Source organism: Rhodoferax sp. XS2R6 (genome assembly GCF_056521365.1).
On record NZ_JBWMAY010000001.1, the window covers coordinates 846,627 to 1,070,092 of the forward strand.

General features: G+C 62.9%; 215 protein-coding genes, 10 tRNA genes and 1 riboswitch (2 of these 226 cut by a window edge). Of the genes, 113 read left to right on the top strand and 112 right to left on the bottom strand.

The window, feature by feature from the left end:
• A protein-coding gene (locus AC097A_RS04010) for a TolC family outer membrane protein (RefSeq protein ID WP_479619846.1) crosses the window boundary here: on the top strand, positions 1 to 385 show its 3' portion. The gene continues 950 nt to the left of window position 1, outside the view; 385 of the gene's 1,335 nt are visible here — the last part of the coding sequence; the start codon falls outside the window, past its left edge; the stop codon is at positions 383 to 385.
• A gap of 40 nt (positions 386 to 425) precedes the next feature.
• On the opposite strand, the gene AC097A_RS04015 is transcribed toward AC097A_RS04010, so the two are convergent.
• The 3 genes from AC097A_RS04015 to AC097A_RS04025 are packed head-to-tail and all read right to left on the bottom strand — an operon-like array spanning position 426 to position 4,188.
• The gene (locus AC097A_RS04015; protein ID WP_479619847.1) at positions 426 to 1,742 is read right to left on the bottom strand and encodes a 3-deoxy-D-manno-octulosonic acid transferase; all 1,317 of its coding nucleotides are present in this window, start codon (positions 1,740 to 1,742) and stop codon (positions 426 to 428) included.
• Complete coding sequence (waaC, locus tag AC097A_RS04020) at positions 1,742 to 2,815, bottom strand: lipopolysaccharide heptosyltransferase I (protein WP_479619848.1); 1,074 nt, start codon at positions 2,813 to 2,815, stop codon at positions 1,742 to 1,744. The genes AC097A_RS04015 and waaC overlap by 1 nt, the downstream gene beginning before the upstream one ends.
• Positions 2,812 to 4,188 carry a phosphomannomutase/phosphoglucomutase gene (locus AC097A_RS04025; RefSeq protein WP_479619849.1) on the bottom strand — a complete coding sequence of 459 codons (1,377 nt, stop codon included), beginning with the start codon at positions 4,186 to 4,188 and terminating at the stop codon, positions 2,812 to 2,814. Before AC097A_RS04025 ends, waaC begins: the two co-directional genes overlap by 4 nt.
• A gap of 141 nt (positions 4,189 to 4,329) precedes the next feature.
• Here AC097A_RS04025 and AC097A_RS04030 point away from each other — a divergent pair, with 141 nt between their 5' ends.
• The 3 genes from AC097A_RS04030 to AC097A_RS04040 are packed head-to-tail and all read left to right on the top strand — an operon-like array spanning position 4,330 to position 7,311.
• A complete protein-coding gene (locus AC097A_RS04030) occupies positions 4,330 to 5,844 on the top strand; it encodes an Ada metal-binding domain-containing protein (RefSeq protein ID WP_479619850.1) in 1,515 nt (504 codons plus the stop codon).
• Between the two features lie 43 nt (positions 5,845 to 5,887).
• The gene (locus AC097A_RS04035) at positions 5,888 to 6,382 is read left to right on the top strand and encodes a methylated-DNA--[protein]-cysteine S-methyltransferase (RefSeq protein WP_479619851.1); all 495 of its coding nucleotides are present in this window, start codon (positions 5,888 to 5,890) and stop codon (positions 6,380 to 6,382) included.
• Positions 6,379 to 7,311 (top strand): DMT family transporter, encoded by a 933-nt coding sequence (locus AC097A_RS04040; RefSeq protein ID WP_479619852.1) that lies wholly within the window; start codon positions 6,379 to 6,381, stop codon positions 7,309 to 7,311. Before AC097A_RS04035 ends, AC097A_RS04040 begins: the two co-directional genes overlap by 4 nt.
• Here the strand turns inward: AC097A_RS04040 and AC097A_RS04045 are convergent.
• The 12 genes from AC097A_RS04045 to folC form a co-directional block, all read right to left on the bottom strand.
• Positions 7,283 to 7,942 (bottom strand): DUF1345 domain-containing protein, encoded by a 660-nt coding sequence (locus AC097A_RS04045; RefSeq protein WP_479619853.1) that lies wholly within the window; start codon positions 7,940 to 7,942, stop codon positions 7,283 to 7,285. The two genes, AC097A_RS04040 and AC097A_RS04045, sit on opposite strands and share 29 nt — an antisense overlap.
• 75 nt (positions 7,943 to 8,017) lie before the next feature.
• Positions 8,018 to 8,094 (bottom strand) — tRNA-Asp (locus tag AC097A_RS04050).
• A 103-nt stretch (positions 8,095 to 8,197) separates the two neighbouring features.
• Positions 8,198 to 8,273 (bottom strand) — tRNA-Glu (locus AC097A_RS04055).
• Between the two features lie 62 nt (positions 8,274 to 8,335).
• Positions 8,336 to 8,412: transfer RNA gene (locus tag AC097A_RS04060), tRNA-Asp, on the bottom strand.
• A gap of 103 nt (positions 8,413 to 8,515) precedes the next feature.
• A tRNA-Glu gene (locus AC097A_RS04065) sits at positions 8,516 to 8,591 on the bottom strand.
• Between the two features lie 32 nt (positions 8,592 to 8,623).
• Positions 8,624 to 8,699: transfer RNA gene (locus AC097A_RS04070), tRNA-Ala, on the bottom strand.
• Between the two features lie 75 nt (positions 8,700 to 8,774).
• Entirely contained in the window at positions 8,775 to 10,175 is a 1,401-nt protein-coding gene (gltX, locus tag AC097A_RS04075) for a glutamate--tRNA ligase (RefSeq protein WP_479619854.1), read from the bottom strand.
• Positions 10,176 to 10,177: 2 nt separating this feature from the next.
• Positions 10,178 to 11,389 (bottom strand): O-succinylhomoserine sulfhydrylase, encoded by a 1,212-nt coding sequence (locus tag AC097A_RS04080; RefSeq protein ID WP_479619855.1) that lies wholly within the window; start codon positions 11,387 to 11,389, stop codon positions 10,178 to 10,180.
• A 3-nt stretch (positions 11,390 to 11,392) separates the two neighbouring features.
• Positions 11,393 to 12,895 carry an amidophosphoribosyltransferase gene (gene purF, locus AC097A_RS04085; RefSeq protein WP_479619856.1) on the bottom strand — a complete coding sequence of 501 codons (1,503 nt, stop codon included), beginning with the start codon at positions 12,893 to 12,895 and terminating at the stop codon, positions 11,393 to 11,395.
• A gap of 12 nt (positions 12,896 to 12,907) precedes the next feature.
• Positions 12,908 to 13,393 carry a CvpA family protein gene (locus AC097A_RS04090; protein WP_479619857.1) on the bottom strand — a complete coding sequence of 162 codons (486 nt, stop codon included), beginning with the start codon at positions 13,391 to 13,393 and terminating at the stop codon, positions 12,908 to 12,910.
• Positions 13,394 to 13,406: 13 nt separating this feature from the next.
• Positions 13,407 to 14,222 carry an SPOR domain-containing protein gene (locus tag AC097A_RS04095; RefSeq protein ID WP_479619858.1) on the bottom strand — a complete coding sequence of 272 codons (816 nt, stop codon included), beginning with the start codon at positions 14,220 to 14,222 and terminating at the stop codon, positions 13,407 to 13,409.
• Positions 14,223 to 14,237: 15 nt separating this feature from the next.
• Entirely contained in the window at positions 14,238 to 15,578 is a 1,341-nt protein-coding gene (gene folC / locus AC097A_RS04100; protein WP_479619859.1) for a bifunctional tetrahydrofolate synthase/dihydrofolate synthase, read from the bottom strand.
• A 248-nt stretch (positions 15,579 to 15,826) separates the two neighbouring features.
• Between folC and AC097A_RS04105 the strand changes: the two genes are divergently transcribed.
• From AC097A_RS04105 to argG, 3 genes are all read left to right on the top strand, one after another.
• Entirely contained in the window at positions 15,827 to 16,186 is a 360-nt protein-coding gene (locus AC097A_RS04105; protein WP_479619860.1) for an ArsC family reductase, read from the top strand.
• A gap of 63 nt (positions 16,187 to 16,249) precedes the next feature.
• On the top strand, positions 16,250 to 16,576 hold the full coding sequence (gene ppnP / locus AC097A_RS04110) for a pyrimidine/purine nucleoside phosphorylase (protein WP_479619861.1): 327 nt from the start codon (positions 16,250 to 16,252) through the stop codon (positions 16,574 to 16,576).
• 81 nt (positions 16,577 to 16,657) lie between these two features.
• Positions 16,658 to 17,989 (top strand): argininosuccinate synthase, encoded by a 1,332-nt coding sequence (gene argG, locus AC097A_RS04115; RefSeq protein ID WP_479619862.1) that lies wholly within the window; start codon positions 16,658 to 16,660, stop codon positions 17,987 to 17,989.
• Between the two features lie 80 nt (positions 17,990 to 18,069).
• Here the strand turns inward: argG and AC097A_RS04120 are convergent, their stop codons facing one another.
• The 7 genes from AC097A_RS04120 to murB form a co-directional block, all read right to left on the bottom strand.
• Complete coding sequence (locus AC097A_RS04120) at positions 18,070 to 19,371, bottom strand: 5-methylcytosine restriction system specificity protein McrC (protein WP_479619863.1); 1,302 nt, start codon at positions 19,369 to 19,371, stop codon at positions 18,070 to 18,072.
• Between the two features lie 3 nt (positions 19,372 to 19,374).
• Positions 19,375 to 20,958, bottom strand: a complete 1,584-nt coding sequence (locus AC097A_RS04125; RefSeq protein ID WP_479619864.1) for an AAA family ATPase — start codon at positions 20,956 to 20,958, stop codon at positions 19,375 to 19,377.
• Entirely contained in the window at positions 20,945 to 23,185 is a 2,241-nt protein-coding gene (locus AC097A_RS04130) for an Eco57I restriction-modification methylase domain-containing protein (RefSeq protein ID WP_479619865.1), read from the bottom strand. Before AC097A_RS04130 ends, AC097A_RS04125 begins: the two co-directional genes overlap by 14 nt.
• Positions 23,182 to 24,276, bottom strand: coding sequence for a DNA adenine methylase (locus AC097A_RS04135; RefSeq protein ID WP_479619866.1), 1,095 nt, complete (start codon positions 24,274 to 24,276; stop codon positions 23,182 to 23,184). Before AC097A_RS04135 ends, AC097A_RS04130 begins: the two co-directional genes overlap by 4 nt.
• 125 nt (positions 24,277 to 24,401) lie before the next feature.
• Positions 24,402 to 25,358: a nuclease-related domain-containing protein gene (locus AC097A_RS04140; RefSeq protein WP_479619867.1), complete on the bottom strand. Its 957-nt coding sequence runs from the start codon at positions 25,356 to 25,358 to the stop codon at positions 24,402 to 24,404.
• Between the two features lie 85 nt (positions 25,359 to 25,443).
• On the bottom strand, positions 25,444 to 26,286 hold the full coding sequence (gene dinD / locus AC097A_RS04145; RefSeq protein ID WP_479619868.1) for a DNA damage-inducible protein D: 843 nt from the start codon (positions 26,284 to 26,286) through the stop codon (positions 25,444 to 25,446).
• Positions 26,287 to 26,553: 267 nt separating this feature from the next.
• Positions 26,554 to 27,624, bottom strand: a complete 1,071-nt coding sequence (gene murB, locus AC097A_RS04150) for a UDP-N-acetylmuramate dehydrogenase (protein ID WP_479619869.1) — start codon at positions 27,622 to 27,624, stop codon at positions 26,554 to 26,556.
• Positions 27,625 to 27,739: 115 nt separating this feature from the next.
• Here murB and AC097A_RS04155 point away from each other — a divergent pair, with 115 nt between their 5' ends.
• The 3 genes from AC097A_RS04155 to AC097A_RS04165 are packed head-to-tail and all read left to right on the top strand — an operon-like array spanning position 27,740 to position 29,842.
• Complete coding sequence (locus AC097A_RS04155; protein WP_105262615.1) at positions 27,740 to 28,225, top strand: YajQ family cyclic di-GMP-binding protein; 486 nt, start codon at positions 27,740 to 27,742, stop codon at positions 28,223 to 28,225.
• A gap of 4 nt (positions 28,226 to 28,229) precedes the next feature.
• A complete protein-coding gene (locus AC097A_RS04160; protein ID WP_105262616.1) occupies positions 28,230 to 28,871 on the top strand; it encodes a retropepsin-like aspartic protease family protein in 642 nt (213 codons plus the stop codon).
• Positions 28,871 to 29,842, top strand: coding sequence for an HD-GYP domain-containing protein (locus tag AC097A_RS04165; protein WP_479619870.1), 972 nt, complete (start codon positions 28,871 to 28,873; stop codon positions 29,840 to 29,842). Before AC097A_RS04160 ends, AC097A_RS04165 begins: the two co-directional genes overlap by 1 nt.
• 19 nt (positions 29,843 to 29,861) lie before the next feature.
• On the opposite strand, the gene plsY is transcribed toward AC097A_RS04165, so the two are convergent.
• Positions 29,862 to 30,494 (bottom strand): glycerol-3-phosphate 1-O-acyltransferase PlsY, encoded by a 633-nt coding sequence (gene plsY / locus AC097A_RS04170; RefSeq protein ID WP_479619871.1) that lies wholly within the window; start codon positions 30,492 to 30,494, stop codon positions 29,862 to 29,864.
• Between the two features lie 40 nt (positions 30,495 to 30,534).
• On the bottom strand, positions 30,535 to 31,026 hold the full coding sequence (locus tag AC097A_RS04175) for an aminoacyl-tRNA deacylase (RefSeq protein ID WP_105262617.1): 492 nt from the start codon (positions 31,024 to 31,026) through the stop codon (positions 30,535 to 30,537).
• 77 nt (positions 31,027 to 31,103) lie between these two features.
• On the opposite strand from AC097A_RS04175, the gene AC097A_RS04180 reads away from it, so the two are divergent.
• Positions 31,104 to 31,334, top strand: a complete 231-nt coding sequence (locus AC097A_RS04180; RefSeq protein WP_105262618.1) for a hypothetical protein — start codon at positions 31,104 to 31,106, stop codon at positions 31,332 to 31,334.
• Here the strand turns inward: AC097A_RS04180 and AC097A_RS04185 are convergent.
• The 3 genes from AC097A_RS04185 to AC097A_RS04195 form a co-directional block, all read right to left on the bottom strand.
• On the bottom strand, positions 31,331 to 32,398 hold the full coding sequence (locus AC097A_RS04185; RefSeq protein WP_479619872.1) for an aldo/keto reductase: 1,068 nt from the start codon (positions 32,396 to 32,398) through the stop codon (positions 31,331 to 31,333). The two genes, AC097A_RS04180 and AC097A_RS04185, sit on opposite strands and share 4 nt — an antisense overlap.
• A gap of 68 nt (positions 32,399 to 32,466) precedes the next feature.
• Complete coding sequence (locus tag AC097A_RS04190; RefSeq protein WP_479619873.1) at positions 32,467 to 33,297, bottom strand: glycine-rich domain-containing protein; 831 nt, start codon at positions 33,295 to 33,297, stop codon at positions 32,467 to 32,469.
• Positions 33,278 to 35,065: an acetate--CoA ligase gene (locus AC097A_RS04195; RefSeq protein ID WP_479619874.1), complete on the bottom strand. Its 1,788-nt coding sequence runs from the start codon at positions 35,063 to 35,065 to the stop codon at positions 33,278 to 33,280. The genes AC097A_RS04190 and AC097A_RS04195 overlap by 20 nt, the downstream gene beginning before the upstream one ends.
• A gap of 35 nt (positions 35,066 to 35,100) precedes the next feature.
• On the opposite strand from AC097A_RS04195, the gene AC097A_RS04200 reads away from it, so the two are divergent.
• The 8 genes from AC097A_RS04200 to AC097A_RS04235 all read left to right on the top strand — a co-directional run bounded on the left by AC097A_RS04200 (position 35,101) and on the right by AC097A_RS04235 (position 43,979).
• A complete protein-coding gene (locus tag AC097A_RS04200; RefSeq protein WP_479619875.1) occupies positions 35,101 to 36,003 on the top strand; it encodes an alpha/beta fold hydrolase in 903 nt (300 codons plus the stop codon).
• Between the two features lie 70 nt (positions 36,004 to 36,073).
• Entirely contained in the window at positions 36,074 to 37,366 is a 1,293-nt protein-coding gene (locus AC097A_RS04205) for a hypothetical protein (RefSeq protein WP_479619876.1), read from the top strand.
• Positions 37,367 to 37,440: 74 nt separating this feature from the next.
• Positions 37,441 to 38,545 (top strand): peptide chain release factor 2 gene (gene prfB, locus AC097A_RS04210; RefSeq protein ID WP_479620197.1). Its coding sequence is split into 2 segments (ribosomal slippage): positions 37,441 to 37,521 and positions 37,523 to 38,545, totalling 1,104 coding nucleotides; the frame shifts between segments, so codons are not numbered across the junction.
• Positions 38,546 to 38,548: 3 nt separating this feature from the next.
• Positions 38,549 to 39,223, top strand: a complete 675-nt coding sequence (locus tag AC097A_RS04215) for an HAD family hydrolase (RefSeq protein WP_479619877.1) — start codon at positions 38,549 to 38,551, stop codon at positions 39,221 to 39,223.
• A complete protein-coding gene (gene pepN / locus AC097A_RS04220) occupies positions 39,207 to 41,936 on the top strand; it encodes an aminopeptidase N (RefSeq protein WP_479619878.1) in 2,730 nt (909 codons plus the stop codon). The genes AC097A_RS04215 and pepN overlap by 17 nt, the downstream gene beginning before the upstream one ends.
• Before the next feature lie 10 nt (positions 41,937 to 41,946).
• Positions 41,947 to 42,792 (top strand): tetratricopeptide repeat protein, encoded by an 846-nt coding sequence (locus AC097A_RS04225; protein WP_479619879.1) that lies wholly within the window; start codon positions 41,947 to 41,949, stop codon positions 42,790 to 42,792.
• A 42-nt stretch (positions 42,793 to 42,834) separates the two neighbouring features.
• Positions 42,835 to 43,866: a class 1 fructose-bisphosphatase gene (locus AC097A_RS04230; RefSeq protein WP_479619880.1), complete on the top strand. Its 1,032-nt coding sequence runs from the start codon at positions 42,835 to 42,837 to the stop codon at positions 43,864 to 43,866.
• Positions 43,867 to 43,903: 37 nt separating this feature from the next.
• Positions 43,904 to 43,979, top strand: a tRNA-Thr gene (locus AC097A_RS04235).
• Positions 43,980 to 44,196: 217 nt separating this feature from the next.
• On the opposite strand, the gene AC097A_RS04240 is transcribed toward AC097A_RS04235, so the two are convergent.
• Together AC097A_RS04240 and AC097A_RS04245 are read right to left on the bottom strand one after the other, a co-directional pair.
• Complete coding sequence (locus tag AC097A_RS04240) at positions 44,197 to 46,686, bottom strand: DEAD/DEAH box helicase (RefSeq protein ID WP_479619881.1); 2,490 nt, start codon at positions 46,684 to 46,686, stop codon at positions 44,197 to 44,199.
• On the bottom strand, positions 46,683 to 48,305 hold the full coding sequence (locus tag AC097A_RS04245) for a site-specific DNA-methyltransferase (protein ID WP_479619882.1): 1,623 nt from the start codon (positions 48,303 to 48,305) through the stop codon (positions 46,683 to 46,685). Before AC097A_RS04245 ends, AC097A_RS04240 begins: the two co-directional genes overlap by 4 nt.
• Before the next feature lie 254 nt (positions 48,306 to 48,559).
• Between AC097A_RS04245 and AC097A_RS04250 the strand changes: the two genes are divergently transcribed.
• The 3 genes from AC097A_RS04250 to AC097A_RS04260 all read left to right on the top strand — a co-directional run bounded on the left by AC097A_RS04250 (position 48,560) and on the right by AC097A_RS04260 (position 50,204).
• Positions 48,560 to 48,931, top strand: a complete 372-nt coding sequence (locus AC097A_RS04250; protein WP_479619883.1) for a helix-turn-helix domain-containing protein — start codon at positions 48,560 to 48,562, stop codon at positions 48,929 to 48,931.
• Between the two features lie 271 nt (positions 48,932 to 49,202).
• Positions 49,203 to 49,421 carry a hypothetical protein gene (locus AC097A_RS04255; RefSeq protein WP_479619884.1) on the top strand — a complete coding sequence of 73 codons (219 nt, stop codon included), beginning with the start codon at positions 49,203 to 49,205 and terminating at the stop codon, positions 49,419 to 49,421.
• Between the two features lie 12 nt (positions 49,422 to 49,433).
• A complete protein-coding gene (locus tag AC097A_RS04260; protein WP_479619885.1) occupies positions 49,434 to 50,204 on the top strand; it encodes a YdcF family protein in 771 nt (256 codons plus the stop codon).
• A gap of 13 nt (positions 50,205 to 50,217) precedes the next feature.
• Here the strand turns inward: AC097A_RS04260 and AC097A_RS04265 are convergent, their stop codons facing one another.
• On the bottom strand, positions 50,218 to 51,519 hold the full coding sequence (locus AC097A_RS04265; RefSeq protein WP_105262630.1) for a hemolysin family protein: 1,302 nt from the start codon (positions 51,517 to 51,519) through the stop codon (positions 50,218 to 50,220).
• Positions 51,520 to 51,543: 24 nt separating this feature from the next.
• Between AC097A_RS04265 and AC097A_RS04270 the strand changes: the two genes are divergently transcribed.
• A complete protein-coding gene (locus AC097A_RS04270; protein ID WP_479619886.1) occupies positions 51,544 to 52,401 on the top strand; it encodes a symmetrical bis(5'-nucleosyl)-tetraphosphatase in 858 nt (285 codons plus the stop codon).
• A 57-nt stretch (positions 52,402 to 52,458) separates the two neighbouring features.
• On the opposite strand, the gene AC097A_RS04275 is transcribed toward AC097A_RS04270, so the two are convergent.
• The 14 genes from AC097A_RS04275 to AC097A_RS04340 form a co-directional block, all read right to left on the bottom strand.
• Positions 52,459 to 53,940: a DEAD/DEAH box helicase gene (locus AC097A_RS04275; RefSeq protein WP_479620198.1), complete on the bottom strand. Its 1,482-nt coding sequence runs from the start codon at positions 53,938 to 53,940 to the stop codon at positions 52,459 to 52,461.
• Positions 53,941 to 54,124: 184 nt separating this feature from the next.
• Positions 54,125 to 55,033, bottom strand: a complete 909-nt coding sequence (gene ypfJ, locus AC097A_RS04280; RefSeq protein ID WP_479619887.1) for a KPN_02809 family neutral zinc metallopeptidase — start codon at positions 55,031 to 55,033, stop codon at positions 54,125 to 54,127.
• A complete protein-coding gene (locus AC097A_RS04285) occupies positions 55,030 to 55,566 on the bottom strand; it encodes a dCMP deaminase family protein (protein ID WP_315480735.1) in 537 nt (178 codons plus the stop codon). The genes ypfJ and AC097A_RS04285 overlap by 4 nt, the downstream gene beginning before the upstream one ends.
• Before the next feature lie 13 nt (positions 55,567 to 55,579).
• A complete protein-coding gene (locus tag AC097A_RS04290; protein WP_315849223.1) occupies positions 55,580 to 56,809 on the bottom strand; it encodes an MFS transporter in 1,230 nt (409 codons plus the stop codon).
• A gap of 109 nt (positions 56,810 to 56,918) precedes the next feature.
• A complete protein-coding gene (guaD, locus tag AC097A_RS04295) occupies positions 56,919 to 58,229 on the bottom strand; it encodes a guanine deaminase (protein WP_479619888.1) in 1,311 nt (436 codons plus the stop codon).
• Positions 58,230 to 58,303: 74 nt separating this feature from the next.
• Complete coding sequence (locus tag AC097A_RS04300) at positions 58,304 to 58,708, bottom strand: 6-carboxytetrahydropterin synthase (protein WP_479619889.1); 405 nt, start codon at positions 58,706 to 58,708, stop codon at positions 58,304 to 58,306.
• A complete protein-coding gene (queE, locus tag AC097A_RS04305; RefSeq protein ID WP_479619890.1) occupies positions 58,705 to 59,340 on the bottom strand; it encodes a 7-carboxy-7-deazaguanine synthase in 636 nt (211 codons plus the stop codon). The genes AC097A_RS04300 and queE overlap by 4 nt, the downstream gene beginning before the upstream one ends.
• Positions 59,341 to 59,620: 280 nt before the next feature.
• Complete coding sequence (locus tag AC097A_RS04310) at positions 59,621 to 60,673, bottom strand: adenosine deaminase (protein WP_479619891.1); 1,053 nt, start codon at positions 60,671 to 60,673, stop codon at positions 59,621 to 59,623.
• Entirely contained in the window at positions 60,673 to 61,668 is a 996-nt protein-coding gene (locus AC097A_RS04315) for an aromatic ring-hydroxylating dioxygenase subunit alpha (RefSeq protein ID WP_479619892.1), read from the bottom strand. The genes AC097A_RS04310 and AC097A_RS04315 overlap by 1 nt, the downstream gene beginning before the upstream one ends.
• Before the next feature lie 75 nt (positions 61,669 to 61,743).
• Entirely contained in the window at positions 61,744 to 62,901 is a 1,158-nt protein-coding gene (locus AC097A_RS04320; RefSeq protein ID WP_315480744.1) for a BMP family ABC transporter substrate-binding protein, read from the bottom strand.
• Between the two features lie 47 nt (positions 62,902 to 62,948).
• Positions 62,949 to 63,869, bottom strand: coding sequence for an ABC transporter permease (locus tag AC097A_RS04325; protein ID WP_105262639.1), 921 nt, complete (start codon positions 63,867 to 63,869; stop codon positions 62,949 to 62,951).
• Positions 63,869 to 64,960, bottom strand: a complete 1,092-nt coding sequence (locus tag AC097A_RS04330; protein ID WP_479619893.1) for an ABC transporter permease — start codon at positions 64,958 to 64,960, stop codon at positions 63,869 to 63,871. The genes AC097A_RS04325 and AC097A_RS04330 overlap by 1 nt, the downstream gene beginning before the upstream one ends.
• Positions 64,953 to 66,530, bottom strand: a complete 1,578-nt coding sequence (locus AC097A_RS04335) for an ABC transporter ATP-binding protein (protein WP_479619894.1) — start codon at positions 66,528 to 66,530, stop codon at positions 64,953 to 64,955. Before AC097A_RS04335 ends, AC097A_RS04330 begins: the two co-directional genes overlap by 8 nt.
• A gap of 13 nt (positions 66,531 to 66,543) precedes the next feature.
• Entirely contained in the window at positions 66,544 to 67,476 is a 933-nt protein-coding gene (locus AC097A_RS04340; protein ID WP_315480747.1) for a LysR family transcriptional regulator, read from the bottom strand.
• Between the two features lie 86 nt (positions 67,477 to 67,562).
• Between AC097A_RS04340 and xdhA the strand changes: the two genes are divergently transcribed.
• The 3 genes from xdhA to AC097A_RS04355 are packed head-to-tail and all read left to right on the top strand — an operon-like array spanning position 67,563 to position 71,727.
• Positions 67,563 to 69,041, top strand: coding sequence for a xanthine dehydrogenase small subunit (gene xdhA, locus AC097A_RS04345; RefSeq protein WP_479619895.1), 1,479 nt, complete (start codon positions 67,563 to 67,565; stop codon positions 69,039 to 69,041).
• On the top strand, positions 69,038 to 71,416 hold the full coding sequence (gene xdhB, locus AC097A_RS04350; protein ID WP_479619896.1) for a xanthine dehydrogenase molybdopterin binding subunit: 2,379 nt from the start codon (positions 69,038 to 69,040) through the stop codon (positions 71,414 to 71,416). The genes xdhA and xdhB overlap by 4 nt, the downstream gene beginning before the upstream one ends.
• The gene (locus AC097A_RS04355; protein WP_479619897.1) at positions 71,413 to 71,727 is read left to right on the top strand and encodes a helix-turn-helix domain-containing protein; all 315 of its coding nucleotides are present in this window, start codon (positions 71,413 to 71,415) and stop codon (positions 71,725 to 71,727) included. Before xdhB ends, AC097A_RS04355 begins: the two co-directional genes overlap by 4 nt.
• A gap of 5 nt (positions 71,728 to 71,732) precedes the next feature.
• Here the strand turns inward: AC097A_RS04355 and AC097A_RS04360 are convergent, their stop codons facing one another.
• The 5 genes from AC097A_RS04360 to AC097A_RS04380 form a co-directional block, all read right to left on the bottom strand.
• Positions 71,733 to 72,422, bottom strand: coding sequence for an ankyrin repeat domain-containing protein (locus AC097A_RS04360; protein ID WP_479619898.1), 690 nt, complete (start codon positions 72,420 to 72,422; stop codon positions 71,733 to 71,735).
• A gap of 9 nt (positions 72,423 to 72,431) precedes the next feature.
• Positions 72,432 to 72,929 carry a GlcG/HbpS family heme-binding protein gene (locus AC097A_RS04365; RefSeq protein WP_479619899.1) on the bottom strand — a complete coding sequence of 166 codons (498 nt, stop codon included), beginning with the start codon at positions 72,927 to 72,929 and terminating at the stop codon, positions 72,432 to 72,434.
• Between the two features lie 184 nt (positions 72,930 to 73,113).
• Positions 73,114 to 73,695: a hypothetical protein gene (locus tag AC097A_RS04370; protein ID WP_479619900.1), complete on the bottom strand. Its 582-nt coding sequence runs from the start codon at positions 73,693 to 73,695 to the stop codon at positions 73,114 to 73,116.
• A gap of 423 nt (positions 73,696 to 74,118) precedes the next feature.
• Entirely contained in the window at positions 74,119 to 74,751 is a 633-nt protein-coding gene (locus AC097A_RS04375) for a response regulator transcription factor (protein ID WP_479619901.1), read from the bottom strand.
• The gene (locus AC097A_RS04380; protein ID WP_479619902.1) at positions 74,748 to 76,253 is read right to left on the bottom strand and encodes a sensor histidine kinase; all 1,506 of its coding nucleotides are present in this window, start codon (positions 76,251 to 76,253) and stop codon (positions 74,748 to 74,750) included. The genes AC097A_RS04375 and AC097A_RS04380 overlap by 4 nt, the downstream gene beginning before the upstream one ends.
• Before the next feature lie 71 nt (positions 76,254 to 76,324).
• Here AC097A_RS04380 and AC097A_RS04385 point away from each other — a divergent pair, with 71 nt between their 5' ends.
• Positions 76,325 to 77,539: a patatin-like phospholipase family protein gene (locus AC097A_RS04385; protein WP_479619903.1), complete on the top strand. Its 1,215-nt coding sequence runs from the start codon at positions 76,325 to 76,327 to the stop codon at positions 77,537 to 77,539.
• 13 nt (positions 77,540 to 77,552) lie between these two features.
• On the opposite strand, the gene AC097A_RS04390 is transcribed toward AC097A_RS04385, so the two are convergent.
• The 6 genes from AC097A_RS04390 to AC097A_RS04415 all read right to left on the bottom strand — a co-directional run bounded on the left by AC097A_RS04390 (position 77,553) and on the right by AC097A_RS04415 (position 85,720).
• Positions 77,553 to 79,100 (bottom strand): diguanylate cyclase domain-containing protein, encoded by a 1,548-nt coding sequence (locus AC097A_RS04390; protein ID WP_479619904.1) that lies wholly within the window; start codon positions 79,098 to 79,100, stop codon positions 77,553 to 77,555.
• Between the two features lie 219 nt (positions 79,101 to 79,319).
• Positions 79,320 to 79,595, bottom strand: coding sequence for a hypothetical protein (locus AC097A_RS04395; protein WP_479619905.1), 276 nt, complete (start codon positions 79,593 to 79,595; stop codon positions 79,320 to 79,322).
• 33 nt (positions 79,596 to 79,628) lie between these two features.
• The gene (locus AC097A_RS04400; RefSeq protein WP_479619906.1) at positions 79,629 to 80,558 is read right to left on the bottom strand and encodes a glycosyl hydrolase; all 930 of its coding nucleotides are present in this window, start codon (positions 80,556 to 80,558) and stop codon (positions 79,629 to 79,631) included.
• Positions 80,555 to 83,413, bottom strand: coding sequence for a di-heme oxidoredictase family protein (locus tag AC097A_RS04405; protein ID WP_479619907.1), 2,859 nt, complete (start codon positions 83,411 to 83,413; stop codon positions 80,555 to 80,557). The genes AC097A_RS04400 and AC097A_RS04405 overlap by 4 nt, the downstream gene beginning before the upstream one ends.
• Before the next feature lie 210 nt (positions 83,414 to 83,623).
• Complete coding sequence (locus AC097A_RS04410) at positions 83,624 to 84,277, bottom strand: Crp/Fnr family transcriptional regulator (protein WP_479619908.1); 654 nt, start codon at positions 84,275 to 84,277, stop codon at positions 83,624 to 83,626.
• Positions 84,278 to 84,349: 72 nt separating this feature from the next.
• Entirely contained in the window at positions 84,350 to 85,720 is a 1,371-nt protein-coding gene (locus tag AC097A_RS04415; protein ID WP_479619909.1) for a glycerate kinase type-2 family protein, read from the bottom strand.
• A gap of 176 nt (positions 85,721 to 85,896) precedes the next feature.
• Between AC097A_RS04415 and AC097A_RS04420 the strand changes: the two genes are divergently transcribed.
• Positions 85,897 to 87,333 (top strand): 8-oxoguanine deaminase, encoded by a 1,437-nt coding sequence (locus AC097A_RS04420; protein WP_479619910.1) that lies wholly within the window; start codon positions 85,897 to 85,899, stop codon positions 87,331 to 87,333.
• A gap of 114 nt (positions 87,334 to 87,447) precedes the next feature.
• Here AC097A_RS04420 and gudD read toward each other — a convergent pair whose 3' ends face one another.
• Both gudD and AC097A_RS04430 read right to left on the bottom strand, forming a co-directional pair.
• Positions 87,448 to 88,800 carry a glucarate dehydratase gene (gene gudD / locus AC097A_RS04425; protein WP_479619911.1) on the bottom strand — a complete coding sequence of 451 codons (1,353 nt, stop codon included), beginning with the start codon at positions 88,798 to 88,800 and terminating at the stop codon, positions 87,448 to 87,450.
• A 61-nt stretch (positions 88,801 to 88,861) separates the two neighbouring features.
• Positions 88,862 to 89,641 carry a FadR/GntR family transcriptional regulator gene (locus AC097A_RS04430; protein WP_105262657.1) on the bottom strand — a complete coding sequence of 260 codons (780 nt, stop codon included), beginning with the start codon at positions 89,639 to 89,641 and terminating at the stop codon, positions 88,862 to 88,864.
• 85 nt (positions 89,642 to 89,726) lie between these two features.
• Between AC097A_RS04430 and AC097A_RS04435 the strand changes: the two genes are divergently transcribed.
• The 12 genes from AC097A_RS04435 to AC097A_RS04490 all read left to right on the top strand — a co-directional run bounded on the left by AC097A_RS04435 (position 89,727) and on the right by AC097A_RS04490 (position 101,575).
• Positions 89,727 to 90,551, top strand: a complete 825-nt coding sequence (locus AC097A_RS04435) for an NAD-dependent epimerase/dehydratase family protein (protein ID WP_105262658.1) — start codon at positions 89,727 to 89,729, stop codon at positions 90,549 to 90,551.
• A gap of 7 nt (positions 90,552 to 90,558) precedes the next feature.
• Complete coding sequence (locus tag AC097A_RS04440) at positions 90,559 to 91,461, top strand: SMP-30/gluconolactonase/LRE family protein (protein WP_479619912.1); 903 nt, start codon at positions 90,559 to 90,561, stop codon at positions 91,459 to 91,461.
• Positions 91,462 to 91,503: 42 nt separating this feature from the next.
• Positions 91,504 to 92,472, top strand: a complete 969-nt coding sequence (locus AC097A_RS04445) for a TRAP transporter substrate-binding protein (RefSeq protein WP_105262660.1) — start codon at positions 91,504 to 91,506, stop codon at positions 92,470 to 92,472.
• A 62-nt stretch (positions 92,473 to 92,534) separates the two neighbouring features.
• Entirely contained in the window at positions 92,535 to 93,023 is a 489-nt protein-coding gene (locus AC097A_RS04450) for a TRAP transporter small permease subunit (RefSeq protein WP_315480764.1), read from the top strand.
• Positions 93,014 to 94,306 (top strand): TRAP transporter large permease subunit, encoded by a 1,293-nt coding sequence (locus AC097A_RS04455; protein ID WP_315480765.1) that lies wholly within the window; start codon positions 93,014 to 93,016, stop codon positions 94,304 to 94,306. The genes AC097A_RS04450 and AC097A_RS04455 overlap by 10 nt, the downstream gene beginning before the upstream one ends.
• Before the next feature lie 45 nt (positions 94,307 to 94,351).
• On the top strand, positions 94,352 to 95,311 hold the full coding sequence (locus AC097A_RS04460; RefSeq protein WP_315849195.1) for a tripartite tricarboxylate transporter substrate-binding protein: 960 nt from the start codon (positions 94,352 to 94,354) through the stop codon (positions 95,309 to 95,311).
• Between the two features lie 21 nt (positions 95,312 to 95,332).
• Positions 95,333 to 96,877 (top strand): galactarate dehydratase, encoded by a 1,545-nt coding sequence (gene garD / locus AC097A_RS04465; RefSeq protein ID WP_479619913.1) that lies wholly within the window; start codon positions 95,333 to 95,335, stop codon positions 96,875 to 96,877.
• Positions 96,878 to 96,922: 45 nt separating this feature from the next.
• On the top strand, positions 96,923 to 97,705 hold the full coding sequence (garL, locus tag AC097A_RS04470; protein WP_105262665.1) for a 2-dehydro-3-deoxyglucarate aldolase: 783 nt from the start codon (positions 96,923 to 96,925) through the stop codon (positions 97,703 to 97,705).
• A 44-nt stretch (positions 97,706 to 97,749) separates the two neighbouring features.
• The gene (locus AC097A_RS04475; RefSeq protein ID WP_105262666.1) at positions 97,750 to 98,637 is read left to right on the top strand and encodes a 2-hydroxy-3-oxopropionate reductase; all 888 of its coding nucleotides are present in this window, start codon (positions 97,750 to 97,752) and stop codon (positions 98,635 to 98,637) included.
• Between the two features lie 52 nt (positions 98,638 to 98,689).
• Complete coding sequence (locus AC097A_RS04480; RefSeq protein ID WP_105262760.1) at positions 98,690 to 99,619, top strand: TRAP transporter substrate-binding protein; 930 nt, start codon at positions 98,690 to 98,692, stop codon at positions 99,617 to 99,619.
• Positions 99,620 to 99,686: 67 nt separating this feature from the next.
• Positions 99,687 to 100,313, top strand: a complete 627-nt coding sequence (locus tag AC097A_RS04485; protein WP_479619914.1) for a LysE family translocator — start codon at positions 99,687 to 99,689, stop codon at positions 100,311 to 100,313.
• A 158-nt stretch (positions 100,314 to 100,471) separates the two neighbouring features.
• Entirely contained in the window at positions 100,472 to 101,575 is a 1,104-nt protein-coding gene (locus AC097A_RS04490) for a TolB-like translocation protein (protein ID WP_479619915.1), read from the top strand.
• A gap of 53 nt (positions 101,576 to 101,628) precedes the next feature.
• On the opposite strand, the gene AC097A_RS04495 is transcribed toward AC097A_RS04490, so the two are convergent.
• Positions 101,629 to 102,861 carry a urate hydroxylase PuuD gene (locus AC097A_RS04495; RefSeq protein WP_479619916.1) on the bottom strand — a complete coding sequence of 411 codons (1,233 nt, stop codon included), beginning with the start codon at positions 102,859 to 102,861 and terminating at the stop codon, positions 101,629 to 101,631.
• 24 nt (positions 102,862 to 102,885) lie between these two features.
• Entirely contained in the window at positions 102,886 to 103,710 is an 825-nt protein-coding gene (gene xdhC / locus AC097A_RS04500; protein ID WP_479619917.1) for a xanthine dehydrogenase accessory protein XdhC, read from the bottom strand.
• 89 nt (positions 103,711 to 103,799) lie between these two features.
• Between xdhC and AC097A_RS04505 the strand changes: the two genes are divergently transcribed.
• The gene (locus AC097A_RS04505; protein ID WP_105261142.1) at positions 103,800 to 104,330 is read left to right on the top strand and encodes a hypothetical protein; all 531 of its coding nucleotides are present in this window, start codon (positions 103,800 to 103,802) and stop codon (positions 104,328 to 104,330) included.
• Positions 104,331 to 104,337: 7 nt separating this feature from the next.
• On the opposite strand, the gene uraH is transcribed toward AC097A_RS04505, so the two are convergent.
• Positions 104,338 to 104,703 carry a hydroxyisourate hydrolase gene (gene uraH, locus AC097A_RS04510; RefSeq protein WP_315493638.1) on the bottom strand — a complete coding sequence of 122 codons (366 nt, stop codon included), beginning with the start codon at positions 104,701 to 104,703 and terminating at the stop codon, positions 104,338 to 104,340.
• Between the two features lie 67 nt (positions 104,704 to 104,770).
• Here uraH and AC097A_RS04515 point away from each other — a divergent pair, with 67 nt between their 5' ends.
• The 10 genes from AC097A_RS04515 to AC097A_RS04560 all read left to right on the top strand — a co-directional run bounded on the left by AC097A_RS04515 (position 104,771) and on the right by AC097A_RS04560 (position 115,192).
• Positions 104,771 to 105,406 (top strand): GntR family transcriptional regulator, encoded by a 636-nt coding sequence (locus tag AC097A_RS04515; RefSeq protein ID WP_479619918.1) that lies wholly within the window; start codon positions 104,771 to 104,773, stop codon positions 105,404 to 105,406.
• Entirely contained in the window at positions 105,403 to 106,341 is a 939-nt protein-coding gene (puuE, locus tag AC097A_RS04520; RefSeq protein ID WP_479619919.1) for an allantoinase PuuE, read from the top strand. The genes AC097A_RS04515 and puuE overlap by 4 nt, the downstream gene beginning before the upstream one ends.
• 5 nt (positions 106,342 to 106,346) lie before the next feature.
• Positions 106,347 to 108,167, top strand: coding sequence for a 2-oxo-4-hydroxy-4-carboxy-5-ureidoimidazoline decarboxylase (gene uraD / locus AC097A_RS04525; protein ID WP_479619920.1), 1,821 nt, complete (start codon positions 106,347 to 106,349; stop codon positions 108,165 to 108,167).
• Complete coding sequence (locus AC097A_RS04530) at positions 108,164 to 109,396, top strand: M20 family metallopeptidase (protein WP_479619921.1); 1,233 nt, start codon at positions 108,164 to 108,166, stop codon at positions 109,394 to 109,396. Before uraD ends, AC097A_RS04530 begins: the two co-directional genes overlap by 4 nt.
• 76 nt (positions 109,397 to 109,472) lie before the next feature.
• The gene (locus AC097A_RS04535; protein ID WP_479619922.1) at positions 109,473 to 110,501 is read left to right on the top strand and encodes an ABC transporter substrate-binding protein; all 1,029 of its coding nucleotides are present in this window, start codon (positions 109,473 to 109,475) and stop codon (positions 110,499 to 110,501) included.
• Between the two features lie 3 nt (positions 110,502 to 110,504).
• Positions 110,505 to 111,332, top strand: a complete 828-nt coding sequence (locus tag AC097A_RS04540; protein WP_105261149.1) for an ABC transporter ATP-binding protein — start codon at positions 110,505 to 110,507, stop codon at positions 111,330 to 111,332.
• Positions 111,333 to 111,341: 9 nt separating this feature from the next.
• The gene (locus AC097A_RS04545) at positions 111,342 to 112,109 is read left to right on the top strand and encodes an ABC transporter permease (RefSeq protein WP_105261150.1); all 768 of its coding nucleotides are present in this window, start codon (positions 111,342 to 111,344) and stop codon (positions 112,107 to 112,109) included.
• Entirely contained in the window at positions 112,109 to 112,582 is a 474-nt protein-coding gene (locus AC097A_RS04550) for a nucleoside deaminase (RefSeq protein ID WP_479619923.1), read from the top strand. The genes AC097A_RS04545 and AC097A_RS04550 overlap by 1 nt, the downstream gene beginning before the upstream one ends.
• A gap of 28 nt (positions 112,583 to 112,610) precedes the next feature.
• Positions 112,611 to 113,441, top strand: coding sequence for an urease accessory protein UreD (locus tag AC097A_RS04555; RefSeq protein ID WP_479619924.1), 831 nt, complete (start codon positions 112,611 to 112,613; stop codon positions 113,439 to 113,441).
• Positions 113,442 to 113,527: 86 nt separating this feature from the next.
• On the top strand, positions 113,528 to 115,192 hold the full coding sequence (locus AC097A_RS04560) for a tetratricopeptide repeat protein (protein ID WP_315478742.1): 1,665 nt from the start codon (positions 113,528 to 113,530) through the stop codon (positions 115,190 to 115,192).
• Here the strand turns inward: AC097A_RS04560 and urtE are convergent.
• The 6 genes from urtE to AC097A_RS04590 form a co-directional block, all read right to left on the bottom strand.
• On the bottom strand, positions 115,189 to 115,881 hold the full coding sequence (gene urtE / locus AC097A_RS04565) for an urea ABC transporter ATP-binding subunit UrtE (RefSeq protein WP_315493645.1): 693 nt from the start codon (positions 115,879 to 115,881) through the stop codon (positions 115,189 to 115,191). The genes AC097A_RS04560 and urtE overlap by 4 nt on opposite strands.
• A gap of 12 nt (positions 115,882 to 115,893) precedes the next feature.
• On the bottom strand, positions 115,894 to 116,775 hold the full coding sequence (gene urtD / locus AC097A_RS04570) for an urea ABC transporter ATP-binding protein UrtD (protein WP_315493646.1): 882 nt from the start codon (positions 116,773 to 116,775) through the stop codon (positions 115,894 to 115,896).
• Positions 116,772 to 117,887 carry an urea ABC transporter permease subunit UrtC gene (urtC, locus tag AC097A_RS04575; protein WP_479619925.1) on the bottom strand — a complete coding sequence of 372 codons (1,116 nt, stop codon included), beginning with the start codon at positions 117,885 to 117,887 and terminating at the stop codon, positions 116,772 to 116,774. Before urtC ends, urtD begins: the two co-directional genes overlap by 4 nt.
• Entirely contained in the window at positions 117,884 to 119,464 is a 1,581-nt protein-coding gene (urtB, locus tag AC097A_RS04580) for an urea ABC transporter permease subunit UrtB (protein WP_479619926.1), read from the bottom strand. The genes urtC and urtB overlap by 4 nt, the downstream gene beginning before the upstream one ends.
• 91 nt (positions 119,465 to 119,555) lie before the next feature.
• The gene (gene urtA, locus AC097A_RS04585; protein ID WP_105261158.1) at positions 119,556 to 120,818 is read right to left on the bottom strand and encodes an urea ABC transporter substrate-binding protein; all 1,263 of its coding nucleotides are present in this window, start codon (positions 120,816 to 120,818) and stop codon (positions 119,556 to 119,558) included.
• A 206-nt stretch (positions 120,819 to 121,024) separates the two neighbouring features.
• Positions 121,025 to 121,933 (bottom strand): LysR family transcriptional regulator, encoded by a 909-nt coding sequence (locus AC097A_RS04590; RefSeq protein WP_479619927.1) that lies wholly within the window; start codon positions 121,931 to 121,933, stop codon positions 121,025 to 121,027.
• Between the two features lie 101 nt (positions 121,934 to 122,034).
• Between AC097A_RS04590 and AC097A_RS04595 the strand changes: the two genes are divergently transcribed.
• Both AC097A_RS04595 and AC097A_RS04600 read left to right on the top strand, forming a co-directional pair.
• The gene (locus tag AC097A_RS04595) at positions 122,035 to 122,808 is read left to right on the top strand and encodes an SDR family NAD(P)-dependent oxidoreductase (protein ID WP_479619928.1); all 774 of its coding nucleotides are present in this window, start codon (positions 122,035 to 122,037) and stop codon (positions 122,806 to 122,808) included.
• A gap of 645 nt (positions 122,809 to 123,453) precedes the next feature.
• Positions 123,454 to 124,455 carry an aryl-sulfate sulfotransferase gene (locus AC097A_RS04600; protein ID WP_479619929.1) on the top strand — a complete coding sequence of 334 codons (1,002 nt, stop codon included), beginning with the start codon at positions 123,454 to 123,456 and terminating at the stop codon, positions 124,453 to 124,455.
• A 478-nt stretch (positions 124,456 to 124,933) separates the two neighbouring features.
• Here the strand turns inward: AC097A_RS04600 and AC097A_RS04605 are convergent, their stop codons facing one another.
• From AC097A_RS04605 to AC097A_RS04655, 11 genes are all read right to left on the bottom strand, one after another.
• Positions 124,934 to 125,347 (bottom strand): hypothetical protein, encoded by a 414-nt coding sequence (locus AC097A_RS04605; protein ID WP_479619930.1) that lies wholly within the window; start codon positions 125,345 to 125,347, stop codon positions 124,934 to 124,936.
• 149 nt (positions 125,348 to 125,496) lie between these two features.
• Positions 125,497 to 126,300: a DODA-type extradiol aromatic ring-opening family dioxygenase gene (locus AC097A_RS04610; RefSeq protein ID WP_479619931.1), complete on the bottom strand. Its 804-nt coding sequence runs from the start codon at positions 126,298 to 126,300 to the stop codon at positions 125,497 to 125,499.
• Positions 126,301 to 126,320: 20 nt separating this feature from the next.
• Entirely contained in the window at positions 126,321 to 126,977 is a 657-nt protein-coding gene (locus AC097A_RS04615; RefSeq protein ID WP_479619932.1) for an ABC transporter ATP-binding protein, read from the bottom strand.
• A 156-nt stretch (positions 126,978 to 127,133) separates the two neighbouring features.
• Positions 127,134 to 127,706 carry a YceI family protein gene (locus AC097A_RS04620; RefSeq protein ID WP_479619933.1) on the bottom strand — a complete coding sequence of 191 codons (573 nt, stop codon included), beginning with the start codon at positions 127,704 to 127,706 and terminating at the stop codon, positions 127,134 to 127,136.
• Positions 127,707 to 127,760: 54 nt separating this feature from the next.
• Positions 127,761 to 128,333 (bottom strand): YceI family protein, encoded by a 573-nt coding sequence (locus AC097A_RS04625; RefSeq protein WP_479619934.1) that lies wholly within the window; start codon positions 128,331 to 128,333, stop codon positions 127,761 to 127,763.
• Between the two features lie 44 nt (positions 128,334 to 128,377).
• Positions 128,378 to 128,956: a cytochrome b gene (locus tag AC097A_RS04630; protein ID WP_479619935.1), complete on the bottom strand. Its 579-nt coding sequence runs from the start codon at positions 128,954 to 128,956 to the stop codon at positions 128,378 to 128,380.
• A gap of 129 nt (positions 128,957 to 129,085) precedes the next feature.
• Positions 129,086 to 129,349, bottom strand: a complete 264-nt coding sequence (locus AC097A_RS04635) for a VF530 family protein (protein WP_105261166.1) — start codon at positions 129,347 to 129,349, stop codon at positions 129,086 to 129,088.
• A 28-nt stretch (positions 129,350 to 129,377) separates the two neighbouring features.
• Positions 129,378 to 129,893 carry a DUF1697 domain-containing protein gene (locus tag AC097A_RS04640; protein ID WP_479619936.1) on the bottom strand — a complete coding sequence of 172 codons (516 nt, stop codon included), beginning with the start codon at positions 129,891 to 129,893 and terminating at the stop codon, positions 129,378 to 129,380.
• A 16-nt stretch (positions 129,894 to 129,909) separates the two neighbouring features.
• Positions 129,910 to 130,386 carry a GNAT family N-acetyltransferase gene (locus AC097A_RS04645; protein WP_479619937.1) on the bottom strand — a complete coding sequence of 159 codons (477 nt, stop codon included), beginning with the start codon at positions 130,384 to 130,386 and terminating at the stop codon, positions 129,910 to 129,912.
• A gap of 70 nt (positions 130,387 to 130,456) precedes the next feature.
• Entirely contained in the window at positions 130,457 to 131,440 is a 984-nt protein-coding gene (locus AC097A_RS04650; RefSeq protein WP_479619938.1) for a response regulator, read from the bottom strand.
• Positions 131,421 to 134,915: an ATP-binding protein gene (locus tag AC097A_RS04655; RefSeq protein ID WP_479619939.1), complete on the bottom strand. Its 3,495-nt coding sequence runs from the start codon at positions 134,913 to 134,915 to the stop codon at positions 131,421 to 131,423. The genes AC097A_RS04650 and AC097A_RS04655 overlap by 20 nt, the downstream gene beginning before the upstream one ends.
• Before the next feature lie 119 nt (positions 134,916 to 135,034).
• On the opposite strand from AC097A_RS04655, the gene ureA reads away from it, so the two are divergent.
• The 5 genes from ureA to AC097A_RS04680 are packed head-to-tail and all read left to right on the top strand — an operon-like array spanning position 135,035 to position 138,452.
• Entirely contained in the window at positions 135,035 to 135,337 is a 303-nt protein-coding gene (gene ureA / locus AC097A_RS04660; protein ID WP_105261169.1) for an urease subunit gamma, read from the top strand.
• A 22-nt stretch (positions 135,338 to 135,359) separates the two neighbouring features.
• Entirely contained in the window at positions 135,360 to 135,953 is a 594-nt protein-coding gene (locus AC097A_RS04665; RefSeq protein WP_479619940.1) for a HupE/UreJ family protein, read from the top strand.
• Between the two features lie 10 nt (positions 135,954 to 135,963).
• A complete protein-coding gene (locus tag AC097A_RS04670) occupies positions 135,964 to 136,269 on the top strand; it encodes an urease subunit beta (protein WP_479619941.1) in 306 nt (101 codons plus the stop codon).
• On the top strand, positions 136,269 to 137,987 hold the full coding sequence (gene ureC, locus AC097A_RS04675) for an urease subunit alpha (protein WP_479619942.1): 1,719 nt from the start codon (positions 136,269 to 136,271) through the stop codon (positions 137,985 to 137,987). The genes AC097A_RS04670 and ureC overlap by 1 nt, the downstream gene beginning before the upstream one ends.
• Before the next feature lie 6 nt (positions 137,988 to 137,993).
• Entirely contained in the window at positions 137,994 to 138,452 is a 459-nt protein-coding gene (locus tag AC097A_RS04680; RefSeq protein WP_105261173.1) for a GNAT family N-acetyltransferase, read from the top strand.
• A gap of 3 nt (positions 138,453 to 138,455) precedes the next feature.
• Here AC097A_RS04680 and AC097A_RS04685 read toward each other — a convergent pair whose 3' ends face one another.
• Both AC097A_RS04685 and AC097A_RS04690 read right to left on the bottom strand, forming a co-directional pair.
• Complete coding sequence (locus tag AC097A_RS04685) at positions 138,456 to 138,842, bottom strand: type II toxin-antitoxin system death-on-curing family toxin (protein WP_479619943.1); 387 nt, start codon at positions 138,840 to 138,842, stop codon at positions 138,456 to 138,458.
• Positions 138,839 to 139,063: an AbrB/MazE/SpoVT family DNA-binding domain-containing protein gene (locus AC097A_RS04690; RefSeq protein WP_105261175.1), complete on the bottom strand. Its 225-nt coding sequence runs from the start codon at positions 139,061 to 139,063 to the stop codon at positions 138,839 to 138,841. Before AC097A_RS04690 ends, AC097A_RS04685 begins: the two co-directional genes overlap by 4 nt.
• A gap of 64 nt (positions 139,064 to 139,127) precedes the next feature.
• Between AC097A_RS04690 and ureE the strand changes: the two genes are divergently transcribed.
• The 8 genes from ureE to AC097A_RS04730 all read left to right on the top strand — a co-directional run bounded on the left by ureE (position 139,128) and on the right by AC097A_RS04730 (position 146,081).
• Positions 139,128 to 139,766 carry an urease accessory protein UreE gene (gene ureE, locus AC097A_RS04695; RefSeq protein ID WP_479619944.1) on the top strand — a complete coding sequence of 213 codons (639 nt, stop codon included), beginning with the start codon at positions 139,128 to 139,130 and terminating at the stop codon, positions 139,764 to 139,766.
• Positions 139,767 to 139,774: 8 nt separating this feature from the next.
• Entirely contained in the window at positions 139,775 to 140,452 is a 678-nt protein-coding gene (locus AC097A_RS04700) for an urease accessory protein UreF (protein WP_479619945.1), read from the top strand.
• 57 nt (positions 140,453 to 140,509) lie between these two features.
• Complete coding sequence (gene ureG, locus AC097A_RS04705) at positions 140,510 to 141,169, top strand: urease accessory protein UreG (protein ID WP_105261178.1); 660 nt, start codon at positions 140,510 to 140,512, stop codon at positions 141,167 to 141,169.
• Positions 141,170 to 141,223: 54 nt separating this feature from the next.
• Positions 141,224 to 141,313 (top strand) — tRNA-Ser (locus AC097A_RS04710).
• A 160-nt stretch (positions 141,314 to 141,473) separates the two neighbouring features.
• Complete coding sequence (locus AC097A_RS04715; RefSeq protein ID WP_479619946.1) at positions 141,474 to 142,829, top strand: surface lipoprotein assembly modifier; 1,356 nt, start codon at positions 141,474 to 141,476, stop codon at positions 142,827 to 142,829.
• Between the two features lie 9 nt (positions 142,830 to 142,838).
• Entirely contained in the window at positions 142,839 to 143,951 is a 1,113-nt protein-coding gene (locus AC097A_RS04720) for a FecR family protein (RefSeq protein ID WP_479619947.1), read from the top strand.
• A gap of 16 nt (positions 143,952 to 143,967) precedes the next feature.
• Positions 143,968 to 144,858, top strand: a complete 891-nt coding sequence (locus tag AC097A_RS04725) for a FecR domain-containing protein (RefSeq protein ID WP_479619948.1) — start codon at positions 143,968 to 143,970, stop codon at positions 144,856 to 144,858.
• On the top strand, positions 144,852 to 146,081 hold the full coding sequence (locus tag AC097A_RS04730; RefSeq protein ID WP_479619949.1) for an MFS transporter: 1,230 nt from the start codon (positions 144,852 to 144,854) through the stop codon (positions 146,079 to 146,081). The genes AC097A_RS04725 and AC097A_RS04730 overlap by 7 nt, the downstream gene beginning before the upstream one ends.
• Positions 146,082 to 146,098: 17 nt before the next feature.
• Here the strand turns inward: AC097A_RS04730 and AC097A_RS04735 are convergent, their stop codons facing one another.
• The 6 genes from AC097A_RS04735 to AC097A_RS04760 all read right to left on the bottom strand — a co-directional run bounded on the left by AC097A_RS04735 (position 146,099) and on the right by AC097A_RS04760 (position 151,410).
• Complete coding sequence (locus AC097A_RS04735) at positions 146,099 to 146,785, bottom strand: CBS domain-containing protein (protein ID WP_479619950.1); 687 nt, start codon at positions 146,783 to 146,785, stop codon at positions 146,099 to 146,101.
• Between the two features lie 41 nt (positions 146,786 to 146,826).
• Positions 146,827 to 148,065 carry a radical SAM family heme chaperone HemW gene (gene hemW, locus AC097A_RS04740; protein WP_479619951.1) on the bottom strand — a complete coding sequence of 413 codons (1,239 nt, stop codon included), beginning with the start codon at positions 148,063 to 148,065 and terminating at the stop codon, positions 146,827 to 146,829.
• Between the two features lie 6 nt (positions 148,066 to 148,071).
• Complete coding sequence (locus AC097A_RS04745) at positions 148,072 to 148,677, bottom strand: non-canonical purine NTP pyrophosphatase (protein WP_105261185.1); 606 nt, start codon at positions 148,675 to 148,677, stop codon at positions 148,072 to 148,074.
• A 42-nt stretch (positions 148,678 to 148,719) separates the two neighbouring features.
• Positions 148,720 to 149,397, bottom strand: coding sequence for a ribonuclease PH (gene rph / locus AC097A_RS04750; protein WP_479620199.1), 678 nt, complete (start codon positions 149,395 to 149,397; stop codon positions 148,720 to 148,722).
• Between the two features lie 91 nt (positions 149,398 to 149,488).
• A complete protein-coding gene (locus AC097A_RS04755; RefSeq protein WP_105261187.1) occupies positions 149,489 to 150,406 on the bottom strand; it encodes a PP2C family protein-serine/threonine phosphatase in 918 nt (305 codons plus the stop codon).
• Positions 150,403 to 151,410: a serine/threonine protein kinase gene (locus AC097A_RS04760; RefSeq protein ID WP_105261188.1), complete on the bottom strand. Its 1,008-nt coding sequence runs from the start codon at positions 151,408 to 151,410 to the stop codon at positions 150,403 to 150,405. Before AC097A_RS04760 ends, AC097A_RS04755 begins: the two co-directional genes overlap by 4 nt.
• Before the next feature lie 79 nt (positions 151,411 to 151,489).
• Here AC097A_RS04760 and AC097A_RS04765 point away from each other — a divergent pair, with 79 nt between their 5' ends.
• The 4 genes from AC097A_RS04765 (at position 151,490) to AC097A_RS04780 (ending at position 155,607) form a co-directional block, all read left to right on the top strand.
• Positions 151,490 to 152,407 (top strand): YicC/YloC family endoribonuclease, encoded by a 918-nt coding sequence (locus AC097A_RS04765; protein WP_315849152.1) that lies wholly within the window; start codon positions 151,490 to 151,492, stop codon positions 152,405 to 152,407.
• A 38-nt stretch (positions 152,408 to 152,445) separates the two neighbouring features.
• Entirely contained in the window at positions 152,446 to 153,066 is a 621-nt protein-coding gene (gmk, locus tag AC097A_RS04770; RefSeq protein ID WP_479619952.1) for a guanylate kinase, read from the top strand.
• A 16-nt stretch (positions 153,067 to 153,082) separates the two neighbouring features.
• On the top strand, positions 153,083 to 153,286 hold the full coding sequence (rpoZ, locus tag AC097A_RS04775; RefSeq protein WP_105261191.1) for a DNA-directed RNA polymerase subunit omega: 204 nt from the start codon (positions 153,083 to 153,085) through the stop codon (positions 153,284 to 153,286).
• An 86-nt stretch (positions 153,287 to 153,372) separates the two neighbouring features.
• Entirely contained in the window at positions 153,373 to 155,607 is a 2,235-nt protein-coding gene (locus AC097A_RS04780; protein WP_479619953.1) for a RelA/SpoT family protein, read from the top strand.
• Here the strand turns inward: AC097A_RS04780 and greB are convergent.
• The 8 genes from greB to AC097A_RS04820 all read right to left on the bottom strand — a co-directional run bounded on the left by greB (position 155,604) and on the right by AC097A_RS04820 (position 164,000).
• A complete protein-coding gene (gene greB / locus AC097A_RS04785) occupies positions 155,604 to 156,167 on the bottom strand; it encodes a transcription elongation factor GreB (protein WP_315849149.1) in 564 nt (187 codons plus the stop codon). The two genes, AC097A_RS04780 and greB, sit on opposite strands and share 4 nt — an antisense overlap.
• Before the next feature lie 86 nt (positions 156,168 to 156,253).
• Complete coding sequence (locus tag AC097A_RS04790; protein WP_479619954.1) at positions 156,254 to 157,078, bottom strand: diguanylate cyclase domain-containing protein; 825 nt, start codon at positions 157,076 to 157,078, stop codon at positions 156,254 to 156,256.
• A gap of 128 nt (positions 157,079 to 157,206) precedes the next feature.
• A tRNA-Arg gene (locus AC097A_RS04795) sits at positions 157,207 to 157,283 on the bottom strand.
• Between the two features lie 95 nt (positions 157,284 to 157,378).
• Positions 157,379 to 158,257, bottom strand: a complete 879-nt coding sequence (locus tag AC097A_RS04800) for a beta-keto acid cleavage family enzyme (RefSeq protein ID WP_479619955.1) — start codon at positions 158,255 to 158,257, stop codon at positions 157,379 to 157,381.
• A complete protein-coding gene (locus AC097A_RS04805; RefSeq protein WP_479619956.1) occupies positions 158,254 to 160,215 on the bottom strand; it encodes an acetyl/propionyl/methylcrotonyl-CoA carboxylase subunit alpha in 1,962 nt (653 codons plus the stop codon). Before AC097A_RS04805 ends, AC097A_RS04800 begins: the two co-directional genes overlap by 4 nt.
• Before the next feature lie 135 nt (positions 160,216 to 160,350).
• Complete coding sequence (locus tag AC097A_RS04810) at positions 160,351 to 161,190, bottom strand: enoyl-CoA hydratase/isomerase family protein (RefSeq protein WP_479619957.1); 840 nt, start codon at positions 161,188 to 161,190, stop codon at positions 160,351 to 160,353.
• A gap of 15 nt (positions 161,191 to 161,205) precedes the next feature.
• Complete coding sequence (locus tag AC097A_RS04815) at positions 161,206 to 162,357, bottom strand: acyl-CoA dehydrogenase family protein (protein ID WP_479619958.1); 1,152 nt, start codon at positions 162,355 to 162,357, stop codon at positions 161,206 to 161,208.
• 32 nt (positions 162,358 to 162,389) lie between these two features.
• A complete protein-coding gene (locus AC097A_RS04820; RefSeq protein WP_479619959.1) occupies positions 162,390 to 164,000 on the bottom strand; it encodes an acyl-CoA carboxylase subunit beta in 1,611 nt (536 codons plus the stop codon).
• Between the two features lie 154 nt (positions 164,001 to 164,154).
• On the opposite strand from AC097A_RS04820, the gene AC097A_RS04825 reads away from it, so the two are divergent.
• Together AC097A_RS04825 and AC097A_RS04830 are read left to right on the top strand one after the other, a co-directional pair.
• Positions 164,155 to 164,451: an SCP2 sterol-binding domain-containing protein gene (locus AC097A_RS04825; RefSeq protein WP_315478793.1), complete on the top strand. Its 297-nt coding sequence runs from the start codon at positions 164,155 to 164,157 to the stop codon at positions 164,449 to 164,451.
• A complete protein-coding gene (locus AC097A_RS04830) occupies positions 164,441 to 164,923 on the top strand; it encodes a MerR family transcriptional regulator (protein ID WP_479619960.1) in 483 nt (160 codons plus the stop codon). Before AC097A_RS04825 ends, AC097A_RS04830 begins: the two co-directional genes overlap by 11 nt.
• Positions 164,924 to 164,995: 72 nt before the next feature.
• Here AC097A_RS04830 and AC097A_RS04835 read toward each other — a convergent pair whose 3' ends face one another.
• The gene (locus AC097A_RS04835; protein ID WP_479619961.1) at positions 164,996 to 167,065 is read right to left on the bottom strand and encodes an AsmA family protein; all 2,070 of its coding nucleotides are present in this window, start codon (positions 167,063 to 167,065) and stop codon (positions 164,996 to 164,998) included.
• Positions 167,066 to 167,298: 233 nt separating this feature from the next.
• On the opposite strand from AC097A_RS04835, the gene AC097A_RS04840 reads away from it, so the two are divergent.
• Entirely contained in the window at positions 167,299 to 167,619 is a 321-nt protein-coding gene (locus AC097A_RS04840; RefSeq protein WP_315848842.1) for a hypothetical protein, read from the top strand.
• 79 nt (positions 167,620 to 167,698) lie between these two features.
• Here AC097A_RS04840 and AC097A_RS04845 read toward each other — a convergent pair.
• A tRNA-Ile gene (locus AC097A_RS04845) sits at positions 167,699 to 167,775 on the bottom strand.
• A gap of 35 nt (positions 167,776 to 167,810) precedes the next feature.
• Positions 167,811 to 168,815 carry a heat-inducible transcriptional repressor HrcA gene (gene hrcA, locus AC097A_RS04850; RefSeq protein WP_479619962.1) on the bottom strand — a complete coding sequence of 335 codons (1,005 nt, stop codon included), beginning with the start codon at positions 168,813 to 168,815 and terminating at the stop codon, positions 167,811 to 167,813.
• Positions 168,816 to 168,854: 39 nt separating this feature from the next.
• Here hrcA and AC097A_RS04855 point away from each other — a divergent pair, with 39 nt between their 5' ends.
• Genes AC097A_RS04855 through rapZ form a run of 3 tightly spaced genes read left to right on the top strand, consistent with a single transcriptional unit; the run spans position 168,855 to position 172,310 of the window.
• Complete coding sequence (locus AC097A_RS04855; RefSeq protein WP_479619963.1) at positions 168,855 to 169,751, top strand: NAD kinase; 897 nt, start codon at positions 168,855 to 168,857, stop codon at positions 169,749 to 169,751.
• A 3-nt stretch (positions 169,752 to 169,754) separates the two neighbouring features.
• Positions 169,755 to 171,404, top strand: a complete 1,650-nt coding sequence (gene recN / locus AC097A_RS04860) for a DNA repair protein RecN (protein ID WP_479619964.1) — start codon at positions 169,755 to 169,757, stop codon at positions 171,402 to 171,404.
• Between the two features lie 21 nt (positions 171,405 to 171,425).
• Complete coding sequence (gene rapZ / locus AC097A_RS04865) at positions 171,426 to 172,310, top strand: RNase adapter RapZ (RefSeq protein WP_479620200.1); 885 nt, start codon at positions 171,426 to 171,428, stop codon at positions 172,308 to 172,310.
• Here rapZ and mutY read toward each other — a convergent pair.
• The 3 genes from mutY to mutM are packed head-to-tail and all read right to left on the bottom strand — an operon-like array spanning position 172,302 to position 176,193.
• Complete coding sequence (mutY, locus tag AC097A_RS04870; protein ID WP_479620201.1) at positions 172,302 to 173,351, bottom strand: A/G-specific adenine glycosylase; 1,050 nt, start codon at positions 173,349 to 173,351, stop codon at positions 172,302 to 172,304. The genes rapZ and mutY overlap by 9 nt on opposite strands.
• Positions 173,348 to 175,327, bottom strand: coding sequence for a dynamin family protein (locus AC097A_RS04875; protein WP_479619965.1), 1,980 nt, complete (start codon positions 175,325 to 175,327; stop codon positions 173,348 to 173,350). The genes mutY and AC097A_RS04875 overlap by 4 nt, the downstream gene beginning before the upstream one ends.
• Before the next feature lie 50 nt (positions 175,328 to 175,377).
• Entirely contained in the window at positions 175,378 to 176,193 is an 816-nt protein-coding gene (gene mutM, locus AC097A_RS04880; RefSeq protein WP_479619966.1) for a bifunctional DNA-formamidopyrimidine glycosylase/DNA-(apurinic or apyrimidinic site) lyase, read from the bottom strand.
• Between the two features lie 183 nt (positions 176,194 to 176,376).
• On the opposite strand from mutM, the gene AC097A_RS04885 reads away from it, so the two are divergent.
• The 8 genes from AC097A_RS04885 (at position 176,377) to AC097A_RS04920 (ending at position 182,403) form a co-directional block, all read left to right on the top strand.
• Positions 176,377 to 177,969: a tetratricopeptide repeat protein gene (locus tag AC097A_RS04885; protein WP_479619967.1), complete on the top strand. Its 1,593-nt coding sequence runs from the start codon at positions 176,377 to 176,379 to the stop codon at positions 177,967 to 177,969.
• Positions 177,969 to 178,472 (top strand): lipoprotein insertase outer membrane protein LolB, encoded by a 504-nt coding sequence (locus AC097A_RS04890; RefSeq protein ID WP_479619968.1) that lies wholly within the window; start codon positions 177,969 to 177,971, stop codon positions 178,470 to 178,472. Before AC097A_RS04885 ends, AC097A_RS04890 begins: the two co-directional genes overlap by 1 nt.
• Positions 178,473 to 178,503: 31 nt before the next feature.
• A complete protein-coding gene (gene ispE / locus AC097A_RS04895) occupies positions 178,504 to 179,394 on the top strand; it encodes a 4-(cytidine 5'-diphospho)-2-C-methyl-D-erythritol kinase (RefSeq protein WP_479619969.1) in 891 nt (296 codons plus the stop codon).
• 31 nt (positions 179,395 to 179,425) lie between these two features.
• Positions 179,426 to 179,502: transfer RNA gene (locus AC097A_RS04900), tRNA-Gln, on the top strand.
• Positions 179,503 to 179,579: 77 nt separating this feature from the next.
• On the top strand, positions 179,580 to 180,551 hold the full coding sequence (locus AC097A_RS04905; protein ID WP_105261220.1) for a ribose-phosphate pyrophosphokinase: 972 nt from the start codon (positions 179,580 to 179,582) through the stop codon (positions 180,549 to 180,551).
• A 104-nt stretch (positions 180,552 to 180,655) separates the two neighbouring features.
• Positions 180,656 to 181,282, top strand: a complete 627-nt coding sequence (locus AC097A_RS04910) for a 50S ribosomal protein L25/general stress protein Ctc (RefSeq protein WP_479619970.1) — start codon at positions 180,656 to 180,658, stop codon at positions 181,280 to 181,282.
• 91 nt (positions 181,283 to 181,373) lie between these two features.
• A complete protein-coding gene (gene pth, locus AC097A_RS04915; RefSeq protein ID WP_479619971.1) occupies positions 181,374 to 182,018 on the top strand; it encodes an aminoacyl-tRNA hydrolase in 645 nt (214 codons plus the stop codon).
• Positions 182,019 to 182,022: 4 nt separating this feature from the next.
• Positions 182,023 to 182,403, top strand: coding sequence for a hypothetical protein (locus AC097A_RS04920; protein ID WP_479619972.1), 381 nt, complete (start codon positions 182,023 to 182,025; stop codon positions 182,401 to 182,403).
• Positions 182,404 to 182,448: 45 nt separating this feature from the next.
• On the opposite strand, the gene AC097A_RS04925 is transcribed toward AC097A_RS04920, so the two are convergent.
• From AC097A_RS04925 to rsmD, 4 genes are read right to left on the bottom strand one after another with little or no spacing between them, the layout of a single operon-like run.
• The gene (locus AC097A_RS04925; protein ID WP_105261224.1) at positions 182,449 to 182,730 is read right to left on the bottom strand and encodes a YfhL family 4Fe-4S dicluster ferredoxin; all 282 of its coding nucleotides are present in this window, start codon (positions 182,728 to 182,730) and stop codon (positions 182,449 to 182,451) included.
• Between the two features lie 41 nt (positions 182,731 to 182,771).
• The gene (locus tag AC097A_RS04930) at positions 182,772 to 183,215 is read right to left on the bottom strand and encodes a universal stress protein (RefSeq protein ID WP_479619973.1); all 444 of its coding nucleotides are present in this window, start codon (positions 183,213 to 183,215) and stop codon (positions 182,772 to 182,774) included.
• A gap of 18 nt (positions 183,216 to 183,233) precedes the next feature.
• Positions 183,234 to 183,722 carry a pantetheine-phosphate adenylyltransferase gene (gene coaD, locus AC097A_RS04935; RefSeq protein ID WP_479619974.1) on the bottom strand — a complete coding sequence of 163 codons (489 nt, stop codon included), beginning with the start codon at positions 183,720 to 183,722 and terminating at the stop codon, positions 183,234 to 183,236.
• Between the two features lie 26 nt (positions 183,723 to 183,748).
• Positions 183,749 to 184,366, bottom strand: a complete 618-nt coding sequence (rsmD, locus tag AC097A_RS04940) for a 16S rRNA (guanine(966)-N(2))-methyltransferase RsmD (RefSeq protein WP_479619975.1) — start codon at positions 184,364 to 184,366, stop codon at positions 183,749 to 183,751.
• 101 nt (positions 184,367 to 184,467) lie between these two features.
• Here rsmD and AC097A_RS04945 point away from each other — a divergent pair, with 101 nt between their 5' ends.
• A complete protein-coding gene (locus AC097A_RS04945) occupies positions 184,468 to 185,166 on the top strand; it encodes a diguanylate cyclase (protein WP_315493694.1) in 699 nt (232 codons plus the stop codon).
• Positions 185,167 to 185,189: 23 nt separating this feature from the next.
• Here the strand turns inward: AC097A_RS04945 and AC097A_RS04950 are convergent, their stop codons facing one another.
• Together AC097A_RS04950 and AC097A_RS04955 are read right to left on the bottom strand one after the other, a co-directional pair.
• Positions 185,190 to 186,530 (bottom strand): M16 family metallopeptidase, encoded by a 1,341-nt coding sequence (locus AC097A_RS04950; protein ID WP_479619976.1) that lies wholly within the window; start codon positions 186,528 to 186,530, stop codon positions 185,190 to 185,192.
• A gap of 16 nt (positions 186,531 to 186,546) precedes the next feature.
• Positions 186,547 to 187,983, bottom strand: coding sequence for a M16 family metallopeptidase (locus AC097A_RS04955; RefSeq protein ID WP_479619977.1), 1,437 nt, complete (start codon positions 187,981 to 187,983; stop codon positions 186,547 to 186,549).
• A gap of 29 nt (positions 187,984 to 188,012) precedes the next feature.
• Between AC097A_RS04955 and ftsY the strand changes: the two genes are divergently transcribed.
• The 6 genes from ftsY (at position 188,013) to AC097A_RS04985 (ending at position 195,032) form a co-directional block, all read left to right on the top strand.
• Positions 188,013 to 189,125 carry a signal recognition particle-docking protein FtsY gene (gene ftsY, locus AC097A_RS04960; protein ID WP_479619978.1) on the top strand — a complete coding sequence of 371 codons (1,113 nt, stop codon included), beginning with the start codon at positions 188,013 to 188,015 and terminating at the stop codon, positions 189,123 to 189,125.
• Positions 189,126 to 189,185: 60 nt separating this feature from the next.
• A complete protein-coding gene (locus AC097A_RS04965; RefSeq protein WP_479619979.1) occupies positions 189,186 to 190,385 on the top strand; it encodes an ABC transporter substrate-binding protein in 1,200 nt (399 codons plus the stop codon).
• A 15-nt stretch (positions 190,386 to 190,400) separates the two neighbouring features.
• Positions 190,401 to 191,858 carry a cache domain-containing protein gene (locus AC097A_RS04970; RefSeq protein WP_479619980.1) on the top strand — a complete coding sequence of 486 codons (1,458 nt, stop codon included), beginning with the start codon at positions 190,401 to 190,403 and terminating at the stop codon, positions 191,856 to 191,858.
• Between the two features lie 71 nt (positions 191,859 to 191,929).
• The gene (locus AC097A_RS04975) at positions 191,930 to 193,042 is read left to right on the top strand and encodes an SMP-30/gluconolactonase/LRE family protein (protein WP_479619981.1); all 1,113 of its coding nucleotides are present in this window, start codon (positions 191,930 to 191,932) and stop codon (positions 193,040 to 193,042) included.
• Between the two features lie 56 nt (positions 193,043 to 193,098).
• Positions 193,099 to 193,770: an alpha/beta hydrolase gene (locus AC097A_RS04980; protein WP_479619982.1), complete on the top strand. Its 672-nt coding sequence runs from the start codon at positions 193,099 to 193,101 to the stop codon at positions 193,768 to 193,770.
• Complete coding sequence (locus tag AC097A_RS04985) at positions 193,767 to 195,032, top strand: Hsp70 family protein (RefSeq protein ID WP_479619983.1); 1,266 nt, start codon at positions 193,767 to 193,769, stop codon at positions 195,030 to 195,032. Before AC097A_RS04980 ends, AC097A_RS04985 begins: the two co-directional genes overlap by 4 nt.
• Positions 195,033 to 195,138: 106 nt before the next feature.
• Here AC097A_RS04985 and AC097A_RS04990 read toward each other — a convergent pair whose 3' ends face one another.
• Entirely contained in the window at positions 195,139 to 195,357 is a 219-nt protein-coding gene (locus tag AC097A_RS04990) for a DUF2835 family protein (RefSeq protein WP_479619984.1), read from the bottom strand.
• A 316-nt stretch (positions 195,358 to 195,673) separates the two neighbouring features.
• On the opposite strand from AC097A_RS04990, the gene AC097A_RS04995 reads away from it, so the two are divergent.
• The 5 genes from AC097A_RS04995 to AC097A_RS05015 all read left to right on the top strand — a co-directional run bounded on the left by AC097A_RS04995 (position 195,674) and on the right by AC097A_RS05015 (position 199,207).
• Entirely contained in the window at positions 195,674 to 196,690 is a 1,017-nt protein-coding gene (locus AC097A_RS04995) for an IS110 family RNA-guided transposase (RefSeq protein WP_479619985.1), read from the top strand.
• A gap of 642 nt (positions 196,691 to 197,332) precedes the next feature.
• On the top strand, positions 197,333 to 197,791 hold the full coding sequence (locus tag AC097A_RS05000) for a hypothetical protein (RefSeq protein WP_479619986.1): 459 nt from the start codon (positions 197,333 to 197,335) through the stop codon (positions 197,789 to 197,791).
• 78 nt (positions 197,792 to 197,869) lie between these two features.
• Positions 197,870 to 198,160: a hypothetical protein gene (locus AC097A_RS05005; RefSeq protein WP_479619987.1), complete on the top strand. Its 291-nt coding sequence runs from the start codon at positions 197,870 to 197,872 to the stop codon at positions 198,158 to 198,160.
• Positions 198,161 to 198,177: 17 nt separating this feature from the next.
• Positions 198,178 to 198,774, top strand: coding sequence for a hypothetical protein (locus tag AC097A_RS05010; RefSeq protein WP_479619988.1), 597 nt, complete (start codon positions 198,178 to 198,180; stop codon positions 198,772 to 198,774).
• A 121-nt stretch (positions 198,775 to 198,895) separates the two neighbouring features.
• Positions 198,896 to 199,207, top strand: a complete 312-nt coding sequence (locus AC097A_RS05015) for a DUF5076 domain-containing protein (protein ID WP_479619989.1) — start codon at positions 198,896 to 198,898, stop codon at positions 199,205 to 199,207.
• A gap of 303 nt (positions 199,208 to 199,510) precedes the next feature.
• Here the strand turns inward: AC097A_RS05015 and AC097A_RS05020 are convergent, their stop codons facing one another.
• Positions 199,511 to 200,095 (bottom strand): outer membrane protein, encoded by a 585-nt coding sequence (locus AC097A_RS05020; protein WP_315478821.1) that lies wholly within the window; start codon positions 200,093 to 200,095, stop codon positions 199,511 to 199,513.
• 201 nt (positions 200,096 to 200,296) lie between these two features.
• Here AC097A_RS05020 and AC097A_RS05025 point away from each other — a divergent pair, with 201 nt between their 5' ends.
• From AC097A_RS05025 to AC097A_RS05035, 3 genes are read left to right on the top strand one after another with little or no spacing between them, the layout of a single operon-like run.
• Complete coding sequence (locus AC097A_RS05025) at positions 200,297 to 201,238, top strand: class I SAM-dependent methyltransferase (protein WP_479619990.1); 942 nt, start codon at positions 200,297 to 200,299, stop codon at positions 201,236 to 201,238.
• A gap of 21 nt (positions 201,239 to 201,259) precedes the next feature.
• Positions 201,260 to 201,505 carry a hypothetical protein gene (locus AC097A_RS05030; RefSeq protein WP_105261241.1) on the top strand — a complete coding sequence of 82 codons (246 nt, stop codon included), beginning with the start codon at positions 201,260 to 201,262 and terminating at the stop codon, positions 201,503 to 201,505.
• A 9-nt stretch (positions 201,506 to 201,514) separates the two neighbouring features.
• On the top strand, positions 201,515 to 202,147 hold the full coding sequence (locus tag AC097A_RS05035) for a LysE family translocator (RefSeq protein WP_479619991.1): 633 nt from the start codon (positions 201,515 to 201,517) through the stop codon (positions 202,145 to 202,147).
• A 126-nt stretch (positions 202,148 to 202,273) separates the two neighbouring features.
• On the opposite strand, the gene AC097A_RS05040 is transcribed toward AC097A_RS05035, so the two are convergent.
• The gene (locus tag AC097A_RS05040; protein ID WP_479619992.1) at positions 202,274 to 203,233 is read right to left on the bottom strand and encodes a phytanoyl-CoA dioxygenase family protein; all 960 of its coding nucleotides are present in this window, start codon (positions 203,231 to 203,233) and stop codon (positions 202,274 to 202,276) included.
• Positions 203,234 to 203,349: 116 nt separating this feature from the next.
• Here AC097A_RS05040 and AC097A_RS05045 point away from each other — a divergent pair, with 116 nt between their 5' ends.
• Entirely contained in the window at positions 203,350 to 204,213 is an 864-nt protein-coding gene (locus tag AC097A_RS05045) for a cupin domain-containing protein (protein ID WP_479619993.1), read from the top strand.
• A 30-nt stretch (positions 204,214 to 204,243) separates the two neighbouring features.
• On the opposite strand, the gene AC097A_RS05050 is transcribed toward AC097A_RS05045, so the two are convergent.
• The gene (locus AC097A_RS05050) at positions 204,244 to 204,996 is read right to left on the bottom strand and encodes an SDR family NAD(P)-dependent oxidoreductase (protein ID WP_479619994.1); all 753 of its coding nucleotides are present in this window, start codon (positions 204,994 to 204,996) and stop codon (positions 204,244 to 204,246) included.
• A gap of 189 nt (positions 204,997 to 205,185) precedes the next feature.
• Here AC097A_RS05050 and AC097A_RS05055 point away from each other — a divergent pair, with 189 nt between their 5' ends.
• A complete protein-coding gene (locus AC097A_RS05055) occupies positions 205,186 to 206,835 on the top strand; it encodes an ABC transporter permease (protein ID WP_479619995.1) in 1,650 nt (549 codons plus the stop codon).
• Between the two features lie 30 nt (positions 206,836 to 206,865).
• On the opposite strand, the gene AC097A_RS05060 is transcribed toward AC097A_RS05055, so the two are convergent.
• Positions 206,866 to 207,786: a ZIP family metal transporter gene (locus tag AC097A_RS05060; protein ID WP_479619996.1), complete on the bottom strand. Its 921-nt coding sequence runs from the start codon at positions 207,784 to 207,786 to the stop codon at positions 206,866 to 206,868.
• A gap of 170 nt (positions 207,787 to 207,956) precedes the next feature.
• Between AC097A_RS05060 and AC097A_RS05065 the strand changes: the two genes are divergently transcribed.
• From AC097A_RS05065 to AC097A_RS05105, 9 genes are all read left to right on the top strand, one after another.
• The gene (locus tag AC097A_RS05065; RefSeq protein WP_479619997.1) at positions 207,957 to 208,367 is read left to right on the top strand and encodes a Rieske (2Fe-2S) protein; all 411 of its coding nucleotides are present in this window, start codon (positions 207,957 to 207,959) and stop codon (positions 208,365 to 208,367) included.
• Positions 208,364 to 209,002 carry an ATP-binding cassette domain-containing protein gene (locus tag AC097A_RS05070; RefSeq protein WP_479619998.1) on the top strand — a complete coding sequence of 213 codons (639 nt, stop codon included), beginning with the start codon at positions 208,364 to 208,366 and terminating at the stop codon, positions 209,000 to 209,002. Before AC097A_RS05065 ends, AC097A_RS05070 begins: the two co-directional genes overlap by 4 nt.
• Before the next feature lie 62 nt (positions 209,003 to 209,064).
• On the top strand, positions 209,065 to 209,604 hold the full coding sequence (locus AC097A_RS05075; RefSeq protein ID WP_479619999.1) for a TlpA family protein disulfide reductase: 540 nt from the start codon (positions 209,065 to 209,067) through the stop codon (positions 209,602 to 209,604).
• Positions 209,605 to 209,632: 28 nt separating this feature from the next.
• Complete coding sequence (locus AC097A_RS05080) at positions 209,633 to 210,238, top strand: CDP-alcohol phosphatidyltransferase family protein (protein WP_479620000.1); 606 nt, start codon at positions 209,633 to 209,635, stop codon at positions 210,236 to 210,238.
• Positions 210,235 to 212,418 (top strand): FAD-dependent oxidoreductase, encoded by a 2,184-nt coding sequence (locus tag AC097A_RS05085; RefSeq protein WP_479620001.1) that lies wholly within the window; start codon positions 210,235 to 210,237, stop codon positions 212,416 to 212,418. Before AC097A_RS05080 ends, AC097A_RS05085 begins: the two co-directional genes overlap by 4 nt.
• Before the next feature lie 115 nt (positions 212,419 to 212,533).
• Entirely contained in the window at positions 212,534 to 214,834 is a 2,301-nt protein-coding gene (gene selD, locus AC097A_RS05090) for a selenide, water dikinase SelD (protein WP_479620002.1), read from the top strand.
• A 93-nt stretch (positions 214,835 to 214,927) separates the two neighbouring features.
• A complete protein-coding gene (locus AC097A_RS05095) occupies positions 214,928 to 216,055 on the top strand; it encodes an FAD-dependent oxidoreductase (protein WP_479620003.1) in 1,128 nt (375 codons plus the stop codon).
• An 84-nt stretch (positions 216,056 to 216,139) separates the two neighbouring features.
• Positions 216,140 to 217,768, top strand: coding sequence for a mechanosensitive ion channel family protein (locus tag AC097A_RS05100; protein WP_479620004.1), 1,629 nt, complete (start codon positions 216,140 to 216,142; stop codon positions 217,766 to 217,768).
• Complete coding sequence (locus AC097A_RS05105; protein WP_479620005.1) at positions 217,765 to 219,696, top strand: YhgE/Pip domain-containing protein; 1,932 nt, start codon at positions 217,765 to 217,767, stop codon at positions 219,694 to 219,696. Before AC097A_RS05100 ends, AC097A_RS05105 begins: the two co-directional genes overlap by 4 nt.
• 4 nt (positions 219,697 to 219,700) lie before the next feature.
• Here AC097A_RS05105 and AC097A_RS05110 read toward each other — a convergent pair whose 3' ends face one another.
• Together AC097A_RS05110 and AC097A_RS05115 are read right to left on the bottom strand one after the other, a co-directional pair.
• On the bottom strand, positions 219,701 to 220,138 hold the full coding sequence (locus tag AC097A_RS05110) for a hypothetical protein (protein ID WP_479620006.1): 438 nt from the start codon (positions 220,136 to 220,138) through the stop codon (positions 219,701 to 219,703).
• A 57-nt stretch (positions 220,139 to 220,195) separates the two neighbouring features.
• Positions 220,196 to 220,287, bottom strand: a riboswitch (cyclic di-GMP riboswitch).
• Between the two features lie 38 nt (positions 220,288 to 220,325).
• Positions 220,326 to 221,300 carry a tripartite tricarboxylate transporter substrate-binding protein gene (locus AC097A_RS05115; protein ID WP_315848881.1) on the bottom strand — a complete coding sequence of 325 codons (975 nt, stop codon included), beginning with the start codon at positions 221,298 to 221,300 and terminating at the stop codon, positions 220,326 to 220,328.
• A gap of 188 nt (positions 221,301 to 221,488) precedes the next feature.
• On the opposite strand from AC097A_RS05115, the gene AC097A_RS05120 reads away from it, so the two are divergent.
• The 3 genes from AC097A_RS05120 to groL form a co-directional block, all read left to right on the top strand.
• On the top strand, positions 221,489 to 221,770 hold the full coding sequence (locus AC097A_RS05120) for a hypothetical protein (RefSeq protein ID WP_105261258.1): 282 nt from the start codon (positions 221,489 to 221,491) through the stop codon (positions 221,768 to 221,770).
• A 251-nt stretch (positions 221,771 to 222,021) separates the two neighbouring features.
• The gene (groES, locus tag AC097A_RS05125) at positions 222,022 to 222,312 is read left to right on the top strand and encodes a co-chaperone GroES (RefSeq protein WP_105261259.1); all 291 of its coding nucleotides are present in this window, start codon (positions 222,022 to 222,024) and stop codon (positions 222,310 to 222,312) included.
• Between the two features lie 166 nt (positions 222,313 to 222,478).
• A protein-coding gene (gene groL / locus AC097A_RS05130; protein WP_479620007.1) for a chaperonin GroEL crosses the window boundary here: on the top strand, positions 222,479 to 223,466 show its 5' portion. It continues 659 nt past the right edge of the window; only the first 988 of its 1,647 coding nucleotides appear in the window; it begins with the start codon at positions 222,479 to 222,481; the stop codon falls past the right edge of the window.

Genomic DNA, 223,466 nt, shown 5'->3' on the forward strand with positions numbered 1-223,466 from the left:
CGGCTTCGCCACGCAGAACCGCATCAAGGAAACGCTGGCCCTGGAAGACAAGGCCCGCACCGACCTGGAAGCCACCAAACGTACCGTGGCGCAGGGCACCCGCACCGCCTTCTTTGGTGTGTTGTCCGGCCAGGGCCAGGTCAAGGCGCTGGAAGCGGCTGAGGCGTCGAGCCAAAGCGCGCTGGACGCCAACAAGCTGGGTTACCAGGTGGGCGTGCGCATCAACATCGATGTGCTCAACAGCCAGAGCCAGTTGTTTGACACCAAGGCCAAGCTGGCCAAGGCGCGTTATGACGTGTTGCTGGGTGGCTTGAAGCTCAAGCAGGCCAATGGTTCGCTGGTGGCCGACGACCTGAACCCCATCAACGGCCAATTGGCGAACTGATCCCTCCCCCAGGATCGCCCAGGCCCTGAACCGCAAGAGGTCAGGGCCTTTTTTCTGCCAGCACCGCGGCTAGCGCCTGGGCGGTGCGCTGCGCGGCACCACGGTGGGCGGCGCCCAGGTTCAATGCCGCCTGCTGCGCCTGGGCCAGGGCGGCGGGGTGTTGCAGCATTGCCATCGCACGCTGCACTGCGTCGGCCAGATCGGCACACTCGAATGCCGCCCCGGCTTGCGCGGCCAGCTGCGCAGCCTCGGCAAAGTTGTAGGTGTGCGGCCCCATAAACACGGGCACGCCACAGGCGGCGGCCTCGATCAGGTTTTGCCCGCCCAAAGGCGCAAAACTCCCCCCCAGCAGGGCGGCGTGGGCCAGGCCAAAGTACAGCGCCATCTCGCCCAGCGAATCACCCAGCCACACATCAGCCGCCACCGGGCCGCCAGCGCCCCACTGGCTGCGGCGCGCCACCGTGTAGCCAGCCGTTGTGAACAGCGCCGCGACCTCATCAAAACGCTGGGGGTGGCGTGGTACCACCAGCCACTGCACCGCATTTGCTATGGTTTCAGGAGCTGCTTGCGCACTATCTACGGGGTCTAGAGGCCTATTTTGCTTCAAAACCTCGACCAGCATAGCTTCTTCGCCTTCGCGCGCACTGGCAAACAGCAGCACCGAGCGGGCGCTTGCACCACGCCAGGCGTGGCCCTGGGCCAGTTGGGTAGCGTTGGGTGCCATGTCGAATTTGAAATTGCCCATCACGCCGCGCACCGGGGCGCCCAATTGGCGCAGACGCAAGGCATCGGCCTCGCTTTGCGCCCACGCCGCATGCAGGCCACGGTAGGTGGGGCGTGCCAGCCAGGCCAGGCGCTTGGCCTGGCGCAGGCTTTTCTCGCTCAAGCGCGCATTCACCAGGCACAGCGGCACGCCCGCACGCGCACTCTCGGCCACCAGATTGGGCCAGAGTTCGGTTTCCATCAACAGTCCGATCTGCGGGCGAAAGTGGGCCAGGAAGCGGCGCACCGCGTCCAGCGTGTCCCAGGGTTGCCAGACCTGCACATCCCCGGGCTGCAGCAGGCGCGCACCGGCCGCGCGGCCGGTGGCCGTGCCATGCGTGAGCAGCAGGCGCATGCCGGGCCACTGCGCGCGCAGGGCCGTCACCAAGGTGGCCGCGGCCAGTGTTTCGCCCAGCGAGACCGCATGCAGCCAAACCAAAGGGCCCTCACCTGCGGCAGGTGCAGGCTGCATGTAGTGGCCAAAACGCTCGCCCAGGTGTTCGCCATACAGGGGTTCTGCCACCGCGCGGCGGCGCAGCTTGCGGCGCACCAGCGGCTGGGCCAGCCAGACGGCCAGCGAATACAAGGCGCTCATCATCGGCACAACACCGGAGTGGCCAGGCTTTCCCACGCGGACCACACGGCGTCCACCGTGGGCTGGGGTTGGCCAAACACGCTGCACTGGCGCAGCGGCAGGCGCGGTGCGGTGGCCGCGTCGGTGCCGGCCAACACCTCAGGACCGGTGCGCCAGGCGGTGTCAAAGTTGTAGAGCTGCACATGCGGCAGGTCCAGCGCCACGGCAATGTGGCTCACACCGCTGTCCACGCCCACCACACCGGCGCACTGGGCCAGCGTGTCGGTCATGGCGTCCAGCGCCATGGCGGGCCAGACCCAGGCGTCCTGCAGCTGTTTGGCAATCGCCTCGCTGGTGGTTTTCTCGGCCGCATTGCCATGCGCCAGTGCGACGGAGAAACCAGCATGGTTGAGGCGCTGGCCCAGTGCCACCCAGGCGGCCTGCGGCCATTCCTTGTCGGCCCGCGACGTGCCATGCACCAGTGCCACCACGGGCTTTTTGGGCGCGAACGGGTTGCCACCGGCTGCGTTTTGCACGGGCGCGGCGGCGGCCAGTGCACCAGCGCGCAGACCCGCAAGGGCCGGGCCCTGCAGGTCGTAACCCAGGGCGGCGGCACACAAAATACGTGAGCGCTGCACGGCATGCACATGGGGTTCAATCTCGATGGCCACATCGGCCACCCAGCGTGCCGGTGCTTCAAAACCCGAGCCCTCGGTCTGGTTGGCCAGGCCATAACGTTTGCCCGTGGGCGTAGTGCGCGCCAACCAAGACACGAGGGCAGATTTGCTCAGGCCCTGCAGGTCGATGACCGCATCGTAGGCCTGGGCCTGCAACTGCGTTTTGAAGGCTTTCCATTCGCGGCGCGTGGTGGCGGCCAGCGGCGCTTTGCGCCAGCGCCGCAGGTCGCAGGCGATCACCTGGCCCACGCCTTCGCAGCGCGCCACCAGCGGCGCAAACGCGCCCTCCACCACCCAGTCCATCTGCGCTTGCGGGTAGGCGCGGCGCAGGTCCTGCACCGCGGGCATGGCGTGCACCACGTCACCCAGCGACGAAAGCTTGACGATGAGGATGCGTTGGATAGTCGCGGCTTTCAATGGGTGGCCTTGCGCAGTTGAGCATCTGGCACCACGGTGCGCAGTAGGGCCAGCATGTCAGTCTGGATACGTTGCAGTGCGGCCTCGGTATGCCCTTCAAAACGCAGCACCAGCACCGGGTTGGTGTTGGAGGCGCGCACCAGACCAAAACCATCGGGCCAGTCCACACGCAGGCCGTCTACCGTATGCACTTCCGCCGGCGCGTCGAACTGCGCGTCGGTCACCAGCTGCGCCACCACCGCATGCGCCTCTTCACACGCCACATGCAGTTCGGGCGTGGCAAAGCTGGTGGGCAGGGCGTGCAGCTGCGCGCTCGCATCGGGCGAACGGCTCAAGATTTCGAGCAGGCGGGCGGCGGCGTAGGTGCCGTCGTCAAAACCGTACCAACGCTCCTGGAAGAAGATATGGCCGGTCATCTCGCCACCCAACAGCGCGTTCACTTCCCGCATCTTGGCCTTGATCAGCGAGTGGCCGGTCTTCCACATAAGCGGCGTGCCACCCGCGGCAGCGATCACCGGGGCGAGTTGCTGCGAACACTTCACATCAAACACCACGGTGCCGCCGGGCGTGCGCGACAGCGCATCACGTGCGAACAGCATCATCTGGCGGTCGGCGTAAATGGTGGCTCCATCGCGCGTGACCACGCCCAGCCGGTCACCGTCGCCATCAAAGGCCAGGCCCAGCTCGGCATCACCCGCCTGCAGGGCAGCAATGAGGTCACGCAAGTTCTCGGGTTGGCTGGGGTCGGGGTGGTGGTTAGGGAAATTGCCATCCACGGTGCTGAACAGCTCCTGCACCTCGCAGCCAATGGCGCGCAGCACACCCGGCGCCGAGGCTCCGGCCACACCGTTGCCACTGTCCACCACCACCTTGATTGGGCGCGCCAATCGGATATCCCCCGCGATGCGCGCGGTGTAGTCGGCCAGCAGGTCCACGCGGCGGTACGAACCACCTGGCTGCAGCACCCAGGTCTCTTGTTCCATGCAGGCACGCAAAGCCTGTATGGCATCGCCATACATCGCCTGCCCGGACAGCACCATCTTGAAACCGTTGTCGTCGCGCGGGTTGTGGCTGCCAGTCACCTCGATGCCGCTGGTGCACAGCGTGTGCGCCGCGAAATACAGCATGGGCGTGGTGACCATGCCCACGTCGATCACCGCCACGCCAGCGTCCTGCAGCCCTTGCATGAGGGCAGCCATGAGCATGGGGCCGCTCAGACGCCCATCACGCCCGACCGCCACCGTGGTTTCGCCCTGGGCCATGGCCACCGTGCCAAAGGCCCGGCCCAGACCGCGCGCAATGTCTTCGGTCAGGGTTTGGGGCACCACGCCGCGGATGTCATAGGCTTTGAAAATACGGGGTGCCAACTGCACTAAAAAAATCCTTATTGCAGCCCTGCGCAAATGCCCGGGCCTGTGGCGGCACATTGTAGGCGGCGCACCCCGCTTATTGGGCCGCAGCCACATGTCCGAAAACGGCGCATGGCGCGGGCCTGGCTCCGTATCATCAGCGCCATGCACACGCCTTCGCTCACCGCCCCCACCGTTGCCGATGCGGGCCAGTACCTGGCCCTCAAGGCCCGCGATGCGCGCTTTGACGGGCGCTTCTTCACCGGCGTGACCAGCACCGGCATTTACTGCCGCCCGGTCTGCAAGGTGCGCACGCCCAAACAAGAGAACTGCCGTTTCTTTGCGCTGGCCTCGCAGGCCGAGGCGGCCGGCTTCCGACCCTGCATGCGCTGCCGCCCCGAGCTGGCGCCCTCGGGCTTGCAGGCACTGGGTGCGCAGGCCTGGTCCACCCAGGATGCCTCCGCCATCCTGGCGCGCCAAGCGGCACAGCTGCTCGACGCCCCGCAGCTGTGGAGCGATGGCGCACCCAGCATGGGCCAGGTGGCCGAGCGCCTGGGGGTGAGCGAGCGCCACCTGCGCCGCATTTTTGAAGCACTGTGGGGCGTCTCGCCCCTGCAGTACCTGCAGACGCGGCGCCTGCTGACCGCCAAACAGCTGCTGACCGATACCCAGCTGCCCATCGCCCAGGTCGCGGCCCTGAGCGGCTTTGCCAGCGTGCGGCGCTTCAACACCGTGTTTGTGGCGCAGTACCGCCTGCAGCCGCGCGCGCTGCGCAGTGCCGCAGGCAAGAGTACTGGACATAGCACCGGCTTGCAGCTGAAAGCCGCCTACCGCCCGCCGCTGGACGAGGCTGCCCTGCTGCAGTTTTTTGCCCAACGCAGCTTGGCCGGGGTGGAGGTGGTAGACATGGCCCAACTGCGCCTGGCCCGTACGCTGACAGTGGACTGGGCCGGCCAGCCTCTGCAGGGTTGGGTGCAACTGCAGCTGCAGCCCGCACGCAGCGAGGTGCAGATCACCGTGAGCGAATCGCTGGCCACCGCGCTGCCACTGGTGATGGCGCGCGTGCGCAGCCTGCTGGACCTGGATGCCGATCCACACGCCATCCACGCCGTGCTGCAAGGCGCGTTTCCCGACGGTGCGGGCCTGCGCGTGCCGGGCACCGTGGATGGTTTTGAGCTGGCGGTGCGCGCCGTGCTGGGCCAGCAGATCACCGTGCAGGCCGCGCGTACCCTCGGCGCACGGCTGGTGCAGCGTTTTGGCACACCGCTGGCCACGCCCATTGCCGGCCTTACCCATCTGTTCCCCAGCGCGACCCAGCTGCGCCATGCCAGCGACGACGACCTGGGCCAGCTCGGCATCGTGCGCCAGCGCCAGCAGGCCATCCGCGCGCTGGCTGCCGCCGTGGCCGACGGGCAACTGGCGCTCAACGCCAGCGCCGATGTGCCGGCCACGCTGGTAGCGCTGCAGGCCCTGCCCGGCATTGGCGCGTGGACGGCGCACTACATAGCCATGCGCGCGCTGCGCTGGCCCGATGCATTTCCGGCTGGCGATGTAGCGCTGCACAAGGCCTTGGGTGTGCGCGAACACGCGCGCCCGGCCGTGGCCGCCGAACAGGCCTCGCAGGCCTGGCGTCCGTGGCGCAGCTACGCCACCGTACGCGCCTGGTCACTCTTAAATTGATAGCTGCTTGCGCATATTCCATAAGGGCTGGAGGCCTATTTTTATGAAATTCTCACCCCATACTGTCCGCACATCCCTCACCACGCCGCTGGGCCCCATGACGCTGGCCGCCACCGACACGGCCCTGGTCGGTGCCTGGTTTGACGGGCAACAGCACCAACCGGCTTTTGACGCCTGGCCCGTGCAGGCAAAACATCCGCTGCTGCGCGCCGCTGGCCAGCAACTGATGGAATACTTTGCTGGCCAGCGCCACCACTTCGACCTGTCACTGGACCTGTCGGGCGGCACCGCATTCCAACAAGCGGTGTGGGCCCAGTTGCAAACTATCGCCCCAGGCAGCACGGTAAGCTACGGCCATATCAGCCAGCAAATCCAGAATCCCGCAGCCGTGCGCGCCGTCGGCGCCGCCGTCGGGCGCAACCCCATCAGTGTCATCGTGCCCTGCCACCGCGTGCTGGGCGCCAACGGAGCGCTCACGGGATATGCCGGAGGTCTGGACCGCAAAATCGCCCTGCTCCAACTAGAAAGCCCTGTGTGACCTCTTCGTCTTCTGCCACGCCTGCCTCTACCGCCGCACACGCAAGCCCCTGGGTGCTGGACTTTGTCCTGCTCGCCGCCATCTGGGGCTCGTCCTTTTTGTTCATGCGCATGGGCGCCAAGGAGTTTGGTGCGCTGCCCACCGCCGGCATGCGTGTAGGCATTGCAGCCGCCTTCTTGTTGCCCATCCTTTGGTACCGGGGACAAGTAGCCGGGCTGCGCCAACACTGGAAACTGGTGTTCACGGTAGGCATCCTCAATTCGGCCATTCCCTTTGCCTGTCTGTCGTTTGCGCTGCTGACCATCTCCACCGGGCTGTCGTCCATCCTCAACGCCACGGTGCCGCTGTTTGGCGCCGTCGTAGCATGGGTCTGGCTCAAAGACAGGCCCCACGGACTGCGTGTGCTGGGCTTGTTGGTCGGTTTTTTCGGGGTGGCCTTGCTGGCCTGGAGCAAGTCCAGCTTCACGCCCGGCGCCGGCGGTGGCTCCACCGGCTGGGCCGTGCTGGCCTGTCTGGTGGCGTGTTTTTTCTATGGCCTATCCGCCAGCTTCACACGTCGCTTTCTCCCCGGCGTGCCCTCCATGGTGCTGGCTACAGGCAGCCAGGTCGGTGCCACGCTGGGCCTGCTGCCCTTCACGATCTGGTACTGGCCCGCACATTCAACCAGCACCACAGCCTGGCTGGCCCTGTTGGCACTGGGTGTCCTGTGCACCGGCATTGCTTACGTGATCTTCTTCCGCCTGATTGACCGGCGCGGCCCAGCCAAGGCGCTGACCGTGACCTACGCCATCCCCGTGTTTGGCGTGGCCTACGGCGTGCTGCTGCTGGGCGAAACCGTCACCCCCTGGATGCTGGTCTGTGGCCCCATCATCTTGCTGGGCACCGCCCTGTCCAGCGGACTTATTGGATCGCGCCCGCCATCACGTTGATGGACAGGGCCAGCACCAGCATGTTGAAGCCAAAGGCCGTCACGCTGTGCAGCAGCGTGAGCCGACGCATCTGGCGCGAAGTGACCACCACGTCCGACACCTGCGAGGTCATGCCCACCACGTGGGCGTAATACAAAAAGTCAAAGTAGTCGGGCGGCAGCTTGCCCGGGAAATCCAAGCCCGCACCATGAGGCTGCCCACGCAGCTCTTCCTGGTAGTACACATTGGCATAACGGAAGGCAAAGATGGTTTGCATCAGCAACCACGACGCAGCCAGCGCCAACAGGCTCAAGGCGAGATGAGCCGCGCGCTCCGTTCCGGAGAGGTCTTTGACGTGCTGCAGCATCAGCGCAATGGCCGTAAAACTGGCAAACACCGAGAGCAGCAGCAACACAAACAAGGTCATGCCCGGCTGGTCCTGCGCCTGGGCCCGGGCCCGTGTACGTTTGGCATCAAACGCCACCGCCAGCCACCACGACAAAACCAGGTAGGTACTGGCCCCCACCGTCCAGGCCAACAAGGCTTGTGAGGGCGTCGCCACTGGCAAAGGCAACACTGCGGTCACCGCGCCCGCGATCGCACCATAGACCAAGCGCTGGTGGCCCGTGGTTTCGGAAAAATGTTTGTGCATGGGGCGATTGTGGCCACATCGTGTGGCGCAACCAAATAAAAAGCCGCTGCATATGTATGCAGCGGCTTTTTGAATTGGCGGAGTGGACGGGACTCGAACCCGCGACCCCCGGCGTGACAGGCCGGTATTCTAACCAACTGAACTACCACTCCTGGTAGCGGTAACCGTTTGCTCGTTGTCTTTCAACTTTCGAGCCAAGTCGCTTTCTTGCGAAAGCTGTTACCAACTTGTTGCCGTTCACCTTGCGGTAAAACTTGGCGACCCTACGGGGATTCGAACCCCGGTACTCACCGTGAAAGGGTGATGTCCTAGGCCTCTAGACGATAGGGTCAAAACCTGAGACGCATTTTCTTCAACAAAAAAGCCGTTGAATCGTCAACGGCTTTTTGAATTTGGCGGAGTGGACGGGACTCGAACCCGCGACCCCCGGCGTGACAGGCCGGTATTCTAACCAACTGAACTACCACTCCTGGTAGCGGTAACCGTTTGCTCGCAGTCTTTCAACTTTCGAGCCAAGTCGCTTTCTTGCGAAAGCTGTTACCAACTTGTTGCCGTTCACCTTGCGGTAAAACTTGGCGACCCTACGGGGATTCGAACCCCGGTACTCACCGTGAAAGGGTGATGTCCTAGGCCTCTAGACGATAGGGTCAAAACCTTGGAACTTGTCCGTTTCAGAAGAATTGGTGGAGGTAAGCGGGATCGAACCGCTGACCTCTTGCATGCCATGCAAGCGCTCTCCCAGCTGAGCTATACCCCCAATTTCCTTGAACACAGCATTGGGTTCAACCAACTTTGCATTCAACTTCCGAGCCTCAAATTATATACAAGTTTTTCAGCCCATGGCAAGTCTGGCGATAACTTTTTCTCTTCCGCTCAATTCCAGCACCGCATCGAGCGACGGGGTCTGCGCCGTGCCCATGACCAACACACGCACGGGCATGGCCAGTTGCGGCATCTTCAGGCCATTGGCAGCGAGCACTTCCTTGATGGCGGCGGCAATGCTGGCCTTGTCCCAGGTGCAGCTTGTCAGCTTGTCTTTCAACAGGGCAATGGCAGGCAACACGGCGTCGGTCACATGTTGCGCCTTCTCGGCCGCATCCACTGCCACATCGCTGTAGAACTTGGCAGCCCAGGTGGCCAAGGCCACAGTGGTGTCGCAGCGGTCTTTGAGCAAGCCGCACACCAGAGGCAAGTGGGAGGCGACCACTTCTTCCGACAAGGTAACGCCCTGCTTCACCAGTTGTGCAGCCACCAGCGTAGCCAGACGGGTGTTGTCGGCCTGCTTGATGTACTGCGCGTTGACCCACAGCAGCTTGGCCGGGTCCCATTGCGCAGGGCTCTTGTTCAGGTGGGTGCCGTCGAACCAGCTCACCAGTTGCTCGCGCGTGAACAGCTCTTCGTCGCCATGGCTCCAGCCCAGGCGGGCCAGGTAGTTCAGCATGGCTTCGGGCAGGTAGCCGCCCTCTTCGTAGGCCGTGACGCTAACCGCGCCGCGGCGCTTGGACAGCTTTTGTCCGTCATCACCCAGGATGACCGGGCAATGGCCAAACTGCGGCAACACCGCGCCCAGTGCGTGGAAGATGTTGATCTGCCAGGGCGTGTTGTTGATGTGCTCATCGCCGCGGAACACGTGGCTGATCTGCATGTCCCAGTCGTCCACCACCACGGCAAAGTTGTAGGTGGGAATGCCATCGGTGCGCACGATGATGAGGTCATCGATCTCGCGGTTGCTGATGGTGATGGGGCCTTTGACCAGGTCGTTCCAGGTCACGTCACCATCGGGCGGATTGCAGAAGCGCACCACGGGCTTCACGCCTTCGGGCACAGGCGGCAAGGTTTTGCCGGGTGCCGGGCGCCAGGTGCCGTCGTACAGCGCCTTCTCGCCACGCGCCTTCTTGGCCTCGCGCACGGCGTCCAGCTCTTCGGGGGTGCTGTAGCAGTAGTAGGCCTTGCCCTCGGCAATCAGTTGGTCCACCACCGCCTTGTAGCGATCCAGCCGTTGCATCTGGTAGACCGGGCCTTCGTTGTACTCCAGGCCCAACCATTGCATGGACGCCAGGATCTGGTCGACCGAGTCTTGTGTGGATCGTGCCACATCGGTGTCTTCGATGCGCAGCACAAACTCGCCACCGAAGTGGCGGGCATAGGCCCACGAATACAGCGCGGTGCGCGCGGTACCCAGGTGCAGAAAGCCGGTGGGAGAAGGCGCGATGCGCGTACGAATGTTGCTCATGTTCAAAGGGTGTTCAGACCACGCGCCAAGTCGGTGGTGATGTCATCAAGATGTTCCAAGCCCACGGCCACGCGGATCAAGCCTTGGCCAATGCCAGCCAGCTGGCGCTGCGCCTCAGACAGGCGGCCATGCGAGGTGCTGGCAGGATGCGCGGCCAATGTTTTGGTGTCGCCCAGGTTGGTGCACAGCGAGAGCACTTGCATGCTGTCCAACACATGAAAGGCGTTTTTGCGTGCGGCGTCCACATCGGGTGCCTTCACTTCAAACGACAACACCGCGCCACCAAAGCCTGATTGCTGGCGCATGGCCAGTTCGTGCTGGGCATGGCTGGGCAAGCCGGGGTAAAAAACGCGTGCCACCTGTGGCTGGGCTTCCAACCACTTGGCAACCGCCAGCGTCGCTTCGGACTGCGCCTTGACGCGCAGCGCCAGGGTTTCCATGCCCTTGAGCAACACCCAGGCGTTGAAGGGCGCAAGCACCATGCCGGCGGTGCGGATGACGGGCAAGAAGAGTTCATCACGCTGCTTTTGTGTGCAGCAGATGGCACCGGCCATGACACGACCCTGGCCATCCAGAAACTTGGTGCCGGAGTGGATGATGAAGTCCGCACCCATGCGCACGGGGCGCTGCAGCACCGGTGTAGCAAAGCAGTTGTCCACGGCCAGGAAGGCGCCCGCGTTGTGCGCAATGTCGGCCAAGGCCTGGATGTCGCAGACCTCGGTCAGCGGGTTGGTGGGCGTTTCGGCAAACAGCAGTTTGGTGGTGGGGCGCACGGCGGCTTTCCACGCTGCCACATCGGTTTGCGACACAAAGGTGGTCTCCACGCCGAACTTCGCAAATTCGCGGCTGAACATGGGAATCACCGAGCCGAACACCGACTGCGAGCAAATCACATGGTCACCCGCCTTGAGGACGGCCATGCCCAGCAGCAGGATGGCGGACATGCCAGACGACGTGGCGACAGCGGCCTCGGTGCCTTCCAGCGCAGCCAGGCGCATTTCCATGCTGCTGACCGTGGGGTTGCCCACGCGCGAGTAGGTAAAGCCCTCTTCTTCCATGGCAAAACGCGCAGCGCTGGAGGCGGCGCTGGACTGCACATAACCACTGGTGAGGTACAGGGCTTCGGAGTTTTCGCCGTACTGGCTGCGCTCCAGGGCCGTGCGCACGGCCAGGGTGTCCAGGTGCAGACCGTCGGGTAACTGTTGTGCTGCCATGGCTCAGTCCGCGTGGTTGGGCAGGGCCAGGCGCGAGGTGTCTTCCTGGCTCTCTTCACCGCCCACCCGTTTTTCGTTCAGGCGTTCGATGTCATCGGACGAGATATCGCCGGTGACGTACACACCATCAAAACAAGAGGCGTCAAAGCCGGCCAGCTTGGTGCTCAGCGAACCGATGGCTTTCTTCATGCCGTCCACGTCCTGGTAAATCAGGGCGTCGCAGCCAATGATTTCGCGAATTTGCTCCACGGTGCGGTTGTGTGCCACCAGCTCGCTGCTGGTGGGCATATCGATGCCGTAGACATTGGGAAAACGTACAGGCGGCGCGGCGCTGGCCAGGTAGACCTTGCGGGCCCCGGCGTCACGCGCCATTTGCACAATTTCCTTGCTGGTGGTGCCGCGCACGATGGAGTCGTCCACCAGCAGCACGTTGCGGCCCTTGAATTCGCTGGCAATCACGTTGAGCTTTTGGCGCACCGATTTTTTGCGCACACCCTGGCCCGGCATGATGAAGGTGCGGCCCACATAGCGGTTCTTCACAAACCCTTCGCGGTACGGCAGGCCCAGCAATTGGGCTAACTGCGCAGCACTGGGGCGGCTGGATTCGGGGATGGGGATGACCACATCAATCTCGTTAGGCGGCACGGTGGAGATCACGCGCTTGGCCAAGGTCTCTCCCAGGTTCAAACGGGCCTGATAGACCGAGATGCCATCCATGACCGAGTCCGGGCGGGCCAGGTAGACAAACTCAAAAATACAGGGCGAGAGCTGGGGCGCTTCGGCGCACTGCTGGGCATGCACATTGCCTTGCAGATCGACAAACACGGCCTCACCGGGGTCCACATTGCGGTCGAACTGGAAACTGCTGCCTTCCAGAGTCACCGACTCGCTGGCCAGCATCACATTACCGTCGCCGTTTTTACCCATGCAGAGGGGGCGAATGCCAAAGGGGTCGCGGAAGGCCAACACGCCGTGGCCGGCGATGAGCGCAATCACCGCATAAGAACCCTTGACGCGCTTGTGCACATTGCGCACCGCGGCAAAGATGTCCATGGGCTGCAGCGGCAGGCCACGTGTGGTTTTTTCGATCTCGTGCGCCAGCACGTTGAGCAGCACTTCGGAGTCGCTCTCGGTGTTGATGTGGCGGTGGTCGGTGTTGAACAGCTCGGCCTTCAGCGCATGGGCGTTGGTCAGGTTGCCGTTGTGCACCAGCACGATGCCAAAAGGCGCGTTCACGTAGAAGGGCTGCGCCTCTTCTTCGCTGAAGGCATTGCCCGCGGTGGGGTAGCGCACCTGGCCCAGGCCGCAGTTGCCCAGCAAGCTGCGCATATTGCGGGTGCGGAAGACGTCCTTCACCATGCCCTTGGCCTTGTGCATGAAGAACTTGCGCTCTTGCTGGGTCACGATGCCGGCTGCGTCCTGGCCGCGGTGCTGCAGCAGCAGCAAGGCGTCATAAATCAGCTGGTTGACAGGTGCATTGCTAACAACGCCAACGATTCCACACATAGGGGTTCACTCTCAAGGTAAATACTTGCCAAATTCTTCGGGCAGCAGGGGCTTGAGCCCTGCCAGCGCGGTGCTGGTGATGCGCGGGCCAGTGGCCTCTTGCCACCAGGTGGCGGTGTGCAGGGGCGTCATGCCCACCACCACGGTCACCACCAACAGCAGCAACACACCCCGCACCAAGCCAAACGCAGCCCCCAGCAGGCGGTCTGCCGGGCGCAAACCCACCGCAGCCACCAGCTTCTTGATCAAAAACGCCACCAGCCCGCCAGCAAAAATGGCGGCCACAAACACAAGCACAAAACCGGCGGCATAACGCACAGGTTCGGCGGCATTGCCCATCGGGAGCCACTGCGCGGCATCGGGCGCAAACCATTGCGCCAGCACAAAGGCCACGGCCCAGCTCAGCACCGACAACACCTCAAACACCAGCCCCCGCCATGCACCAATCACCAGGGACAGCAGCAACACCGCCAGAAAAATCCAGTCCAGGATGGGCATATGGGGGCTCCGCCTAGAGTTCCAAGATGGCCGCGGGCAGGCTCAGCTTCTTGATCTTGTCGGCGGCCTTTTGCGCCTCGGCCTTGTTGGCAAAGGGGCCAATGCGCACGCGGGTGCGTTGTGCGTCCTTGGCGCCTACCACCTGCGTGTAGGTCTTGAAACCCAGCGACTCCACCTTCTGGCGCGCTTCACGCAGCTTGGCGGCTTCCACATAGGCGCCGACCTGGACCACATAACGGGCCTCGCCCGCATCGGGCTTTTTCTCGGCCGGCTTGTCTGCAGCGGGTTTGCCGTCCAGCAGGGCCTGTGCCTTGACGGCCTCGGTGGGCTTGGCGGCATGTTTCTCTGTCGCAGCCACCGGTTTGGGCTCGGGTTTGGCTTCGGCCTTGACCGCGGGTTTGGCCTCTGGCTTGGGCGCAGGTTTGGTCTCGGTGATGATGGTTTCGGGCTTGGCCTCGGCCTTGGGGGCGGGCTTCGCGTCCGACTTGGGTTCGGGTTTGGTGGGTGCAGAGGCCACGGGCGCGGGTGCGCCGCCGCCAATGGCACCACCGCTCACCTGGGAGGGCGCAGCGTGGTTGGTGGCCACTTGCGGCGCACCCAAAGGCGCCACTTTGGCTTTGTCGGGAATTTCGATGGGAATGTCGACCGCAATCGGCCGTGGCTGGCTGTCAAACAACAGCGGGAAGCCGATGACCCCCACCAACACCAGCACGGCCGCGCCAATCAGGCGGTGCCGCGCGCGTTTGCGCATGACTTCCACGCTCTCAGAAGCACTGGGGGGTGGGGTGGGCTGCTCGTCGCCACCTTTGCGAAACTTGAAAAAGGCCATGGATGGGGTGACGGTTCAGGTGGCTTGGGGCTGGAAGTGTTTGGCGTGCAGCTTGGGCGTGCCCTCTTGCAGCACACCGCCCACGGTGTAGAAGGATCCAAAGACGACGATTCTATCAGCGGGGTCTGCCGCGGCGATGGCTGCGCGCAGGGCCTGCATGGGGTCGGCAAAGGCCTGGGCGGAGGCGTCTTTGCGCGTGTTTTGGGCCGTCCATTGGGCCAGCAGGTCGGCGCCCGACGCGGCCCGGGGCGAGGGCAAATCGGTGAAATACCAGCGGTCCATCACCGGGGACACTTTGGCAAACATGGGCGCCAGATCCTTGTCGGCCATGGCGCCAAAAATGGCGTGGGTGGTGGGGTAAAAACCCATCGCATCCAGGTTGGCGGCCAGCGCGGCCACCGAATGCGGGTTGTGCGCCACGTCCAGCACCAGCGTGGGCTGGCCCGGAATGATCTGGAAGCGCCCCGGCAGCTCCACCAGCGCCAGGCCCACGCGTACGGCCTGGGCCGTGACGGGCAACTGCTCGCGCAGCGCGGTCAGCGCCGCGAGCACGCCAGACGCGTTGACCAGCTGGTTGGCCCCACGCAGCGCCGGGTAGGCCAGGCCGCTGTAGCGCCGCCCGCGGCCGGCCCAGCCCCATTGCTGCTTGTCGCCCGACACATTGAAATCGGTGCCCACGCGCCACAGGTCAGCGCCCACTTCCAGCGCGCGGTCCAGCACGCTTTGGGGCGGCACCGGGTCGCTGACGATGACCGGGCGGCCGGTGCGCATGATGCCGGCCTTCTCGAACCCGATGGCTTCGCGGGTGTTGCCCAGCAGTTCCATGTGGTCCAGGTCGATGCTGGTGATGACGGCGCAGTCGGTGTCGATGATGTTGACCGCGTCCAGCCGGCCACCCAGACCAACTTCCAGAATCACGGCGTCCAGCCCTTCGCGGGACAGGGCCAGCAGGATGGCCAGGGTGGTGAATTCGAAGTAGGTAAGCGCAATTTCAGCGCCATGTTGGCCTTCATTTCCAGTTCTGGCCCGCTCCACTTCTGCGAGAGCAGCTACAAATTTGATAGCGCCTGCGGCTTCGCCCTTGAGACGCATGCGCTCTTCAAAGTGCACCAGGTGGGGCGAGGTGTAGACGCCGGTCTTGTAACCTGCCTGGCCCAAAATGGATTCGAGCATGGCGCAGGTGGAACCTTTGCCGTTGGTACCGGCCACCGTGATGACGGGGCAGTCAAACTTCAGATTCAGCCGCTGGGCGACGGCGCGCACGCGGTCCAAACCCATTTCGATGCCGTTGATGCCCTTGGGGTGCAGGCGCTCGCCGTGGGCGAGCCAGTCTTGTAGCGTTGTCGGTGTTTGCATTGGCTTGGATTGTCGCAGGGCTGTGTTTTCCTTTGGATCAGGGGGTGTGCTTCGGATCAGGCGGTGTGGGCGTTCTGCTTCGTGTCCCCCGCGCTGCGCGCTCCTCCTTTACCTACGCAGAACGCCCACACCGCCTGATCTGCCACCGTTCCTGCTGCGGGACAGGGAAACACCTCATCACTACACTTTTGATAGCTGCTTGCGCAATAACCATGGGCGCTAGAGCCTTATTTCATCAAGAAAGTAGAATGGGCAGCATGACCACCCTCTACGGCATTCCCAACTGCGACACCGTCAAAAAAGCCCGCGACTGGCTGACCGAACACGGTGTGGACTACCAGTTTCACGACTTCAAAAAGCACGGCGTTCCCACCGATCTGCTGCCCGGCTGGATCAAGGCAGCGGGCCTGGACACCTTGATCAACCGCCGCGGCCCCACCTGGCGCAAGCTGGGCGAGGCCATCAAGGCCAGCGTGGTGGACACGCCGTCGGCCATCGCCGTGATGCAGGAACACAGCAGCGTCATCAAGCGGCCCGTGGTCGTCTGGGGCGACGGCACCGTCACCGTTGGCTTTAGCGACGTGAGCTTCCAGGCCCGCCTCCCGTAAAATCGCGGGTTGCCCGGTGCCAGCCGCACCGGGCCCTCATTTCTATTCTTATTACGCAGCACCATGACCACCACCCACTTCGACAACGTTTCCGTCACCACCAAGGCCAATGTCTACTTTGACGGCAAGTGCGTGAGCCACGGCTTTACCCTGGCCGACGGCACCAAGAAGTCGGTGGGCGTGATCTTGCCCGCCACGCTGACCTTCAACACCGGCGCCCCCGAAATCATGGAATGCGTGGGCGGCAGCTGCGACTACAAGCTGGACGGCACCGACGCCTGGGTCACCAGCGGCGAAGGCCAGAAATTCAACGTGCCCGGCAACGCCAAGTTCCAGATCCGCGTGACCGAGGGCTTTGAGGCTTACCACTACATCTGCCACTTTGGTTGATCAGCGGTTGATACGGACAGTCAGTCACTCCTAATTTCATAGCTGCTTGCGTACATTCCACGTGGGCTAGAGGACAATTTCATGTCAAACACCATTCTGCAAAACATCCCCGTCGGCCAAAAGGTCGGCATCGCCTTCTCTGGCGGGCTGGACACCAGCGCCGCCCTGCTGTGGATGAAGCAAAAGGGCGCCCTGCCCTACGCCTACACGGCCAACCTGGGCCAGCCCGACGAATCGGATTACGACGAGATTCCCCGCAAGGCCATGGAATACGGCGCCATCAAAGCCCGTTTGATCGACTGCCGTCCACAGCTGGCCGCCGAAGGCATTGCCGCCCTGCAGGCCGGCGCCTTCCACATCACCACCGCCGGCAACACCTACTTCAACACCACGCCGCTGGGCCGCGCCGTGACCGGCACCATGCTGGTGACCGCGATGAAGCAGGACGACGTGAATATCTGGGGCGACGGCAGCACCTTCAAGGGCAACGACATCGAGCGCTTCTACCGCTACGGCCTGTTGACCAACCCCGCGCTGAAGATCTACAAGCCCTGGCTGGACCAGCAGTTCATTGACGAACTGGGCGGCCGTTCCGAAATGTCGGCCTTCATCACCGCCAACGGTTTTGGCTACAAGATGAGCGCCGAGAAGGCCTACAGCACCGATAGCAACATGCTGGGCGCCACCCACGAAGCCAAGGACCTGGAGTTCTTGAACAGCGGCATGAAGATCGTGAACCCCATCATGGGCGTACCGTTCTGGAAAGACGACTGCGTCGTCAAGGCCGAAGAAGTCAGCGTCACCTTTGAAGAAGGCCGCCCTGTCGCGCTGAACGGCGTGCAGTACCCCGATCTGGTCAGCCTGATCCTCAAGGCCAACGAAATCGGCGGCCGCCACGGCCTGGGCATGAGCGACCAGATCGAGAACCGCATCATCGAAGCCAAGAGCCGCGGCATCTACGAAGCCCCCGGCCTCGCGCTGCTGTTCATCGCCTACGAGCGCCTGGTCACCGGCATCCACAACGAAGACACCATCGAGCAATACCGCGACAACGGCCGCAAGCTCGGCCGCCTGCTGTACCAAGGCCGTTGGTTCGACAGCCAGGCCATCATGCTGCGCGAAACCGCGCAACGCTGGATCGCCAGTGCCATCACCGGCACCGTCACGCTGGAACTGCGCCGCGGCAACGACTACAGCCTGCTGAACACCGAGTCCCCCAACCTGACCTACGCGCCCGAGCGCCTGAGCATGGAAAAGGTGGAAGACGCGCCGTTCAGCCCGCTGGACCGTATCGGCCAACTCACCATGCGCAATCTCGACATTACCGATACGCGTGCCAAGCTGCAGGTGTATTCCAACGCTGGATTGCTGGAGTTGGGCAAGGGAGAGGATTTCCTGAAGTTGGGTAAGTAAGTCAGAGCTGACTTATCCCCTAAGAAAAAGCGCGCCAAGTAAAAGCTTGGCGGGCTTTTTGTTTAGACCGCATGGTGAATTTAAGTGCAGGCAGCGATTACACCATTCGCAAAATCTGAAGAGAAGATTTTCAATCCACCTGATTTGGAAATTCCACGCATTTCAACCGCCACTCCAACGACGGATGTATTGCCAATACTGATGCTCTCGAATATTTCTGTAGCTCCGATAGGCCTTGTCACATAAGGCAGCGCCGGATAGGCAAGAACAACTCTATGGCACCCCGTGGCAGTGGCAAATGCCAAAGATTCATAGATGTCCGCCGCACTAATGCGAAGCTGCCCCTTCTCCACGTGGCCTTTGTACTTGGCATCCAGCAGCATCCTTGGCCTCGTGCCATCGGACTCAATCACGCAGTCCGGATACACCGAAAGCTTGCTCACTGTTCCTGTACTGATCTTGGTTTTAATGCCCAAGGGATAACCCCGCTGAGGTACCACGGCATTGCGGCCAAAGCCCAATCGAGCAGCCACCGTCAAAAGGTCTTCCCACACCCGCCACGTATCGACCAAGTAGCCCGGTGCATGTGCTTGTCCCAGCTTGTAGTTGAGGCCCAAGCCCCCAAGCACATCGAGGGACAACTCGTGCAAGGGCTTCCAAGCTCTGTGCCGTGCAGGAATGGGTTTGCGACGATTGGCAGGAGCGTTTTGAGGCGAGAGGTCTTCGATCAATCGCACCAAGGAACTCGCAGCCGATGGATCGCTCACCTCAGGCAGTAGCTCCTTGGCCGCAGCCACAATGTCCGCGTTCCAACCGTTCCTGCGATCAAAGCGGATGAGCTCTTGCTCAAACCCATCGGTCGAAGGAAAGATGAGGTCCACCGGATCGGGGTCTCCATCGATGAAAAAGTCTGCCTCACGTACCCTGCGATAGCTGCGCAGTGGGCGCCGCTTTCGGGCCTCGTACATACTGGTGATGGAACGCGCCACCAACGTGGATAGGTTCCGTGGTGTGCCTCCTGAGGCTGAGAGACGTTCAGAGGCCAACAGGCGCCCATGCCTTGAAAGCGTGGAGAGAAAAAAGAAATCCTCACGCCAGGCAGCATCGGTGTCATCGAGTCCCAAAAACTTGGGGGCAACTTCCAGTTCCAGTGAGGGTGCCAGGCGGATGAGGCCCGCAAAATCTATGACCCGTGCGCCTTTGGCATCAACACTGATGGGGTTGTAGTTGAGCCGAAGGCTCGACGCAACACGGCTCCCAGCCTCCATCAACAGACTGTTGGCCTTCGTGCGATCTACCCCAATGGCATCAACAATCGCACGGCTCAGGTCTACGGGTGCACCGTACTCAACAAGGGACAGCCGTGTTCGGGTGTGCGCCACGCGCTACTCCCGAGGGTTGGCAAATGCCCGCAGTGCTGCGTAGATGTTGTCCTCAGCAAAATTCGTAGGGCCTTCAAGACGAAACCTCAGGTCATCCGCAAAAGTCGCCTCAGTGAGCGTGAACGGATTAAAAGGTAGGCTACCAAGTGCATTGAGGGCAGCAGCAATGCCACGGGTGTCCCCAAAGAACACCTCTTCCACGTGCGCTCGCACCTTGGCCCAACCCACGCACAGCGTGCCCAGAGCCTCAGAAAGTGCCAGCGTTTGGGGTTTCACATCCGACATCAGCACGCCATGCCCGATCTGAAACTCGGGGCCACGCCCCAGAGCGATTTGGGCATTGACAGCCACCCATGCACGAACAGAGGCCTCCAAGGCATCGCCCACGTTGGCAGGCGCATCAGGCAACGCGTTAGAACCCTTGGCCCCAAGCCCGTAGAAGGTCCGCAGCGCTGCTTCATCGGGCTCCAAACGTAGAGGCTCCCAACGGCGTAGGAAGGCCACATCCAAAGGCTCCACCGAAGCATCCGCTTGGTTCATCGCAGCCAGGATGTAGAGGTCATGGGGCAACGCGTACTCGATCACATCACCGGTCTTGGGATCGAGCATTTCAAAGTACTGCGTCTCCGCACGCTTGGCCCCATCGGGGGCCAGACGTTTATCGGACTCGATGGCCACAATGGCTCCACCAAACACCTGCACTGCTGGTCCTCGGTTGATCTCATCGATGATCAAGAGGGCAGCGCCATTGGCGCCCTTCGCATGCTCACTGGCACGGTACAGCGTGCCTTTCACAATGGTGAAGTCGGGCGCCCCTACTGCCTTGTTCACCGCTGGCGTGATGCCCGATACGAAGTCGCGGTACTTGGAGTTTTGATGAAAGACCGTACGAAAGGCTTTGTTTACTGGAATTGGCGTCGAGGCACTTGGCTTGTGTACCAGTACCTTGTTCTCAAAGGCGTCAACGACGGAAGAAAGCAAGCGTGACTTACCTGTGCCTGGCGCACCAGAAATAATCACGTTACGCGAACGCGATAGCAAACCAAGAATCTCAAGTGATGGAGTAGATGCTGGTGCTGCGTCGATGACTCCTTGATCGTGACCAGCATTTAAAGCATCCCGAAGCTGGCTTAAAAACAGATGATGCCAACAGTCATTGAGCACATTTTCAATTACGTAGTGCGGCCATACTGAACCATCAGTTCTATGTACCAAAATGAGAATTACCCGGCCTTGTCCATTTGATGCGGGAATGTTTTTCAGACAATTAATAGCATTTACAGTCGAAATTCGGTACTCATTACGCGTATTTGTTGGCGGAGAGAGCTTTACTTGATCAACCTTGAGTTCTTCCCCATCAATCCAAGAGAAGCGTCCTTGTCGATAACTCAACCCTTGAACGTTGGTCTCCGGCAGCTCCACAGGGAAGGCATCCTTGAGCGCATTTACGAAATTATCATCAACAGCAGAAAACCGAAAATCTCTCTGCCCCCCTCCATCCTCAGGGACTGAATTCGCGACTCCGGCCACAGCAGCTTGCGCAGTGTCATTAATGACCTTAAAGATGACGCGCTTAATAGTATTCACTCGAACCCTCTCCCAATTCCACGTCGAACAACGAACGCGCCTCATTTATCTCTGATGGCACATAAGCCATCGCCCCCTGCGCACGCGCCTCCGCTGCACGGAGCGCCCAAACTGTAGACTTATTTCCCGTTCGTTTTGCCATGGCAGCCAAAACAGTGTCTCGGGTGATCGTGGACTTGGCCTCGCCTGGCACTCCCATTTGCCCCCGATCCAAAATCGGAAAGTCTCGGAGCACCAGTTCCATGTCCTTCAAATCGAGTCCATAGGCCACGGCTACTTCCGCATCAATTTCCCCACGAAGCTGTGCCATGCGCTCGTAGGTTTCTCGTGTAGCTCCGGCGCTGTCGAGTGTGCGCAGTTCGCGCGCAGCGCTCACAAGCTTCTTCCATGGCAAGCCATCCTTGGCGACCTTTGGCATGGGGACGCTTTGCAAAAGAAAATAGTTCACCGTGGTGGTGAGCACGCGCCGAAGCATCCAGTCAAAAGCAAAGCTATTGGCAATGGACACCCACACCAGCAACCGCGCCTCTGATGGGTCGTCGGGAAACAGGATCGTGGGCACTTTGTTGCCACAGACCACCCCAGCTGGAGTCAACGAGGCCATGAGCGAGCGCTCATTGGTCTGACCTGCAATGTCGCAAAAACCCACTCGCAGCACATCTGCACGGTGCTGATTGCCACGGGGCATGTCGCCGGGGAGAATCCAAAACTGAGGCGAGAGGCGCGATCCTCCGATGGGGAAGGCTTCCCACAGGGCACTGCGGCCGGTGCCTGACACATACCCTTTCACACCGAAGCGATGTGCCTGCACCATGCGCCCTTCCACCAACGGTAGAGCACCTGGGGTGGCACGGCTCAGGAACTTGGGGCGATCCTTGGTCATATCGACTTCACGACAAAACTTCGGAGTCCAGCCACAGCCCGGCTCTTCCCACGACACACCGGCTTCTGCGATCTTTGAGAAGAGCTTCCACTCGGCAACGCTACGGACCTCTGGCAGGCTTAAATCGTCCCGAACTGCCGCGAGTGCTGCACGTCCAATGGTGGCCGTTCCTGTCGTCTCCAACCCCGTGGGAGTGCCCCGTTCGTGCAAGAGCGTGATGGGCTCACGCTTGCTCTTTTCAGAGCCAGCTTTGGTGAGGGCCACAGCCAAAAACTTAAAGCGCGTGTCGATGGCAAAGAACCGTGCACGGTTGTCGATGATCGAGAGCGACACGCTTTGGCTGGCGTCAAAAATCTTTTGCCGCATGGCCTGAGTGCCTTGCGAACGAATGAGGCCACCGGGGATCAGCGCAGCCACAACCCCCTGCCCTTTGCACAGTTCAAAGAAGAGGTCCGTGAAGGCGATGTAGAGGTCCGGCTCACCGTTGCCCAAATCTGGGTAGCGTGCCAAGAGGCGCCGAGAGTAGTTGGCAACCTCACCGCGCTGCTGGGCGAAGCGCTCCTCATCGAGCCCATGAATCTGGGCCCCGTAGTGGCGCTTGGTGCCTGAGGACTTCAAGAACTCATGTCTCGAAAGCTTGACCTTCTCCCACGGAGGGTTGCCGATCACCGCATCAAAGCCCTCAGGGGCCATCGCAGCCCAGACCTTGCGATCTGCCATCAAGCTATCGCCGCAGTGCCAACGCGCGCGCATGGTTTTGAGAGCCGATACATCGTCGGTAAAGGAGGCCAGTGCCAGCAGCGCTGCACGCAACGAATTGGCCGAGAGATCCGCTGCACACACGCCATAAGCCAACCAATGCGCCGTCTTTGCTCGGTCCATCCCACACACCGCATGGGTCAGTGCAGCAAGCAAAATTCCCGCACCACTTGCCGGATCAATCACCCGACTCTTGTGGGTGAGCTTTGGGGCTGCAAGCTGTGCCAACCGCGTGGCCAATCGAAAGTCCGTGTGGTACGCGCCCGTGCTCTTTCGGTCCTGCTCATGCAGGGCTTCTCGTGCCAATGCACTCAGTGCCAATGCAGGATGAATCGGTGAGCGCTCGATGGCACTTGCCACGGGGGCCGCAAGCTCCAAGAGCTGAGTTGCCGAGCGCTTGCTCTTAGTGCCAAAAGCCTCATGAAACGCCGCCAGGTCGAACCCACCAAAGCGCGCTGATGCCGCCTCCAATACTTGAAGACGAAGCTCAAAACTCGCTGGTCCATGTCCGCCACCCACAGCCCGTGTGAGGGCCGCTTCTGCGGGGGACAGGTACTCCGCTTCAACGGGACGCGGTGCACTCATGCATAGCTCTCCACGAGGATGGGGTTGGTCGCTTTGACGGCCTTGGGTTGCGCCTTGGGAAGCTGCGCCACAGGCCGCTCCACCACCACCAAGAACTCGTTCACATCAGACGCTGTACTGCTGGCAACCTTGTTGGGCCGATAGCGGCCAATGGCCCCTAGCGGGTGCATCGTGGACTTGCCGATTTTCGAGAGCTCGGCCTTCATGTCCGGCATGCTGATGTGCCCTTCACTGCTGTACGAGAGCAGCACTTTTGGGGCCTTCAAGCCACTGACCAAACGCGAAAGTGTTTTGAGTGCTCGGGTCTTGTAGCAAAAGTCCGAAGCCAGAACCTTCCAAGGACGCAGCCCCGCAACGCCCTCCACCTCAGGCTCATCGCCTAGGGCTACGGTTTCAAGGATGTGGTAGTAGCTTGCGTATTGGCGCTTGGTGTAAGGGGGGTCCAGATACACCAAGTCTTCCACGGCATTGGGCACGTCAAACACATCCCCCACCGTAGCCTCCACGCGCACACCACTGGCTTTGAGCTCGCGGCATCGCATAGCAATCTTGTCTTGCGATTGGTTGGTCCACTTGGAGAGGAAGCAGCCAAAGGTGCCCGCAATGTTCGCCACCCGATTTAAAGCCCCAAAGAGGTCAGCGATGAGTAGGCGCTCTTCCACTTCATCAATGGTTCCGGCCTCTACCCACTCGCCAATCAATGCCCGCATAGCGTCAATGCGCGCTGCGTTCTCTTGGGTGAAGTAGCGCCGTTCAAGGCCACACGTGTCCATTGATGCAGGGCTGTACTCGCGCCACATGAAGCCGTGTTTTGGCTTGGCTGCGTTGAGTTTGGCGATGGCCTTGGCATAGCCCCCGAGCTTCTTGAATGCCGCTTGCTCAGTGCTGATCAGACGTGCTCCTGCGGAAATCACCGCAGAGTGCAAGCTGTCGTTGATACGCACGTTCCAGCCGAGGTCAGCAGCAGCCTCAGCCACCACCCCCGTGCCACAGAAGGCATCCACAAAGAAAGCACCCTGCTTGGGGTGCCCCATGTAGGCCGTGATCTGATCGATAAGCCTGGACTTAGAGCCGATGTAACGGAAGGTCATGTCACCCTTTAAGTTTTGCGGACCAGTTGTTTATGTCTCAGACTCAATGCCTACACGAATAGTGTACAGACATCCAGTACTGCAAAGCACTGACAATAAACACAGTATTTTGCCAGGGGCGGATTTTAGTTTGCATACAGCCCCTGATGCTCCCGGCAATACTGCAACCCGCCAAATCGCTTGGCGTTGTTCCAGCAAAACTTGCCTTCGGGGTAGCCGATCTTCGCACGGCAGTGGGCACAGATAAGCTTCTTTGCCAACGAGGCGTCAGCCGCTACTAGCTCTGGGGTTGCGGGGGTAGTCACTGGCCCTGGTGCAGCCGGCTTGGGCGTCTGTGCAGCCTGGGCTAGGTGGGCCCTAGGCTGCATGAACTCAGGCAGCGCCAGCAAGTCCGCTGCCCGATGCTGGCGCTTGAGCTTTTCGCCCCACTCCTTGATGGTGTCTGGGCTGCGCATATTGAACAGCGCCTTGAGCAGGCTACCCGTGCCAATGCCGTCCACCAGCTTGTCGTGCCAGGCGGGAAACTGGTCCGCCTTGATCAGGAAGCTGGTGTCAAAGGCCTTGGGGTCGGGCCGCTGGATGATCGCTTGGGGGTGCATCATCACCACGTTGTGAAACTCGGGCAGCTTGTCGGTGCGGGTGCTGATCTCAAGCCGCTCCAGCAGTTTGCCCAAGATGCGCGCGTGGCGGCGGCTTTGCTCGTAGGGGGATGGAATGCCGTAGCGGTCTTTGCCATAGCGCACGGTGAATTCGCCATGGGCGTTGACTTCCAAATCGCCCGAGTAGTTTTTGGTCTCAATCAGCACCATGTAGCCGGTGCGGTTGATGACCAGGTGGTCGATCTGGGCAACTTCGCCGTCCACCTGCAGGCGCAGGTCGTGCAGCAGCACATTGTTTTGGCCATCTTTGTAGTGGCCGTCCAGGTAAAAAGCGGCGGCACGCTCGCCTTTGATGCCTGCGGTCAGGTTGCGCAGTTCATCGCGCAGCCGGTCTTTTTGGCGGTTGTCCAGCAGGCTGGACTTTTGCAGGTCTTCTAGCAGCGCCAAACGCTTGCTCTTATCGTCGGCTGATTTGATCAGCATGGTTTTTTCCTCTCCCGTTTTGTCGCAAGACTATACCTGCGCCAGGGGAGAGCAATTGCACCAAAGCCGCGGTGCGGCGGATGCTTCAGGTGTCTAGTCTGTCTGGCTTGTCAATCGCCTTCTTGTCCTCGGACGCCAACCGCCGCTCCACCTTTTTCACATCCTCCGCAGGCGGCAGCGCCTCGGGGCGAATGCCGCGTTCCAGCAAGGTGTTGCGCACAGCCTTGTTGTTGGTGATGTGCTCGGCAGAGATAACCTGCTCGCTTTCCATCTGGTGCTGGCGGGCGTTGAAGATGGTGATTTCCGTGGCGAAGTCTTTGGCCTTGAGCAGGATGGTTGGGGCAAAGTCGGCCAGCGGGCGGCTATCGGGCACCTTCCACTGGGCTTTCATGGCCTGGGTGCTTTTACCGAACAGGGCCTGATCACCTTTGCTGCGAATAAGGGCAAAGTCTTGGTTGCCGCCAGTCTGCTCGAAGATCACGTGGGAGAGTTCTTTTTCGGTCTCGCTGAGTTTGCGACGGGCGTGAACGCGTTCGGCTTCCAGCAGGCGCTGTTCAATCAGCTCGGCCTTGCGGGTTTGGAATGCGAAATAGGTCTGAGCAAATGCGATCTCAGGCTTGCGTGGATCACCGTTCTGGGCGATGAGATAACAGGCATAGCGCGTGAGCATGGTGTCTTCAATCTCACGCTGGCCGCCAGAGCCAAGATCGACCATTTTCCTGACGTCAGGAAAATGGTTGGCGATGTCATGCCCAGAGACTTCGCATGCGGTTTTAGCCTTGCTGACGACATTGATGAAGTTCTCCCACTTGGTGTAGCCCAGCAGGTGCTGAATGTCGCGGGCCAGCCAGTACTCCACGCCGCCTTCGGTGTGCTGCGCGTGGCCTTCAAAGGTTTCGGTTAGCGACTGCACGATTTCGGTTTTCATAGTTAGGCCCCTTTGGTGTCATCCCCACCATGCCATGATACTGTTTTTTCATACAGCACTCAAATGCTAGGCGTTCGCTTGGTGCGAAAGAAGTCTTTAATACGAACCGCCGCTTTTAAAGCAGGCTTGAATAGAAGAGCCCGACGGACCGAAACCCGCTGGCGCCGGTTATTTACAAGCCAAATTGGCCTATAGCGCCCGTGGAATATGCGCAAGCAGCTATCAAAAGCATAGTGAATTTGCCGCCTCCCGGCCGGGGCAAGTTGGCTACACCACCACCGGCTCAGACTCCAGCAGGATGCCAAAACGTTCGTAGACGCTGGTCTGGATGGCCTTGGCCAGGGTCATCACCTCGCCGCCGGTGGCGCCATTGCCGTCCACGCCGGCGCCGCGGTTCACCAGCACCAGGGCTTGTTTGTCGTACACGCCGGCCTGGCCCACGCTTTTGCCCTTCCAGCCGCAGGCGTCAATCAGCCAGCCGGCGGCCAGCTTGACCGAGCCGTCGTGCAGCGGGTAGTGCACCACCCGGGGTTCGCGCGCGATGATGTCGGCGCACTGCTCGGGGGTGACGGTGGGGTTCTTGAAGAAGCTGCCGGCGTTGCCAATCACATTGGGGTCGGGCAGCTTGGCGCGGCGCACCTCGCACACCCACTCGTAAATCTGGCGCGCCGTGGGCTGGGTGACGCCGGTCTCGGCCATATTGCGTTCCAGGTCGGCATAGCCCAGTACGGGTTTCCAGGCCTTGGGTAGCGCAAAACGCACGCGCAGGATCAGCGCGCGGTCCTTCAGGCCCAGGGCCTGGTGGCTGTCGCCATCGGCCTTGCTGGCGTGTTTGAACACCGAGTCGCGGTAGCCAAAGGCGCACTGGGCGGCGTTCAGGGTGAAGACCTGGCCAGTCTGCAGGTCTATGGCGTCCAGCGACTCAAACCGGTCTTGCAGCTCCACGCCGTAGGCGCCCACGTTTTGCACCGGGGCGGCGCCCACAGTGCCGGGGATCAGCGCCATGTTTTCCAGCCCCGGGTAGCCTTGGTCTAGCGTCCAGGTCACAAAGTCGTGCCAGCCCTCGCCGGCACCGCCTTCCACCACCCAGTGCTTGTCGGTCTCGGCCACCAGGCGGCGGCCCGGCACCTCCACTTTCAGCACCAGGGGCTTTACATCGCCGGTCAATACGATATTGCTGCCACCGCCCAGCACAAACACGGGCGATGGGCCCCAGGTAGGGTCGGCCAGCAGGGCCTGCACATCGGCCTCGCTGGTGATACGTGCCAGCGCATGGGCCTTGGCCACGATGCGAAAGGTGTTGAAGGCCTGCAGGGGAACATTTTTCTCGACTAACATGGCAAGATTGTCGCACCGGGGCTCCGTCGCTCCGGGCAGGCCCACGGCGCGGGCCCCATGGTTTATTGCGCACCCCACGGCCGTGCAGGGGTGCTTTCTCTCTAGTGAATACAAAATGCCTTCTTTTGATACCGTCTGCGAAGCCAACCTGGTCAAGGTGAAAAACGGCGTGGAAAACACCGTCAAGGAAATCACCACCCGCTTCGACTTCAAGGGCACGTCCGCCAAGATCGAGATCAAGGACAAGGAAATCACCCTGATTGGGGACGCCGAGTTCCAGCTCGACCAGATCGAGGACGTGCTGCGCAACAAACTCACCAAGCAGGAAGTGGATGTGCGTTTTCTGGACCGCGGTGATGTGCAGAAGATGGGCGGCGACAAGGTCAAGGTGGTCATCAAGGTGCGCAACGGCATCGAGGCCGAACTGGCCAAGAAAATCCAGCGCATCCTGAAAGACAGCAAGATCAAGGTCCAAGGCGCCATTCAGGAAGAAAAAGTGCGCGTGACCGGCGCCAAGCGCGACGACCTGCAAGCCGCCATGGCGCTGATCCGCAAGGAAATCACCGACGTGCCCCTGAGCTTCGACAACTTCCGCGACTAAGCCTATGAAAAACTTGTTCCTGGCTGCCGCCCTGCTGTTTGCCGCCCCGGTGTGGGCGCAGTCCGTGGCGATCAATGGCACGCTGGGCAACAAGGCCTTGCTGATTGTGGACGGGGGCTTTCCCAAAGCAGTGGCCGTGGGCGAGGTGCACAAGGGCATCAAGGTGGTGGCCATCCAGGGTGAACAAATCACTCTGGAAGTGGGCGGCAAGCGCCAGGTGCTGCGCGTGGGCGACGCCCCCGCCAGCGTTGGCAGTGGCGCGGGTCAACAACTCAGCGGCGGCCGCGTGGTGCTGACCGCCGGCCCTGGTGGCCACTTCATGAGCGAAGGCCAGATCAACGGGCGCACCGTGCAGTTCATGGTCGATACCGGTGCCACCACCATCGCCATGAGTGTGGCCGATGCCAAACGCATCGGGCTTGACTACCAGAACGGACAAACCGTGCAGATGAGCACCGCCAACGGCATCACGCAAGGCTGGCGCGTGACCCTGAACACGGTGCGTGTGGGCGATGTGATGGTGAGCGGTGTGGAGGCCGTGGTGTCCCCCGGTGGCATGCCCTATGTGCTGCTGGGCAACAGCTTTCTGAGCCGCTTTCAGATGAACCGCAACAATGACCAGATGGTGCTGGAGCGCCGTTTCTGATGCCAAACGCCATGGACGTGCGCGACGAGAACGAATACGAGGACCTGCTGGGTCAGTGGTCGGACCTGGAGAGTGGGCTGGGCATTATTTTGAGCAGCCCCGCAAATGCACAGCAGTTTTCCCACCGCGTGCTGCAGTACGACCGGTGGATGCAAGGCCTGCTGCAGCGTGACCCCGATGTGGGCCTGTACCTGCTGTTCCAGCTGGCCAGCAACTCGCCGGTGGGTTACAGCGCCTCGCACTCCCTGGTGTGCGGTGTCTTGTGCCACCTGGTCGGCACCGAGCTGCGCCTGCCCCCCAAAGAGCGCAGCAGCTTGGTACACGCCGCGCTGACCATGAACATTGCCATGACGGCGCTGCAGGACGAGCTCGCCGGCCAGGCCGAAAAACCCACACCCGCCCAGCAAGACGCGATTCGCGCCCACGCCATCAAGGGCGCCATGATGCTGGCCAACCTGGGCGTGGCCGACGACGACTGGCTGGACGTGGTGTCCAGCCACCACGACGATGCGGTGGACAAGGACGATATGCGACTTGTGCCGACGTCAGTCCGGCTGGCGCGCATCCTGAAGGTGGTGGACCGGTATGCGGCCATGATCAGCCCGCGCAAATCCCGTTCGGGCCGCAGCGCCATCGAGTCGGCCCGCTCGGTCATGACACGGGCCACCAGCTCGGTGGATGAAATTGGCCAAGCCCTGGTGCGCGCCGTGGGCCTGTGCCCGCCCGGCACCTATGTGCGGCTGGACAACGACGAGCTGGGCGTGGTGGTGCGCCGCAGCACCAAGAGCAACCAGCCTTTTGTGGTGGTGGTGGGCAAGCCCGGTGGCGAGCTGGAAAGCAACCCACGCCTGCACAGCACGGCCGAGGCCTACCCGCGCATCCGCTCGGCCCTGCCCTCGTCGGCGGTGCGGGCGCCGCTCAACCACTTCTACATCCTGCAGCTGGGCAGCCAGGCACTGGCCATGGCATAAGCCCGGCCAGCGGTCAGCATCAAGACTTCTTCTGGCCCAGCTTGGATTCCTTGCCCTGCACCAGGCGGGAGATGTTTTCGGCATGGCGCCAGATCAGCAACAATGACATGACGGCAATGGACAGCAGCACGCTCTTGTCCATGGCCCAGGCCACCTGGTTGCCAAAGACGTAGTAAGCCGGCGCAAACAGCGCCGCCACCAGCGACGCCAGCGACGAGTAGCGAAAGAAGTAGGCAATGATGAGCCAGGTCAGCCCCACGGCCAGGCCTAGCCAGCCGCTCACGCCCACCAGCACACCCAGTGCCGTGGCCACGCCCTTGCCGCCCACAAAGCGGAAGAACACCGGAAACAGGTGGCCCAAAAACGCCGCCAGCCCCACCAGTGCCATGGTGCCATCGCCCAAGCCATAGGGCTCGCCCCACCACTTCACAGCCACCACCGGCAACCAGCCCTTCAGCGCATCCAGCAGCAGCGTCACCACCGCCGCGGCCTTGGAGCCCGAGCGCAGCACATTGGTGGCACCGGGGTTTTTGCTGCCGTAGGTGCGCGGGTCGTTCAGGCCCATCACGCGGCTCACGATCACGGCAAACGACAGGGAGCCAATCAGGTACGCGGTCACGGTGGCCAGCACGGGGTAAAGCACAGAATTCAATTCAATCTCCAATCGGGTCTTGGCAATGCATCAGTTGCCATCATTCTTCCAGCGCGCACTGTACCTGCTTGGCGCCCAGCAGCTGCACACACACCTGCGGGTCCAGCCCCACCAGGTAACCGCGCCGCCCGCCGTTGATGCAAATGCGAGGCAGCTCCAGGATGCTGGACTCGATATAGACCGGCATGGTCTTGCGCGTGCCAAACGGGCTGGTGCCACCCACCAGGTAACCACTGTGGCGGTTAGCCACCTCGGGCGCACAGGGCTCCACCGATTTGGCGCCAATCTGTCGCGCCAGGTTTTTGGTGGACACCTTGCGGTTGCCATGCATCAGCACCACCAGGGGTTTGGCGTCCTGGTCTTGCATGATGAGTGTCTTGACCACGGTAAACGGGTCAAACCCCAGCACGGCCGCGCTGTGCTGGGCGCCACCGTGCTCCAGGTACTCGTAGGGGTGTTCGGTAAAGGCCACCTTGCTGGCTTTGAGCAGCTGGGTGGCAGGGGTCTCAGAAACGTGGTCTTTTTTGGCCATAGCTGCGTATTTTCCGCCACTTGCTTAGTCCATCGGCTGGTCCTACCATGGATCCTCCACACTCCGCATGGACCGCTATGGCACACATTACCTGGAACGACACGCCCACTGTGTACACCGCCTTGCTGGACGATGTGCCTGTCTGCACACTCAAGGTCAAAGACATCGGTGGCGTGGCCGCCAGTTGGCTTGACGAGCGTCTGTGGCCACCGCCCAGCCACATGCCCAAGGCCCCACCCCAGCCCACCCGCTTCTTTATCGACTTGGCCGAGGCCAAGGCGGCAGTCGAAGAAATGCTGAAGGCTTAGACGGCGGGGTCGCGAATCTCCCAGCGCACCTCGTCGATTTTCTTGAGCAGTTCGTCGGGCAGCGTGGTGCCCCAGGCGTTGATGTTGTCGTCCAGCTGGTCCAGTGTGCGCACGCCAATGATGGTGCTGGCCACTTGCCACTTGGTGTAGCAGAAGGCCAGGGCCATCTGGCTGGGCGTGAAGCCGTATTCGCGAGCCAGGGCGTTGTACTTGCGCGCGGCCTTGAGGGCATCGGGGCGGCCCCAGCGCTGTTTGCGGGTGGACTCGAACTTGCGCAGGCGCCAGTCTGGCGACACGCTCTCGCCCAGCAGGCCTTCCTCGTCGTATTTGCCCGTCAGCAGGCCAAAGGCCAGCGGCGAGTACGGCAGCAGCGACACGCCCAGGCGGTGCAGGGTTTCGTCCAGGCCGTTCTCTACCGTGCGGGCCAGCAGGCCATAGTTGTTTTGCACGGTAGCAATGCGTGGCAGACCATGCTGCTCGGCCAGGCGCACAAACTCATGCACGCCATAGGGCGTTTCATTGGACAGGCCGATGGCGCGTACCTTGCCCGCCTTCACCAGCACTTCCATGGCGCGCAACTGCTCTTCAATCGCGCTGCCACCCACGTTTTCATTCTTGGGGTCGAAGTACATACCGCCGAACATGGGCACATGGCGCACGGGCCAGTGGATCTGGTACAGATCGATGGTCTCGATGTTCATGCGCTGCAAACTGCCTTCGCAGGCGGCAATGATGTCTTCGGCGGTCAGGTTGCTGCTGCCGTTGCGCACCCAGGGCATGCCGCGCGAAGGGCCGGCCACCTTGGTGGCGATGACCAGTTTTTCGCGAACGCTGGGGTTGGCTTTGATCCAGTTGCCGATGATTTTTTCGGTCAGGTTGAAGGTCTCGGCACGCGGTGGCACCGAGTACATCTCGGCCGTGTCGATGAAGTTGATGCCGCGCTCCACGGCGCGGCTCAGGATGGTGTGGGAGGTGGGTTCGTCCACCTGCTCGCCAAAGGTCATGGTGCCCAGGCAGATGGGGGTAACGTGCAGGTCGCTGGAGCCAAGTTGAACGGTTTTCATGCGGGCGCTATTCAAAAAATGGGGTGAAGAAACGGCGAATCGAACAATGGTAGCGCGGAGTGAAAGACCTAGTCGCCACCACAGCCTCCCCCGCAGCTGCTGCCACCATCACTGCCACCGCTGTCCGAACTGAAGCTGAACGAACCATCCGAGGAACCATCGCCTCCGCCACCGCAGCCCCCGCCACCACCGTCGCCAAAGCTGGTGCCGCAGTAGGCGTCGGAGCCGGCCTTGTTGTCGATGTCGCGGCAGTTGGGCACATAGGTAAAGCCGCCCGCAATGGCGAACTTCTTGTCCAGCGCAAACAGCAACGGCAGGCGCGTGGGCGCGCGTGGGTCAATGCTCTCTTCCTTGCAGGCCCAGAACCAGGCGCGGCGCAGGCCGCTGTTGCGCTTGGCATCGCGACCCAACACCTCAGCCGGGCTGTGGTGCAGCAGGCTGCCAAAGGCCGCGTCACACCACTGCTGGTAGCCGCGCGTATGCAGAATGAACTCGTGCCAGGCCGCGTCCACTACCTTGGAGGGCATGGCCACAAACTGGCGCTTGCTGCGCAGGTGCGCGATGAAGAACTGGCGCAGGCCGTGCAGCACCAGCTCGGTATCACGCGCGCTGAGCTGCGGGTACTGCGCCATGAGCTTGGCGCCCAGAAAGCGCGGCAGTGGCGCCTCGCGCACAAACTGGCGGCGCAGGCTCAGCTCCCAGGCATGCAGAGCAAGGTAAAGCAGCAAACAAACCAAACCACCCAACATGAACGACACGCCAAACAGATAGTGGGGCGGACGGGTCAGGTACGCCATCACCAGCCACACCGGCAGCGGTAGCAATTTGCCCCAGCTGAGCCAAGCGATTCGGCGCAGCAGCGTGGGGTGAAAAACAGGGTCAAGCGCGGGCAGCCGCATAACGCGCCTCCTCTTGAAGGCGCAGCACGCGGCGCTGCACCTTGCCGGTGGTGGTCATGGGCAGGGCGTCTACAAACTCAATCTCCTTGGGGTACTCGTAAGGTGCCAATTGCCCCTTCACATGGGCTTGCAGCTCCACCTTCAGTTTGGCATGCAATTGGCTTATAGCCCCCGTATCTCCTGCGCAAGCAGCTATGAAATCAGGAGCAATGACGACATAAGCCTTGACCAACGCGCCGCGCTCGGTATCGGGCTTGGGCACCACGGCGGCGTTGATAACCGCCGGGTGTTTGACCAGGCAGTTCTCGATCTCGCCGGGGCCAATGCGGTAGCCCGCGGCCTTGAACACGTCGTCGCTGCGGCCCTGGTACCAGAGGTAGCCTTCGGCGTCGCGCACCGCCAGGTCGCCCGTGCGGCACCAGTCGCCGGTGAACTTGGCGGCCGTGGCGGCCGGGTTTTTCCAGTAGCCCAGAAAGAAGATGGGGTCCGGGTGGCCGTGCACGTCAAAGCGGTTCAGCGCCACATCGCCAGGCACGCCCACCGCGCATTCCTGGCCATCGTCGTTTATCACCGCCACGCGGTGGCCGGGGTAGCCCATGCCCATGCTGCCGCCCTTGGCGGGCCAGTGCCGATTTGAATTCCCCACGATGTAGTTCATCTCGGTCTGGCCAAACATCTCGTTGGGCGTCACGCCCAGCTGCCGCTCGCAGTAGCCAAACACCGCGTCACCCACGGCCTCGCCCGCGCTCATGATGGCGTCCAGCTTGAGCTTGAACTGCTGGCGCACGGTCTTGCCCTTTACGCCGGGGTAGGCCTTCATCATGGCTTTGAGCGCAGTGGGAAACAGGAAGGTATGCGTCACGCCGCAGTCGCGCATCAGCTCCAGCGCCATCTGCGGGCTGAATCGCCCGCTGTACGCCACGATGGGGCGGCCGAAGTACAGCGTAGGCAGCAACGCGTCCATCAGCCCGCCGGTCCACGCCCAGTCGGCCGGCGACCAGAACACGGCCTTGGAATTCGCATTCTTCTTGCCGTCAAACCCAAACCAGTTCTGGCTGGCCACAAAACCGCTCAGGTTGCCGATGAGGGCGCGGTGTGGGATCAGCGCGCCTTTAGGGTTGCCCGTGGTGCCGCTGGTGTAGATCAACACGGCGGGCTCTTCGGCCAGCGTGTTCACCAGCGTGAACTGTGCGGGCTCCTGTGCCAGTACCGTGGCCCAGTGCAGGTCGGCTTGGCCGGGCGCACCGCCCACACCGATGACGGTGCGCAACAGCGGGCAGTCGTCGCGCACGCTGGCCAGCGCCTCCAGCGACGTCGCATCACAAATCGCCACCACCGCCTCGCTGTCGTGCAGGCGAAACTGTAGTGCCTCGGGGCCAAACAACATGGAGAGCGGCATGGCCACCGCACCCAGCTGCAGCACCGCCATGTAGGCCACCGCAGTTTCAAAACGCTGCGGCAGCACGATGCCCACCCGGTCGCCGCGCTGCACGCCCAGCACGCGCAGCGCGTTGGACAGGCGATTGGCCTGTGTCTGCAACTCAGAATAGGTATAAAAAGTGCTCTCGGCGCCCGTGGAATATGCGCGAACAGCTACTCTTTTTGTAGCGTCAGGCTGCTCCGCCCAGCGCTGGCTGCAGGCCTGGGCCATGTTGAAATGCTGCGGCACCTGCCAGCCAAAGCTGCCGTGCAACGCGGCGTAGCCGGGGGGAAGCCCCACCGCGCTCTGTGTCTTCGATGTCTTGTCGCGTCGTTGACTGACTGGCATGCCCTGTCTCCTTGTACGTCCTTATGATTCCAGCAATGTACCAAGTCAAACGCCCCTGCCGCAGCGAATTCGTCCCCATCCGCAACCTGAGCTACCACGTGCAAGTGTGGGGCGAGCCCGGCCCCGGCAAGACTCCGCTGGTCATGGTGCACGGCTGGATGGACGTGGCGGCCAGCTACCAGTTTGTGGTGGACGCTATGGCGCAAGACCACTACATCATCGCCCCCGACTGGCGGGGTTACGGCCAAACCAAAGCCCCGTTGGCCGACAACTTTTGGTTCCCCGACTACCTGGCCGACCTGGACTTTCTGCTGGACCACTACGCCCCCGGCCAGCCGGTGAACCTGGTGGGCCACAGCATGGGCGGCAATGTGGTGATGCTCTATGGCGGCGTGCGCCCCGAGCGCATTCGCCGCTTGGTGAACCTGGAAGGTTTTGGCATGCCCGCCACCATCCCCGCGCAGGCGCCCGGCCGTTTTGCCACCTGGATGGACGAGCTGAAAAAACTGCACACGGGCGAGATGGACCTGAAAGCCTATGACAGCGCCGACGGCGTGGCCCGCCGCCTCATGAAAACCAACCCGCGCCTGGGCCAAGACAAGGCCGACTGGCTGGCCCGCCACTGGGCGGCTGAAAATGCAGAAGGAAAGTGGGCCATCCAGGGTGATGCGGCCCACAAGATTTCCAATGCCCAGCTCTACCGCGTGGAAGAGGTGCTGGAGATCTACAAACGCCTGACCATGCCGGTGCTGGCGGTGGAAGCGTCTGACAACAGCCTGGACCTGTGGTGGCGCGGCAAGTTCACGCTGGCCCAGTACCACGAGCGCCTGCAGGTGGTGCCGAATGTGGAGATTGCCCACATTGACGATGCGGGCCACATGATGCACCACGACCAGCCTGAGGTGCTGGCGGCGCTGATCGAACGCTTCATCGTCTGAATCCGCACAGACGCAGACACATGGCAGGTTGATAATGCGGCGCAACGTCCGCACCGCTTCAGGAGATTCCATGCAAGCCCGCCACCGTCCCGCGTATTCCACCACCACCCTGGCCAGCGCCCTGCTGCTGGCCCTGGGCAGCAGCCCCGCCATCTCGCAAACCCAGGTGGTGCGCCCGCCGGTGGCGCAGTACTGGATGGACGTGGCCACCGTACGTATGGCCGACATGGACGAGCTGCCCAACCTGGGCGCCGTGGGCGGTCTGGCCGCCAGCATGGCCGGCATCCAAGGCATGGGCGAGGCCAGCTTTGGCGCCACCAAGGGCATGCTGCCCGGCCGCTGGCTGGACATTGCCGTGGCCACCCAGCGCAAACCTGCGGGCACCACTGCCACCCAAAGTATTCCTCCCGGCCTAAACCTGGGCGCCAGCCTGACGCTGCTGCCGCCCGAACCCGCGGCCACCAAACCCACCACCCCGCAGAGCCGCAACACCGAAGACGGTGTGCCCGAGCAACCCAAGGGCCGCATCCTGCTCTACTGGGGCTGCAGCGACACGGTGCGTGCCGGCCAGCCCAAGGTGCTGGACGTGGCAAATGCCAAACCCGAGGACTACGCCCAGTTCATGCGCGGGCGCGCCACGCCTGAACGCGGTGCCACCGCCGCCCCGGGCCACGCCCTGTGGCCCAACCCGCAGAGCAAACAACCCGTGCCCAAAGGTGCCTCGCTGCAGGGCGAGCACAAGGTGGCGGGCGACGGCATTCCGGCCAGCCTGCAGTTCTCCATCGGCCAGGTGCAGGACTTCATGCCGCCCCTGGCGCTGTCCACCACGGGTGGTGGCGCCAGCGCCACCACCGTGGCATGGCCAGCCCAGCCGCAGGCGCGCGCCTACTTTCTGAACGCCATGGGCGGCAGCGACGGTGAAATGGTGTTGTGGAGCTCGTCCGAAACACCCGAGCCCGGCTGGGGCCTGATGGACTACCTGAGCACACCCAATCTGGACCTGTGGCTGGCCGACAAAACCCTGCTACCCACCAGCCAGACCCAGTGCGCCATTCCGGCCGGCATTTTTGCCAAGTCCGGGGGCGCCATGGTGCGTGGCATGGCCTACGGGCAAGAGCTGAACCTGGTGCACCCACCCCGCCCCGCCGACCGCCGCGTGGCCTGGGCGCCCGAGTGGGCAGCGCGTGTGCGCGTCAAGTCCGTGGCCACGCTGCCGCTGGAAGATAGCAGCAGCAAACGCCGCCCAGCCGCTGCGGCCAGTGCCCCCACCGGCGACGAAGCGCCCGAGCAAAAGTCCCTGTTGCCCGTTATTCCCGGGCTGCCCGGTCTGGGCGGTGCGCTCAAGGGCCTGTTCGGTCGCTAGGCGGGGGCGCCGCGCGGGGCGCCAAGCATGAGAAAATCGGTGTTTTCCCCATTCAGCAGAACGAGAACACCATGATCGAAGCAGAGCGCGTCAACCTTATCGGCACCACCCTGGCAGACCTGACCGCCAGGACCCAGGAACTTCGGGGGTATCTTTGACTACGATGCCAAAGCCGAGCGCCTGCGCACCGTCAATGCATCGTTAGAAGACCCCACCGTCTGGAACGACCCCAAACGCGCCCAGGAGCTGGGCAAAGAAAAGAAGATGCTGGATGGCGTGGTTGTCACGCTCAATGAGCTGACCAGCAACCTGGCCGACAACACCGAGTTGTTCGAGATGAGCAAGGAAGACGGCGACGAAGCCGGCCTGCTCACCATCGAGGCCGAGACCGCCAAGCAGGCCACCATCATCGAGGGCCTGGAATTCCGCCGCATGTTCAACAACCCGGCCGACCCCCTGCCCTGCTTCCTGGACATCCAGGCCGGCGCTGGCGGCACCGAGGCCTGCGACTGGGCCAGCATGCTGCTGCGCCAGTACCTGAAGTACGCGGAACGCAAGGGCTTCACCGCCACCGTGGAAGACATCACCGACGGTGACACCGCCGGTATCAAGGGCGCCACCATCAAGGTGGAAGGCGAATACGCCTTTGGCTTGCTGCGCACCGAAACCGGCGTGCACCGCTTGGTGCGCAAGAGCCCGTTCGACAGCTCGGGCGGCCGCCACACCTCGTTCGCGTCTGTGTTCGTCTATCCCGAAATCGATGACTCCATCGAAATCGAGATCAACCCCAGCGATGTGCGCACCGACACCTTCCGCGCGTCTGGCGCCGGCGGCCAGCACATCAACAAGACCGACTCGGCCGTGCGTCTGACGCACATTCCGACCGGCATCGTGGTGCAGTGCCAGGACGGCCGCAGCCAGCACAGCAACCGCGACGTGGCGTGGAAGCGCCTGCGCTCGCGCCTGTATGACTTTGAGCTGCGCAAGCAGCAAGAGGCGCAGCAAAAGCTGGAAGACACCAAGACCGACGTGGGCTGGGGCCACCAGATCCGCAGCTACGTGCTGGACAACAGCCGTATCAAGGACCTGCGCACCAACGTGGAAGTGTCTGCCACCCAAAAGGTGCTGGATGGGGACCTGGATGTGTTCATCCAGGCATCACTGAAGCAGGGCATCTAAGGCATGTTGGACGCTTTGATTTTCGACATGGACGGCACCATGATCGACTCCATGCCTTCGCACAAGGAAAGCTGGGCGGTGTTCGCCCAGCGGCAGGGCCTGGACGTGGACATTGCCGACCTGATGCGCCGCACCACGGGCCGCACCGGCATCGAATGCATGCGCGACCTGTTTGACCACCCGGAGATGGACGAGGCCGTAGCCTTGGCCCATGTGCACGAAAAGGAAGCGGTGTACCGCGAAATTTTCTCGCCCATCTTTGCCGAGGTAGCGGGGTTCAAAGCGTTTTTTAACCTCGCCCATGGCCGCGGCCTGAAGCTGGGCGTGGGCACGGCGGGCGACCGCCACAACCAGGCCTTTGCCTACGCCAACCTGCAAATGCCCATTGCCCCACTCACCACCGTGGGTGGCGACGAGGGCCTGCCCGGCAAGCCCGAGCCTGCCATCTTCCTGGAAGCCGCGCGCCGCATGGGCGTGGAGCCCGCGCGCTGCATCGTGTTTGAAGACGCGCCGCTGGGCATCGAAGCCGCACGCCGCGCCGGCATGCGCGCCGTGGGCATCGCCACCAGCCACCACCCCGACGAACTGCGCGGCCCCCACGTGCTGGCCGTGGTGCCCGACTACCACGCCCTGATCACTTCCCAATTTCTGGAGACACACCATGTTGCAACTTCGTGAGGCCTCGGGCCCGGCTGCGGTGATCCACCGCGGCGACTACACTGCCCCCGCCTACTGGATCGACACCGTCGATCTGAGTTTTGACCTGGACCCCGCCAAGACACGCGTGCTCAACAAGATGACGCTGCGCCGTAACCCCGACGTGGCGGCACAGCCCCTGCGCCTGGACGGCGAAGAGCTGAACCTGGCCCGCGTGCTGGTGAATGGCCAAGGCACCAGCTTCAAGATGGAAGACGGTCAACTGGTGCTGGAAAACCTGCCCGAAGGCAGCGAACCCTTTGCGCTGGAAATCTTCACCACTTGCGCGCCGGTCAAAAACACCAAGCTCATGGGCCTGTACGTGAGCAACGAGTCCTTCTTCACACAGTGCGAGGCAGAAGGCTTTCGCCGCATCACCTACTTCCTGGACCGGCCCGATGTGATGGCCATGTACACGGTGACCCTGCGCGCCGACAAGGCCAAGTACCCCGTGCTGCTGTCCAACGGCAATCTGGTGGACAGCGGTGACCTGGACGAAGGCCGCCACTTTGCCAAGTGGGTGGACCCACACAAAAAACCGTCCTACCTGTTCGCCCTGGTGGCGGGCCAACTGGTGGCGCGCGAGCAGCGCATCGTGTCGCGCGCGGGTAAGGAACATTTGCTGCAAGTGTTTGTGCGCCCCGGTGATCTGGACAAGACCGAACACGCCATGAACAGCCTGATGGCCAGCGTGGCCTGGGACGAAGCCCGCTTTGGCCTGCCGCTGGACCTGGAGCGTTTCATGATCGTCGCCACCAGCGACTTCAACATGGGCGCCATGGAGAACAAGGGCCTGAACATCTTCAACACCAAGTACGTGTTGGCGAACCAGGCCACCGCTACCGATGTGGACTACGCCAATATTGAGAGCGTGGTGGGCCACGAGTACTTCCACAACTGGACCGGCAACCGCATCACCTGCCGCGACTGGTTCCAGCTGAGCCTGAAGGAAGGCCTGACCGTCTTCCGCGACCAGGAATTCAGCCAGGACCTGTGCGCCGAGCCCTCGGCCCGCGCCGTCAAGCGCATTGAAGACGTGCGCGTGCTGCGCACCGCCCAGTTCCCCGAAGATGCGGGCCCCATGGCCCACCCGGTGCGGCCCGACAGCTACATCGAGATCAACAACTTCTACACCGTCACCATTTACGAGAAGGGTGCAGAGGTGGTCCGCATGATGCAGACCCTGACCAGCCGTGCCGGCTTTGCCAAGGGCATGGCGCTGTACTTCGAGCGTTTTGACGGCCAGGCCGTGACCTGCGATGACTTTGCCCAAGCCATTGCCGATGCCAACCCCGGCTCCGCATTGGCCAACCTGCTGCCCCAGTTCAAGCGCTGGTACAGCCAAGCCGGCACACCGCGCCTGGCTACCCGTGGCGAGTACAACGCCGCGGAGCAGACCTACACGCTGCACTTCAGCCAGAGCTGCGCCCCCACACCGGGCCAGGCTGCCAAAGAGCCTTTTGTCATCCCCGTGAGCCTGGGCCTGGTGGGTGCCAGCAGCGGCGCGCCCCTGCCCTTGCATGTGCAGGGCAGCAGCGTGGCCGGTGCCGACAGCCACCTCTTTGTGCTGACCGAAGCCAGCCAGAGCATCACCTTCACCGGTGTGACTGAGGAGCCCGTGCCCTCCATCCTGCGTGGCTTCTCCGCGCCCGTGGTGCTGGACTTTGACTACAGCGATGCCCAGCTGCTTACCCTGCTGGCCAACGACCCCGACCCGTTCAACCGCTGGGAAGCCGGCCAGCGCCTGGCGCTGCGCAGCGCTATCAATTCAATAGCTGCTGGCACAGATACTACGGGCGCTACACCCCTAAATGATGCCTATATTGACGCCATGCGCGCCGTGCTGCGTCACCCCACGCTGGACGCTGCCTTCAAGGAACTGGTGCTGACCCTGCCCAGCGAAACCTACATCGCCGAGCAGCTGGACGTGGTGGACCCACAGCGCATCCACGCCGTGCGCGACGCCATGCGCCTGCAACTGGCCACCGCCCTGCAAGCCGACTGGGAATGGGCGTTTGAAGCCCATAAAGACAACGGCGCCTACCGCCCCGACCCCGTCTCCAGCGGCCGCCGCGCCCTGGCTGGCATGGCGCTGGGTTTCCTGAACCTGGCCGCCGTGCAGAGCGCCGCTTCGACAGGCTCAGGACAGTCGGATATTTGGCCCGGCAAGACACTGCAGCGTTTCAAGGACGCGGGCAACATGACCGACCGCTTCAACGCCCTCGCCGCACTGGTGGGCAGCGGCCATGCGCTGGCTGCGCCCGCCCTGGCCCGCTTCCACGCACTGTTCAAGGACGAAGCGCTGGTGCTGGACAAGTGGTTTGCCCTGCAAGCAGGCACCAGCGACCGCGGTGGCCAGGTACTGCCCGCCGTGCGCCAGCTGTTGGCCCACCCGGACTTCAACATCCGCAACCCCAACCGCGCACGCAGCGTCATCTTCAGCTACTGCAGCGCCAACCCCGGTGGCTTCCACCGTGCAGACGCGGCGGGGTATGTGTTCTGGGCCGACCGCGTGATGGAGCTGGACGGCATCAACCCCCAGGTAGCTGCCCGCCTGGCCCGCGCACTGGACCGCTGGAAGAAGCTGGCGGAGCCCTACCGCAGCGCCGCGCGCGAAGCGCTGGTGCGCGTGGCCGCCAAGACCGACCTCAGCAACGATGTGCGCGAGGTGGTAGACCGCGCGCTGGCCGACTAAACCCACGGCCATGGCCTTCTTCGGTTTTGCGTCCCCTGCAGACAAGTTTGCGCGACGGTTTACCCCGCTGCGCGACACGGTGTACGACGCGGACGCCATGTTCAGCGGCTCCGCTATGTCAGAAGACCTGGAGGCGCTGCTACCGCTGGCAGAGAAGGTGGGCCCGGAGTCGGCCGAGCTGGCCGACCTGCTGTGGCTGCAGTTTGTGGTGTTTGCCAAACGCCAGTGGGATTCAGAGGGCCTGCCGCTGGGCCTGCGCGCGCTGGCCATCCGCGAAGCGCGTGGCAGCCTGACACCCACCGAGCGCTACGAGCAACACTACGCCCTGGGCAAATCGGCCGTGCAGGCCGAGGAATACGACACCGCCATCGAGCACCTGCAACAGGCCGCCGAATGTTCTGCGCACGCCAGCGCCACGCTGAGCCTGGAGCAGAAGCTGGGCATCCGCGAAGAGATTGGCTACGCCCTGCACGAGGCTGGCCGCTTTGCCGAGGCACTGGCGCACAACCAGCAACTGCTGGCCGACGCGCAGAGCGCCTTTGGCACGGGCACCGATGAACGCTTGGCGGGTGTCATAAACAACCTGGCGCAAAACGCTTATGAGCTGGGCGACCACGCCCAAGCACAGGCCTACCTGCAGCAGCGCCTGGCGCTGGGCCAGGCCTTGCAAGACAACGACATCATTCTGGACACCCTGTTTCAGCAGGGCGTGCTGGCCCACGAGGCGGGTGACGCGGCCCTGGCCCGCACCCTGTTTGAACAACGCGTGGCCATCGCCCAGGCCAGCGGCGACGATGACCTGCTGGAAGACGCACGGGCCCGGCTGGATGAATTGACCGAACGCGAGCAGGCCTAGGCCGCGCGCGACCCCACCAATTTTTAAACTTAGGGATTAACCATGACACAACGCATATCGCTCACGCGCTACCTGATTGAGAAGCAGCGCGGCCACGAAGGCAACGCCAGCGCCCCCGGCGCCATTCCGCCCCAGCTGCGCCTGCTACTGGAAGTGGTGGCGCGCGCCTGCAAGAGCATCAGCCTGGCCGTGACCAAGGGCGCCCTGGGCGGCGTGCTGGGCGCGGCCGACAGCGAAAACGTGCAGGGCGAAATCCAGAAGAAGCTGGACATCATCGCCAACGAAGTGTTGATCGAAGCCAACGAATGGGGTGGCCACTTGGCTGCCATGGCCAGCGAGGAAATGGAAGGCATCTACGTGGTGCCCAACCGCTACCCGCAAGGCGAATACCTGCTCATGTTTGACCCGCTGGACGGATCGAGCAACATCGACGTGAACGTCAGCATCGGCACCATCTTCAGCGTGCTGCTCAAGTCGCCCGAAGGCCCGGCCGTGAGCGAGCAAGACTTCTTGCAGCCCGGCACCCAGCAAGTGGCGGCGGGCTACTGCATCTACGGCCCGCAAACCACGCTGGTGCTGACCGTAGGCGACGGCGTGGCCATGTTCACGCTGGACCGCGAACAAGGCTCGTTTGTGCTGACACAGGAAGATGTGCGCGTGCCCGAAGACACACAGGAATTTGCCGTCAACATGAGCAATATGCGCCACTGGGACGAGCCCGTGAAGCGCTACATCGACGAATGCCTGCAGGGCAAAGACGGCCCGCGCGGCAAAGACTTCAACATGCGCTGGATTGCCAGCATGGTGGCCGATGTGCACCGCATCCTGACTCGCGGCGGCGTCTTCATGTACCCCTGGGACAAGCGCGAACCCGAGAAGCCAGGCAAGCTGCGCCTGATGTACGAAGCCAACCCCATGGGCTGGCTGATCGAACAAGCCGGCGGCGCCGCCACCGACGGCCGACAACGCATTCTGGACATCCAGCCCACCAAGCTGCACCAGCGCGTGAGCGTGTTCCTGGGATCGAAAAACGAGGTGGAACGCGCCACCCGCTACCACTCGGAAGCGGCCTGATTCTGAGAGGTGGCTCGCTATAATTGCGGGCTTAGTTGCCGGTGTAGCTCAGTCGGTAGAGCAGCTCATTCGTAATGAGAAGGTCGGGTGTTCGATTCATCTTTCCGGCACCAATACAGAAAAGAAAATCCGCTACCTAAACCGTAGCGGATTTTTTTCACCCGCACGGGGGTAATGCTAAAACAGCGGCTCCTTGGGTGAGGCTAAATTGCTCGAGCGTTGGTTTACTGCGCAGATTGAGTGAGCTGATCAAATCACCGCACAACACTTATATGCAATATGGGCCGCCAAACCACATGGAACAAGCGCAGCGTCGCAACCCAAACCAACTTAATACCCCGCAAGATTCTCAATCCGGAAAATCTGGTCTTCCTCGTTGCGCCCGGTGTTGGGGAAGTATTTGACGGTCATAAAGCGCCCGGCATCGTCTTGCACCAACATCAGCGGTACGCCATACAGCTTGTGCTCGGCCAGCACTTTGTCCAAGGTGTTGTCGCCGTTCAGGATGTGATTGCCCTTGGTTTCCACCAACATCAGGCCACCACCCGCCGTACGGCCAGCGACCTTGATGGCGAAGTCGGGAAAGTAGCGGTCGCCGCTGGGCATCACAATGCCAATTGACCAAGGCTTACGTGGTTCGTTGCGGAACCAGTATTCGACCGTACCCGAGGTATCGGCATCCAGCAATTGCGCGAACGCCTGCTCCGGTCCGTTCAGGTCTTGCGGCATCACACCGTACACATTCAGGCGCGACTTTCTAACCCCTGCTGACAATTCCACAAATTCCGGCAAGGGCGTCGCATCAAAGGTTTCCTTAAACTTGGCCGAACAGGTGCGCGCAGCGTTGCGAATCAAATGCGGGTAGGCCGCCATGATGCGGTTCAAAGCTAACTCAATTCCGGCGTCGTCTGTGTCAACGCCACGGTGGCTGTACTCGGTTTTGAGTCGCGCCAGAAGTGCATCGTGCAAGTCACGCGGATCGAGATTGTCGGCATCGAACAAGACGCTCTGCGCACGACGTGCAATTTCAGCATCGGACAAACGTGCGTTCATCGTCTGCATTTCCTCGCTGCCCTCAAACAGGTTTACCGTCTGCCGGGTCACTTTCACCGACTGGCGAAACCCGGCGCTGAAAGCCTTGTCGTCAATAGCGATGTTGGCGGCAATGCATGCCAACAGGTCGTCGGTTGAAAGCGGTGATTGCTCCGAACGATAGACGCGCGGCACACCCTCGCGGATGGCAAAGCGTCGGTTGCCTGAAAGCAGAGGGGTCGTTTGTGGCCCAGCGGGCGAACCCGCTACCGTCGGTGCGGATGGCGATGGCATCAACACCAGATTCGTCAGAATGCCTGTCTGTTGCCATACAGGCGACTCGCCCGCAAACGGCACACCGTCAGCGGCAATGTTCGCGTCTGTTGTTGGCGTGGACCATACAGGCGGCGTGTAGGGCACAGAAAGCAATTGCGACTGCCCGTTGTGCGACACCTGAATCTCGTGGGTCCCGGCCACTTTCACCACCATGGTGAACGGGCATACGTGGGACAACTCACTCTGAATCGCGTTGATCTTTTCGCCTGCGTGCACCAAACCGCTTTGGTTCGCCGCATCCGCCAGAAACACATAGCCAAAGCGCAGCAGCTCTGGCAGTGTCTTTTCCAGCGTTGGCCCTTGCAGGCGGTTGTGCACGCGCAGGATGCGCCCCACCACCTGAATGCCAAAGTCGGTGTCTTTCGCCCCGCGCATGGACACCAGCGTGAAGGCGCGCGGCGCATCAAAACCCAGTGCCACCGCCACCTTGAAAATCAGCACTTCTTTGCGTTCATCAATCGCCACCGATAGCAAATCGTCGTTGGGATCATCCGCCGTGTACCAGGCAATCTTTGACTCTTGCACGCCCATGGCCGCGAGCCGCGTGCGCGCCTCGTCCACGGCCTTATTGCTGTTGGCCACCTGTACCAACATCAATGGCACTAGGCCAATGCCTGCCGTCTGCAATCCCTGCTTGATGGCGTTGTGCATGCCCCAGCCATCGACCAGCGCCGTGGCAGCGAAGTCCACCAACTCTTTCTGATCATCCGCTGCCAGATAGGCAATCGACTTGATGCCGTCCTTGATCAGCCCCGCGTCCACAGCTTCTTTGCGGCTGACGCTGATGCGATGCAGGTGGCCAATGCCCGCTGCCTTCTTGAACTTTTCCACATCGGCATCGTCTGGTGTCGCGGTCACCATTAAAGTGAAGTCGGGCTTGAGCGATTCACGGTAAAAGCGCACGGCCTCTTTTGCCGTGGCAAAGCCGTGGTGTGCCTCGTCCACCACGGCGCCAATGCGAAAACCGTCCGCACGCAGCTCGTCAATCAAATCATCCAAGGACAACACAAACTCGCCACCGCTGCGCACCTTGCGCGTAGACGCGTTAGATGCCGCTACCGATGCCCAGGTGGTCACGTACACGTCGCCACTCTTGGTACCGCGCGTCTTGCGGTCGCCCTGCAAGTCACGCACGCGCAAGCCAACAAAAGTGGACTTGATCGCCCCTTTGGCCTGTTCCACCAGTGTGGCGAAAGGCGTAAACCAGAACCAGACAATTTGCGCATTGCTATCGCGATCGGGTGCGGCAAATGTCTCGGCAATCATCCCCGCCATCAGGGTCTTGCCTGAGCCGGTCGGGGCTTCTAACAGCAGACAACCATTGAAGGCCGTCGCCGCTGCGCGGCTGGCATCATCAGTCGCTTGGCGAAACTGGCTTTCGGCATAGCGAAAAATCTCCAGTGCGTTGACTACCGCTTCGCGTTGATAGCCCTTGGGTGCGGGGGCGCTCATGGCCGTCCTCCCTTGCCGCTAGATCGCGCGCCGAAGCGGTTGACCAGAAACGCCGGAATCGGCTCGAATGAAACACGCGGGTCGGTCAAGCGTTGCGCCAGCAAGGCCGGTTGCCATGAATACACCACGGCTTGCCCAGCCCCATGGATCACGGTTTCCAGTGCCTCCAGCATGGCGTCGGACACCTTGGGTAAATAGATCACCACCGAGCGTTTGCCTTGCGCCGTCTGCATCGGCAATGCGGAATGATAGGGTGACAACGCCACGTCATGGATCAGTTGCAGTGCCGTCCATATCTGGGCGTGCTGGATGCCGCGAAACACCGTGGCTGCCGGAATGCGCCGACACTGCAGATAGGCAAAACCACCACCGAGCCCCGCAATTGCCTCGCCCTTTTTGGTGGTGTAGCCGGTCACCACGCGGCGCACGCGTTCGGCACACACGTCGCGGCACAAATTCTTGTCGGGTGTTTCCGCCGTGGCTTCGGTGCTGGACACCAGAATGAAGCGGCGATTGCCACCGTCTTCCTTGTTCAGGTTCAGCACAGCCTGCGCCGTGGTCCCCGACCCAGCAAAAAAATCCAGCACGATGTCGCCGGGCTTGGTGGCAATTCGCATGATGCGTTCCATAAGCGCCACCGGCTTGGGTGTGGAAAAAACGTCAGCGGTATTTTCAAATTGCAGAATGTCGTGGATTTCTTTTTTTGCATCTTGCGTGTGTCCAACCTCGTTGTATTGCCACAGTGTTTGCGGCACCACGCCTTGCTGCACGTCGGATAGAAATCGTTTGAAGGCCGGGACGTTGTTGCCATCCTTGCCCCACCAAATGCGCTTGTCGCGGTCCAGTTCGAGAAATTTCTCTTCCGCAAAACGCCAGTAGTTGCCGGGCGGTGGGCCAGCGACAACACGCCCGGATGGGCAGGTAATCGGGTAGGTTCCCTTGCTATAGAAATTGCGCGCTGACATATCGCCTGCCTTCCACGGGCCGCGCGGGTCTTTGTCCGGGTTCTTGTAGGCCTTGTCCTGATCTACTGAACGCGGCATTGGGTTAGGTCGCCAAACGAACTTATTGAGGGCAAAACAGACGATGTACTCATGGTCATCGGAGAAATGCTGTGCTGTTCCCTTGGGCGAGTAAACCTTCTGCCAGATCACGTTGGCAATGAAGTTCGCCGCGCCAAACACCTGTTCCATCAGCAGCCCCAAATGGAACACCTCGTTGTCGTCGATGGACACAAAAATCACGCCGTCCTCGGTGAGCAACTCCTTGGCCAGCTCCAACCGCCGGAACATGAACTCCAGCCACTTGGAATGGCGGTAGCTGTCGTCCTTGTCGATGAAGCTGTCGTTGTAGATGAAGTCGCGGTTGCCGGTGTTGTAGGGCGGGTCAATGTAGATGCACTTCACCCGACCGGCGTGCGTCATGCGCAAGGTGCGCAGGGCATCGAAGTTATCGCCCTCAATGATCAGGTTGTCTTGTGGTCCGTCGCCGCATGACAAATCGGCATCCCAGTCCAGCGCCACAAAATCGGTGTTGACCGACAGGTCGTGGTCAATCTCGTCGCGTTCCCACACCAGCCCGAAATTGGGCCTACGGTCCCGTTCGCGCAGCAGGCGCAAAAGCTGTTCTTTGGAATAGTCGTCGTAGTTATCGGCCATTTGGGAATGCACTCAACTTCTTCGATTGCGAGTCGCAACGCGCGAACAGGAATTGCAGCTGGTGACAATGAACGTCAGCGGCGGCGCGCTGCGCCTGGGCCTTGTTGACCCAATCAAGAGAAGGCATGTGGCGTGTTTGTAATTGACGTGAAGCGTCATTCTATTTGACGTGTCACGCTTTGCGCGATACGTCAATGCAAACCACTATTGCGCCCATGAAAATTGGGCAAGTCATTCGGGAGATAAGGGAAGCGCACAAAGCGACGCTTGAGGAAATCGCCTTAGCTGCCGATACCAACGCTAGCAACTTGTCCCGCATTGAGCGCGGTACACAGGGCTATTCGCCGGAAACCTTAGAGCGCATTGCTACAGCGTTGGGGGTGACAGTATCGGAACTGCACCGAAGGATGGAAAACGCCTCACAAAGCACTAGTAAGCCCAGTGGCGGCATCGCAGGTCAGAAGCACCCGGAACCCGAGCCCGCAATGAGTTCGAGCAAGTATTCAGCGCTGACGTTGGATCATCGGGAGCTAGTGGACGAATTCATGACTCTATTGCTGAAGCGGCAGCGAATTAGAAAAACGTAAATTTGCGCTGCACGTCAGTTTTGTGAGACCAGCCCGCTAAGTGGTGTTTTTGTTGCTTCAATTGAAAGCAACCACATACTCTAATCAAGCTAAAGCGGCATCTCGCTCCAAATGAACGCTCGATGCGTTTTACTACCAGCGGACCAACTTGCATCACATCGGACAGGTCGCAGTCCAGACATCGCCTAATTAGGTGGGTGAATTTGACACCCGACCCTGCTCCAAAATCGAGGAAACTCTTCCTTTCGCTTCACTCCCAAAGAGCCCCAACATGCGCGCCATCTTCAGCATCGTCAGCCTGCTCATCGTGCTCGCCATCGTTGGCGTGCTGGTCAAGAAACAGCTGGGAGGCACGGCCAGCGTGGCCCCGGCAGCCACGCCAGGGGCGAGCCCGCAGCAGCAGAGCCAGCAAATACAGCAGCAGATCAAACAAACGGTAGAGGGCACGCTGCAGCAGGCGCGGCCCATGCCGGAAGACACCCCCAAGTAAGTCCACCACCCCATGTTCATTGCTTCCAAAATTCTGGCCCTGACTACCCAGCCCCTGCTGTGGGTGTTTGTTTTGCTGCTGCTGAGCCTGCTGTTACTGCAGCGCTGGCCGCGCGCGGGCCGGCGGCTGGTGGGCACGGCGCTGGCGGTGCTGGTGCTGATGGCCTGGAAGCCCTTGCCCGAGGCCATCATTCGCCAGTTGGAAAGCCGCTACCCCGAGATGGCGCCCAACGCCAAGCTGGAGGGTTATGTGGGTGTGGTGGTGCTGGGCGGGGCCACGGAGTCGGGCCGCACGCAGATGGCGCATGTGCAACCCATGCTGAACGACGCGGCCGAGCGCATGACGGGCACGGTGGCGGTACTGCGCGCCAACCCCCAATTGCGCGTGTTGTTTACCGGGGGCGAAGGTGCGCTGATGGGCGTTGGCCAATCGGAGGCCGAGCGCGCCAAGATGTTCTTCGACAGCCTGGGGCTGAGCGGACCCCAGGTGCAGTACGAGTCCGCCTCGCGCAACACTTACGAGAACGCGGTGTTGACCGCCAAGCTGCCAGGCGTGGATCCCACGCAGCGCTGGCTGCTGGTGACCTCGGCTTGGCACATGCCGCGCTCCATGGCCACGTTCGCCAAGGCCGGGTGGAATGTCACAGCGTATCCGGTGGACTTTCGTACCGGAGACAGCAGTGACTGGCTGGATTTCTCAATGGCGGGTGGCGCCGTGGAATGGCAACTGGCATTGCACGAACTGGTGGGCCTGCTGGCCTACAAGCTCACCGGGCGCTTGTAGCCAGCGTAGCGCCTCAGTCGTTAAGGGTACGGCGGGCGCGCACTTTGTCGATACGACGGCCTTCCAGTGCCACCACCTCAAACAACCAATGCGCGCACACAATGTGCGCGCCCTGCGCGGGCAGGTTGCCCGACACGGCCATGAGCAGACCCGCCAACGTGTTGTAGCGGCCGCGCTCTTCGTCGGGCAGGTCGTCTTCAATCTCCAGCCGCGCTTTGAGTTCGCTCAGCGGCATCAGGCCATCGAGCATCCAGGAGCCATCGTCTTGCTGCACGGCCCAGGCTTCGGTCTGTGCATCGGGTTGCAGCTCACCGGTAATGGCTTCCAGCAGGTCGTGCGGGGTGATGAGGCCCTGCACCACGCCGTATTCGTCCACCACAAACACCATGCGCGCCGACTTGACGCGGAACTGCTCGATGAGCTCCATGCCACTCAGCGTCTCGGGCACAAACACGGCTGGCTCCACCAGCGACTCGACAGAATCCTGGTGCGCAGCACCCGTGGCCAGCAAGCGTGCCACGCTGATGATGCCCACCACGTTGTCCAGTGAGTCGCGGCACACGGGATACCAGGAATGCCCGCCATGCGCAGCATTCGACCCGGCCTGCGCCAGGCATTCGGCCACGGTGTTGGTGGCCTCCAGCCAGGCAATGTCGGTGCGCGGCAGCATCATGGAGGTGAGGTGGCGGTCGTCCAGGTGGAAGACGTTGCGCACCATCTGGTGTTCGTGTTCTTCGATGATGCCGGCGTCCACGCCCTCCTCCAGGCTGGCGGAGATTTCGGCCTCGGTCACAGCGCGGGTGTCGGTGGTGTCGATGCGCAGCAGCTTGAGCATGCCGTGGGTGCACATGGACAACAGGCGCACAAAAGGCTTGGCACCGGTGGCCACCCAGGTCATCGGCAGGGCCACCACACGGGCCACGGTTTCGGGGTAGAGCTGGCCAATGCGCTTGGGCACCAGTTCGCCAAACAAAATGGTGATGAAGGTGATGACGGTGACCACAATGGCCGTGGCCGATATTTCAGCGGCGCGGTCAGACAGCGTAATGGTGGACTGCAACCAGGCAGCCAGGCCGTCGCTAAAGGCGGCCTCGCCCACGATGCCGTTGAGCATGCCAATGGAGGTGATGCCCACCTGCACGGACGATAAAAACTGGGTGGGGTTGTCCATCAGGGCCAGGGCGGCCTTGGCGCCCTTGTCACCGGCCTCGGCCATGGTTTGCAGCCGTACCTTGCGGCTGGCGGTGAGCGCCAGCTCCGACATGGCGAAGGCGCCATTCAACAAAGTCAGCACGATGATCAGCAAAAAATCCATGGAACCCAAGCGAGAATAAACACCATGGCAATGTACCTTATTGGCGATGTGCAGGGCTGCGACGCAGCGCTGGCGCAGCTGACCCAACGCATCGACTTCTCCCCCAGCCGCGACACGCTCTACCTGCTGGGCGACCTGGTAAACCGCGGGCCCAACTCGGCCGGCGTGCTGCGCCGACTGATGGGCTACGGCGCATCGGCTCGCTGCCTGCTAGGCAACCACGACCTGCACTTGCTGGCCGTGGCCCACGGCGTGCGCAAGCCCGGCCGCCACGACACGCTGGACGACCTGCTGGTCGCCCCCGACCGCCCCGCCCTGCTGGACTGGCTGCGCCAACAGCGCATGGCGATGCTGGAGCGGGTTGGCGATTCAGACCTATTAATGGTGCACGCCGGCGTATTACCTGCGTGGACAGCTACCAAAACCATAGCACTGGCGGCGGAAGTGGAGGCCGTGCTGCAGTCGGACAACGTGGGAGCCTTCTTCCAGGCCATGTACGGCAATGCGCCCGAGCAGTGGAGCGACGACTTGGTGGGCATTGAACGGCTGCGCGTGATCGTGAACGCGCTGACCCGCATGCGCTTTTGCACGCCCGAAGGCGCCATGGAGTTCGCGACCTCCGGCCCGGCGGACCAGGCACCAGAGGGCTACCTGCCTTGGTACGAGGCGCCCGGACGCCAGACGGCGGAAGTGACCGTGGCGTTTGGCCACTGGTCTACGTTGGGCTGGTTGGGCCGACCCGATGTGCTGGCGCTGGACACGGGCTGCGTGTGGGGCGGCTGCCTCAGTGCGCTGCGCGTAGAGCCTGGCGCAGCAGGCGCGCCCTGGCGCACCGAGCTGCTACAGGTGCACTGCGAACAATCGCAGAAACCCGGGGAATAAACATCGGCCAATAAAAACGGCGCACCAGGCGCCGTTTTTGTTGAAAAGCTGAAATGCTTATTCTGCTTTGAACAGCGCCGCCACCTTGCGTTTGGGCTTGATGTTGGCAGAGATGCTGCGCGTAGTGGGACGGGCCGAGGCCTCCCACGAAGGCGCGGCTTCGGGCGCTGCGCTGGGCTCGTAGGGCTTGTCAAAGAACGGGTCGCGCGAGGCTTGCACCGGGCGGTTGTAGTCGTTGCGTGGTGCGCGGGGCACACGCACGCGGTCGCTGTCGTCACGCGGGCCACGGCTGTCGCCACGTCCAGCGCTGCGGCCGTTGTCGCTCACCGCACTGCCGTCTTCGTGGTACATGCGGCGGCCATCGTTGATGCGGCCTTGCTTGCGAATGTCGGGCTGGTCTTCTTCAAACTCCACCGCTTCCAGCTCGATCTTGGTCTTGATGAGTTTCTCGATGTCGGCCAGCAAACGCGCGTCGTTGCCACCGCCCACAAAGGTCACGGCAAGGCCAGAGGCGCCCGCGCGGCCGGTGCGGCCAATGCGGTGCACATAGTCTTCGGCGTTGAAGGGGATGTCGAAGTTGAACACCGCGGGCACGTCCTTGATGTCCAGGCCGCGCGCGGCCACATCGGTACACACCAGCAAGTCCACTTCGCCCTTTTTGAAGGACTCCAGCGCTTTCAGGCGCTCGTCCTGGCTCTTGTCGCCGTGCAGGGCAGCGGTCTTCAGGCCTTCGCGCTCCAGCGAACGGGCCAGGCGGGCGCAGCCCAGCTTGCTGTTCACAAACACAAAGGCCTGCTTCATGCCGCGGGTCTTGAGGATCTGGTGCAGGGCGTGGCGCTTGTTGTCTTCGCCCACGCTGTAGAAGTGCTGCTCGACCGTAGACGCCGTGGCGTTGGAGCGGGCCACTTCGATGGTGACGGGGTTTTGCAGGTAGCTATTGGCCAGGCGCTTGATCTCGGGCGAGAAGGTGGCGCTGAACAGGAGCGTGGTGCGCTGCTTGGGCAGGTAGCTCAGGATGCGCTGCAGGTCCGGCAAAAAGCCGATGTCCAGCATGCGGTCGGCTTCGTCCAGCACCACGTACTCCACCTGGTTGAGCACCGCGTTTTTGGCTTCGATGTGGTCCAGCAGGCGGCCGGGGGTGGCGACCAGCACTTCCACGCCTTTTTTCAGCTCCAGGGTCTGGGGCTTCATGTCCATGCCGCCAAACACCACGGCACTGCGCAGGTTGGTGTACTTGGCGTACAGCTTGACCTGTTGGGCCACCTGGTCGGCCAGCTCACGGGTTGGCAGCAGCACCAGTGCGCGCACGGGGTGGCGGGCCGGGGATGTGGAAGGGTTTTCGTGCTTCATCATGCGCTGCAGCAGGGGCAGCGCGAAAGCGGCGGTTTTGCCGGTACCGGTCTGGGCAGCGCCCATCACGTCCTGGCCGGTCAGCACCACGGGGATGGCCTGCGCCTGGATGGGCGTCATGGTTTCGTAGCCCATTTCGGCCACGGCGCGGGCGATGGGGGCAGCCAGCTGCAGCTGGGCAAACGCCATGATGGGGGTGTCCGCCGTCAGCTCATTGGACGGGGTGGCAGGGGTATTCAGTTCAGTAGTCAAGTCGGTCAGGCATAGCCATAAGGGGTGCTATCCATCCGATAGCTGATTGCGCCCCGACGCCGGGGGCAACCCCGTATTATCCCCCACTCCTGTGAAACGGCAATTTCCCCGGAGCGTGGGGCTATATAGAGCGAGCAGAAAAGGTATCGCAGGCTTTGACGCTACCGGTTTTCAGGCCCTTGTCGAACCAGCGCTGGCGCTGGGCGCTGCTACCGTGGGTGAAACTCTCGGGCACCACCGACTGGCCGCTGCCGCGCTGCAGGGCGTCGTCGCCAATTTTGGCGGCGGCGTTCATGGCTTCGGCCACATCGCCTTCTTCCAGCAACTGGCGTGCATTGTTGGCGTGGTGGGCCCAGACTCCGGCAAAACAGTCGGCCTGCAGCTCCAGGCGCACGCTCAGCGCATTACCTTCGGCTTTGCTCACACGGCTGCGGGCCTCTTGCACCTTGGTGCTGATGCCCAGAAGGTTTTGTACATGGTGGCCCACCTCATGGGCAATCACATAGGCCTGGGCAAAGTCGCCCGGGGCGCCCAGCTGTTTTTGCAGGGTTTCGTAAAAGCCCAGGTCGATATAGACCTTCTGGTCGGCCGGGCAGTAAAACGGGCCCATGGCGCTCTGCCCCTGGCCGCAGGCGGTGGACGTGGTGCCGCGAAACAGCACCAGCCGGGGCTTCTGGTAGTCGGCACCGCCCTTTTTGAACACATCGGTCCACACGTCTTCGGTATCGGCCAGCACGGTAGAGACAAACTTGGCCATGCGGTCATCTGCCGGTGGGCGCTGGGCCGGGGCTTGCTGCACCATGGGTGCGGGGCCGCCCTCGCCGCTCAGCAGGCCCAGGATAGTGAGCGGGCTGATGCCCAGCGCCCAGCCACCCAAGAGCGCCACGACGATGGTGCCCACCCCCAACTTGCTGCCCAGCAGCCCACCGAGCAAGCCACCCAGGCCACCGCCGCCGCTAAAGCCGCCACCGGACCCACCGCTGCGGCGGTCTTCAACGTTGTCCGACTGGCGGTTACCTTCCCATTTCATGGTGTGGGTTTCCCTTGGGTGGAGCTTTCGATGAACTGGGCCAGATCGGCCGACCAGTCGGCGGCCTCGGGGTGCAGTTCCTGCAGGGAGGCAATCTCCACCCCCGCATCGGCCAGCATCTTTTCAGAGGCCCCATTCACACGCTCTTGGTGCTCCTTCTTGTCCAGGTAGACCACGCGTTTGATGCCGACCTGGATGATGGACTGCACGCAGCGCGGGCAAGGATATTGGGTCGCATAAATGGTGGAGCCATGCAAGGGCAGCGTGGTGCAGTTGAGGATGGCGTTCTGCTCCGCATGGACGATGTAGCTGTGGCGCGAGTTCAGCGGGTCGCTGTCATCGTCCTGCCAGTAGTGCTCGTCGTCGTCGTTGCAGCCGCGCGGCAGGCCGTTGTAACCCACGCCAGAAATCTTGTTGTCCGGGCTGACGATGCAGGCCCCGTTGCGCTTGCGGGCGTCCTTGGAGCGGCCTGACGCCAGCAGCGCCACCCCCATGAACATCGAATGCCAGTGGAGCAGGGAAAGATTTTTCATTCCCCCAAGCCTATCATTCCTGCCCGACGGACACCAAGCCCCCTGAACGGCGCACGGGGCTGCCACGCCGCTCCAGCCAGACCGAGGCCGCAAACACAAAGAGGCCAATGAACGACAGGAAGGCGCCCACGTAGCCGGTGGCGGCATAACCGTAGCCAAAGGCAATGGCCAGACCGCCCAGCCAGGCACCCAGTGCGTTGGCGATGTTGAAGGCCGAGTGCATGGACGCGGCGGCCAGGGTCTGGCCGTCGGCCGCCACATCCATCAGCCGCGTCTGGATGGCCGGGCCGGCAGCAAAGGTGCAGCCAATCAAGAACACCGACGTGCACAACATCCAGGGCGTGGCAGCGGTGAGGCTGAACAACGTCATCACCACGATGTTGAAGACCAGCATGCCGCCTATGGTTCCCATGAGCGCGATGTCGGCCAGCTTGGAGCCCACCACATTGCCCACATTCATGCCGATGCCGAACAGCACCATGATCACCGGGATCATGCCTGCGGGCATGTGCGCCACCTCGGTGGCCGTGCTGGCGATGTAGGAGAAGATGGAAAACATGCCGCCAAAACCGGTCGCGGCAAGGGTGAGGGTCAGCAAGACCTGCGGATGGGTAAACGCCACCAATTCACGCATCACGCCGGCGCCCTCTGAAGGTTTGTCGCGCGGCAGGTAGATCCAGATCAGCGTCACCGTGAGCACGCTGATCAGCCCCACCGCCAGGAACATGACACGCCAACTGAGGAACTGGCCAAACAGCGCCATGACTGGGGTGCCCACCAGCGTAGCCCCGGTCAGCCCCAGCATCACGTAACCGACGGTGCGGGCCCGCATGGCCAGCGGAACCAGCGATGCAGCCACCAGTGCGGACACACCGAAGTAGGCGCCGTGCGGCAGGCCCGTCAGAAAACGCAAGACGACGAAGCTCAGGAAATCAGGCGCCAACGCGCTGGCGAAGTTGCCGACCGTGAAAACCGCCATGAGGATGAGCAGCAGCGTGCGGCGCGAAGACTTGGCGCCCGCGATGGCAATCAGCGGAGCCCCCACCACCACGCCCAGGGCGTAGGCGCTGATGACATAACCGGCCTGCGGGGTGGTGACGGCAAAGGTGCTGGCCACATCGGGCAGCAGGCCCATGATGGCAAATTCGCCGGTGCCGATGGCAAAGCCGCCACAGGCCAGCGCCAGAATCACCAAAACAATTTGCAGCCGCGTCAGCGCGGGGGACTCTTCTGTCGCAATCATGGGTTCCTTGGGATTGAAGCCCAGAACTATACGGGATAACCCTATACCCCTCAGACGTAGCGCTATGAAATCGGGAGCTGTTCGCGCAGCATCCACGCTGGCTAGAGCCCTAAATCGCTTGGGAAATGACGGTCTGCTCGATCAGCCGGTCGTCGCCCAGCACGATGAGCGAGAACAGCAACTCGTCCAGGTTGGACGCCAGCGCCGTCTTGCGCTCCAACAACGGAGTGGCTTTGGGATTCACCACCACAAAGTCGGCCTCGCAGCCGGGCAGCAAGTTGCCCACCACGCCACCCAGCCCCAGAGCAGCCGCCGCACCCGCCGTGTGCTGCCACCACAGGTGCTGGGGCGAGAGCGAGAGGCCGGGCTTGGTCTGCCCTTCGCGGCCCACGTAGTAGGCGGCCAGCATGGTGTGAAAGGGGCTGAACGAGGTGCCGCCGCCCACATCGCTGGCCAGGCCGTAGTGGTAGCCCACGCGGTTGGCGCCCTCGTAGTCGAAAAAGCCGCTGCCCAGGAACAGGTTGCTGGTGGGGCTGATGGCCGCCGCGGCACCGGTGTCACGCATCAGCGCCCGGTCGTCGTCGTCAAAGTGGATGCAGTGGGCATAGATGGCGCGGTCGCGCATCAGGCCAAAGTCGTCGTAGGTGGCGAGGTAGCTGCGGGACTGGGGGAACAACTCACGTGCCCAGGTGATTTCGTCTTTGTTCTCGGCCACGTGGCTCTGAATCCACACGTCGGCGTATTGCTTGGCCAGCTCGCCCGCGCCGCGCAGCTGCGCGTCGGTGCTGGTGGGGGCAAAGCGCGGGGTGATGGCGTAGCCCAGCCGGTCCACGCCGTGCCAGCGCTGGATCAGCGCCTCGGTGTCGCGCAGGCTTTGTTCGGTGCCGCTCACGCTGCCCTGCCCCTGGTTCAGCAAGTCGGCAGGCGCGTGGCGGTCCATCAGGCACAGGCCGGTGATCAGGCGCATCTTCTGCGCCTGGGCTTCGGCAAACAGCGCGTTAACCGATTCCACATGCGAGGTGGCAAAGGTGAGCGCACTGGTGACGCCGTTGCGCAGCAGCTCTGCTACAAAAAAAGTAGCTGCTTGCGCACTGTATTCGGGGTCTGCAAAGCGTTTTTCTTCTGGAAAGGTGTAATTTTCCAGCCAGGGCAGCAAACCGGGCGCGGGCGAACCGATGACATTCGTCTGCGGGTAGTGGATGTGCAGGTCTATAAAACCCGGCGCGATGATGCGGCCGGGGAAGTGCTGCACGGCCACCTGCGGGTACTGCGGTGCCAGTGCGCTGTACGCACCAATGGCCTGCACCACCTGGGTGCCCTGGGCGTTGGGGCCGACGACCAGCAGGCCATCGGTTTCAAAACGGGCCTGCCCCGGTGCATCGGGGGCAAACCACAAAAGGGAGGCGCGGTAGGCTTTCATGCGGGCAAGCATATATCGCAGCGCAGCAATGTCCATACCAAGGCATGCATAGCCTCTATGGGCCGCGCATAGGGTCAGGCCCGCAAGGTGCAGCTGTCGCCACTCGCCTCGCGCCAGACGCGCACCTGCCACAGGCCGCTGAACTCCTGCGCCATGGCGCGCCAGATGTAAGCCGCCAGGTTTTCCAGCGTGGGCGGGCCCAGGCCTTCCACTTCGTCCAGCAGGTGGTGGTCCAGACGCGGGCGCAACACGGCAATGGCCTGGCGCAGGTGGCCCAGGTCGACCACCATGCCGGTGTCTTCGTCGGCGTTGCCCGCCACGGTCACTTCCACATGGTAGGTGTGGCCGTGGATGCGGCGGCTGCCGGCGACTTCCTCGGCGTCATCCAGCGTGCGCTTCAGCGTATGGGCGGCGTCAAAGAAAAACTTCTGGCTCACCTCACAGCGGCGCGGAATAGGGATGGCGGGCACTTGGGTCATCGGATGCCTGTGATCTTGTGGGTTTGCAGGGACAGGCGCCACTGCGGGCGCTCCAGGCATTGCGCAATGCAGGCCCGCGTGTTGTCGGCCCGCAAGATGTTGTCCATGGGCTGTAGGTAGCGGTGGGTAAAGTCCGCGGCCTCGCAGTCGGCCAGCGTGATGCCGGGCTGGGGCCAGACCAATTTCAGCTCGTGCCCGCTGCGCTGCACCCAGGTGGAGCCGGCCTTGGGGCTCACACAGATCCAGTCGATACCCTCGGGTGCTTTAATCGTTCCGTTGGTTTCTACCGCAATCTGGAAGCCCTGCGCATGCAGCGCGTCAATCAACTCGGCGTCTACTTGCAGCAGCGGCTCGCCGCCCGTCATCACCACAAAGCGGTTCGCTGCATCGGTGTCGGGCCACTGCGCGGCAATGCGCTCGGCCAGCGCCTGGGCGATTTTGAACTTGCCGCCCAGCGTGCCGTCGGTGCCCACAAAGTCGGTATCGCAAAACTGGCAGACGGCGCTGGCACGGTCCTGCTCGCGGCCGGTCCAGAGGTTGCAGCCGGCAAAGCGGCAGAACACGGCGGGGCGGCCCGCATTCGAGCCTTCGCCCTGCAGTGTGTAGAAGATTTCTTTGACTTGGTATGCCATGGCAGTCTTTCAGCCAAGGCGAGCGGATAGGAAACAACAAGCGGCCACAGGTGTGGCGGCGAGGTTTTTGTACATGGTAGTCCTCTACATGGCTCCGAACACAAAAGACAAAGCCCGCCGGAGCTGCGGGCCTTGGGGCGAATTTTACCGTGCCGACCTGCAAACGGTATACAGCCACACAAATACTATGTATTTGATAGCTGCTTGCGCAGGTGGTACGCGGGCCACCGGTCTATTTGGCACTAAAAATCTGCATCCCCCACGGGAGTGTCATCAACGCCTATCGGAACGTCTCAAACACTGCGTCCAGCCGCTGCACATAGTTCTGGCGCAGTGCTGCGTCGATAAAACTGGCGTCAAAGCTGTTGCGTGCCAGCGTGTAGGCGTGTTGTGCGGTCAAGCCCAGGGCCGCAAAGGTCTGGGTGTAGTTATCGTTCACATAACCGCCAAAGTAGGCCGGGTCGTCGGAGTTGACGGTGGCCATGATGCCGGCGTCCAGCATGGCGCCCAGGTTGTGCTGCTTTAACGTGGGGAACACACGCAGCTTGAGGTTGGACAGCGGGCACACCGTGAGTGGCATCTTGTCTTTGGCCAGGCGCTGCATCAGCGCCGCATCGTGGATGGCCTGCACGCCATGGTCGATGCGCTCCACCTTCAGCACATCCAACGCGCTCCAGATGTAGGCCGGGGGCGCCTCTTCGCCCGCGTGGGCCACCAGGCGGAAGCCCAGCTCTCGGGCACGGGCATAGACCTTGGCAAACTTTTCGGGTGGATGGCCCACCTCGCTAGAGGCCAGGCCGATGCCCACGATCTTGTCGCGCAGCGGCAGCGCCTGCTCCAGACATTCAAAGGCCTCTTCTTCGCTCAGGTGGCGCAAGAAGCACAGGATCAGCGAAGCTGTCATGCCGAACTTGGCCGGTGCATCGGCGCAGGCGCGGTACAGGCCGTTGATGACCACATCGGCACTCAGGCCGTGGCCGGTGTGCGTCTGCGTGTCAAAGAAGATCTCGGTGTGCAACACGTTGTCGGCCTGCGCTCGCGCCAGGTAGGCGCAGGTCATGTCGTAGAAGTCCTGCTCGGTCTTGAGCACCATGGTGCCCTCGTGGTAGATGTCCAAAAACTCTTGCAGGTTGTTGAACACATAGGCGTCGCGCAACGCCTGTTCGCTGGCAAAACGCAGCGGCACGTTGTTGCGTTTTGCCAGTGCAAACATCAGCTCAGGCTCCAGCGAGCCTTCGATGTGCATGTGCAGCTCGGCTTTGGGCATGGCGCGCAGCAGGGCCGGCATACGGTCGGCGGCAACGGGTCGAACGGTGGGGTGTGTAGCGCTCATCAGCAGACTCCAAAAGTAATATTCTGTTGTTTTAAAAAGCGGCGGTAGGCCGAGGAGGCCTTGTCCGCCGCCGTGTGCACTTCGGCGCGCACATCCAGCGGCAGGCGCTGCGGCCGCTGCGACTCCAGCACCGGCTTGTCTTGCATGAAGATCGTGTGTTGAAAATCTTGCAGCTTGGTGTCAGGCGAATCAAAGTCGGCCATGGCCAGGCGAAACCAGACGCGACTGCTCTCGGGGTTGATGGGGCAGATAAACAGGCCAATCGACTCGCGAAAGCCCTGCAGCGCCACGCTGGCCGCATCGGGCACCTTGGTCAGCACCGCGGTGTAGGGTGCCAGCACCTCGTAGGTGTACTCCACCTGCGCGGGCGCGGTGGAGTGCACATTGCTCTGCGGCTGCCAGGCCTTGCACCGGGTGGCGCGCAGGCCGCTGGGCGTGCTCTCCACCGTGTAGTCGTCAATGGCGGTGGCTTCGCGCATGCCGAGCCAGCCGTCGTGCACAAAACCAAAGTGCGCCATGTCCAGAAAATTCTCGATGATGCGCGGCGCGCTGGTCGCCACGTCGTAGGGGCCGCAGTTCACGGTGCGCAGCTGGGCATCGGATTCTGCGGCGAACGCAGGAATCAGGGCCGCATCGGCATGGGCCTGCAGGCAAACCCAGACCAGGCCATACCGCTCGCAGGCAGAAAACGTGCGTGCCGTGTGCGTGGCGGGCGGCACAAACTGGGGCAGCGCGGGTACATGCACACACTGCCCCTGCCCATCAAACTGCCAGCCGTGGTACGGGCACTCCAGCCGGTCGTCACACACGCGCCCCAATGACAACTGCGCACCGCGGTGCGGGCACTGGTCGGCCCAGGCGTGGATCTGGTGGGTGCTGTCGCGCCACAGCACCACGGCCTGGTTCAGCACGCGTGCGCCCAGCGGGGCCTGCACCACCGCGCTGGCCAATGCCACCGGGTGCCACAACGAATATTCCTTGGCTGCCGAATCCATGCCTGCCGTTCCTTGTTTTGCCAACCAACAAAAAAGGGCCGCTCGTGGGCGGCCCTTGATTCATTCCGCCACCAATTACTTGGCGCCGGGAACCTTGCCTTCCACGCCCTTGACGTAGAAGTTCACGCCCGACAGGAACTTGTCATCGGCGGTTTCGCCGTCTTTCAAGATGTCCTTGCCGGTGTTGTCTTTCAGAGGGCCTTTCCAGATGGCGAATGTGCCATCGGCCAGACCCTTCTTCACTTCTTCGACCTTGGCCTTGGTTTCGGCAGGCACGTCTTCGGCGATGGACACGATGTCAATCGCGCCGTCTTTCACGCCCATCCAGGAGCCTGTGCCGCCCTTCCAGGAGCCATCCAAAGCGGCTTTGGTCGCCTGGATGTAGTAAGGACCCCAATTGATGATGGCCGATGCCAGGTGGGCCTTGGGGCCGTAGGCGGTCATGTCGGAATCCCAACCGAAGGCGCGTTTGCCCTTGGCTTCGGCTGTCTTCAAGACCGCTGGCGAGTCGGTGTTCTGGAACAGCACGTCAGCGCCGCCGTTGATCAGCGACGTAGCGGCTTCGGTTTCCTTTGGGGGATCAAACCAACCGTTCACCCACACCACTTTGGTCTTGACCTTGGGGTTGCTGCTTTGGGCACCCAGGGTGAAGCTGTTGATGTTGCGGATCACTTCAGGAATTGGGATGGAAGCCACCACGCCCAGCGTGTTGGTCTTGGTCATCTTGCCAGCGATCACACCTGCCATGTACGCGCCTTCGTAGGTGCGGCTGTCGTAGGTGCGCATGTTCTCGGCTTGTTTGTAGCCGGTGGCGTGCTCAAACTTCACGTCCTTGAATTCGGGCGCAACCTTGAGCATGGGCTCCATGTAACCGAAGGTGGTGCCGAAGATCAGCTTGTTGCCACTGCTGGCCATTTCGCGGATCACGCGTTCGGCGTCAGCCGACTCGGGCACGTTTTCCACAAAGGAGGTGACGATCTTGTCGCCGAATTCTTTTTCCAGCGCCTTGCGACCGTTGTCGTGGGCGAAGGTCCAGCCGCCGTCGCCCACAGGGCCGACGTAGGCAAACGCGATTTTCAGGGGTTCTGGCTTGGGCGCAGGGGCCGATGCGGCAGGTGCTGGTGCAGGCGCAGGAGCCGGCTCTTCCTTCTTGCCGCAACCCACCAGGGCCGCGCTCGCCACAGCGGTCAGAGCCGCTATTTTGAGCAGTGAACGTTTTTGCAAATCTGTCATGTCACTTCCTTTTAAAAAACGAGAGAAAACCGAAACGATCGAAAAAATCAGGAGCCCGGATAGAACGGCTTGCCAATGGAAGCTGGCATATTAATCCGAATCCAGCGGGGATTGCGAGAGATCAGCGCCAGCACCACGATGGTCGCCACATAGGGCAGCATGGTGAGGAACTGGCTGGGCACCTCCACCCCAATGCCCTGCAAATGGAACTGCAGCATGGTGACGCCGCCAAACAGGTAAGCCCCAAGCAACACACGTGCCGGGCGCCAGGTGGCAAAGGTGGTCAGCGCCAGCGCAATCCAGCCCTTGCCGGCCACCATGCCCTCCACCCACAGCGGGGTGTAGATGACGGAGATGTACGCCCCGGCCAGGCCACACAGCGCCCCGCCCACCACCACTGCAGCCAAGCGGATGCCACGCACCGGGTAACCCAAGGCGTGGGCCGACTCAGGGCTTTCGCCCACGCTGCGCAAAATCAGGCCGGCCCGGGTGCGGTACAAAAACCAGATCAGGGCCAGCGCAAACAGCACCGTGAGGTAGACCATGGGGTGGTGGCGGAACAATGCCGGCCCCACAAAAGGGATGTCTGCCAGGCCGGGGATGGCGAAATTCGGGCGTTCGGGCATCTTTTCCTGCACATACGAGATTCCGGCAAAGGCCGAGAAACCCGCCCCAAACAGGCTCAGCGCCAGACCGGTGGCGTACTGGTTGGTGTTGAGCCAGATGACCAACACGCCAAAGATGGCCGCCATGCCAGCGCCAGCGGCCATGCCAGCGGCAAAACCGGCCACGTCGCTGCCGGTGTGCACCACCGCGGCAAACCCGGCGATGGCAGCGCACAGCATCATGCCCTCGGCGCCCAGGTTCACGATGCCGGCTTTTTCGTTGATCAACAGGCCCAGCGAAGCAATCGCCAGCACGGTGCCCGCATTCAGGGTGGCTGCGATGAGCAGTGCGTAGGAATCCATTATTTTTTACCTCCTGCAGCGGCGGACGTGACCCACTTGAGGCGGTAGTTGACCAGCGTGTCACAGGCCAGCAGGCTGAACAGCAGCAGGCCCTGGAACACCCCGGTCAGCGACTTGGGCAGGCCCAGGCGCGACTGCGCCAGCTCGCCACCGATGTAGAACATGCTCATGAGCAGGGCCGAAAACACCATGCCCACCGGGTGCAGGCGCCCCACATAGGCCACGATGATGGCGGCAAAGCCGTAACCCGCAGGCACATAGGGCGTGAGCTGGCCAATGGGGCCGGCCACCTCCAGCGCGCCAGCCAGCCCGGCCATGCCGCCAGACACCAGCAGCGCAGTCCACAAGGCGCGGCGCGACGAAAAACCGGCGTAGCGCGACGCCGCAGGCGCCAGGCCGCCCACCTGCTGGGCAAAGCCGGCGCGGGTGCGGAACAAAAAGATCCAGACCCCGGCCACGCCCACCAGCGCGAACAGCACCCCAATGCTCATGCGCGAGCCCTGAAACAGGCGCGGAATACGCGTGGCCGCCTCAAAGGTTTTGGTCTGTGGAAAGTTATACCCCAGCGGGTCTTTCCAGGGGCCGTAGACCAGATACCCCAGCACCTGCACCGCCACATACACCAGCATCAGGCTGACCAGGATTTCGTTGGCATTGAACTTGTCGCGCAAAAAGGCCGTGAGCCCGGCCCACACCATGCCGCCGGCAATACCCGCCAGCGCGATGGGCACCACAATCCAGCCGCCCGTGGTTTTCTCGGCCAGCAAGGCCATGCCGCTGGCAGCCACCGCACCCAGGATGTACTGGCCTTCGGCGCCAATGTTCCACACATTGGAGCGAAAACACACTGCCAGCCCCAGGGCAATCAGCAACAGCGGCGTGGCCTTGACCACCAGCTCACCCAGCGCATAACCGCTTTTGATGGGCTCCCAAAAGAACACCAGCAGGCCGCGCACCGGGTCTTTGCCCAGCAGCGCAAACAGGATGACCCCAATGATGACGGTGACCAGCAGTGCCAGCAGCGGCGAGCCATAACTCCAGGCCTGGGACGGCTGGGGCCGCGCTTCGAGTTTGAGTCCGGACTTAGCCATGGGCCACCTCTGCACGCGCTGCGGGCGCAGCGCCCTCCCACAAACCACTCATCCACTCTCCAATCTTTTCCACCGTGGCCTCGGCCACCGGTACTGAGGGCGACAACTTGCCGCGTGCAATCACATGCAGGCGGTCGCTCACCTCAAACAATTCGTCCAGCTCTTCACTCACCACCAGCACGGCACAGCCCGCGTCGCGCAGCGCCAAGATGGCACCGCGGATTTGTGCGGCCGCCCCCACGTCCACACCCCAGGTGGGCTGGGACACGATGAACAGCTTGGGCGCCGCATCAATCTCGCGGCCGACGATGAACTTTTGCAAATTGCCGCCCGACAGCGAACGCGCCGCCGCCGTGGGGCCGTTGGCCTTGACGTTGAAAGCTTTGATGATGCGGGCCGCGTGGGCCTCCAGCTGGCGCACCTTGATCCAGCCACCGGCAAACTTGGGCGCGGTGATGGATTCGGTGCGTGTGAGCAGCAGGTTGTGCGCCAGGCTTAGCGTGGGCACGGCACCGCGGCCCAGGCGTTCTTCGGGCACAAAGTGCAGGCCCAGCTTGCGCCGCCCGCCGGGGTGCAGGGCCGACACATCGGTCTGCCCCATACGCACTGAGCCCTTGGGCGCGCGGCAGTCTTCGCCCGACAGCGCGTACAACAATTCCTTTTGGCCATTGCCCGACACACCGGCAATGCCCACCACTTCGCCACCGTGCACGGTGAGGGAGATGCCATTCAAATCGACGCCAAACTGGTCTTCACGGGCCAGACTCAGCTGACTGACGGTCAGCACGGGCAAGCCGGCTTGCTGCGGCCGGTGCTCCAGCTGCGGCGGCTCGGCGCCAATCATCAAGCGCGAGAGGGAGGCGTTGGATTCTTCGGCCGGGTTGCACACCCCGGTGACCTTGCCGCCGCGCAGCACGGTGCAAGCGTTGCACAGCTCGCGAATCTCGTGCAGCTTGTGGCTGATATACAGAATGCTGCAGCCCTGCGAGGCCAGCTTCTTCAGCACCACAAACAGCTTTTCCACCGCCTGCGGTGTCAGCACCGAGGTCGGTTCGTCCAGGATCAGCAGCTGCGGGTTGGTCAGCAGCGCACGGATGATTTCCACGCGCTGCATCTCGCCCACGCTCAAGGTGTGCACCGGGCGGCTGGGGTCAATGTCCAGACCGTATTCGGCCGCCTTGGCGGTGATGCTGGCGGTGACTTGCTCCAGGCTTTGCGCCTTGTCCAGCCCCAGCCACACGTTCTCGGCCACGGTGATGGTGTCAAACAGGTTGAAGTGCTGGAACACCATGCTGATGCCCAGCGCCCGCGCTTCTTTCGGGTTGCGAATGTTCACGGGTTTGCCGTTGAACAGCACCTGGCCGGCATCGGGCTTGATGGAGCCATAGATGATCTTCATCAGCGTGGACTTGCCGGCGCCGTTTTCACCCAGCACTGCGTGGGTCTGGCCCGGCAACACGGTGAGCGAGACGTCGCTGTTGGCAATCACACCGGGGTAGGCCTTGGTGATGCCGGTGAGCTGGAGCCTGGGGACAGAGGAATGAGGAGAGTCTGGTGCGGGGGTTGCCATGGGTGCGTGTCTCTTATTCTTTTCGGAGTTCGGCCGCCACCGACTTGATGCGCTCGCGCAACCACTTGTTGGAGGCGCTGGTGTGGGTGCGGGCGTGCCAAAGCTGGTAATACATCATGCGGGGGAACTCCACGGGGCAAGGCAGTATTTTGACGGGCAGTGTGTCCACAAACCGTTCGCAGTACTGCCTGCCGGTGGTGAGCACCAGCAAGGTTGATGCCACCATGCCCGGAATCAGCCCGAAATGCGGGCAACGCGCCACGATATGGCGCTGCAGGCCCAGGCCGCTCAGGTGGTCGTCGATCACGCCCTTGGCACCGGGGTGGGTGGCGCCGGGCGCAATGTGCTCGGCCTCCAGCCACGAGGCCTGGTCCCAGCCGCGACGCACCGCGGGGTGTTTTTTGGACACCAGGCACACCACCTCGTCGCCAAACAGGCGGCCCAGGTGCAGGTCGTCGGGCGGTTGCGGCCAGTTGCCAATCACCACGTCAATGTCGCCCTGGGCCAGCAGGGTGCGGTAGTCGCTGGCGCCAGACAAGGGGTGGATCTCAATCTCGGCCATGGGCGCATGCGACTTGATCTGCGCCACCAGCTGGGGCAAAAACAGCGGGTCCAGGTAGTCGCTGGCAGCCAGGCGGAAGGTGTTGCGCGCCGTTGCGGGCTCAAAGCCGCGGGCGTCAGAAAACAGCATCTCGGCGGCACGCAATATGCTGGCACTGGGTTCGAGCATGCGCAGCGCCGTTTCGGTGGGCACCATGCCAGAGCCGGAGCGCACCAAAAGTGGGTCACCGGCAAAGTCGCGCAGGCGTTTGAGCGACGCGCTCACCGCCGGCTGGTGCATGCCCAGACGGATGGCGGCTTTGGAAACGCTGCGCTCGGTTAACACGGTATGAAGGACCCTGATCAGATGAAGGTCTATCTTGTCGAAAAGGGATTGGTCTCTCATACAGGCGTGTAAATTGGTGCCATATGCTAATGCGTATGGGAGCCGTGCCCCTCCCGACTTACCCTCCCGCACGAGGAACCCATTCCATGACAACCCAAGTTTTAAGATTCATCCGCCGCGGCGAGATCGTGACGCTGGCCGATGTGCCCCCCACCCGCACCTTGCTGGAGGTGCTGCGCGAGGACCTGCACTGCACCGGCACCAAGGAAGGCTGCAACGAAGGCGACTGCGGTGCCTGCACCGTGGTGGTGGGCGAAGAAGTGAACGGACAGCTGCAGACCAAGGCCGTCAACAGCTGTATCAAGATGGCGCACAGCCTGGACGGCAAGGCGCTGTGGACGGTGGAAGACATTGCCTCCGACGACGGCTGCCTGCACCCCGCGCAAGAAGCCATGGTGCAGTGCCACGGCAGCCAATGCGGCTTTTGCACCCCCGGCTTTGTGATGAGCCTGTTTGGCCTGTACCAGCAGCACGCCCACACCGGCCAGCCCATCACCCGGGCCGACGCCCTGCACGCGCTCAGCGGCAACCTGTGCCGCTGCACCGGCTACCGGCCGATTCTGGACGCCGCCCAGGCCATGCTGGGCCTGCCCGCCGTGCCAGTGGACGAGGCCAAAACGCTATCAAAACTGAAGCTGCTTGCGCATATTCCACGGGGGCTAGAGGCAGATTTGGCTTATAAATCGCCCACCACGCTGCAGAGCCTGCTGGCCGCGCGCGCGCAGTACCCGCAGGCGCAGATCGTGGCTGGCTGTACCGATGTGGGTCTGTGGGTCAACAAGATGCACATGGACTTTGCCCAGGTGCTGGACGTGACCCAGGTGGCTGAGTTGCGCCGCGTGGAGCAATACCCCCACCACATTGCCATTGGCGCCGCGGTAACGCTGACCGACGCCTTTGCCGCGCTGGTGGCCGACCGGCCGCAGCTAGGCGCCTTTGCCAGCCGCTTTGCCGGCCTACCGGTGCGCAACGCCGGCACGCTGGGCGGCAATGTGGCCAACGGCTCGCCGATTGGAGACTCCATGCCGCTGCTGATTGCGCTGGGTGCCAACGTGGTGCTGATGGCGCTGCGCCGGGGCAAGGTGGTGCACCGCGAGCTGCGGCTGGAAGACCTGTACACCGGCTACCGCAAGAATGTGATGGCCAAGGACGAGGTGCTGGCCTGGATCAAGGTGCCCAAGGCGGTGGCCGCCGAGCGCTCGCGTGTTTACAAAATATCCAAACGCTTTGAAGACGACATCTCCGCCGTCTGCCTGGCGCTGAACCTGCACATCGTGAACGGCAAGGTGGCGCATGCCAGCATTGGCGTGGGCGGCGTTGCCGCCACATCGGTGCGGGCGCTCAAAACCCAAGCCGCCCTAACCGGTCAGGCGTGGACGGCCGACACCGTGATGACGGCCATGGCCACGCTGCGCGCCGAGTTCTCGCCCATCTCGGACATGCGGGCCAGCAGTGCCTACCGCACCGAGGTGCTGGGCAACCTGCTGCAGCGCTACTGGCTGGAGAGCCAGGGCCAGAGCGCCATCAACCTCGAAAGCTTTGTGCTGGAAGGAGAAGCCGCATGAGCGCCGCGCCCCTCACCTCTTCCGCCCTGCCCAGCCTGTCGCCCACCGTGCTGGAGGCTGCCCCCACCCCGCGCGGCCCCGCCTCTGGGGTTAACCAGTTTCACGAAAGTGCCGTGGCCCAGGTGGCCGGCGCCGTGCACTACATCGACGACCTGCCCGAGGTGCGCGGCACGCTGCATGCGGCACCCATCCTCTCGACCATCGCGCACGGCAAGCTGCTGGGCGTGGACAGCAGCGCCGCCCTGGCGATGCCCGGCGTGGTGAGCGTGGTGCTGAGCGAGGACATTCCGGGCGACCCCATGCTAGCCGCCTTTGCCGGCGACGAGCCCGTGTTTGCCATGGACACCGTGCAGTTTGTCGGCCAGGTGGTGGGCGTGGTGGTGGCGCAGACCGCCATGCAGGCGCGCCACGCGGCGCGCAAGGTCAAACTGAACATCGAAGCCCTGCCCGCCGTGCTGAGCGTGCAGCAGGCGCTGGACGCCAAGAGCTTTGTGCTGCCGCCCGTGACCGTGAAGCGCGGTGACGCCGCCGCTGCACTGGCCCAGGCCAAGCACACGCTGCACGGCACGCTGGAGGTGGGCGGCCAGGAGCACTTTTACCTGGAAGGGCAGATTGCCTACGCCATGCCGCTGGAGCAAAACCAGTGGTGGATTTACAGCAGCACCCAGCACCCGGGCGAAGTGCAGCACTGGGTGAGCCACGCGCTGGGTATCGACAACCACGCGGTGCGCGTGGAGTGCCGGCGCATGGGCGGCGGCTTTGGCGGCAAGGAAACCCAGGCCGGCCACCTGGCCGTGTGGGCCGCCGTGGCCGCCACCAAGACCAAGCGCGCCGTCAAGCTGCGCATGGACCGCGACGACGACTTCATGGTCACCGGCAAGCGCCACCCGTTTGCCTACGAATACCACGCCGGCTTTGACGACAGCGGCCGCCTCACCGCACTGCAGCTGCAGATGGCGGTGAACTGCGGCTTCAGCGCCGACCTGTCGGGCCCCGTGGCCGACCGCGCCATCTTCCACAGCGACAACGCCTACTACCTGCAGGATGTGGACATCACGTCTTACCGCTGCAAGACCAACACACAGAGCCACACGGCGTTCCGCGGCTTTGGTGGCCCGCAGGGCGTGATCCTCATCGAGACGGTGATGGGCGACATTGCCCGCCATTTGGGGCTGGACCCGCTGGATGTGCGCCTGCGCAATCTGTACAGCGACGAGGCCATTGCCGGCACCGACCAGAAGCGCGACACCACCCACTACCAGATGAAGGTGGAAGACAACATCCTCCAGCCTCTGCTATCAAAACTAGAGCTTTCCGCGCAGTACCGACGCCGGGTAGAGGCCATTTCTGCTTGGAATGCACAGAGCGCCGTGCTCAAGCGCGGCATTGCCATCACGCCGGTCAAATTCGGCATCAGCTTCACCGCCACGCTGTTCAACCAGGCTGGCGCGCTGGTGCATGTGTACACCGACGGCAGCGTGCAGGTGAACCACGGCGGTACCGAAATGGGCCAGGGCCTGCACACCAAGGTCGCGCAGATCGTGGCGGACGAGCTGGGCATTCCGTTTGCGCGCGTGCTGTGCACCGCCAGCGACACCAGCAAGGTACCCAACGCATCGGCCACGGCGGCCAGCGCCGGCACCGACCTGAATGGCCGCGCCGCCCAGTTTGCGGCGCGCCATGTGCGCGACAACCTGGCGGCCTTCGTCTGCGGGCTGGACGGCTGCGGCGCGGGCGCCATCAAGTTCAAGGGTGGCGAGGTGTTCTCCCCCGTGACCACGCGCAGTTTTGACGAGGTGGTGAAGCTGGCCTATGCCAACCGCATCCAGCTGTGGAGCGACGGCTTCTACCGCACGCCCAAGATCCACTACGACAAGACCACGCTGACCGGCCGCCCCTTCTACTACTTTGCCTATGGCGCGGCGTGTACCGAGGTGGTGATCGACACGCTGACGGGCGAAAGCCGCGTGCTGAAAGTGGACATCCTGCATGACGTGGGCCGCAGCATCAACCCCGCCATTGACGTGGGGCAGATCGAAGGCGGCTTTGTGCAGGGCATGGGATGGCTCACTACCGAGCAGCTGGTGTGGAACGACAAGGGTGTTCTTTCCACCCACGCGCCCAGCACCTACAAGATTCCCACCGCAGGCGATGTGCCCGAGCACTTCAAGGTGGACCTGTGGCCCGAGCCCAACCGCGAGGACAACGTGTTTGGCAGCAAGGCGGTGGGCGAGCCGCCGTTCATGCTGGCCATCAGCGTCTACGAAGCGCTGCGCGACGCCGTGGCACAGGCCAAAGGCGATGGCACCGCCGTGCGGCTGACCGCCCCGGCCACGGCCGAGAACGTGCTGTGCGCGTTACAGTCCAAGGCATGACGCCAGACACCGCCACACCCTCGCTCCCCATCAAGTTGAACATGCCCATTCCCACGGGCGAGCAGCTCAAGGCTGCGCGCGTGGCGGCCGGGCTGAACCAGGCCCAGGCCGCCGAGCTAATGGGTTATTCGCTGCAAACCGGCAGCCGCGGCGGCCTGCAGTCCCGCACCTGGCAGGCGCTGGAAAGCCCGACCGACGAACGCTGCATGCAGGGCCCCATGTTCGCCATGTTTTTGCTGCTGACGGGGCAGCACCCCGAGTTGGGTTTGGTGAAAAAGGCTGACCCGGCGGCGCCTGGTACCGGCGAGTAAGCCGCTCAGGGCTTGGCACTGGCCTGCAACAGCGCCACCATGGCCTGGTAACCGCGGGCCTGGGCCAGCTGCAGCGGTGTGTGGCCGCTGCGGTCGGTCAGTTTTGGGTTGGCCCCGGCCGCCAGCAGCTGGCGCACCACATCGGTATGGCGCGCTCCACCATCCCCCAGCACCACGGCCTCAATCAGCGCCGTCCAGTGCAGGTTGTTCACATGGTCCAGCGGCGCACCGGCCGCAATGAGCTGGCGCACCACGCCCGCGTGGCCCAGGTGCGCAGCGGCAATCAGCGCCGTGCCTTCATAAGGGCTCGTCGTGTTCTTGGCACTGGTACCCAGCTGCAACAGCAACGCCAGCGTCTCTTCGTCATTCGCTACCGAGGCAATCGTCACCGGGTCGTACTGCTGGACCTCCATGGCGTTCAGGTCGGCACCTGCTGCTGCCAGCAGGCGAATCGCTTCGCGCTGGCCCGCAAAAGTGGCCACATGCAGCGGTGTGCGCTGCTGTGCGTCACGTACCTCCAGCGCCGGCTTGGTCGCCAGCAGGGTGCGCAGCTTGGCCACATCACCGCGGTGCGCTGCACCCAGCAGGCCCGTGTACTGCACGGCCTGGGCCGCGCTGGGCGCAACCTGCGCCTGGGCGGGGGCCAGCCCCAGCAGAGCCCAGGTGATAGCAATGGCGGAAAGAGGCTGGCGCATGACGAGACCTTACTTCAGCAGGTCAGCCACGGTGGCGATGGCCGCCACAGCGCACTGCTCGTCCAGATGGCCGCCAGGTGCGCCGCCAATGCCCACGGCACCAATCACTTCGTTACCCACCTTCACCGGCACACCGCCACCCACCAGCAGCATGCCCGGCAGGTAGACCAGCGTGGCGGCTGCGGGGTTCTTCTGCGCGTTTTCCATCATGGCCAGCGTGGTGTTCTTGGCGGATGCGGAGGTATAGGCCTTGGCGCGGCTGGCTTCCACGGTGTGGGGGCCGGCGTTGTCAGCGCGCTGCACAGCACGCACGGTGCCCGCACGGTCCACCACGGTGGTGGTCACGGCATAGCCCTTGTCCAGGCAGGAGGCGACGGCGGCGGTGGCAATGCGGTTGGCCAGGTCCAGCGACATGTTGTGCTCGGTGCGCACGGCCTGGGCTTGCGCACCAGCGGCGGCGAACAGGGCGATGGAGGCAATGGCGAGGGCAGACAGGGACTTGTTCATACGGTTCTCCTACAGGGTTTTAAGGGACGGCAGACTGTTGTTTGCCGTTGGGAGAACTGTAGAAAAAGAGGGCTCTGCGGGGTATTCGTAGGCTTACGCGTGGGGGTCCGTAGAAATACGGAGATTGGGATGGCTGCGTACTCAGAGAATCACAGAGCACTCTTTCGGAAAGAATGGAGCGCCTTCACGGTACATCACTGCCTTTGTCGTCTGGTTCGAAGAGTGGCGAGTATTCCGAAAGCTCTCTCTGAGAGTCAGGATTTGGCATGACAGAAAAGAAAGCATCAGCTCTGGCCAAGAAACCTTCAACTTCGCCCTCAAAGACTTCATTCAGTACCAACTTGCAGCCTTCTCTTGTGATGCTATCCATAGCGGCATAGTCCCACGAGCGTTTGCATGGCCAGGCCTTCAGCAACTTTGCAGTAGGCGCAGAAGTACGATGCTCATTGAGTCTTCGAACTACGTTATCAGCGAAGCCGATCTTGATTCGGTTTGGCAGCGCCTCGGGAACAAGCTGGATGAGATAGAAATGGCCAAACCTATCGAATTTGGCTTCCTCGACAGTTCCTGTTTGAGGCCCTCGGCGCGCCTGGTAGCTTGCAATGAGACGTTCAGCGTCATCTTTTGCTAGGAGAACTTTGTCACCTTTTCCACGCTGTATTTCGATTCCGAGCGTTTCTGACTCTTGCGCGATCAACCTACGTACTGTCCGGTTGTCTACGACTAAGCGAGCCGCGATTTCTGCAAGGCCAACGAGTTCAGGCATGACGCACCTCACGACGTCCAACGCAATATGTGTCGCAGACCCTGCGGTTTAATCTGAACATCCAATCCTCCCGAAATTAGCTTGCTTGTTAGCACTGCAGCAAACGCACTGTTTACTCATGCAGCTACATGTTTGTCGTGAAAGCCCCGCACATTTTCTTTGAAATCAACGCGTCTCCTGGACCAGCGCCAAGAGTGTGAGCGGCATTTGCACTATAGCCCGAGCACCGAAAGGTGTACTCGTTCAATGCGCTTCTGCATTCGCTGGCAAGGCATTCGACATCCGAGCGAAATGGACACATGCGTTGTGGGCCTTTTCTTCCTATCTGTGCCCACCAATGGTTGGGCGATGCTAACTTCTAAACACAGAGCGATCCTGCTCCTCTATCGAAAAGTCCGTAGAACAGAACTGAGCCTTAGATGCTCAACCGTCGCCCTCTTCCACCAACGCCGCATAGTGCCGAATCAAATGCGCGAGCGAGGGCGCTTCCAGCTTCTCAAACAAGTTGGCGCGGTGTGTCTCCACCGTGCGCGGTGACACAGCCATCGCGCGGCCGATTTCCTTGTTGGTCAGGCCTTCGATGATGAGCCCCAGCACTTCGCGCTCACGTTCGGTCAGACCTGCATAACGCTGGCGCGCGGCCTGGTCGGCGGCGTGTCGCTGGCGGGATTTGACGTGGCGGCGCACGGCTTGCTGCAGGGTGTCCAGCAGCAGTTCGTCGTTCACCGGTTTTTCCAAAAACTCGGCCGCACCGGCCTTGAAGGCGCGGCGGCACAGGTCTACCGTGCCGTGGCCGGTGAGCATGACCACGGGGTGGTCCACGCCTGCGGCCTGCAGCTGCTCCAGCACGGCTAAGCCCGAGATGCCGGGCATGCGCATGTCCAGCACCACGGCGCCCAGGCTATGTCGATCAAACTCCGCCAGAAAGCGCTCGGGGTCGGCCCAGGGCTGCACGCGCAGGCCCACGGTGCTGATGAGCAGCGACAGCGCGTCGCGCACGGCCTCGTCGTCGTCCACCAGGTGGATCAACGGGGACAGGGATTCGGCGGCGCTCATGTGTTGTCTCCTGCGGGTAGCTCCAGCACAAACACTGCGCCAGGTTGCGTGGGCGTGTGGCGGATGTGGCCTCCCATCTCGGCGGCCAGGGTTTCGCACAGGCTCAAGCCCAGCCCCAAGCCGCCCGGGCGTCCGCTCACAAAGGGCTCAAACAGGCGCTCGGCCAGTGCGGCCGGTACGCCTGGGCCGTTGTCTTGCACGCTCAGGCGCACCGTGGCGGGTGCCACGGCCTCCACCGTCAGCGTAAGCACGCGCGCCCTGCCCTGCACCTGCTCGAGTGCGCTCAGCGCGTTGTTCACCAGGTTGTGCAGAATTTGCTCCAGCGCCACCGGGTCACCCAGCGCCAGCAGTGATGGGGGGCCTTGCAGCTGCACGGTCACCGCGCGTTTGCGGCATTCGGGTTCCAGCAGCTGCAACACATCGCGTGCGGCCTGGGCCACATCCACCGGGGTGGTGGTGCCGGTGTTGGGCCGCTCGATGGCGCGGCGCAGGCGGGCCACCACCTCGGCCGCGCGCCGGGCCTGCACCACGGTCTTAATCATGGCGGCCTGGGCTTGAGCCACATCGGGCGGGTCGTCGGCCAGCAGGCGCACCGTGGCCTGGGTAGTAGCTAGCACCGCGGTCAGTGGTTGGTTCAACTCATGGGCCAGACCGGCGGCCAGCTCGCCCAACGCATTGAGGCGCGACACCTGGCCCAGGCGCAGCAGCTCTTCGGCACGCTGGCGCGCACGGCGCTGGCGCAATGCACTGGCCAGCGCGGCCAAGGCCAGGCTCCAGCCCGCTAGCCAGGCCAGCCAGGGCCACCAGGGCAGGTCTGCAAGGCCGTAGCTGCGCTCGGCCACCATGTCAAACGGCTGGCTGCTGGCGGCCAGAGGTTTGCGGAACACAAAGCGGCGCAGCGCTTGGTCGCCGCCCGCGTGGATCTGCCAGCGTGCAATGCCATGCTCCAGCCACACGCGGGTGTGTTTGGCAGCCGCCGCCTCGGGCCCGTCGCCAAACGGCCAGTCGGCCCAGGGCACCATGAGCGGCAGCGACACCTCCAGCGCATAGGACGCGGCCTCGGGCGCGCCGCTGGCGGGTGCCATGGCAATCCAGAAGCGGCTGGCTGCAAAGTTGGTGCTCGCCAGTTGGGGGGCGCCCTTTTTTGCCTCGGCCGCGCTCAGGGCCGTAGCCAACGGGGCGTCTGCGGGCCAGGCCTGATCTGGCGCGCGCCGCCACATGTTCAAGAACTGCGGGTAGATCGCCGGCAGGCGGCTGTCCAGCTCGGGCTGCATCAGGCTCAGCGTGGCCAGCACGGCCTCGTGCTGCAGCGCGCGCTGCGACAGGATGCGGTGGGCGATGCGGGCGTCGGTCTCGAAGTTGGCCTGACTGCGGTCCATGGACTGCACCAGCAGCCAAGCCCCACCGGCCAGCACGCCCAGCAGCCACACGGCGGCCCACACGGGGCGCCCCTGCCGTTGGGTAAACCGGGCCAGGGAGGCGGGGAGTGAAATGGTGCGCATGGAAAATTTTGGCACAGGATGTGCCTGCGGTCGGTGAACACCCAGGGTGCCGTCGCAGAAAAGCCATAGCCATGGGTCAAAATCTCGCCACCATGATGATGCGTACCACCCTTATTTCCCTGCTGTTGGCCAGCCTGCTGAGTGCCTGCAGTACCCCCACGCGCTTTTTGGCCGTGCCCGAACGCTACGCCGCCCAGGCCGTGCTGCCCGGGCTGGAGCGCCTGCGTTATGTGGTGGGCAATGTGCAGGACATGGAGCAGCTCAACCGCGATGTGGTGGACACCTGGCAGCGCGAGCGCCAGCAGCTGGCGCGCCTGGGGCACCCAGCCCACGCGCTGCCGCCCAGCCATATCTTGGCGCTGTCGGGCGGGGGCGACAACGGGGCCTTTGGGGCGGGGCTGCTCAGTGGCTGGACAGCCAGCGGTAAACGCCCCGAGTTCTCGCTGGTGACGGGTGTGAGCACCGGGGCGCTGATTGCCCCCTTTGCGTTTTTGGGTCCGGCCTACGATGCCCAACTGCGTGCGCTCTACACCCAGACCAGCCCCGAAGACATTGTCTCGCCGCGCCGCTGGTGGTCAGTGCTGACCGACGATGCGGTAGCCGACACGGCGCCCCTGCGCAGGCAGCTGCGCAAGTACATCACGCGGGAGTTTCTGGATGCCGTGGCGGCCGAGTATGCCAAGGGGCGCGAGCTGTGGATCTCCACCACCAACCTGGATTCGCGCCAGCGCGTGATCTGGAACATGACCCGCCTGGCCACCTACCAGCACCCGCGCGCGGTGCAACTGTTCCAGGATGTGATGCTGGCCTCGGCCGCCATTCCCGGGGCGTTTCCGCCAGTGATGATTAATGTGGAACTGGACGGCAAGCCGCACCAAGAGATGCATGTGGACGGTGGCACCACGGCGCAGGTGTTTGTTTACCCCACCAGCGTGCAGCTGGGCGCCCTGTCGCAAAACCAGGACGGTGTGCGCCAGCGCCACCTGTATGTGGTGATGAACGCGCGCCTGGACCCTGACTGGGCACAGACCGAGCGGCGCGTGATCAGCATTGCCGGGCGCGCCATCAGCTCACTCATCCACACCCAGGGTGTGGGCGACCTGTACCGCATCTACCTGACCACCCAGCGTGATGCGGTGGACTTCAACCTGTCCTTCATTCCCAGCGACTTCCGGCCACTGCACCCACAGGAATTTGACACCGTCTACATGCAAGCGCTGTACGAACGTGGCTTTGCCATGGCACTGCCAGGTTATCCGTGGCAGAAAATGCCGCCGGGGTTTTAAGGCAGCGCGGCCCTTACGAGGGCCGGACGTAGAACTGCACGCCGTTGCGGCCAGCGGTCTTGGCCTGGTACATGGCAAAGTCAGCCGCACTCAGCAGGGCATCAAGCTCGGTTCCGTCCTGCGGAAAACAGCTCACCCCGATACTGGCCGTCACGCGTACCACGTGGGTCCCTAACTGGTAATCGGGGCGCAAAACGCTGAGGACTTTCTCCGCCATGCGGTGGGTGTCGTCGTGTCCCTCCACCAGCACCACAAACTCATCACCACCCAGGCGGGCCACCAGGTCACCCTCGCGCACGCAGTCCTGAATACGCTGCGCCACCTGCCGCAGCAGCAGGTCGCCCATGTCGTGGCCCAGGTCGTCGTTGATGGCTTTGAAATGGTCCAGGTCGATGAACAGCAGCGAGCTCATGCCGCCGCTGCGTTCCATGCGGTGCAGGCTGCGTTTGAGTGCATCCATAAACATGGCGCGGTTGGGCAAACCGGTCAGGGCATCGTGGTAGGCGCGGTAGCGCAATTCGTCATTCGCACGCTTGCGTTCATCCACGTTGAGCAGCGCCGTCATCACGCACGCATGTCCCTCGTAGCGGATGCTTTGCGACGAATACAGCCCCCAGAAGGGCTTGCCATTGGCATCCTGCAGCAAAAGCTCCAGGTCGCTCACGCTGCCGGTGGCCTCCAGGGCGGCGATCAACCGGTCCCGGTCTGCCGCGTTGACATAAAAATCGCGGGGGCGCAGGCGCTCCAACGGTATGGAGCCAAAGCGAAACTGCTGGCGTGCATGGTCGTTCACATAGAGCACGCGTTCATCGGCCAGGCGCACGATGACGATGGGCAAGGGGGCAAACTGCAACACACTTTTGAGCTGCTCCTCGCCCTTGCGCAGCACCTCTTGTGTGAGCTCGAACTGCAGCAACAAGCGCCGCGAGAACAGGTAGGCCAGCGTGAGCATGAGCAGCACGGCGACAAACATGGCCACCAAAATGATCTGGGTGTATTTGCGTGCGGCCTCGCCCAGCGTGTACGAAAAACGATCTTCCAGCGGTGTGAGCGCATCGTTGATCGCGTGCAGCTGCAGCAGAAACTCCCGCGCCTGCGGGGGTGGCAACGGGCCAGTCAGAATGGCCGCGTGGATGCGCGCCCCCACCAACGTCAGCTCCTCAATATGGTGGTCTGCCGCGGCCCAAATCGTGATGGCTTTGTCGATATCGGGCAGTTTGCGAAAGCGCCGAAACAGAAACACCATGCCGTCGATATCGTCCGGGTGGTTGCGGCCCTGCAAAAAACCGTCGCGGGCAATGTTCAGGTCGGGCTCGGGTTTCTCCAGCTCGATGCGGGCCTGCCGGTCGCCGGTGTTGACAGCCAGCGCAGCCAGGTAGGCGCTGTAATCGGCTTCGTTGGCGTAGAGGGTGTAGCGGGTCAGGGCATAGATGGCGTCCTTTTGCCCCTTGGACCAAAGCCCCTCGCCTTCTACATACGCACGCACCGCCGAAAGCAGGCGAATGCTGAGGTAGGTCAGCACCAAGAGCCCCACCACCACGCCCACAAAGATCCACACCACGGCGAACAACCGTCTGCGCTTCGTGACAGGCAAGACTGGGGCTGAAAGGTCAGCCACAGGGGTCATTTGCACCTCCCCAAGAAGGAATGCCGCTATGTACTTATGAATGCATTGGCATGCTTGGTACCACTATACGCGAGGACCTGCCCACAAGGCCAAGGCCCGATGTAGCAGGATTTACACGGCCGCGGTGGAGCTCACCCGACCAGGCACAAGCGCTTACTGGTCTTTGTTGGTGATGATGCGGTCGGTCTTGCGGGGTCGGCCGGCGCGGCCGGCTTTGGACCAGTCGTAGTCCTGCCCGTCGGGTGTTTTACCGTCCACCACGGTGTCTACGCCTGGCTTGCCAGCGTGCTGCGGGTTTTCACTGACCATGGTGACGAAGGTGTACCCGGCGTCGCGTTTCTGTTTGGTGATCTGCAGGGCCTGCACGATCGCCTCAGCCTCCAGGCCATGCGCGTGGCCAGTTTCGTCGGTCCAGTAAATTTTGAACATGGTGCTCTTGCAGGTAGTCGGGATGCAAGTAGCCTAACCCACCGGCAGGCTCACGTAGTGCCGCCCCAAATCGGTGAGCTGGCCATCCAGCCCCAGCAGGGTGGTGAACTTGTCGTTCAAATCGGCACCGCCTCGCCCGGTAAACCACGCATACCGAAACACATCTGCGCGCGATTCGCACAGGGCCACCATCTCGGTCATTTGCGCCTTTTGCTTGTCAAATGAGTCGATGGCGGCGCTGCCGTCGCCTACGTGCCAGTTGGCCATTTCGGTGATCCAGAACGGCTTGTTGTACTTGGCCAGGCGGTCCAGCTGGGCCTTGAGGCCATAGTCGTACCAGTGGAAGCCCAGGTAGTCGATCTGCGGATCGCGGTTGCCGTTGGCGGCGCGGTAGGCTTGGTAGAAGGCGTCCAGCCAGGCAATGGGGTCGTTGTAGCCGGTGTTGCCCCAGGTCATTTGGGGCCCGACGATCTTCACGCCGGTATTCGTTGCAATCTGCTCGATGCGGGGCCACAGGTCGGCCGCCTGCTGTGGGGAGCGGGTGGCCTGGCCGTTCAGGTTGGGCTCGTTCAGCGCCAGCAGGTAGCCCATCTGCGGGTTGGCCTGCAGCAGGGCCGTGACGGCTGCATCGTTGAAGTTTTCGTTCCACACCATGGGCATGAAGTCCATGGCGTAGCGGGCACGCAGCGCACTGGCGGTGCCACCCTTGGGCGTGTCGGACCAGTTGTACCACCAGGCCACACCCGGGGCCAGCGCCGCAAAGTCCGCCGCGCTGCTGAGGTCGTAGGCAATGCCACGCTTGGCACTTTTGGTGCTAGCAGGCGCGGCACTGGCGGATGACGGGGCGGGGGTGTCCCCATCGCCCCCGCCGCCACAGGCGCTCACCAGGGCACTGGCCGCCGCCAGCAGCAGTCGGCGCCGCTGCGGCCCCTTGGCGGGCAGGGGTGCATCAGGCGCACTCATAGCGACTTCAGGAAGGCCAGCAAGGCCTGGCGGTCTGCCGTGGGGAGTGCGGCAAACCGGTTGCGCGCTGCCAGTGCCTCGCCACCGTGCCACATCACCGCCTCAGTCAGATTGCGGGCGCGGCCGTCGTGCAGGTAACCCACTTTGTTGGCATCGCCCATCACCCGCTCGGTGTAGCCAATGCCCCAGAGCGGCGCGGTGCGCCACAGGCTGCCGGTGGCGCGGCTTTCGGTGTAGTCGTCCGCCAGGCCTGCGCCCATGTCGTGCAAAAGCAGGTCGGTGTAGGGCTTGATGGTCTGGTTGCGCAGTTCGTCCATCAGGTGGCCCGCGCCGGTTTTCATCTCGGTGGTGTGGCAGGCGGAGCAGCGCATGGTGTTGAACAGCGCCGCGCCCCGTACCACTTGTGTGGGGTTGACATCCAGGTCTTTGAGGGGCGCCACGCCCTTGGGAAACCCACTGGTCAAACTGCGTTGCGCGGGCACCGCCAGCAGTTGCAGGTACTGCGTGATCTTGACCAGCTCGGCTTCGGTGATGCCTTTGTCGGGCGTGGCGGTTTTGCAGTTTTTGGGCCCGGCCAGACACTCGCGGCTGGGGTAGACCGGCGAGGTGACCGACATATCGGCCAAGAGTGCCGAGGCGGCCTGGTGGCGCAGGCTGAACTTGCCCGCCTTCCAACCAAAACGGCCCAGCCGGACATTGCCGGTTTCCGGGTCAAACACAAAGTTGGCCCGCCCCATCACACCGTCCTGGTCTGGCGTGGTGCGCACGCGGGCTAAGATGTCCGCCTCCGGCACTGCTTCCAGCAGCCCCGTACCAATCATCGGCTGGGCCGCCCGCAGTGACACCACCGCAGGCTCGGGGCCGTCAAAGGACAGCACGGGTTGGCGCAACTCCACCAGGGTCCCGTCGGCCAGGTTCATGTTTTGGACACGAAACTCTTTCACGCGCACGCTGTTGCCCCAGTCTTGTGGCGTCTGCCCCTGCGACAAGGCGTTCATCTGCACCGCAGTGCCATACCGCGTATCAGGCACTTGTTTGCCATTGGCATCCAGCATGGCGGTGCGCACCGCCATGGTGTCCAGGCGCTGGTTGATGGCCGAGGGCGCGGGGCTGCGCCCATTGCCCACGTGGCAGGCAAAGCAATTGGTCTGGTTAAAACGCGGACCCAACAGGCCCACCGCAGGCAGGTAGCGGTCGTTGCCGGCCTCGGTGTGGCTGCCGTTGAGCATGTTGGTGTGGATCAGCTGGCGCCCTTCCACAAAGCGCTGCATGTTCTGCATGCCAATGTTGTTTTGCTGCTGCTGAAAAATCCAGCGGCCGTTGTCCGCGTAGTCGTACGACACCGAACCGATGCCGCCTTGCAGGGTCTCGTCCGGCAAGGGGGCATTCATCAGCCGGGGCTGCACGCCGTACCAGGGACGCAGGCCCTTGCCCATCACATAGGTCACCTCGGTGGTGTAGTAGCGCTTGCCGCCGGTGTCGCCCAGGGCGGCCATGACTTCGGTGGTGGAGAAGAAGGAGCCCGTGAACTCGATGACATCGCCCAGCACCAGCGAACGGGCCGGAATGTTTTTGCCCGTGGGGACCATGACGCCATTGGCGTCTGGCAAGAGCTGGGTGTGGCCAGGGTAGGTGCTCAGCGTCACACTGCAGCCGTCGTTGAGCCCGCTGTCCTTGAGCAGCTTGCCGTTCTGCGGCTTGGGTACCACGGGGCAATTTGCAACGCCCGTGTTGGCCAACTTGTCATTGACCAGCTGGCCCGGGCTCATCCAGCCGTAGCCCAAGACGCCGGGCCGGTCAAAACCGCGGAAGAAGGAATGGCCACCCGCCAGCTGCGCCTGCTGGAAGTACTGGTTGACCCGCAGTGTGGGTTTGGTCACGCCCGCCACATTGCTGTTGTCGATGATCTCGGTGCCCCAGGTGCGGTTCTTGAAGTAGTTGGGCACAAAACTCAGGTAGTTGCCCGGCCCCTTGTCCACGGGGTTGCCGGAGGCGTCCACCGTTTCGTTGGTGCCGTAGCCGATCTCTGCCCATTCCTCGCCGCGCTCGCGGCCATGGCGGCCCCGGCCCACAAAACCAAAACGCGTGACCAACGTGCCATCGGGCAAGGTGAAGCGGGTGGATTCGAGCGGCTCTTGCGTAGCAGGCAGCAAGGCCACATGGGGCACGCCGTCGGCGGGCGTAGCCAACTCCGAGGTGGCCAGGGTCGGCATGGTGTTGTCGCTGCCCGGTGTCTTGAACTCCCATTCGTACAACGAGTACCCGTAGTCCGTGCCCCGCTTGACACCTTGCATGCGGTAGTAACGCGCATCTGCACCCAGATTGAAATACTCTTCCGCACCGCCCTTGCCGGTGGTCACCGTGCGCAGGGTCTTCCAGGCCACGCCGTCGTCAGACGCCTGCAGCAGGTACTCCTTGCCATAGGCGTTTTCCCAGACCAGCTTCATGTAGCCGATTTGCGTTTTCTTGCCAAAGTCGAACTGCAGCCAGGACTTTTCATCCTTGCTGCTGGCCCAGCGCGTCTTCAGGTCACCATCGAAGGCATTTTTGGCGGGCATGCCGCCGTTTTCGAGCTCAGACGACGAACCCGCGGTTGGCTTGACCGCCAAACCAGGGCTGCGCATGTCCACCGGCCTGGGGGGAATGGTGACGGGCACCGCATTGGGGTCATCCACCGGTGCGTTGCTCAGGTCTTCTGCGGGAGGCGGCGCAGCGTCGAACCCGGAACCCGGCCTGACCACGGCGGCCGGCGTGGGGGTGTCGTTGCCGCCCTCCCCCTCACCACCGCCGCAAGCGGCCAGTGCCAGGGTCGCGCCCAGCAGGACGGCCCAACCCGAAATTGTGTGTTGGCTCACAGGTGCTTCTCATAGGGGGCCTGCTGCTTCATGACCAGGAGGCGGTGTTGTGTCGATCACCGCCGGCTGTTGGGAGCAAGCCCCAGACCATGTATCTGCAGCGACAGTGGCGGCCATGCTAAGACGCCATCCCGCTTACACATGCACCTGCGGTGCAACATCGGTAATCAGTTGTAAGCCCGTATGCGCTGGGGGCGCTACGGTCTATGGCTAGACCCCCGCCAGGGACTGCAGGCCTGACAGGTCCACCAGGTGCAAGGTGCGGCCCGAGCCACTGATGAGGCTGCGCTCGCGCAGGTTGCGCAGCACGCGGGACAGGGTCTCGGGCGCGATGCCCAGTTGGGCGGCGATCAGGCGTTTGCGCTGCTGCAGTTGCACCATGCAGATGCCGTTGCCCGTGCGCTCGGCATGGTTCAGCAGCCATTCTGCGCAGCGGGCCTCGGCGTCTTTGGACAGGCGGCTCACGGCCAGCTCGGTCTGCTGGCGGTGGGCGCGGGCCACGTCGGCCAACACGCTGGCAACCGGGTTGCGGGCCTCGGCCAGCGCGGCCTGAAAGGTGGCCAGCGGCACGGCACGCAGTTGCACCTCGGTCTCGGCCACGGCATCCATGGCGGCGGGCAGGTTCAATACGGCGGCGGTCGCGTCCAGCCACCCTGCTGTGGCTTGTGTTCCCAGCTGGTGCTCCAGCAAGGCACCTTGGGCGTCCACCCGGCCCACCACGCCCAGTAGCACCCGGCCCCGCTCCAGGTAGAACACCTGCGGCGCGGCCTCGCCACGGCGCAGCAAGCGCGTACCGGCAGGCCGTGTTTCCGTAGGGGGCGCCACCAACAAGGCGGCCATGGACAAAGGGGCAGGAACCAACATGGCAGCCACTGTGCCCCGGCCCCGCGCGCAAGACCTTGAGGCAGATCAACCTTTGCGCAGGGCGGACCGCCGTTACAGCACCAGCAGGGCCCGGAAGTCGTTGACGTTGGTGTGGGTGGGGCCGGTGGTGAACAGGTCGCCCAGGGGTTCAAAAAAGCCCACAGCGTCGTTGCGGTCCAGGCAGTCGGCCAGCGACACCCCGGCGGCAGTGGCACGCGCCAGTGTGTCGGGCGCCACCAGGGCACCGGCGTTGTCTTCCACGCCGTCAATGCCATCGGTATCCGCCGCTAGCGCCCACACCCCGGCCTGGCCTTGCAGGGCCTGGGCCAGGCCCAGGCAAAACTCACCGGCCCGTCCACCCCGCCCCTTGACGGCACCTTCGCGGCGCGGGCGCACGGTGACCGTGGTTTCACCCCCGCTCAGGATCACGCAGGGTTTGGCAAACGGCTGCTGCCCAGATGCAGGGCGCTGCGCGGCCGTACGTGCCAATGCGGCGTGCACCTTGCCCACTTCACGCGATTCGCCCTCCAGCTCGTCGCTCAGCACATAGGCATTCAGGCCCATAGCACGCGCCGCATCTGCCGCCGCCTGCAGCGACTGCTGGGGTGTGGCAATCAGGTGCACGGTGTTGCGGGCAAACACCGGGTCACCCGGCTTGGGTGTTTCCAGCGTGCCGGCTTCCAGGGCTTTTACGATCGAATCGAGCTCCAGCCCTGATGCAGATTGCGCAAGGCGCTTCAATATTGATAGCGCATCAGCGCAGTTGGTGGGGTCCGGCACCGTGGGGCCACTGGCAATGACGCTGGGGTCGTCGCCCGGCACGTCGCTGATGAGCAGTGTCACCACCTGGGCCGGGTAACAGGCCGCCGCCAGGCGCCCGCCCTTGATGGCGGAGAGGTGCTTGCGCACGCAGTTCATCTCTTGAATGCCGGCGCCGCTCTCCAGCAGCATCTTGTTGATGCGCTGTTTGTCCTGCAGCGTGATGCCACCACCGGCCCACTGCGCAGGCAGGGTCAGCAAGGAGGAGCCACCGCCCGAGATCAGGCAGATCACCAGGTCGTCCTCGGTCAGGCCCTGGGGCAACGCCAGAATGCGCTGGGCAGCGGCCAGGCCTGCGGCATCGGGCACGGGGTGGGCGGCTTCGACCACCTCAATGCGCTGGGGCGCGGCATCTGCAGGCCGTGGCGGCGTGTGGCCATAACGCGTGACCACCAGGCCGCTCATCGGTGCGTCTTGCGGCCAGAGCGCGTCCAGCGCATGGGCCATGGCGCCGCCGGCCTTGCCGGCACCCAGCACCAGCGTGCGGCCCTTGGGCACGGGCGGCAAAAACCCCGCCAGCGTGTGGGCGGGCAGCGCCTGGCGCACGGCAGCCCAGTAGAGCTGGGTCAGCACCTCGCGCGGGGCCAGGTCGGAGAAGTGGATGGCTTGGTTTGGCATGGTCATCGCTTTATTTTGAAGGAACTGGGGCAAAATCCACAGGCGCTTAGCGCAAGCACAGCCCGGGATGCTCGGCAACGTGGTGCTCGCCTCTGGCGGCCGGTCTGGCCCGCCAGCGGGATTCGGCCTCGGCAGGACCCACCCTTGCAGGTGGAAGACTTGTTTGACGGAGAGACTCTGACATGGGCACTTTGCTGATCCACAACGCGCGGGCTATCGCCACATTCGACAGTGCGGACCCGGCGCAATCCACCGAGCTGCGCAACGCATCCATCTACATCGAAGGCAACCGAATTGCTTACATCGGCGCCACGGCGGACCTGCCCCCGCAGGCGCTGCAAGCCGACGAGGTGATCGACGCCTGCCACCACCTGGTCACGCCAGGCCTGGTGAACACGCACCACCATATGTACCAGTCGCTCACGCGGGCGATTCCCGAGGTGCAGAACGCCGAGCTGTTTGGCTGGCTGCGCGGCCTGTACCCGATCTGGGCGGGGCTGACGCCCGAGATGGTGCAGGTGAGCACGCAGATTGCGATGGCCGAGCTGCTGCTCTCCGGTTGCACGACGAGCAGCGACCACCTTTACATCTACCCCAACGGCGTGCGGCTGGACGACAGCATCGAAGCGGCGGCCGAGATTGGCATGCGTTTTGTGGCGACGCGCGGCAGCATGAGCGTGGGGCAAAGCCAGGGCGGTTTGCCGCCCGACCGCGTGGTGGAACGCGAAGACTTCATTCTGAAGGACACGCAGCGCCTGATCGAGCAGTACCACGATGCGTCGTTTGGGTCCATGCTCAACGTGGCGGTGGCGCCCTGCTCGCCGTTCAGCGTGAGCCGCGACCTGATGCGTGAGTCGGCGCTGCTGGCGCGCCAGTACGGCGCACGCCTGCACACCCACCTGGCCGAGAACGACCACGACCTGGCCTATTCCAAAGAGAAGTTTGGCTGCACGCCCACGCAGTACGCGCAAGACCTGGGCTGGCTGGGCCACGACGTGTGGCACGCCCACTGCGTGAAGCTGGACGACGATGGCATCAGCCTGTTCGCCGCCAGCCGCACCGGTGTGGCGCACTGCCCGTGCAGCAATATGCGCCTGGCCAGCGGCATTGCGCCAGTGCGCAAGATGCTGAACGCCGGTGTGCCCGTAGGCCTGGGTGTGGACGGCAGCGCCAGCAACGATGCGGCGCACATGGTCAACGAAGCGCGCCAGGCGCTGCTGCTGGCCCGCGTGGGGCGCGCCATGGAGCCGCCCGAAGTGCGCGATGGCAAGACTTTCTTTGGTTGCGACCTGGGTCCGGCCGAGATGACGGTGCGTGATGCGCTGGGCGTCGCCACGCGCGGCGGTGCGCAGGTGCTGGGTCGCAACGACATGGGCCACCTGGCCGTGGGCATGTGCGCCGACCTGGTGCTGTGGGACCTGGACACGCTGGGCTTTGCCGGTGGCGCCGTGCACGACCCCGTGGGCAGCCTGCTGCTGTGCGCCAGCCCGCAGGCGGACACCACCGTCGTCAACGGCAAAGTGGTGGTGCGCGAGGGGCATCTGGAGAGCATAGACTTGGGCCCGCTGATGGAGCGCCACAACCGGCTGGCGCTGCAGCTGGCCGAGGGTGCGCGCTAACTTCAGCGCGGCCCCAGCCTCGCAAACGCTCCTAAAAAAGGAGCTGCTCGCGCAGTATCTGCAAGGGCTAGAGGCCAATTTGGCTTAAAAATCAGAGTCAGCGGCCCGCTGGCTTTAGCGCACCAGGCAGGGGCTCTTGGGGTCAAACTTCCAGCCGGGAATCAGGTACTGCATCGCCATGGCGTCGTTGCGGGCGCCCAGGCCGTGTTGCAGGTAGAGCTGGTGCGCCTTCTCCACTTCCGCCATGTCCAGTTCCACGCCCAAGCCAGGCGTGGTGGGCACGGCAATCTGTCCGCCCACGATTTGCAGCGGTACCTTGGTCAGGCGCTGGCCGTCTTGCCAAATCCAGTGCGTGTCGATGGCGGTGACCTTGCCGGGCGCGGCAGCCGCCACATGCGTGAACATGGCCAGCGAGATGTCGAAGTGGTTGTTGGAATGGGAACCCCAGGTGAGGCCCCAGGTCTGGCAGGTTTGGGCCACGCGCACCGAACCCTGCATGGTCCAGAAGTGCGGGTCGGCCAGCGGAATGTCCACTGACTGCAGGGCCAGCGAATGCGCGAGTTCGCGCCAGTCGGTGGCCACCATGTTGGTCGCGGTGAGCAAACCGGTGGCGCGGCGGAATTCGGCCAGCACCTCGCGGCCGGAGAACACACCTTCGGCACCACAGGGGTCTTCGGCGTAGGCCAGCACATCGTGCTGGTCGCGGCACAGGCGGATGGCGTATTTGAGCAGCCAGCCACCGTTCGGGTCCAGCGTGATGCGGGCTTTGGGGAAACGTTGGTGCAGCGCCGTCACGGCCTCGATTTCTTCCTCGCCGCGCAGCACGCCGCCCTTGAGTTTGAAGTCCTGAAAACCATAACGCGCATGCGCGGCTTCGGCCAGGCGCACCACGCCCTCGGCGTCCATGGCTTTTTCGTGGCGCAGCCGCTTCCAGTCGTCGGCCTGGTCGGGCTCACTGACGTAGGGCAGATCGGTGGCATTGCGGTCACCGACGTAGAACAGGTAACCCAGCACGGCCACACTGTCACGCTGCTGTCCATCGCCCAAAAGGGCCGCTACGGGCACGTTCAAGAACTTGCCCAGCAAATCGAGCAACGCGCTTTCCACCGCCGTGACGGCGTGGATGGCCACGCGCAGGTCAAAGGTTTGCAGGCCACGGCCTTCGCTGTCGCGGGCGGCAAAGGCCTCGCGCATACGGTTGAGGATGGCGTTGTAGCTGCCGATGGGCTGGCCCACCACCAAGGGGGCCGCGTCTTCCAGGGTCTGGCGAATCTTCTCGCCGCCAGGCACTTCGCCCACGCCGGTGTTGCCGCTGCTGTCGGTCAGGATGACGATGTTGCGGGTGAAGAACGGCGCGTGGGCGCCGCTCAGGTTCATCAACATGCCGTCGTGGCCCGCAACAGGGATGACACGCAGTGCGGTGACGGTGGGTGCGCCATGCACGGCGCCAGACTGGGGGGTGGTCATGGATAAAGTCTCCTCAGTGAGGCACTCGACATGGCGCCTCTACATATCAGACATCATACAACTAAACCGCGTCGGGCTGGGACTTTCTGAGCCGGTCTTTGCTGTTGGCCAGGTGCGTGCGCATGGCCGCGCGGGCGGCATCGGCGTCCTGGTTGCGGATAGCGTTGAAGATGTATTCGTGCTCGCCGTGCACGCGGCGCAGATAGTTCAAGCGGCCCTCGGGCGCGCTGCTGGCGGTGTTGATGCGGGTGCGCGGAATGATCATGGTGCCCAGGTAGGTCATCAGATCGGCAAAGTGGCGGTTGCCAGTGGATTTGGCCACTTCCATATGGAAGCTGAAGTCCGAGGGCACGGCGTCGGAGTCTTCCAGAATCGAGGTCTGAAACGCATCGAGCATGGCCTGCATGGCTTGCAGATTGGCTTCGGTGCGGCGCTGGGCGGCCAGGCCGGCGGCCTCGGTCTCCAGCGAAATACGCAGCTCCAGCAGGGCAATCACGTCGGCCACGGTGGCAAAGTCCACGTCGGCAATCTGGAAGTTGCCACTGCTCTGCGGCGCCAGTGCAAAGGTGCCCACGCCGTGGCGCGTTTCCACCAGGCGGTTGGCCTGCAGGCGCGAGATGGCCTCGCGCACCACGGTGCGGCTCACGTCAAAGCGGGCCATGATTTCGGATTCGGTGGGCAGTTTGGCGCCGGGCTGGATGGCCCCTTCGCGGATGCTGGCGGCCAGGTTTTCCACCACTTCATGGACCAACCCGCGGGCGCGGCGCGGACGCGCCACATCCCCGGCATCGGTGGGTGACGGTTGCGCGACAGCGGCTCTAGGGGTTTGCACTAGGTCCATGGAAAAGCCCTTGACTCGGTTGGAACAGGTGTTGACAATTTAACACATCAGACAACATACAACTGACAAGACAGCGATACATTTCATGACAATCAAAGTACACCACACTTTGCTGATGACCGGCGCAGCCGGCGGCCTGGGCACCGCCATGCGCGACCGGCTCAAGGCCAATTGCGAGGTGTTGCGCCTCTCCGACCGCGCCGATTTTGGCCCCGCACGTGCAGGCGAGGAAATTGCCCTGGCCGACCTGGCCGATGCCGCCGCGGTAGACGCCATGGTGCAAGGCTGCCAGGCCATCGTGCACTTTGGCGGCATTTCGCTCGAAGGCCCGTTTGAGCCCATCCTGCAGGCCAACATCTTGGGCGTCTACAACCTGTACGAGGCCGCACGCAAGTTTGGCGTGAAACGTGTGGTGTTTGCCAGTTCCAACCATGTGACTGGTTTTTACAAACAAAGCGAAACCATCACGCTAGACCACCCTGCCCGCCCCGACAGCCTGTATGGCGTGAGCAAGGCCTTTGGTGAAGACCTCTCGCGCATGTACTTCGACCGCTACGGCATCGAGACTGCCTGCGTGCGCATTGGCTCCTCGTTTGCCGAGCCCCGGGACCGCCGCATGTTGGCCAGCTGGCTCAGCTTTGACGACCTGCACCGCCTGGTGACCGCCTGCCTGACCACCCCCGTGCTGGGGCACACCGCCATCTTTGGTATGTCGGACAACGCCGTGGCCTGGTACGACAACAGTGCCGCCCGCCACGTGGGTTATGTGCCGCAGGACAGCTCGGACCCGTTCCGCGAAGCCGTCTATGCCCGCACGCCCCAACCGGACGTGACCGACCCCGCCGTGATTTACCAGGGCGGCGGCTTCTTGTTCCAGGGCGAACCCATGACCGCCCACAAGAGCAAGTAAGCCAGCCATGCACACTGCTTTTGCCATTTCCAGCGCCCGCGACCGCGTGGGTGAATCGCCCGTGTGGTCGGTTGCCACCCAGGCCCTGTACTGGGTGGACATTGAAGGCCAGCGCATCCACCGCCTGGACTGGGCCAGCCGCATACAAAGTAGCTGGGCCCTGGCCGAACGCGTGGGTTGTATTGCCCTGAGCAACCGGGGCACCGTGATTGCCGCCATGGAGAGCGGTATTTTTGAGGTGGAGCTGCAAGACGCCCCCATGGCCCGCGTGAGCTGCCTGGTCACCATCAACCACCCACAGCCCAACATGCGTTTCAACGATGGCCGCTGCGATGCGCAGGGCCGCCTGTGGGCCGGCACCATGGTGCGCGACATGGGCCTGGGCAAAACGTCCGGTGGCATTTACTGCCTGGACAGCCAGGGCCTGCGTGGCCCGGTGCTGGAGGGCTACATCACCCCCAACGGCATGGCCTTCAGCCCCGATGGCACAACCGCCTACCTGTCGGACTCGCACCCCAGCGTGCAAAAAATCTGGCAACACCGCTTTGACGGCGCTACCGGCAGTTGGGGCCCGCAAACCGAGTGGGTGGACATGAAGCCCCTGCCCGGCCGCCCCGATGGTGCTGCCGTGGACGCAGAAGGCTGTTACTGGATTTGTGGCAACGACGCCGGCCAGGTGCACCGCTTCAGCCCCGCCGGTACGTTGCTGCAATCGATTGCCGTACCCGTGAGCAAACCGGCCATGTGTGCCTTTGGCGGCCCCGAGCTGCGCCACCTGTTTGTGACATCCATTCAACCGGCTACCCCCGCCCCCAGCTTTGATGCCGCGCTGGACGGTGCGGTGCTGGTGCTGGAGCCCGGTGTGCAAGGCCGGCCCGAACCCCTGTTTTCCCAGTTTCCCGTTCGATAGTTTTCCGTTCTTTCAACCAACCATCCCAAAGAGGAGACAAGCATGAAGTTCGTACCCACCGTTCTGGCCACCGCCATCAGTCTGTTGAGCATTGCGGCCCACGCCACAGAGTTCAAATCGGCGGACATCCACAACTCGGATGACTACCCCACCGTCACCGCTGTCAAATTCATGAGCGACGAGCTCAAGAAGGTCACCGGCGGCAAACACAGCATCAAGGTGTTCAACAAAGGCGCCTTGGGCACCGAAAAGGAAACCATTGACCAGGTGAAGATTGGCGCACTGGACATGGTGCGCGTGAACATCAGCCCGATGAACTCGGTCTGCGCCAAGACCAACATTCCGGTGCTGCCTTTCCTGTTCCGCTCGGTGGACCACCTGCACAAAGTGCTGGACGGCCCCATCGGTGAAGAAATCGCCAAGGACTGCGAAGCCGCAGGTTTTGTGCTGCTGGCCTACTACGACTCTGGCGCACGCTCCATTTATAGCAAGAAGCCCGTCAAGTCGGTGGCTGACACCAAAGGCATGAAGATTCGCGTGCAGCAGTCCGACCTGTGGGTGGCATTGACCGCTGCCATGGGCGCCAACCCCACCCCCATGCCTTTTGGTGAAGTGATGACCGCGCTCAAGACCGGCATCATTGACGCCGCTGAAAACAACTACCCCTCGTATGGTTCGGGCAGCCGCCACTACGAAGCGGCCAAGTACTACAACAAGACCGAACACTCCATGGCACCCGAGGTGCTGCTGTTCTCCAAGGCCGCTTTTGACAAGCTGCCCAAGGTAGAGCAAGACCAGATCCGTGCAGCGGCCAAGGCGTCTGTCGCCTTCAACCGTACGGCATGGGCTGCCTACGAAAAGAAAGAATTCGACATGGTGAAAGCCGCCGGCACCGAAATCGTGGAAGTGGACAAAAAGTCCTTCCAGGACGTGATGGGCCCGGTGTACGACAAGTTCGCCAGCACCCCTGACATGAAGCGCCTGGTGAAGGCCGTGCAAGACACCAAGTAAGCGTGTCGCCTTAACACCCCGGCCCTCTGCCGGGGTGTGTTTCCCATTCACCGGAGCTGTTCATGTATACCCGCTTCTGTGCCACCCTCTCCAAGCTCAGCCTGATGCTTGCAGTGGCTGGCCTCATCGTGCTCATCGCCTGCGTGCAATACCAGGTAATCGGGCGCTATGTTTTTAACGATACCCCTACCTGGGCCGAGGCACTGGCCTTGCTGCTGGTGCTCTATATCACCGCACTGGGCGTGGCCGTGGGCGTGCGCGACGCCGGCCACATCGGCATGGATTCCATCATCAGCCTGCTGCCCGAGTGGATGCGCCTGAAACTGGAAATCCTGATCCACATCTTGGTCGGTATCTTTGGCGCGCTGATGGCCTACAACGGCTACATCTGGGCCGCCCTCAAATGGAACGACCAGAAACCCATGCTGCCCATCCCCTCCAGCATGGACTACGTGCCGCTCATCATTGCCGGCGTGCTGGTGGTGCTTTTTACGATTGAACATGTGATCGCCCTGCTGCAGGGCAAGGAAGTGGTGCCGGCATGGAACTGATTGTTTTGGGTGTGAGCTTCGGCTTGCTGTTGATCATCGGCGTGCCGGTGGGTTTTGCCGTCGGCCTGTCGTCGGTGGCCACCATCATCACCGCCGGTTTGCCGGTGGCCGTAGTGTTCCAGAAGATGGTGGGGGGCATGCAGGTGTTCTCCTTCCTGGCCATCCCATTCTTTATCTTTGCTGGTGAGCTGATGCTGCACGGTGGCATCGCCCACCGCATCGTGCGCTTCGCCAATAGCCTGGTGGGCCATGTACGCGGCGGCCTGGGCATGTCCAACGTGGTGGGCTGCACTTTGTTCGGCGGCGTGGCCGGCTCACCTGTGGCCGATGTGTCCGCCATGGGCTCGGTGATGATTCCGCTGATGAAGAAGGAAGGTTACGACACTGATTACGCGGTGAACGTGACCACCCACGCCTCCCTGGTCGGCGCCTTGATGCCGACCAGCCACAACCTGATTCTGTACACCCTGGCCACCGCAGGCATTGCCTCGGTCAGCGTGCTGAACATGATGCTCGCCTGCGTCGTGCCAGCCCTCTTGCTGACAGCTTTGAACCTGCTGGCAGCCTATGGCGTGGCTATCAAGCGCGGCTACCCCACACGCGGCGTGTTCCCCGGCTGGGGTGAGGTGTTCAACAGCTTCATCGCCGCACTGCCGGGCTTGCTGATTGTGGGCATCATTCTGGGAGGCATCTTGTCCGGTGTCTTCACGGCCACCGAGTCGGCAGCCACAGCCGTGCTCTGGGCCCTGCTGATCACCGCGGTGGCCTACCGTTCACTGTCGTGGAAAGACTTCATCAAGTCCTGCGCCAAGGCGTGCAAAACCACTGGCGTGGTGTTGTTCCTGATCGGCATCTCCAGCGCTTTCGGCTACTTCCTCGCCATGTACGACGTACCGGAACGCACCGGTGCACTGATGGGCTCAGTCACCCAGAACCCCTGGATGATTTTCTTGATGATCAACCTGGCTTTGTTCGTGCTGGGAACCTTCCTGGACATGGCGCCCACGCTGCTGATCTGCACCCCCATCTTCCTGCCAATCGCCCAGAAATTCGGCATGGACCCGACCCAGTTCGGCGTGGTGATGCTGCTCAATTGTGCGCTGGGCCTGAACACTCCGCCGGTGGGTACGACCCAGGCGGTGGGCTGTGCCATCGGGGGCATCTCTATTGGTGCCGTCATGCGCTCGATCTGGCCGTTCTACGGCGCCCTGTTGGCTTGCATGATGTTGGTGACCTACGTGCCCGCGTTCTCGCTGTGGCTGCCCAACTTGTTGCTCAACTAACCCTCTCCAACGCTCCCCACACCACTACTACTCAGGAGACTCAGCATGAAAAAGCAACTGCTCACTTTGCTGCTGGCCGCAAGCACCAGCTTTGGCGCCTTGGCCTGGCCCGACAAGCCCATCACCCTGGTCGTGCCGTTTCCACCGGGCGGCTCCACCGACCAGATTGCCCGCATCCTCTCGACCAAGATGGCCGAAAAAATGGGCGGCGGCGTGACCTTTGTGGTGGACAACAAGGCAGGCGCCACCGGCACCATTGGTGCGGGTTTTGTGGCGCGTGCGCCGGCCGACGGCCACACGCTGTTGGTCGCCTCGCTGGGGCCTTTTGTGATTGCCCCCCACCTGGTCAAGGTGAGCTACGACGCACTGAAGGACCTGGAGCCGATCACGATTGCGGTGCAAGCGCCCAACGTGCTGGTGGTGCCCGCGGCCTCCGAGCGCAAGTCGGTGGCCGAAGTCATCACCTACCTGAAAGCCAACCCCGACAAGATGAGTTTTGCCTCCTCGGGCAACGGCAGCAGCGACCACCTGACCGCCGAACTGTTCTGGCAACAGACCGGTACCACCGGTGTGCACATTCCCTACAAAGGCGGCGGCCCGGTGATGACTGACCTGCTGGGCAACCAGGTGGAATCGTCGTTCATGAACATCAACACCGCCATGCCGCAGATCAAATCGGGCAAGCTGCGCGCGCTGGCCATTACCAGCGCCAAACGTTCACCGCTGCTGCCAGATGTGCCCACGCTCGAAGAAAGCGGCGTGAAAGATGCCAACGTGAACTCCTGGCAGGCCATCGCCGCGCCCAAGGGCATTCCGGCCGATGTGAAGAAGCGCCTGTTCGATGCCATCGTCGCGTCCATCAAGGACCCGGCTGTAGCGCCCAAACTGCAGGAGCTGGGTTTTGAGCTGGTGCTCAACACCCCTGAGCAGTTCGCAGCCTTCCAGGCTTTGGAATACACGCGCTGGCAGAAGCTGATCACCTCGCGCAACATCAAAGCGGACTGAACACCCGCGCCTGTTTTCGCCATGACGACCTCTCCCCTCACCATCCGCATGCATGCGGCCGACAACGTGGCCATTGTGGCCAACGATGGCGGCCTGCCTGCGGGCTCAATGTTGCCCGATGGCCTGACGCTGGTGGACCGCGTGCCGCAGGGCCACAAGGTCGCGCTGGTGGCCATTGCCAAAGACGCCGCGGTGCTGCGCTACAACGTGCCGATTGGGTATGCCCTGAAGGACATTCCTGCCGGCGCGTGGGTGCATGAGCGCCTGCTGCACATGCCCGAAGCCCGCTCGCTGGCCGATCTGCCGCGCGCCACGGCCGCCGCGTGGAATGCTGAGCCGCTGCAGGGTTACACCTTCGAGGGCTACCGCAATACCGATGGCTCGGTGGGCACACGCAACATTCTGGCCATCACCACCACGGTGCAGTGTGTGGCGGGTGTGGTGGACTTTGCGGTGCAGCGCATCAAGGAACAGCTGTTGCCACGCTACCCGAATGTGGACGATGTGATTGGCCTGGAGCACAGTTACGGCTGTGGCGTGGCGATTGACGCGCCCGACGCCATCATCCCCATCCGCACGCTGCGCAACATCTCCAAGAACCCCAACTTTGGTGGCGAGGTGATGGTGGTGAGCCTGGGCTGCGAGAAGCTGCAGCCCGAGCGCCTGTTGCCACCCGGCAGCATTCCCCTGGAAACGGGTGCGGCCCTCGACGTGGTGTGCCTGCAGGCCGAGAAACATGTGGGCTTTATGTCCATGATCGACTCGGTGCTGGCCTCTGCCGTGCCGCACCTGGAGCGGCTGAACGCCCGCCGCCGCGAAACCATTCCCGCCAGCGAACTGGTGGTGGGTGTGCAGTGCGGTGGCAGCGATGCGTTTTCGGGCGTGACCGCCAACCCGGCCGTGGGGTTTTGCACCGACCTGCTGGTGCGTGCCGGTGCCACCGTGATGTTTTCTGAGACCACCGAGGTACGCGACGCGGTGGACCAGATGACAGCCCGCGCCACCACCCCCGAGATTGCCGATGCCATGGCGCGTGAGATGGCTTGGTACGACGCCTACCTGGGCCGCGGCCAGGCCGACCGCAGCGCCAACACCACGCCCGGCAACAAGGCCGGTGGCCTGTCCAACATTGTGGAAAAAGCCATGGGCTCCATCATCAAGTCCGGCACCGCGCCCATCAGCGGCGTGCTGTCGCCGGGCGAGAAGCTGCAGTCCAAGGGACTGATTTACGCCGCCACACCGGCGAGCGATTTCATCTGCGGCACGCTGCAGCTGGCCGCGGGCATGAACCTGCATGTCTTCACCACCGGCCGCGGCACCCCCTATGGCCTGGCCGAGGTGCCCGTGATCAAGGTAGCCACCCGCACCGACCTGGCACGCCGCTGGCACGACCTGATGGACGTGAACGCCGGAACCATTGCCGACGGCGAGGCCACGATTGCCGATGTGGGCTGGGAGCTGTTCCACCTGATGCTGGAAGTGGCCAGCGGACGCAAACAAACCTGGGCCGAGCACTGGAAGCTGCACAACGCGCTGGTGCTGTTCAACCCCGCCCCAATCACCTGATACCCCAGACACCCCTGACCGACCCGATTTTCTGAAGGCATTGCCATGACCTACCCTACCCCTTACCGCCCTTTTCCCAACCAGTTCAAGCAGGACCTGCTGGCCGGCAAACGCCTGATTGGCTGCTGGGCCTCGTTGGCCAGCCCCATCACCGCCGAGGTGCTGGGTGTGGCCGGCTTTGACTGGATTTTGTTGGACGGTGAACACTCGCCCAACGATGTGGTGACCTTTGTGCCCCAGCTCATGGCGCTGAAGGACAGCGTGAGTGCGCCTTTTGTGCGGCCCACCTGCAACAACCCCATCGAGATCAAACGCCTGCTGGACGCGGGTTTCTACAACTTCCTGGTGCCCTTTGTGCAAAACGCCGAGGAAGCCCAACTGGCCGTGTCCGCCACCCGTTACCCACCCGAAGGCATGCGCGGTGTGTCGGTGGCGCAGCGCAGCAACCGCTATGGCTCGGTGGCCAACTACTTTCAGGACGCCAACAAACACATGTGTGTGGCGGTGCAAATTGAAAGCCGCGAGGCCGTGGCCGCCAGTGGCGAGATTGCGGCCGTGCCCGGCGTGGACTGCATTTTTGTCGGCCCGTCTGACCTGGCCGCCGGTTATGGCCACCTGGGCAATGCGGCCCACCCCGAAGTGCAGGAAGCCATTGCCCATGTATTTGCCCAAGCCAAGGCCCATGGCAAACCTACCGGCATCCTGGCGCCGGTAGAGGCCGATGCACGCCGCTACATGGACATGGGCGCCACCTTTGTGGCCGTGGGCAGCGACCTGGGGGTGTTCCGCAACGCTACGCAGGCTTTGCGGGACCGTTACCTCAGCTAGCCACTTCTGCCACCCAGCCTCTTTAACTCCATCGCACTAACACTATGACTACTCTTGGATTCATCGGACTCGGCATCATGGGCAAGCCCATGGCCGGCCACCTCATCGCTGCCGGCCACACGGTGTATCTCAACACCAAGAGCAACGTGCCCGACGACTTGCTGCAAGCCGGCGGCAAGGCCTGCGCCAGCGCGCAGGAAGTGGCCGAGAAGGCCGACATCGTCTTTCTGATGTTGCCCGACACCCCGGACGTGGAGTTGGTGCTTTTCGGTGCCAAGGGTGTGGCCACGGGCCTGAGCGCCGGCAAAACCGTGGTGGACATGAGCTCCATCTCACCCATGGACACCAAAGTCTTTGCCCAAAAGATCAATGCACTGAGTTGCCAGTACATGGACGCACCCGTCTCGGGCGGCGAGGTGGGGGCCAAGGCTGCCAGCCTGACCATCATGGTGGGCGCGGAAGAAGCCACCTTCAACACCCTGCTGCCGCTGCTGCAGCTGATGGGCAAAAACATCACCCTGGTGGGCGGCAATGGGGACGGCCAGACCTGCAAGGTGGCCAACCAGATCATCGTGGCGCTCAACATTGCCGCCGTGGGCGAAGCCCTGCTGTTTGCCAGCAAGGCCGGTGCCGACCCCGCCAAGGTGCGCCAAGCGCTGATGGGCGGTTTTGCCTCCTCGCGCATTCTGGAGGTACACGGTGAACGCATGGTTAAACGCACCTTCAACCCCGGCTTCCGCATTGGCTTGCACCAGAAAGACCTGGCCCTGGCGCTGAGTGGCGCCAAGGCGCTGGGCCTGGCCCTGCCGCAAACGGCCGGTGCCGCCCAACTGATGCAGGTGTGTGCCGCCAACGGCATGGCCAACCTGGACCATTCCGCCCTGGTGCGCGCCCTGGAAATCATGGGTGCGCACGAAGTCGCCCAGGCCTGACACCGTGGCACGCCATACCGGGCGGGCATGGGCCCTGGCAGGCCTGCTGGCCATGGCCTGCGCCAGTGCAGGCGCGCAAACCAAGCTGCGCGCTTGGAACATCCACCCCGATGGCTACCCAGTCACCGAGGCCATGAAACGCTTTGCCAGCCTGGTGAGCCAAAACACCGGTGGGCGTTACCAGATCGACATCTTCTCCAACGCCACCCTGGGCGATCAGCCCAAGGCAGTGCAAATGCTGAAGGCTGGCGAGGTGGACGTGGCCGAGTTCAGCTCGGGCCCGCTGTCCGACGCGGTGCCAGGCCTCAAGGCGCTGAACCTGCCGTTTTTGTTCAGCGACTCGGCCCATATGTTCAAACACCTGGATGGCAAATTGGGCGAGCGTTTTGCGGCCAAGCTGCAGACTGCAGGATTTGTAGTGCTGGGCTGGTACGACGGGGGCGGGCGCTCCTTTTACTGTGCCAGCCGCACCGTCAACAGCTTCAAGGACCTGGCCGGCGCCCGCATCCGCGTGCAACAGTCCGAGATTTACATCGAAATGGTCAAGCTGCTCGAAGCCACCCCGGTGGCCCTGCCCTTCAAAGAAGTGCTGGGCGCGCTGGAGCAAAACACGGTGGACTGTGCCGAGAACAACATGCCCTCGTTCGAATCCACCGGTCACTACAAAGTGGCCAAGTCGGTCTACGTGACCAACCATGTGGTTTCGCCCGAGGCACTCGTGGTCTCCACCAAACTGTGGGCCAGCCTGAGCCCCGCAGACAAAGCCGTATTTGCCAAAGCAGGCACAGACTCTGCCGCCACCATGCGTGAGTTATGGAACAAACGTGTGGCCTCCGCCATCGAGACGGCCACTAAACAGGGGGTGCAGTTTGTGCGCGTAAAAGACGTTGCTCCCATGGTGCGGCGCATGGCCCCGATGTACGGCAAGTACATGGCCGACCCCAGCACACGCGAAGAACTGCTCACCATCATCGGCAACTGAGCCGTGTGGCAGCAGGCGTTAGGATGGCAGGCCCTGCCCTCCTTTGCCGCGCCTGCGGCCCTTTGCCATGCTTGCTCTGGACACCACGCTAACGTTTTTTGCCGCCTCGATACTGCTGGCCTTGTCGCCCGGCCCTGACAACGTGTTTGTGCTGCTGCATTCGGCTGTGCATGGGCGCCGGGCTGGCCTGCTGGTGGTGCTGGGCTTGTGCAGCGGCCTGCTCTTCCACACCGCCGCCGTGGCCCTGGGCCTGGCCGCCGTGTTTGCCGCCTCGGCCACCGCCTTCACCGTGCTCAAACTGTGCGGCGCGGCTTACCTGCTGTGGCTGGCCTGGGGCGCATGGAATGCCCCGGTCGGCATTGCAGACAGCGCAACCCATGACGCCATGACACCCTGGCAAACCTACCTGCGCGGCGTGATGATGAACATCACCAACCCCAAGGTGGCGATTTTCTTTCTGGCCTTCTTGCCCCAGTTTGCCGACCCGGCCCGCGGCAGCATGGCGCTGCAAATTGTGCTGCTGGGCGCCGTCTTCATGCTGGCCGCGCTGCTGACGTTTAGCGCCGTGGCCTGGTTCGCCGCCGGCTTCGGCCAGGTCTTCAAACGCTCGCTGCGCGCCCAGCGCGTGCTCAACCGCGTGGCCAGCGTGGTGTTTGTGGGTCTGGCGCTGCGGCTGGCAACGGCGCAGCGCTAGGTTGCATGCGCCCGCCACGGAGCCAGCAGACCAAGCCACATCGATCGACGCTATATATTTGATAGTGGCTTGCGCATATTCTGCGGGGGCTAGAGGCATTTTTCATGAAAAATCTCAACCACTTTCGCGATCTCATATTCGCACTTGCCGCTCTGGGCATGGCCGACACAGTTGCCACACAATCTCTACCAGCCAGAACAGAAACACCCCAATACCCCATCAACATTGGCTGGTTCCCCAAGACAGTGAGCTATGCCCCCGATGAGAGCCACTTCATCGTCACCGCCTGCCCCGACCCGCGCACGGCCACGCCGCCGGTGCGCTGCACCATTCTGCGTTACCGGCTGGATACCCAGCAGTGGCAAAACCTCACCGACATCAACCCGCAAGCCAGCTACGACGACGTGGCCTACACCTGGGACGGCGACACCATCTTTGCCCAGGAATACGCCCCCTGCGAGGCTCCGCCTGCCCATGCCCCCCAACGCACCCAGTGCAACCATTTGGTGCTGCTGGACCGCAATGGCAAAAAGCTCAAAAACCTGAGCCAAGACCCGTTCAACACCTACGCATTCCCCAGCCTCACCCGCGGCGGAACGCGTGTCCTCTACTGGGGCGTGAGCAACGAGCTGCAAGCCGGTATGGGCGCCGGTGCCTGGGATGTGAAGGAACTCGACATAGCCACCCAGCGCACGGTACAAAAGACCGACTACCAAGCAGCCTTCCCCAAGACCACCCCACGCTACATGCCGGACGGCGAGCGGCTCATGCTGGTGGCGGAGGAATATCCCAAGCGGCCCAATGGACAAGACTTTTTAAAACCAGACCCCGTCACTGGCAAGCTGCGTGAGGTGTACTACATGAGCAAGTTTGGACGCAACATGACAGTGGTGGTCGATGGCCCGCGCGCACCAGTCTTGCCGTATTTCCCCACTCTCAAAAAAATGGAGCGCGATGGAAAAGAGATTTGGGAACCCGTGGCAGAGCACATGTGGCTAATGGTGCGCGACATCTCCCGCGATGGAAAGCTGGCGGTTTATGACGACCGCGGCGTTGGCATGTGCTTCCGCTTCATTGAAGAGCCGCTGCGCAAAGAAGAGTGTTTTACGTACAAAGTGGCGTATGCACCATCGGCCTCCATTGCGCCATCCAAAAAAACTGTCCTGGTGGTAAACGGTGACGGTAAGCCCGACATCAATTGGCACATTCGTTTAATTGAAGTTGAAACTGGCAGCGCTTGGATCATCGGCATACGCCAATAAATAAGGGAGTACACGACAACGGCGACATCAAGTAGCACCTCAACGCTCTACACCTACTCCGTCTTCGCCCCCGCCTCAAACCACTGCTTCACCATCAGGCGCTCGGCGTCGGTCATGTTGGTGGCGTTGCTCATGGGCATGATTTTGGTGACTACCACTTGTTGGTACACGGTCTGCGCGTGGCTGGCCAGGGCTTGGGGGGAATCCAGGCGTACGTTTTTCATTTGCACGGCTTCACCGTGGCACATGTAGCAGCGTTGGGCCAGCATGGGCTGCAGTTCTTTATAGCCAATGGAGGCTGTAGCGCTCGTGGATACTGCGCTAGCAGCTCCTGAATTAATAGCATTTTGCGCAAGCGGTGCGGGCTTGAGCCAGACCAGCATGCCGATGATGGCCACCACACCCGCGGCAGCATAGGGCCAAGGGTGGCGGTTGCGGCCCAGCTTGTAGCCATGGCGCAGCACGAAGAACTGGCGAATAGCGGCGCCCGCAAACATCATGACAATGAGCACCAACCAGTTTTGCGGATGGCTGTAGGTGAAGCTGTAGTGATTGCTCAACATGGCAAACAGCACGGGCAGCGTGAAGTAAGTGTTGTGCACGCTGCGCTGCTTGCCGCGCCAGCCGTGGATCGGGTCCACCGGCTGGCCCGCCTTGATGCTGGCCACCATCTTGCGCTGGCCCGGAATGATCCAGTGCGCCACGTTAGCGCTCATGGTCGTCGCCATCATGGCGCCCACCAGCAAAAATGCCGCGCGCCCCGCAAACCAATGGCAGGCCAACCAGGACGCAATACACACCAGGACTGCGACCCCGGCGCCAACGATCATGTCGCCGTTTTTGCGTTGCCCGAACAGGCGGCAGATCACGTCGTACGCAATCCAGAACACCACCAAAAACGCCAGCGCCACGGCGATGGCGGCGTGGGGGTGCCAGGCCATGACCGACTTGTCGATCAGGTAGGTGCCCGCGCTCCACAGATACGACACGGTAAACAGCGCAAAGCCGGTGAGCCAGGTGCTGTAACTCTCCCAGTAAAACCAGTGCAGATTCTCGGGCAGCTTGGGCGGCGCACCGGCAAACTTGACCGGGTGGTAGAACCCGCCGCCGTGCACAGCCCAGAGCTCACCGCTCACGCCCTGTTTCTTGAGGTCGTCATCCACCGGCGGTGTGAGGCTGCTGTCCAGAAACACAAAGTAGAACGAGGAGCCAATCCAGGCAATGGCAGTGATGACGTGCACCCAGCGCAGCAGCAGGTTAGCCCAGTCGAGTAAATAACTTTCCATGCGGTGGTTCTCCTAGGATTCAGGTCAGGCCGCAGCCTTGGGTTCAGGGTCTTGCACTTGCAAGAGTTGGGCCGCCACGGCCACGGCAATCACCTCGGGGCGCTTGTCGTGGATGCCGGGCACCCCGATGGGGCAGGTAATGTGGGCCAGCTCGGCCGCGCTGAAGCCACGTGCCTCCAGCCGGTGGCGAAAGGTGGCCCATTTGGTCTGGCTGCCGATGAGGCCGATGTAGGGCAGATCGCCCTGCGCACGCTGGCGGGTCAGGCAGGCCGCCACGATGTCCAGGTCTTCGGCGTGGCTGAAGCTCATGATCAGCACACGCGACTGCGGCGCCAGGCCCGCCACCGCGGCCTGCACCGGATCGGAGTGTTCGCACTGCACGGTGTCGGGCAGCGTGGCCGGAAAGATGCCGTCGCGGCTGTCAATCCATTCCACCGCAAAGGGCAGGTTGCCCAGCACATCCACCAGCGCCTGGCCCACATGGCCGCCACCAAACAGGGCCACGGGCAGGCGCGGTGGTTGCAGGCGTTGTTGCAAGCCTTCGCTGTCTTGCGCGGTGATGCGTTCAAACTGCAAGTGCACCTCGCCGCCACAACACTGGCCCAGACTGGGGCCCAGCGCATAGCGCTGGGTGAACGGCGCCGCGTCCAATTGCAACAAATGATTGCGGGCTGCGGCAATCGCATCCAGCTCCAGCCGCCCGCCGCCCACCGTGCCCAGCACGCTGTCCGCAAACACCGCCATCCAAGCGCCGGCCTCGCGCGGCACCGAGCCGCGGCTGCTGTGCACACGCACCAGCACCGCGTCGGCCTGGGCGAGTTGCGCCAAGAGTAAGGGAAGCAATTTCACAATCGGATACCTTTTGCAGCCGGATGCCACGGGCTCAGGCCATAATTTGCGTCACAGTACATCGGCAACGCACCGACCGGAGACACACCATGCACCGTATTTCGAGCGTGCGCACCAGCGCACCTATCCGTTGGAAACAGGCCTTCTGCGCCGGCCTGCTGGCTGCCATGGCGGGCTGCTCTAGCCCGCCGCCCAAGCCCCCACCGGCCGCCGCCGTGCCCGAAGCACCGCCCCCGGTCGCCGTTGTGGTGCCCCCGGCGCTGCCCGAACCCGCGCACAGCTCGCAAGCCCCCACGCCGCGCGACTACCGGCGCGATGCCGCCAGCCACCTCTATGCACGCAACACCCAGCGCATTTACGCTGGCAAACTGCCGCCCCTGCTCTACGCCGTGGGTGTGCTGCAGGTAGACATTGACCGCATGGGCCAGGTCACCGACATCCGCTGGATGCGCGCGCCCAGCCATGCCCCCGAGGTGATGGCCGACATTGAGCGCTCGGTGCGCGCAGCGGCCCCCTTCCCCGCACCCGTGCGCATGGGCAAGGTCACTTACACGGACACCTGGTTGTGGCACAAGAGCGGACGTTTTCAATTGGATACCTTGACCGAAGGACAGCTCTAGCCAGCTCTCAAGAGCCACGGTAGGTGGAGTAGCTCCAGGGGCTGACCAAGAGGGGCACGTGGTAGTGCTGGTCCACGTGGGCCACGCCAAAGTCCAGGCTCACCTGGTTTAAAAAATTGGGTTCGGGCAGGGCCACGTTGCGGGCCTTGAAGTAGCCCGCCACATCAAACACCAGCCGGTAGGTGCCCACGCGCAGGCTTGCGTTGTCGTACAGCGGGCCGTCGGGGTTGCGGCCGTCCGCGTTCAGTACAAAGCGTTTCACCAGCGTGGCGGTGTCGCCCTGCGGGCCGGCCTGTGTGGTGTACAGCGCCACCGCCATGCCCGCTGCCGGGCTGCCGTGCATGGTGTCTAGTACGTGTGTGCTCAAGCCCATGGTGCTGCCCCTTCGCTGAAAAATTCAAAGTGTATACACTTTTCGGCATTCTCGGTATCATGGCCGCATGGAGCCCACCACCACCAGTTTCATCGTCGAGGCCATCACGCGCGCCATCGTGGAGCACCGGCTGGCACCGGGCGTGAAACTGGGGGAACAAAAGCTGGCCGACCAGTTCGGTGTCTCGCGCACCCTGATCCGCCAGGCGCTGTTCCAGCTCTCGCAAAACCGGCTGATCCGTATGGAGCCAGCGCGTGGTGCCTTTGTGTCCGCGCCCTCGGTGGCTGAAGCACGCCAGGTGTTTGCGGTGCGCCGCATGCTCGAAGCGGGCATGGTCCGTGCATTCATCCAGAGTGCCACCGGCGCCCACATCGAAGCCCTGCATGAACACATTGCCCAGGAAAAACACGCAGTCCAGCGCGGCGATGTCTCCAGCCGCACCGAGCTGCTGGGTGACTTCCATGTCTGCATGGCGCAGCTCATGGGTAACGAGGTGCTGGCCTTGCTGTTGATGGACCTGCTCTCGCGCTGCGCGCTGATCACGCTGATGTACCAGTCCAGCGCCGCAGCCGCACATTCGCACGAAGAACACACGGCCATCGTCGACGCGCTGCAGGCGCGCGACGAGGCCCTGGCCCTGCGCCTGATGGACGAACACCTGCAAAACGTGGAAGCCACCCTGACCCTTACCGCCACACCATGAGCACCTACGACAGCACCCAACCCTACCCGCGTGACCTGATTGGCTACGGCGAACACGTGCCCCACGCGCAGTGGCCAGGCCAGGCCCGCGTGGCCGTGCAGTTTGTCCTCAACTACGAAGAAGGCGGCGAAAACAGCGTGCTGCATGGCGACGCGGGCTCCGAACAATTTCTCTCGGAAATGTTCAACCCCGCCAGCTACCCAGACCGCCACATCAGCATGGAAGGCATTTACGAATACGGCTCACGTGCCGGCGTGTGGCGCATCCTGCGTGAATTCGAAAAGCGCGGTCTGCCGCTCACTGTGTTTGGCGTGGGCATGGCGCTGGAACGCCACCCCGAGCTGACACGCCGCCTGGTGGAGTTGGGCCACGAGATTGCCTGCCACGGCCACCGCTGGATCCACTACCAAAACGTCGACGAAGCCACCGAGCGTGAACACATGCAGCTGGGCATGGCGGCCATCGAAAAGCTCACCGGCCAGCGCGCGCTGGGCTGGTACACCGGGCGTGACAGCCCGCGCACGCGCCGCCTGGTGGCCGACTACGGCGGCTTTGCATACGACAGCGACTACTACGGCGACGACCTGCCCTTCTGGATGAAGGTGCAGAAGACCGACGGCAACGTGGTGCCCCAGCTCATCGTGCCCTACACGCTGGACTGCAACGACATGCGCTTTGCCTTGCCCCAGGGTTATTCGCACGCCGACCCATTTTTCCAGTACCTGAAGGACACCTTTGATGCGCTGTACGCCGAAGGCGACGAGCGACCATCGATGATGAGCATCGGCATGCACTGCCGCCTGCTGGGCCGCCCCGGCCGCATTACCGCGCTGCAGCGTTTTCTGGACCACATTGGCCAGCACGAGCGTGTGTGGGTGGCGCGGCGCATCGACATTGCGCAGCACTGGAAAACCGTCCACCCCTACCAAGGTTGAACACCATGGCCACGCCCCTGACTCTGGACCAACTCAACCGCGTGACGCTCGACGAGGCTGCCGCTCTGCTGGACGGCCTCTACGAACACTCGCCGTGGATTGCACGCGCAGCCCTGGCCAAACGCCCCTTTGTCTCGCTGGCCCAGCTCAAGCACGCCATGGTGCTGGAGGTGGTGAACGGCGGGCGCGATGCGCAACTGGCACTCTTGCGTGCCCACCCCGAACTCGCTGGCAAAGCCATGGTGGACAAGAACCTGACGGCCGAGAGCAGCAACGAACAGAGCCAAGCTGGCCTCACGCACTGCACACCGGCTGAGTTCGAGAAGATCCAGCAGCTCAACGCGCAGTACAACGCGCGTTTTGGCTTTCCCTTCATCCTGGCGGTGCGTGGCCCACGCGGTACCGGACTAAGCAAGGCCGAGATCATCGCCACGCTGGAACGCCGTGTACAGGGCCACCCCGAGTTCGAGCTGGCCGAATGCCTGCGCAATGTTCACCGCATTGCCGAAATCCGCCTCAACGACAAGTTTGGCTATGTACCCACCCTGGGCCATCAGGTGTGGGACTGGCAAGAGGCACTGGCACAACACACCGACCCCGGCTACGCCGAGCTGGGCCAGCTCACCGTTACCTACCTGACCGACGCGCACCGTGCCTGCGCCCGCCAGATCCAGGCCGACATGCTGGCGGCAGGATGCGACAGTGCCGTCATCGACGCCGTGGGTAACGTGGTGGGTCGCTATGAAAGTGATAGCTGGTTGCGCAGCAACCACGGCCTGCAAGCCCCAAAAGACTCTAAAACGCTGCTCACTGGCAGCCACTACGACACCGTACGTAACGGCGGCAAGTACGACGGCCGCCTGGGCATCTACGTGCCGCTGGCTTGCGTGCAGGCGCTCAAAGCACAGAGCAAGCGCCTGCCCTACGCGCTGGAGGTGGTGGGTTTTGCTGAAGAGGAAGGCCAGCGCTACAAGGCCACCTTCCTGGGCTCGGGCGCGCTCACGGGCGACTTTGACCCTGCCTGGCTGGACCAGACCGACGCCGATGGCATCACCATGCGTGATGCCATGGTCCATGCCGGGCTGGACGTGAATGCCATCCCTGCCATCCGCCGCGACCCTGCCGAGTACCAGGGCTTTGTGGAAGTGCACATCGAGCAGGGCCCAGTGCTCAACGCGCTGGACATTCCGCTGGGTGTGGTCACCTCCATCAACGCCAGCGTGCGTTATGTGGGCGAGGTGATCGGCATGGCCAGCCACGCCGGCACCACGCCCATGGGCCAACGACGCGACGCGGCTGCAGCGGTGGCTGAATTGGTGCTGCTGGTGGAGCATCTGGCCACGCAAGACGGGGACTCGGTCGGCACCGTCGGGCAACTGCAAGTGCCCAACGGTTCTATCAACGTGATCCCGGGGCGCTGCCAGTTCTCGCTGGACTTGCGCGCACCGTCGGACGCGCAGCGCGATGCGCTGGAGGAAAAAGTCCTCGCCGGCCTGCGCCTGATTTGCGAACGCCGTGGTCTGCACCACCACCTGACACAAACCATGCAAGCCAGTGCCGCGCCCAGCGCACCGGCTTGGCAACAACGCTGGGAACAGGCCGTGACCGCCTTGGGCGTTCCGCTACACCGCATGCCCAGCGGCGCCGGCCACGACGCCATGAAACTGCACACCGTCATGCCGCAGGCCATGCTGTTTGTACGCGGCCTGAACTCCGGCATCAGCCACAACCCGCTGGAATCCAGCACCAGCGACGACATGCAACTCGCGGTCGACGCCTTCAGCCACCTGCTGCACCAACTGGCCCAGAAACACGGAACCCCATGACCACCCATTACGACCAACTCGACGCCTGGATTGACGCACACTTTGACGAACAGGTGCGCTTTCTGCAAGAACTGGTGCGCGTGCCCACCGACACACCTCCCGGCAACAACGCACCGCACGCCGACCGCACCGCGGATCTGCTGGCCGCCATGGGCCTTCAGGCCGAAAAACACAGCGTGCCCGCTGCTGAAGTGCAAGCCGCTGGCATGCAAAGCATCACCAACTTGGTGGTACACCGCCCTTATTCGGCGGGTGGTATCACCATCGGCCTGAACGCCCATGGCGACGTGGTGCCCCCCGGTGAAGGCTGGACGCATGACCCCTACGGTGGCGAGATCGAGAACGGCCAGATGTTTGGCCGCGCCACCGCGGTGAGCAAAAGCGATTTCTCCAGTTACACCTTTGCAGTACGTGCCCTCGAATCGCTGGGCCTGCCACTCCAAGGCGGCGTGGAGCTGCTGTTCACCTACGACGAAGAATTCGGCGGCGAACTCGGTCCCGGCTGGTTGCTGCAAAGGGGCCTCACGAAGCCCGACTTGCTACTGGCGGCAGGCTTCTCCTACCAGGTGATCACCGCGCACAACGGCTGTCTGCAAATGGAAGTGACGGTGCACGGCAAGATGGCGCACGCCGCCATTCCAGAAAGCGGTGTGGACGCTCTGCAAGGCGCCGTGCACATCCTCAACGCGCTGTACGCCCAGAACACGCTCTATAAGCAAGTGACTTCGGATGTGGACGGCATCAACCACCCCTACCTGAACGTAGGCCGCATCGAAGGCGGCACCAATACCAATGTGGTTCCCGGCAAGGTGGTCTTCAAGCTGGACCGTCGCATGATCCCCGAGGAAAACCCCACCGAAGTGGAAGCCTCCATACGCCAGGTGATTGCCGACGCAGCCGCGACATGCCCGGGCATCACGGTGGACATCAAGCGCCTGCTGCTGGCCAACTCCATGCGGCCGCTGGCCGGCAATAAACCGCTGGTAGATGCGCTGCAAAAACACGGTGAAGCATTGTTCGGCGAACCCATCTCCGCCATGGGCACCCCGCTCTACACCGATGTACGACTGTTTGCCGAACGCGGCATCCCCGGCGTCATCTATGGCGCCGGCCCGCGCACCGTGCTGGAATCGCACGCCAAACGCGCCGACGAGCGCGTGAGCCTGGACGATCTACGCCGTGCTACCAAAGTGGTAGCACGGACACTACTGGATTTGCTGAAGCCCTGAGCTTTGGCGAAACGCCCCAATATTGGGCATTTTTCTTGCTACACCTATTCCATCTGTATACCTTGAAGGAGTTCCCATGAAAAAGCGCCAGTTTCTCCACGCCATTGCCTTCGCTGCTGCCACGCTGGCGGCAGGCTCCGCATTGGCCCAAGCCACCCCCATCAAGTTCCAGTTGGACTGGCGTTTTGAAGGCCCCGCCGCCTTGTTTTTGACACCTGCAGCCAAGGGTTACTTCAAGGATGCCAAGCTGGACGTGACGATTGACGCGGGCAACGGCTCTGGCGGCACGGTGACCCGTGTGGCGTCTGGCGCCTACGACATGGGTTTTGCCGACATGGCTGCGCTGATGGAATTCCACGCCAACAACGCGGATGCGCCCAACAAACCCGTGGCCATCATGATGGTTTACAACGACACACCGGCCTCGGTCATGGCGCTCAAAAAGTCCGGCATCAAAACCCCGGCCGACCTGAACGGCAAGAAGCTCGGCGCCCCCGTGTTTGACGCTGGCCGCCGCGCGTTCCCGATTTTCTCCAAGGCGAACAACATCACCGGCGTGCAGTGGACCGCCATGGACCCCCCGCTGCGCGAAACCATGCTGGCCCGTGGCGACGTGGATGCCATCACCGGCTTTACCTTCACCTCGCTGCTGAACCTGGAAGCCCGCGGCGTGAAGGCCGAAGACGTGGTGGTGCTGCCCTACCCACAGTTTGGCGTGAAGCTGTATGGCAACGCCATCATCGCCTCGCCCAAGATCTTGAAAGAGAATCCCGAAGCCGTGAAAGCCTTCTTGGCTGCGTTTGCCAAGGGTATGAAGGATGTGATCGGCAACCCGGCCGCCGCCATTGGCGACGTGAAGGCACGTGACGGGATCATCAATGCCGAACTCGAAACCCGCCGCCTGAAGCTGGCGATCGACACCGTCATCAACAGCGCCAACGCACGCGCCGAAGGTTTTGGCCAGGTGAATGGCCCGCGCCTGTCGCTGATGGCATCGCAGGTGTCCGACGCTTTCAACACCAAGAGCCGCGTGAACCCCGATGTGGTGTGGAACGGCAGCTACCTGCCCACCAAGGCCGTGCTCGACGTATTGCCCAAGAAGTAAGCCATGAGTGCACCCGCATCCCCCTGGTTTGTCGATTTTCAGGATGTCTGGCTGGCCTACAACGAAGAGCTGCTCAAGCAGAACCACTTCGCGGTAGAGGCCATTGACCTGAAGGTACGCAAAGGCGAGTTTATCGCCATCGTCGGCCCTTCGGGCTGTGGCAAGTCCACCTTCATGAAGCTCACCACCGGCCTGAAGATGCCGTCCATGGGCAAGATCCTGATCGACAACCAGCCGGTGACCGGGCCGCTCAAAATTTCGGGCATGGCGTTTCAGGCGCCCTCGTTGTTGCCCTGGCGCACCACGGTCGACAACGTGCTTTTGCCGCTGGAAATCGTGGAGCCCTACCGCTCCACCTTCAAGCAAAAGCGCAAGGAATACGAGGAACGTGCCCGCAAGCTGCTGCAAAAGGTTGGCCTGGCCGGCTACGAAGACAAGTTCCCCTGGCAGCTCTCGGGTGGTATGCAGCAGCGCGCCAGCATCTGCCGCGCGCTGATCCATGAGCCCAAGATGCTGCTGCTGGACGAGCCGTTTGGCGCGCTTGACGCGTTCACGCGCGAAGAGTTGTGGTGCATCCTGCGCGACCTGTGGACCGAACAGCAGTTCAACGTGATTCTGGTGACGCACGACCTGCGTGAATCCGTATTTCTGGCCGACACGGTGTATGTGATGAGCAAGAGCCCCGGCCGGTTTGTGGTGAAAAAAGAGATAGAACTGCCGCGCCCGCGCGAGCTTGAAATCACCTACACCAAAGAATTCACCGACATCGTGCACGAGCTGCGCGGGCACATCGGTGCCATGCGCAAGACCGGCGCCACCATCAACCAATAAGGTCCTCCCATGAACAAAAAACAAGTGGAGATGTGGTCGCCATGGATCCTGCTGGTCGTGGTGATCATGCTGTGGCAAATCCTGTGCTCGGCGTTTGAAGTCTCCGAATTCATCTTCCCCAGCCCGTGGCGCATCTGGACCCAGTTTTGGGAATTCAAAGGCATCATCGGCGCGCACGCATGGCGCACCTTCTGGGTCACGATGGTGGGCTTTGGCATTGCCATTGTGGTGGGCGTGCTGCTGGGTTTTGTGATTGGTAGCTCGCGCCTGGCTTATGCCGCGGTGTATCCGCTGATGACGGCGTTCAACGCGCTGCCCAAAGCTGCCTTTGTACCCATCCTGGTGGTGTGGTTTGGCATTGGTGTGGGACCGGCCATCCTCACCGCCTTCCTGATCAGCTTCTTCCCCATCATGGTCAATATCGCCACCGGCTTGGCCACGCTGGAGCCCGAGCTGGAAGACGTGTTGCGCGTGTTGGGTGCCAAACGCTGGGATGTGCTGATCAAGGTCGGCCTGCCGCGCTCCATGCCCTACTTCTATGGCTCGCTCAAGGTCGCCATCACGCTGGCTTTTGTGGGCACCACGGTGTCCGAAATGACAGCGGCGAACGAAGGCATTGGTTACCTGCTGATCAGCGCGGGTTCGGCCATGCAGATGGGCTTGGCCTTTGCCGGCCTGGTCGTGGTGGGCGCCATGGCGATGGTGATGTACGAGCTGTTCAGCGCGATTGAAAAACACACCACGGGCTGGGCACACCGCGGATCGCAAAACACCTGATGTCACCAGAACAGATCGAGCGCCACCTGCTGCGCGCCAATGCCGTGGCCCAACGTGCCATTGGCCTGGGCAAACACCCCTTCGGCGCCATCCTCGTCGCACCCGATGGCGAAACGGTGCTGGCCGAGCAGGGCAATGTGGACACGGTGAACCATGCCGAGTCCACCCTCGCGCGCACCGCAACCACCAACTTCACCCCCGAATACCTCTGGGGCTGCACCCTGGTAACTACCGTGGAGCCCTGCGCCATGTGCGCAGGCACGCAGTACTGGGCCAACATCGGTACCCTGGTGTTTGGCATGACCGAGCGGCGCCTGTTGGAGCTGACCGGCAACCACGCCGAGAATCCCACCATGGACCTGCCCAGCCGCACCGTGCTGGCTGCTGGCCAAAAACAGGTGCAGGTGATAGGCCCGGTGCCTGCGGTCGAAGAGGCCATTGCCGCCTTGCACCTGAACTTCTGGAAGCACTGAGGCCCAAGCCTCGGTAGACGAACCCGTCATGGTGTGGCACGCCCAGTTAGACCTGAACTACCGGCTTGAAGCAGGCCGCACCGTCGCGCGCCACCAGCACAGCGGGCCGCTGCGCATTTTGCAAAGCCTGTACCCCGAGGGCGATGGCATTTGCCACAACGTGCTGGTGCACCCGCCCGGTGGGCTGGTGGGTGGCGACACGCTGGACCTGCGTGTGCACGCCGGCGTCGGTGCGCACGGCCTCATCACCACACCGGGTGCCACACGCTTTTACCGCTCGGACGGCCCCTGGGCCACGCAAACCACCCGGCTGACGCTGGACGCCGGTGCGCGCATGGAGTGGTTGCCGCTAGAAGCCATTTGCTACGACGCCTGCCAGGCCCGCAACCAGTTGCGCCTGGAGCTGGCACCCGGCGCGGAGTGCCTAGGCTGGGACACCACCGTACTGGGCCTGCCCATGGCCCAGCTGCCGTTCACGCAGGGGCAGTTTGAACAGCACATCGAGATCCCCGGCGTCTGGCTGGAGCGTGGGCTAGTCGACGGGCAGGACCACCGCCTGCTCAACAGCCCCGCGGGCATGGCGGGGCAGCGTTGTCTGGCCACGCTCTTCTTTGCCGCCGGCAGCCCGTTGCCGCGTGACCGCAAAGAGGCGCTGCTGGACACGGCCAGGGCCTGCCTGCAAGACCACCCACTGGCCGGCACTGCCGGTGCCACCAGCCCCCACCCACAACTGGTGGTGTTGCGGGTACTGGCGCCCCATGTAGAGCCGGCCATGCAACTGCTGCGCAGCGTGCGCCGTGCCTGGCGCGCCCAGCAGTGGGCGCTGGAGGCGGCGGACCCGCGCATCTGGGCGATGTAACAGGCTACCTTTTTTGTAGCGCAGCGCCCATAATGCGCCATCGATAGACCAACGCCCACCCTGCAGGGCGCACGGCAAGACACCTGATGGCTGCGCTAGAAAACGACTTCTCCGCCTGCTCCGCCCTGGTCGTGGACGGCAACCCCACCTCGCGCTCGATTCTGGTATCGCAGCTGCGTGATTTCGGCGTGGCATCCGTGGCCCAGGCGGCACGCCCTGTGGATGCGCGCCGGCAGCTGGAATTCAAAACCTTTGACTTTGTGCTCTGCGAGCAGCACTTCCCCAGCGACAACACCTCGGGCCAAGACTTGCTGGACGACCTGCGCCGCAACCAGTTGCTGCCCTTCTCCACCGTCTTCATCATGATCACCGGTGAAGCCACCTACGCCAAGGTGGCCGAGGCCGCCGAGTCGGCGCTGGACGGCTACATGCTCAAGCCCCACAAGGCCACGCAATTGGGCGACCGGCTGGTGGCCGCCCGCATCCGCAAGGTGTCGTTGCAAGAGATCTTCAGCGCCATTGAAGACGAACGTTTTGAAGACGCGGCCAAGCTGTGCCTGGACCGGTTTGAAAGCAAGGGCATGTTCTGGCTGTACGCGGCGCGCGTAGGCGCCGAGCTGCTGCTGCGGGTGGGCCGCTGCGCCGATGCCCAAACCCTGTACAAGGCGGTGGTGGAGGCCAAAACCCTGCCCTGGGCCAAACTGGGCGTGGCCCGCTCACTGCTAGAGGCGGGGCAGATCAACCAGGCCACAAGCACCCTGGAGCGCCTGATCGGTGAAGACCCCAACTATGCCGACGCCTACGATGTGATGGGCCGCGCCCACTTTGAGCTGGGCCGCTTTGACAAGGCGCTGGAGACCTACAAAATGGCCGCCACGCTGACGCCAGCCTCCATCAGCCGCCTGCAAAACCTGGCCATGATGACCTACTACGCCGGTGACCATGAAGAGGCTGAGAAGCTGCTGGACAAGACGGTGCGCCTGGGCTTGGAGTCCAAGATGTTTGACGCACAAACCCTGGTGCTGCTCGCCTTCGCCCGGCTGGAGCTGGCCGACCGCAAAGGGCTGCAGCGTTGCCATGACGACTTTGTGCGCCTGATCGACAAAGACCCGGAAAACCCGCGCTTGCCACGCCTGGCGGGCATTGTGGACGCGCTGAACCTGATCCAGCAACACCAGTTTGCGCGGGCGGTGGAAACTGTGCGTGACCTGGCCAAAACCGTGCGGGAACCCCTGTTTGACTTTGAATCTGCCTGCAATCTGGTCGCCCTGCTGGCACAGCTGGCGCACAAGGCGATTCAGCTCAACGAGGTGGATTCCACGGTAGACACGCTGGCCAAGCGTTTTTGCAGTAACCGCTCGCTGACTGAACTGCTGGCCGCCAGCGCCAGCAGCTACCCGCCGTATGCGGACACCATTCGCGTCGCGCAGACGCAGGTGCTGGAGTATGCGGAAACAGCCATGTCCCTGAGCATGTCGGGCAACCCCACGGCGGCGGTCAAAAACCTGATCTTGCACGGCCGCGAAACCCTCAACGCCCGGCTGGTGGACAACGCCTATCAACTGCTGCAGAAACACGCGGCCAAGGTGCCGGAAGCGCTCACGCTGACAGCCATGGTGGAAGAGCTGCGGGCACAAACCGGCCCCACCGTCAACCGTGCATCGCTGGGAGAGCAAAAACGCCAAGCCGGGGGCTTGGCGCTGCGTACCGGCAAACGTGCGGCCACCGAGGCAACACCCACAGCGGCCTAGATCGCCACTAGGCTGCGTACGCCGTCAATTTCCATGTTTTGGCCCATGCCGCGCGCCAGCACGGCGCCACGCTCCATCACCACGTACTGGTCAGCCAGTTCCTGGGCAAAGTCGTAGTACTGCTCCACCAGCACGATGGCCATGGTGCCGCGGTCGGCCAGCATACGAATTACGCGGCCAATGTCCTTGATGATGCTGGGCTGGATGCCTTCGGTGGGCTCGTCCAGGATCAGGACCTTGGGGCCCGCCGCCAGCGCACGCGCAATGGCCAACTGCTGTTGCTGCCCACCGGACAGGTCGCCGCCACGGCGGCTCAGCATCTGTTTGAGCACCGGAAACAGATCGAACAATTCGGTCGGAATCGGTGTGCCTGCGCTCTTGTAAGCCAGGCCCATGCGCAGGTTTTCTTCCACCGTGAGTCGGGCAAAAATCTCGCGGCCCTGCGGCACAAAACCCAGGCCCAGGCGGGCGCGTTCGTAGGGCGTGAGTTTTTGGATGGGTTTGCCATCGAATTCGATGCTGCCGGACTTGATGGGCACCAGGCCCATCATGGACTTGAGCAACGTGGTCTTGCCCACCCCGTTGCGACCCAGGATGACCGTGACCTTGCCGATCTCGGCCTCCAGGCTCACATCGCGCAGGATGTGGGAGCCACCGTAGTACTGGTTGACGTTGTTGATTTTCAGCATGTGCTCACAACCTTAGCGACCCAAATAAACTTCAATCACCCGCTCGTCGGCCTGCACCTGGTCCAACGTGCCCTGCGCCAGTACCGAGCCGTCGCACAGCACGGTAACGATGTCACTGATGGTGCGGATAAAACTCATGTCGTGCTCCACCACCATGAGGGAGTGCTTGCCCTTGAGCGTGAGGAACAGTTCAGCCGTGCGTTCGGTTTCCTCATCGGTCATGCCCGCCACGGGCTCATCCAGCAGCAGCAGCTTGGGGTCTTGCATGAGCAGCATGCCGATCTCCAGCCACTGCTTCTGGCCGTGGCTCAGGTTGCCGGCCAGGCGGCCCACGCTGTCGGCGAGGTGGATGGTGTGCAGGATTTCGGCCAGGCGGTCGCTCTGGGCCGAGTCCAGCTTGAAAAACATCGAAGCCTTCACGCCCTTGTTGGTTTTGAGCGCCAGCTCCAGGTTTTCAAACACGGTGAGCTGCTCAAACACCGTGGGCTTCTGGAACTTGCGGCCAATGCCCAGCTGCGCAATCTCGGCTTCCTTGAAGCGCAGCAGATCAATGGTGCTGCCAAAAAACACGGTGCCCGAATCGGGCCGCGTCTTGCCGGTGATGATGTCCATCATCGTGGTCTTGCCCGCACCGTTGGGGCCGATGATGCAGCGCAGCTCGCCGGGCGCGATGTCCAGCGAGAGTTTGTTGATCGCCTTGAAGCCATCGAAGCTCACGCTCACGTCTTCGAGGTACAGGATGCGGCCGTGGGTGACATCCACCTCACCGGCCTTGGCCACGCGCGAGAAGCCTGCGGCGCGGCCACCCGATTCGGTTTGGCCCTTGTTCGCTGCCAGGGCAGCAATGTGCGCCTGAACGCGTTTTTCGCCTTGTTCCAGCAGATCGGGAGTCATGCCTTGCCTCCCTTGAGTTTCTTGATCAAACCGACCACTCCATCGGGAAGGAACAGGGTCACACCAATAAACAGCGCGCCCAAAAAGTACAACCAAAACTCGGGGTAGGCAACGGTCAACCAGCTCTTGGCGCCGTTGACGATGAAGGCGCCGATGACCGGGCCGATCAACGTGGCTCGCCCACCCACCGCGGCCCAGATGGCAATTTCGATGCTGTTGGCGGGGCTCATTTCACTGGGGTTGATGATGCCCACCTGCGTGACATACAAGGCACCAGCCACGCCACACATCATGGCCGAGATGGTCCAGATGGTGAGCTTGAAACCGATGGGGTTGTAGCCACTGAACATGACACGCGTTTCTGCATCGCGCACGGCCTGCAACACCCGGCCAAACTTGCTGTTGACCAACCAGCGCGACAGCAAAAAGAAACCCAGCAAAATGGCGGCGGTCAGCACAAACAGCGTCATGCGCATGCTGGTGGTGGCCATCGGGATGTCCAGAATGCGTTTGAAATCGGTGAAGCCGTTGTTGCCGCCAAAACCGGTCTCGTTGCGGAAGAACAGCAGCATGGCCGCAAAGGTCATGGCCTGGGTGATGATGGAGAAATACACGCCCTTGATACGCGAGCGGAAGGCGAAGTAGCCAAACACAAAGGCTACCAGCCCCGGCACCGCCACCACCAGGAACAGGGTGGCCACAAAACTGTCCGACAGCGCCCAGTGCCAAGGCAGCTCTTTCCAGTCCAGAAACACCATGAAGTCGGGCAGCGCGCTTTTGTAGTTGCCGTCCAGCCCGATCTGGCGCATGAGGTACATGCCCATGGCATAACCACCCAGTGCGAAGAACAGGCCATGGCCCAGGCTCAGGATGCCGGTGTAGCCCCAGATCAGCCCCATGGACATGGCGCAGATGGCGTAACACATGATCTTGGCGGTCAGTGCCACGGCAAAGTCGCTCAGGTGGAAGGCGCTGCCTTCGGGCACCCAGAGGTTGAGCACGGGAACCAGGGCGCACAGCACCACCAGAGCACCCAGCCAGGAAACCCAGCCGGTGCGGGTGAGCAGAGGTTGCGGGGTGGGAAGAACGAGGGTTGGCAAGGGGGTACTCATGCTTCTGCGCTCCGGCCCTTCATGGCAAAGATGCCTTGGGGACGTTTCTGAATAAAGACGATGATGAAGACCAGCACGGCGATCTTGGCCAACACAGCGCCGGTCCAGCCTTCCAAAAATTTGTTGAGCACACCCAGGCCCAGCGCGGCGTACACGGTGCCGGCCAGTTGGCCCACACCACCCAGCACCACCACCATGAACGAGTCGACGATGTAGCCTTGGCCCAGGTCTGGGCCTACGTTGCCCACCTGGCTCAGCGCGCAACCGGCCAGGCCCGCGATTCCGCTGCCCAGCGCAAACGCATAGGTGTCAATACGGGCGGTGTTCACGCCCATGCAGCTCGCAATCGGGCGGTTCTGCGTGACACCACGCACAAACAGGCCGAGGCGTGTCTTGCTGATCAGGAAGGCCACACCACCCAGCACGGCCAGCGCAAAGCCGACGATGACCAGGCGGTTGTACGGCAGTGACAAGTTACCCAGCACCTGCACACCCCCACTCATCCAGCTCGGGTTCTCCACCCCCACGTTTTGCGCACCAAAAATCGTGCGCACCAGTTGCATCAGCATGAGGCTGATACCCCAGGTGGCCAACAAGGTTTCCAGTGGGCGGCCATAAAGAAAACGAATCACACTGCGCTCCAGCGCCGCCCCCACCAGGGCCGACGCCATAAAGGCCACCGGCACCGAGGCCAGCAGGTACCAGTCAAACGCGCCGGGCAGGTATTTTTGAAACAGGCCCTGCACCACGTAGGTGGCGTAGGCGCCAATCATCATGAGTTCGCCATGCGCCATGTTGATGACGCCCATCAACCCGTAGGTAATGGCCAGACCCAATGCGACGAGCAACAGGATGGAACCCAGGCTGATGCCGCTGAACATGGCGCCCAGCCGGTCGCCCCAGGCCAGGCGGCTTTCCACCGCGCTCAGGCTTTTTTGCAGCGCCACTTTCACGGCGCTTTCAGTTTCGCCCTGCAGGCGTTCGCTCAGCAGGGTCTTGGTGGCCGCCAGGCCGCTGTCACCCAGCAGGGTGGCGGCTTCCAGGCGTTTGGCCGGGTCTTCGCTGGACAGCAGGGCCGAAGCACGCAGCAGCGCGAGTTGGTCCTTGATGTCGGTCACCGTCTCGGCTGCCAGTGCCTTGTCCAGCAGGGGCAGCTTGTCCATGTCCACATTGCCTTGCAGCGTGGCCACGGCGGCGCGGCGCACCGCCACGTCGCTGGACAGCAGCTTCACGGCGGCCAGCGCGTTGTCCAGCTCGCCGCGCATGCGGTTGTTGTTCATCACGTCTTCGGCGGTGTCGGGCAGCTCGACCTCGGCGTTGGTCACCGGGTCCACACCTTTGCCGTCCACCACCATCACGGGCGCTTCGCCCACCAGTTTCACGCTGTCGTCCGACAGGGCCTGGATAAAACGCACGGTGCGTTCATCGGCTTTGGCCACAGCCGCTTGCAGGGCCGCCACGCGGTCATCACTCTCGCCCAATGTGATGGCTTTGGCCTCCTGGGCCGTTAAAGCGTGTGCGCTGGAAGCTACAAAAATCGTAGCAAGCAGCAGGAGCTGGATGAATTGCTTTGGCATACGCCAATGTCTCCGGTTGAATGGAACAAGCCGCCACGGCCCAAAGGCTGTGGCGGCTAAAGCTAGAAACTAGCTTCCCCCTGCCTTCGCCTTATTTCTTTGCGGGCTCGTCAGGCTTTTTGTCGTTGCCTTCGATGTACGGAGACCATGGCTTGGCCTTCACAGGGCCGGGTGTCTTCCACACCACGTTGAACTGGCCGTCGGCCTTGATTTCGCCGATGAACACGCTCTTGTGCAAGTGGTGGTTCTTCTCGTCCATCTTGCTCACGATGCCGGAAGGTGCCTTGAAGGTCTGACCAGCCATGGCGGCAATCACCTTGTCGACTTCGGTGGTCTTGGCCTTCTCGACGGCTTGTTTCCACATGTTGATACCGATGTAGGTGGCTTCCATCGGGTCGTTGGTCAAAGGTTTGTCCTTGTGACCGGCGATGCCCTTGGCCTTGGCGTAGGCAGACCACTTCTTGATGAAGTCGGTGTTGGCAGGGTTCTTGATCGACTGGAAGTAGTTCCAGGCGGCCAGGTGACCCACCAGCGGCTTGGTGTCCACACCGCGCAGCTCTTCTTCACCCACCGAGAATGCAACCACGGGCACGTCCTTGGCCTTCAGGCCGGCGTTGCCGAGTTCCTTGTAGAAAGGCACGTTGGAGTCACCGTTGATGGTGGACACCACGGCGGTCTTGCCACCAGCAGCAAACTTCTTCACGTCCGCCACGATGGTTTGGTAATCGCTGTGGCCAAACGGGGTGTACTTCTCGTCAATGTCGGTGTCCTTCACGCCCTTGCTCTTGAGGTAGGCGCGCAGAATCTTGTTGGTGGTGCGGGGGTACACATAGTCGGTGCCCAGCAGCACCCAACGCTTGGCACCGCCGCCTTCTTTGCTCATCAGGTAGTCGACTGCGGGAATGGCTTGCTGGTTAGGCGCAGCACCGGTGTAGAACACGTTTTTGGACAGCTCTTCACCTTCGTACTGCACGGGGTAAAACAGCAGGCCATTCAGCTCTTCCACCACGGGCAACACGGACTTGCGGGACACCGAAGTCCAGCAACCAAAGATCACGTCGACCTTGTCTTGTGTCAGCAGCTGCTTGGTTTTTTCAGCAAACAAGGGCCAGTTGGAAGCGGGGTCCACGATGACGGGTTCGAGCTTCTTGCCCAGCAAACCGCCCTTGGCGTTGATTTCGTCAATGGCCATCAACACGGTGTCTTTCAACACGGTTTCCGAAATGGCCATGGTGCCGGACAGGCTGTGCAAAATGCCAACCTTGATGGTGTCGGCAGCGTAGGCTGGCAAAGCAGACAGGGTGGTCAAGGCGACCGCAGCGGTCAAGGCCTTCAAAGAAAATCGACGTTGCATGTGGGCTTCTCCGTGGGGTTAAAAAATCTATCTCGCCCAAACCGTGCTTCGCTGACGAAGCGCTGGTTGGATGCGATAAGGTGACTTTAGGGACCCGGGGCAGAAACCGAAATACGCCGTGTGGCGTACAACATGGCGATCAGGGGTAACGCGTTTATGCTATTAATTTAGTAGCTGTTTGCGCATATCCCATAAGGGCTGGAGGCCTAAATGGCTTGTAAATAGTCGTCTACCACCTGTGCCAACCAGTCCATCACCACGCGTACGCGTTTGGACTGGTTGCGCCGGTTGGCGTACACCAGCGTCAAGGGCATGGGCGGCGCCACATGCTGCGGCAACAGCTCCACCAGCAGGCCGCGGCGCAGCAAGTCCAACACGCCCACACACGGCACCTGGATAATGCCCAGCCCTGCGGCACAGGCAGAGGCATAGGCTTCCGCGTTGTTCACCGTCACGGCACCCTGCATGGGCACGGACAGCAGCTCCCCATCCTCCAGGTACTCAAACGCATCGGGCTTGGCGCCCAGGATGTTGGTGTAGTGCACCAGGTGGTGGGAGGCCAGATCGGCCGGGTGCAGCGGCGTGCCCTGCTGCCGCAGGTAGGCAGGGCTGGCGCAGTTCACCATGCGCATGTTTCCCAGCGGCCGCGCCACCAGGCTGGTGTCGCCCACAGTGCCCGAGCGCAACACGCAGTCAAAGCCCTCGCGCACCAGGTCCACCCGGCGCTCGGTGCTGCTGATCTCCAGCTCCAGCAGCGGGTGCTGCGCCAGCAGCTCTGGCAGGCGTGGAATGACGGCGTGGCGCGCCATGCTGGTGCTCATGTCGATGCGCACGCGGCCGCGCAGGTTGTGCACGCCCTGCTGCTGGAACATGGTTTGCACCTCGTCCACATCGGCCAGCAGATCCTTGCAGCGCTCGTAAAACACCTGGCCGTCTTGCGTGGGCTGCACCTTGCGCGTGGTGCGGTGCAAAAGCCGCGTGCCCAACTCGGCTTCGAGCTGTTGCACGGCGGTGGACACACTGGCCTTGGGCAGGCCCAGCGCGTCGGCCGCCTGCGTAAAGCTGGCCAGCTCAGCCACGCGGGTGAAGATCAACATGCGGTCTAAGGTGCTCATTGTTCAATTATTACGAACAAATCAATCAATATCTAGATATTTATCAAATCAAAACCACTCAATAGACTCGCTTCCATCACCAACCCACCAAGGAAGCCTGCATGTCTACCACTCCCTCCTCCACCCCCATCGCACTCGTCACCGGCGGCAGCCGTGGCCTGGGCAAAAACACGGCGCTGCACCTTGCGAAGAACGGCAGCGACGTCATCCTTACCTACCGCAGCCAGGCTGCCGAAGCGCAGGCCGTGGTGGCCGAGATCACCGCGCTGGGCCGCCGCGCCGTGGCCCTGCAGCTGGACACCGGCGACAGCGCCAGCTTTGCAGGTTTTGCCGCGCAGGTGAAAGCCGCACTGGCCACCACCTGGCAGCGCGAACGTTTTGACCATCTGGTGAACAACGCCGGTGTGGGCGTACACGCCAGCCTGATGGAAACCACCGAAGTGCAGTTCGACACGCTGATGAACATCCACCTGAAGGGCGTGTTTTTCCTCACCCAAAAGCTGCTGCCGCTGATGAACGACGGCGGCCGCATCGTGAACCTCTCCAGCGGCCTGGCCCGCTTTGCGCTGCCCGGCTATGCGGCCTACGGTGCGATGAAAGGCGCGATTGAGACGCTCACGCGTTACATGGCCAAGGAGCTAGGCCCGCGCGGCATTGCCGTCAACGTGGTGGCACCCGGCGCGATTGAGACCGACTTTGGTGGCGGCGCAGTACGCGACAACGCCCAGCTCAACGCCTTTGTGGCCAGCAACACCGCACTGGGCCGTACCGGTGTGCCCGACGACATTGGCGCCATGATCGCCTCGCTGCTGACCCCGGCTAACCGCTGGGTGAATGCCCAGCGCATCGAGGCCTCGGGTGGCATGTTTTTGTAAGCTGCGGCGGTGCGCTAAGGCGCACTGGTGAGGGGCACAGCGGCTCGGAGCGGCCGCTGTGCTTGCGGCTAAACATCCAAGCTTGGGCAGGTTTGGGCCATCTGCGAGCATTTGCAGGTGGCTGCTTACATCGCTAGGCTGAACGCCTGCAGACTGACCGCGGCCCCAGCGATTGTTGCCCTGCCTGCGCCAAAGCGGACATTGGCAACCAAGTGTTGATGGGCAACTTTGTGGCCAGGAGTTCATCGAAGTTAGCAGCCGTGATGGGCTGGTAATTGTCTTTGATCAAACTCGCGCAATCGTCAAAAATCGACCCGAAGCGGAATTCCGGAAGGTCTGATTGGGGCCCAACAGCAGACATTCAATCGCGAAACCAAATCATTGCCTGAAACGACTGAAATGCAGCGAAATCGGTCGCTCAACATAACCCTCTGACTATCCGCGACCGTATCACGAGTGGCCACACTCACATGCACGCCTTTTATCTGTCATAGCGCAAGACTGTCCCCGCCCCACTTAGGTTCAACTGCTCACCTAAAACAAGTTTCGACTAGACTTTGCTCGCAACACAGGGGGCGGCATTGATTGCGAACCCATATGCTTACCCAGTCACGATGCCTGCGATACACACTTACCTCTTGCGCCATGACCAGAAACACAAAATCTCTCCCATTTCGCATTCTTGCAACCACGTTCGCTCTAATTTTTGCTGGTAGTTCCTGGGCAGCAGTTGGGGATCAATTCGCTAAGATGACTATTAACAAACCTGACAAGGTTCAGGCTGGTCACTTGGCTTTCGTTGATGCGTCTCAAGGGAAATTGATTGAAACGGATCTCACAGGCAAGATCACGTGGGAGTTTTCCATCCCCATGAGCATGCTCGGTAGCGGAAGATTGTCTGCCGGAACTGATGTCGAATGGTTGCCCAAGTCAGATCATTTCTTGCTGGCTATCGCTGGTGCAGGTGTTTTTGAGATCAATCGCCAAGGCCAGACTACGTGGAAATACCTGACCAGGTTTGCAGATCACGATGCGGACAGACTGGACAACGGCAATACACTTTTTGTAAACGGTTGGGACGCGGACAGTGACCCGGTCATGACTGAAGTGGACAGCGATGGTAAGGTGGTATTGCAACTATTCGCGCGTGACTTGGAACTGATTTCCACTGACCGTCATAGCGTCGCCAGTGAACAGTATTCAAACACGCATGCCAATGCTGTCCAAAAGTTGGGGCCTGGTGAGTATCTTCTTAGCCTGAGAAACTTCAATCAGTTTGTCAAAATCAAAGATGGAAAGGTGACCGGACGGGTCAAAAACGCCCGCAATGTGCACGATCCGCTTCCATATGAAAATGGCTTTTTGTTTGCTGCGCACCTTGCAGAGGACAAAAGCGCTCTCATGCGTCAGATCGGCCCCGGTCAACGGGAGCCATTTTTCAGGCCTGATGACGGAACTTGGACACCCTTGAGAACTGTTGAATTACTTCAAAACGGAAATATTTTGATTACAGGTGGGCGTGAAATTGGGCAACTGGACAAAGATGGTGATCTCGTCTGGAGCGTAGTGGTGGAGCATTTCGGGTCTGGAAAAAATGCCCAGAAGACTGGGAGTTATTTATACAAAGTTGCCTTTGTGTATAAGTGAATATCTCGTCTGACCTCTATTGAAACTATGGAATTTCAGCACCCAGCCAACGTAGTGCATTGACCAATGAAAGACTGAATGCACCCGTGGCTTTCCAACCAATAAGTGGTTATGACGCTGAGTGCCTTATGCCAACAAGATGCAAGCACGACGTCCCGCTCCAAACTACAGTTTTGACCGCACCAAAGCTGCCATCCACGACAGTCCGTCCTTGTCCAGTCCGGGCGCTCATGCAGAATTTAAGGTGTTGCATCGACCGGTTGAATCCGCCCGCATAGGTGACCTCGGCAGGCGCGCCTCATTTGTAACCGATCGGATGTCCGCTTTCGGGCAGGTATTCCAGGAGTTCGGGGGACCGCTATGGGCGGATTCCTGCGACGGAATAGGTTCAGTTGGTCGCAGTCACCAAGGACCGCTATCAGGAAATAGGCTGATCTCCGCCCAATCCGCACGACCTCAAGAAGGATACACGCCCCCCTCAAAGCTTGACACTGGTGCGCAGCAGCGCTGTTCTCAACTCGCGGCTGGCCGGTTTTGAAACATCCACGCCTTGCACCGCAAGGTTGAACTGTGAGCCTGGTCTGATGTTGGTTGGCAGTACTTTTTTTACGGGATTCGTAGTGGGGTACTTGCCATCCGCAGGACACATACGAACGGAGAACCCGAATTCGTCGAGTACACCTTTCGCGTACAACTCCGCCAATTGCTGAAACGACACGAATGTTGACCGCCTCACTTCTTTGCCCCCTGGCTCACTGATGCCACGAACGATCTCGAATTTGCCAAGGGAGTCGCGTTGGGTATTCGTGAAGGGATGCAGCACCAACGTCACACGAGGCCCTCCCTTTACGGGCGTTAGCGTGTGCTCTACGGCAATATCCGTTAACAGCATGTCATTTTCCTTGTCATTCCAAAAGCCACCGGGGAGCCTAGGCCCCTGAGATGCGCCAGTGTGTAACCTGGGCAACCCGCATCGTGCGGGGATGGACTTTAACTGAACGACTGCAAAGGGCAGCCTGATACCAAGCACGTGCGCCGCAACTAGGCCTCCCCAAACCGGAAGCTCGACGCCGTCACACCGCCAAAAATCGCGTCCTCGTGGTAGACGCAGACGGCGCTGTCGGCCTCGGCCGCACCCACGGCCACCATCAGCGGCAACAGGTGCTCTTCGCGCGGGTGGCACAGGCGGGCCGCTGGGGCCTGCTCCCAGTCCAGCAAGTATTGAGTACGTTGCGCCGGTGTGGATGCCAGGGCAGCTTGCAGCCAGGCGTCAAACGCCTGCGAGGGCTCGCGTGCAGTGCGGCCAAAGGCGCGCAGGTTGTGGTAACTCAAGCCACTGCCCACGATGAGCACGCCCTCATCACGCAGCGGCGCCAGGGCACGGCCCAACGCGAGGTGCTGCGCCGGGTCCAGCCCGGTCCGCAGGGACATTTGCAACACCGGCACCTCGGCATCGGGAAACATCACGGCCAGTGGCACAAAGGTGCCGTGGTCGTAGCCGCGCTGCGCGTCTTGTGCCACCGGCAGGCCAGCCGCTTCCAGCAGGCCCTGCACCCGCGCCGCCAAGGCAGGTGCGCCGGGCGCGGGGTAGACCACCTCGTAGGTGTGGGGCGGGAAGCCGCCGTAGTCGTACACCATGCCGGGTGCCGGGCTGCTGCCCAGCGTGAAGGCGCGTGCCTCCCAGTGCGCGGTGACCATTAACACCGCCTTGGGCGTTTGGCCCAGCTGGCCGGGGATGTCGGCCAAGGACTGGGCCAGCGGCTGCATGGCAGGGGCCATCTCGGGCATCCAGGGCCAGGGGCCGCCGCCGTGCGAGATGAAGTAGGTGGGCAAACGTTGGGACATGGTGAGTCTCCTTCAAACAATCAGTCGCCCAGGTCAATCTGCTGGGCCAGGGGCACGCCTGCGGGCGCTTCGTAGTCGGCCACCACCCAGGCGCGTGTGGTGTGGCTGGCGGCTTCGCGCAGCAGCTCCAACACACAGCGGATGGAGGTTTTGTCGAGTGCGGCAAACGGCTCGTCCAGCAGAGTAAGCGCTGCACCCGAGGCGAGTGCCGCAGCCAACCAGACCTTGCGTTTGGAGCCGGTGGACAACATGTATAGCGGCTTCTCCAGATGTGGGGTGAGGTCCAGCGCCTCGCTCAGCTCGGCCAGCAGCGCGGCATCCCACCCCTGGTAACGCGCGGCTGTGCTGGCCAGAAAATCCACGCCGCGCATGGAGTCATGCGCTGTGGTGCGCGGGTCCATCCAGAACAGCTGCGCGCGGTAGGCCGCGGGTGCGGTGGCCAGCACCGTGGTGCCAATCTGCAGGTGGCTGCCGGGCAGCAGCAAGTCGCCCGCCAAGCAGCGCAGCAGGCTGCTTTTGCCCCGCCCTTCCCCACCGCCCACCCAGCTCACACCGGGCGGAATCTGCAACGCTGGCAAGTCCAGCACAGACGTACCCGCAGGCGCCCAGCGCAACGCCCGGGCCTGCGCCACCGGGGTGGGCGTAATGACGGGAGAAACGGAGGATACAGGGGGCATGGTGGCAGTCAATGGGTGGCAACAGACGTCTATTTTGCTACCAATACAGGAGCTGCTTGCGCAATATCCACGGGGGCTAGAGGCCAATTTTGCATCAAAAACGCAATAAAAAAGCCAGCCCTCGGGCTGGCTTTTGCCGAGGCAGGGGCCGCAGGTTTACTGCTTGATGGCTTCCAGCGCGATGGTGATGGTCACGTCGTCACCCACGTACGGTGCGAACTTGCCGGCGTTGAACTCGGTGCGCTTGATGGTGGTGGTGGCTTCCGCACCGATCACGTCCTTCTTGTTCATGGGGTGGGTGGTAGACACAAAGTTCACGATCTTCAGGGTCGCAGGCTTGGTCACGCCCTTGATGGTCAGGTTGCCTTCCACGCTAGCGGGCTTGTCGCCGTCAAACACCACCTTGGTGGATTTGAACGTGGCGGTGGGGAATTTGGCGGTGTCCAGGAAGTCTTCGCCCTGGATGTGGCCGTTGAACGCAGTGAAGCCGGTGTCCACACCCTTCATGTCGATCAGCACGTCCACGGCGCCAGTCTTGGCGGCCTTGTCAAAGGTGACGGTGCCGGTGGTGTTGTTGAAGCGGCTTTGCTGGGTGGACAGGCCAAAGTGGCTGTACGAGAAGCGGGGGAAAGTGTGCGAGGTGTCAATCACGTAAGTGGCGGACTGGGCGCTGGCAGCACCGGCGAAGGCGGAAAGTGCCAGGGCGGCAGCGATGAGGGATGTACGCATGGAAAACTCCTGATTTACGGGTTGGGTGAAAAAGAAACTACGGGAACCAAAAACTTAAATCTTGCCCACGCCGGTGAGCGCGAGCTTGAACTTGACCTGCACGTCGTCGGCCACCATGGAGGTGTCGGCCCACTCGTTTTCGCCAATCTTGAAGGCCAGGCGCTTGAGCACAAAGGTGCCGGTCACGGTGGTATTGGCTCCACTCTGCGTCAGCGCCACAGGCACCACCACATCGCGGCTGGCGCCCTTGATAGCGAGCTTGCCGCTCACCTCAAACTTGCCGCCACCCAGACCTTTGACGGCGGTGGACTGGAAGGTAGCCTGCGGGAACTTGGCGGTGTTGAACCAGTTGGGGCGTGGCAATTCGGCGTCACTTTCGGGCACACCCAGGGTGGCACTCGCAATATCTACCGTGAAGGCGATCTTGCTGGTGTCGGGCTTGGCGGGGTCGAAGGCGATCTGCGCGTCAAATTTCTTGAAGCGGCCTTCCACGGGCACGCCCATTTGTTTGCTCACAAACACGATTTCGCTCTGGGCGGGCACCAGCTTCTGCTGGGCTAGGGCAAGCGTGCTGCTTAGGGCCGATGCGGCCACCAGGGCAGACACCAAAAAACGGGAAACGGACATGGGTGTTCCTATCAAAAAAGTAGCAGAGGTGGGGGAGCGGCGCTTCAGTGGCGACCGGGCAGCATGCGTTGGAGCAGGCCATCCTTGTCAATCCACTGGTGTTTGAGCGCCGCAGCGATGTGCAAACCCGCCAGTCCGATCAAGGCAAACGCACTTAGTTCATGCAAAGGTTTGATCATTTCTGCCAGCGCTTTGTCCACCGGCACAAAGTCGGGCAAGGGCAACACGCCAAATACCACGATGGGAAACCCCGCCGCCGAGCTGTAGGCCCAGCCAATCAGCGGCACCAGAAAGAACAAGGCGTACAGCGCGTAATGTGTGCCGTGGTGCGCCCAGTGCTGCCAGGTGGGCATGGCATCGGCAATCGCGTTAGGCAACGCGGGCGGGCGGTGTGTGACGCGCCACAACAAACGCAACGTTGACAGCGTGAGGATGGTGATACCCGCCCACTTGTGCCAGTTGTAGAGCTTGAGCCGGGTCGGCGAAAACGGCAGGCTGGTCATGTACAGGCCGACGCCAAACAGGCCCAGAATGGCCAAAGCCAATACCCAGTGCAACACGATCGCCGTGTGGCTGTAGCGGTGCGCGGGGGCCTTGGAGGAGGAAGTGGTTACAGAAGCCATGGCTACAAGTCTAGGGGGCCACGGGTTTCCCTATTTTGAATTTGATTGATGATCAGATTCAAATAATGTGAACGCCCAAGTTCCCCGGCTAGTCCGTTTGGACAGGGGAAACACGACGAGTGGTCGGACTTAGCGCCCTGAACGGCGCATCTCGCGCAGCATGAACAAATACAGCCCTTCCACCTTCTCGCGCGCCCAGGGGGTTTTGCGTAAAAACTTGAGGCTGGAGCCCACGCTGGGCTCAAAGGTGAAACAACGCACCGGCACCCGCTCGCCCAATCCATCCCAGCCGTAGTACTCGGCCAGCTCGGTCACGATGGCCTCCAGCGTTTTGCCGTGCAGGGGGTTGTTGGCTTGCTTGGCGGGGGCGGGCTTGGGGGCTTCGGTGCTCATGCGGAGATTGTCGCCGCTTCGTGATGGTTCAGGCGGCCGCGCACTTGCGCATGCTCTCCCAGGTTCTTGTGGTGATGTCCTGGCCAAAGGTCTTTTCGATCAGCCGCATGAACGCCGGCCCCGTGTCACCCGGTACATAGCTGCAAAATACCTCACGCCCGATCACGTTCAAGATCTGCGCGTCTTCCAGCACGACCGGTAGCGCGGGCATGGTTTGCGGGGCTTCACGCAGAAAACTCACCACACGTTTGGACTGCGGCGCCAGCTTGGCATTGGCATACGGATCGGTCGCCAACAAGGCTTCGAGCGCACTGACGGGGCGGATGATGGTGTAGAACGTGCGGCCCAGTGCCTGCTGCATGGCGGCTTCCGCCTTGCGCTCCAGCGCCGCCTCGGTGGCCTTGCGCGCATCAAACACCACATTGCCACTGGAGAGCACGGTTTTGACGTGGGTGAACCCCGCCGCCTCAAACGCCCGCTTCAACTCGGGCATCTTGGCATTCATGGGGCTGACCCCGCGTAGGAAGGCAACGTATCGGGGCATGGTGTTTTGGTCCCGGTTAGTGTGCGCGCTCAGCACCCGAATCTTTCCCCAACCGCTTGACCATAGGCAGCCCTTCCAAGCCTGCCCAGACCTGGCTGGGGCCAGAAACACGGAATCCATTGCGCGCATAAAAGTCGCGCGCGGTACGCGTGCTCTTCAATTGAACCGGCCCATCGAGGTGGGTTTCCATCGTACGAAGAAGTACCTTGCCAACGCCTTGGTAGAGTGCTTCAGGCACAACATAGAGCAGCGCAAGTTCATCTGCATGGGCCAGCGCAAATCCCACCACGCTGCCACCGCGGACAGCCACGATCGCCACAGCATTGGTGGCCTGAAGCCAAGCCAAGGTGTTGTCGGGAGTTTTGTTCTCCAACCAGGCGGCCATTACTGCTGGATCGCCCCCATGGTCGGCATGGCAGCACTCTGCGATAGATCGGCGAACCACCTGGCAGATCGCCGCGGCGTCTGCAGGTACAGCAATCCGGATATCCATCAAAGTAGCCTCCCCTCGAACCGTCCTCTCCCACGAAGCGTGAGATCGAATGATTCTAGGCCGCCACTGGCTACCCCTCAAACTGCGGATGCAGCTGCCGGATGCGCGACATCGCCATGCCCGCCGCGGCCGTGCGCGTCTCCACGCCCAGCTTCACGAAGACGCGCTCCAGGTGCTTCTTCACGGTCATGGGGCTGCTACCCAGGATGTCGCCGATGTCCTTGTTGGTCTTGCCCTTGACGACCCAGTACAGCACCTCGGCCTCTTTGGCGGTGAGCTTAAAGGACAGGCTCATGGCCTCGATGACCGCGGTATCGGACACCTCGCGCATGACGATGAGCCAGTCGCCGCCGGCATCGCTGTCTCCGATCTGCTGGTGCAGGCGGAAGGTCAGGCGTTTGGGGCCACGTTCCAGGCTCAGCTTGGCCGGTTCTCCACCGCGCGCCACCGTTTGCAGGCAGGCCTGCAGCCAGGCCCGCAGCTCGGGCGGTGTGTGCGGGGCCTGCGTGCCACAGTAGCGCTCCAGCAGCTCGCGCGCCAGCGGGGTTTGCCACATCAGGCAACCATCCGCCGCACGCACGGTGATGGTGGCGTAGCCAAAAGCGTCCAGCGCGTTGCGCGTCTGACGGCGTTCGCGCGCGCCGGCCAGGTGCACGCCCATGCGGGCCAGCACTTCCTTGGGCTTGATGGGTTTGGTCACATAGTCCACGCCGCCACTCTCCAGTGCCGCCACCAGATACTCCGTCTCGGTCAGGCCGGTCATGAAGATGATGGGGATGTGGGTGGTGTGCGGCGCGGCTTTCAGGCGGCGCGCCACTTCAAAACCGTCCATGCCGGGCATCATCGCGTCCAGCAAAATCACATCGGGCAGGCCCTGGGTGGCGCGCTGCAGCGCGGCCTCGCCCGAGGTGGCAATGAGCACGGTGTAGCCCGACTCGTCGAGCGCGTCGTGCAGCACCGACAGGTTGTCGGGCACGTCGTCGACGATGAGCACCACGTCGCTGTTGGCGCGGTCCAGGGTGTCGGCGGTGTCGTCAATGGGTAGGGCTGGCATCAAGCGCTTTCTGCAATTGGGTGGCCATGGCTTCGAACTGGTACTGGCGCGCCAGCGCGGCCATGGACTGGGTGAACGCCAGGCATTGCGGCTGGGCAGCGGCAATGGCGTCGAGCTTGTTGACGATGCCGCGGTAAAAACCCAGGCGCACCAGGTCCAGCAGGGCCTGGCAATCGGCCACATTCGGCAGCACTACCGCGCTGGGCCCGGTGGCAGCGGCCGCAGGTTCGGGCGCGCTTAATGCATCCACCCACTCCAGAGCGAGCTTGCGCTCCAGCCAGTCCAGCAGCTCGGTGTGGCGCACGGGTTTGACGATGAAGTCTTCGGGCGGCAGGCCCAGGCCGTTGTCCAGCCCGCGGTCAAACGCGTTGGCGGAGACGATGGCCACCTTGGGCTGCATACCACCCAGCGCCGGGTTGCCACGGATGCGGCGCAGCGTTTCCCAGCCGTCAATGCCAGGCATGGCCAGGTCCAGCAGCACCACATCGGGGTGCAGGCCGGCGGCCAGCAGGTCCAGGCAGTCGTGGCCGCTGGCCGCAGTGCGCACCTCAAAGCCCAGCGGTTCCAGCAGGCTCACCAGCAGTTCGCGGTCGGCCTCTTCGTTGTCCACCACCAGCACCTTGCGGCGCGCGCCGGCGTAGCCCAGGCGTGGCTTGCGCGGTGTGGCCACGGCGTGCTGCTCGGCGCTGGCCGGCAAATGCAGCTCGGGCAAAAACAGGCGCACGCGGAACACCGAGCCCTGGCCCAGTGTGGTGCTGGCCGAGAGTTCACCGCCCATCAGGTCCGTCAGCATCTTGGCAATGGTCAGGCCCAGGCCCGAGCCTGTGGTGCCACCGGCTGCGCTGGCGCCGCGGGTAAAGGGGTCGAAGATGCGGTCCAAGTCGTCCTGCGCCATGCCGGGTCCGGTGTCCACCACCTCCCCCTGCGCCATCTCGCGCGCATAACGCAGGCGCAGAGTCACACCGCCAGTCTGGGTGAACTTGATGGCATTGCCCAGCAGGTTGAAGAAAATCTGGCGCACGCGCTTTTCGTCAGCCCGCACCCAGTCGGGAATGCTACCTTGCACCTCAAAGCGAAAGCTCAGGCCCTTGGCCGCGGCCTGCAGTTCGAACATGCTGGCCATCTCGTGCATGCCACTGGCGAACTGCATGGGCTTCACATTGAGCGTGAGCTTGCCGCTCTCGATGTGGGCCATATCCAGCGTTCCTTCGATCAGCGAGAGTAAATGTTCACCCCCACGTTTGATGACGCTGACCGCCTGCTTGCGGTGCGCGGGAATGGAGGCGTCCTCCCCCATGAGCTGGGCATAGCCCAGGATGCTGTTGAGCGGCGTGCGCAGCTCGTGGCTGATGGCGCTGATGTAGCGGCTCTTGGCCTGGTTGGCGGCTTCGGCGGCCTGCTTGGCGCGTTCGGCCAGCAGCTTGGCGTCTTGCAGGGCCTCATCAGTCTGGCGGTGCGATTCGATTTCACGCATCAACAAATGGGTCTGCCGGTTCGATTCTTCCTGCGCCACCTGCCGGCTCTTGTGCGCCAGCACCAGCCACCAGGCCACGATGCCCGACATCAGCATCAGCGCCGCAAACGCCTTGCTGAAGCCTGAGCGCAGCGAGGCCTGCATGGCACTTTGCTGATCCCCCAGCACCGTGATGGCACCCAGCTCCTGCATGTAGAACATGCCAAACACTGTGGCCAGCAGCGGCACGATGATGAGCATGAGCAGGATGAAGTGGCCCAGCCCCGTGTCCAGAAACGGCCACACCGGTTTGGGCAGCAGCCAGCGCAAGGTGGCCGACCACTGGGTGGACAGGTTGGCGTGCGGCTTGCACATGTCGCCACAGCGCGCGTCCAGCGTGCAGCACAGCGAGCAGATGGGGCCCTGGTAAGCCGGGCAGTGGGCCATATCGGGGCCCTCATATTCACGCTCGCAAATGACGCAGCGGCGCACCGCCAATCGTGCGTAACTGCCCTCGCCCTGCGCCTCCGATGGCTGGCGTGCCAAGTAATACTTGCCCTTGGTGGCCCAAGCGATCAGCGGTGCGGCCACCATGGCGGTGACCAGCGCCACCACTGCGGAGAAGGCCTTGGCCAGTTCACCAAACAAGCCCAGGTACGCCGCGATGGACAGCACGGACGCCAGCGCCATGGCGCCCACGCCCACGGGGTTGATGTCGTACAGGTAGGCACGTTTGAACTCGATGCCCTTGGGCGACAAGCCCAGCGGCTTGTTGATCACCAGGTCGGCCACCACGGCCATGATCCAGGCGATGGCGATGTTGGAGTACAGGCCCAGCACATCGCCCAGTGCCTGGAACACGTTCATCTCCATGAGCATGAAGGCAATCACGCTGTTAAACAGCACCCACACCACGCGCCCCGGGTGGCTGTGCGTCAGGCGCGAGAAAAAGTTGCTCCAGGCCAGCGAGCCCGCATAGGCATTGGTCACGTTGATCTTGAGCTGCGACACCACCACAAACACCGCCGTGGCCGCCACCGCCCAGCCCAGTGTGGGGAACACATATTCATACGCCGCCAGGTACATCTGGTTCGGGTCCACCGCGCGGTCGGTCGGCACGCTATGGCTGATGGCCAGGTAGGCCAGGTAGGCGCCGCCCAGCATCTTGATAACGCCCAGAATCACCCAGCCCGGCCCGCCCACCAGCACGCCCAGCCACCAGCGGCCGCGGTTGGCGGTGGTTTGCGCGGGCATGAAGCGCAGGTAGTCGGCCTGTTCCCCCATTTGGGTAATCAGCGCAATGCCCACGGTTAATGCAGCACCAAACAGGTGCAAATTAAATGAACCAGGCACACCAAATTCACCAGCATAGTGCGTAATGCCCGCAAAGGCCTGCGGGTCACGCACCAAAACAAAGCCAAAGGGCACCACCAGCATCACCAACCACAGCGGCTGCGTCCAAATCTGCAGGCGGCTGATGGTGGACACGCCGTGCGTGACCAGCGGAATCACCACCAGCGCACAAATCAGGTAGCCCCAGGTGGGCGGTATGTCCAGCGCCAGCTCCAGCGCATAGGCCATGACGGCCGCCTCCAGCGCAAAAAAAATGAAGGTGAAGGACGCGTAGATGAGCGAGGTGAGTGTGGAGCCGATGTAGCCGAAGCCCGCGCCGCGGGTCAGCAGGTCCATGTCCACCCCGTAACGTGCGGCGTAGATGCTAATCGGCAGGCCGGCCAGAAAGATGACCAGCCCGGTGGCCAGAATCGCCCACAGCGCGTTCACAAAACCGTATTGCACCAAGAGCGTGGCACCCACCGCTTCCAGGATCAGGAAGGACGCCGCGCCAAAGGCGGTGTTGGCCACACGCCATTCGGACCACTTGCGAAAGCGCTGCGGCGTGAAGCGCAGCGCGTAGTCCTCCATGGTCTCGGAGGCCACCCAGTTGTTGTAGTCACGGCGGATCTTCACCACCCGCTGGGCGGGCGCTTCGTCAGCGGAAGGGGGCAGCGGCGGGGTGGTCACGCCAGATGGGGTGCAGATTTCATGCCACCGGCCTGGGACGTTTGGCGTATGGCGAAAGGCACAGGGATTGCTTACAGTGCAAAGTCCCGAATACCGACCTGCCACCTTCCGAGAATGTTATGGAACTCACGCCCAGAGAGAAAGACAAGCTGCTGATCTTCACCGCCGGCCTGCTGGCCGAGCGGCGCAAGGCCCGCGGCCTCAAGCTCAACTACCCCGAAGCCATCGCCCTGATCAGCTGCGCCGTGATGGAAGGCGCGCGCGACGGCAAGACGGTCGCCCAGCTCATGAGCGAAGGCCGCGCGGTGCTGACACGCGATGACGTGATGGACGGCATCGCCGAGATGATTCCCGACATCCAGGTGGAAGCCACCTTTCCTGACGGTACGAAATTAGTCACCGTCCACCAACCCATTGTCTGAACACCCAGCCCACGGAGACCGTATGCGACCCTCGTTGAAAAATGCTCTTCTTTTGATAGCTGTTTGCGCAATATCCACGGGCGCTAGTGCCCATACGGGCCATGGAACCGGGAGTTTCATGGAAGGACTGGCGCACCCCTTCGGCCTGGACCACCTGCTGGCCATGCTGGCCGTGGGTATTTGGTCTGTAGCCGCCCTGCCCGCCCGCCAGGCCTGGCAAGGCCCCGCCACCTTCCTGCTGGCCCTGGTGGCAAGCGCCATGCTGGGCGCCAGCGGCGTGACGCTGCCCTACCTGGAACACGCCATTGCGCTGTCCGTGGTGCTGTTTGGCGCCATGCTGATCGTGGCCGCGAAGCCCCTGCCCAAGTCTGTGGGCCTAGGACTCATCGCCGCAGCCGCCTCGCTGCACGGCCTGGCGCATGGCGCTGAAACGCCAGAAACCGGCTTTGCGGGCTACGCCGTTGGCTTCCTGCTGACCACGGCCGCCCTGCATCTGGGCGGCGTGGGCCTGGGCCTGTCCATCCGCCGCTGGCTGGCCGCGCGCAGCACCGTGGCGCTGGGCAGCCTGGGTACCCTGCTGGGCTTTGCCGGCGTCTACCTGTTCAGCCACGTCTGAGGGCCACCGCATGACCCCCGGCGAAATCCTCACTGACGAGGGCGAACACGCCCTCAACACCGGCCGCCGCACGCTGACCGTGGTGGTGCAAAACACGGCGGACCGCCCCATCCAGGTCGGCTCGCACTACCACTTTGCTGAGACCAATGGCGCGCTGGGCTTTGACCGCGCGGCAGCCCAAGGCATGCGCCTGAACATCCCCTCGGGCTCGGCCGTGCGCTTTGAGCCCGGACAGCAACGCACCGTGGAGCTGGTCGATTTCAGCGGCGACCGCGTGGTTTACGGCTTTCGCGGCCTCGTGCAAGGAAAACTGTAATGGCAACAATTGGACGCCGCGCCTACGCGGAAATTTTTGGCCCCACCACGGGTGACCGCGTGCGCCTGGCCGACACCGGCCTGCTTATCGAGGTGGAGAAGGACTACACCCTGGCGGCTGGCGCCTACGGCGAAGAGGTGAAGTTCGGCGGTGGCAAGACCATCCGCGACGGCATGGCGCAATCGCAAAAAACGCGCGCCGAAGGCGCCGTGGACTGCGTGATGACCAATGCACTGATCCTGGACCACTGGGGCATCGTCAAGGCCGACATTGGCCTCAAGGGCGGGCGCATCGTGGCCATCGGCAAGGCGGGCAACCCCGACACCCAGCCCGGCGTGGACATCATCATCGGACCGGGCACTGAGGTCATTAGCTGCGAAGGCAATATCGTCACCGCCGGTGGCATCGACAGCCACATCCACTTCATCTGCCCGCAGCAGATCGAGGAGGCCATGGCCAGCGGCGTCACCACCATGCTGGGCGGCGGCACCGGCCCGGCCACGGGCACCTTTGCCACCACCTGCACCCCCGGCCCCTGGAACATCGAACGCATGCTGCAGGCGGCTGATGCCTTCCCCATGAACCTGGGCTTTCTGGGCAAGGGCAATGCGAGCCTGCCCGCCGCGCTGCACGAGCAGATCAACGCGGGCGTGATTGGCCTGAAGCTGCACGAAGACTGGGGCACCACGCCCAGCGCCATCAGCAACTGCCTGGACGTGGCCGACGCCACCGACACGCAGGTCGCCATCCACTCCGACACGCTGAACGAATCTGGCTTTGTGGAAGACACCATCGCAGCCACCAAGGGCCGCGGTCTGTGCGCCTTCCACACCGAAGGTGCCGGCGGTGGCCACGCACCCGACATCCTGCGTGTGGTGGGGCAAGACAACTTCTTGCCCAGCTCCACCAACCCCACGATGCCCTACACGGTGAACACGCTGGACGAGCATGTGGACATGCTGATGGTGTGCCACCACCTGGACGCCGGTATTGCCGAAGACCTGGCGTTTGCCGAGAGCCGCATCCGCAAGGAAACCATTGCGGCCGAAGACATCCTGCATGACATGGGCGCCATCAGCATGATGAGCAGCGACAGCCAGGCCATGGGCCGCGTGGGCGAGGTCATCATCCGCACCTGGCAGACCGCGCACAAGATGAAAGCACAGCGCGGCAGCCTGCCCGAAGACAGCAGCCGCAACGACAACTTCCGCGCCAAGCGCTACATCGCCAAGTACACGATCAACCCCGCCATCGCGCACGGCATCAGCCACGAGGTGGGCAGCATCGAGGTGGGCAAGTGGGCGGACCTGGTGGTTTACAAACCGGCTTTTTTTGGCGTGAAACCTGTGCTGATCTTGAAGGGCGGCTTCATCGCATTTGCGGCCATGGGCGACCCCAATGCCTCCATCCCCACACCCCAGCCCGTGCACTACCGGCCCATGTTCGGCGCCTTTGGCGGCGCGCTGGCCAAGGGCTCGTTCACCTTCGTGTCGCAGGCCGGGCTGAATGCTGGCATCAAGGAACGGTTTGGCCTGACCAAGAACGTGGCCGCGGTGAAAAACATCCGCGGCGTGCGCAAGCAACACATGGTGCACAACAGCTATTTGCCCACCATGGAGATTGACGCACAAACCTACAGCGTGCGCGCCGACGGGCAGTTGCTGACCTGTGAGCCCGCGGTCAGCCTGCCGCTAGCGCAGCGCTACTTTTTGTTCTGACCCCGCATGGAGATTCGCATCGACGATTTGCAAGGCGCGCAAATTCAGGCCTTGCTGCAAGTACACCTCGATGCGATGTACGAGCACTCGCCACCGGAGAGCGTGCATGCGCTCGATCTGGAGGCACTGCGCCATCCGTCCATCACGTTCTGGACTGCCTGGGATGGGGATAGCTTGATGGGTTGCGGCGCACTCAAGCAGCTGGATGCAACGCACGCGGAACTGAAGTCCATGCGCACGACCCAGGCGCATTTGCGCAAAGGTGTGGCACGCGCCATGCTGCAGCACATCCTGTCAGCAGCCCGTGCGCGCGGCATACAGCGCATCAGCCTGGAAACCGGTCCGCACGCGCCTTTTGCTGCTGCACAAAAGCTGTACGCCAACGAAGGCTTTGTGGCGTGCGGCCCGTTTGCAGACTACGTGCTGGACCCTTACAGCATGTTCATGACCAAGGCCCTGGCCTGAGTGTCAACGAGGTTCGATATGTGTGCGAATCCATTGCGCCAACGCAACTTCATCCGTCAAGCCTGCGGCAACATCCATGACAGTCAAGGTGGCATCCGCCTGTGTCGCGCGCAAGCGATATCCATTCACAGCCAAAAACAGACCAATGGCGAGGAACGCGGCCCGCTTGTTGCCGTCGATGAAGGCATGATTTTTGGCCAACGCCACTCCATACGAAGCGGCCAGTTGGGCCACATCCGGCTGCTCGTACAGCGCAAGATTCACAGGACGGGCCAAGGCCGAATCCAACAGCCTCTCGTCACGCACCCCGGGCGCACCGCCATGCTCCGCCAAACTTTCGTCGTGCAACAGCAGCAGCACTTGGCGGTTAACCCAGTTCCACTGGCTCATTTGGCCAACTGGTGGAAGGTGTCGCGGTATTCACGCATGAATTCACGCCCCAGCTTCAGTTGCTCCTCCAGACTCGGGTCGTATGGTGTCAGGGTCACGCCGTTGGCCGCCTCGGTAAGAAACAGCGTGTCGCCCTTCTCCACCTTGAGCCGCGCCAGCACCTCTTTGGGCAAGATCACCCCCACGGAATTGCCAATCTGGGTAAGTTTCAAAGCGGACATGGCCCAAGCCTCCAAGTTATAACGTTTGTTATATTAGACAACATCTCTGTCACCGGCAAGTCCCATGCTCCAAGTCTCCAAATGCATTCCCCAAGGCCAGGGCCTGGCCTCCGTCCTGCTCAAACGCGCTGCCACGGTCGAACTCGACTGGGATGTGCGCCAGAAAAGCCGCTTTGATGCCACCGACTCCACTGGCCGCACGCTGGGCGTGTTTCTGCCGCGCGGCACCGCCGTGCGCGGTGGCGATGTGCTGGTGGCCGAAGATGGTTCGCTGGTCAAGGTGGTTGCCGCGCCGCAATCGGTGCTGAAGATCACGCATTGCAGCGACCACGGCACGCCGTACGACCTGATCCGCGCCGCCTACCACCTAGGCAACCGCCATGTGCCGATTGAGCTGAAACCCGACCACCTGAAGATCGAACCCGACCACGTGCTGGCCGACATGCTGCGTGCCATGCACCTGATCGTGAACGCGGTGGAAGAGGCCTTTGAACCCGAGAACGGCGCCTACGCCACCGGCGGGCACACGGGGGGGCACCACCATGGGCACGACCATTCACATGGTGATGGCCACGATCACGATCACGATCACGGGCACTCGCACGCAACGGCTGCGCCCAGCGCCAAGGCCAAACTGGCCGCCATCCCCATTGCCGCTGCTGCGCCCCATGTGCATGGCCCTGGCTGCGGCCACGACCACTGAAGATACGCATGCTCGACAGCAGCCTGATGCAACTGATGTGGCTGGCCTCACCGGCCTTGCCCATTGGCGGGTTTTCGTACTCCGAATGCCTGGAAGCCGCCGTGGATACTGCGCGAGTCGCTACAGAAAGTGAAGCATCTGGCTGGCTGGTCGACCAGCTTCAACTGACGCTGGCACGCTCTGACTTGCCTGCCGTGGCCCAAGGCATTGCAGCCTGGCGTGTCGGCGACATGGCGCGCGTGGCCCAGCTCAACGCTTGGGTGCTGCAAACCCGCGAGAGCGCCGAGCTGCGCGCCCAGACCGAGCAGATGGGCAAGAGCCTGCTGGAATGGCTGAAGAACCACACCACGGCCACGCCTGCGCAAATTGCCGTGCTGGCCAGGCAAGAACCCACCTACCCCATCGCCTACGCGCTGGCCGCCAGCGCCACACAAGCGCCGGTGCGCGAATGCCTGCTGGCCTATGCGTTTGGCTGGGCCGAGAACATGACCCAGGCCGCCATCAAATCGGTGCCGCTGGGTCAAAGCGCAGGCCAGCGCATCCTGTCCGCCCTCACCGCACAGATTCCCGCCGCCGTCGACCACGCACTGGCGGTCACCGACGAGAGCCGCCAGGCGTTTGCCCCTATGCTGGCCATCTTGAGCAGCCAGCATGAAGTGCAGTATTCACGGCTTTTTAGATCCTAATCAGCCTCTAGCCTACGTCCTTATTGCGCAAGAAGCTCCTATATTCATAGCAAACCCATGTCTACCCTGCACCATATCCCCAACCGCACCAAGAACCTGCCTCCCCTGCGCGTGGGCATCGGCGGGCCCGTGGGCTCCGGCAAAACCACGCTGCTGGAAATGCTCTGCAAAGCCATGCGCGACCAGTACGACCTGGTCGCCATCACCAACGACATCTACACCAAGGAAGACCAGCGCCTGCTGACCGTCAGCGGCGCGCTGCCGGCCGACCGCATCATGGGTGTGGAAACCGGCGGCTGCCCGCACACCGCCATCCGCGAAGACTGCTCCATCAACCTGGAAGCGATTGACCGCATGCTGGTGGACCACCCCAACGCCGACATCGTGTTCGTCGAAAGCGGTGGCGACAACCTGGCCGCCACCTTCAGCCCCGAACTGAGCGACCTCACCATCTACGTGATCGACGTGGCCGCCGGTGAAAAAATCCCGCGCAAGGGCGGCCCTGGCATCACCAAAAGCGACCTGTTTGTCATTAACAAGACCGACCTGGCCCCCTACGTGGGCGCCAATCTGGACGTGATGCACGCCGACACCACCCGCATGCGCACCACACCCAAAGGCCTCAAGCCCTTTGTGATGACCAACCTGAAAGACCTGACCGGCCTGCAGGACGTGATCGCCTTTATCGAAACCAAGGGCATGCTCAAGGCGGCATAAAGGCCCAGCTTCATCGCTGGGCCGCCCCGAGGTGAAGTTAGAATATGCAGCTCTGGAAGCGTGGCCGAGTGGTTTAAGGCACCGGTCTTGAAAACCGGCGAGGATGTGAGTCCTCCGTGAGTTCGAATCTCACCGCTTCCGCCATCTCCCGCTCCGCGCAGCCTCCGAAGGGCTGCCGTCCATCGCCTTCCCCCGGTTTTGCGGCAAATTACACAGCGCAAATCAGCCGTCTTTCCTATACTGTTTCCATACGGTCAGCGCGTAAAGTTGCCGATACAGGGTGAACAGACCAAGGATTTTCCGGATGCGCACTTCCAACGACACGTTTTCCCACCGGCTCTCCACCATGGCTTGGGCTTTGTGTTTGGCCTTCAGCGCCTCGTTGGCACATGCCGAAATCAACCAGGCCGTGCTGGAGAAAGCCGACGCCCTGCTCAAGGCAGGGGCCGCCGAAGAGGCCTACCAATTGCTGGAGCCGCTGGAGTTGCAGGCGGCCGGCGATCAGGTCTACGACTTTTTGCTGGGCACTGCTGCACTGGAAAGCAAGCGCCCCAGCAAAGCCACCTTTGTGTACGAGCGTATTCTGGCCGTCACGCCCGACTATGTAGGCATCCGCGCCGATATGGGCCGCGCCTACTTTGCCTTGGGCGATTTTGGCCGTGCCAAGATCGAGTTCGAGACGGTGCTGACCTTCCAGAACCTGCCACAAGACCTGCGCAGCACGGTGGAGCAATACGCCAAGGCTGCAGAAGCACGTGCCCAGGACAAACGCACGGTCGTCAGTGCTTATGTGGAAATGGGCTTGGGCCACGACACCAACATTGGCAGTGCCAACCAGGCGGCCTCTCTCAATTACCCGGGCAGTGCCACAGTGGCGGCCAACACCTACACGCCCGACGCAAAGTCCGACAACTACGCCATCCTGGGCCTCGGTGCGGAGCTGAACCACCGCATTGATGAGCAATGGGGCCTGTACCTGGGTGGCGACTACCGCGGCCGGGCCTACAACCGCTACTGCGAAAACACCTGCAATGCCACGGTGGACGGTCGCCTGGGCATGAGTTATTCCGGCGGCGCCTGGTTGCTGCGCACTGGCGTAGTGGGCGGCAACTACACCCTGAATAACGCGACCTACCGCGACACCGTGGGCCTGACCGCCGACTGGCGCATGGCGCTGGCCAATGGCAACCAGCTGTCGCTGGGCGCCAGTGCACTGCAGGCGCAGTACCTGGCCACCGGACAGTCCACCCAAAACACCCAGACTAACCTCGTCACCGCAGGCTGGCTCACCTCGCTGGGCGAGGGCGATGCCATCTTCAGCCTGACCGCCACCGCCGGGGTCGAGCTGGCCGTGGGCGGCCGGGACGATGGCAACAAGCAGTTTGCCGGTCCGCGCGTGCTGCTGCAAAAAAGCTTCAACAACAGCCTGGGCGGCTACATCACCGCGGGCGCCAGCTTTTCCAAGTACAGCGGCACCAACTCCCTCTACAACCTGAACCGTGAAGAGTCGCTGTATGACTTGGCGCTAGGCCTCACTTGGTCGTTCAGCAAAGGTCTGTCACTGCGGCCCCAGCTGAGCTACGTGAAAAACGTGAGCAACGCCGAGCTGTACAGCTACGACAAAACCGACGCCTCCATCAACCTGCGCCTGGACTACTGAGACCCCGCCATGCCAACCGCCCGCCCCGTCCCTCTCTCCCTTACTGCCAGCGGCCGATGGCTGGGCTTGGTATGCCTGATGGCCTGTATGCCTGTTTGGGCCCAGCTCAGTGCCGCACGTGTGATGGTAGTTAATGGCACGGCCAAAGCAGTCAATGCACAAGGGCAGGAACGCAACCTGGAAAAAGGCGGCGAGGTGTTTGCGGGCGACAAAATCGTCACCGCAGAAGGCGGCTTGGTACAAATGCGCCTGAACGATGGCGGCTACCTGTCGGTACGCCCGTCCACCGAGATGGTGATTGACCGCTTTGTCTACGACGAAAAAAATGCAACCAACTCCAATTTTTTGGTGTCGCTGGTGCGCGGAGGCTTTCGCTCCATCACTGGCCTGATCGGGCGCACCAACCCTGCGGCCTACCAGATCCGCACCACCACAGCCACGCTGGGCATCCGCGGCACTGACCACGAACCCATGGTGGTGCCTGAGGGTTTGGCGGGTCCCTCGGGTTCGATGCTGCCAGGCATTTACGACAAGGTGAACGACGGCGAAACCTTCATCCAGAACAAGTTTGGCGTGCTCTCACTCAAGCGGGGTGATGTGGGCTTTGCACCCGCCAAACCGGACATAGCGCCCCAGATGCTGCAAAAGATACCGGACTTCTACAAGCTGGAACTCAAGACCGACGGCCGTGACAGCAAGGACACAGCAGAGGACAAACCGGGCAATGCACGAACCCTGCCCAAGGGTGCACTGTTGCGTCCATCTCTGGCCATCCGCAAAGAGGCGGTGCTGACGGACAAACAAGTGGAGACAACTAAAACGCTGGACGCCACCACGCTGCAAATTGCGCCGGTGCTTTCCACCACTGTGGTGCAGCCCACCACATTGGTCAAAGAACCCACCACGACCACCATCCTGACTTCGCCCACGCTCAGCACCAGCACACTCTTGGCCCCCACCACAACCCTGACACCGATCACCACCACAACCATCGCCCCGACCACAACAGTCATCAGCCCCATCACCACCTTGACGCCTATCACGACGACGGTGAGCCCAACGACCACGTTGATTGCACCGAAAACCACCACCATCATTACCACTACGCCGCTTCTGAAGTAGCGCAAGGAGAGTCGCCATGGCACGCATCACCCCCCTTCCCATTGCAACAGCGCTTTGCCTGTTGGGCAGCTGTGCACTGGCAGCACCGGCTGGCACCGTGTTGTTCACCCAAACGGGTAGCCAGATCGTGGACGCCAATGGCGTACCCCGCCCGGCACAACGTGGAGATGTGCTGCAACACGGTGAGAAACTGCGGACCCCGCCCGGGGGCATCTCCCAGGTGCTCATGCTGGATGGCAGCATCCTGGGCGTGCGTCCGCAAACCGAACTCCGCTTTGACGCACCTGCGGGCAATGCCCCCACCGCGGTGTCTTTGTTGCAGGGCTCCGTACGGGTGATTGCTTCCGAGTTGATGGACAGCAAACGCCCCTCTGCCATGACCCTCATGAGCGGACAAGCCACTTTGCGCCTCAAAGGCGGGGATGTAGAAACCACTGTGGTGGACGAGAAGCAGCGTGGCACCGTCGACCCCGGCAGCTACAGCCGCCTGATCACAGGTAACGCCAGCATTGGCAAAGGCAGCTTGGTCGAACCACTGAGCCCGCGCCAGGTGAGTTTTGTGGGCAGCGCCAACCTGGCCGCGGTCACCCTCACCTCCAGTATCCCGGAGCTGTTTGGCAGCAAGCTGGCACTGCCGGCCACCGGCACGCTAGAGACCAGCAAAACCGCTGTGTTGAGCACCGGCAGCACAACGCTGCAGCCCCCTGCGATTGACAGCAAAGTAGTGGCTCCAGTGACAAGCCCCATCCTGAACACCACAAGCCTGGGCACTCTGCCCAAAACTACGCTGGTATTGGCGCCATTGCCCCCACCGCCACCCAAACAAATCATCATCACCGCCCCTCCAATCACACTGCAGCCCCCTAAACTGCCAGTCGTCTCCTGCAAAATTACGAGAACTTGTTAAGCACACCCCACGGGACCGAAAGCCCACGACTCTTTCAACACGCCGGTTTCGTCCGCTTCTGGCTAGCCCGCCTCGCGGGCATCATGGGCAACCAGATGCTCATGGTGGCGGTGGCCTGGCACATGTACGACATCACCTCCAGCGCCTGGGACCTCGGGCTGGTGGGACTCTTCCAATTTATTCCCGCCCTGCTGATGACGCTGCCCGCCGGCCACCTGGCTGACCGTGTGCACCGCGGCCGCATTTTTGCCTGCTGCATGGCCTTGCAGGCCGTGGTGGCTACGCTGATGCTGGTGTCCACCACGCAGGGCTTTGCCACACGCGAGCTGATTCTGGGCCTGGCGGTGGTGCTGGGTGTGGCCCGTGCCTTCCAGATGCCCGCGCAGCAAGCGTTAATTCCCCTGCTGGTGCCCGCCAGCCTGTTGCACCGGGCCTTTGCCATCAGCTCCACCGGCATGGAGATGGCCGTCATCGGGGGCCCCGCCCTGGGCGGGTTGCTCTACGCGCTGGGCCCGCGTTATGTCTACATCGCCTGCATGGCCCTGCTGCTCAGTGCCAGCGTGCTGACCATGCTGGTGCGCTACCAGCACAAGCCGCCGCAAGCGGCGGCCACTTGGCAGTCCCTGTTTGCGGGCATCGGTTTTGTCTGGCGGCGCAAGGTGATTCTGGGGGCCACGTCCCTGGACCTGTTTGCGGTGCTGCTGGGCGGTGCGACCGCCTTGTTGCCGATTTACGCCAAGGACATTCTGCACACCGGCCCTGCGGGCCTGGGCCTGCTGCGCTCGGCACCGGCGGTGGGCGCTTTGGCCATGTCGCTGGTGCTCACGCGCTGGCCCCTGCGGCGCAAGGTGGGGCCGCGGCTGCTGATGGCGGTGGGCGTGTTCGGGTTGGCCACTTTGGTGTTTGGCCTGTCCACCTCGTTCTGGTTGTCCATGTTGGCCCTGGTCGTCACCGGGGCGGCCGATTGCATCAGTGTCGTCACCCGCAACACCCTGGTGCAACTGGACACCCCGGACGACATGCGCGGACGCGTATCGGCCGTCAACTCCATCTTCATTGGCGCCTCCAACCAACTGGGTGAGTTTGAATCAGGTGCCACTGCCGCGTTATGGGGCCCGGTGGGTTCAGTCGTGATGGGCGGCGTGGGCACCATGCTGGTGGCGGGCCTGTGGTTCCGGTTGTTCCCGGCACTGGCACAACGCGACCGCATGGAAAAAGACTAGGGCCGCGTCGCCCCGACTCAGGTCCACAGGTCCAGTGGCGGGTCGGCCACCACGGCACGCAGGATGTCGGAGCGCGACACAAAACCGATCACCTGCCCCTCATCGTCCACCACCGGCAGACCCGGCAAGCCGGTGTCCAACAGTACGCGCGCCACGCGGCGAATGTCGGTGTCCTGGGCCACGCTGGGCACCGGGGTCCACATCACATCGGTGACCGGCTGTGCCAGCAGGGCGCGCCACACCAGAGGATGGCTATCGGCCTGGGGCAGGCGGTCTGCCCGCATCAGCTCGGCACGTGCCAGCAGCCCCACCAACACCCGAGCCTCCGACACCACAGGCGCCTGGCCAATGCCGTGCTGGCCCAGCAGGGCCCAGGCCTGCTCCACATCAAAGCTGTCGGGCACGGTCACCACCTCGGCACTCATGATGGCTTGCACTTTGGTAAGTGGCTGGCGTGGTGTGTCGGCCTTGCGCACCTCTTCGTACGCGGCCAGTGCCACGCGGTGCGCAATGTCGGCCGGGGGCGGTGCGGGGGCGTCGGCCAGCAGGTCGGCGAAATTGGAGTTGCCCGCGTGGTCCTGCGCGTCCTGCCCCAGCGGCGCCACACTGCGTGTGCGGGCCAGCCCGGAGGCCGACCCCACACGGCGTAACTCCTCCAGCGACCCTCTGAACACACGCCCCGCTTTACCGTAAACAGAAAACATGGCGGACTCCCCAGCATGCAGGGCCCACAGGAACCCCATGCCTACGAATTGGACAGGAAAAGTTCTTGCAAGTCACTCAAAAAGTCAAAACCCCGCACCGTGGGCCGCACGCGCGCAAAGTCGCGTTCAATTAGGCCTTTGCGCTCTGCCTCTTGCAGACCCGCCTCGATGGCCGTGATGGCCAGGCCGGTGCGCTCGGTAAAGTCGCGCAGGCCAAAGCCGTTGCGCAAGCGCAGTGCATTGAGCATGTACTCAAACGGCAGGTCGGCGCGCGCCACTTCGTTGTCCTGCGCCAGTGCGTTACCGGCCAACGCCTGTTCCATATAACGCGCAGGGTCGCGAAAGCGCACCTGGCGCACCACGCGGTGTGCAAAGCTCAGCTTGCTGTGTGCGCCTGCGCCTATGCCCAGGTAATCACCAAACTGCCAGTAGTTGAGGTTGTGAAAACAGCGGTGCGCGGGCTGGGCATAGGCCGACACCTCGTAACGCTCCAGCCCCGCCACCCCAGTTAGCTCGGTGATGTGGTCCAGCATGGCGTAGGCCGTGTCGTCCTCGGGAATCTGCGGCGGGAACTTGGCGAAATAGGTGTTGGGCTCGATGGTCAGGTGGTAGATGGAGATGTGCGGTGGCGCGAACTGCAATGCCAGCTTCACATCGGCATCCAACTGCTCCATCGTCTGCCCAGGCAGCGCATACATGATGTCCAGGTTAAACGTGTCAAACGACTGCGCAGCCTCTTCCACCGCGGCCAGTGCCTGCGCGCGGTCATGCACGCGGCCCAGGGCTTTCAGGTGGTCGTCATTGAAACTTTGCACGCCAATCGACAGGCGCGTCACGCCCGCGCTGCGGAAGGCCTTGAAGCGGTCCTTCTCGAACGTGCCGGGGTTGGCCTCCATGGTGATCTCGCAGTTGGCCTCCAGCCGCAAGCGCGCGCGGATGTCGGCCAGCAGGCGGTCGATGGACTGCGGCGAAAACAGGCTGGGCGTGCCGCCGCCGATGAAGATGCTGTGCACCGTGCGGCCCCATATCAGCGGCAGCGCCGCCTCCAGGTCGGCAATCACGGCGTCGATGTAGCGCTGCTCCTGCAGGCCTTGTGCGCTTTGCTCGTGGGAATTGAAGTCGCAATACGGGCACTTCTTCAGGCACCAGGGCAGGTGCACATAAAGCGACAGGGGCGGCAGCGCAGCCAACTGCAGGGTGCCGGGCCGCATGTAGTGCTGAATGTCGCGCTGCACCGCGGCCTCTGTCGCACCCTCGTTAACTGGCGTGATCGGAATCATGGCCGCTCAGCCACCCAGCCAGTTGCTGCGGATCAGCGCCGCCATGGCCTGCGCGGCACGGCCGCGGTGGCTGTTCGCATTCTTCACCTCCACGGGCAGCTGGGCAAAGGTCTGGCCAAATTCAGGAATCCACATCACGGGGTCGAAGCCAAAGCCGTTGCTACCCAGTCGCTCGCGCGCCACCTCACCCACCACCCGCCCCACTGCAATCAGCGGCTCCGGGTCTTCGGGCGAGCGCACCGCCACCAGTGTGCTGACCATGGCACAGCGGCGGTTGTCTATGTTTTGCATCTGCTCCAGCAGCGCGGTGACGTTGTTGTCGTCCCCCTTGGCATAGCCATGCTGGGTGGCGTAGTAGGCGGTGTCCACGCCAGGCAGGCCACCAAACGCGTCTATGCACAGGCCAGCGTCATCGGCCAGCGCGGGCAGGCCGGTGTGCTGGGCGGCGTTGCGCGCCTTGGTCAGCGCGTTTTCTACAAAGGTGCGGTAAGGCTCAGGCGCCTCGGGCACGCCCAGGTCGCCTTGGCGCACCAGCGTACAGCCCAGCGCGCCAAACATGGCCTGCAGTTCGGCCAGCTTGCCCTGGTTGTTGGATGCGAGAACAATTTGCATTAAAAGTGCCTCTAGCGCTCATGGATACTGCGCAAGCAGCTATTATTTTGATAGTGAATCTTGTTGCAAGGCCATCAGCTCGGTGATGCCTTTTTCCGCCAAACCCAGCAGTTGGCCCATCTCGGCGCGCGTAAACGCCACGCCCTCGGCCGTGCCCTGAACTTCCACAAAATGGCCCGCGCCGGTCATCACCACATTCATGTCGGTGTCGCAGGCTGAGTCTTCGGTGTACTCCAGGTCCAGCAGCGGCGTGCCCTGCACAATGCCCACACTGATGGCGGCCACAGCGGCGGTGATCGGTGACTCGGCAATCTTGCCGGCTTTGAGCAAACCATTCACCGCATCCTGCGCCGCCACAAAGGCGCCGGTGATGGCCGCGGTGCGCGTACCACCATCGGCCTGGATCACATCACAGTCCAGCTGGATGGTGCGTTCGCCCAGCTTCTTCAAATCAAACACGGCGCGCAGCGATCGGCCGATGAGGCGCTGGATCTCTTGCGTGCGGCCGCTTTGCTTGCCCTTGGCGGCTTCGCGGTCGCTGCGGCTATGGGTGGCACGCGGCAGCATGCCGTATTCGGCGGTCACCCAACCCTCACCGCTGCCACGTTTGTGCGGTGGCACGCGTTCTTCCACCGACGCAGTGCACAACACCTTGGTGTTGCCAAACTCGATCAGCACCGCGCCTTCGGCGTGCATGGTGTATTGGCGGGTGATGCGCACAGGGCGCAACGCGTTAGCGGCGCGCGCACCGCTGCGAACGAATTCAGTCATGGCAGTCTTTCAGGAAATGGCCGTTCGCACGGCGGTGCGTTTAGCCCCGACGTGCCGCGGAGCGGCGAATAGCCTCGTTGATTTCGGCGATGGAGCGCTCGATGGCGGCGTCGTCCAGGTCATCCACCTGCGAGTCCAGCCAGCCTGCCTGCACCGTAGAAGCAAATACGCCGTCCTCGATGTTGTCAGTGGAAATGGCGCCACGGGTGGATTCGAAGCTGTCCGGTGTTTCCCACTCCATGGTGATCAGGGTCACGTTGTCGCAGTGCGTGCCGCCATTGGCCAAGGCTTGCTCCACCAGATCAGGCGCAGAATCGGTGACTGGCTTTTGCGCCAGGTGGTAGACGATGGTGGAGTCATCCACCGTACCCCACAGCCCGTCTGAGCACAGCATGATGCGGTCACCCTGCTGCAGGGGCACCGGGCCGGTAATGTCAAACACCGGCTTGGTCGGAGAGCCCAGGCAGGTGTAGAGCACGTTGCGGTTGAACACCGCAGGTGCAGCGTGGGCCAGAGGCCGGTCGCCCTCGCGCTGCTCCATGTAGGAGTGGTCGCGCGTGCGGGCCAGCAACTCGCCCTGGCGCACAAAGTACAGGCGTGAATCACCGCAGTGCACCCAGTGCGCCGCACCGCCCTGCACAATGGCTGCCACCAGTGTGGTGCGCGGTGTGTCCATCAGGTGTTTTTCGGTAGCGTATCGCAGGATCTGGCGGTGGGCCGCAAGAATGGCGCGTTGGAAGAACGCCCTGACGTCCTCGATCTCGGGCGTGGCCTCTTTCTGGTACAGCGCCGAAATCACTTGCAGCGTCATCTGCGCAGCCACTTCTCCCTCAGGGTGGCCGCCCATGCCATCGGCCAGCAAAAACAAGCCCGACGCCTTGGTATAGCAATACCCCATGCGGTCTTCGTTTTTTTCGCGGCCGCCCTTGCGGCTGATCTGGAATACGGAAAATTTCATTTGGGTTTGGCCGGCACCGCGACAGCGCCCTGCACTGTCTTTTTGGTGTCGGCCACCATGGAGTCGAACTGCATACGCACCTTCTCACCCACCGAGAGCTTGGTGTAGCGTCGCTCGCCTTCGCGCGACAGCTCCTTTTGCAAGGCAAACACCGACTGCGGGCGCGACAAGGGGTCCAGCGACATGCACCACTCCACCACCTCGATCAGGTTGTCGGAATAGACACCGCGCAGGCGCGCCAGTGCCGTGGTGATGCGGTCTTTTTCCAAGCGCTGCGGTGCCTCGTTGGGCGGGTAACCCTGCATGCAGGCATAGATGCAGGCGCCAATGGCGTAGATATCGGTCCATGGCCCCATGGAGGCATCGCGCCGGTACATCTCGGGGGCGGCAAATCCGGGTGTGTACATGGGGCGGATGAAGTTGCCTTCTTTGCTCAGCACTTCGCGTGCGGCGCCAAAGTCAATCAACACTGACTTGTTGTCGTCGGTAATGAAGATGTTGGCCGGCTTGATGTCCAAGTGCAGCATCTTGTGCTGGTGCACGATGCGCAGGCCGCGCAAAATCTCGTCGAACAGCGAGCGGATGGTGGACTCGCGGAACACCTTGCTCTTCTTCTGGTCGCGCGCGGTGACGATGAAATCCTGCAGGGCCGCGCCCTCCAGGTAGTTCATCACCATGTAAACGGTTTCGTTTTCACGAAAGAAATTCAGCACGCTCACCACCGAAGGGTGGGAGATTTGCGCCAGCGAGCGGCCTTCTTCAAAAAAGCTTTTCAGGCCCAGGCGGTACAGCGACAGCTTCTCAGGCTGCACTTGGGGCAACAGCTCACCGGGGGCGCGGCTGGCCAGCGATGAGGGCAGGTATTCCTTGACCGCGACCTGCTGGCCTTCCGAATCCAGCGCCAGGTACACCAAGCCAAAGCCTCCGGCCGCCACCTTGCGAATAATGCGGTAGCCGCCAATCGTGGTGTCGGGGGGTAACGGTGCTGGCTTGACCTTTGACATAAATTGCGGGGTAAGGGCTCGTCGGTTGCGTGTGAACCGGGTTATTCTCGGGGCCGTTTCAACGCAGCGAGAACCCGTGATGCCAGTTTACAGCATGACTGGCTATGCCAGTGCCCAGCACAGCACAGCCACCAGCGCCTCGGAAGGCGAGCCCAAAAACCAGCCCACCACCCAACTCGGACTGGAGATCCGCTCGGTCAACAGCCGCTTTCTGGACCTCACGTTTCGCCTGCCCGAAGACCTGCGCCAATTCGAGCCCGCCCTGCGCGAGCTGCTGGGCAGCAAGCTCAAGCGCGGCAAGATTGAAGTGCGCGCCTCGGTGGAGACCACCAGCACCAGCAGCATTCCCGACCCCACCCCCAAACTGCTGCAGCGCCTGAACGCAGCGCAAGACAACATCCGCGCCTGGCTGCCCAACGCCAACCCGCTGAGCGTGGCCGACGTCATTCGCCTGGCCGCCAGCGAACAGGGCGGCCAGCGCGACTGGAGCGCCGACGTGATGCCGCTGGCCGAAAAGACCCTCAAAGAGCTACTGGCCGCCCGCCAGCGCGAAGGCGCCCGCCTGGCCACCATGCTGCTGGGCCACATCACCCAGCTGCGCGCCCTGGCCGAACAAGCCGGCCCGCTGGTACCCAAGCTGGTGGAGCAGCAGCGCACCCGTTTTATGGAACGCTGGAAAGAGGCCATGGCCCTGACCGACGGCGCCACGTTGCCCGAAGCCGCGCAGGACCGCGCCCTGACAGAAGCTACCGCCTTTGCCATCCGCATCGACGTGGCAGAAGAAATCACCCGCCTGAGCTCCCACCTGGACGAGCTGGAACGCCTGATTAAAAAAGGCGGCGAGATTGGCAAACGGCTGGACTTTTTGATCCAGGAACTGCACCGCGAGGCCAACACCATGGGCTCCAAATCGGCCGCGCTGGAGCTGACCCACATCTCGGTGGACATGAAGGTGCTGATCGAGCAAATGCGCGAGCAGGTTCAGAACTTAGAATAAGGCGACTTCAGCTAGCCGCCTTATCGGAGCCAATGTCAATGGACTACCCCGGAAACCTCTTTGTCGTCGCAGCCCCCAGCGGGGCGGGTAAGTCCAGCCTGTGCAAGGCGCTGCTGGAACTGGATTCGCGGCTGCAGCCCTCGGTGTCGCACACCACGCGCCCACCGCGCGGTCAGGAAAAGCACGGCCGCGAATACTTCTTTGTGTCACAGCAAGAGTTTGATGCTATGGTGGCCGCTGATGCGTTTGTGGAATGGGCCCATGTGCACGCCAACCGCTACGGCACCTCCAAAAAAGCCATCGAAGACCGCATGGCCATGGGGGCAGATGTGATCCTGGAAATCGACTTCCAGGGGGCCGTACAAATCAAGAACGTGTTTGCCAACGCTATCTGCATCTTCATCCTGCCCCCGAGCTGGGAAGAGTTGCGTTCGCGCCTGGAGCGCCGCGGCGAGGACTCGCCCGATATCATCGACATGCGCATGAAAAACGCCCAGGTTGAGGTGGCCCAGGTCGCGAAATTCGACTTCGTTATAATCAACGAGTTATTCGACCGTGCGCTTTTCGACCTGAAAGCCATTGTCCACTCTCAGCGGCTCAAGATTTCGGCACAGCGCCGTGCCCGTGCCGAGACATTCCAAGCGCTGAACATCCTCTAGTTTCCCGGAGATTTCCATGGCCCGTATTACTGTTGAAGACTGCCTCGTGCAGATCCCCAATCGCTTTCAATTGGTATTGGCAGCCACTTACCGTGCCCGCATGCTGAGCCAAGGCCACACGCCCAAGATCGAAAGCAAGAACAAGCCTGGCGTGACCGCACTGCGCGAAATCGCAGCAGGCAAAGTCGGCATCGAGATGCTGAAAAAAGTACCGCTGTAATCGCCCACTCTCCTGAAAAAGCACCGCTTGCGGTGCTTTTTTGCGTTTGGCCTGCGCCACTGCATGGGGCGCGCTACATTTAAGCCATGGGCAGTACTCCACACCTCACCTCACCGGCCGCTGCCGCCAACGCCGCTGCCGCCAGTTTTGCCGGATTGACGGCCAAACTGGACTACCTGAGCCCCAGCGATGTGGAGCAAGTACGCCTGGCCTACCGCTTTGCCGACGAGGCCCACCTGGGCCAGTTACGCAACAACGGCGAGCCGTACATCACCCACCCGATTGCCGTAGCCGCCCAGTGCGCCGACTGGAAGCTCGATGCCCAGGCCTTGATGGCCGCCTTGCTGCACGATGCCATCGAAGACTGCGGCATCACCAAGATCGAACTGATTGAGAAATTTGGCTCCCCCGTGGCCGAGCTGGTGGACGGCCTGACCAAGCTCGACAAGCTGCAGTTCAACACGCGCGAAGAAAACCAGGCCGAGTCCTTCCGCAAGATGCTACTGGCCATGGCGCGCGATGTGCGTGTCATCCTGATCAAGCTGGCCGACCGCAGCCACAACATGCGTACCCTCTCGGACGTGCCGCGCTCTAAATGGGCCCGCATTTCGTCGGAAACACTCGACATCTACGCACCCATTGCCCACCGCCTGGGTCTGAACCAAACCTACCGCGAGCTGCAGGACCTCTCCTTCCGGCACCTGCGCCCCTGGCGCTACGCCACTCTGGCCAAGGCCGTGGCCAAGGCGCGCAGCCGCCGCCGCGACCTGATCCAGAAGGTACAGAAAGAAGTCGAGGCCGTGTTCGCCGCAGCCAACATGCCGGTGCGCATCGCTGGCCGCGAGAAGACGCTGTACTCCATCTACAAGAAGATGGACGACAAACACCTGAGCTTTGCCCAGGTAACGGACATTTATGGCTTTCGCGTGCTGGTCCCCAATGTGACGGACTGCTACACCGCGCTAGGCCTGCTGCACCAGCTCTACAAGCCCCTGCCAGGTAAATTCAAAGACCACATCGCCATTGCCAAGGTCAACGGCTACCAATCGCTGCACACCACCCTGGTGGGGCCAGCTGGCATTAACGTTGAATTTCAGATGCGCACAGAGGCCATGCACGTGGTGGCCGAATCGGGCGTGGCCGCCCACTGGCTTTACAAGGTCAACAATCCTGACGATGCGTCCAGCGACCGGCTGGGCACCAAGTGGCTGCAGTCGTTGCTCGACATTCAGGACGAAACTCGCGATGCCGCCGAGTTCTGGGACCACGTCAAGGTAGACCTGTTCCCCGACGCGGTGTATGTGTTCACGCCTAAGAGCCAGATCATGGCGCTGCCACGCGGCGCCACCGTGGTGGACTTTGCCTACGCCATCCACAGCAATATTGGTGACCGCACCACTGCCGCGCGCATCAACGGCGAACAAGTACCGCTGCGCACCGAGCTGAAAAATGGCGATGTGGTGGAAGTGGTCACCGCACCGGTGTCCACGCCCAACCCGGCCTGGCTGGGTTTTGTGCGCACCGGACGGGCCCGTTCCAAGATCCGTCACCACCTCAAAACCATGGCGCAGACCGAGTCCGAGAGCCTGGGCAGCAAGCTGCTGCAGCAGGCCCTGCGCTCCGAAGGTATAGAGCGTTTCCCGGATGATGATCCCAGTTACAGCACGCTGTGGGACAAGCTGCTGCGCTTCACCGGTAACAAAACACGCCAGGAATTGCTGACCGACATCGGTTTGGGCAAACGGATTGCCAACATCGTGGCCAAACGCATGGTGAGCCTGCTGGCTGACAACGGTGAGCGCCCTGATGCGCTACTGCTCACGCGCGAACGCTTCACAGCCCACGAATCCACCTCGCTGGGCTCCATCACCTTGGATGGCAGCGAAAACGCCTCGGTGCAGTTTGCCCCCTGCTGCCGCCCCATCCCTGGCGACACCATCGTGGGTTACCTGGGCCGCGGCGAAGGCCTGGTGGTGCACCAGCAAGACTGCCAGATCGCACGCAAGCTGCAAAACAAGGACAGTGAGCGTTTTATTGGTGTGGAATGGTCGGACGAACCGATTCGCCCGTTCGAAACCGGCGTGGTGGTAACCGTGAACAACGGCAAGGGCGTGCTGGCCAAAGTGGCTGCGGCACTAGCCTCGGCCGAGGCCGACATCCTGCACATCGACATGGGGCAGGACGGTGTGCAAGACGCCTCAGATTTGCGTTTTGTGGTGGCCGTACGCGACACCGCCCACTTGGAAACCGCACTGCGCAACTTGCGCCGTACGCCCTCCGTGCTGCGGGCCGACCGCAGCAGCAATAGCGCCACCGCCTAGGCGGACAGGGGTGCGGGGTAGACCACCCGCAGCACCTCAATAGTGGCCACACGGTCGGGCATAACCAGCTTGAGTTCATCGCCCTCGCGGGCCTTGAGCAGGGTGCGCGCAATCGGAGAAATCCAGCTCACCTCGCCCACGGCGCTGTTGGACTCGTCAATACCTTTGATGGTGACCGTCCGCTCCACATCGGCATCGTCTACATAGGTGACGGTGGCGCCAAAAAAGATCTGGTCGTTACCGTGGTGCAAAGAGGGGTCCGACACCTCGGCGATCTCCAAGCGCTTGGTCAGAAAACGGATGCGACGGTCGATCTCGCGCAGGCGTTTTTTGCCATACAGGTAGTCGCCATTCTCGGAGCGGTCGCCATTGCTGGCAGCCCAGTGCACCACTTCCACAATCTTGGGGCGCTCGTTGTCGATCAGGTCGAACAACTCGTCGCGCAGGACCGCATAACCTTGGGGGGTGATGTAGTTTTTGCCACCCGCCGGCAACGCAGGCAGTTGCAACTCATCGTCGTCAATGCCCGTGTCAGACTCTTTGGTAAAGGCCTTGCTCATGATTCCGTTCAATGCAGTCCACGGCACTCCGTGGCTGGTTTCATTCTAGCGACGCACGCCTGTGCGCCACGATGGACCACGCATTGTTACTTGGCAAAGGCGTAGCCCGTACGGTCGCGTTTGGCCACGTACATCGCAGCGTCCGCCTCTTTGATGAGGGAATCCGCTGTTGTCCCGTGTCTTGGAAAGAGCGCTATACCAATGCTTAAAAAGACACTGATGTCACCGGTGTCGAGTTGGCATGGCAGCTGAACCCGGTTGACGATTTTCTGGGCGAGGTTAGCAACCGTCTGCTCATCCGTCGCCCCCATCAAGAGGTACAAAAACTCATCGCCACCCAGGCGGCTGACGGTGTCGTCATCCCGCGTGTTCTCTTTGAGCCGCGCTGCAATCGTCTGCAACACCGCATCGCCAGCATCATGTCCATGGGTGTCATTGACCTGCTTGAAACCATCCAGGTCCAGAAACATCACAGCCAGCGCCAGATCATGCCGCCGCGCCTGCGCCAAGCCATGCTCCAGGCGGTCGTGGAACAGCGTGCGGTTCGGCAAACCGGTCAGAGGGTCGTGCATTGCAGCGTAGCGCGCTAGCTCCTCCTGCTGCGTGACCAGGGCCAGCTCCGCATCGATGGCTTTGCGCTCGTTGATCTCGCCTTCCAGCGCATGGGTCACCAGCGCCAATTTGTCGGACGCGTCTTGCACCTTTTCTTCCACAGCCTGACTCTGCGCCAAGGCCTGCTTGACCTCTGGCGACTGCGCCTGCGCGCCAACCTGTTGCCCCAGCACGGAGTTCACGGTAGATAGCTCCAAGGCACTTTGTTCCACCAAGGCCTGCACATGCTCTGCCTGCCCCAAAACGCTGTTGAGGGATTCGTTGGGGGTTGTGCTGGATGGCGGCGTGGGATTGTTCATGGATTTAGCTGGATGGGACATCCCCTCAGGCTATCAATCCCCGCACCAACGGTCTGTGCGCAGGCACACGCTGGCGGGCTTCAGAAACGAAAAAACCCTAGAACATTTCTGTTCTAGGGTTTGTCGTTTGGTGCGGCTGGCAGGAATTGAACCCACGACCCCTTGGTTCGTAGCCAAGTACTCTATCCAACTGAGCTACAGCCGCTAAGCTTCGTATTCTAGCACGAAGTTTTTAGGGCTTGATGGAAAACCCGTAGAAACTTTTGCGAATTCCGATTTCCGGAGGCGCCAGCACCCAGTTTACGCGCTGCGCAGCCCTAGCAAGGCGCGCGCCTCCGCCGGGCTGGCAATCGCACGGCCTGCACGCTGGGCGCAGGCCGCCAGTTCGGTGATGAGGGCACCGTTCCCCGCAGCGCGTTCGCCGCTAGGCAAGTAAAAGGTGTCTTCCAGACCCGTGCGCAACATACCTCCCAGGTCCGCCGTCTTCTGGTGTACCGGCCAGATCTCCGTGCGGCCAATCAGCGTGGTTTGCCAGACGCTGCCCACGGCCATGTATTTGGGCAGCAGCGACAGCAGCTCCGGGTCGCACGGCATGCCCGAGGCTACGCCCATCACCAGGTTGTACTCGGCGCGCCCCATGGCGGGCTTGAGCATGCCATTCTTCAGGTACATGGTCACCGAGCGGACGATGCCCACATCAAAACATTCGAACTCAGGGTGGGTGCCCGCCTCTTCCATCACGTCCAGAAACTGCTGCACTTTGGCCACCGGGTTGTCGAACACCATCGGCGGCCAGGCCCAGCTGCCGTCTTCCTTGAGCTTGAGGTAATTCAAGCTGCCCGCGTTACAAGCGGCAATTTCGGGCTTCACGCTGCGTATGCAGGCCAGCGGACCGCTGATGTCCTTACCGACCACGCCGGTGGTCAGGTTGATGATGACGCCAGGACAGGCTGCGCGGATCGCGTTGACGATGCTTTGGGCCACATCGGGGTCCCAGGACGGCATGTGGCCCATGCCCTCTTCCTGGTTGCGCATGTGAATGTGCATGATGCTGGCGCCGGCGTTGAAGGCGTCACGCGCCTCGGCGGCCATTTGTGCGGGCGTCACGGGCACGGGATGCTGCTTGGGGTTGGTCAGCACGCCGGTCAGCGCGCAGGTAAGTATGGCTTTGTCCATCATGCTTCCTTCTTCGTGTTGAGTTCAAGCTCCACCAGCACAGCACCGGATTCCACTTGGTCGCCCGCCTTGGCGTGTACTGCTTTGACCGCGCCTGCACTTTCGGCGCACAACCACATTTCCATCTTCATGGCTTCCACGCAGACAAGCTGCTGGTCCTCCTGCACGGTGTCGCCAGGTGCCACCAGCACCTGCGTGACCTTGCCGGCCACTGGGGAGCGGGCACGGCTCGCGTCTTTGAGGGCATCGGCATTGGGGAAGGCAGAGACTTCGGTGAACACATGGCTGTGGCCGGCGTGGGCAAGATGCAAGTCGGTGCCCACAAACACGGCAATGGCAGTTTGTGCCACACCGTCGATTTCAATCCGCAACACGCCATCCTCAAACTGCAAGACGCGGGCTGCCGTGGTGTGGCCATCCCAAGTAACGGCCACCGCCCCATGGCGGTCCGGCAGCACACGCACTGCGCGCACCGTGTCGCCCGTCTGCAGCTGGAAGCCGTAGGCGGCCACACTGTTGGCGCGCCAGCTGCTGCCGTGTTGCGTGGCCAGGGCTACCGCCGCCACGGTCCATGCCGCATCGCTGGGCACGGGCGCCTGCAGCAGCGGCTCACCCTGCTCCAGCCACTGGTCGATCAGCGTCGTGGTCATTTCGGCTTTGCGGAAGGCCGGGTGGTCCACCAAGTCGCTCAGAAAACGTCCGTTGTTCTTCAGGCCCAGCAAGGGCGTGTTGGCCAGTGCTGCGCGCAGGCGGCGGATGGCATCGTCCCGATCCCGGCCATGCACGATGATCTTGGCCACCATGGGGTCGTAGAAGGGCGAGACCACACTGCCCTGACGGATGCCGTCGTCAACGCGAGTGCCCTCGACCAAAGCACGCTCGGGCTGCCACCAGGCCACCGTGCCGGTCTGCGGCGCAAAGCCGGTGTAGGGGTCTTCCACATACAGGCGCGCCTCGATGGCGTGGCCGGTAAGCGTGATGCCTTCCTGCTTGGCGGGCAGCACATCGCCCGCGGCCACCTGCAGCTGCCACTCCACCAGGTCGTAGCCCGTGATGCACTCGGTCACCGGGTGCTCCACCTGCAGGCGCGTGTTCATTTCCAGAAAGTAGTGGTTCAGCTTGTCGTCCACGATGAACTCCACCGTACCCGCGCCTCGGTAGCCTACGGCCAGCGCGGCGGCTACCGCGTCCTCGCCCATCGACTTGCGCATCGCTGGCGAGACCACAGGCGACGGTGCTTCTTCAATCACTTTTTGGCGACGGCGCTGGGCGGTGCAGTCACGCTCGCCCAGGTAGACCGCATTGCCATGGGCGTCCGCAAACACCTGGATCTCGATGTGGCGGCCGTTGTCGATGAGGCGCTCCAGCATCAGCGTGCCGTCGCCAAAGGCGCTGGTGGCTTCGCGGCGCGCGCCGTCAATTCCTTGTTGCAGTTCAGCATCGCTGCGTACGAGGCGCATGCCGCGCCCGCCACCACCGGCCACGGCCTTGACGAGCAGTGGGTAGCCCAGCTTCTTGGCCTCGGCGGTCAAGGCCGCATCGCTCTGATTCGCGCCCAGGTAGCCGGGTGCACACGGCACACCCGCCTCCAGCATGCGGCGCTTGGCCAGGGCCTTGTCGCCCATGGCGGTGATGGCGCTGGCCGGGGGACCGATAAAGACGACATTCGCATCCGCACAGGCCTGTGCAAAGGCTGCGTTCTCGCTGAGGAAGCCGTATCCCGGATGCAGCGCATCGGCACCTGTTTTGCGTGCGGCCTCCAGAATGGCATCAATCCTTAAATAGGACTGCGCGGCGGGCGATGGGCCGATGTGAACCGCCTCATCGGCCAGTGCCACATGGGGGGCGTCGCGGTCCGCATCGCTGTAGACGGCCACCGTCTGGTAGCCCAGCTTGCGCGCCGTGCGGATGACGCGGCAGGCGATCTCGCCGCGATTGGCAATCAGGATTTTGCTAAACATGGGATGCCTCGCGAAAAGCCTGTGCGGCGAAGCGCTTTGCTTCGTGTCCCCCGTCCGCTGCGCGGCCTCCTCCTTTACCTACGCAAAGCGCTCCACCACACAGGCTTTCAGTGGCGATCTGGTTTGCTGAGAATGTCATGTCAACGTCCAATTCGGTTTGCGTTTCTGAATAAAGGCGGTCATGCCCTCTTGCCCTTCGGGCCCCTGGGCGGCGTGGGAGAAGATGGTGGCAGCCTCCTCCACTAGATCAGCCGCTGCGGTAAAGCGCGCCTTGCGCATCAGTGCCTTGGTAGCAGCCAGCGCACCGGGAGCGCAGGCCAATATGTCGGCCAGCGTCTTGTCCAGCGAGGCGGCTATACCTTCGGTACTGGTGACCTCATGCACCAACCCCACGGCGAGTGCACCCGCCGCATCGAGGCGACCACCGGTCACGGCCAGGCGTTTGGCTTGCGAGTAGCCCAGGCGCTCCACCAAAAACGGCGCGATCTGCGCGGGCACCACGCCCAGCGAGGTCTCGGGCAAACGGAAGGCTGCGGTCTCACCGGCGATGGCCACATCAGCCACGCAGGCCAGGCCAAAGCCGCCGCCCATCACGGTGCCCTCCAGCACCGCCACCACGGCCAAGGGCGTGTTGGCGTAGGCGGCACACAGATGTCCGAAGGCCGCGTTCACCTCGGCAATCGGATCCGGCGCGCCTTCGGCCCTTTGCATGGCACGCATGCGCGCACCAGCCATATCTTTCAAATCGGCCCCGGCGCTGAAGTGCCCGCCCTCGCCGCGCAGCACCACTACGCGCACCGCATCGGGCGTACCGGCAGTGGTCTCGGCCGCGCGCAGCACCTGCTGCAGCTCGGCCACCATCTGCAGCGACATGGCGTTGCGCACCTCGGCACGATTTAAATAAATATGCAGGGTAGCCCTCGTGGATACTGCGCGAACAGCTCCTAATTGCATAGCATCTATGACTTGCTGCATGGTGTGCCCCTGGCCTCAGGCCTTGCCCGGCAGCGTGCCTTCGAGCTTGCAGATGATGCCCAGCATGATCTCGTCGGCGCCACCGCCAATCGAGATCAACCGGCTGTCGCGGTAGGCCTGGGAGATGGGGTTGTCGGCCGTGAAGCCCATGCCGCCCCAGTACTGCAAACACGAATCCGCCACTTCACGCGACAGGCGCCCGGCTTTCAGCTTGGCCATGGAAGCCAGCTTGGTCACGTCCTTGCCACCCACATAGGACTCCACCGCACGGTAGGTCAGCGCGCGCAGGCACTCCACCTCGGTGCGCAACTCGGCCAAGCGGAAATGCACCACCTGGTTGTTCAGAATCGGCTGGCCAAAGGTCTTGCGCTCGCGCGTGTAGGCAATGGTCTGGTCGATGAGGTTGTCCAGCGAACGCAAGCTGCCGGCCGCGCCGTACAGGCGCTCCTCCTGGAACTGCAGCATCTGCAGCATGAAGCCCATACCTTCCTGGCCGATCAGGTTGCGCTGGGGCACACGCACGTTGTCAAAAAACAGCTGTGCCGTGTCGCTGCTGTGCATGCCGATCTTCTCGATCTTCTGGCGTGTGATGCCGGGCGCGTCCATGGGCACGATGATGAGGGACTTGTTCTTGTGCACCGCGCCTTCGCTGGTGTTGGCCAGCAGGCAGCACCAGTCGGCCTGCATGCCGTTGGTGATCCACATCTTGGAGCCGTTGATGACGTAGTCACCACCGTCCTTGCGCGCCGTGGTCTTGAGCGCCGCTACGTCTGAGCCGCCGCCCACCTCGCTCACACCAATGCAGCCCACCATGTCGCCCGCAATGGCCGGGGCCAAGTAGGCGGCGCGCAGCTCGTCACTGCCAAAGCGCGCCAGCGCTGGCGTGCACATATCGGTCTGCACGCCAATGGCCATGGGCACGCCGCCCACATTGCAGTCACCCAGCGCTTCGGCAGCCACCATGGAGTAGCTGAAGTCCAGCCCCATGCCGCCAAACTCCGTGGGGTACTTGATGCCCAGCAGGCCCAGGTCGCCCATCTTCTTGAAGAGTTCGTGCGCGGGAAAGATGCCGGCCTTTTCCCACTCGGCGGTGAAGGGGTTGATCTCGTTGGCAACAAACTTGCGCACCGAGTCAGAGATTTGGGTGTGTTCAGGAGTGAATTTCATGGTGTCTTCTCGGGTCTTTGTTATTGAAAAAATCAGAGGCGGGCCACACCAAAGGTGTTGCCGCGCAGCGTGCGCTGCTCGGCTTCGGCGGCGAGCGCCAGGCACAGGCCCAGCAGGCGGCGCGTGTCGCGCGGGTCGATGATTCCGTCGTCCCATAGGCGGGCGGTTCCAAACAGCACGGCGCTTTCTTTGTCCAGTCGCAGGCGCAGGCCGTCGGACATGGCCTTGAGAGCATCCTCGTTCACCTCGCCGCCCATGCGCTCCAGCTTGGCGCGGTTGACGATGTCCATCACCTTGGCCGCCTGTGCGCCGCCCATGACGGCGGTGCGCGCCGTGGGCCAGCTGAAGATGAAGCGTGGGTCAAACCCGCGCCCGCACATGCCGTAGTTGCCCGCGCCGTACGAGCCGCCCAGCACCACGGTGAACTTGGGTACGCGCGCATTCGCCACGGCCTGGATCATCTTGCTGCCGTGCTTGATGGCACCGCCGCGCTCGGCCGCGGAGCCCACCATATAGCCCGTGGTGTTCTGCAGAAAAATCAGTGGCGTGCAGCTCTGGTCACACAGCTGGATGAACTGCGCGGCCTTGGTGGAGCCAGTGGGCTGGATGGGGCCGTTGTTGCCCAGGATGCCGACCAGCCGCCCTTCGATGCGCGCGTGGCCACACATCATCTCGGGCGCATAGCTGGCCTTGAATTCCAGAAAGTCCGAACCATCCACCAGGCGCGCAATCACCTCGCGCACATCGTAGGGCTCGCGCTCATCCGCAGGGACGATGCCCATCAGCTCCTGCTCGTCAAACAGCGGGGCAGCAAACGGTGCGGCGGCGGCCGTGGTGTCCCAGTTCAGCTTGTCCATCAGCTCGCGCGTCATGGCAATGGCGTGGGCATCGTCCTCGGTCAGGTACTCGCCCAGGCCGGTCACCTGCGCGTGGGTCTCGGCGCCGCCCAGCTCATCGTCGGTGCAGTCCTCACCAATGGCCGCCTTCACCAGCGGCGGGCCGGCCAGGTAGATGCTGCTGCGCCCACGCACCAGCACCACATAGTCCGATAGGCCGGGCAGGTACGCGCCGCCCGCGGTGGACGAGCCGTGTACCACCGCAATCTGCGGAATGCCCGCAGCCGACATGCGCGCCTGGTTGGCAAAGCTGCGGCCGCCCTCTACAAAAATCTCGGCCTGGTACATCAGGTTGGCGCCGCCGCTTTCCACCAGGTAGATGACGGGCAGCTTGTTCTCCAGCGCGATCTCTTGCGCCCGCAGCGCCTTCTTCAGGCCCATGGGTGCGACGGTGCCGCCTTTGACCGCGCTGTCGCTGGCGGACACGATGCAGCGCCGCCCCGCCACCACGCCAATGCCGACGATGGAGCCGCCGCCGAGTACGGCTTTTTTGCCATCGTCGTCATGCATATTCAGGCCGGCCAAACGGCTCAACTCGAGGAAGGGCGTGCCACGGTCCAGCAGGCGGGCGACGCGTTCGCGTGGCAGCAGTTGCTTGCGTTTCTCAAACTTTTCGCGCTTGGACTCGGACTCGGCAATCACCAGCCCTTCCAGGCGCTGCACCTCGGCCAGCAGCTCGGCCATGCGCTGGGCGTTGGCCGCAAAGCCGGCCGAGCGGGGGTTGATCTTGGAGCGGAGAGCGGGCATGGCAACAGGTCCTTCAAAGGTCTTGCGGCATTAGAGGCCATGGTGACGTTAACGTCAACCTGTTACCGTATAGGTGTTTTCACTATGCTTTACGGCATGCCACACGGCTAACATCCAGCCCGAACCTCTCCATCCAACCTCACAAGGAAACCCCATGTCCCTCGCATCTGCAACCGAAGCCATCCGCGCCAAAGTGGGCGCCGACAGCGGCCTCAACGCCACCCTGAAGTTCGACATGGGCGCCGACGGCGTCATCGTCATCGACGGCGCCAGCACGCCCAACAGCGTGAGCAACGACAACACCGATGTGGACTGCACCGTGGGCATCACGCTGGAGAACCTGCAGGCCCTGCTGGACGGCGACCTGGAACCCGCCACCGGCTTCATGGCCGGCAAGCTGAAGGTCAGCGGCGACATGGGCGTGGCCATGCGCCTGCAACGTGTCATTTAAGACCGTGGCCACCGCCGCCGAGGTGGCAGACGCGCAGGCGTTTGTCGCCTCCCACCGCGACGAGGGCACGGCCGAGTTGTTCGGCATCACCGAGTTGTGCCGGGAGTTCGGCATCACGCTGCGCGCGCTGCGGTTTTACGAAGACAAGGGCCTGCTGGCGCCCCGCCGAGTCAACGGCGCCCGCGTCTACACCCGGCGCGACCGTGCGCGGCTGGCGCTCATCCTGCGCGCCAAGGCGATTGGCTCACCGCTGTCCGAGATCAAGCGTTACCTGGATTTGTATGGCGACCACGGCGAAGGCCGCACCCAGCAGCTGCAGTACGTCATCGACCGCACCGACGCCGAAATTGACGACCTGGAGAAAAAACGCGCCCAGATTGACGCCACGCTGGCCGAGCTGCGCGTGATCAACACCAGCTGCCGTGGCCACTTGGCCGAACGCGATCGCACAGGCAAAAAACAAGCCAAATAGGCCTCTAGCCCACGTAGATACTGCGCAAGCAGCTCCTAAAACAGGAGCAACCCGCACAACCCATGAGGCGACTTACTTCCCCAGCAAGCCCTTGAACAAGTCCTTGGCCTTGTCGCGCACGGCCTCTTCGGCCTTGGCCTTGATCTCCTGCTTCTTCTCTTCCACCTTGGCCTTGGTCGCGTCCTCCAGCATGGCACCGTACTCGATCTTGTAGCTCAGCGCGTCGAACGGGCCGGTCAGCCGCACAGGCACCGTCAGGCCCTTCAGCTGGCCCAGGTCTTTGCCACCCTGGCCTTCGCCGCTGGCCACCACCGTGGCCTTGGCCAAGTAGTTCATCTGGCCTGCGCCCACATCAATGTCGCCCGCGCCGCCCAGGCGGATGAAGGGAGACTTCATCGCCAGGTCCTCGTTGTGCGCCACGCCGTTGGCAATCTTGAAGCTGCCAGTCAGCTCCGAGAAGTCGGTCTTCTGGTTGGCATTGGCGGCCTGTGTGCTATCGGCCTGGCCCAGCTTGGCTTTTATGTCGCGCAGGCTTTGCGCCAGGTTGATGCCTTTGACGGCGCCGTCTTTCAGCGCCAGCGATGCACTGCCGCCCAGCGCCTTCTTCATGGCCGTCACCGTGTCTCCGCGGGTATTGATGTCCAGCGCCACATTGCCCCGGCCTTCCAGCAGGTCCTTGGCCACCAGGTCTTTCATCAGCGGGTTGATGCTCACACCCACCAGCGCCTGCTTGATAGCCACCGCATTGCCATTGGCGTTGACCGACAGGCTGCCGCTGGTGCTGCCCTCGTACAGGTTCAGCGACAGGGGTGCCACGTCCAGCTTGCCACCGGCCAGTGCCAGCTTGGCGTTGATCTTCTCCAGCTTCAGGTTGGATACCTGCAGCGCGCCAATGCGGATGGCGCCGTTCACGTTGTGGCCCTTCAGCGCACTCAGGTCAATAGGCGCTTCTTTGCCCGCGGCAGCCTCTTTGGCGGGCGCCGTGGTGGCGGGCTTGGGTGGCAGGTATTTGTCCACGTTGAGCTTGTCCACGTCCAGGTCAAACGCCAGCACCAGCGGCGCGAACTTGGCCACCTTCACGCTGGTGGCAATCTTGGATTCGTCAAACTGCGTGGCCAGCTCCAGCGCCGCGGTCTGCTGCAGCGCGTCCACTTTCAGGCTGCCGTTGATGGGCAGGCTCACGCTCTTCATGGGCATGCTTGGGTGGGCCAGGTCCAGGCTGCCGGCCAGCTTGGCCAGCGCCACGCTTTGCCCGGCCACGTTCACCGCCACGGGCGAACTCAGCTGCCCCTTGATGGCCGCGTCGCCCGCCTTGGCATCCAGCTTGAGCGCCAGGCTGGCAATCTTCAGCGCATCGGCATTGCCTTCCACGCCATTCAGCACCAGGTTCACCGTCGCATTGCGACCCGCGCCCTGCAGCGTGGCGGACAGCGTGATGGCCTCACCCCCCGATTTCTCGGGCGACAGGCTCAGCTTGGGTGCATCCAGCGCCAGCGTGAATGCATCGGTGCCGCTTTGGCCCTTGGCCGACAGGCTGAGCTTGTCCACCGCGGCCGTCTTCTTGCCCGTGTCGGCCAGCACCTGGCCGGTGGACAGGCTCAGGTTCGACAGTGCGGTGCTGGTGCCTGCCTTCTCATCGCGCCACGTCAATTGGGCGTTGGCAATGCGGATGCTGGAAATATCAATCTGCAGGGGATCGGCTGGCTTGGCAGGCTCAGCGGGTTTGCCAGCCTCGGGCGCGGTGGGCTGGCCCAGCAGATCGGCAATGTTCAGCGTGCCGTCTTTTTTCTTCACCAGAGTGAGCTTCAAGCCCTCGATGTCCAGCGCACGCACCTGCACCTGCTTGCTCAGCAGCGGCATCAGCGCCACCGAGATGCGGGCCGATTGCAGCGCGGCAAATTCGTCTTTGCTCGCGTGCTCGGACAAGGTCACGCCGTCCAGCTGAATGCCTACGTTGGGCCAGACAGAGAGCTTGGGCTGGCCCGCAATCACCAGCGTGCGCTGCTTTTGCTCCAGCACCGTGCGGCTGATCTCGGCTTTGATCTTGTCGCCGTCAAACAGGGCGTAGAGCACCCCCACGGCAAGGGCCAGCAGGCCCACGATGGCAATGACAGCAATACCGACAACGCGAAGCGCCTTCATGGAGAGTCCTTGTGCAGAGGGATGAACCCGATGCGGACCATTCTATTTCTGCAGTGCGCGCCGGCCCATCACCGCATGTGCGGTATTGCCCAGTAACGCTTTGTAATTGCTGGCACAACGCTTTGCCAAAACGCGCTTTTGTCAGACAGCCTTCACATGCGCAGGGCACACTGTGCGCATGGGATACCACAACGCACCCGAGTGCGGCGTCGGCACACACAAGGACTGACGACATGCGCATCAAAAACAGTTTCTGGAATTTTTTGGGCCCCGAGCCCGTGGAGAGCCCCGAGGACGCCCTCGAGAAAATCCGCAACGCCATGCTCAGCGTGGTGCGCAGCTATTGCCGCGCGACGGACTTTCACCTGGAGTTCAAAATCAACTACGCCCGCGACGCCGGCGAACTCTGGTACCTGCGCTCCGCACTCATGCAAGCCCTGTGCGACCACCAAGGCGAAACCCGCGCCCAAACACTGATGGTGGGCGTAACCACGCTGTTTGTGGGGCAGCACCCGGCGGCAGCGGGGTCGAAGTTGAACAAACCTGGGCGCTAGAGACACGCACCGTTCGCCCAAACAAAAAGCCTGCGACTCCAAAGAGTGGCAGGCTTCCTAGCATCGTATTCCAATGGAATGGTAGGGCGTCACGGACTTGAACCGTGGACCAAAGGATTATGAGTCCTCTGCTCTAACCAACTGAGCTAACGCCCCAACCGAAGCGCGGATTGTACCGGGGCGGCGCAGGCCTATTTGTGGTGGCTCAGCGCGTTGCTGACCAGCTTGGAGGTGATGTCCACGATCTGGATCATGCGGTCGTAGGCCATGCGCGTGGGGCCGATGACGCCCAGCGTGCCGACCACCTTGCCATCCACCTCGTATGGGCTGCTGACGATGGACAGGTCTTCAAACGGCACCACCTGGCTCTCGCCGCCAATGAAGATGCGCACGCCTTCGGCCTGGCCGGCCACGTCCAGCAGGCGCATAAGCTGGGCTTTTTGCTCAAACAAATCGAACGCGCGGCGCAGGTGGCCCATGTCGCTGGAAAAGTCAGACACCGACAGCAGGTTGCGTTCGCCCGAAATCACCACCTCGTCCTGCGATTCGTTGATGGCCTCGGAGCTGGCGTGCACGGCGGCCTGCATCAGCGTGGCGATCTCTCCGCGCAGGCTGTCCACTTCGTTTTGCAGGCGCTTGCGCACTTCTTCAATCTCCAGCCCGGCGTAGTGGGTGTTCAAGAAGTTGGCGCCCTCCACCAGCTGGCTTTGGGCGTAGTCCACCTCGGTGTAGATGACGCGGTTTTGCACATCGCCATCGGGTGAGACGATGATGACCAGCAGGCGTTTTTCGGACAGGCGCAAAAACTCGATGTGGCGAAAGGCCGAGGTGCGGCGCGGCGAGATGACCACGCCGACAAACTGCGACAGGTTGGACAGCAGGTTGGCCGCATTGGACAGCACGCGCTGCGGCTGGTCGGGTGCCAGGCTGTGCGCCTGGAACTGGCCCGGCTGCACGGTGAGCATGGTGTCCACAAACAGGCGGTAGCCGCGCGCGGTGGGAATGCGCCCGGCGGAGGTATGGGGGCTGACGATGAGGCCCAGCTCTTCCAGGTCCGACATGACGTTGCGGATGGTGGCGGGCGAGAGTTCCAGGCCCGAGGCCTTGGACAAAGTGCGGCTGCCAACGGGCTGTCCGTCGGCGATGTAGCGCTCTACCAGCGCTTTCAGCAACAACTTGGAACGATCATCGAGCATCGGTCCATTCTAGTGATCTATTTAGTGTCTAATTTGCGGATGTTGTCCAAATTCCGACAGGTCGCGCTCATTGGCAAGTACCAATCCACGGGGGCCCGCGCCGTCGGTGCCTCCTCGCGCGAGTCGCTGGACGAGATAGCCCATTTCCTCATGGACCAGGGCTGCGAGATCGTCATTGAAGCCAACACCGCCACCAACACTGAGTTGACCGGCTACACCACCATGGACGTGGCCGGCATTGGCGCCAGCTGCGACCTGGCGCTGGTGGTGGGCGGAGACGGCACCATGCTGGGCATAGGCCGCCAGCTGGCCCAGTACAAAGTGCCGCTGATCGGCATCAACCAGGGGCGGCTGGGCTTCATCACCGACATCCGCTTCGAGCAGTACAAAACCACCCTCTTGCCCATGCTGGCCGGCCACTACGAGCTGGATGACCGCAGCCTGATGCATGCCCGCGTGATGCGTGATGGGCACTGCGTGTTCTCCGCCTTGGCGATGAACGATGTGGTGGTAAACCGCGGCGCCACCTCCGGCATGGTGGAGTTGCGCGTGGAGGTGGATGGCAACTTTGTGTCCAACCAGCGGGCGGACGGCCTGATCATCGCCACGCCCACGGGCTCCACGGCCTATTCCATGTCGGCCGGCGGGCCGCTGCTGCACCCCGCCATCCCTGGCTGGGTGATGGTGCCGATTGCCCCCCATACATTGTCAAACAGGCCGATAGTCCTTTCCAATACTGCGCGGATAGCTATCGAAATCGTAGCAGGACGCGATGCCAGCGCCAACTTTGACATGCAGAGTCTGGCCAGCCTGATGCACGGCGACCGCATCGAGGTGACGCTGTCGGAGCACCGGGTGCGCTTCTTGCACCCCAAGGGCTGGACCTACTTTGACACCCTGCGCCAGAAAATGCATTGGAATGAAGGAGTGGCCTGAACCATGGCCTTGAAGCGAATCGTCCTGCGTGACTTTGTGATCGTCAGCGAGCTGGAGCTGGACCTGGAGTCCGGCTTCTCCGTGCTGACCGGCGAGACTGGCGCGGGCAAGTCCATCCTGATCGACGCGCTGCAGTTGGTCACCGGCGCACGCGCTGACACCGGCGTGATCCGCGAGGGTGCGGCACGTACCGATGTGTCCGCCGAGTTTGACCCGGCCCCCGGCGTGCAGGCCATCCTGGATGACGCAGGTTTTGAAGCCGGCGACACCCTGCTGCTGCGCCGCACGGTGGACACGCAGGGCAAAAGCCGTGCCTGGGTGAATGGCAGCCCCGCCACCGCCCAACAATTGCGCGCCATTGGCGAACAGCTGCTGGACATCCACGGCCAGCACGCCTGGCAAAGCCTGACCCGCCCCGAGGCCGTGCGTGGCCTGCTGGACGCCTATGCCAAGGTGAACACCGCCACACTGACCCAACTGTGGACCACCTGGCGCCACACCCAAGCCGCGCTGGCCCAGGCCACCGAAGCGCAAGACTCTTTGCAGCGCGAACGCGAACGCCTGGCCTGGCAAATTGGCGAGGTGGACAAGCTGGCGCCCCAGCCCCACGAGTGGGACGAGCTCAACACCAGCCACAGCCGCCTGTCCAACGGCCAGGCTCTGCTGGACGCGGCCGAAGGCGCCGTCAACCTGCTGGAAGACGACGACAGCAGCGCCCTGCGCCCGCTGCACGCCGCGCTGCAGCTGCTACAGGCCCAGGCGCATCTGGAAGCCGAATTCAAAGACCCCGTGGAGGCGCTGACCTCCAGCCTGGCGCAGGTGGAAGACGCGGTGCACACCCTGCGCAGCTACGCCCGCCGCACCGAGCTGGACCCCGACCGCCTGGCCGAACTGGACCAGCGCATGGCGCTGTGGGTGAGCCTGGCGCGCCGCTACAAGCGCCCGCCCGAAGAGCTGGTGGACGTGCTGGCCGCGTGGAGAACCGAGCTGGCCGCGCTGGACGCTGCCGCTGATCTGGACGGCCTGCAAGCCGCCGAGCGCAGGGCCCAGGCCGCCTACCTGGCCGAGGCCAAGAGTATTTCCAAACAACGCGCCAAGGCCGCGCCGCTGCTGGCCCAAAGCATCACCCAGGCCATGCAAGGGCTGGGCATGCAGGGCGGGCAGTTTCAAGTGGCGCTGGAGCCGCTGGCCCAGCCGCAGCAGAGCGGGCTCGAAGACGTGCAGTTTCTGGCCGCGGGCCACGCCGGCAGCACGCCGCGCCCCGTGGGCAAGGTGGCATCCGGCGGCGAGCTGTCGCGCATGGCGCTGGCCATTGCGGTCACCACCAGCCAACTGGGCACGGCGCAAACGCTGATTTTTGACGAGGTGGATTCGGGTGTGGGCGGCGCCGTGGCCGAGACCGTGGGCCGCCTCATGCAACAACTGGGGAGCGACCGCCAGGTGTTGGCCGTGACCCACCTGCCCCAGGTGGCTGCCTGCGCGGACCACCATCTGGTGGTGTCCAAAACCCTGCAGGGCAAGGCCACACTCAGCACCGTGGCCGCCGTACACAGCGAACAGCGCGTGGGCGAGATTGCCCGCATGCTGGGCGGCGAAAAACTCTCCAGCACCACCCTGGCCCACGCCAAGGAAATGCTGCAGGCAGGCAGCTGAATGCCCACCGCCGCCAACGCCATGGAGATTGTGCTGATCACCGGCATGTCGGGCTCCGGCAAATCCGTCGCGCTCAACGCGCTGGAAGACGCGGGCTTTTACTGCGTGGACAACCTGCCGCCCGAGCTGCTGCTGCCCTTTGTAGAGCTGGAGCAGCAGCACAACGCGCCGCGCATCGCCATTGCCATGGATGTGCGCAGCGCCACCTCGCTCCCCCTGGTGCCCCAACAGCTGGCCGCCGTGCGTGCGCTGGGGGTGGTAGTCAAGTCCCTGTTTCTGGACGCCACCACCGACACGCTGGTGCGCCGCTACTCCGAGACGCGGCGCAAACACCCACTATCGCAAAACAGCTCGGACCACGGCGAGCGCGATGAGCGCCGCGCGCTGGTGGATGCGATTGAGCTGGAGCGCGAACTGCTGGCTGACCTGCGCGAGCAGGCGCATGTGATCGATTCCAGCATCATCCGCCCGTCGCAGTTGCAGGGTTACGTCAAGGAACTGATCGCTGCACCGGGCCGGCAACTCACACTGGTGTTTGAATCGTTTGCCTTCAAGCGCGGTGTGCCCACCGATGCGGACTACATGTTCGACGTGCGCATGCTGCCCAACCCGCACTACGACCCCGAACTCAAACACCTGACCGGGCGCGACCAGCCGGTGATTGACTTCCTGCAAGCGCAGGCCGATGTGGACCTGATGCTGAACCACATCAGCCAGTTTCTGGAGAGCTGGTTGGACGCCCTGGTGCGCGACCACCGCAGCTACGTGACGGTGGCCATTGGCTGCACCGGCGGGCAGCACCGTTCGGTCTATCTGGTGGAGCAACTGGCCCAGCGCTTTGGCAACAGCTGGAGCACGCTCAAGCGCCACCGCGAGATGGATGCCCTTCAGTCCGGTCTAGGCTGATTTTTCCAGCAGCTTGCGCACCGGCGCAGGCAGGCCCGCAGCGGCCCACTCGGCTGGCAAAAACCAGGCACCCGCTCCTAAATCAATAGCTTCTTGCGCAATATCCACGCGGGCTGCGTGCATAAAAAGGTCTTTGTGCGTGAGCACGTGGGTGAATACCGGCAACATCTCCAAGCGGTTGGCGGCCTGGGCTGGCAGCGCCGCACGCAAGGCGTTTTCGCTGTCAAACAGGGGGAAGCACTGCAACCCCGCCCACACGCCAGGCGTGGGCCGCTTGGCCAACCACACCGCGCCGTCGGCGCGCTGCACCCACAGCAGCCACAGGCCTTGGCTGCTGCGCTTGAGCTTGCGGGTGCGCACGGGGTAACGCTCAGGGTCGCCCGCCTTGGCGGCTTCGCAGTGGCGCAGCACGGGACACAGCAGGCAGCTAGGCTTCTTGGGGCTGCACACGGTGGCGCCCAAATCCATCATGCCCTGGGTGTAGCGCGGCATGTCCGTCGCTGCATGTTTGGCGATGGGTAGCAGGCCCGTGGCCACATCCCACAGCTTTTTCTCGTTGGCAGAAGACGCCAGGTCCGCGTCAAAACCCAGCACACGCGTCACCACGCGTTTCACGTTCGCATCCAGAATCGCCACGCGCTCACCAAAGCACAGCGAGGCAATGGCCGCGGCGGTAGAGCGGCCTATGCCGGGCAGCGTGGTCAGCGTGGCGGCGTCCCGCGGGAACTGGCCGCCGTGCAGCTCCACCACCAGCTGCGCGCAGCGGTGCAGATTGCGCGCACGGCTGTAATAGCCCAGGCCGCTCCACAGCCCCATGACCTCGTCGCTGCTGGCGGTGGCCAGGTCTGCCACCGTAGGGCAGCGCTCCAAAAATTTGGCGAAGTAGCCGATAACGGTGACCACCTGCGTCTGCTGCAGCATGATCTCGGACAGCCAGACCCGGTAGGGGTCTTGGGTGTTTTGCCAGGGCAGCGTGTTGCGGCCATGCTGTCGCTGCCAAGCCACCACTTGGGTGGCAAAGTTGCTACCCGCCACGCTCAGGCGATGACCACGTCCACCGAGGAGCTGGCGGCGGCCACAGCCAGCAGCTTGGCAGCGTCCTGGGCGGCAATCAGGTAGGCGGTCAGTTCGGAAAGCTTGGTATCCAGCTGGTCCAGCGCGGCTTCCTGCTGCCCGATCTCGCCAATGCGGTCGTCCAAACCCCCTGCGGCCTGCGAGATGCGGTCAATGGCTTCTATGCGGCGGGCAAAGTTGCGGCGGCGTTCGCGCAGCTGGGCGTCCAGTTGGGCAGCGGCCGACTTGCTCCACAGCTCCACCTCGCCCAGCGCGTTTTCGTGCACCGAGCGCAAGCGGGTGGACAGCGCGCGCACCAGCCGGTCGGAAAACTCGGGCTGGGCCAGCTTGAAGGCATTGCCCACGCCCAGGTATTGCAGGTGGTTGCGTTCGATGGTGTCGAGCTCAGCCATGAAGTGGACCATGGCCGGTTCAGCCGGCGCCTGCAGCGAGAAGCCGTACTCCCCGTTGAGCAGCTTGAAGCTGGCCACCAGCATGCTCTGAATTTCGGCGCACAGGGTCTGCACTTTTTGCAGATTGCCGCGCAGGCGATCAAAGGTCTCGCCGTAGGCACGCTTCACGCCCAGCTTTAGGCCTTTTTGCATCAGCGAGTCGTTGAGCTGCGCCATTTCTTTTTTGAGCGCGCTGGAGCCCAGAATGCCAAAGACCTCGCGCAAAAGTCTGAGGTGCACCGAGCGCACGGCATGGATCTTGGCACCGCCCTGGTCAAACTCCGCCTGCTCCTGCGAGATGCGGTTGCGCATGTGCTTGATGACGGTGGCGTTCTTGCCCTGCAAGCCCTTGAGCTCCATGGTCTGCTCTGTCAGGTCGCGCTTGCGGATGTTGATCACACGGCCAGTCTCGGTGCGCAGGCCAGTGATGCCATCGGCCATGGCCGCACCCAGAATCTTCTGGCGCTTGCCCATCATGCCGCGACCCAGCACGTCCTCCAACAGCGGCAGGCAGCTGCGCTTGAGCAGTTCGTCGTCCTCAGTGACCTTGGCCACCAGGCCCTTTTGGGCCGACACGGCAATCACCTTGTCTTTGGGCAGTCCTAAAATCTCGGCGGTGCTGGCCTTTTGGCGCTCAATCTGGGTCTGGATCTGGGCGGGTGTGCTCAGCGCGTCCCACAGCGTGTCAATCTTGTTGAGCACCACCAGACGCGCATCGGGGTCGGTGGACTCGGTGATCAGGTGTTCGCGCCAAATGGCCAGGTCGGACTTGGTGACACCGGTGTCGGCACCCAGCATAAAGACCACGGCATGCGCCTGTGGAATCAGGCTCACGGTCAGCTCGGGTTCGGCGCCGATGGCGTTGAGCCCGGGGGTGTCCAGAATCACCAGGCCCTGTTTGAGCAGGGGATGGGCAATGTTGATGAGGGCGTGGCGCCACTTGGGCACCTCCACCATGCCCTGGGCGTCTTGCAGGGGGTTGTCTTCGGGGGCCTGGCTGTGCCAGAAACCCAAAGCGCGGGCTTCGTCCTGCGTGACCTTGCGGGTCTCGGCCACTTTTTCCAGGGCCTTGGCCAGTTGCTGGGGGTTGTTCACATCCAGGTCGATGCGGGTCCACTTCTCGGGCGCCATGCGCCACTCCATCAGCGCTTGCGGCTGCAGGCGCGTCTCAATCGGTAACAGGCGCAGGCAGGGCGGCACATCGGCGTCGTAGCCCATTTCGGTAGGGCACATGGTGGTGCGGCCCGCGCTGGCTGGCATGATGCGCCGGCCATACCCTGCGAAGAACAGGGCGTTGATCATCTCGGATTTGCCGCGCGAAAACTCGGCCACAAAGGCGACCATGACCTTGTCGGACCGCACCTGGCCTTCAAGGCGGCGCAAGCGCTCTTCCACGCCAGCGTCCAGCAGGTCGTGGTCTTTCATCCACTCCCCCAGCAATTTCAGGCGCAAAGCAAATTCACGGCGCCATGTGCCATGCTGGTCAAACTGATCGTTAAATGAAGTAGCCAAGAATCCCCCGTGGAATCATTCAATATAGCACTGACGCCCCCAAGCGGCGCTCAGGGTTTTTGACAAGTGGGGCAGAAGAACGTGGAGCGCTGCCCCTGCCGAATACTCCGAATCGCCCCGCCACAGACCCTGCAGGGCTCGCCTTCACGACCATACACCATCGCCTCCAGCTGAAAGTAACCGCTTTCCCCCTTGGCGTTGGAGAAATCCCGCAGGGTGCTGCCCCCTTTCTGCACCGCACGGGCCAGCACATCGCAGATGGCGGTGTGCAACTTGGCCAGGCGCGGCTTGCTGACCTTGTTGGACGCCGTAGTGGGGCGGATGCCCGCGAGAAACAGGGCCTCGGACGCATAAATATTGCCGACACCCACCACCACCTCACCAGCCAGCAGCACCTGCTTGATGGGCGCCTTGCGCTGTGACATGGCCCATTGAAAATCGGCCAGCACAAAGTCCTCGCCCAGCGGCTCCACGCCCAGGTGGCCCAGCAGCTTCTGCGCAGCCGGGTCGGCTTCGCCAGCCGCAAACACCACCGCGCCAAAGCGGCGCGGGTCGTTCAGGCGCAGAGTCCCGCGGGTGGTGACGAGGTCAAAGTGGTCGTGTGTGCCGGGCGGCGGCATGCGCCCGCCAAAGGCCACGCTGCCCGACATGCCCAGGTGCACCAGCAGCAGGCCCGCATCCAGGTCCAGCAGCAGGTATTTTCCGCGCCGGCGCACCTGCAGCACGCGTTGCCCCACCAGGTGGTCCGGGTCGCAGCCCAGCGGCCAGCGCAGGGGCTTGCCCAGGTGCACGGCCTGCACCTCACCACCGGCGATGCGGTCGGCAAAACTCAGGCGGGTAACTTCAACTTCGGGTAATTCAGGCATGGGGCCTTCTGGCTATTCGGGTTGGATTATTATGGTCCGATGAACCCATCCAAACGCCTTGTTTCCCTGAGCATTCTGGTGGCCTGTTTGGGTCTGGGACCCTTGACGTGGGCTGCGGAAGCAGAGCCGGTACAAAACTCTGAACTCAACCGCGAACTTTTTTACCAATTGTTACTTGGCGAGTTGAGCGCCAACAACGGTGACGCCGGCAATGCCTACGCCCTGATGTTGGACGCGGCACGCAAAACCAACTCTGAAAAGCTGTTTGAGCGCGCCGTGGAACTGGCCTTGCGCGCCCGCAGCGCCGACGCTGCACTGGACGCCGCCCGTGCCTGGCAGCGCGCCCTGCCCGCCTCCAAAGAAGCCAACCGTTATGTGTTGCAAATCCTCATTGGGATGAACCGGGTCAGTGACACGCTGGAGCCGCTCAAGCGCGAACTGGCCGGCAGCGCCGGCAAAGAGCGCATTGCCGCCATCAGCCTGCTGCCACGTTACTTTGCGCGGGTCACCGACAAGGCCCTGGCTGCACAGCAGGTAGAACAGGCGCTGGCACCCGACTTGGGCACCAAGGCCACAGGCCCCGCGGCCTGGGCCGCTGTAGGCATGCTGCGCCTGGGTGCAACCCATACCGAAACCGCGCTGGAGGCAGCCCAGCGCGGTGCGGCGCTGGACAACCAGTCTGACGAAGTGGCCATCTTGGCGCTGAACCTGATGGAAGCCAGGGTGGCACAAGCAGAGCCCTTGCTGCGCAAATACCTGGACGGCAAGCCCATGCCCGAGCTGCGTATGGCCTATGGCCGCAAGCTGATTGACAACGCACGTTACGCCGAAGCCCTGATGCAGATGCAAACGCTGACCCAGCAGGCGCCGGCATTTGCCGATGGCTGGCTGGTGAAGGGCTCGCTGGAGCTGCAAGACAAAAAACTGGGGGATGCCGAGGCATCGCTCAAGCAATACCTGCAGCTTAGCGCCCCCCAGGAAGCCGCGTCGGACGACACCGAAACCGGGCGTGGCATGGTGCAAGCATTGTTGTTGCTGGCCCAGGTTGCCGAGCAAACCCAGCGCCCCGAGGAAGCCAGCGCCTACCTGGCCCGCATCAACAGCCCGCAAGACGCCCTGCGTGTGCAAACCCGGCGCGCCACACTGCTAGCCCGCCAGGGCAAGCTGGACGAAGCCCGTGCCCTGATCCGTGCCACCCCCGAAACCCAGGCCGATGATGCCCGCGCCAAACTCAGCACCGAGGTGCAACTGCTGCGCGACTTCAAACAATTCAGCGCCGCCTACCAATTGCTGCAGGAAGGTGTGCAGCGCTTCCCCAAAGACGTGGGCATGGCCTATGACCTGGCCATGCTGGCCGAGAAGCTGAACAAACTGCCCGAGATGGAACAGCTGCTGCGCCGAGTGATTGCCGAGCAGCCCGACTACCACCACGCCTACAACGCGCTGGGGTATTCGCTGGCGGATCGCAACCTGCGCCTGCCCGAGGCACGCCAGCTCATCACCAAGGCGCTGGAGTTTGCGCCCAACGACCCTTTCATTGTGGACAGCCTGGCCTGGGTGGAGTTTCGCAGCGGCAACCTCGGCGAGGCCAAACGCCTACTGGAACAGGCCTACGCCAACCGCCAGGACGCCGAGATTGCGGCGCACCTGGGTGAGGTCCTGTGGGCCATGGGGCTGCGCGATCAGGCCAACGCCCTGTGGCGCAAGGCCCTGGACGAAAACAAGGACAACGACACCCTGCAGGAAACCGTGCGCCGCCTGCGTGGCGCGCTGTGATGCAGCGCTGGGGCTGGGCGGGCCTGCGCCTGTGGTTTTTTTTTGCTATATTTTTGATAGCTGGTTGCGCAACATCCACAAAAGATTCAGGCACATTTGATGCCAAAAACCATTGGCAGGGGCGTATTGCCATCAAGGTCTTAAGTACGCCACCCCAGGCCTTTTCTGCGGACTTTGAACTCGACGGCCAGGGCGAAGCCGGCACCCTGGCTCTGTTCTCGCCACTGGGAACCACGGTGGCGCAGATGCAATGGGCACCCGGTTTGGCGCAGCTGCGCAATGGCGGTGAGGTGCGCAAGTTTGAGTCACTCTCGGCCCTGGCCCAGCAGGCCACCGGCACCGAATTGCCGGTGACTGCGCTGTTTGACTGGTTGCGTGGCACCGCCACCCCGGCACCCGGCTGGGACGCCGACCTGAGCCAATTGCCCGAAGGGCGCCTGCAAGCACGCCGCAGCGCAGACAGCGCTCCCGCGGTGGAACTCAAAATCCTTCTGGAGCGCTGAACGCACCCAGTGCTGCACCGATAATTCGGGCATGCAGTCGCTCTACGACATTCCCGCCCCGGCCAAACTCAACCTGTTTTTGCACATCATCGGGCGGCGTACCGATGGTTACCACCTGCTGCAATCGGCCTTCATGCTGATTGACTGGTGTGACACCCTGCACTTTGCACGGCGCAGCGATGGTCAGATCAGCCGCGAAGACCTGAACGTGCCCCTGCCCGCCGATGACCTGAATGTGCGCGCTGCCCGCGCGCTACAGCAGGCCACGGGCTGCACACAGGGCGCACACATTGGCGTTTTGAAATCCATACCGGCCCAAGCAGGCATGGGCGGCGGCTCTTCGGATGCGGCATCCACGCTGCTGGCGCTGAATCGTTTGTGGAACCTCAAACTCTCGGTGCAGCAACTCTCGGTGATTGGTTTAGCGCTGGGTGCCGACGTGCCTTTTTTCCTGAGTGGTGGCCATGGCTGGGTCGAAGGCATTGGTGAGAAAATCACACCGCTGTCCCTGCCCGCTGGACGATGGGCGGTGGTCAAACCCGATGCGGGTTTGGACACAAAGTTGATTTTTTCTGATCCGGAGTTGAAACGCGACTCAGAGCCTGCTACAATCACAGGCTTCGCTGCAGACGCCGCCGGAAAAACACAAATACCATTTGGGTTTGGCCGAAATGACTTGCAAGCCGTTGCCCAAAAGCTGTGCCCCGGTGTGAATCAAGCCCTTCAGTGGCTCGATGACAAGGGTTTAAGCGGCAGGATGACAGGCTCTGGAAGTGCGGTGTTTGCGCACTTGCAGCACGACATCGATGTGGGAAATATGTTGATGGATGCGCCTGGTGAGCTTCAAGTCAGGTTGTGCAGCAGTTTGGATGTTCATCCTTTGTTGGGGTGGGCAAACAGCGACGGCAAAATTAAGGTTTAGCGGTGGGCAGCATTGCGCTGTTAACCTGTGTAGGGGAGTCGCCAAGTTGGTTAAGGCACTGGATTTTGATTCCAGCATGCGAAGGTTCGAATCCTTCTTCCCCTGCCAAATTGCTGTTCGGGACACATCCCGCTTCAGCATGCGCATAGTGACGACATAAACCCAATCTCTTCGCTGGATCCCACATGCAGGCATTCACTCCCCCTGATTTCATGGTTTTCACTGGCAATGCCAATCCTGGTATGGCCGCTGACATTGCAAAACACCTGGGCATTTCCCTGGGTGCCGCCACTGTCGGTCGTTTCTCGGATGGTGAAGTCACCGTCGAGATCAACCAGAACGTGCGGGCACGTGATGTGTTTGTGGTGCAAAGCACTTGCGCGCCCACCAACGAAAACCTGATGGAACTGCTGATCATGGTGGATGCGCTCAAACGTGCATCGGCCGAACGTATCAGCGCCGTGATCCCCTACTTTGGTTATGCGCGCCAAGACCGCCGCCCCCGCTCCAGCCGTGTGCCCATCACCGCCAAGGTGGTGGCCAACATGCTGCAGACCGTGGGCGTGGCCCGCGTGTTGACCATGGACTTGCACGCCGACCAGATCCAGGGCTTTTTTGACATCCCGGTGGACAACATTTATGCGTCGCCCGTACTGCTGGGCGATCTGCGCCAAAAAAATTACGAAGACCTGATCGTGGTTTCCCCCGACGTGGGCGGTGTGGTACGTGCCCGTGCGCTGGCCAAGCAGCTCAACTGCGATTTGGCCATCATCGACAAGCGCCGCCCCAAGGCCAACGTGTCCGAAGTGATGCACGTGATCGGTGAGATCGAAGGCCGCAACTGCGTGATCATGGACGACATGATTGACACCGCCGGCACGCTGGTGAAAGCCGCTGAAGTGCTGAAAGCGCGGGGTGCCAAGAAGGTGTACGCGTACTGCACACACCCCATCTTCTCCGGCCCGGCCATTGAACGTATTTCCAGCGGCGACGCGCTGGACGAGGTGGTGGTGACCAACACCATTCCTTTGAGCGCTGCCGCCGCGCAGTGCACCAAGATTCGCCAACTGTCCGTGGCACCGCTGATTGGAGACACCATCCAGCGCATCGCCCGCGGAGAGTCGGTCATGAGTTTGTTCTCGGATCAAGACGCTTAAGTCGGATCGGGGCAAAAAGCCGACGCCGCTGACCCACCGGGTTGGCAGGCGTCTTTTTAAATCGGAGTCACACTGGTCGCGGTGGACTCTCACTGGAGTTAGATATGAAATTTGTCGCTTTTGAGCGCGCTAAGCAGGGCACGGGTGCGAGCCGCCGTCTCCGCATTACTGGCCGTACCCCCGGCATCGTTTACGGCGGTTCCGCCGAGCCTTTGTTGGTCGAACTGGACCACAACGCTCTGTGGCACGCCCTGAAGAAGGAAGCCTTCCACGCCTCCATCCTGGACATGGAACTGGCTGGCAAGGAAAGCAAGGTTCTGCTGCGCAACGTGCAGATGCACCCCTTCAAGCAATTGATCCTGCACATCGACTTCCAACGCGTGGAAGCCAACACCAAGCTGAGCATGAAGGTGCCTTTGCACTTCAACGGCGAAGAAAACTCGCCTGCCGTGAAGGTAGACGCTTGTTTGGTCAACCACGTCGTGACCGACCTGGAAGTGGCTTGCCTGCCTGCCGACCTGCCCGAATTCATCGCGGTGGACCTGTCCGGTCTGGTGAAGGGCAAGTCCCTGCACGCTGCTGACCTGACCATGCCCAAGGGCGTGACCGTAGTCACCCACGGCAAGGCCAACCCCGTGATCGTGGCCGTGGTGGCTCCGGTGGAAGAAGTGGTGGCACCTGTCGCCGCTCCTGTTGCTGACGCCAAGGGCAAGGGCAAAGGCAAGAAGTAATTCTGCCTTGCGCTAGTTCGCTGCAAACGGCCCACCTCGGTGGGCCGTTTGCTTTTGTGTTGCACGCTTTTTGTAAGCCATAATTTTCCCGATGATCAAACTGTTTGTTGGCCTGGGCAACCCCGGCCCCGAATACGACGCCACCCGCCACAACGCAGGCTTTTGGTGGGTGGATGCGCTGGCGCGCGAGCTCAAGGTCAACCTGTCCATGGACCGGGGTTACCACGGCCTGATGGCCCGCACCACGGTGCAGGGCCACACGGTGTGGCTGCTGGAACCGCAGACTTTCATGAACCTCTCGGGCAAGTCGGTCGGGGCGCTGGCACGTTTCTTCAAAATCCTGCCCAATGAAATTTTGGTGGCGCACGACGAGCTGGACATAGTTCCCGGCGAAGTGAAACTCAAGTTTGGCGGCAGCCACGCAGGCCACAACGGCCTGCGTGACATCCATGCCCAGCTCGGCACCGGGGACTACTGGCGCCTGCGTCTGGGTGTGGGCCACCCCGGTGTGAAGTCGGAGGTGGTGCACTGGGTGCTGAAGAAACCGTCGCTGGACCACCGGATTGCGATTGACCAGTGCATCGACCGCTCCATGAAGGCCCTGCCCCATTTGCTGGCCGGCGAGATGGACAAGGCCACCATGCTGATCCACACCAGCAAACCACCACGGCCCAAGCCTCCCCGGCCACCCGCCGATGCCCCGGCAACCGTGCCGACCATACCCTCTGTGGAGTAAACCTATGACCGTTTCGCTCAAGTTCGCTCTTATTTTGATAGCTGCTTGCGCAGTACCTACGGGGGCTATGGCCCAAAAAGTCTATAAATGTGGCAGCAGCTACAGCCAGATTCCGTGCCCGGATGGTGTGGCGGTAGAAGCGAGCGACGCCCGCACCAGTGCACAAAAAACCGCGGCCAACCAAACCAGCAAGAGCCAGGCGAAACAGGCCCAGGTGCTGGAAAAGGAACGGCTAAAAGACGAAGCCCAAGCCCGGGCCGCCGACCAGGCGATGGCCAAAGCCCACAGCAAAAAAGACCCCAGCGACAGCAAACCCGCCGCCAAGAAGAAAAGTAAAGAGCCCGAGTACTTCACCGCCAAACCGGTGCCAGCGCCCAAAAACTAAGGCCGCAACAGCGGCCTTGGGTTGGGGAAACATCGCCTCGCAGTGTCAGGTAGACGGTGTTGGCGCCACGGCTGCACTGCCCTGGGTTTGCAGGCGGCGGTACTTCTGCCACAGCGTTTCCTTGTCTTCCACAAACGCCGGGTTCACAGGAATACACGACACAGGGCAGACCTGCACACACTGCGGCTCGTCAAAATGCCCCACACACTCGGTGCACTTGTGCGGGTCGATTTCATAGATCTGCTCGCCCAGGTAAATCGCCTCGTTCGGGCACTCGGGCTCACACACATCGCAGTTGATGCATTCGTCGGTAATTAACAGTGCCACGGCAGTTCACGCTCCATGGCCCGATTATCGCCGCAGGCCCTTCAAAGCCCTTCTTGGTCCGCGGGTTTGACGATCACCACCGGTACCAAACTGGCGTGCAGCACCTCGTTGGAGACCGAGCCCAGCATGGCACTGCGCAGGGCACTGGCACCCCGCGCGCCCATGACCACCATGTCGCAGCCAAAACGCTCCGAAATATCGATCAGCGTGTGTGCCGGGTCGCCCTTGGCCACCTCGCACTCGTAGTCCACCCCGGCCGCATCCAGCAAGGCTTGGGCAGGCTGCAGCGCATGCAGGCCAGCCTCGGCACTCACTTGGTCAATCACATCCGGGTCGTGGGCCACCAGCATCTCGTACAGGCTGGCCGGCTCCTGCACATTGGCCAGCACGGCGGTCAGGGCCAGCCCGTCTTGCCGCATACGCAGCGCCAGGCGCACGGCTTCCATGGACAACTCCGAACCATCTACCGGTAACAGAACTTTCATGGCGACCTCCTTGCGGTGTCAGGTGGGCAATTTGTCCATCAGGCGGGCATGGACCACGGGGGCCACAAAGGCGGTGACATCTCCCTTCAATGTGGCGATCTCGCGCACCAGCGTACTCGAGATGAACTGATAACGCGAGTCCGGCGTGAGAAAGACGGTTTCCACCTCGGGGGCCAGCGCCTTGTTCATGCCCGCGAGCTGGGCTTCGTAGTCAAAATCGGTTACCGAACGCACACCGCGCACCATGGCCTTGGCACCGTGGGCCACCGCAAAGTCACGCACCAGGCCGTTAAAACTTTCGACCTGCACGTTGTCCAGCGGTGCAAACACATCGCGCACCATCTCCAGCCGCTCGTCCAGCGTGAACAGGGTCTTCTTGTGGTGGGCTGCCGCCACCGCCACGATGACCGTGCCAAACAAGCGGGCCGAGCGGCGGATCAGGTCTTGGTGGCCCAGGGTGATGGGGTCGAAGGTGCCGGGGAACACAGCGATCACGGAATTGGGCATGGGCGCTCCAGACAGGTAAGCAGAAATTATGCGGCGCTGCGCTTGAGCAGGTGGGCGTGCACCGCCCCCGCCTTGAGGTGCCGGTGCACGCTCAGCCCCACCGCGGTCAGCAGCTCGTCGGTGTAGGCAGTGGGCGCCTCCAGGTAGACCCAGCCCTCGGGTGCCAGCGCGCGGGCGCAGGCGCCCAGCGCGGGTTCAAACAGCGGCGCTTCAAACGGTGGGTCGATAAAAATCACATCCAGGCTGCCGGGGGCGGCCTGGCGAATGGCAGACACGCCGTCGCCGCGCACCACGTGCACCGCGCTGGCCTGCAGCTGCGTCTGGGTCTTCTTGAGCTGGTCCGCCAACGCGCTGTCGTACTCCACCAGTTGCACCTCTTGGGCACCGCGGGAGGCGGCTTCAAAACCCAGCGCGCCGGTGCCGGCAAAAGCATCCAGGCAGCGCAGGCCGCTCAGGTCTTGGCCCAGCCAGTTGAAGACGGTTTCGCGCACCCGGTCGGGCGTGGGGCGCAGGCCGGGTTTGTCGGCCACTTTGAGTTTGGTGCGCTTCCACAGCCCGCCAATGATGCGGATCTCGTGGGTCTGGACGGCGCGGGGCCGGGGGGGGCGCTTGGCAGCGTTCGGTTTCGGGGCTTTGGCTTTCATACAAGCAGCTTACCGCATGGGCCTGCGACGGGCCGCCCGACATGTTTGGTAACAAATTACCTAGTACAAACCCTAGGTCACCCCCGCAAAATGGACGGCCGATGAAGTCTCTGCTCACCCATTTCCGCTTCGAAGCCCTGGCCCTGCTGATTGCCGCCCTGTGTCTGGTGGTTTCGCCGTATGCGGCGCTGCCGCCGCTGGCCGCGGTAGTGCTGCGTTTGGGCTTGCGGCTGCGCAAGGCGCTGGGCCAGCAGGCCGTGCTGCAGCGCGAAATGGCCACCCTGGAGCGCAGTACCCAGCACCTCAAAGCCCAGGCTTTCACCGACAACCTCACCGGCCTGGCCAACCGCCTGCTGCTGGCAGACCGGTTTCAGCTCACGCTGGAGCGCTCCAAACGCAACCGGGTGGAATTTGCGCTGCTGATGGTGGACCTCAATGGCTTCAAGATCATCAACGACCACTATGGCCATGCCGCAGGCGACATCGTGCTGCGCACCGTGGCCCGGCGGCTGTTGGCAGCGGTACGCGCCTCCGACACGGTGGCACGCATAGGCGGTGACGAATTTGTGCTGTTGATCGAGTCGTTTGAAGACCCCGATGAGCTGGTGCACATCGGCCGCAAGCTGATTGCCACCATCTCCGAGGACATCACCCTACCCAATGGCAGCACCGTGAATGTGGGCGCCAGCGTGGGTTTTGGCCTGTTCCCGCGCCATGGCGCAGGGCTGGACGACCTGCTGCAAACCGCCGACCAGGGCATGTACGACTGCAAGGCCTCCGGGTTGATGGAGCTGCGCTAAGCGCCGGCCTGCCCTTTACACACTCAGGGCGCGCCCAGCACCACCGTGGCCAAGGTGTTAGGTTGCACTTTGCGCGCAAACGCCGCGCGCACGTCGGCCACCGAAAGCGCCTGCACGCGCTGCGTCCAAGTGTCCAGGTAGTCCAGTGGCAGGCCGTTCCAGGCGATGTTGGCCACGTTGTCCAGCAGCTTTTTGTTGCTGTCCAAGCGCAGGGCAAAACCGCCGATGAGGTTGTCCTTGGCGGCCTGCAGTTCCTTCTCGGTCGGGCCCTGCTCCACAAACTTGGCCAGTACCTCGCGTACCAGGCCCAGGGCCTGGTCGGCCTGGTCGGGCCGCGTCTGTAGGCCAATGGTGAAGGCACCCGCATGCAGGCCGGGTGCAAAGTAGCTGTACACGCTGTAGGTCAGGCCGCGCTTCTCGCGCACCTCTTCGGTCAGGCGCGCGGTAAACCCACCACCTCCCAGGATGTGGTTGCCCACGGTGAGTGCAAAGAAGTCGGGGTCGTTACGCTTGTAGCCAGGCTGGCCCAGCAGCACCTGGGCCTGGGCCGAGGCAAAGGCAATGCGCTGCTCCGACGCGGCAGTGAGCGCCTGCACCTCGGGCACCACAAGCTGTGGTGTGCATGCGGTCTGGGGCAGGCGTGCCAACAGGCGCGTAACCAGCACATCGGCCTGCGCGCGGGTCAACGCCCCCACGATGCTCACCTTCGCATCACAGGCCCGCACCGCGCTGGCGTGCAGGGTGCGCAGGTCTTGCACGCTGGTGCGCAGCAGGCTCTCTTCGGTCATCTCCCTGCCGTAGGGGTGGCTGCCATACACCGCACGGCTGAAGGCGCGTGCCGCCAGCGTGGCGGGGCGGGTGTTGGCCTCCTTGAGGCTGGCAATCAGCTTGGGCCGGTCGCGCAGCCAGGGCGCTTCGGGGAAAGACGGCTCGCCCAACTGGCGCGCAGCCAGCACTACGGCCTTGTCCAGCAGGTCGGGGTAAGTCAGGCTGCGCAGGCCAAAACTCATGCGGTCGCTGCCCGCGCTGCCGCCAAAGGCCGCGCCCAGGTCGGCCCAGGCCTCGCTGAGCTGGTGCTCGTCCAGTGCGGACTCGGTGGCCGTGGCGCGCACGCCGTTGGACGTGCTGGAGGCCATCAGGCTGGCCAGCCCCGGCTTGTCGGCCGGATCACGGCGGCCACCCGCGTCCAGGTCGATCTGCACGTCCACCATGGGGATGGCCGGGCTCTCCACCAGGTAGACACGCACGCCGCTGGGCTGCGTCCACTGCTGGATAGGAATGCCCGCCCAGGCAAAATTTATACAAAATAGGGCTATAGCCCCCGTAAATACTGCGCGAGCAGCTACTGATTTGATAGTGATCATGGCGTGAATCTGGTGCTTAGTGGCGCGAACCGGCCGTGGGCTGGCGGGGTTTGCGGGTCTTGTCCACGGGCTGGGGCAAGAGTGTGGCCACGGTCAGGGCGTCGTCGCCAAAGTACCTGGCCGCCACCGCTTGCACCTGGGCGGCGGTGACGGTGCGCAGGCGCTCCAGCAGGCGCTGGTCGCTGCCCAGCGGGTAACCGTTGATCCAACCCACCCCCAGCGCGCGGGCCTGGTTAAACACGCTGTCCTGCTTGTACACCTCGCCTGCCACCCAGCGGTTCTTTACCCGGGTCAATTCGGCCTCGGTCACACCGTCTTGGGCCACCCGCGCCACCTGGGCACGCAGGGCTTGTTCCACCTCGGCCGCGATCTTGCCAGCGGCGGGCACACCGTACAGCGTGAAGAGCTGCGGGCCACGGGCGGTGAGGCCGTAGTAGGCGCCCGCACTGTCGGCCACGGGGTTAGCGTCCAACGTCAGCGCGCGGGGCAAGCGGGCACCGTCAAACCCGCTCAGCACCGCCGACAGCACCGTCAGGGCCAAGCTGTCATCGATGGCAGGCCCCGCGTCGGCCAGGGCCGCGGGCGTAAGGCCCGGCACCTTGAAAGCCAGCGCCACATAGGCCTGCTCTGCCGGGGCCTTGAAGTCCATGCGGCGCAGGCCCCCTTGCTCGGGCTCCTCCCGCGGCTTGCGGGGCGGCACGGCGCGGGTGGGCAGGCTGCCGTAGTACTTGTCGGCCAGGGCACGCACCTGGGCCACGTCCACATCCCCGGCCACCACCACGGCCGCATTGGCGGGCGTGTACCAGCGCTGGTAGAAGTCGCGCGCGTCTTGCGCAGTCAGCGCGTCCAAGTCACTCATCCAACCCACTATGGGGCGGCGGTAGGGGTGTGCCAGGTAGACCTGGGCGGTCATGGCCTCGTGCAAGCGGGCATGGGGGTTGTCGTCGGTGCGCAGGCGGCGTTCTTCCTTCACCACCTCCAGCTCTTTGGCAAACACCGCGTCGCTCCACTGGTTGTGGGCAAAGCGGTCGGCCTCCAGGCGCATCACGTCTTCGAGCTTGCCCGACGGAATCTGCTGGTAGTAGCCCGTGTAGTCCTTGCTGGTGAAGGCGTTCTCACGCCCGCCCAGGGCGGCCACCTGGCGCGAGAAGTCGCCCGCTTTCACCGTGGGCGTGCCCTTGAACATCATGTGCTCCAGCACATGGGCCACGCCGCTGGTGCCGTCCACCTCGTCCATGGAGCCCACGCGCACCCACAGCATGTGCACGGCGGTGGGCGCGCGCTGGTCGGGTTTCACGATCAGCACCATGCCGTTTTTCAGCGTGAACTGCTGGGCCTCGGCAGGCGGCGCGGCCTGGGTGTGGAGGGGGAGCGTGAGGGTGAGAAGCGCGAGCGCAAGGGGCAGACTGCAGGCAGCCACGCGCCGCCCCAGCCTGTGGAATGGGTGTTTCATAGAATGCTGTGATTCTAAGAACGCCCCACATGTTCAGTTTTTTCAAGAAAAAATTCTCTTCCTCCCCTGCCCCCACCCCAACCGAGGTGCCCAGTGCGCCCGTGGCCGAGGTGCCGCCAGCGGCCCCCACCGCAGCGCCCGCCCCCGTTTCTACCCCCAGCAGCCCCTTGCCCGCAGGCTCGCTGATTGGCAGCGCGCTGGTCGCGCCCATCGAGATTCCCCTGCCCAGTGCCACCCCACCCGAGCGGCAAAAGTGGCTGGACAAACTCAAGGCGGGCTTGGGCAAAACCGCTAGCAGCATCTCGGGCGTGTTTGGCGGCAGCCAGATCGACGAGGCGCTGTACGAAGACCTGGAAGGCGCGCTGCTGATGGCGGACGCCGGTGTGGCCGCCACCGAACACCTGACCAGCGCGCTGCGCAAAAAGGTCAAGGCCAGTGGCGTGACACACCCCATTGCGCTCAAGAACATCCTGATCGCCGAGCTGACCGAGCTGCTGCAACCGCTGCAAAAGCCGCTGGTGATTGGCCAACACACACCCACCGTCATCATGGTGGCGGGCGTCAACGGTGCGGGCAAAACCACCAGCATTGGCAAACTCACCAAACACCTGGCCGACAGCCAGGCCAGCGTGCTGCTGGCCGCGGCCGACACCTTCCGCGCCGCGGCGCGCGAGCAGCTCACCGTCTGGGCCGACCGCAACACGGTAGAAATCGTGAGCCAGGAGGGCGGCGACCCCGCCGCCGTGAGTTTTGACGCCGTGACCGCCGGCAAGGCGCGCAAGAAAGATGTGGTGCTCATCGACACCGCAGGCCGCCTGCCCACGCAGCTGCACCTGATGGAAGAGCTAAAAAAAATCAAACGCGTGATCGCCAAGGCCGACGCCACCGCTCCGCACGAAGTGCTGCTGGTGATTGACGGCAACACGGGCCAAAACGCCGTGGCGCAGGTCAAAGCCTTTGACGACGCACTGGGCCTGACCGGCCTCATCGTCACCAAACTGGACGGCACTGCTAAGGGCGGCGTGCTGGCGGCCATTGCGCGCGAGCGGCCGATTCCGGTGTACTTTATTGGTGTGGGCGAAAAACTCGACGAGCTGGAAACCTTCAACGCGCGCGAGTTTGCGCAAGCCCTGCTGGCCTGAGCCTGTCAGTAAGAAACGCACCACCACGCCCGACCAACCGTTTTCACTCACGCACGCACCATGACACACGCCCTTTCCCGCCGCAATGTCCTGGCACTGTCAGGTGCCGCACTGGCCACCCCTGCCTTTGCCCAAACCACACCGGCCTGGAGCGCCATCGAGGCCAAGGCTAAAGGCCAGACGGTGTACTTCAACGCCTGGGGCGGCGCAGAGAACATCAACGCCTACATCCGGTGGGCGGCGACCGAGGTGGAGAAGCGTTTTGGCGTGAAGGTGGAACACGTCAAGGTGACAGACACCGCCGACGTGGTGAAACGGGTGCGCAACGAAAAAGCCGCCGGCAAACTGGCCGGCACGGTGGACCTGGTGTGGATCAACGGCGAGAACTTTCTGGCCATGAAACGCGAAGGCCTGCTGTTCGGCCCCTTTGCCGAGCGCCTGCCCGCGTATGCCAAGGTGGACGTGCAGGGCAAACCCACCACACGCATCGATTTTTCCGAACCCGTGGACGGCATGGAAGCGCCCTGGGGCATGGCCCAGCTCACTTTCATGGCGGACCGCAAACGCACGCCCCTGCCCCCCCAGAACCTGGCCGAGCTGCAAACCTTTGCCAAGGCCCACCCTGGCCGCGTGACCTACCCGCGCCCGCCCAATTTCCATGGCACCACCTTCGTCAAACAGTTGCTGGTGGACGTGAATGCCAACCGGGACGCCCTCTACAAACCGGTCACCCCCGAGGCCTTTGCCAAAGCCACCGCGCCGCTGTGGGCCGCGCTGGACCAACTGCACCCCCACCTGTGGCGTGCGGGCAAGCAGTTTCCGCAGAACGCCGAGGCCATGCGCCAGATGTTGGCCGATGGTGAGTTGCACTTGGCACTGACCTTCAACCCCAACGACGCTGCCAACGAAATCGCCGCCAAGCGTCTTAGTGACAGCGTGACAAGCTATCAATTCAGTAGCGGAACGATTGGCAACACCCACTTTGTGGCCATCCCCGTCAACGCGTCTGCACCCGAAGGTGCGCAGGTGTTTGCCAACTTCCTGCTGGGCGCCGAGGCCCAGGCCCGCAAGGCCGACATCGCCCTCTGGGGCGACCCCACCGTGCTGGCGCTGGACAAACTCAGCCCCACCGAGCGCGCCCGATTCGCGGCCAAACCCTTGCCCGGCCAGGTGGAGAAAAGCGCACCGGCCATTCCCGAACCGCACGGCAGCTGGGTCGATACGTTGGAGAAGGAATGGACCCGGCGCTACGGCGCTTAGTCCACAATGGCGGGCATGTCTGACACTGTTCCGCACACCGAGGCGCCGGCTCCGTCGGCACGGCATATCCATCGCCAACACGCGACCGCACTGGCGATCGTGATGGCCGTTTTCACTGTGGCCCTGCTGGCTTACGGCTGGAGCGTGTATGCACGCCAGCGCGCCGCCCTGTGGTGGGGCCTCAGCAGCCAGGGCGAACAAATCCAGCTGGCCCTGAACGACACCCTGGACGTGGCACGCAGCCATGTAAGTGGCATGCGCCAGTCCACCGAGCGCAACCTGCGCCAGCCCCTGTTGGCCGACACCAGCCTGGTGGACCGCCTGGAGCGGCGCAACCTGGCCCCGCTGCGCGACGCCCCCTGGGACCGCCTGCCGCAAGACTTGGTGAAAGAAGTGGGTGCCGTACACGTAGACCCCGGCGTCGACGCCACCGCCTACCGCCGTGGTGTGGAGGCCCCGCTGGGCGCACTGGCCCAGGTGGCGGCATCCCACAGTCAGCACCAGCGCCTGCAATGGAGCTATTTTTACGACGCGCAAAAGCAGTGGCGCTGGGTCTACCCCGCCCAATCGCGCGAAGACCTGATCACCGCCACCGGCCAGGCCGACATGGCAGGCGCATTGGCCACGCTGTGGGACGCCGGTGGCACCACACCGCTGGACGCAGCCGGCCCCACCCGCAACCCGCAAAAAGAACTGGTGTGGACCGCCGCCCACACCGACCCGCTGAAGAAAACCGCCGTGGTGTCGGTGCTGGCCCCGGTGTACAGCGCAGAACGTTATGCAGGCGTAGTGGGGGCTGACCTGACGCTGGACGCACTAAGCGCCGTGTTGCTGCAACGCGCCCTGCCCATGGGCCAGGCCTGGGTGGTCAACAGCCAGGGCCAGGTGCTGGCCAGCAGCGAAGCCAAGCCCAGCGCCCTGCCCGCAGGCCCCTATGTGCCGGACGCGGGCTGGCTGCGTTTTGCCCTGCGCGGCACCGACTGGAGCCTGCTGGTGCACGCGCCAGCTAGCGTGGTCGCCCGCAAAACACTGGCCCAGATGGTGCCTATGCTGGCCACAGGCGTGGCCGGCCTGCTGGCGCTGCTGGTAGCCTGCCTCTGGCTGAGCCGACGCTTCACACAACCTGCCCTGCAACTGGCCGAGTACGTGCAGCAAACCGAGGGCCCCAGCATCAAACGTCCGCCGCCGGTGCCTGCCCTGTGGAAGCCCTGGTTTGACCGCGTAGCCCGCCTGGCGCTGCAGCGGCGCGACCAGGTGATGGGCGCCCACCAGCGCACCACGCAGCTGGAGAACCAGGCCGCCCAGCACATCGTCGATCTGCGCAACACCGCCACCGAACACGAGGCCCAACTGGCTGTGCGCGCCGGGGAGCTGCGCAGCGCCTACGCCCAGCTCAGTGCCGCGCTGGCCGATGCGCAAGCTGCGCAAGGCGCCAGCAAAAAAACCACGCGCCCCAACCCGCTGCCCGAGTAAGGCGTCGCGCGGGTGCCAGGGTCGGACGGCTTATACACTCAAAATAGCCGCTCCAACCCGGGAGACACACCATGAAAAAAATCGCGCTTTTTGTCCTAACGCTACTGGCCGTGGCCGCCCTGTACCTATTGGCCTGGCCCGTACCCATCAGCCCCGTGGTGTGGGATGCCCCCGCAGCGCCCGGGTACACCGGTCCACACGCCACCAACACCAAACTGGCCAATCTGCAAATGATTGACCTGAAGGGCGAAGTGGGCCCCGAGCACATCCAGTTCGGCCCCGACGGCAAGCTCTACACCACCGTGGCCAGCGGCAACATCCTGCGTATGAACGCCGACGGCAGCGAGCAACAGGTGTTTGCCAACACTGGCGGGCGCGTGCTGGGCTTTGACTTTGACGCGAAGGGCAACCTGATTGCGGCCGATGCGATGAAGGGCCTGCTGTCCATCGCCCCCGATGCCAAAGTCACCGTGCTGACCGAGCGCGTGAATGGCGACCCGATCCGTTACGCTGACGCCGTGGTGGTGGCCAAAAACGGCAAGATGTACCTGAGTGACGCGTCAAGCCGCTTTGCGCCCAAAGACTGGGGCGGCACCTTTGAGGCCAGCGTGCTCGACATCCTGGAACAAGCCAGCACCGGCCGCATCCTCGAATTCGACCCTGCCACTAAAACTACGCGCGTGGTGGCCAGTGGCATCAGTTTTGCCAATGGCGTAGCGCTGAGCCAAGACGAACAAACCCTGTTTGTGAACGAAACCGGCAAGTACCGTGTTTGGAAAATTGCCGTAACCGCTAACCACCTGGACATCAGCACCCTGGCCCGCCAGCCCAGTGCCCAGGCCAGCGTGCTGCTGGACAACTTGCCCGGCTACCCCGACAACCTGATGCGCGGCCTGAACGGCAAGATCTGGCTGGGCCTGGCCAAACCCCGCAACCCCACTATCGACAAGCTCGCGCAAAAGCCTTGGCTGCGCAGCCTCACGCTGCGCCTTCCACGCGCCCTGTGGCCCATTCCCAAGGCCTATGGCCACGTGATGGCCTTCACTGAAGACGGCAAGGTGGTGGCCGACCTGCAGGACCCCACTGGCGCTTACCCCGAGACCACGGCCATCACCGAAACGCCGGACCGCTTGTATGTGCAAAGCCTGCACGCACACGGGCTGGGCTGGCTGGCGGCCAAATAGCGGACGGGCTTTCGCGGACAATCACGGGTTCCCGAATTGGTGACTACCCCGCGCATATGACAGCCCTCCTCCCCCGTATCGAACTCGAATCCGCCCCCAACCCCACCGCCGCCGTCATCTGGATGCACGGGCTGGGCGCCAGCAGCGACGACTTTGCGGGCCTGGTGCCCGAGCTGGACCTGGAGGGCTGCCAGCCCATCCGCTTTGTATTTCCGCAGGCGCCCAGCATCCCCATCACCATCAACGGCGGCTATGTAATGCCCGGCTGGTACGACCTGTACGGCATGGACCTGGTGAGCAAGCAGGACGCGGCCGGCATCCAACGCTCCGAGGCGGACATTCGCGCCCTCATCGACCATGAGGTGGCACGTGACATTCCGTTTGACCGGATCGTGCTGGCTGGCTTCAGCCAGGGCTGCGCCATGGCACTGCACGCCGCGCTGCGCCTGCCGCACAAGATCGCCGGCGTCATGGCCCTGTCGGGTTACCTGCCGCTGGCCGACCGCTTTGCCGCAGAACGCCACGCCGCCAACGCCGACACCCCCATCTTCATGGCGCACGGCACGCAAGACCCGGTGGTCATTTTGAAGCGCGGCGAAGACTCCCGCGACGCCTTGGCCGCCATGGGCCACAAGGTGCACTGGCACACCTACCCCATGCCCCACAGCGTGCACCCGCGCGAGATTGCGGACATTGCCGCCTTCCTGAAGCAAGTATTGCCCGCGTGAACATGAGTGCACGCCCCTTGGTGCTGGGCATTGACTTCGGCACGTCGAACTCCGCCTGCGCACTGATTGACGCCAGTGGCACCCTGCAAGTGATTCCGCTGGACGGCGCCAAGGCAGAAATGCCCACAGCACTGTTTTTTGCCAGCGAGACACACACCGTGCTCTACGGCGCGGCCGCCATGCAGGCCTACCTCAACGGCACCGAAGGGCGCCTGCTGCGCTCGCTCAAAAGCCTGCTAGGCAGCCGCCTGATGGACGAATACACCGCGGTGGGCGACAAGAGCGTCCGCTTCTTTGACATCGTGGTGCTGTTCTTCAAGGAGCTGAGGCGCCGCTGCGAAGCCCATGTGGGACAGCCCCTGACGCACGCGGTGCTGGGCCGCCCGGTGCATTTTGTGGACGACGATGCCGAGCGCGACCTGCTGGCACAAGAGACCCTGGGCCGCGCCGCGCTGGAAGCCGGCTTCACCCACATCGCCTACCAGATGGAACCGATTGCCGCTGCACTGGACTACGAGCAACGCGTGACGCAGGAAACCACCGCGCTGGTGGTGGATATTGGTGGCGGCACGTCGGACTTCACCGTCATCCGCCTGAACCCGACGCGCAGCACGCAGAGCGACCGCAGCGCGGACATCCTGGCCACCACCGGTGTCCACATCGGCGGCACCGACTTTGACCGCCTGCTGGACCTGGCCACGGTGATGCCACATCTGGGCTACAAACACGTGGGCACCGGCGGGCGCATTGTGCCCAGCAGCGTGTTTTTTGACCTGAGCACCTGGCACTTGATCCACCAGGCCTACACCCGCAAAGCCATGCACTTTGCCAAGGAGCTGTGGACCGACTACAGCGACCAAGCCCTGCACCGCCGCCTGATGGACGCGCTGGAAGAACAACACGGCCACCGCATGCTGGCCGGTGTGGAGGCGGCCAAGATTGCCTGCTCCATCAGCGGCGACAGCGCCGTGGTGAACCTGGATTTTCTGGACCGCACACTCACGCCCACTATCGACGCGCAGAACATGGAGCTGGCCCTGCACAGCTCCATCGCCCAGGTGGTGCAGTGCGCACAAGACTGCGTGGCAGCGGCTGGCCTGCAAGGGGTAGACGCGGTCTACCTCACCGGCGGCTCGTCGGCCCTGCGCACGCTGATTGAGGCGCTGCGCGAGGCCATGCCGCAGGCCACGCTGGTGGAAGGCAACCGCTTCGGCGGCGTGGCCGCCGGTTTGGCCTGGGCTGGGGCGGTGCAGCAGTTTTAATTTGCTACTGTTTTAGTAGCTGCTTGCGCATATTCCGCGGGGGCTAGAGACCTATTTGACGCCGAAGTGTGCCCTTGGGGCAGGCACGCACATCAATTCCCGGGCCTTAGCTGCGCTGCAGCTGGGCGCCTTTGCCACCTGCATCACAGGTCAACACAAAACTGCCGCGGATACCGCCGCTGCTCACAAACGGGATCAGCAGCGTGGCCGGGAACTGCACGGTGCGGCCATCGGCACAGCGGGCCAAGACATTTTTGACCTCTCCACGGTAGTACTGAAGATAGTCTTGGGCAGGAATGTTCAGGCCGAATTCGAAGCGGAGCATGGTGAGAATGCTAGCGCATGGGTCTATGCCTGAACCCATGAAAAGCGGAGCGACTCCTGCCAGTTTGGGCGCTACGACGAGGTCACAACCCGGCAAGGACATTGGCAGCTTGGGTGTCCGTTGGAGTCATTGGTCAATGACTGCTTTGGGAGGCTCATTCGTTGGCTAACTCTTATTCCGAAATTCACCTGAATGAATGAAAGGGACTTCCCCGTCCCGAGCAAGCCGCGCGCCCAGAGGGTTGCGGTGTACGGCAACTCAGTGCCACGATGGAGAGGTCAAACTTTTCATCAACTTGTTCTGAGAGGGGAAGCCCATGTCTATCGTAGCGGTTGGAATTGATCTGGCCAAGAATGTCTTTGCCGTGCACGGCGTCGGCGCCTCGGGCAAGCCCGAGCTTGTAAAACCTGATGTGAAACGCAACAAGCTGCTCGAACTGATTGCCAGCTTGCCGCCGTGCCTGATTGGCATGGAGGCCTGCTCCGGCGCCCACTACTGGGCGCGGGAGTTCCAGAAGTTCGGACACACGGTACGCATCATGGCGCCCAAGTTCGTCGCGCCCTATCGCCTGGGTGGCAAACACGCAAAGAACGATGCAGCCGATGCGGCGGCGATCTGCGAGGCGGTGACGCGCCCACAGATGCGCTTCGTGCCCATCAAGACCCTAGACCAGCAAAGCCACCTGTTCATCCACCGCGCGCATCAGGGCTATGTCGCCGAGCGTACCGCGCTGATCAACCGGGCACGTGGCCTGCTGAGCGAACTCGGCATCGTCCTGCCGCAGTCTCATAAGGCGTTCAAGCAGGGCGTGCACCAGGTGCTAGAAGATTTGCCAGGCTACTGCAACCAAGTCATCGGTGACATGCTCAGCGAGATAGCGCACCTAGACGCGCGCATTGAACAAGACGCAAAGCTGATTGCCAAGCTTGCCCAAGACGATGCGCAGTCCCGGCGGTTGATGCAACTGTGCGGGGTGGGTCCCACAACAGCGACCGCCATCGTGGCCAGCGTAGGTAACGGACATGACTTCAAAAACGGGCGCCAGTTCAGTGCCTGGTTGGGCTTGGTGCCGCGCCAGAGCAGCTCTGGGGGCAAGGCCAAGCTGGGGCGCATCACCAAGGCGGGAGATAGCTATCTGCGAACATTGTTGGTGCTGGGCGCGCGAGCCCTATTGCTCAAGGCGCCAAACAAAACGGACCCCGTGAGTCGATGGGCATTGCAGCTCAAGGAGCGCAGAGGTTATGGCAAAGCAGTGGTGGCGATTGCTGCCAAGAATGCCCGCATGTGCTGGGCTGTGTTGCACCTTGGCGAAGGCTTTAGGGTGCCAGCCTGAAAGTTGATCAGTAAATAAACTACCACCGCGTGATTGGTATCCGTTGATGAGGAAAGGTTTGGACCTGCGCCATGGCGTACTCGACATCCCCCGTGGGGCACAGCAGTCCATTGGACTGCATTCCCGACGAATGATTGGAGTCCTTGGCGCGCGTCTTTCATCAGGGTCCGCTGTACAAGCAGCAACAATGACCGTTTATAGGCTCGCTGTCCGCAACCTTTATCTCTCGCAACCGGTGAAAACACGCAGGCTGTTGCTTTATTGTGGAAGTCCTTATAGGGGGATGGCATGACTTGGTTCTGGACGTCAGAATTGCGGCGGAAGCGGACTTGCAAAAAGGCCTCCCAGTTTTGGGTTGTTGCAGGGTTTGTCCATTCTGTTATCACCTGCTAAATGCAGTTGAAGTACAAAATGCCCAATCAATTCAGAGAGTTACGGAACTGCCGTTCACCGTGTTATTCAGCACACCGCCTTGTCCATAAGCAGGTTTGCAGGGTTTGTCGCCATTTTATTTTGCGCAGCAATTGGCGCAGCTAGAATTTCTCATATAAATCAATTGCTTACGTTCACTGGGAGTGAAATCATGATTCAAGGCGCCTTTGTTGATAAGACAGGTTTCACTCATATATCAAGTTAGACGCCATGAACACTAGCGCGACACTTGCTGAAGCAGAAACTCGTGCGTTTGCGTTCAGCCTGCAGCTACGGCCTGACTCGTGGTTTGATCTGATGCATTGGCATCCCGACATCGACGGCGAAGGGGACGGAAAGCCAAGTGCACGCGCTTTCTTTCTTGGGCTCGCTCGTCGCTACCTAGACGTGGCGCTGGCAGAACTTCGCGTAAGCGGCCGACCGTATCAATGCTGGTTCTTGGCGGAGCGAGACCGATCATCGGAAGATGCGGTCTATGTTCATACACCCAATCCGAACGGTGAGAACTTTCCGTATGAGTTTGCAGACGTTGCTTGGCGAGACACCGCACCGGAATGGCTGGCTGAACACTTCCCCGAGTCAGAGTTCCAGCACGGGGTAAGTCACGGCGGCTCTGGCGTATTGTTTTGGGTAGTTTCTCGCTCGTTGCGCAGCGAGCATGGCGTCTAACCCTGCCATGGAGCGGACGGCTTCCGGCGTGCTTCGCACGCCTCCAGCCGCCGCTCATATCTAACGTTGGGCAGCACCATGACCGAGATCGTGCTTGGGGACGAATACGATGACGCTCTGTTTGCGCGACTCGCTGCGGAGATTGCGGCTCTCGGTGGCGTGATCACCGACAAGGAGTGGACCTTGGGTGGCAGCCAAGAGGTGACCGTGTTTCAGATTGCCCTGCCAGATGGAAACATCGAAGCGGTAGCCGAAACCTATATTGGGTTGTCACTGCGCGGTCCGACCGCGCTGGTCGAGCAGCTTGCCCGCCGAGTGATGCCCAACCCCTTGCTGCAGCGGACGGCTACGCCGCCCGCTGAGCGTTGACGGTTAAAGATCACAGTATGTATTTCGATCACGATGATGTCGTCCGAATGATCACGGATCTGCAGTACGTACGAATAATGAAGGTTTCAGCTGCGAAACAGCGCACTGCGGAATTGGTCCGCGATGCAGTTGAGCTACAGAGCGTGCTCGCGCAGTACCCCCAGGTCCGTTACGAGCCGCTTGACTATCACTACGTCTTATTGAAGTACTTGGCGGCGTTCAATGCGAATGTGTTGGCGGACCTCTGCTCAGGAGAATATTCATGGCGAGGAATTGTCGTTGCTGGTTGGTTGGCTTGCCTCAAACCTAGCGAGGGGTACTTGGATCATCTGTCGTCGGTGTCAGCGACCAACTATCCGCTCAATTTCTGGTTCATCCGGCTTGCGATTGCTGAAGCCAATTGCGAGCAATGGGCTGAAGACACAGACTTTCAAGACCTGATCGCTCAACTTCGTACGTGTCTTGCACCAATCTCACTACCGAATTTCAGTTTGAGAGCGGCACCCAGCCTTGCGGAGCACGATGCCGTTAGGGCGGCCTATCGGTCGGGTGGCGCCAGTGCGGCCCTGCTTGCCCTTAAGACAAATCCGTTTGAGCGGTCAACCACCCAATGATCTTTAACATGTCGGCCCACACTGACAAGCAACATCAAGTCGCCGCTTTGCAGCACGTGTTGCGTGCTGGTGGCCTCCAACGTTCAACAGCAAGCAGACCTGCCAGACGCAGCATCGCGCAATGAAGCCACTCATCATTCCCCCGGCAGCACAGCGCGACGATAAATCGGTGCAAATGCTTAGCGCGTGGATCGCTGAGCAGGGGCTTCACTGCACGCTGAACATAGGTTTCTTTGAAGCCGCGGGGCACACGGAGGCCAAGGCTTGGGGAATTCTCATGGCCGATCGGGTAAGGCACATCGGCAATGCTGTTTCGGAAGAACGTGGGACGCCGGCGAGTGAGACAGTGATGGCGGTCATCGCTTCAATGCATTCAGAGCTGGAATTACCAACGTCGGGCACCGTCGGCGAGTTCCATGTTGGCCACGCTTAGTCTTACAGACTTGCAGCTGAACCTGCCATTCGAGCGGACCGCCTTCGGCGTCCGCTCACTTTCACGTTAACGAATGCTTTAGAACGATGTGAAAGTCGGCTACCAGTCGAGCCCATGTGGAAACTCACTTTATTGATGCAAGCGCGGTGCAGTTTGACGCTTCCGAATCGATTTTTCGCTTGATGCGCCAATGAGACAACTCAGAGGCGTCTTAATAGCCTCACCGCTTCTGCGCGCGCGCACACACACGCAGCCAGGGACGCCGACTTAGATGTGAAGAAACGTAACCTGGCCGCGATCAGGTCAGAACTTGTAGCCGATACCAAACGAGAACACGTTCTCTTTGAGGCTGGACGTGGTGCCGGTGGCAAACGTCACGTCACGGAACTGGTTCAGGTCGTAACCGGCTTGCCAGTACATGTTTTTATCCAGCATCTGGCGCACACCAATACCGTAGCCCACACCTTGCACATCGTTGGTGCTGCTACCGTCGTTGGACGCGGCAGAGCCGTAGATGGAGGACAGCTTGCCGTAGAGCTGGAAGTTGTTGGCCAGCGCGAAGGTGGGGATCACATCAATCGAGTAACGGTTGTTGATGCTAGCCGCGCTGCCGTTGGCATAGGTGCCAGCCTGGTGGTTGCCCGAGCTGTAAGAGCCGCCCAGGCCTATGGCAAAGTTGGGGGCCAATGCCCAGTCGTACCGGGCTTGCAGGCCCAGGGCGGTGGTCTTTCCTGTGTCAGACGTTCCGTCGGTCGCAGTGGCAGATCCGGTGGACAGTTCGGCGTTGGCGCCGATGCTGAAACCAGACAGATCAGCCGGGCCCGCTGCAAAGGCGGAAGAGGCGGCAAAAGCACCAAGAGCAACAGTCGTCAGAAAGAGTTTTTTCATGGAGTGAACCGGGTGAAGGGTCCGAGTTAAGGGACCTCCATGGTCGCGACGCCGTGTAAATCTGCAGTGGCTGTTTGGCAAAAGCGCGTAAACAAGCGTGCGTGCGCTGTAAAAGTTTGTGAAGCGGGTTCCCGGCTCTTCGCTGCGCACACCACCAAGCCTTGCATACACTTGGCAACCTTTTCTGAACAATACCCGCCCGTGCAAGCCCTTCTCCACACCATCGCCACGATGGACCTGCCCTTTGATGCCCAGCGCCTCTTCCACGGCCGTGGTGGCCTGCACCCCGGTTGCGAGCAGTGGGCGCTGGACGCTTACCCGCCGGTGCTGGTGCTCACCAGCTTTGCGCCGGTGGACAACGGCACACTTGCCACCTTGGACGCCGCGCTGGCCGCACGCTGGGCGCAGATAGCGCCGGGGGAGCCGCTGAACTGGGTGTTCCAGTGCCGGGCCGAGGGCCATGCGGACACCCGGCTGATGGCCGGTGCCGTGCCCGACCCACATGTTGTGACGGAGGACGGCACACAGTACAAGGTGCACGTGCTGCGCGGGCAAAACCATGGTCTGTTTCTAGACATGGCGGCAGGCCGCCAATGGGTGCGCCAGCATGTGGCCGCGCACCCCAAGACCTATGCCTTCAAGGTGCTCAACCTGTTTGCCTATACCTGCGCCTTCTCGGTGGTGGCCCTGCAGGCGGGGGCCAAGCAGGTGGTGAATGTGGACATGGGCCAGGGCGCACTGGCGATTGGCCAGCAGAACCACCGACTCAACGGTTTCAACACCGGCGCGAGTTTTCTGGCCCACGACATCTTCAAGACCTGGGGCAAGATCACACGCGGCGGGCCCTACGACCTCATCATCCTGGACCCGCCCAGCTACCAAAAGGGCAGCTTTGTAGCCACCAAAGACTACGCGCGCCTGCTGCGCCGCCTGCCCGAGCTGCTGGCACCCGGCGGCCACGCGCTGGTGTGCCTGAACGCGCCGGAGCTGGACACCGCCTTTTTGCAAACCCATATGCAAGAGCAGGCACCGGAGCTGACGTTTGTGCAGCGCCTGCCCAACCCACCCACGTTTGCCGACGCCGCGCCTGAGCGCGCACTCAAGGTGCTGGTGTACCAGGCGCCGGAACTGGCCACCCTCTAAGGCTTTGACGTATAAATCACCATGCCCGCTACCGAACTCAAAGTCACCCAAACCGGCACCGTGGCCGGCAAACTTCTGCTCGTCCCCACGGGACAGGAAGGCCCTCTGCTGCCCCATGTGCAGGACTGGGTCACCGCCAAACTCAAGGCCAAGCAACCCGTCAAAGACGTGAGCAACACGGTGCTGGTCAAAGGCATCAAGCAGTGGTCGGCTTTTGAAGAAAAGGCTGGCGGCAAAAAAGTGCTCACCGTTTTCAAAATTACCTGAGGCCACGCCATGTTTCCCACCGACGTATTGCTGACCTACCTGGCCGCCTGCCTGCTGGTGGTGCTGGCGCCGGGGCCTGACAACATCCTGGCCATTGGCCGCGGCCTGAGCCAGGGACGTGCGGCGGCGGCGCTGTCCGCACTGGGTGCAGGGGTGGGCATTTTGTTCCACACGCTCACGGCGGCGCTGGGGCTGTCGGTCATCCTACAAAGCTCGGCCACCGCGTTCTGGGCGATCAAGGTGGTGGGCGCGCTCTACCTGATGTGGCTGGGCTACAAGGCGCTACGCGCCCAGAACCTCATCACCTTCACGCCAGCGGCGCACCTGCCGCTGCACCGCATCTTCATCAGTGGCGCGTTGTCCAACATCCTCAACCCCAAGCCGGGCCTGTTTGTGCTGGCCTTCCTACCGCAGTTTGTGGATGCCCAGCGCGGTTCGGTGCCGGTGCAGATGCTGGTGTATGGCGCGATTTTTGCCGCCATGACCACGGTGTTGTTTGCGCTGATCGGCAGCTTTGCCAATGGCCTGGCCCGTTGGTTGAAGGCGCACCCCAAGGTCACCTCGGGCCTGAACATCGGTGCAGGGCTGACCTTCATCGCCTCCGGGCTCACGGTGCTCACGCTCAAGTCACGTAGCGTGTGAGCTAGAGCGCCAGAGCCTGGGGGCCGGACGTTCTGCTCCGTGTCCCCCGCCCGCTGCGCGGGCTCCTCCTTTACCTGCGCAGAACGCCCAGCCCCCAGACTCTCGGAGGGTTTGCGCTCGCAGCACTCAAGGCCAGTCGGTTAATCCCAGGATGCGCTCGCCCAGCGGGGTGAGCGTGGCGGTGGGGTATTTCTTCTTTTCCCACTCACGCGGGTCCCCCGGAAAGGCGTAGCCCTGGGGAGCTTCGCGCTCGCGCCAAGAGGTCACGCGTGCATCGCGCAGCATGGCGTCGCCCTCGTTGGCAGGGGTGAAGGCGATGTACTGCGCGACACGTACCAAATGGTCGCTGGTGTTGGGGCGGATGCCGTGGGCCAGCAGGCTGTTGAAGATCAGCAAGTCGCCGGCCTGCATCGAGATGAATTGCACGGGCCAGGGCAGGCTGTCCACATCGGGGCGCCAGGGGTTGCGGTCGGTGGGCGCCGTCTTGCGCCATTCAATGAAGTTCTTGAACAGCTCGGGGATGCACTGGAAGCCACCACTCTCCGGGCTGGTGTCGGACAGCGCCAGCACGCCCTGCACGTTCACGGGCAGCGGGTCCAGCGTGGTGTCGGCGTCCCAGTGGATAAAGCCGGTGAACTGGCGCGCGCCGCGGTTGGGCGTGTTGAGGTTGGCGCGGTCGATGCTGACCCACAGGTCTTCGCGGTCCCAGATGTCCACAAACGCGTCGTACACGCGCTGCGTCTGGCGGTTGTTCCACAGGGTCTGGTGCTGGTAGGTCTCCACCATGCCGGAGCCGTTGAGTTCCTTCATTTCGTGGCCGCGCAGCTCGGCACGGTTCCAGGTGCTGGGGTCGTTCGGGTTCCAGTCCTGAAACGCCCACAGGAAGTCGGTGGTGGCTTTTACCTGCTCCGCAGGAATGGCCTGCTTGATGACCACATAGCCGTAGGTCTGCCAGTGGGCAAAGTCAGCCTCGGACAGCACGCGCAGCGGCAACTGCTTCTGGATGTCACGCAGCTGTTCGTGGGCGGTGTACGAGAGGGTGGGGTTGCCGGGGCGTTGGTCGCCGTAGCGGTAGCGGTCGTTCATGTCAGTCTCCTGCGTTGTTGTGGACGTAGGGAATTGTGAAAACGGGCGCGTTGTGGCGGTACCTGCGGACTGCCTGATACTGGTACGATTCTGACCAAATTAACCAACCCAAAGTCATGAAACCACAGTTTGAGCAGGTCACCGTGCCCGTGGGCGAGTCGTGGAGTCTGCTCTGGCGCGAGCTGCCGGAGCTGCCTTTTCTGTGGCACTACCACCCCGAATTCGAGCTGACGCTGACGCTCAACGCCCAGGGCCAGCGCTATGTGGGCGACAGTCTGGAAGACTTTGCCTCGGGTGACCTGGTGCTCACCGGCCCCAACCAGCCCCACACCTGGGCCGCCACCGAGCGGCCCGATGCCAGCCAGCCCATGTTGGCCGTGGTGATGTGGTTCACCACCGACTGGCTGGAGCGCGCCCTGGCCGGCTGGCCCGAACTGGCGGCACTGCAAACCCTGTCCGCCCAGGCCGGGCGCGGGCTCAAGTTCTCGGATGCAGCGCGTACACAAGTGCAGCCCTTGATCCTCGCGCTGCAGGCGCAAGACCCGGCGCTGCGTCTGCCCACGCTGCTGCACATCCTCACGCTGCTGGCCAAGGACACAGCGGCCCGGCCGCTGGCCACGCATGCCTACACACCCGCGGGCGACAAGGTGGGTGCACGCATCGGCAAGATCCTGCACCGCTTGCATGCGCAGCCGGCCGACACGGTGTCCGCCCCGGCCCTGGCCACAGAGGTCGCGATGTCAGTCGGTGCCTTCCACCGCTTTTTCAAGCGCCACACCGGCATGACCGTGCTGGACTACGTGGCCCAGTTGCGCATCGGCCAGGCCTGCCAGTTGCTGATCAACACCACGCTGCCCATCAACGTGATTGCCAGCGACGTGGGCTACGGCACGCTGGCGCATTTCAACCGCCAGTTTCTGGCGCGCAAGGGCATGACGCCACGCGCGTTTCGTGCCAGCTACCAAGGGGCCGCAGCCTAGCCACCGCCCGCACAAGCGGGGACGCGAGGTCTAGGACTTGCCGGCCGTAAAGCCGCCATCCACCAGCAGGTTGGCGCCGGTGATAAAGCTGGCCTCGTCACTCAGCAAAAACAGCACCGGGTTGGCCACCTCTTCGGGCCGCCCCAGGCGCCCCAGCGGGTGCAGGGCAATCAGCCCTTGTTTCATGGCCGCATCCAGCCCGGCGAGCAGGGGCGTGTCGATGTAGCCCGGCCCCACGGAGTTCACGCGCACGCCTTTGGCCGCCGCCTCCAGCGCCAGGGTGCGCGTCATGTTGACCACGCCGCCCTTGGCGGCGCTGTAGGCCGCCGTCATGCTTTGGCCGAACACCCCGAGGATGGACGCGCAGTTGACGATGCTGCCGCTGCCCTGTGCGTACATCTGGCGCAGCGCTGCGCGCGCCACGCGGAACACGCCCATCAGGTTGATGTCGATGATGCGCAAGAAGTCTTCGTCGGTGTACGCCTCTGCCGGGCTCAAGCCGCCAATGCCGGCGTTGTTGAACACACCGTCCAGGCGGCCAAAGGCAGTCACCGTGTCTGCGATCAGCTGGTCCACCTGGGGCGTGGACGCCACGTCAGCGCTCATAAAAAGGCATCGCCCGCTGTACATCTGCGCCAGCGCGTCTGCCAGCTTGGCGCCCTGGGTGCCAGCCAGGTCGGCCATCACCACGTTGGCGCCCTCTTGCATGCAGCGTTCTACCGTGGCCAGGCCAATACCGCTGGCGCCGCCCGTGACCAAAATGCTCTTGCCCTGCAAACGCATGGTGTTTCTCCTGAAGTGTGTAAGGGAACGATCCGACAATGACAGCGTCTATCGTCTTCAACTGTTGCCCACCGCACATTGATGCAGCGCAGGGAAAGTATCTGGAGCAGGCGCCATATTGCTATATTTTCAATAGCTGCTTGCGCATATTCTAAAAGGGCTAGAGGCCAATTTGACTACTATTTACCGATGCAGCGCGCCCACCCCACTCACCGCTTCCCCGTAGCCCTTGCGCTGCTGGCGGCCGTGCTGTTGCCGCTGGGCTGGAGCCTGTGGGGCGCCGTGGCCGCCGGGCTAGACGCTGCGGCCTGGGCCGCTCTGGTGCAGGCGCCGCACACCGCGGCAGCGCTAGGCGCCAGTGTGTGGACCGGTGTGGCCTCCACGCTCTTGGCCACCGCAGCCACCGCGTGGATCTTGGCGGCCACGGTGGGGCAGTTGCACAGCACGGCACAGGGCAACCGGCTCACACGCCTGCTGGCACCGCTGCTGGCGGTGCCGCATGCGGCCTTTGCCATTGGGCTGCTGGCACTGCTGGCACCCAGCGGCTGGCTGCTGCGCCTGGTCTCGCCCTGGGCCACCGGGCTCAGCGCCCCTCCACCCTGGCCCACCACCCAAGACCCCTGGGGCCTGGGCCTGATTGCGGTGCTGGTGTGCAAAGAGATTCCGTTTTTGCTGTGGGCCGCACTGGCCCACCTGCAGCGGCCCGATGTAGCGCGCCGCCTGCAGCAGGAGCTGCGCCTGGCCCACACACTGGGCTACAGCGCAGCGGCCGCTTGGTGGCGCGTGGGCTGGCCGCAGCTGCTGCCGCGCCTGGCTGCGCCCCTGCTGGCGGTGCTGGCCTATGGGCTCACGGTGGTGGACGTGGCGCTGCTGATCGGCCCCACCGCCCCCCCCACGCTGGCCGTGCTGGCCTGGCAGTGGCTGCAAGATGCCAACCCGGCCGTCAACGCGCAAGGCGCCGCCGCAGCTTGGCTGCTGGCTGCCGTGCTGGCCCTGTGCGCCGCGCTGGCGTGGGCGCTGCTGCGCACGCCGTTAAGGCGCCGACGCTGGACACGTGGTGCTGCTGAACACGCAGACCGCGCGCTCACAGTGGATGGACCCACAGCGATGGCATGGCTGCTAGGGGTGTACGGCGCAGTGATGCTGGCGCTGCTGCTAGGCAGCGTGATCGGACCCTGGCCGTTTCCGCAGCTGCTGCCCGATACCTTCACCGGGGCCGCCTGGCTGGGCGTAGCGCGTAGCAGCCACACCCTGTGGACCACCGTGTGGCTGGCGCTGACCAGCAGCATGGTGGCGCTGCTGTGGGCCGTGGCCTGGCTGGAGTGGGCACCTGCGCGCTGGCAGTGGCGCGCCCGCCCTGTGCTCATGCTGCCGCTGGTGCTGCCCGCGGTGTTGTGGGTGGTGGGCCTGCACCGGCTCAGCCTGGCCTGGGGCCTGGACACCACGGGCACCGGCCTGTGGCTGGCCCACACCCTGGCCGCACTGCCCTATGTGCTGATTGCGCTGCAGGGGCCCTACCAGGGCTTTGACCCCCGCCTGCGACACGTGAGCGCCAGCCTGGGCCACAGCCACGCCGTGTTTTTGCTGCGGGTGAAATGGCCGCTGTTGCGCAGTGCGCTGGCAGCCAGCGTGGCGATTGGGTTTGCGGTGAGCGTGGCGCAGTACCTGCCCACGCTGTATGTAGGTGCGGGCCGCTTTACCACCGTGACCACCGAGGCCGTGACGCTAGCCGCCGGTGGCCAGCGCTCACTCACCGCCGCCTTTGCCTGGCTGCAGTGGCTGCTGCCGGTGCTGGTGTTTGTGGTGGCAGCGCGGTTGGGCCGGGCGCGCCGCTTCTAAGCAGTGTCGGCAGCGTTGGATGGGGCAGGCTCAGCCCAGCGTGGTGTCCAGCACCATCATCAGCGCAAAACCGGCCATCAGGCCCAGGGTGGCCGCAGTCTGGTGGCCGTTGCGGTGGGTCTCCGGAATCACCTCATGGGACACCACAAACAGCATGGCGCCCGCCGCCAATCCCAGGCCCACCGGGTAGGCCAGCGCGGAGCTGCCCACCAGGCTGATGCCGACCAGCGCGCCCAGCGGCTCTAGCAACCCGCCCAGCGCGGCAATGCCCACCGCCTTCCAGGCCGGGGTGCCAATGGAGCGCAAAGTCATGGCCACGGCCAGGCCTTCGGGAATGTCTTGCAGCGCAATGGCGGTGGCCAGTGGCAGACCCACCCCCATGTCGCCCTGCGCAAACGCCACGCCCACCGCCATACCCTCAGGCAGGTTGTGGATGGCCACGGCAAACACAAACAGCCACACCCGGTTGCAGCGCGCGTAACCGGGGCCGCAGGGGCCGCTGCTGTCATGTTCGTGCGGCGTAAAAGCGTCCAGCCCCAGCATCAGCAACACCCCCAGGGCCATGCCCAGCACCACCAGGCCCGCGCCCCAACCAGCGTTACCGGTGAGCTCGCGCCCGGCCGCAATGCCCGGCAACAGCAAAGAGAAGGCCGCTGCGGCCAGCATCATGCCGGCGGCCAGGCCCAGCATCACGTCTTCGGTTTTTTGCTGCAGGCTGCCAAACAACAAGGCGGGCAAGGCCCCCACCGTGGTGGCCACCAAACCCGCCGTGCCGCCCAAGAGCGCCCAGGTCACGAACTCGCTACTTTGCCCTGCGGGTACCACACCACCTTGGACCCACAGCGCCAGCAGGCCCAGCACCGCCACCCCCAGGCCGGCCAGAGCCAGCGGATGGGCGCGTGCATGCACGCCCAGAGACTGGGACCAGGAGGGGGCGGTGGAACTGTGCATGGGTAAATCTCAAAAAACGGGCGGGTAGCGGGCAAGACTTGGGCAGAGCCTTGATGTTAGTCATTAACTATCAATTTACAAATACCAATATTTTTAAACTACTCATAGGTGCAATCAATGGCCCAACACACCAGGGCTATCATGCAAAGCCATCCCCACCCAGCCCCTTTGTGAGCACGCCCCCACCCGATCCACAGCACTGGCACCACCTGCCCCACGCCCCGGCCCCCGGCACGGTGCTGGGTGTGCTTGCGGCGGTGGCCGACGGCCAGGCGCTGCTGCAAGAGCTGCCGCCGCCCACCGGCGCTGCGGGCCCCGGGTTTCGTTACCTGCTGCTGCGCAGCGGCCAAGAGGTGAAGGCCTATGTGAACCGTTGCGCCCACTTTGGTGTGCCGCTAGCCGCGCGACAAGACTTGCTGATATTTGAACCCCACACCAGCCTCACCTGCAATGTGCACTACGCACGTTACCGCTGGAGCGACGGCACCTGCGCGGGCGGCGAGTGTGATGGCGTGGGCCTGCTGCCGATTCCGGTGGTGGTGGACGCGCAAGGACGCATTTGTATTGCGCCCGCGCCATGAGCCTGCGCATCCACATCACCCACCTGGCCACCCCCACCACCACGCTGGTGCAAGGCTTGGATCTGCGCGTGGCCCCCGGCACCGTGCACACGCTGATGGGTGAGAGCGGCTCGGGCAAAAGCAGCGTGCTGGCCGCCGTGTGTGGCACGCTGGACGAGGCCCTGCAGTGGGACGGCGCAGTCACACTGAACGGTCAGCGCATCGACACCCTGCCCACGCAGGCGCGCAAGGTGGGCATTCTGTTCCAGGAAGACCTGCTGTTCGCCCACATGACGGTGCGTGAGAACCTGTTGTTTGCCGTGCCCGCCGGGCCGCAGCCTGCACGTGAAGCAGCGGTGCTGACAGCGCTGGCCGATGTGGAGATGGAGGCCTTCCTGCACGCCAACCCGGCCACGCTGTCGGGCGGACAACGTGCCCGTGTGGCGCTGGCGCGTGCGCTGCTGGCCCAGCCGCAGGCGCTGCTGTTGGACGAACCTTTTTCCAAGCTGGACGCCGCGCTGCGCGGCCGCATGCGCACGCTGGTGTTTGGCCTGGTGCGCAGCCGGCAAATTCCGGCCCTGCTGGTCACGCACGATGCCGCGGATGTGGCCGATAGCCAGTGCCTGACGCAGCTGCGCCCGCCCGGCACGGTGTAAGAAACCCCGGTTTTGCGCGACCTATAGGCAGATCCGAACCACCTCGCCTAGACTGCCCCCTCATGCACACCACCACCGCCACGCCATCTACCTCCCCCTTGCGCTGGATGCTGGCGGCACTGCTGGCCACTGCTGTAGCCCTGTCCAGCGCCCCGGTGCACAGCCAGGCCACAGCCCCTCTGTGGGCCAAGGGCAGCATGCTGGCGTTGAATGCGGTCGACGCCAAAGGCCAGCGCCTCGATGTGGCCAAACTGCGCAACCAAGTGGTGGTGGTGTTTGTCTGGTCCACCGGCTGTGCCGTGTGCCGCGACAGCCTGCCCGAGCTGCGCGCCAACGCCGCGGGCTGGCAGGCCAAGCCGTTCACGCTGCTGGCGGTGAATGTGGATGCACGCGCCGAAGACTGGAGCCGCTACGAAGCACTGGTAGGGCAGACGCTGATGCCGGCGAAAAACTGGCAGTCGCTGCGGCTGGACGGCACAGCGCCTGTGGGCCAACGCCTGCCACTCACCCTGCTGGTAGACACCCAGGGCAAGATCATCCAACGCTTTGAAGGCCGCCTGGCCCCCGAGGTGTGGGACGGCGTGGCTGAACTCCTGCCCTGACCCCCGCCCACCCAGCCTCATCGTCCTCATGCTCGACCGTTACGCCATTGCCCTGATTCGCCCCCCCCTTACCGCCACCGCCCGCGTACTGGTGCGCGCCGGTCTGGGCGCCAACACCATCACGCTGCTGGGTTTTGGCATTGGTGCTTTTGCTGCAATTTTGATAGCTGGTGGCGCATATTCCATGGGTGCTGCGGCCATTTTGGCTTCAAGATTGTGTGATGGACTGGACGGCGCCGTGGCGCGCCAGACGCAGGCCACCGATGCCGGCGGCTTTCTGGACATCACGCTGGACTTTCTGTTTTACGCCAGCATTCCGCTGGCCTTTGCCGTGGCCCAGCCAGCCGACAACGCACTGCCAGCCGCCGTGCTGCTGGCCGCATTTATGGGCACGGGCAGCAGCTTTTTGGCCTTTGCGGTGCTGGCCGCCAAACGCGGGCTGCAAGACCTGGCCATACCGGGCAAGTCGTTTTACTTTTTGGGCGGGCTGACCGAGGCCACCGAGACCCTGGCCTTTTTTGTGGCCATGTGCCTCTGGCCCGCGCACTTTGCCACGCTGGCCTATGCCTTTGCCGTGCTGTGCGGCATCACCATCGTCACCCGCATCTGGTGGGGCTGGAGAACCTTCCAATGAAGCTGTCCAAACTGTTGCTGCTGGCCGTGGTGGCCGCGGCCATTGCTGCGTTTGTGTGGCTGGACCTGGGCCGTTTTCTGCGGCTGGACTATCTGCAGTCCAGCCAGGCGGCGTTTGCGGCGCTGTATGCCGAACAGCCTTGGGGCGTGCGTGCCGCGTACTTTCTGGTCTACGTCGCCGTGGCCGGCCTCTCCTTGCCCGGCGCGGCGATTGTCACGCTCGCGGGCGGCGGCATTTTTGGCCTGGGGTGGGGCTTGCTGCTGGTGTCGTTTGCCTCCAGCATCGGCGCCACGCTGTCGTTTCTGGCCGCCCGGTTTGTCCTGCGCGATGTGGTCCAAGCCCGCTTTGGTAAACGCCTGGCCGACATCAACGCCGGGGTGGCGCGTGAAGGCGCGCTGTACCTGTTCAGCCTGCGGCTGATTCCCGTGGTGCCGTTTTTTGTCATCAACCTGGCCATGGGCCTGACCACGCTGCGCACCTGGACCTTCTACTGGGTCAGCCAGCTCGGTATGCTGGCGGGCACTGCGGTGTATGTGAACGCTGGCACACAGCTGGCCGACATTCGCAGCCTGCAAGACGTGGCCAGCCCCGGGCTGCTGGGCGCGTTGGTGCTGCTGGGTTTGTTCCCCTTGTTTGCAAAGGCTGCCATGAACTACCTCCAGAAACGCAAGGTCTACGCGCACTGGAACGCCGTGCGCCCCAAGAGTTTTGACCGCAACCTGATCGTCATCGGTGCTGGCGCAGGCGGGTTGGTGTCGGCCTATATTGCGGCCGCCGTCAAAGCCAAGGTGACGCTGGTGGAAGCCCACAAAATGGGCGGCGACTGCCTGAACTACGGCTGCGTGCCCAGCAAGGCCCTGATCAAAAGTGCCAAGCTGGCGCACCAGATGCAACATGCCGAACGCTATGGTTTGCATAGCAGCTTGCGCACAGAGGACGGGGGCCAACCCTTGTTTTCATTCAAAACCGTGATGCAGCGCATCCATGACGTGATTGCTGCCATTGAGCCGCACGACAGCGTGGAGCGTTACACCGGCCTGGGTGTGGAGGTGTTGCAGGGTTACGCCAAGATCACCAACCCGTGGACGGTGGAGATTGCGCTCAACGATGGCGGTAAGCAGACTTTGACCACACGCAGCATCGTCATCGCAGCCGGTGCGCGCCCCTTTGTTCCACCTTTGCCGGGTCTGAATGAGGTGGGCTATGTGACCAGCGACACGCTGTGGGACGAGTTTGCCAAGCTGGACGAAGTGCCAAAGCGCTTGGTGGTGCTCGGCGGCGGGCCGATCGGTTGTGAACTGGCCCAGAGCTTTGCGCGCCTGGGCTCACACGTCACCCAAGTGGAGATGGCGCCGCGCATCATGGCGCGTGAAGACGACGAGGTGTCGGCCCAGGCGGCAGACGCGCTGCGCGCCGATGGCGTGGATCTGCTCACCAGCCACAAGGCGCTGCGCTGCGAGCTGATGAATGGCGAGAAGGTGCTGGTGGTGGAGCACGCGGGCGTGGAAAAACGCATTGCGTTTGACCAGCTGTTGTGCGCCGTGGGCCGCACCGCGCGCCTCACGGGCTATGGCCTCGAAGACTTGGGTATTCCCACCCACAAGACGGTGCAGACCAACGAGTACCTGCAGACCATTTACCCCAATATCTATGCGGCGGGTGATGTGGCCGGGCCTTTCCAGTTCACCCACACCGCGGCGCACCAGGCCTGGTATGCGGCGGTGAATGCGCTGTTCGGGGACTTCAAGAAGTTCAAGGCCGACTACTCCGTCATCCCCTGGGCCACCTTCATCGACCCCGAGGTGGCGCGTGTGGGCCTCAACGAACAAGATGCCAAAGAACAAGGTATTGCCTACGAGGTGACGAAATACGGTATTGACGACCTGGACCGCGCGATTGCGGACAGCGAGGCGCACGGTTTTGTGAAAGTGCTCACCGTGCCGGGCAAGGACAAGATTCTGGGCGTGACCATTGTGGGCACACACGCGGGCGACCTGCTGGCCGAGTACGTGCTGGCCATGAAACACGGCCTGGGCCTGAACAAAATTCTGGGCACCATCCACACCTACCCCACGTTGGCCGAGGCCAACAAATACGCGGCGGGTGAATGGAAACGCGCGCACCAGCCACACCAACTCTTGGAGTGGGTGCGCAAGTTCCACGACTGGAAACGCGGCTGAATTGACGCCCCCACGCTCCACCGCTGCGCGGGTCGCTGCCCCCCGAGGGGGCGCGTTTCAGCTTGGGGCGGCCCGGCTCTGAAACCAGCACCCCCAAGCGGCACAATCCACGCTTATGCAAACACCCGCTACGCCCATCGTTCGAGACATTGTGTTGGTGGGCGGCGGCCACAGCCATGTGGGGGTGCTGCGCCACTTCGCCATGCACCCGCTGCCCGGCGTGCGCCTCGCCCTGATCTGCACCGACGCCCACACGCCCTACTCCGGCATGTTGCCGGGGTATGTGGCTGGGCACTACAGCTACGACGAGGTGCACATCGACCTGGTCCGCCTGTGCGCGGCCACGGGCGCACGTTTTATCCAGGCCGAAGTCACCGGCCTGAACCGAGAAGCCCGCACCGTGCAGTTGCGCGGCCGGCCCGATGTGGACTACGACCTGGTCTCCATCAACACCGGCGCCACCCCGCAAATGCAGGTGGTGGGTGCGGCCGCGCATGCGGTGCCGGTGAAACCCATCACTGGCTTCCAGCAGCGCTGGCTGGCACTACTGGCGCGGGTGCAGCAGCACCAGGGCCCGCTGAATATCGCCCTGGTGGGCGGCGGCGCGGGTGGCGTGGAGCTGTGCCTGGCCCTGCAGTACCGCCTGCGTGCAGTGTTGCAAGCCACCGGCCGCGATGCCGAGACGCTGCAGTTCCACCTGTTCACCGCCGAAGGCCTGCTGCCCACACACAACGCCGGCGTGCGCAGCCGCTTTGCGCGCGTGCTGGCGCAGCGTGGTGTGCACGTGCACCAGCACACCCCCATTACCGAAGTGCAGGCCGGGCGCCTGCGCAGCGCACAGGGCAGCTGGTTTGCTTCCGATGAAGTGTTGTGGGTCACCCAGGCCGGCGGCGGCGCCTGGCTGCAGGGCACCGGCCTGGCGCTGGACGCGCAGAGTTGCGTGCGGGTGCAGGACACGCTGCAAAGCATCAGCGACCCGCGCGTGTTCGCAGCCGGCGATGTGGCGGCCATGGAGAACTTTGCGCTGGAGAAGGCCGGTGTATTTGCCGTGCGCATGGGCATGCCACTGGCGCGCAACCTGCAGCGCGCGGTGCAGGGCCTGCCCCTGCAGCCCTACCGGCCGCAGCGCCGCTGGCTGGCCCTCATCAGCACCGGTGACCAATATGCCGTGGCCTCGCGCGGCGCCCTCGGGTTTGCGGGCGCCTGGGTCTGGCGCTGGAAGGACTGGATAGACCGGCGTTTTATGCAGCGCTTCAGCGTGCAGGGAGCCAACGGCTTAACGGGCATGGCCGCGCCCACGGCTTCGGTGGCCAACACCACGCTTCAACTCAGCACCGAAGAATCCCAACAGGCCCAGGCCGCTATGGCCATGCGCTGCGGCGGCTGCGGTGCCAAGGTGGGCGCCAGCGTGTTGTCGCGTGCGCTGCAAGACCTGTGGGTGGCGCCCAACCCCGATGTACTGCTGGGCCTGGACAGCCCGGACGACGCCGCCGTGGTGCGCGTGCCACCCGGCAAGGCACTGGTGCACAGCGTGGACTTTTTCCGGGCGTTTGTGGACGACCCCTATGTGTTTGGCCAGATTGCCGCCAACCACGCGCTGGGCGACCTGTTTGCCATGGGTGCGCAGCCGCACACGGCCACGGCCATCGCCACCGTGCCGCCCGGCGTGGACCGGCAGGTGGAGGCCACGCTGCGCCAGATGATGGCCGGTGCGGTGCAGGTGCTCAACGCCGCAGGCTGCACGCTGATAGGCGGCCACAGCGGCGAAGGCATCGAGCTGGCGCTGGGTTTTGCGGTGAATGGCCTGGTGGCCGTGGACGCCCATGGCCAGATGACCGGCGTGCTGCGCAAGGGCGGCATGCAACCCGGTGACGTGTTGCTGCTAACCAAACCCATCGGCACTGGCGCCCTGTTTGCCGCCCATGGCCGCGCTGCCGCCACCGGGCGCTGGGTGCAGGCAGCACTGCAAAGCATGGTGCACAGCAACCAAACGGCAGCACAGACCCTGCGCACCTTTGGTGCCACCGCCTGCACCGACCTGACCGGCTTTGGCCTGATCGGCCACACGGTGGAAATGGCGCGCCCCAGCGGCGTGCAGGTGGTGCTGGACGTGAATGCTCTGCCCTTGCTGGACGGCGCACTGGAATGCGTGCAGCAGGGCCTGCTCAGCTCCCTGCACAGCGCCAATGCGCGCCAGCAGCATGTGGTGCAGAACGCCAGCGAGGCCATGGCCCACGTGCGCTGGCCGTTGCTGGTGGACCCGCAAACCGCAGGCGGCCTGCTGGCCAGTGTGCCCGCCGCACAGGCCTCCGCCTGCCTGGCCGCGCTGCAGGCACAAGGCTACGCCGCAGCCTGCGCCATTGGCCGGGTGCAGGCCCTGCCGGCCGGACAAGCGCCGGTGCTGATTGCACTGTAACGCTATGCTTTCAATAGCTGCTTGCGCATAGTCCGTATGGGCTAGAGGCCTATTTGGCTATTAAAAACCCAAAACTCGTGAAACAATAGCGCCATGAACGCTTTGGCCGCGCACCTCAAGAACCATGTGGACTCTGTGCCGCACCACGACGCGCGCGGTTACCAGCCGCGCCAGCTGGTCTTGTTGGGCGGTGGCATGGCGAATTTGCAGGTGTTGTCCAACCTGGCGGCCCACCCGCTGGCCGAGATGCGCATCATTTTGGTGGCGCCCCACCCCCGCAGCATTTACCCCGGCATGTTGCCCGGCTTTGTGGCGGGCCACTACGCGCTGGACGAATGCGCCATCCCGCTGGAGCCGCTGGTGCGCCGTGCTGGCATCCGCTGGTTGCAGCGCAATGTAAAAGCGCTGGACGCCGCCACCCAAACCCTGCTGCTGGACGACGGCAGCACCCAGCACTACGACTGGCTGTCGGTCAACACCGGGCCGGTGCAAAACCGCGAGCAGATTGAGCGTGACATGCCAGGTGCGCGTGAACACGGCCTGTTTGTGCACCCCATGGAGACCTTTGCCGCCCTGTGGCCGCGTGTGTGTGAGCTGGGCGAAACACGGGCGCTGCGCATTGCCGTCATCGGTGCGGGCACCGCCGCCATGGAACTGGCCATGGCCGTGCGCCAGCGCCTGCCCAACAGTGCCGTCACGCTGGTGGCCGGCCCGCTGGCCGATGGCGCCAGCACCCCCAACCCGCTGCAGCAGCGCCTGAGCACCACCATGAAGGCCCAGCGCATCACCGTGTTGCACGACACCGCGGTGGGCCTGAAAGCCGATGAGGTGCACCTGGGCTGTGGTGCCCGCCTGGCCTGTGATGTGCCGCTGCTGGCCATCGAAGGCCAGACCCCCGCCTGGCAGGCGCAAAGCGCCCTGGCCCTGTCGCCACAAGGCCAGATCGTCACCGACCACTACCAGCGCAGCACCAGCCACCCGCAGGTGTTTGCCGTGACCGACAACAGCATGGCACTGGCCCGCAACCTGCCGGCCGCCACCACCGGCGGCACCCTGCACGCCAGCCGCAACGAAGCCAATGCCTTGCACCTGCTGTTTGGCGGGGCACAGCAGGCCGTGGCGGGCTGGGGCACCTACAGCGCCCAGGGCCGGCCCATCAGCTGGCTCAAAGAATGGGCCGACCGCCGCTTTGTGGCGCGGTACTTGCAAAACACGCCTTGAAGCGTGGGCACGGCAGTACCGTGCCCCAGCTGTTGCTGCCCGGTAACCCGGGATTCGCTCCCTTGAGCGACAATGATTTTCACCATGAAACGACTCCTCATTGCCTGCTGTCTGTGCCTGTCCATGGCCAGCACCGGTTGGTCTGCTGAATCCATCCCTGCACCTGCCGCTACGGTTGATGCGGCAAGCACCCTGCACTACTTCAACCGCCCGGTGTTCACCTTCCGCGGGCCGCTGTCCGGCGTGTCGGCGGCAGACCGCTCCCAACGGGCCGCCGCGCGCTTGCGTGAACAACTCGACAGCCAAGGCCCCCACCGTGTCAGCCAGAAGCCCGATGCCATGGGGGTGCTGGTGCAGATTGACGGCGCCACCACCTTTGTGGTCACCGCGAACGACGTGGACGTGTTGCAGCAGGAAACCCTGGAGGCCAGCGCCCAGCGCGCGGCCCAGGCGCTGGACCTGGCGATTGCCGAGAGCCGCGAGGCCCGCGACTGGCAGGCCATGGTGCGGTCGCTGGGCTGGTCGGCCCTGGCCACCGCATTGGCCCTGGCGCTGGCCTGGGTGCTGAGGCACGGCCACGCGGCACTGGCGCGGCGCCTGGTCACGCTGTCCGAATGGCATTCGCGCAAGCTGCAGTGGGGCGGTATAGAGCTGCTGCAGCGCGAACGTGCCGCTACGGTGGTGCGCAAGCTGCTGAACGGCGTGCACAGCCTGGTGCTGCTCTTGCTGGTGTACGAGTGGCTGAGTTTTGTGCTGGCGCGGTTTCCGTTCACTCGCGTCTGGGGTGAAACCCTCAACAGCTATTTGCTGAACCTGCTGGGCCTGATCGGCACGGCCATCGTCGGTGCGGTGCCGGGCCTGTTTACTGCGGTGGTGATCTTCTACCTGGCACGTGCCGCCACCGGCGTGCTGCGTCGCTTTTTTGACCGCATACAGCAGGGTGAACACAGCCTGGCCTGGCTGGATGCCGATGTGGCGGTGCCCACGCGGCGCATCACCACCGCCGTGGTCTGGCTGTTTGCCCTGGCCATGGCCTACCCCTACCTGCCCGGCGCGCAGACCGAGGCGTTCAAGGGCCTGTCGGTTCTGGTGGGGCTGATGATTTCGCTGGGTGCCTCCAACCTGGTGGGGCAAGCCGCCAGTGGCCTGATCCTGACCTACGGCCGGGTGTTTCGTCGGGGTGAATATGTGCGCATTGCCGACCAAGAGGGCACGGTGACCGACGTGGGCATGTTTGCCACCCGCATCCGCACCGGCCTGGGTGAAGAGGTCACTATCTCCAACACCACCATCCTGGGCAGCACCACCAAAAACTACTCGCGTGCCGTGCAGGGCGCGGGGTATGTGCTGGACACCACGGTCACCATTGGTTACGACACGCCGTGGCGCCAGGTGCACGCCATGCTTGAAGAAGCCGCCACACGTACCGAAGGGGTGCTAACCACACCCGCCCCGCAAGTCTTCCAGACGGCACTGTCCGACTGGTACCCGGTGTACCGCCTGGTGTGCCAGGCCGTGCCTTCGGAGCCGCGCCCGCGCGCACTGCTGCTGAGTGCGCTGCACGCCAACATCCAGGACGTGTTCAACACCTATGGCGTGCAAATCATGTCGCCACAGTACATTGCCGACCCGCAAGCGCCCAAACAGGTGCCCCCGGACCAGTGGTACCCCGCACCGGCCCAAGCCCCGGCCCCTCACGCCCACAACCCATGACGCCACTGCTGCAAATCGCCTACATCGTTCGCACCGAGCTGCGGGCGTTTGTGCGTTACCCCAAGATGCTGGTGGCCACCGCAGCCGTGGCCCTGTTGCCGGCGCTCTACGCGCTGATTTACCTCTCCAGCGTGTGGGACCCGGCCTCCAACACGCAGTCGCTGGCGGTGGCGCTGGTGAATCTGGACGAAGGGGTGGAGTACCGCGACCACGTGTTCAACGTGGGCTGGCAGGTGGTGTCCAAACTGCGCAGCAGCCACCGCTTTGGGTATGTGGACCTGCACGACGCCGAGGAAGCCCGGCACCGGGTGCGCCAGGGCAGCCTGGCGTTTGCGCTCATCATTCCCAAAGACTTCAGCTCCAACGCCATTCCCGGCGCACAACCGGGTGGTGGCAAGCTGGTGATCTACAGCGCCGAAGGCAACAACTACGAAACCGCGGTGATTGCGCGCCAGTTCGCCACCGAGCTGGGCCACGAGGTGAACGAGAGCCTGAACGAGCGCCGCTGGGCCCTGGTACTGAGCAATGCGGCGGGATCGCAGCACAGTGTGGACCAGCTCCGACAAGGGGTGGAACAGCTTCGCCTGGGTGCGGCACAGCTCAAAACCGGCAGCGAACAAACCGCCAGTGCAGCCAAAACACTCTCCGGCGGCGCTGGCAAGCTGCAAGGTGGTGTGGAACAACTGACCGACGGCATGCGCCAACTGGGCACCGGCCTGCGCACCATGGACGCGCGCCGCCCGCCCAACTCCGAACTCAACCGCCTCAAGGCAGGCGCCGAGAGCCTGGCAGCCGGGCATGGTGAGCTGTCCCGTGGTTTGGATGAATTGCAGGTGGGGTCGCAAAAAATCCGCGAGGGTGTGGCCGGGTTTCAGGAGGAGGCCAATGGCAGTTTGCTGGTGTCAAGCCGCGTCAAGGAGAACACCAACCAGCTGGCCAACGGCGTGAACCAGCTCGACGAGGGCCTGAAAACCGCCGGTAATGCGCAGCGCCAGTTGGCCGAGGGAGCGGACAAGGTCAGCACCGGTGTCGGGGCACTGACCACCGGCATGCGCGCGCTCAATGGTGGCATTCGCACGGCCGTGGCCAAGCTACCCGACGACAGCCAGCTGGACGAACTGAACCGTGGTGCCAGTGCGCTGGCGAATGGCAACTTTGCCCTGGCCGACGGGCTGCAAAAAATCCGCGCAGGCTCCCAGGGCCTCTCGGGCGGGCTAGACCTGCTGGCCAACTCATTGCCCGCCGCGCTGGACACACCCGGCGGCAGCGCGGCAGGCATGGCCAGCTCGGTGCAACCGGTGATGGAGCTCAGCGCCCCAGTGTCCAACAGCGGCAGTGGTTTTGCTCCCAACATCCTGCCCGCGGCCCTGTGGCTGGGCGCCGGCATTGCGGCCTTCCTGATCCATGTGCGCACACTGCCCCGGCGCGCCCAGCATTTCTCGCGCCCGGCACAGCTGCTGGGCAAGATGGGATTGCCCGCTGCGGTGGTGGTGGTGCAGGCGCTGCTGCTGGGGTTGGCGGCACAAGGGGTGCTGACCATGCGCGTGGCCAACGGCCCGGCTTTTATGCTGACGCTGGTGGTGTCGGGCCTGAGTTTTTTGGCCATGGTGCTGCTGCTGACCAAGGCCTTTGGCGATGCGGGCAAGGCCATGGCCATGGTGCTGCTGGCGGTGCAGCTCTCGTCATCGGGAGGGGTCATGCCGGTGGAGCTGAGCGGGGGCCTGTTCACCCAGATCAGCCCCTGGCTGCCCATGACCTGGGTAGTGCGGGCGGTCAAGGCGAGCCTGTTTGGCGCGTTTGATGGGCAGTGGGCCCGCCCCCTGGTCTACGTGGCTGCCTCCGGGCTGGTTGCCATGCTACTGTCCATGGTGGTGGGACGCTGGCGCTTTGTCAAAACCACGGCGATGCGCCCGGCGGTGGATATTTAGGCAGCTAGCGCGGCAGCCGCATGAAGGTGGGCTGGACCTTCCACTCTGTGCACACAAAGTGCCCGCGGTCCAACAGGCGGTCGGCAATGCTGTTGTCGGCGTACTGCACCTTGCCGTCTTTGCACACCATCACAGTGTCTTCTGTTGACACTTGCTGCAGCAAATTGGCCAGCATCAAGCTGTCGCGCATGCCCACATAAATCACCAAGGCCACCACCACCAGCACCAAGAGCGCGGAAGCATCCCGTACGGCCTTGCGCCAGGGCGCGGCAGGAACCTGCGGGGTCTGTGGCAAATGGCCGGCCCCCAGGCTGAACAGCTCCACACCGGCGGCATGGGTTTCGAGAATGGTGCTGGGCTCGTCCTCAGCGTCCACGGCAGCAGATGCAGCGGTACTGGCGGCGGGCAAATACGCCCGCCCAAAGGGTTTGGTTTGTTTCATGCGCGGCTCCCTGGTACAGATCCAGGCGCACACGCATTGCCACAGCAATGGAACCCTGCTGGCAACCCCGCTATCCCTTCCGTGCAAAGCGCGGACGGGGACCGGAGGCTTTGCGTCCCTGCCTCTCGGCAGGTTTGCCCGGATTTTTTTGCTAAAGCGCGATTGTAGAAAAATCGCGCGTCAAACGCTACTCGACTTTGGCGCCCGAGGCCTGCACGATGCCTTTCCACTTGGCGTAGTCAGTCTTGAGCAGGGTGGAGAACTGGTCCACTTTCATGGCCACGGGCTCGGCGCCCTGCGCCAGGATGGCGGCCTTGACCTCGGGGTTGGCCAACAGCTTGTTCACCTCGGTGTTCAGCGTGGTGACCACGGCAGCCGGCGTGCCAGCAGGCGCAAACAGGCCATACCAGGTGCTCACGTCAAAGTCTTTGTAACCCGACTCGGCCACGGTGGGCACATCGGGCAGGGAGCTGCTGCGCGCGGCCGAGGTCACGGCCAGGGGGCGCAGCTTGCCGGCCTTGATTTGGGCCATGGCCGAAGGCACGGAGGACACCAGCAAGTCCACATTGCCCGCCAGCGCGTCCATCAGCGCGGGGTTGGAGCCCTTGTAGGGGATGTGGCGGATATTGATATTGGCGGCTTTCTCAAACAGGTGGCCGGCCAGGTGGATGGTGGTGCCGTTGCCGGGCGAACCGTAGGTGATGGTGTCGGGGTTGGCACGTGCCGCAGCCACCACATCGGCCAGGGTCTTGAACTTGGAATTGGCGCTGGTGGCAATCACCACCGGGGTGTAAGCCACATGGGCCACGGCCACCAGGTCCTTGGTCGGGTCCCAGGGCAGGTTGCCATAAAGCCAGGGTCCCACCACCAGGTTGTCCTTTTGGCCCATCACGATGTCGTAACCCGTGGGCGCCGCCTTCACCGCCTCGGTGATGCCGATGGTGCCGCCTGCACCGGCGCGGTTGTCGGGCACCACGGACCACTTGTTGGCCTCGGTCAGCTTTTGTGCCACCAGGCGGGACAGGATGTCAGTGCCGCCGCCAGGAGGAAACGGAATGATCAGGCGGATGGGTTTGCTCGGGTAGGCCGCGTTTTGGGCATGGGCCACGTTCACCGCCGCCAAAGACACCAGACTCCACACCAACAGCTTCTTCAACAACATGGCAAATTCTCCAGAAAAATGAGGGCAAGGGCCTTGGACCCCGCGCCGGGCGATTCTGCCCCAAGGCCCAGAGTTTCATCTTGCGGGATACCCGCACACCGTGTGCGGCCAGCACAACACCACACTTGAAGAAACCTAGGGTTTACCCTATACTGCAGTGCAATATCGTTCATTTTGGAGGTTTCACCATGGCCAGCACTGCAATCCGTACCCCCCATTTCGCCCCCGCCCAACAGCCCAGCGTGGGCCAGGCACTGCGCGACCTGCTGGTGTCTGCACGCGCCCTGAGTGTGGCCCTGTGGGCAGCCGCTTTCCAGAGCCAAGCCACGGCGCCCGTGGAGTTGGACGAAGCCAGCCAATTGCGCGCCATGGCCGACGATGCCGCAGCGTCCGACCCTGGTTTTGCCCAAGACTTGTACGCCCTGGCCGACCGCGTGGAACGCGCGGCCATTGCTGCGCACAACATCTGATCGCCCCCCCGCCTCTGAAAGCGTCCTCCTGAGGGCGCTTTTTTTATGCCTGCAAGCACGGCATGGTGGCACTTCTGGCCCTAGAGGGAAGGCCGGATCAAAGTCCCTGCCCTTGAAACGTCCACAAAAGGCCTTATCATTAGCACTCGTTAGTGTGGAGTGCTAACAGCACCCATCCTACAAGTTCATGTGTGTTCGCCCCCGGGTGGGCACCTGTTCCCTTTCTCGTTTCAAAACCTAGGAGATTCCTCATGAAACTGCGTCCTTTGGCAGACCGCGTGATCGTCAAACGCGTCGAAAGCGAAACCAAGACTGCCTCCGGCATCTACATCCCCGACAACGCTGCAGAGAAGCCTGACCAAGGCGAAGTGCTGGCTGTAGGCCCCGGCAAGACCAACGACAAGGGCGAAACCAAGGCTTTGACCGTCAAGGTCGGTGACCGCGTGTTGTTCGGCAAGTACTCCGGCCAGACCGTGAAGATCGACGGCGACGAGCTGCTGGTGATGAAAGAAGACGACCTGTTCGCTGTTGTCGAGAAATAAAGCTACTGCGCGAACGCCATGCGTCGTTGCTCCGTGCTCGCCATCCTCACGTACAGAAGTACGTTCCGGTGGCTGCGCGCGGTGCGCCTAGCCTGACGTCCGCTCGCTACGCTTTCTTCCCCAACAACGAGTCACTTTTTAATTTTGAAATTATTGGAGTCATAACATGGCAGCAAAAGACGTAATTTTCGGCGGCGAAGCCCGCGCACGCATGGTTGAAGGCGTGAACATTTTGGCCAACGCGGTCAAAGTGACCCTGGGCCCCAAAGGCCGTAACGTGGTTCTGGAGCGCTCGTTCGGCGCCCCCACCGTGACCAAGGACGGTGTGTCCGTGGCCAAGGAAATCGAACTCAAAGACAAGCTGCAAAACATGGGCGCGCAGATGGTCAAGGAAGTTGCTTCCAAGACGTCTGACAACGCGGGTGACGGTACAACGACCGCTACCGTGCTGGCCCAAGCCATCGTGCGCGAAGGCATGAAGTACGTGGCCGCCGGCATGAACCCCATGGACCTGAAGCGCGGTATCGACAAGGCTGTGATCGCCCTGATCGAAGAGCTGAAGAAGGCTTCCAAGCCCACCACCACCTCCAAGGAAATCGCCCAAGTGGGTTCCATTTCCGCCAACTCTGACACCTCCATTGGCGAAATCATCGCCAACGCTATGGACAAAGTGGGCAAAGAAGGCGTGATCACCGTGGAAGACGGCAAGTCTCTGCAAAACGAACTGGATGTCGTTGAAGGCATGCAATTCGACCGCGGCTACCTGTCCCCCTACTTCATCAACAACCCCGAAAAGCAAGCTGCCTTGCTGGACAACCCGTTTGTGTTGTTGTTCGACAAGAAGATCAGCAACATTCGTGACCTGCTGCCTACCCTGGAACAAGTCGCCAAGGCCGGCCGTCCCCTGCTGATCATTGCTGAAGATGTCGAAGGCGAAGCCCTGGCAACTTTGGTGGTGAACACCATCCGCGGCATCCTGAAGGTGGTGGCTGTGAAGGCTCCTGGCTTCGGCGACCGTCGCAAGGCCATGCTGGAAGACATCGCCATCCTGACCGGTGGCAAGGTTATCGCTGAAGAAGTGGGCCTGACCCTGGAAAAAGTGACTTTGGCTGACCTGGGTTCTGCCAAACGCGTGGAAGTGGGCAAGGAAAACA

What these genes read in the sequence shown, in the direction of transcription:
- dinD (WP_479619868.1), bottom strand. Translation starts at nt 26,286, where the DNA reads ATGAAAACCGAAATCGTGCAGTCGCTAACCGAAACCTTTGAAGGCCAC.
- AC097A_RS05050 (WP_479619994.1), bottom strand. Translation starts at nt 204,996, where the DNA reads ATGCGTTTGCAGGGCAAGAGCATTTTGGTCACGGGCGGCGCCAGCGGT.
- AC097A_RS05035 (WP_479619991.1), top strand. Translation starts at nt 201,515, where the DNA reads ATGTTTCCCACCGACGTATTGCTGACCTACCTGGCCGCCTGCCTGCTG.
- AC097A_RS04105 (WP_479619860.1), top strand. Translation starts at nt 15,827, where the DNA reads ATGGGCAGCATGACCACCCTCTACGGCATTCCCAACTGCGACACCGTC.
- AC097A_RS05015 (WP_479619989.1), top strand. Translation starts at nt 198,896, where the DNA reads ATGAAGCCACTCATCATTCCCCCGGCAGCACAGCGCGACGATAAATCG.
- AC097A_RS04395 (WP_479619905.1), bottom strand. Translation starts at nt 79,595, where the DNA reads ATGTTCAAAATTTACTGGACCGACGAAACTGGCCACGCGCATGGCCTG.
- AC097A_RS04255 (WP_479619884.1), top strand. Translation starts at nt 49,203, where the DNA reads ATGCGCGCCATCTTCAGCATCGTCAGCCTGCTCATCGTGCTCGCCATC.
- AC097A_RS04260 (WP_479619885.1), top strand. Translation starts at nt 49,434, where the DNA reads ATGTTCATTGCTTCCAAAATTCTGGCCCTGACTACCCAGCCCCTGCTG.
- AC097A_RS04755 (WP_105261187.1), bottom strand. Translation starts at nt 150,406, where the DNA reads ATGAAATTTTCCGTATTCCAGATCAGCCGCAAGGGCGGCCGCGAAAAA.
- garL (WP_105262665.1), top strand. Translation starts at nt 96,923, where the DNA reads ATGACCTACCCTACCCCTTACCGCCCTTTTCCCAACCAGTTCAAGCAG.
- AC097A_RS04550 (WP_479619923.1), top strand. Translation starts at nt 112,109, where the DNA reads ATGTCACCAGAACAGATCGAGCGCCACCTGCTGCGCGCCAATGCCGTG.
- AC097A_RS05110 (WP_479620006.1), bottom strand. Translation starts at nt 220,138, where the DNA reads ATGAAACAAACCAAACCCTTTGGGCGGGCGTATTTGCCCGCCGCCAGT.
- AC097A_RS04605 (WP_479619930.1), bottom strand. Translation starts at nt 125,347, where the DNA reads ATGCTGTTAACGGATATTGCCGTAGAGCACACGCTAACGCCCGTAAAG.
- hrcA (WP_479619962.1), bottom strand. Translation starts at nt 168,815, where the DNA reads ATGCTCGATGATCGTTCCAAGTTGTTGCTGAAAGCGCTGGTAGAGCGC.
- AC097A_RS04495 (WP_479619916.1), bottom strand. Translation starts at nt 102,861, where the DNA reads ATGGAAAGTTATTTACTCGACTGGGCTAACCTGCTGCTGCGCTGGGTG.
- AC097A_RS04190 (WP_479619873.1), bottom strand. Translation starts at nt 33,297, where the DNA reads ATGCGGCTGCCCGCGCTTGACCCTGTTTTTCACCCCACGCTGCTGCGC.
- urtB (WP_479619926.1), bottom strand. Translation starts at nt 119,464, where the DNA reads ATGCCAAAGCAATTCATCCAGCTCCTGCTGCTTGCTACGATTTTTGTA.
- AC097A_RS04225 (WP_479619879.1), top strand. Translation starts at nt 41,947, where the DNA reads ATGGCCTTCTTCGGTTTTGCGTCCCCTGCAGACAAGTTTGCGCGACGG.
- AC097A_RS04030 (WP_479619850.1), top strand. Translation starts at nt 4,330, where the DNA reads ATGCACACGCCTTCGCTCACCGCCCCCACCGTTGCCGATGCGGGCCAG.
- AC097A_RS04690 (WP_105261175.1), bottom strand. Translation starts at nt 139,063, where the DNA reads ATGTCCGCTTTGAAACTTACCCAGATTGGCAATTCCGTGGGGGTGATC.
- mutM (WP_479619966.1), bottom strand. Translation starts at nt 176,193, where the DNA reads ATGCCTGAATTACCCGAAGTTGAAGTTACCCGCCTGAGTTTTGCCGAC.
- pth (WP_479619971.1), top strand. Translation starts at nt 181,374, where the DNA reads ATGATCAAACTGTTTGTTGGCCTGGGCAACCCCGGCCCCGAATACGAC.
- AC097A_RS04980 (WP_479619982.1), top strand. Translation starts at nt 193,099, where the DNA reads ATGACAGCCCTCCTCCCCCGTATCGAACTCGAATCCGCCCCCAACCCC.
- AC097A_RS04215 (WP_479619877.1), top strand. Translation starts at nt 38,549, where the DNA reads ATGTTGGACGCTTTGATTTTCGACATGGACGGCACCATGATCGACTCC.
- AC097A_RS04430 (WP_105262657.1), bottom strand. Translation starts at nt 89,641, where the DNA reads ATGGACCTAGTGCAAACCCCTAGAGCCGCTGTCGCGCAACCGTCACCC.
- AC097A_RS04035 (WP_479619851.1), top strand. Translation starts at nt 5,888, where the DNA reads ATGAAATTCTCACCCCATACTGTCCGCACATCCCTCACCACGCCGCTG.
- AC097A_RS04195 (WP_479619874.1), bottom strand. Translation starts at nt 35,065, where the DNA reads ATGCCAGTCAGTCAACGACGCGACAAGACATCGAAGACACAGAGCGCG.
- AC097A_RS04355 (WP_479619897.1), top strand. Translation starts at nt 71,413, where the DNA reads ATGACGCCAGACACCGCCACACCCTCGCTCCCCATCAAGTTGAACATG.
- AC097A_RS04645 (WP_479619937.1), bottom strand. Translation starts at nt 130,386, where the DNA reads ATGGATATCCGGATTGCTGTACCTGCAGACGCCGCGGCGATCTGCCAG.
- AC097A_RS04185 (WP_479619872.1), bottom strand. Translation starts at nt 32,398, where the DNA reads ATGAAAACCGTTCAACTTGGCTCCAGCGACCTGCACGTTACCCCCATC.
- AC097A_RS04320 (WP_315480744.1), bottom strand. Translation starts at nt 62,901, where the DNA reads ATGACAGATTTGCAAAAACGTTCACTGCTCAAAATAGCGGCTCTGACC.
- gltX (WP_479619854.1), bottom strand. Translation starts at nt 10,175, where the DNA reads ATGAGCAACATTCGTACGCGCATCGCGCCTTCTCCCACCGGCTTTCTG.
- puuE (WP_479619919.1), top strand. Translation starts at nt 105,403, where the DNA reads ATGAGCACCTACGACAGCACCCAACCCTACCCGCGTGACCTGATTGGC.
- AC097A_RS04370 (WP_479619900.1), bottom strand. Translation starts at nt 73,695, where the DNA reads ATGCCTGAACTCGTTGGCCTTGCAGAAATCGCGGCTCGCTTAGTCGTA.
- AC097A_RS04155 (WP_105262615.1), top strand. Translation starts at nt 27,740, where the DNA reads ATGCCTTCTTTTGATACCGTCTGCGAAGCCAACCTGGTCAAGGTGAAA.
- AC097A_RS04095 (WP_479619858.1), bottom strand. Translation starts at nt 14,222, where the DNA reads ATGGCCTTTTTCAAGTTTCGCAAAGGTGGCGACGAGCAGCCCACCCCA.
- AC097A_RS04745 (WP_105261185.1), bottom strand. Translation starts at nt 148,677, where the DNA reads ATGCAAATTGTTCTCGCATCCAACAACCAGGGCAAGCTGGCCGAACTG.
- AC097A_RS04135 (WP_479619866.1), bottom strand. Translation starts at nt 24,276, where the DNA reads ATGACCTTCCGTTACATCGGCTCTAAGTCCAGGCTTATCGATCAGATC.
- AC097A_RS04515 (WP_479619918.1), top strand. Translation starts at nt 104,771, where the DNA reads ATGGAGCCCACCACCACCAGTTTCATCGTCGAGGCCATCACGCGCGCC.
- AC097A_RS04670 (WP_479619941.1), top strand. Translation starts at nt 135,964, where the DNA reads ATGACCCCCGGCGAAATCCTCACTGACGAGGGCGAACACGCCCTCAAC.
- gmk (WP_479619952.1), top strand. Translation starts at nt 152,446, where the DNA reads ATGGACTACCCCGGAAACCTCTTTGTCGTCGCAGCCCCCAGCGGGGCG.
- AC097A_RS05120 (WP_105261258.1), top strand. Translation starts at nt 221,489, where the DNA reads ATGGCCAGCACTGCAATCCGTACCCCCCATTTCGCCCCCGCCCAACAG.
- AC097A_RS04890 (WP_479619968.1), top strand. Translation starts at nt 177,969, where the DNA reads ATGCAGCGCTGGGGCTGGGCGGGCCTGCGCCTGTGGTTTTTTTTTGCT.
- AC097A_RS04955 (WP_479619977.1), bottom strand. Translation starts at nt 187,983, where the DNA reads ATGAAACACCCATTCCACAGGCTGGGGCGGCGCGTGGCTGCCTGCAGT.
- selD (WP_479620002.1), top strand. Translation starts at nt 212,534, where the DNA reads ATGCAAACACCCGCTACGCCCATCGTTCGAGACATTGTGTTGGTGGGC.
- AC097A_RS04400 (WP_479619906.1), bottom strand. Translation starts at nt 80,558, where the DNA reads ATGAGTGCGCCTGATGCACCCCTGCCCGCCAAGGGGCCGCAGCGGCGC.
- AC097A_RS04015 (WP_479619847.1), bottom strand. Translation starts at nt 1,742, where the DNA reads ATGAGCGCCTTGTATTCGCTGGCCGTCTGGCTGGCCCAGCCGCTGGTG.
- gudD (WP_479619911.1), bottom strand. Translation starts at nt 88,800, where the DNA reads ATGACCACCCCCCAGTCTGGCGCCGTGCATGGCGCACCCACCGTCACC.
- AC097A_RS04910 (WP_479619970.1), top strand. Translation starts at nt 180,656, where the DNA reads ATGAAATTTGTCGCTTTTGAGCGCGCTAAGCAGGGCACGGGTGCGAGC.
- ypfJ (WP_479619887.1), bottom strand. Translation starts at nt 55,033, where the DNA reads ATGAAATGGGAAGGTAACCGCCAGTCGGACAACGTTGAAGACCGCCGC.
- ppnP (WP_479619861.1), top strand. Translation starts at nt 16,250, where the DNA reads ATGACCACCACCCACTTCGACAACGTTTCCGTCACCACCAAGGCCAAT.
- AC097A_RS05055 (WP_479619995.1), top strand. Translation starts at nt 205,186, where the DNA reads ATGCAGCGCGCCCACCCCACTCACCGCTTCCCCGTAGCCCTTGCGCTG.
- ispE (WP_479619969.1), top strand. Translation starts at nt 178,504, where the DNA reads ATGCAGTCGCTCTACGACATTCCCGCCCCGGCCAAACTCAACCTGTTT.
- AC097A_RS04800 (WP_479619955.1), bottom strand. Translation starts at nt 158,257, where the DNA reads ATGATGGACAAAGCCATACTTACCTGCGCGCTGACCGGCGTGCTGACC.
- AC097A_RS04445 (WP_105262660.1), top strand. Translation starts at nt 91,504, where the DNA reads ATGAAGTTCGTACCCACCGTTCTGGCCACCGCCATCAGTCTGTTGAGC.
- AC097A_RS05060 (WP_479619996.1), bottom strand. Translation starts at nt 207,786, where the DNA reads ATGCACAGTTCCACCGCCCCCTCCTGGTCCCAGTCTCTGGGCGTGCAT.
- AC097A_RS04230 (WP_479619880.1), top strand. Translation starts at nt 42,835, where the DNA reads ATGACACAACGCATATCGCTCACGCGCTACCTGATTGAGAAGCAGCGC.
- AC097A_RS04555 (WP_479619924.1), top strand. Translation starts at nt 112,611, where the DNA reads ATGGTGTGGCACGCCCAGTTAGACCTGAACTACCGGCTTGAAGCAGGC.
- xdhB (WP_479619896.1), top strand. Translation starts at nt 69,038, where the DNA reads ATGAGCGCCGCGCCCCTCACCTCTTCCGCCCTGCCCAGCCTGTCGCCC.
- AC097A_RS05030 (WP_105261241.1), top strand. Translation starts at nt 201,260, where the DNA reads ATGCCCGCTACCGAACTCAAAGTCACCCAAACCGGCACCGTGGCCGGC.
- AC097A_RS04590 (WP_479619927.1), bottom strand. Translation starts at nt 121,933, where the DNA reads ATGAGCACCTTAGACCGCATGTTGATCTTCACCCGCGTGGCTGAGCTG.
- AC097A_RS04460 (WP_315849195.1), top strand. Translation starts at nt 94,352, where the DNA reads ATGAAAAAGCAACTGCTCACTTTGCTGCTGGCCGCAAGCACCAGCTTT.
- AC097A_RS05075 (WP_479619999.1), top strand. Translation starts at nt 209,065, where the DNA reads ATGCACACCACCACCGCCACGCCATCTACCTCCCCCTTGCGCTGGATG.
- AC097A_RS04625 (WP_479619934.1), bottom strand. Translation starts at nt 128,333, where the DNA reads ATGTCCGTTTCCCGTTTTTTGGTGTCTGCCCTGGTGGCCGCATCGGCC.
- AC097A_RS04290 (WP_315849223.1), bottom strand. Translation starts at nt 56,809, where the DNA reads ATGATTGCGACAGAAGAGTCCCCCGCGCTGACGCGGCTGCAAATTGTT.
- AC097A_RS05085 (WP_479620001.1), top strand. Translation starts at nt 210,235, where the DNA reads ATGAAGCTGTCCAAACTGTTGCTGCTGGCCGTGGTGGCCGCGGCCATT.
- AC097A_RS04810 (WP_479619957.1), bottom strand. Translation starts at nt 161,190, where the DNA reads ATGCAGCAAGTCATAGATGCTATGCAATTAGGAGCTGTTCGCGCAGTA.
- AC097A_RS04595 (WP_479619928.1), top strand. Translation starts at nt 122,035, where the DNA reads ATGTCTACCACTCCCTCCTCCACCCCCATCGCACTCGTCACCGGCGGC.
- AC097A_RS04045 (WP_479619853.1), bottom strand. Translation starts at nt 7,942, where the DNA reads ATGCACAAACATTTTTCCGAAACCACGGGCCACCAGCGCTTGGTCTAT.
- AC097A_RS04475 (WP_105262666.1), top strand. Translation starts at nt 97,750, where the DNA reads ATGACTACTCTTGGATTCATCGGACTCGGCATCATGGGCAAGCCCATG.
- AC097A_RS04240 (WP_479619881.1), bottom strand. Translation starts at nt 46,686, where the DNA reads ATGAGCGCCCCCGCACCCAAGGGCTATCAACGCGAAGCGGTAGTCAAC.
- AC097A_RS04505 (WP_105261142.1), top strand. Translation starts at nt 103,800, where the DNA reads ATGCACCGTATTTCGAGCGTGCGCACCAGCGCACCTATCCGTTGGAAA.
- xdhA (WP_479619895.1), top strand. Translation starts at nt 67,563, where the DNA reads ATGACAACCCAAGTTTTAAGATTCATCCGCCGCGGCGAGATCGTGACG.
- AC097A_RS04950 (WP_479619976.1), bottom strand. Translation starts at nt 186,530, where the DNA reads ATGATCACTATCAAATCAGTAGCTGCTCGCGCAGTATTTACGGGGGCT.
- AC097A_RS04435 (WP_105262658.1), top strand. Translation starts at nt 89,727, where the DNA reads ATGACAATCAAAGTACACCACACTTTGCTGATGACCGGCGCAGCCGGC.
- groES (WP_105261259.1), top strand. Translation starts at nt 222,022, where the DNA reads ATGAAACTGCGTCCTTTGGCAGACCGCGTGATCGTCAAACGCGTCGAA.
- queE (WP_479619890.1), bottom strand. Translation starts at nt 59,340, where the DNA reads ATGGCATACCAAGTCAAAGAAATCTTCTACACACTGCAGGGCGAAGGC.
- AC097A_RS04945 (WP_315493694.1), top strand. Translation starts at nt 184,468, where the DNA reads ATGAAGTCTCTGCTCACCCATTTCCGCTTCGAAGCCCTGGCCCTGCTG.
- AC097A_RS04805 (WP_479619956.1), bottom strand. Translation starts at nt 160,215, where the DNA reads ATGTTTAGCAAAATCCTGATTGCCAATCGCGGCGAGATCGCCTGCCGC.
- AC097A_RS04680 (WP_105261173.1), top strand. Translation starts at nt 137,994, where the DNA reads ATGGAGATTCGCATCGACGATTTGCAAGGCGCGCAAATTCAGGCCTTG.
- AC097A_RS04205 (WP_479619876.1), top strand. Translation starts at nt 36,074, where the DNA reads ATGCAAGCCCGCCACCGTCCCGCGTATTCCACCACCACCCTGGCCAGC.
- coaD (WP_479619974.1), bottom strand. Translation starts at nt 183,722, where the DNA reads ATGCCCAATTCCGTGATCGCTGTGTTCCCCGGCACCTTCGACCCCATC.
- AC097A_RS05115 (WP_315848881.1), bottom strand. Translation starts at nt 221,300, where the DNA reads ATGTTGTTGAAGAAGCTGTTGGTGTGGAGTCTGGTGTCTTTGGCGGCG.
- AC097A_RS04610 (WP_479619931.1), bottom strand. Translation starts at nt 126,300, where the DNA reads ATGTCCCAACGTTTGCCCACCTACTTCATCTCGCACGGCGGCGGCCCC.
- AC097A_RS04920 (WP_479619972.1), top strand. Translation starts at nt 182,023, where the DNA reads ATGACCGTTTCGCTCAAGTTCGCTCTTATTTTGATAGCTGCTTGCGCA.
- AC097A_RS04715 (WP_479619946.1), top strand. Translation starts at nt 141,474, where the DNA reads ATGCGCACTTCCAACGACACGTTTTCCCACCGGCTCTCCACCATGGCT.
- AC097A_RS04790 (WP_479619954.1), bottom strand. Translation starts at nt 157,078, where the DNA reads ATGAACAATCCCACGCCGCCATCCAGCACAACCCCCAACGAATCCCTC.
- AC097A_RS04540 (WP_105261149.1), top strand. Translation starts at nt 110,505, where the DNA reads ATGAGTGCACCCGCATCCCCCTGGTTTGTCGATTTTCAGGATGTCTGG.
- AC097A_RS04165 (WP_479619870.1), top strand. Translation starts at nt 28,871, where the DNA reads ATGCCAAACGCCATGGACGTGCGCGACGAGAACGAATACGAGGACCTG.
- AC097A_RS04285 (WP_315480735.1), bottom strand. Translation starts at nt 55,566, where the DNA reads ATGAAAAATCTTTCCCTGCTCCACTGGCATTCGATGTTCATGGGGGTG.
- rapZ (WP_479620200.1), top strand. Translation starts at nt 171,426, where the DNA reads ATGGAGATTGTGCTGATCACCGGCATGTCGGGCTCCGGCAAATCCGTC.
- AC097A_RS04615 (WP_479619932.1), bottom strand. Translation starts at nt 126,977, where the DNA reads ATGCCCCCTGTATCCTCCGTTTCTCCCGTCATTACGCCCACCCCGGTG.
- AC097A_RS04415 (WP_479619909.1), bottom strand. Translation starts at nt 85,720, where the DNA reads ATGACCATGCCAAACCAAGCCATCCACTTCTCCGACCTGGCCCCGCGC.
- rpoZ (WP_105261191.1), top strand. Translation starts at nt 153,083, where the DNA reads ATGGCCCGTATTACTGTTGAAGACTGCCTCGTGCAGATCCCCAATCGC.
- urtE (WP_315493645.1), bottom strand. Translation starts at nt 115,881, where the DNA reads ATGCTGAAAATCAACAACGTCAACCAGTACTACGGTGGCTCCCACATC.
- AC097A_RS04480 (WP_105262760.1), top strand. Translation starts at nt 98,690, where the DNA reads ATGGCCTGCGCCAGTGCAGGCGCGCAAACCAAGCTGCGCGCTTGGAAC.
- AC097A_RS04725 (WP_479619948.1), top strand. Translation starts at nt 143,968, where the DNA reads ATGGCACGCATCACCCCCCTTCCCATTGCAACAGCGCTTTGCCTGTTG.
- AC097A_RS04685 (WP_479619943.1), bottom strand. Translation starts at nt 138,842, where the DNA reads ATGAGCCAGTGGAACTGGGTTAACCGCCAAGTGCTGCTGCTGTTGCAC.
- AC097A_RS04995 (WP_479619985.1), top strand. Translation starts at nt 195,674, where the DNA reads ATGTCTATCGTAGCGGTTGGAATTGATCTGGCCAAGAATGTCTTTGCC.
- AC097A_RS05010 (WP_479619988.1), top strand. Translation starts at nt 198,178, where the DNA reads ATGTATTTCGATCACGATGATGTCGTCCGAATGATCACGGATCTGCAG.
- AC097A_RS04530 (WP_479619921.1), top strand. Translation starts at nt 108,164, where the DNA reads ATGACCACCCATTACGACCAACTCGACGCCTGGATTGACGCACACTTT.
- AC097A_RS04990 (WP_479619984.1), bottom strand. Translation starts at nt 195,357, where the DNA reads ATGCTCCGCTTCGAATTCGGCCTGAACATTCCTGCCCAAGACTATCTT.
- AC097A_RS04265 (WP_105262630.1), bottom strand. Translation starts at nt 51,519, where the DNA reads ATGGATTTTTTGCTGATCATCGTGCTGACTTTGTTGAATGGCGCCTTC.
- AC097A_RS05045 (WP_479619993.1), top strand. Translation starts at nt 203,350, where the DNA reads ATGAAACCACAGTTTGAGCAGGTCACCGTGCCCGTGGGCGAGTCGTGG.
- AC097A_RS04975 (WP_479619981.1), top strand. Translation starts at nt 191,930, where the DNA reads ATGAAAAAAATCGCGCTTTTTGTCCTAACGCTACTGGCCGTGGCCGCC.
- AC097A_RS04970 (WP_479619980.1), top strand. Translation starts at nt 190,401, where the DNA reads ATGTCTGACACTGTTCCGCACACCGAGGCGCCGGCTCCGTCGGCACGG.
- AC097A_RS04835 (WP_479619961.1), bottom strand. Translation starts at nt 167,065, where the DNA reads ATGAAGGCGCTTCGCGTTGTCGGTATTGCTGTCATTGCCATCGTGGGC.
- AC097A_RS04175 (WP_105262617.1), bottom strand. Translation starts at nt 31,026, where the DNA reads ATGGCCAAAAAAGACCACGTTTCTGAGACCCCTGCCACCCAGCTGCTC.
- recN (WP_479619964.1), top strand. Translation starts at nt 169,755, where the DNA reads ATGGCCTTGAAGCGAATCGTCCTGCGTGACTTTGTGATCGTCAGCGAG.
- AC097A_RS04315 (WP_479619892.1), bottom strand. Translation starts at nt 61,668, where the DNA reads ATGGATTCGGCAGCCAAGGAATATTCGTTGTGGCACCCGGTGGCATTG.
- murB (WP_479619869.1), bottom strand. Translation starts at nt 27,624, where the DNA reads ATGTTAGTCGAGAAAAATGTTCCCCTGCAGGCCTTCAACACCTTTCGC.
- AC097A_RS04600 (WP_479619929.1), top strand. Translation starts at nt 123,454, where the DNA reads ATGACCAGAAACACAAAATCTCTCCCATTTCGCATTCTTGCAACCACG.
- garD (WP_479619913.1), top strand. Translation starts at nt 95,333, where the DNA reads ATGACGACCTCTCCCCTCACCATCCGCATGCATGCGGCCGACAACGTG.
- AC097A_RS04720 (WP_479619947.1), top strand. Translation starts at nt 142,839, where the DNA reads ATGCCAACCGCCCGCCCCGTCCCTCTCTCCCTTACTGCCAGCGGCCGA.
- guaD (WP_479619888.1), bottom strand. Translation starts at nt 58,229, where the DNA reads ATGAAAGCCTACCGCGCCTCCCTTTTGTGGTTTGCCCCCGATGCACCG.
- purF (WP_479619856.1), bottom strand. Translation starts at nt 12,895, where the DNA reads ATGTGTGGAATCGTTGGCGTTGTTAGCAATGCACCTGTCAACCAGCTG.
- AC097A_RS04840 (WP_315848842.1), top strand. Translation starts at nt 167,299, where the DNA reads ATGCGCATCAAAAACAGTTTCTGGAATTTTTTGGGCCCCGAGCCCGTG.
- AC097A_RS04180 (WP_105262618.1), top strand. Translation starts at nt 31,104, where the DNA reads ATGGCACACATTACCTGGAACGACACGCCCACTGTGTACACCGCCTTG.
- AC097A_RS04650 (WP_479619938.1), bottom strand. Translation starts at nt 131,440, where the DNA reads ATGCCAGCCCTACCCATTGACGACACCGCCGACACCCTGGACCGCGCC.
- AC097A_RS05105 (WP_479620005.1), top strand. Translation starts at nt 217,765, where the DNA reads ATGACGCCACTGCTGCAAATCGCCTACATCGTTCGCACCGAGCTGCGG.
- AC097A_RS04535 (WP_479619922.1), top strand. Translation starts at nt 109,473, where the DNA reads ATGAAAAAGCGCCAGTTTCTCCACGCCATTGCCTTCGCTGCTGCCACG.
- urtD (WP_315493646.1), bottom strand. Translation starts at nt 116,775, where the DNA reads ATGACTCCCGATCTGCTGGAACAAGGCGAAAAACGCGTTCAGGCGCAC.
- AC097A_RS04820 (WP_479619959.1), bottom strand. Translation starts at nt 164,000, where the DNA reads ATGCCCGCTCTCCGCTCCAAGATCAACCCCCGCTCGGCCGGCTTTGCG.
- ureA (WP_105261169.1), top strand. Translation starts at nt 135,035, where the DNA reads ATGGAACTCACGCCCAGAGAGAAAGACAAGCTGCTGATCTTCACCGCC.
- AC097A_RS04330 (WP_479619893.1), bottom strand. Translation starts at nt 64,960, where the DNA reads ATGGCTAAGTCCGGACTCAAACTCGAAGCGCGGCCCCAGCCGTCCCAG.
- AC097A_RS04140 (WP_479619867.1), bottom strand. Translation starts at nt 25,358, where the DNA reads ATGCTGATCAAATCAGCCGACGATAAGAGCAAGCGTTTGGCGCTGCTA.
- AC097A_RS04080 (WP_479619855.1), bottom strand. Translation starts at nt 11,389, where the DNA reads ATGGCAGCACAACAGTTACCCGACGGTCTGCACCTGGACACCCTGGCC.
- AC097A_RS04310 (WP_479619891.1), bottom strand. Translation starts at nt 60,673, where the DNA reads ATGAGCGCTACACACCCCACCGTTCGACCCGTTGCCGCCGACCGTATG.
- AC097A_RS04965 (WP_479619979.1), top strand. Translation starts at nt 189,186, where the DNA reads ATGACACACGCCCTTTCCCGCCGCAATGTCCTGGCACTGTCAGGTGCC.
- AC097A_RS04855 (WP_479619963.1), top strand. Translation starts at nt 168,855, where the DNA reads ATGTTGTCCAAATTCCGACAGGTCGCGCTCATTGGCAAGTACCAATCC.
- rsmD (WP_479619975.1), bottom strand. Translation starts at nt 184,366, where the DNA reads ATGAAAGCCAAAGCCCCGAAACCGAACGCTGCCAAGCGCCCCCCCCGG.
- AC097A_RS04275 (WP_479620198.1), bottom strand. Translation starts at nt 53,940, where the DNA reads ATGGCGTTTGCCCAGCTGCAGCTGGCTGCCCCCATCGCCCGCGCCGTG.
- greB (WP_315849149.1), bottom strand. Translation starts at nt 156,167, where the DNA reads ATGAGCAAGGCCTTTACCAAAGAGTCTGACACGGGCATTGACGACGAT.
- AC097A_RS04700 (WP_479619945.1), top strand. Translation starts at nt 139,775, where the DNA reads ATGCTCGACAGCAGCCTGATGCAACTGATGTGGCTGGCCTCACCGGCC.
- AC097A_RS04300 (WP_479619889.1), bottom strand. Translation starts at nt 58,708, where the DNA reads ATGACCCAAGTGCCCGCCATCCCTATTCCGCGCCGCTGTGAGGTGAGC.
- AC097A_RS04760 (WP_105261188.1), bottom strand. Translation starts at nt 151,410, where the DNA reads ATGTCAAAGGTCAAGCCAGCACCGTTACCCCCCGACACCACGATTGGC.
- AC097A_RS04765 (WP_315849152.1), top strand. Translation starts at nt 151,490, where the DNA reads ATGCCAGTTTACAGCATGACTGGCTATGCCAGTGCCCAGCACAGCACA.
- AC097A_RS04620 (WP_479619933.1), bottom strand. Translation starts at nt 127,706, where the DNA reads ATGCGTACATCCCTCATCGCTGCCGCCCTGGCACTTTCCGCCTTCGCC.
- AC097A_RS04485 (WP_479619914.1), top strand. Translation starts at nt 99,687, where the DNA reads ATGCTTGCTCTGGACACCACGCTAACGTTTTTTGCCGCCTCGATACTG.
- AC097A_RS04825 (WP_315478793.1), top strand. Translation starts at nt 164,155, where the DNA reads ATGTCCCTCGCATCTGCAACCGAAGCCATCCGCGCCAAAGTGGGCGCC.
- ureE (WP_479619944.1), top strand. Translation starts at nt 139,128, where the DNA reads ATGCTCCAAGTCTCCAAATGCATTCCCCAAGGCCAGGGCCTGGCCTCC.
- AC097A_RS04930 (WP_479619973.1), bottom strand. Translation starts at nt 183,215, where the DNA reads ATGAAAGTTCTGTTACCGGTAGATGGTTCGGAGTTGTCCATGGAAGCC.
- AC097A_RS04545 (WP_105261150.1), top strand. Translation starts at nt 111,342, where the DNA reads ATGAACAAAAAACAAGTGGAGATGTGGTCGCCATGGATCCTGCTGGTC.
- AC097A_RS04640 (WP_479619936.1), bottom strand. Translation starts at nt 129,893, where the DNA reads ATGCCCCGATACGTTGCCTTCCTACGCGGGGTCAGCCCCATGAATGCC.
- AC097A_RS05095 (WP_479620003.1), top strand. Translation starts at nt 214,928, where the DNA reads ATGAACGCTTTGGCCGCGCACCTCAAGAACCATGTGGACTCTGTGCCG.
- AC097A_RS05080 (WP_479620000.1), top strand. Translation starts at nt 209,633, where the DNA reads ATGCTCGACCGTTACGCCATTGCCCTGATTCGCCCCCCCCTTACCGCC.
- ureG (WP_105261178.1), top strand. Translation starts at nt 140,510, where the DNA reads ATGTCTACCCTGCACCATATCCCCAACCGCACCAAGAACCTGCCTCCC.
- AC097A_RS04450 (WP_315480764.1), top strand. Translation starts at nt 92,535, where the DNA reads ATGTATACCCGCTTCTGTGCCACCCTCTCCAAGCTCAGCCTGATGCTT.
- hemW (WP_479619951.1), bottom strand. Translation starts at nt 148,065, where the DNA reads ATGATTCCGATCACGCCAGTTAACGAGGGTGCGACAGAGGCCGCGGTG.
- folC (WP_479619859.1), bottom strand. Translation starts at nt 15,578, where the DNA reads ATGCAAACACCGACAACGCTACAAGACTGGCTCGCCCACGGCGAGCGC.
- AC097A_RS04365 (WP_479619899.1), bottom strand. Translation starts at nt 72,929, where the DNA reads ATGAACAAGTCCCTGTCTGCCCTCGCCATTGCCTCCATCGCCCTGTTC.
- AC097A_RS04780 (WP_479619953.1), top strand. Translation starts at nt 153,373, where the DNA reads ATGGGCAGTACTCCACACCTCACCTCACCGGCCGCTGCCGCCAACGCC.
- AC097A_RS04270 (WP_479619886.1), top strand. Translation starts at nt 51,544, where the DNA reads ATGGCAATGTACCTTATTGGCGATGTGCAGGGCTGCGACGCAGCGCTG.
- AC097A_RS04130 (WP_479619865.1), bottom strand. Translation starts at nt 23,185, where the DNA reads ATGAGTGCACCGCGTCCCGTTGAAGCGGAGTACCTGTCCCCCGCAGAA.
- ureC (WP_479619942.1), top strand. Translation starts at nt 136,269, where the DNA reads ATGGCAACAATTGGACGCCGCGCCTACGCGGAAATTTTTGGCCCCACC.
- pepN (WP_479619878.1), top strand. Translation starts at nt 39,207, where the DNA reads ATGTTGCAACTTCGTGAGGCCTCGGGCCCGGCTGCGGTGATCCACCGC.
- urtA (WP_105261158.1), bottom strand. Translation starts at nt 120,818, where the DNA reads ATGCAACGTCGATTTTCTTTGAAGGCCTTGACCGCTGCGGTCGCCTTG.
- AC097A_RS04410 (WP_479619908.1), bottom strand. Translation starts at nt 84,277, where the DNA reads ATGTTGGTTCCTGCCCCTTTGTCCATGGCCGCCTTGTTGGTGGCGCCC.
- AC097A_RS04380 (WP_479619902.1), bottom strand. Translation starts at nt 76,253, where the DNA reads ATGCGCACCATTTCACTCCCCGCCTCCCTGGCCCGGTTTACCCAACGG.
- AC097A_RS04635 (WP_105261166.1), bottom strand. Translation starts at nt 129,349, where the DNA reads ATGAGCACCGAAGCCCCCAAGCCCGCCCCCGCCAAGCAAGCCAACAAC.
- AC097A_RS04815 (WP_479619958.1), bottom strand. Translation starts at nt 162,357, where the DNA reads ATGAAATTCACTCCTGAACACACCCAAATCTCTGACTCGGTGCGCAAG.
- argG (WP_479619862.1), top strand. Translation starts at nt 16,658, where the DNA reads ATGTCAAACACCATTCTGCAAAACATCCCCGTCGGCCAAAAGGTCGGC.
- AC097A_RS04630 (WP_479619935.1), bottom strand. Translation starts at nt 128,956, where the DNA reads ATGGCTTCTGTAACCACTTCCTCCTCCAAGGCCCCCGCGCACCGCTAC.
- AC097A_RS05020 (WP_315478821.1), bottom strand. Translation starts at nt 200,095, where the DNA reads ATGAAAAAACTCTTTCTGACGACTGTTGCTCTTGGTGCTTTTGCCGCC.
- AC097A_RS04090 (WP_479619857.1), bottom strand. Translation starts at nt 13,393, where the DNA reads ATGCCCATCCTGGACTGGATTTTTCTGGCGGTGTTGCTGCTGTCCCTG.
- AC097A_RS04340 (WP_315480747.1), bottom strand. Translation starts at nt 67,476, where the DNA reads ATGAGAGACCAATCCCTTTTCGACAAGATAGACCTTCATCTGATCAGG.
- AC097A_RS04420 (WP_479619910.1), top strand. Translation starts at nt 85,897, where the DNA reads ATGGGCACTTTGCTGATCCACAACGCGCGGGCTATCGCCACATTCGAC.
- AC097A_RS04325 (WP_105262639.1), bottom strand. Translation starts at nt 63,869, where the DNA reads ATGGATTCCTACGCACTGCTCATCGCAGCCACCCTGAATGCGGGCACC.
- ftsY (WP_479619978.1), top strand. Translation starts at nt 188,013, where the DNA reads ATGTTCAGTTTTTTCAAGAAAAAATTCTCTTCCTCCCCTGCCCCCACC.
- AC097A_RS04200 (WP_479619875.1), top strand. Translation starts at nt 35,101, where the DNA reads ATGTACCAAGTCAAACGCCCCTGCCGCAGCGAATTCGTCCCCATCCGC.
- AC097A_RS05040 (WP_479619992.1), bottom strand. Translation starts at nt 203,233, where the DNA reads ATGAACGACCGCTACCGCTACGGCGACCAACGCCCCGGCAACCCCACC.
- AC097A_RS04360 (WP_479619898.1), bottom strand. Translation starts at nt 72,422, where the DNA reads ATGCGCCAGCCTCTTTCCGCCATTGCTATCACCTGGGCTCTGCTGGGG.
- AC097A_RS04385 (WP_479619903.1), top strand. Translation starts at nt 76,325, where the DNA reads ATGGGTCAAAATCTCGCCACCATGATGATGCGTACCACCCTTATTTCC.
- AC097A_RS04375 (WP_479619901.1), bottom strand. Translation starts at nt 74,751, where the DNA reads ATGAGCGCCGCCGAATCCCTGTCCCCGTTGATCCACCTGGTGGACGAC.
- urtC (WP_479619925.1), bottom strand. Translation starts at nt 117,887, where the DNA reads ATGAGTACCCCCTTGCCAACCCTCGTTCTTCCCACCCCGCAACCTCTG.
- AC097A_RS05070 (WP_479619998.1), top strand. Translation starts at nt 208,364, where the DNA reads ATGAGCCTGCGCATCCACATCACCCACCTGGCCACCCCCACCACCACG.
- AC097A_RS04735 (WP_479619950.1), bottom strand. Translation starts at nt 146,785, where the DNA reads ATGTTTTCTGTTTACGGTAAAGCGGGGCGTGTGTTCAGAGGGTCGCTG.
- uraD (WP_479619920.1), top strand. Translation starts at nt 106,347, where the DNA reads ATGGCCACGCCCCTGACTCTGGACCAACTCAACCGCGTGACGCTCGAC.
- AC097A_RS04665 (WP_479619940.1), top strand. Translation starts at nt 135,360, where the DNA reads ATGCGACCCTCGTTGAAAAATGCTCTTCTTTTGATAGCTGTTTGCGCA.
- AC097A_RS04560 (WP_315478742.1), top strand. Translation starts at nt 113,528, where the DNA reads ATGGCTGCGCTAGAAAACGACTTCTCCGCCTGCTCCGCCCTGGTCGTG.
- AC097A_RS04455 (WP_315480765.1), top strand. Translation starts at nt 93,014, where the DNA reads ATGGAACTGATTGTTTTGGGTGTGAGCTTCGGCTTGCTGTTGATCATC.
- AC097A_RS05000 (WP_479619986.1), top strand. Translation starts at nt 197,333, where the DNA reads ATGAACACTAGCGCGACACTTGCTGAAGCAGAAACTCGTGCGTTTGCG.
- AC097A_RS04440 (WP_479619912.1), top strand. Translation starts at nt 90,559, where the DNA reads ATGCACACTGCTTTTGCCATTTCCAGCGCCCGCGACCGCGTGGGTGAA.
- AC097A_RS04250 (WP_479619883.1), top strand. Translation starts at nt 48,560, where the DNA reads ATGAAAATTGGGCAAGTCATTCGGGAGATAAGGGAAGCGCACAAAGCG.
- AC097A_RS04160 (WP_105262616.1), top strand. Translation starts at nt 28,230, where the DNA reads ATGAAAAACTTGTTCCTGGCTGCCGCCCTGCTGTTTGCCGCCCCGGTG.
- AC097A_RS04905 (WP_105261220.1), top strand. Translation starts at nt 179,580, where the DNA reads ATGCAGGCATTCACTCCCCCTGATTTCATGGTTTTCACTGGCAATGCC.
- AC097A_RS05005 (WP_479619987.1), top strand. Translation starts at nt 197,870, where the DNA reads ATGACCGAGATCGTGCTTGGGGACGAATACGATGACGCTCTGTTTGCG.
- AC097A_RS04335 (WP_479619894.1), bottom strand. Translation starts at nt 66,530, where the DNA reads ATGGCAACCCCCGCACCAGACTCTCCTCATTCCTCTGTCCCCAGGCTC.
- AC097A_RS05100 (WP_479620004.1), top strand. Translation starts at nt 216,140, where the DNA reads ATGAAACGACTCCTCATTGCCTGCTGTCTGTGCCTGTCCATGGCCAGC.
- uraH (WP_315493638.1), bottom strand. Translation starts at nt 104,703, where the DNA reads ATGGGCTTGAGCACACACGTACTAGACACCATGCACGGCAGCCCGGCA.
- AC097A_RS04490 (WP_479619915.1), top strand. Translation starts at nt 100,472, where the DNA reads ATGGCCGACACAGTTGCCACACAATCTCTACCAGCCAGAACAGAAACA.